Here is a 230,686-nt window from a genome sequence, read left to right on the forward strand (position 1 = left end):
TGGCTACAATTGCAACAATGATACCGGTAAATAGCGCGGTCGCATTGAAATAATTCCAGCCAATAAAACCCCACACCCCACCTGAAACGGCCTCTCCACCTTCAGGAGTAATCGAGACATTAGCCACTTGTGGTATCAGTACAAAAAAGGAAGCACCCGCAACCAACATTGCTTCAAAACCATCATCTCCGTAAGACTTAGCCAGCTTATGAGCAATTCCGAAAACAGCAAATATCGTCATGAAGGCAAGCGTTCCCCACCAGATATCTCCACCTAACGTTTTCCATGTCTCACCGAAAATGGAGACCATGAGTTTTTCATAATATTTTCCGATACCGGGTACGGAACCTAAGTTATTTAAAAGCACAGCTAACGAACCAATCATCGTGATGGCAATCATGCCGACTAAAGCATCACGAATAGCAAGAAGATGCCTGTTGTTACCAAGCTTATTTGCGAAAGGCATAATAAATTTATCGATAAAATTCATCATGTTTCCTACTCCCCTTTTATTAAATTAATTGCCTGCCTTAATACTTCCTCTCCGTTGCATAGACCATAATGTCTAGGATTAATAGTATCTACCGGCACACCATGCTTTTCTCCTTCTTTTTTTAGCTGTGTTAGTAAATATCGTACTTGCGGACCAAGCAGCAGGACGTCTGCTTTGTTAATCTCGTTATATATCTCCGTTGATCCTACTGCCCAAATTTCACAATCAATCTCTTGTGATTTTGCACTAGCTTCCATTTTAGAAACCAATAGACTTGTAGACATACCTGCGGAACAGCATAATAAGATTTTCATAAATACCCCCTAAAAAGAAAGCGATTTCAAAATAAAACGGAAAAAGAATTCAATATCCATCTTGATACTTCCTCTGGATTGTAGGCCTAGGATTGTCTTTCCTCCTTTCTATAGAAGTAAGCATGGATCCTATTACGATGTATAGTACAAAGATTGTTACACTTATTGTAATGACAATTCAGAATATTTACAATACAATTTTTATTAATTTGTTATTATTTTTGTAATTTGTAATAACAAATTATAAAAATTGTATTTTTCAGGGTACAAATATTATCTATTTTTTGGTAATCTATAAATAATGAGGGGGAATACCAATATGGTAGAAGAAGCGAGAGATGGAAGTGCTCTGCACCTTAAGGTAAAAGATGCAATCATTCAATTAATTAATGATGGAGAATATAAACCGAACTCACAACTGCCGACTGAGGCTGAATTTTGTGAAAAATATAGCGTTAGCAGAACCACTGTCAGAACTGCTTTACAACAATTAACAACGGAAGGGTATGTTTATCGTAAACGAGGAAGTGGAACCTTTGTGTCTGCTAACAAAGTAAAACAAATATTAACCACGACTGTCGATCACTTTTCAAGTCAAATTTCCATGCAGGGAAAGAAGCCTTTAATCAAAGTAATCAAATTGGAAGTGATTCCTGCAGACGAGTTTTTATGCGAGCAATTAAAACTCCAAGAGGGCGAGCCTGTGAATATGCTTGAGAGAATCCGTTTTGTTAATGATGAACCGATTCAGTTTGAGACAGCTTATTTGCCGTGGTATAAAACACCTGCACTTAATAAACAAGGCTGTGAAAAGTCTTTATATAGCCAATTAGAAACTCAATTTAGGTTAAAAATAAATAGGACGATTGAAACTTTAGAATTATTTATAGCTGATCAGGAGGCTGCAGAAAAGCTGAACATCGAGGTTGGAGACCCCTGCTTTTCACTTGATACTCTAGCTCATCTTCATGATGAGTCAATCATTGAATACTCACGTACCATTTATCGCGGAGATTTGGCCCACTTTGTCATTGAAAGAAATTACTAGGTTTTAAAAATATTCGACTCCAATAGAGGATGTTGGCTCAAAGGGTTCAGCCCCCATGAGCCAACACTCCAACACTCAGAAAGAAAAAAACCTGCCGCAGCAGGTCTTAAACTTTTTTTACAGTTGCAATGTGTGGCAGGTTTCGATAATGCTCTGCAAAGTCAATTCCATATCCGATAACAAATTTATCAGGAATAACAAACCCTACATAATCTGCTTTTAAATCGACTTTTCGGCGCTCAGGTTTATCAAGTAAGGTACAGATCTTCATGGATTTCGGTTTATGAAGCTGGAAATGCTCTTTTAAAAAACTTAATGTTAGCCCAGAATCAATAATATCCTCGACAAGCACTACATTTTTTCCTGTTATGTTCACATCTATATCTTTTAACAAGCGAACTTTTCCCGTAGTCTCCGTTTGATTTCCGTAACTTGAAGCCGCCACGAAATCAACGGTCACTTTTCCTTTCAGCTCTCTAATTAAATCTCCAGCAAATACAAATGCACCTTTTAATACAACAATGAACACAATTGATTCATCTTGGAAATCCTGCATCATGGTAGCGCCCAATTCTTTCACTTTTTGCTTCAGTTGTTCTTCTGATATTAAAATACTATCGATTTCGTATCCCATAATCTCACCTTTCAATCTTGTAAAGAATCCACAATGACTCTATTCTATACAATTTGTTGTCATTTAGCATCTATGTAATAGTGAGATATTTAATTGAATTCTCCAAAATAGCTAAACGGATCAATTTCACTTTTACTTCTTTACTAAGTGAGAGCCATTCAGATTTATCGATTCTCAATTGATATCCCTCCATTTATTATTCTTGCTTTCTAATACACATTATTCATCCATATTAGTAGTTCAGGGAAGTTTATAGTTTTTTCTGTTTTGTGGCACTTGTCGCTTTGACAAGTTACCTCATTCTCGCTTTATCCGCCTTCACGGGCACTGGTTCCACCAACTAGTTACCGCCCCTTTCACACTTTCTAAAAATCATTTGATTTCTTGTTATATTAATCTTCTTCCCATTTATTTGATAGTTCTAACCTCTTTTTCATTTCCATTTTTCTACATAATCTGCGACATACAAAAAAGCCTTGGCAAATTCCAAGGCTAATCGTTTTTTTAATGATCACGGTTAACAATATAGTTCAATAAATGCTTTAGAAAAGTTGTTTTGCGTGGTACCATATTCAAAGCTTCTATGGCGAGACAGTAATGCTGCCACATCTCTTTTCTAGCACCTTCCTGCCCGAGAATCGATACAAACGTTGAACTGTTATTATCAGCATCTATTCCGACAGATTTTCCGAGTAAGGTGGTATCCCCCTCAACATCAAGCAGGTCATCCTTAATCTGAAAAGCAATCCCGGCATGATAAGCAAATTGCTTCAGAGTTTCCATTTCAAAATCATTTGCTTGTGCAAGAATAGCAGGCATAATTAAAGATGCTTCGAAGGCAATTCCCGTTTTATAAAAGCACATTTTATTCAATTGTTCGAGTGTTAGTTCCTTTCCTTTAGAACCAAGATCCATCGCCTGTCCCTTACACATGACTTCCGTTACTTGAGTCGAATATTGAATTAATTTAAGCACTGTTTTCGAATCAAACTGATCAAGAGATGCTTGTTCCTCAATCGCCTTTTGAGTCAAAAAAAGGCCAGTTAATTCCGCTGTAGCAATATTATATTGTTGATGGAGAGTTGCACGCCCTCTACGGAGAGAAGCATTGTCCTGCGATGGTAAATCATCAAAAATTAGTGATGCGGTGTGCATGTATTCCAGCGATCTCAGTAATGGTACAATGGCAGACTGATCTAATCCATACTCGTTAACCCCCATGACCCAGGTCATAATGGGCCTCAGTCGCTTTCCATCTCCTTCGAGACTATAATTTGCTGCATCAACGATTGTTTCATTAATATGGGAGGAATTATCGGGTTTTTGGATTTTCAAGATGCCATTGATCTGATTTCGAACTGTTTCAACAATATCTATAAATTCATCCTGTTCTTTCAGTTGGTTCTTAATGGTGGTAATAATCTGATCACGAAGAAGTTTATCAAAGAAATCTACATCATCCGCTCTTCGAACCATCGTTTGGATGACACGATTGAATTCTGGACTTGCAGAAGCAAATAATTTCATCACTTCAGAATATTTTTCCATCCCTATTCTTGCTTTGAATCGTTTGAGTCCATTAATTGCTCGATCGAGAATGACCTCACAGGTCAGTAAATCCGAGTCATATACGTTATGGATTAAATGGCTAATCACCGCCCAGTATAACTCAAACGGATTTATTAAATCTGGTCGCAACTCATGATAAGTCAAATAATAGGTATACGGAGTTACTGCCCCTTCCTTCATGTCATCAAACATATCGGCAAAATCATCTGCCAATTGGTTGTAAATACCATAAAAGAAAGCTCTGTTGTCAAAACCTTCATCTTCAGAAGCACTGATGACTGATCGAACAATTAAGCGGGATGAAGAGGATTTTAAAATAACTGGTATATATATGTCTTCATTTGTGTAGCTAGGATTAGACAGATCTTTTTTTCGATCCACTTCCTGTGAGTGAAAAAACACATAGGATTGTTCAAAGAATATGTTCAATGTTTCAGAATGCTGATAAGCTTTAATATACTCATAGGCCTCTTGGAGTTCAGCATGGATAAATTGAATTAGTTTCAAGTTATCACCGCTCCAACTACCCAATTCTGGAACAAATCCTGTGATAAGTGTGGTCCGTATCAAACCTGTATATTGTTGTTTCTCCTGAGTAGACAAGACATTAGAATCTAGAAGATCATCAATAAAAGGATAGGTCAAACCATAAGAGTATCCGAGTCTAATCGCTTCATTTAGTTTCGCCGTACGTTCAATTGGTGATAGGGTATTGTCCAGCTCTTCTATCACGTGCATCAATACTCCAGCAATGATTTTGATTAGCTTTCGCTGGGCATGTTCCGCGTCCATCCCCTCCGGAATATTGGAGGCTACAGTCTTTAGTTTGTCCATCAGCCAGATGAAAGTAGATTCAATTCCTTCCTTCTGTGCCCACCTGTACAATCCTGCCATGCTGATTAATTCCGATTTGTTTCCTTGATCAGAGCCTGTTAGATGCTCCTTCAAACTGTCTACGACATGTCGGATTCTATTCTGTGTGTCTGGTGATTGGAGAGATTTCCCTAAATCCCTCATATAAATATAAGAAATACTTCGGTGTAGATACGAATCTAATTTCCCTGTTACATCCATCCAGCGAATATAATTGGAATAATCTTTGGTATTGGGTTTATTTTTTCGAGTTCCCAATAACGATAACAATGGATGTCTCACATGGTTCTGTTTCCACACTTGAAAATCATTCGTTAAGGTTGGTATATAGGATCTTTTAATTACCTTGTCATAAAGCGTCTGAAAATAGTGAGCCGCTCTTTGCTCCGCCTGTTGATAGCATTCATCGACATTCTTTGTGTTTTTCACATTAATACTATTCATACATTACCTCTACTTAATAGTGTCAGATACAGGACATCAATGAACATGCATTTTTTTATCACTAACAAAATATTATTATGTATAATCGATCGCTAACAACTTTATTACCTACATTTTCACTTCTACTACTATTTTACTAGATTTGACAAAATGAGCCAATAGAAAGTAGGGTCATCATGTACTTCAAAAGAGAACTTTATACGATTACTCCTGGAAGGAAACTTGAGTTTAACCATTTCTTTGATAATTTCTTAAAGGCTAATCAGCTAAAAAACGGGGCAATTCTTGTAGGCTGTTGGAATACAGAGGTGGAGAATGAGGTTTTAGTCATATGGCAATATCCAAGCTACGTTGACTATTTGAACATTCAAAAGAGAGTCAAAAAAGATGTACTTTATCAACAAACACACGACCAACTATTAAAATTAGGACAGCTTTATTTAGACTTTCATCAAGATACTTTAACTTCAACTGAGGGCCACCAAGCCCCAAAACAAACTGTGACTGTAAGCGGATATATTACAAATGAAAAGGAAGAAACATTACTGGTTAAGACCTTTTGGCGAGCAGATACCTGGGAACTTCCTGGTGGCGGAGTTGATAGTGGAGAAACATTAGATCTTGCACTATGTAGAGAAATTTTCGAAGAAACTGGAATCACGGTTAAGTTACTTGGCGTCACCGGGGTTTATTCAAATGGCAGCACGGTTTCCATCGTTTTCCATGGTAAAAGTACAGGAGGAGTTTTACAAACATCAGAAGAAACACAAGATGTTCGCTTTGTGAATCTTGATTCATCCAATGTTCATCAATATATAAAACGAGGAAAGTTTATTCCAAGAGTCCTAGATGCCATGAAGGGGCACTCCATACCATTTGAAGCGTTTAAGGTTCGTCCCTATGAACTAATGAAGAGGTTAGAAGGAACTGCTAAACAAAAATATTAGTTTCTCTATCAATTATAAAAGAAGAGCCACTGTGTAGCACATGACTCTTCTTTTTCAATAATATTAATCGTTAATTTACCATTTTCTCAAACCCAGTAGTTTCTCTCCTAATTCACTAAGTGCTGCTCGATCATATTTGACTTGTTCCCAATTGCGTGGATCTCCAGGGAATGCGAATCCTTCTGGCTTGATTCTTTCACTCCAAGATTGAACTCTTGTTTCTCTTAAGCCCTCATTATTTTCTTGTGCTGGAAACATAGATATATATTGTGCCAATCGTGCCTTTTCAGAATAATTAGGGCGAATACCATGAGGCTGCATACTATTAAAGATGAGTAAATCTCCAGCTTTTGTCACCACTTTTGTTGGAGTAAATCCTGTGGTGTCTGGCTTAAAAGGATCTCTATCGGCAGGCTGTGTTTTTACCCAATCATCAAAAGTGCTATAAAGTTCAGGAATACACTGGAATCCGCCCATATCTACATCCGTATCGACCAGGGATAGGACCCCTTGTACATTAACCGGGATTGGATTTAAGGAAGTATCTACATCCCAATGAATGAACCCTTTATATTCATGGCCTGGTTTCATTGGTAGGTTCAAATTACAGCGGTCAATACTTACCCATAGCTTTTCAGTGCCCCAAATATCTACAAAAGCATTGTAGATCTTCTCATACATACGGTTATCCCATAAATACTGATGATTATATAATTCAACCATACCAGTGTTCATCAGCTCTTTCATTGCCATTTCACGGCGGGGAGCTGTGTACCATGTGGAGGAATCATTAGGGTCCTTTTCTTCAAATTCCCAAATTAACTTTACTAAACGATCAATATGGTCTTGCGGTATGGCGTTACGAACAATGACATAACCGTTTTCCTTCCAGAACTTCCAATCTTCTTCACTTAATACTCTTAATGGTTCGTTATTTTTGCGTTCATTTAATGGAATCTCAATTTCAAGAATGTTATTTAGCTTTTCCGTTTTCATATAAAGCTCCTCCTTTATTCCTTTCCCTCTTTTTTAAGGGTAGGTTATCTGATTAGTTAGAATATTACTATCACTATAGTGTTAATACAATTAACTATCGTGCTGAAGTTAAAATAAAACTACACTATCTTGCTGTTGTATAATTAATTTAATTAAGTCAGGTGGAGGAAATATAATGAAAAGTTTCAACGAGGTATATGTCAATAATCCATTAAAAATTAACAAACCTCCAGTCCTTGTATATTCCGGGCAGGTTGGAGGAAATCCGAATTGGAATTTTCCGAGTCATAAACATGATGATTTAAGTGAAATTATTTATATTTGCGAGGGAGAAGGAACCTTTATTATTAATAATAAAAGTTATACTGCAAGAGAAGGAGATATTCTCATCTACAATTCACGGATCATTCATGAAGAATACTCGAATCCAACAAACCCGCTCAAGACCTTTTTTTGCGGCATATCAAACCTTGATATTGATCAGTTGAAAAAACTTGAAATTATCCCTTCAAATGTGGAACCAGTGATCCGTAAAAATGAATATTCAAAGCAAATCGGTACCTATTTATCACAAATATTTGAAGAATCGTCCTTGCAAGCAGCAGGCTATGAAATTATTTGCCAAGGCCTATTAATCTCATCCATCGCTTTAATTCACAGATCTATTACTTTACAAAATAATAAAAATGAAACAAAAGAATCCAAAACACTTGCCCACCGCATAAAAGAATTTATAGATAAGAATTATAAAAAAAATATAAAGCTTGAAGACATTGCCGATGAATTATTTATCAATAAATATTACCTATCTCATGTTTTCAAGGAACAAATGCAAATTTCCCCAATTAATTACTTAATTAATCGGAGAATGGGAGAAGCAAAGAACTTATTGGTATCTACGGAGTTAAAAATCGGAGAAATAGCTAGAATTCTTGGTTACGACAACCCAAACTACTTTACACTATTATTTAAAAAAACCACTGGTGAAACACCTAAACAATTTAAGGAAAGCCATAAAAAAAATCTATTTTATCACAATAATTAATACTAATAAAAAGAGGAGAACCATTAATCAAAATAGTTCTCCTCTTTCATTTATTAAAGGAAAAGCTTAGATTTTTTAATGTATAAATTCTTGCCGTAATAAGGAATAAATCATCGTAGTTATTTTGTACGTATTCATCGATAATGCTCATCCCTTGACGAAACTGGTTAAGCAAGTAATAGGTGTACTTCCCGTCCCAGTCGAACTGATTGATTCTAATTAGTTCATCCGCAATAATTTGAAACTTATACTCCTCTGTTAGAAGCTTGATTTGATACAATTTATCACCTTGCACGCTGAAATTATTTTTATTTTCATGTTTCTGCTTAATAAACTTTATAAAGCTATTGATATTTTCAGCAAGAAGAATTGCTTTATTCCTCTCGTGTATCATCTCTTCCTCTCCTCCCTGAAAACTAGACCTGTATGAAAAGTGTATGTCTTGAACCGTTTTTCTAACACTCTATGTCTATCTAAAATAATCTAGACTAGTGTAATAACCCTTGCCATTTTCTATTATTTTCATATTTTATAGTAGGTCCTATTGGAAAGGGGGGAATGTCAGGATGGATTTAACCTATGAGCATGCACAACAATTAAAGCTAGTTGGAAAAATGGTTCGTTTTCGCAATGCGAATGGCGAATGGGTTGTAGGTAAAGTTACAAAAATACAGCAAGATGGACTAGAAATTGAGGAATTTGGTAATCGCAGCTCCAGTGAGGGCTATGGATTTGGTTTCTTTGGCCCTGCACGTTTTTTTGGATGCCCTTGCTTTGTACCTTTTGTAAATGTATCGCTTTTCAGTTTCTTTTTCTTTTAATTGGATGAGATTTAATAATTGTTTAATAGGTTTCATTTTGGAGTTCACAGGGAATGTATAGGTTAGAAACATTGATCCACTGTTTAACATCCAAAATAGGAGTGATATGTATGGACAAGCAATTAAACGAGCAAACAATTGAAAATCAGATTTACAAAAACGGAGATTCCTTAACAAGCTTTGATGATTTCAGGGAATTTCTTAGCGGGAAGGTTCAATTAGGTGAAAGACTAGGAATGGACGAAGAACAATTAGCCAACTCTGCACAAAAAGTTGCTGATTACCTAGCTGCAAAAGAATCACCAAAGAATTCCGAGGAGAGATTATTACAAGAGCTATGGAAGGTTGGTACAGAGGAAGAGCAGCATAAACTGTCACATATGCTTGTCCGTTTAGTTCAAAAAAAATAGGAAAAAAGAGTTCTAGATAAAGATTGGCTTGGTTTGCTAATAAACCAAGCCTGTTTTTATGCCGATACAATTAAAGCACCAACAAATATTGAATATGATTTGGTAAGATTGGAGTAATGGCCATTATATGATAACCGATGCTTAGCAATTGCGATAAAGTTTCTGCACAATTGGTCCGTGGAGGCTCGATTGGTGCGTGAAAACTTTTATAAAGATTTATGAACTGATTATCCGTTGTACAATGAAGTAATAAAACATGTCTACCAGTCCATGGCTGACCGATTATTGGTTGTGGATGGAGTTCCCTCATATTGAACACCCTCATTAATTGATACAATAGACTATGAGAAACCACTCGTCCATTGTTCTTGAGGATTTAATTATGATTGAATCTTCTTTATGATCCCTTGATAATTGTCTTCACTAATAATTCCTAACCATTTACACAGGTAGGAATTTAGAATAATTCTCTTCTTGGCTCTTCCAGATATATACATATGAACAACTCCGCTTTTTCTACATTATATTCTATATATTCAAAAAAGTTTCCTTCATCCAAAAAAATTAATTTAATCAAACAAAAGGACAAAAGAAGATAGCTCCTCATCTGAAGGAAACATTTTCTCGCAGGACAAGCATAAGATTGAATAACAATCATTTGCTGAAGGGAATGCTCATCGTGACTACTAGCAAATCCAGGTTATCTGCTTCAATGTACGCGACCATGTCAATCAGTTTTTGGGGAGTTTCATTCGTTTCCACCAAGGCAGTATTAGGAAAGCTTGACCCTTATTCGTTACTTGTCTTACGTTTTGGAATTGGTGCATTATTTTTGCTGCTCCTGTTACTTGTGCTACGGATCCGGATGTTTATTTCTTTAAAACATTTGCCACATTTAATGATACTCGGCATCCTTGGGGTATTTGTACATCAGGTGCTTCAAGCAACTGCCTTGTTAACGATTCACGCTTCTTCAGCTGGATGGCTCATATCTTTTTCACCTATTTTTACAGTCATTCTTTCACTTCTCTTTTTACATGAAAAAATAAATTTCACTAAGCTTGCAGGGATGGTCCTTGCCATTACTGGTGTGCTACTTGTTACGACGACAAGAAGCGGGCATTCCTTCCAAATAGCTATGAATATCGGCTTTTTTCTCATGATGCTGAGCACGCTAAATTGGGCAGTATATTCGGTGCTATTAAGAAGCTTAAAGCTGCCTTATTCTCCTCTTTTGGTGACTTTTTATATGAGTTTACTAGGCTTAATTCTTACAACACCTTTTATTATTAGGAACAGAGGATGGGAATCACTTTCGCTTTTGACCCATACGGAATGGGCTCATTTGTTGTTTCTAGGTATTTTTGTCTCTGGCATTGCCTATTGGTATTGGGGAAAGGCACTTGAAGTGCTGGAAGCTTCGAAGGTATCCATGTTTTTATATTTAGAGCCAATTACCACCTTAATTGCAGCGGTATTGCTTTTACAGGAGAAAATTTTACTCATAAGTGTTGCTGGAGGAATCATAATTATTATTGGAGTCATTATTGTTAACGGACATCTGGTGCCTATGTTGTTCAATTTCTTTAAGAAAAAACGACTATAGGAGGAGAAGAACTTCATGACTATGACATATAGGATTAAGAATGTTTTAGATCCTTTAAAAAAACCATCAAAGGACGAATTAAAAGAGGCTTTATTAAAACTTGATATCAAAATCGATGAACTTGCTAGCTTACCAGAACCATCAAAGGGTAAACCGTACAATCGAAGGCTTCTTTTTAAAAATGACGAGGTTGAATTGCTTGTAATGAACTGGTCGCAATTAGAGTGTGCCCCACATGATCACGGCCATTCCCATGGGTGGATTCAAGTCCTTTCCGGTACTTCGCTTAATTCGGTTTATGAGGTAAAAGGAAATGGCTTGCCTACCGAATTGTTTCATCAATACCACCATCAAGGAAAATACTTTTATGCATCGAAGAAAGCTATTCATAAAATGCAAGCTTCCCATAATACTGATTTAGTCACTCTCCATTTATATTCCCCTCCCATCACCGGAATGATTGTCTATGACTTACAAAAATGTGCGGCCTGTGTGGTATCCGATGATTGCGGAGCATGGTGGCCTGATGAGCAATATCAGAGGGTGAAAGAGATACAGCTTAGAAGGGATGTTGTTATTGAAGATTAAGAATCTGGTAAAAGGTCCCTCTACAATTATTGTAGAGGGACACTTACTATATAAATCTATTGTAAATTAATTATTGGGCCATTCACTTGCTGATAAGGGAAATATTGTAGCTGAAACTGCTCGGTCATTGGCAATTCATAGGCAAGTGTGCCCGTGACACTATTGCCAGGATCTAGTTCACCTGATGAAAGTGTTGTGTCAATATCAATCATCAAGAATGGCTGCATATACATGTTCCCTTTGCTATCCGTAACATTGAAGAAATGGGGTGCAAACCGTACCTTCTCTTTTCCCGTATTTTTCAGTTCAATTGTAATGATGAAAAATTCATTTCCTGCCTTAGGTTTTTCTTCAGGGGTTCCTTTTGATTTTTCTACCTTTGTTACGGTTAGTGTCGAATCTGTCAGTTTAATTTCTTCCCCTACTGCATGTGGTTTCTGTTTCACTGGGGGTGAAGTTTCTTGTGCTAGTGGCGAAGTGGAAACAACTGGCTTAGTGGATGTAGATTTCTTTTTGGCACTAGCCGCCTCTGGAATTTTGGCCTTACCACCTGGTTCATAAACAGTCACTACACATATAAAAATAACAACTATCCCCCATATTAAGCCTTTACGGTTTAAGAACTTTTTCCTCGATTCCTTACCAACAACCTCCGAAAATTCATGTGGTTGTTGTTCTTGTTTCACAAATTCAAAAAGATGCTTTTCTGGGTGAATGGGTGAAGAAATAAATGCCTCTCTCTTTTTCTTATTCAGGACAAGCGTTCCATTCATCTGTTCTTCCAATTCTTTTCTCATCATGTTCACAATTAAGATAACAACGAAAAATCCTAAAATTGGGGCAAAGATCATCCATGGTGCTCTCATAAAGTCATGAAAATTCTGGCCAATTAACCCAGCCCACTCATTGGTTAAAGAAGCTGCCTTCGGTGGTTCTTCATACCCAAACGTTCCTCCAATTGTCTGACCGCCAAGAAAAAACGAAAAAATACCTAAATGCATCGTGATTTGGAGGGCGCTTAATAACTGCTGGAAGGTAAATAAAACCCCATAAGAGCGAAAATAGGGCATCAAATGTCTTCGTATCACATGAAATTTACTTGCCCCCATCAAATAAGAACTTTTTACAAAGGATGTTCTAACCAATTCATCCGTAATCTCTGAAGCAAAAATAGTAACCGACGGGAACCCAAGGAAGACTAACATTAAAATCTGATATGTAACAGCCGAGGACATGGGACTTTCAAACGATCCATGCACTGGCAACATTAATACAATACCTAAGAATATGGTAGGAATATATCTAAAAATAACGAAAAAATCCTTAAAATACTTTTTCAAGTAAGGAGCATAAATAGATAAGAAAACACCCATTGCCCCTCCAAATAGGACTCTTAAGAAAGCAACAACAAGTGCGGTAACCAAAGTGTATTTTGCGCCATACAACATAAGCAGGTTCATATCCTGCCCGTTACGGTCCGTTCCCATGATATGTTCGAATGACGGTGGAAACGGAGCTCTTCCAAGAACATTGCCTTCTTCATCTGAAACTAAAATTCGCTTATTAAAATCCATTGGTCCATAAAGAGGATATAAATAACTAGCTAGAAAAAGAAGAAGGAGGAGTACTATTCCAATAGTTGTTTTTTTATACTTCCTCATAAACTAACACTCTCCTTCCCTTTAAAAAACGTTAGAACAAAAATGCTTATAGCTTCTATGATCAAAAGAGGCAATGTAAACAGTAGTAGACAAATTACCAGTAATAAAAACTCTCCCATTCCCATTGCGATGGGAAAAGTTTTCGTGAAACCATTTATGTTAAACATGAACTCCAAAAGATAAAGATTGGAGAGAATAATCCAAATGCTTGTTCTCAACTGAATGATTAAAAGTGGGAAGATGTTACGAATCATATGTACAATTACAATCCTACTTCTCCTAATTCCTTTTGCCTTAAGGTATAAAACATAGTCCCTAGAATCTTCCCCCTCTATGGCCTTAATTAGAAATTGCATAAAAAACAGGGTTGGGAGGAAAGCGATTGTTACGATGGGCACAAAATAGGGCTTGTGGCCAAAGATTCCATATAGCTGCAAAAATTTTAGTCCAGTAGTTTTATAGAGAGTAATGACGAAAAACATAAATAGAAAAATAATGAGCAAATCAGGAACGGACTCAAAAAAATCAATCACTTTCTTAAACATGTTTCCTATTTTTTTGGGTGCCATTTGGACCATAATCGCTCCTAGCATGCCAACGATGATAACCACCAATATGGAAGCAAATACAATGGTCATCGAATAACGATAGCTTTCAGCCATATGCATTTGTTCAAACAAGTCACTAACTTGAGGATTGTTGATTTGAGTCAATTTTTGAATATTAACCTCAACAAATTTCCAAAACAGTTCAAGGTTAATCGTTAGTGTTTTCCCTATTCCAATTAAAGTAGGTAATGCAAATACAAAAAGGATTCCTGAAACCATGAGAAATACCCTAAGGGGCAAATCCAAATATTTATTCATTTTTTACCTCACTCACATTTATATTGTCCGATATAGATAACGAACCCTCTAAAGGAATTAGACGTGACTGAATTGGATTTTTGTTCACATTTTTGTAAAAAAAATGAACTTTTTTCATATTTCTCTTTTTTTACAAAAAAAGCTTGCCGACTTTAGTCTAAACTTCGACTTAATCAGCAAGCTTTTTCACTCATTAAAAATATAATAATGCCACTTTCTCTTTTGCTTCTAAGTTTTGAATCATTGCGTACCAGGATTCTGGTTTATTTGATAGAACGGTATAATAACGCTTCAAAAATTTCACTATTAAATCTGTTTGCAGCTCATTCATTTCTCCATCCATTGGGAGAAAACATAGGTCCAAACCTGATACAGCTTCACCATCATTATTCCAAGACGGGTGAACATATGTGAAATCAAGACGCTTGTAGCCAAGATGTGACAACACTTCACGACGAACATAAGGATCCATCGGCTTAACGCCGCCAAATTCATAATGATCGACATGATATGGATCATAGATTTCAGCAAACATCCCCATTAATTTCTTACCATTCGCAGATGCTAATTCATTCAGGTCTTCTAGTCGTTTATTAGCTAAAAAGGGCCCGATTCCCAAACCAGCTTGGCCGATAATGGTAAAATCAGTCATTGCCACATTAAAATCTTCATAATAACGGTACTCAGTTGCACCCACTACTTTTCCTTCATGAACAGCTACAAAAACACGGATACCCGGATCTTCTAACGGTTCTTTCCAAAGATCAAATTCTAGTACTTCTTCTGGGGGAAAAACATCTTGCATTAATTGATGCATTTGTTTAAATAACGGGTCGTTGATATTGGTTATTCTACTATATTCCATTGGATCATCCCCTTTTCTTTATTTTGAATGGGAAAACGGATTTTTCCATTCCATTAGAGTCCCATAATTATAGGATTCTTCATCTTCTAAATAGTTTGCTACTACCCTTACAGGGGTACGGCCGCAACGGAGGAGAAAAGTGATAACTGGATCCTTCAGCTCCCCTTTTACCACAGCATCAATATATTGTTCTGGTGTCATTTCATTTGCATGTCTGTGATACCCTGGCATTCTACCTCCACCAAGTAATCTTTCCAACCCCAAATGAACAACCACATCATACATAGAAAACATCAGCCACTTGCCTAATCCCAATTTTCGAAAAGCTGGACGGACACCTATATCTACAACGTATAAGGTATTCCCTTCAGGGTTGTGATTCCGGATATAACCATTATCCGTTATTTCTTCCCAGGAATGTTCTGGATGTTGAGGATCAAATTCGACAAGAAGTCCAGTCATAGACCCAGCTATTTCACCATCCACTTCGATACATAAAGCTCCCTGTGGAAAAAGAGTCACATGATTATTTAGTTGCTCTTCATTCCACCATAGTTCAGATGGAAATGGAGGAGGAAAGCTTTCCTGTTGAATACGAATTAAGTCAGGAAAGTCCTTCTTTTCATAATTTCTGATGACAACAGGAACAGGTTTGTCTTGGTCGAAAACGAAAAATTCTTTTCGATACATGAGGATTCCCCCATTTCATTGTATAGATCAGCTTATTTTGTTTCCCAATCTGTGTAAAGATCTGTGCGTCGGTCCCGCCATGTGGTCACCGATCCTTTTTCACGAACTTGATATAATAGCTCTAAATTCAAGTCAGCTGTAACGATCATATCCTGATTAATCTCTCCTTCTACCAAAATCCCTTTTGGAGGGAATGGAATGTCATTTGGTGTGATGACAACTGCCTGGCCAAAATTGGCACGCATGAAATCAACGGTTGGCAGCGCACCGACCGTACCAGTTGTGACAACATAGACTTGATTTTCGATGGCTCTTGCATGACTTGTGTAACGAACACGGTGAAAGCCGTGGCGATCGTCTGTACATGATGGACAGAAAATGACATCTGCTCCTTTCGCCTTTGCCATTCGAACGATTTCTGGAAATTCAATGTCATAGCACGTTAACATAGCGATTTTCCCTTTTTCAGTCTCGAAAACTTCCAGACCGTCTCCGGGACTCATATTCCACTCATGTACCTCTGTTGGAGTAATATGCAGTTTTGCTTGTTCTACCACTCTTCCATCTGGATAAAACATATGTGCAACGTTATAAAGGCGTTCACCTTTACGGATCACGTGTGTTCCACCTATAATGTGCATCTTATATTGTTTGGCCAGTTCAATAAATAATGACCGGTATTGATCGGTATAATCAGGTAGTTCTTGGATGGTTAATGCTTCCCCTTTATCGTTGCCTATTGACATAAGCTGTGTTGTAAAAAATTCAGGGAAAATGATAAAATCGGATCCAAATTCTTCTGCTGTTTTGATATAATGCTCCACTTGGTCTGCAAACTCTTTAAAAGAGCTAATTGTATGAAGTTGATATTGAACCGCTGATACTCTCATTTGCATATAATCCCCTTCTTTCTATTTGTAATAATCATTTAATCTTATTATTAGCGAAATGAAAATTTTGAACAAGTACGCACTTTTTCATTACATAGTGTAAAAAACTATACTGTAAATTTATATAGTTTCCCCTACCTTATTTTATTAGTATAAAATAATCTTCTCTTTTTCATACTAAAAGGAAGAATTACCATTACACTTTTTCTAAAGTGAACAAATGGCAGCTTATATCAGTGGAGGATGTTTATGTTTTGGAAAAAGGGTAAAAGCATTGCTAATGATAGTAGTTACACACAACAACCTGTGCAAAGGAAGATATCACTAGACTCTCTAAAACAGGTTTTAGACAATATGGACGATGTAGAGATAATCGAACGCACTACACTTAACGATCAAAAAGTTGTCTTAATCTATTTTAGAACCTTAATTGACCAGGATCGTTTGAATGAATCGATAATAGAACCTGTTATCCAAAGTCCACATGCGATGATTTACGAAAGCATAGCCACACCTAAAGTAATGAAGATCCAATCACTTGAAGCGGCACAGAAATTACTCCTCACCGGTGCTGTACTTCTGAATGATTGTATCCAAGAACAATGGTTGGTCATTCCTCTTCCTAACGAATTAAGTAGGGGGATTGAAACCTCTGAAACAGAAACAATTTTATACGGTGCAAAAGATAGTTTCACTGAACAATTAGATCCAAATATCACCCTCATACGCAGAAGACTTCCTATTACTGAATTAAAAACAGAGAAATATAAAGTAGGTTCATTAAGTGAAACAACGGTTGTCCTAATGTACATAGACGGGTTAACCAATCCTGAATTTATATCAATAGCAAGAAAGAAAATCTCTGAAATTAACTTTGATTTATTTTTCGATTCATCCCAGGTAGCGGCATTTATGGAGGAACATCAACACAGTATTTTTCCACAATTCCAACAAACTGACCGCCCAGATGTTTGTGCTTATTCCTTAGGGCTCGGTAAATTAACTATCTTGGTAGAGAACACACCGTTTGTATTAGTTGCACCAATCACCTTTTTTCACCTTTTCCAATCACCTGAGGATTATATTAATCGTTGGCCGGTTGCAAGTTTTTTAAGAGCTATTCGATATTTAAGCTTTTTTCTGTCCGTCACACTGATACCATTTTATGTTGCACTATCAACCCACCATTATCAAATGATTCCCTTACAAATACTATTTGTTTTAGTGGAATCTAGAAGTAAACTACCTTTTACACCATTTTGGGAAGCATTACTGATGTTAACTATTCTTGAAATCATAAAAGAAGCGAGTTTACGGATGCCGACCAAATCAAGTCAAACCTTAGGGGTGATTGGTGGTATAGTTATCGGTCAAGCAGCGGTTCAAGCGGGTTTTGCGAGCAAAGTATTAATTGTATTAGTTTGTATTTCAACCATCTCCTCATTTTTAGTACCAAACTATTTGATGACGAAGGCAAATACACTCATTCAATTTGGTTTTCTTCTCCTTTCATCCTTTTTTGGTGTTTATGGCATTGCCATGGGAGCTGTTGCCATTTTGGCACATCTAAATGGTCTTACTTCCTTAAAACAACCCTATTTTTCACCAATCGCTCCATTTTACTGGAAGGACTGGATCGATCTCTTTATTAGAGGGCCTTTAACAAACATGAAATCTCGTCCGGATCATTTACACCCTTTACAGAAATGGAGATACAAACGAAGGATGTGATTCAAAGTTGACCACATTTTCCTTATTTGATAAATCATCTAAATTTGACGGAATCTATGCCTTTTTCATCGTCAACCGTTTCCAAATGCTTTACCTATTTTTTTTAATGCCTACCTACCTATTACACCCGTTTATGATTTGGGGAATTGTTGCAATGGCAATCTTTTCCCAACTCAATATAAGGCTGTTATGCAAATGGCTAGAATCAAATTATGCTAAAAAGGGATATCAAGGTTTTGTAGAGCTTTTTGGTGTTCGAATGGTAAGGCTTTTGACTTTTATAGGCCTTATATTGATACTAATCAAAATAACGGTGATCACACTCGGATACTTAGAAGTTATTCATGATTTTATTTTCCCAGCAATGAATTCAAATTGGATTATTTTTTTCATTCTTCTTACGAGCTCCTATGTTGCTTCACTAGGAATGAAGAATACCATACGGTTTGTGGTAATTGTTTTTTTATGTGTTTTTTGGATGATTTTTTTATATTATCCCTTTTTTATTCCACCAATCGCTGCATTACATGATTTGTATCCCTTGATACCAACAAATTGGACAACTGATTCATGGAAAGGATTGTTACTCATTTGGGCTTCATATTCAGGACCAGAGTATTTAATCTGTTTAATTCCTTGGATCAAACCACAACAAAAAATGCGAAAATATTTAACCTATGCGAATGCTCTTTCTACTTCAGAGTATTTGCTATTGTTTATTGCGAGTTTATTCTTTTTCGGTTCAAATTATTTAAGTAAAAGTAAATACCCTATTATTCATATGATTCGATACTTACAATCTCCCCTGTTTGAACGACTGGATATTATCCTGATTTCACTACATATGTTTTTATTGGTGTTTGCTATATCAATTTTCTTGTTATGTATATATGGGGCTACAAGAATCATCCTAAAAAAAACAAGTACCCAACCTTCACGTATGGGTTTTGCTGTCACTTGTATTATGTTATTTCTCTGCTTTGTAATTGTGAATAATTGGATTTGGTCCATTGAAACGGAACAGAATATTCTCCTGAATATTCAAATTTGGTTAAGTGGAATAACTTACTTTATCGTCCCAACATTCTTGCTCTTATTGACAAAGCTAAAAGGGCGTGTAAAAGCATGAGACGAAAGAAAATGCTTATAGTTTGGGGAATCTTTGTTTCATTAGTCATGATTCCAGGATGTGCCCCATTTGTTGAGAACAACACAATTGAAGATATTGCCCCTGTCACTTTTTGGTCAATTAGTAAAGGCGAAAAAGGAAAAATAAAAATGAGTACATTAGTCCCTCCATTAGTAAATGAGCCAAAAAGCTTATTAACACTAGAAGTTGATCTTCTTAAACAGGGAGGAAAAGACTTTAATTTAAGATATTATCGTGAATTGAAGGTTGGACAACTCCGTATGTTTTTAATTCATGAGGAATTAGCGAAACAAGGGATTATTCAGATGATTAACACGCTATTGACAGACTATGATATTTCGCAACGATTGTATTTAGTAATCGTTAAAGGTAATTTTGACGAATATATTAACAGACAAGCAAAGAAGCAAGAAAACCTTGATTATTACCTGTATCGAATGCTAAGACACTATGAGAGAAAAAAACAAGGTGAAATGACCATTGTCAATTTGCATGAATATAAAAATAAGCTGTTTTCACCATTTTCAGATCCCGTTCTTCCTGTTTTCAAAGTAGCGAAAGATAACTTTACTTACGAGGGGACTGCTTTTTTTAACAATGATAAATTAATAGAAACGGTCACAAGTACCGAAGATCAAATATTTCAACTTCTTGACAATGATCACTATTTGAAGTTTTTTCCAATATCCAAATTAGATGTGGTTATTGGACATATACGCTCAAGAGTAAATGTGGATTTAGATAAAAATCTTTCCCTAGTTACAATAAACGTGAAACTAAATGGAAGAATTGAGGAATATCAAGGTAATAAAAATATCCTCAACGGAAATGAACTGATGCAGCTTAATAAGGAAATTGAATCTGAATTAGAAATGAAAACTACGGACCTCATAAAAAAAATGCAAGAGCTTAAGGTGGATCCTCTTCAAATCGGGACACACACCCTTAGCCCCTTTTCCAAACCCATCAACGAAAAGGTATGGTTAGCCGCATGGGGAAAAATGAAAATAAAAGTTAATTATCAGCTTTATTTTGAGACATTACAAAATACTAAAAATAATTATTAAATTATCATGAAAAGAGGTTGACCCCCTTAGCCGGAGTCAACCTTAGATTACCAGTTAAAATTTACCTAATCGACTCTTGTCTTACTAAAGGATTCAACCCAGCAGTTTCCATATAATCTTTTCCCCAGTTATACATAGCATCGAGAATCGGCATCAAGCTTCTTCCTTGTTCAGTAAGGGAGTATTCTACTTTTGGAGGAACCACGGGATAGACTTCGCGTTTTACAATCAAGTCATCTTCCAGTTCTCGCAATTGATTAACTAGCATTCTCTGCGTGATCCCTGGCATAAGAGCTTTCAGTTCACCAAATCGCTTCGTTCCCTCTTTTCCTAGATGCCATAATATAAGCATCTTCCATTTACCACCGATAACGGAAAGAGTTAATTCTTTTTCACAATTAAACATCTTATCCTGCATTCGCGACATTTCACATCACCTCCATATTTATTATAACCCACAGTATACTTTTTTCACTATATAAAATAAAAGTCTGTACTTGTAATATCCTTCCATACATTATATATTAGCAATGAATATATAATACTAATCTGCTGTTCAAGAAAGGAGTTAAAGAATGATGGAACAATTTAAAGCATTGATGGTAGATAAAAATGAAAACGATTTTTCTGTTCAAGTCAAAAATATTAACTTAAATGAGTTACCTCAAGGTGATGTTTTAATCAAGGTTTCTTATTCTGCGATTAACTATAAAGACGGTTTAGCTAGTATTCCGAATGGAAAAATCGTCACAACCTATCCCTTTATTCCAGGTATTGATTTAGCAGGGGTAGTCGTATCCTCTCAAGACCCACGTTTCCGTGAAGGGGACGAAGTCATTGCAACAAGCTATGAAATTGGGGTATCCCATTATGGTGGTTATAGTGAATTTGCCCGAATTCCTGGTGATTGGATTGTCCAATTACCAAAAAATTTAACGTTGAAAGAATCAATGATTTTGGGGACAGCAGGTATTACTGCAGCCCTCTCCATTCAAAAGTTAGAAAATAACGGTTTAACAACAGAAAAAGGCAAAGTTCTTGTTACAGGAGCAACTGGCGGCGTAGGTAGTTTAGCTGTTTCCATGCTTTCAAAAAGAGGATACGAAGTAGTCGCTAGTACGGGTAAAAATTCTGAGCATACATTTTTACATAAGCTCGGTGCAAAAGAGATTATTTCTCGTGAAGATGTCTTTAACGGTAAAATTAAAACTCTTGATAAACAAATTTGGGCTGCAGCTGTTGATCCAGTCGGAGGAGAGACACTTGCTTCCATCTTAAGTAAAATCCAATATAATGGTTCAGTTGCGGTCAGTGGCTTAACTGGTGGAGGAAGCGTTCCAACCACTGTATTTCCCTTTATTTTACGTGGCATAAACCTTCTCGGAATTGATTCTGTTTATTGTCCAATGGATGTTCGGCAAGAACTATGGAATCGCATGGCAACCGATTTAAAACCTTCTACTCTTTCTGAAATTGTACAGAAAGAAATTACACTAGAAGAATTACCTGAAACCTTGCCTACTATTTTAAAAGGACAAGCAAGAGGTAGAATCATCGTAAAGATATAAAAAAACATAAGAGAGGGATTCAAAGTCTCTCTCTTATGATCTTACCTTCTTAACACGACAACATTTTTTATTTGATCTAAAGTGATCACCATGTCAGTCATTCCAACAAACAACCCATTCTCAACGACTCCCGGTATCATGTTAAGCATTCGTTCTAACCTCTCAGGCTGAACGTGCTCAGGAATTTGGCAGTCAAAAATATAGTTCCCATTATCAGTAATAAACGGAGTTTCACCGTTTAATCGAATTTCCGGGACTAAACCAATGGCTCTAATATTTTTTTCCGTCATTTCATAACCGAACGTAATAACTTCTACAGGCAGTCGAAACGCACCTAATTTCTCCACCATTTTAGATGAATCCGCTACAACAATAAATATTTTAGCTGCTCTCGCTATGATTTTCTCTCTTAAAAGTGCGCCGCCACCACCTTTGATCAGTTCTAATTCTGAATTGACTTCATCTGCTCCATCAATAGCAATATCTATACTTTCTATTTCACTAAAGCTTGTAAGTGGAATGCCTAATTCTTTAGCCAATTCTTCCGTTTGAACAGAAGTTGGAATACCTTTAATGGAAAGGCCTTCCTTCACTAGCTGACCAAGCTTTTGTATGGTATAAAAAACTGTCGAACCCGTACCAAGCCCCACAACCATGCCATCTTTAACAAACTCTGCTGCTTTTTCACCGACTATTTTTTTATCAACCATTTTAACACCCATTATAAATAGGTCCTTTCTTTTTCATAAAGCATAATTATCATTGATCTAATTCTTTGCCAAACTTTCGTGATCAGTGGCAGAGGGAGGTTGTTCCATCCATCCCTTTTCTATTAATAGATTTATACCATCTTCAGCAATTAAGGCAATTTCGGTATTCATTCGTGCGTAATCTGCCGTTAAGTCTCTTCTTTGTCCCATTGATAATGCCTCACTGTAATAAGCAATTGCTGCAGAAAGCAGTGTCGCTATATGAAATAGCATAAGTTTATCTGAAAAGGGTGGAACTGTTGAATCTGTTACTTCTGTTTCAAATAACTTTGGAACATGAAGATTCTCCTCTTTTAACATTGAACTTAGAATATCAAAGTGTTTAATACAAAGCTTACGAGCACGGTCCATATAATCTCGTACCTCTTTAGATTGACAAACTTGACTGAATCCTAACTCCAATACCATTTTCACCATTGTTTTCTGCATATTAAGATGCACACCACTGATTTCAATTGCGTTAATAGGTCTACGTTTCCCGAACCAACCAGTTAAATAATTTTGCTTCCTAACAAAATCAATCTTTTGTTGATTGTTTAAAGTAGGAGGTTTGTTAATAATTCCCTTATTTAAGGAAACACTAGTTACCCTATCATATAGTTCCAATGTTTGCGAAGTACATTCAATAAAGTATTTTCTTACATCCTCTCGTATACAAACACTAGTGGCACCAGCATATCTCGTCAAACCATGAATTGTCATAATATGTAAATAAACAATCTTAAATGTATCAGTAAATAAACTAGGAGCGTCTACTGTGACATCTTCGTCTGTAAAGCCTATTGGAATTGGAAGATTTTCTAAGGATAAGAATTGCTTCGTTTTTTCTAAATGAGTTTCTGATAATTCTAAGGCAAAGTCCAGTAAATCGCGAATATCTTCATCCTTTACATCATGTAACATATAGCGAAGAATACATCGTGACAAACTGTCATTAACATATTGTGACCAAATAACAGCATGTTCTGATGCATTAATTTTAGTATGGTGATTAACTTGTTCCATTTTATCATCCCTCCTAGCTATTACAGATTAGGATAACCATTTACATTAATTTTATTTGTTAAATGTTCCTGGCAAGATAATAGAAGCAGAGGTTAAATAGGGAATTCATAACGTTTGAGATTCCCTATTTAACTTTTCTAAAAAACATACTCCAAAAAAATTTTCTATCATTTTAATGGTTATTTCGGAAACTAGTGAGATCTCTCAATATGAGCACTTAAAATGTCTTCTGTTGTGATTTCAAGTAATTTCTCCAGGAACCTTATTGTTCCTATTATATTTTCCTCCGTTTTAACATTTTCCATTTTCTTATCAGCTATCAAATCATTAAGAACTTTTCTGAAAGCATTGCTTTTTATTAGCCACTCTCCAATCAGTTCCTTTGTTGCAGATCTTTCAAATTCATTTTTCACAGCAAATAAACTTTCTCTTTTTGTTTCTATTATAGTAATAGCATTTAAATCAGAATTCATACGCATCTTAAAATATCTCTTTTCACTATTATAATAATTTTCATTTCTTAACCGAAAATACTCTACACCTATAGTGATTTCGTAATAAGAAGCTGGCTCTGTAACATATTGAATGTCTTTCACTTCAACATTTTTCAATAGATCTAGATAAGTTTCTATACCATACTGAGTATTTATCATTTTTGCATCCAATACATTCATGAACTTCACATCCTTTTCTACCATCATATTCATTGTTTTCATTACCATTTCACAAATAATGAGCTATTTTTCTTCACCTATTTTTATTGACTCTTTTTCTATTAAATGTGACAGATGTAATTCTGTTAGTTTTTTTCAACAACATGTCCACCAAATTCGTTTCTTAATGCAGCTACCACTTTACCTGTAAAAGTATCGCTGTCTAATGAACGGTAACGCATCAAAAGAGACATTGCAATAACAGGAGTGGCTGCTTGTAAATCTAAAGCTGTTTCAACTGTCCATTTCCCTTCACCAGAAGAGTGCATAATCCCTTTAATTTCATCTAGCTTTGCATCTTTTGAAAATGCACGTTCAGTCAACTCCATGAGCCATGAACGAATAACTGAGCCGTTATTCCACACTCTAGCCACTTTTTCGTAGTCAAAATCGAACTTGCTTTTTTCTAATACCTCGAATCCTTCACCAATCGCTGCCATCATACCGTATTCAATTCCATTGTGAACCATTTTTAAGAAATGACCGCTCCCTGCTTTACCAGCATAGATAAATCCGTTTTCGACAGCTGTATCCTTGAAAATAGGTTCCACGATGTTCCAGGCTTCAGGGTCTCCACCAATCATATAACATGCTCCATTACGAGCACCTTCCATTCCACCAGAAGTACCGGCATCCATAAAGTGAATTCCTACTTCCTTTAGCTGGTTATATCGGCGAATGGATTCCTTATAGTGAGAATTTCCAGCTTCAATTACGATATCTCCAGTGCCTAATAATGGTATCATTTCATCTATTACTGAATCTACCACAGCATGCGGAACCATAATCCATACAACTCTTGGTTTTTCTAATGATTCAACAAGTTCTTTTAAATCAGATGTACCTTGAGCACCATATTTCTTCATTTCTTCAACGGCACTTCCATTTACATCAAAAGCTACTACTTCGTGCTTGTTATCAATTAAATTTTGACCTAAGTTTAATCCCATTTTTCCTAAACCAATTAATCCAACTTTCATGTTCATTTCCTCCTTAATAATCTAAAAATATTCTTCATCTTTTATTACTACCACCATTTATATCCTTCCTCTGCCAATAATTGATGGGAAGCATCTGGTCCCATTGACCCGGATGGATATAATTGAAGGGGAATTGTATTTTCCTCAAAAGCCTCTAAGATAGGCTGTACCCATTTCCAAGACAACTCCACTTCTTTCCAATGTGCAAAGAATGTAGAGTCGCCACGCATTGCATCGTAAATTAAAAGCTCATACGCTTCAGGAACATCTGCTTGCTTAGCAGAAAAATCAACATTGACTGGTTCGATTTTTCCATTGTTTAATGGGTTTTTACTATTTAATTGTAATGAAACACTTTCGTTTGGATTGATTTCAATCACTAAAAGATTTGGCGCAGTTTCTTCTTCTTGAGTCCTATACAAATCCTTTAAAGTATTTTTGAATTCAATCACAATTCGGGTGGATTTCTCTGTCATTCTTTTTCCTGTACGGATATAGAAAGGAACCCCTCTCCAAAAATCATCATCCACATATAGACGGGCAGCCACAAATGTGTCATTAAAAGAAGAAGGAGCAACTTCAGGTTCTCCTGTATACCCAACAACTGGTTTACCTTGGATTGCACCAGGACCATATTGACCTCGAATCACATGATTCACCACATCCTCTTTCTTTAATGGACGAAGTGATTCTATTACTTTTCTCTTTTTATTGCGGATCTCTTCTGCACTAATTTGTTTTGGCAGCTGCATTGCTGTCATCATCAAGATTTGCAGCATATGATTTTGAAACATGTCGCGAATAGCCCCAGCTTGATCATAATAACCAGCTCTCTCTTCAACCCCAACTGTTTCGCTTGCAGTAATTTGCACATTTGCAATGTATTGGTTGTTCCATAATGCTTGAAGCACTGGATTTGCAAATCCTAAAGCTTCCAGGTTTTGTACCATCGGCTTTCCAAGATAGTGGTCGATGCGAAAAATTTCTTCTTCATCAAAAGCTTTACTTAGTTTATCATTTAATTCTTGAGCTGATTTTAAGTCATGTCCAAACGGTTTTTCGATAATTAGACGTTTCCAACCTTTAGTAGAACCTAGACCACTCTCTTTAATGTTGAAAGCAATCACATTAAAAAACTCTGGAGCAACAGATAGGTAGAACATACGATTTTCTGGAATATTCAATTCTTCTTCACGTTGTTTAACGAGTTCAAGTAATCCTTTATATCCTTCAGCCTTGGTAGCATCTACATGGCTATACCGAAAGGCACTGATAAACACTTCAAGGTTGGAATCGTCATTTAGTGATCGTCTAGAAAATGTTTTTAAGGAATCTTCCACATGGTTTTGGAAATCAGTATCTGATAAATCTCCTCTGCCCACCCCAATAATTGAGATGGGCACAGGTAATTTTTGATCCAAAAATAAATTATATAGAGCCGGGAAGATTTTTCTTTTTGCTAAGTCCCCTGTCGCCCCAAATAAGACAAATGTCATTGCCTCCATTTTACATACCTCCAAAATTAAAAATTTCACTTATGCCTTTCTTAAAAAACTACTATAACTCTTGCTAGCCAATCCCTGGCTTAGCCATATTTTTATTTGAACCTGCTTGGACCGTAATAATGATGTCCCTAAAATGCGAATGACCACATTTTGGACAATAACCATTATTCGATGTGAAGGTTAGGCATCTTGAACAAACTTTGTAATGCTTTGCATGTAACCCGAACATACTATTCACCCTTTCAATGTAGTAAACTGATTGCGGAAGATCAGATGACTGATCAAAAACCACAGTATTTCGTGAATCCAATGTTGCAACAAGATGTAAGTATAATACCTACATTTTTTTAATGGAAGTACGCACTTTTTATTTAAATAGTGATAAAAAAATAACATACTAACAAAATGTATACTATAGGAAATAAACTCATTTATTTTTGTGTTAAATAAGTAAGAAAAGCGCAAGCGCCTTGGTCAGCCCCGACAGGCAAATGTTCTTCTGCAAGAAAAGTCGCTCTTTGACTTTTATTGCAGAAGGTTATTTGACCCGAGGGGCTAGGCGCTGGAGCTGGACAATTCTCAAAGTCGAATTTTATACTTTCCTATAAAGTTAAAAAGCCAGGGTGAGCATCCTCTCCCTGGCCACAAAAATATATTTGATATAAATTTGTTGAGTATAGTATTCTTTATGTGTTGAATCTTTTGGCGTAAGCCCCACATGGCATTTGCCTTAAATGATAAGGCAGTTACCCCATCATCTACCAGCCCATTTTGCGCTAATATCATTTCTAATATCATTTCTAATCCCATTGCTACAATAGCCGCTCCTACTGTTAAAAGAAAATAATCAAAAAATTTATTCATTCACTCCCCCAGCTAGAAATGTCTTTATTAATAAGAGATTTTTATAAACAACATCAACAATGACAATTTGGGCAATTATCAAGCAACTTATAAGAAAATAGGCCATACGCAATGGTGCATTGTTTCTTTTAAAGTTAATAGTAAGACTATATAAGCGTTTGTCTTATAGTATACTTTTTAACACTATGTAAAATAAAAGTACGTACTTTTAATGTTGAATCATACGTTGTATACTTGCAATTGTTCAGTGAAAGGACATAATATCCCTTATTGCTGGCAGGTACAGATAATGCACTATAAGGATAATATTACTGTAAAAGTATTATTACCCTTTGGGAACATTATCACTGTACACCAATAAAAAAATTATAGGAGTGAATATAGATGGAATTACAATTAGCATTAGATTTAGTCAATATCCCAGAAGCAATTCAGTTGGTAAAAGAAGTGGAGGAACATATTGATATCGTTGAAATCGGTACACCGGTTGTAATTAACGAAGGTCTTCATGCTGTAAATGCAGTTAAAAAAGCATTCCCTAACTTAAAGGTATTAGCAGACCTAAAAATCATGGATGCAGCTGGTTATGAAGTAATGAAAGCTTCTGAAGCAGGTGCAGATATCGTCACAATTCTTGGTACTGCTGAAGATATGTCTATTAAAGGTGCTGTTGAAGAAGCGAAAAAACAAGGTAAAAAAATCCTTGTTGATATGATTGCTGTTAAAGACCTTGCTGGACGTGCAAAAGAAGTGGACGCTATGGGCGTTGATTATATTTGTGTGCATACTGGCTACGATCTTCAAGCAGTTGGAAAGAACTCTTTTGAAGATTTACAAACCATCAAAGGTGTTGTAAAAAATGCTAAAACTGCAATCGCAGGTGGTATTAAGTTAGACACACTTCCAGAAGTCATCAAAGTACAACCAGACCTTGTCATTGTAGGTGGCGGGATTACTGGACAAGCTGATAAAAAAGCTGCTGCTGCCAAAATGCAACAAATGATTAATCAAGGGTAATTCAGATCATGAATACAACTCAATACCTAGCTGAAATCATAAAAGAGTTAAATCGCTCCGTAGATTTAATTTCGAATGATGAAGCTGAAAAATTAGTTAATGGGATTCTTGAATCAAAAAAAATCTTTGTTGCAGGCGCAGGTAGATCTGGATTTATGGCCAAATCATTTGCCATGCGAATGATGCACATGGGGATAGATGCCTATGTGATTGGCGAAACAGTAACCCCTAACTTTGAAAAAGATGACATCTTAATCATTGGATCAGGTTCAGGAGAAACAAAAGGTTTAGTTTCCATGGCTGAGAAAGCAAAAAGCATCGGTGGGACGATTGCAGCTGTAACCATTTTCCCTGAGTCCACTATTGGACAATTAGCGGATATCACAATTAAGTTGCCTGGCTCACCTAAAGATCAGTCGGAGAGTGATTTTAAGACGATTCAACCAATGGGCTCATTATTTGAGCAAACACTTTTACTATTTTACGACGCTGTGATTCTTCGGTTCATGGAGAAAAAAGGTTTGGATACCAATAAAATGTACGGTAGACACGCGAACTTAGAATAAATATATTATTCCTCGAGTTCTAAATAGGAAAGACCGCAAGCTGTTTCCATGCAAGATTGCGGTCTTTCTGTTAGAATGAACTACTTCAATTTGTAATAATTTTAGGAGTGATAAAATGATTTCTTTAAATGGAAAAACGGCCATCGTTACTGGCGCAGGTAGAGGCATTGGACGTGCTACTGCTATCGCCTTAGCAAAAGAAGGCGTTCATTTAGGCTTAATCGGCTTAAATATGTCTAATCTAGAAAAGGTAGCTGCTGAACTAGCACAATTTGATGTAAAGGTTTCTGCAGCAACAGCAGATGTGACCGATCTTGAATCCGTTACCCATGCTGTTGAACATATCAAATCAGACTTAGGCCCAATTGATATCCTAATTAACAATGCTGGTGTTGCGAAATTTGGTGGCTTCCTTGACCTAACACCAGAAGAATGGGAAAAAATCATCCAAGTCAATTTAATGGGTGTGTATAATGTAACAAGAGCAGTATTACCAGGAATGATCGAAAGAAAATCAGGAGATATCATCAATATCTCATCATCTGCTGGCCAAAAAGGTGCGCCTGTTACAAGTGCTTACAGTGCTTCAAAATTCGCTGTCTTAGGACTAACCGAATCACTTATGCTAGAAGTAAGAAAACATAATGTCCGTGTTACTGCTTTAACTCCAAGTACGGTCGTTACAGATTTAGCCATTGATACAAATCTTGTTAAAGGCACTGAAGAAAACGTTATGCACCCAGAAGACCTTGCAGAATTAGTCGTGGCTAGTTTAAAATTTAATCCAAGAGTATTCGTTAAAACAGCTGGATTATGGTCAACAAATCCATCATAAAACAAAGCAGATCCCTTAGGGTCTGCTTTGTTACTTGTTACAGCGATATTCATATGTATTAGTGATACATGGACATTACTCTCTCTAAATTTGAGGATTTTTTAAATGTTTAATATATCTTGCATTAAATGTTTAGGGCTTCATTTTTTGTTTTTTTATTAAATGTGATGATAAAAGAGGTTCCTTGATTTAGTTTACTTTTAACATTTATCGTTCCCTTATGGTTCTGAATAATTTTATAGCTGACCATTAGGCCTAATCCATTTCCATTAAGTTTGGTAGTAAAAAAAGGTTCCCCCAATCTCTTAACCTGTTCCTCCCCTATTCCTACCCCTTCATCCTTGATTTTAATTAAAATATGATGAGCAGTTGAATCAATGGAAACATAAATATTACCACCAGTAGGCATCGCCTCAATGGAATTTTTAATTAAATTTATAAAAACCTGTTTTAATTTTTTTCCTATTAGTTCTTCCCTTGTATATTTATATAAATCGCAAAACTTTTCATTCACATAAGAAATTCTATCGTTTCGATCGGTAATTGAAAAAATGGTAGCTTCATTTAGTGCTTTCTGCAAATCTGCGAACTCTCTTAGAGTAATTTTTAAATCTAGATTGGACTCATCTAAAGCAAATTTGGTGTATGTTAACTCCTCATTGTAGCAATTCAGAAGTGTCTTGGAGATAAGCTGGTACAAATATTCAAGTATCTTAATTGAATCAAAAATGTATTTATACCGATTTTTTTATTAATCAAATTATACTTTTACGAACGGTTTATAAGTTTCAATTTTATATTAAGCCCCTTTTAATGAATCATGTCGATGATTCATCGTTTCATCCCAAATGAGAGGGACTTTTTTTACAGTACCCTCTGTATTAGTAAACTTTTGAGGCAAAAAGCATATTTGAATATAAATTTCAGCATAATATAGATAACCATGAATAGCTCTAAGTGATGAGGTGATTATATGTCCTTCAAACAAAAGTTCTTAAAAAATAAAAATGAGAAACAAGCAAAAGGTCCTCAAGATATTAACCATTTATTTACTAAAGCAAAAAAATCCAGTGATTTTGGTCAACTTTCACTTATAAATAAAGCAGGACATTTCATCCTTTCTTACTACAACACACTAATTGATCGAGAACAATTTCAGTGCAAAGTATTACATATTTTTCAAGAACCATCTTTTGATATTGATCACCTAAAGAACATTGAGGATATTAGGAATACGATTCCCATTGAAGATATTTTGATTACAGACAACATCGAAGTGATCGAATCGAAATTCCTTAAAGGGTACGCTATTCTGCAAATGAAAGAAAATGATTATAAGTGTGCTTTAATTAATTTATCCAATGAAAAAGTTGGGTTGCGTGAGCAAAATAACGTAGAAAATGAGTTCAGCGTCATAGGACCTCAAATCGGATTTGTTGAAAATGTCGATATCAATATACATTTACTAAGGGAGCAAATCAATACACCTAATTTAATTATCCAAGACATTCACATAGGGTCTATGTCACATACTAAAGTCATCATTGCTTATATTGAAGGGATTACAAATGAGCAGCATATTCAAACGATGACTCAACGATTACAAAATATCGATTTTGATGTGGTTTTTGATTCTTCTCAGCTTCATCAAATCATAACCGATAATTCCTTAACACCTTTTCCGCTACTTCTATCAACGGAACGTATTGATAGAACGGTTTTTGCTTTGATTAGTGGACAAGTAGCTGTTTTTAGTAATGGATCGGCTTATGCCGTCACGGGCCCCTCCACATTACTGGATTTTTTTGTTTCGCCAGAAGATTACTATTTACCTTGGATTATTGCGTCTTTTTTTCGTTTGATACGTATCTTTAGTGTGCTATTCTCAATTTTTGCAACCTCTATTTACATAGGAGTTTTGACATATCACTATGAAATGATTCCAAAAGTGTTACTCGGTCCTCTTAGCTTTTCACGTCATAACGTTCCGTTTACACCGGTATTAGAAGTACTTTTTTTGGAATTGACGATTGAACTTTTACGTGAAGCTGGAGCACGGTTACCTACTAAGGTGGGACAAACGCTGGGAATCGTAGGTGGCATCGTAATAGGCCAGGCCTCCGTTGAAGCAGCACTTACAAGCAATGTGTTGCTTATTATTGTTGCCTTATCTGCTTTGGCTTCTTTTACTACACCGATTTATAAAATGTCGAACACCATACGCTTTTTACGTTTTCCTTTGATTATATTAGCATCCATATGGGGTGGATTAGGAATTGTTTTAGGAATAAGCTTTTTAATCGTTCATCTGACACGTTTAGAATCATTGGGTACACCCTATACCGTTCCCTTATATCCATTTAGGCGTAAAGATTTTGCGGATAGCTTAATACGTTCGTCCTATAATGCCACTTCAAAAAGACCAAGTTTTTTACGTCCTCAATCACTTTGGAGATATCATCCAAGTGATCAGATCAAAAAGAAAAACGATTTTGATGATTGATTAGAAAATAATAGACGAGGTGAGCTATGAACTCACGTTTTTTCTTTGCGATTAGCTTCATTGTCTTCCTAACTGGGTGTGAGAATGAAAGGATTATTGATCAAGTTCAGATTATCGAATCGATTGGTTATGATCAGCATGAGGATGAAATCAAGGGAACGGCTATCTATCCTACGTTCACAGAAAAAGGACAAACCAAATTAAATATCTTGACGACAAAATCTGCTTCGTATGATGATATCCTCCCGAGATTGAATACAAAGTCTTCGCATCCAATCGAAATAGGCCAATTACGTTTAGTATTGTTCGGCAAGATGTTTGCGGAACAAGGGATTAATCCGGTTATAGAAAGCCTTAAACGGGATCCGGCTGTAGGAAGTCGAATGCAGCTCGGTATAGCCGAACATACAGCAGAGGATATATTAATATCAGGTAAAAATACAAACCTTCCCTTCCATTTAAGCGATAAAATTAATCAGAATATACAGAATGGAAATTTGCCCAAAATGAATTTACACCTATTTTTAGAAAACTTTTACAATAAAGGCAAAGATCCATATTTGCCTTACTTTACCATAGAGGAGGGAAGAGCCCACATTAATGGGTTAGCTTTATTTAAGAATGGCAAGTATATAAATCATATTAATTTAAACCAGTCATTTATTGTAAAAATGCTTATTGACGGAGCCAAAAATGGACGCTATCACATCAAAATCTATGAAAATAAAAAGGATGGTTTTATTTCATTAAAAAGTCTGGATGCAAAAGCTCATTATACAATTAGTCAAACCGATCAAGTTCCGAACATATCTATCGATTTAACGATGAATACTCAGATAAAAGATGTCTCGCCTTGGCTTAATGTAACCGTAAATAAAGATATCCTAAAAATGGAAAATCTTATGAATAAACACTTTAATGAAGAAGTCCAGCAATTAATCTCGTTGTTTCAAGAATACCAAGTAGATCCAATCGGGTTTGGAGACATGGTTAGAGCAAAATCAAGAAAGTGGAATTATAGCCGGTTTCAGGATATGTATCCCCATATCAAAACTACAGTCAATACAAAGGTGAATATTATACAAACTGGTGTCGGGGAGTAAGGATTTCATTTTTAAAGAGGAGGGGAATAATGTGCAAACTTTAACCGATGAACGATTTTTAGTATCTCCTTTTTTCGTTTTCTTTCTGATTTACTCTAATATTATTGGTGTGGGAATCATGAGTTTTCAAAGAGATATTATAAAGAGTGCCGGTTACGATGCATGGATTTCCGTCCTATTATCCGGTATAAGCATTCATGTTTTAGTTTGGATGATATATCGCATTCTTACAATTGCTAATAACGATATCATTTATATCCATCAATTTTGCTTTGGGAAATGGATTGGCGGGTTATTAAACGTTTTTATCATCATCTATTTTCTTGTAGTGGCATTGATTGTTTTCCGTGTTTATATTGAGGTTGTTCAAGTTTGGATGTTTCCTTTAATGAAGACATGGCAAATAAGCGTGATTTTTCTATTCCTTCTTTATTACATTGTTTCCAGTGGGTTTCGTGTGATTACCGGGGTGTGTTTCTGGGGAACAGTTATACCTATTGTTTTTCTGTTTCCCCTTTTATTCTTTTCCTTAGAATTTGCCCAATTCAATCATTTACTGCCTCTTTTTAATCACTCGGTTAAGGAAATATTAGGATCATCTAAAACGATGGGGTTTCAGTTTCTTGGCTTTGAGACTCTACTCATGTTCTATCCATTTATCAAGAATCCTGAAAAATCAAAAAAATGGGCTCATTTCGGGGTTTTGTTTACAATCTTCCTATACCTTTCCATAACAATCATTACTTTTGTTTTCTATAATGAAGAGCATCTCAAACATACGATTTGGCCGACCTTAACTTTACTTAAAATTGCGGAAATGCCTTTCATAGAAAGAGTTGAATATATTGTCGTTTCCTTATGGTTCCTTGTCGTATTGCCTCATATTAGCCAGCATCTATGGGCAGTCTGCCGCGGACTTAAAAAGTTAGTAAATATCAAACAACGTATCAGCTTATTCATTTGCCTCTTTTTATTCTTTTTGTTCTCTAATGTATTAGAGAGCCATAAACAGATAGAACGATTAGCTGATTTATACTCATCTGTCGGCTTCTATTTTATATATTTGTATATCCCTTTTCTCTTTTTAACGATTAACATTAAACAAAAACTAACTAAATAGGGTTTTGATGCGAGAATCATTCGATAAGGATATTAAATTTCCCCGATAAAAAAACTGTATGGAATAAATTCTACACAGTTTTTTTGAAATTCCTATTAGATTGTCAGCAACTCCAACAAGAGTCCTTTTTTAAAGTAAATTTTCAAATAATATCCAATGGCATTTTCCTAGTAGGTTTAGGAAATACTTGATCAATTCTACTGAGATCTTCTTCAGTAAACTCAATTGTTGCTGCTTCAGCATTTGCTAATACATGTTCATCTTGAACCGCTTTTGGAATAGCGATGACGTTATTCGAACGGATGGTCCAAGCAAGAGCGATTTGTAATGGTTGGACATTGTATTTATCAGCAATATCATGAATAACTGGATCGTTTAAAAGCTGTCCTCTTAAAGAGCCTCCTTGAGCAAGTGGACTGTAGGCCATGATTGGCATTTTATGTTCACGCTGCCATGGTAAGAGATCGAAGTCGATTCCTCTTGAACCTAAATGGTATAGCACTTGGTTCGTCACACAATTTTTTCCATTCGTAGTGTTCCATAGCTCTTCCATATCAACCGTGTCAAAATTAGAGACGCCCCATCTTAAAATTTTCCTTTCTTCACGTAGTTTTTCCATTCCTTCAATTGTTTCCTCTAAAGGAACTCGTCCTCTCCAGTGGAGAAGATATAAGTCCAAGTGGTCTGTTCCGAGTCGTTTTAAGCTGTTTTCACATGCTTTTGAAATCTTATCTAAACCTGCATGATGGGGATACACTTTTGAGACTAAAAAGACTTCATTTCTGCGTCCTTTAATGGCTTCGCCAACTAAGCGTTCAGAGTCGCCATTTCCGTACATTTCAGCAGTGTCAATAAGTTTCATACCCAATTCTAAGCCGAGCTGCAAGGCTTTTATTTCTTTGTCTCTCACTTGGGGATTTTCCCCCATGTACCATGTTCCTTGTCCTAAACTAGGTAAAGAAGTGCCATCAGGCAAGGTTACCACGTGTTTGGCTAATGCATTTTTAATTTCCGCTCTTTTCTTTTCATCCATTAGGCTCGACCCTTTCTTTTATGTATTTGGGTATCATAGAAGTAGAATGTTAACGTGTCTTCGTATAAAAGTGAGGATGGTCTATAAGTGTTACACTTTGAGTCATCCTCACCACTTCTATTCTAAATCAATTTATCAATCGACTTTGATATCAAATGGATTAGATCAGATGAGCTCCTCCATCGATAAGAACCGATGTGCCAGTTGTAAACCCATTTTTCACTAGGTAAACATAGGTTTCTGCTATATCTTTAGGTTGAGCAACACGTCTGACAGGTAATTGCTTAGCAATCCCATGGTACATATCTTGTCTTTGATCTTCTGGCATTCCGCCGTAAAGAGGAGTGTCTACGATACCAGGTGATACCACGTTAACTCTGATAGGTGCCAGGTCTATTGAAAGTCCTCGTACTAATCCATCGATTGCTGAATTAATGGAAGCTAGAGTCGTTGCACCTTGAGGAGGACGCACACCATATACACCAGAAGTTAATGTAATAGAACTTTCATTATTCAAGTATGGAAGAGCAAAACGAACCGAAATATACTGCCCCCAGAACTTACTATCAAAAGCCTCTCTTACGGTTGCAACAGGCAGTTCGCTGAAGTGCCCCATTGCGCCTTCACCTGCAGTAACCACCAGGTGATCAAATTTTCCAACCTTCTTGAAAAAGTCTGCAACCTTTTCCTCGCTGCGAAAGTCGATTTCATAGCCCTCTACGTTACCACCAAGCTTCACTTTTGCGTCAGATAATTTTGAAGCAGAACGGCTAGCAATAATGACTTGAGCGGATTCATCGAGAAACGCCTTAGCAGCGGCTAAACCAATACCAGATGTACCTCCTAAAACAACCACTCTTTTTCCTTTTAATGACAACGTCATAACCACCTTTATTCATATATTTGTATAACCAACTTGCGGATTCTGATTAAAGAATCCGCAAGTTAGAAATATTTACGTTTTTACATCAGCATTATTATTTAGCTAAAAGTTTTAGTGATTCACGATTAAATGCTGGAATATCTTTTGGTTCTCGACTTGTTACAATATTTTTGCTGATGACAACTTCTTCGTCTTTATAATTTGCACCAGCATTTTTCAAATCGTTGCGAATGGATTTATAGCCAGTGATGTCGACACCTTTTAAAAAGTCTGTATCGATTAACACCTGTGGTCCATGACATATGGCAAAAATAGGTTTTTCATCTTGGATAATAATGTACGAGGATCTTTCAAAAAATTGCCTTGGAGTCATGATTTAAATAATAGTTTGATCAACTCATGATAAATAAGGGAGTTTCCCTGGGTTCAAGATTTGTTATGATATTTTTTCTTAATGCCGACTCTTCGCCCTTGTAGTTTACACAGACATTTATCAAACCAAACCTTTGCGAATTGGATTATAACAGGTAATATACACACTTTCTATTCTCTAGTATTAAACAAGATGCTAACTAATGTAAGCCAATATTACGATTTATTGTTAGAAGGGTTGGCTTTCGGTAATATAAGCGACCTATCTATACCAGATGTTTCACAAACATAGGATGCCTCCATAATAGCTGATGGATCTGCTGCTAAAACGACACTTTTTAATTTGGAAAAAATAAACCTGTTCGTAATACAATAAATAACCTTCTTTCTTTCCCCTAAAAAACCGCCTTCTCCATATAAAAATGTGATGCTGATATTTAAATGATTGATAATACTATCTCCAACTTCATCCGGTTTTTCTGAAATGATCATGACAGATTTCCCATGATTTAATCCATCTAAAACATAATTAATCATTTTCGTCACTAGATAAAAAACCGCCAGAGAAAGCATGGCCTGTTCCAATGAATAGACAAGCGCTGCAATCGTAAATATGAAAGCATTCACGACTAATAAAAATGAGGCAATCGGAAATCGATAGTGTTGGTTAAACCAAATCGCCAGCATTTCAGTGCCATCTATTGCACCGCCAAACTTTACAACGATTCCTATCCCAACTCCTAAGATTACCCCACCGTATAAAACAATTAATACTTCAGATTGAGTAATAGGAGGAATCGATTTAAATAGTACTAAACCAACTGTAGTAATGATATTTGCATATAGAGTTCTAATGACAAAGGTTTTACCCACTTCTTTAGCTGTAAAAATTAAGATAGGAATATTTAAGCCCAAAAATACTACATAAATTGGGATTCCCCATAAAGCATTCGCCATAATCGATAACGCTGTTACACCACCATCTACTAGCCCGTTTGGTGCTAACATCGTTTCTAATCCCATAGCAACGATAGACGCCCCAAAAGTTAAAAAAACATACTCAACAAATTTTTTCATCATCTCACCTTTAATTATGTATTATTCTTGATTCCTTACTATAAAACAGTTCAGCTAAAATCCTTTACAACACAGGAATATTATTCACCTTTTTCCAGATTGTACTCCTTTATTTCCTTTATGCACTGGATCATTGCAAATAAAAAGACCACAAGTCTTGACTTATTAAAAGTCTACTTGTGGTTTTTAATCCCCTCTTTTTAGAACAATTGCTATTTAATAGACGAATTATTATCGGCAGGAGTATCCATCACATTCTCCATATAGTTTTTACCCCATTCATACATGAATCGAGTATTGGCATTAAGCTTTTTCTTTGTTCGGTCAATAATTATTCCACTTTTGGCGGAACAGCAGGTACGCTTAAGCTACCGCAATGAAGACATGCCAATCCGCCCGAGAACTTTGCTTCTCGAATGTCACCAAGCAACCCCTGAACTTTAGGCGCAGGGAATAATGTTTCCTTGAATTACGCGAGCTAGAAGAAGACCGCATTGTTGAACGAAAAGTCTATTAAGCGGAAGGAACACCGATGGCAGGAACCCATAAACCCAATCTGTGGCTTAAATACTTCGAATTGATGATTGAAGGATACACTCTCCCTAAAATTGTAGAGCGGCTCGATATTCATATTTCAACAGCTTTTTACTGGAGACACAAAATCCTTAATGCACTCCGTTCCCTTGGAAATAGCCAGCTTAACGGAATCATTGAAAGCGATGAAACGCAATTCTTGGAATCGGAGAAGCTTTTCATGTATATTTCTACACGCAAGGTAATTGTCCTTCAATTTGCTAAACTATACTGCCGCCAGTTAGTTCAGTGAAGTAACAGTAATTCTATTTTACCTCATTTAACTAAATAGCAACAATTTTTACGAAAACAGCTTAATAGTAAGACTATATAAGCAGTTTGTCTTATAGTATACTTTTTAGCACTATGTAAAATAAAAGTGCGTACTTTTATTGTTGTTATATACGTTGTATACTTGCAATTGTTCAGCGAGAGGACATGATATCCCTTATTGCTGGCAATACAAATAATACACTATAAGGATAATATTACTGTAAAAGTATTATTACCCTTTGGAGACATTATCACTGTACAACAATAAAAAAATTATAGGAGTGAATATAGATGGAATTACAATTAGCATTAGATTTAGTCAATATCCCAGAAGCAATTCAGTTGGTAAAAGAAGTGGAGGAACATATTGATATCGTTGAAATCGGTACACCTGTTGTTATCAATGAAGGTCTCCATGCAGTAAAGGCAGTAAAAGAAGCATTCCCTAATTTAAAAGTTTTAGCAGACTTAAAAATCATGGATGCAGCTGGTTATGAAGTAATGAAAGCTTCTGAAGCAGGTGCAGATATCGTCACAATTCTTGGTACTGCTGAAGATATGTCTATTAAAGGTGCTGTTGAAGAAGCGAAAAAACAAGGTAAAAAAATCCTTGTTGATATGATTGCTGTTAAAGACCTTGCTGGACGTGCAAAAGAAGTGGACGCTATGGGCGTTGATTATATTTGTGTGCATACTGGCTACGATCTTCAAGCAGTTGGAAAGAACTCTTTTGAAGATTTACAAACCATCAAAGGTGTTGTAAAAAATGCTAAAACTGCAATCGCAGGTGGTATTAAGTTAGACACACTTCCAGAAGTCATCAAAGTACAACCAGACCTTGTCATTGTAGGTGGCGGGATTACTGGACAAGCTGATAAAAAAGCTGCTGCTGCCAAAATGCAACAAATGATTAATCAAGGGTAATTCAGATCATGAATACAACTCAATACCTAGCTGAAATCATAAAAGAGTTAAATCGCTCCGTAGATTTAATTTCGAATGATGAAGCTGAAAAATTAGTTAATGGGATTCTTGAATCAAAAAAAATCTTTGTTGCAGGCGCAGGTAGATCTGGATTTATGGCCAAATCATTTGCCATGCGAATGATGCACATGGGGATAGATGCCTATGTGATTGGCGAAACAGTAACCCCTAACTTTGAAAAAGATGACATCTTAATCATTGGATCAGGTTCAGGAGAAACAAAAGGTTTAGTTTCCATGGCTGAGAAAGCAAAAAGCATCGGTGGGACGATTGCAGCTGTAACCATTTTCCCTGAGTCCACTATTGGACAATTAGCGGATATCACAATTAAGTTGCCTGGCTCACCTAAAGATCAGTCGGAGAGTGATTTTAAGACGATTCAACCAATGGGCTCATTATTTGAGCAAACACTTTTACTATTTTACGACGCTGTGATTCTTCGGTTCATGGAGAAAAAAGGTTTGGATACCAATAAAATGTACGGTAGACACGCGAACTTAGAATAAATATATTATTCCTCGAGTTCTAAATAGGAAAGACCGCAAGCTGTTTCCATGCAAGATTGCGGTCTTTCTGTTAGAATGAACTACTTCAATTTGTAATAATTTTAGGAGTGATAAAATGATTTCTTTAAATGGAAAAACGGCCATCGTTACTGGCGCAGGTAGAGGCATTGGACGTGCTACTGCTATCGCCTTAGCAAAAGAAGGCGTTCATTTAGGCTTAATCGGCTTAAATATGTCTAATCTAGAAAAGGTAGCTGCTGAACTAGCACAATTTGATGTAAAGGTTTCTGCAGCAACAGCAGATGTGACCGATCTTGAATCCGTTACCCATGCTGTTGAACATATCAAATCAGACTTAGGCCCAATTGATATCCTAATTAACAATGCTGGTGTTGCGAAATTTGGTGGCTTCCTTGACCTAACACCAGAAGAATGGGAAAAAATCATCCAAGTCAATTTAATGGGTGTGTATAATGTAACAAGAGCAGTATTACCAGGAATGATCGAAAGAAAATCAGGAGATATCATCAATATCTCATCATCTGCTGGCCAAAAAGGTGCGCCTGTTACAAGTGCTTACAGTGCTTCTAAATTTGCTGTTTTAGGGCTAACAGAATCACTTATGCTAGAAGTAAGAAAACATAATGTCCGTGTTACTGCTTTAACTCCAAGTACGGTCGTTACAGATTTAGCCATTGATACAAATCTTGTTAAAGGCAATGAAGAAAACGTTATGCACCCAGAAGACCTTGCAGAATTAGTCGTGGCTAGTTTAAAATTTAATCCAAGAGTATTCGTTAAAACAGCTGGATTATGGTCAACAAATCCATCATAAAATAAAGCAGATCCAGTGGGGGTCTGCTTCTTTAGTTCGTAAAAAATACTCTTATATGTATCAGTGATACAAGGACATTACTTTCTCTAAATCAACAATTAACTGGTTAACTTCATTCTGTGCTAAGCGTACAAGCATTTGATCGTATAAAGTAATAATTTGCCCATCTTCTTCATGCTGATGATTTTTTAAATAATGATAAATATTGTTTAATTGGTTTTCATTCAGGACCGACTCTGTGTTGAAATTCTTCACTTTCTGTAAGGAAAATTCATTCATCGTCGCATCAAATTCACCTGCAATAATAGTCCCTTGCACGAACATGATCTCACTCCTCAAAATCAGTATAAGATATGTTTCCCACAAAATAAGTTATATTAATCTTTACTTCCCGTATTAATAAAATGTTCGATATACCTTAGCATCAAATGTTTAGGGCTTCATTTTTTGTTGTTTTATTAAATGTAATGATAAAAGACGTTCCTTGATTTAGTTTACTTTTAACATTAATCGTTCCCCTATGGTTCTGAATAATTTTATAGCTGACCATTAGGCCTAATCCATTTCCATTAAGTTTGGTAGTGAAAAAAGGTTCCCCCAATCTTTTAACCTGTTCCTCCTCCATTCCGACCCCTTCATCCTTGATTTTTATTACAATATTATTAGCAGTCGATTCAATGGAAACATAGATATTACCACCAGTAGGCATCGCCTCAATGGAATTTTTGATTAAATTTATGAAAACCTGTTTTAACTGATTCTTTTCCCCAATAAAAACGATATCCTCTGAAGGAACTTCATATTTAATTAGTACATTTTTCAGTAATGCTTCGGGCTCAAGAAAGGTAATCACACTGCCTAAAATATTTTTTACATCGAATTCACTGAAATATACTGAATGAGGTTTAGCAAAAATCATAAATTCATTTACAATAAAACTTATTCTTTCTATTTCATCTAAAAGCGTATCGACAAAATAAGGTCCTTTTTCAGTTTCAGTAAGGAGTTGTACAAATCCACGGATAGTGGTTAATGGATTTCTTATTTCATGTGCAATGCCTGCAGCCAATTCACCAATCATAGATAACTTCTCGGTTTTACTTAGTGTTTCTTCTGTTGATTTCTTTTCAGTAATGTCATACTGTATACAAATATGTTGATACCTTTCTCCATTTACATCAACAAATGGAACAATAGTTGTATCAAGCCAGTACTTGGTTCCATCCTTCGCTTTATTAAGAATTTCCCCTTTCCAAACCTCTCCACATTGAATGGTCTCCCAAATATGATTAAAAAAAGAAGGGGGATGAAAGTCAGAACAGTAAATATCATGTTTTTTTCCTATTAGTTCTTCCCTTGTATATTTATATAAATCGCAAAACTTATCATTAACATAAGAAATTCTATCGTCCCGATCGGTAATTGAAAAAATGGTAGCTTCATTTAGGGCTTTCTGCAAATCGGCGAGCTCTCTTAGAGTAATTATCAAATCTTGATTGGACTCATCTAATGCAAATTTGGTGTATGATAACTCCTCATTGTAGCAATTTAGAAGGGTCTTAGAAATAAGCTGGTACAAATATTCAAGTATTTTAATTGATTCAAAAAAAGTATCTATAGATATGCCATTTTCCCGAAATTCCTGTTCAAGCAAGTCCATAATTGAGCAACGGGTTAGATAAACAAAATTGATAGATTGTTCAAGTGAAACCCGAGAATGGATTAATTTCAGCCCGAAATCATCTACAAATGTAATAAGGTTATTTTTATTCCTTTCATTACTATTAATAAATAACTCACCTACATATATAAATAAGGTTATTTCTGAAGTTTGGTTAGAGACCAGTTGTTTTTGTAGAATGCTATATCCATATTTCTCATCAATCGAAGAATTCGGAATCTTGATTTTCCCACTAGATAAATTTTTAATCTTTTTACCAATATATTCAATTTCCTTGTTCATTTCATCCCTCTAAAATTATTATTTTGATTTCCAATATTCGACAAAACCCCTGTAATTTCCTTCCTCTTTATTCTCAATATAATAAAATTTAATCAGTAAGTTAGTAAATATAGCTTGCTTACCCTTTTATTAATAAGTCCTATTTTTCTGCATAGCTTTACGTCCACTCTATATTTTTTATTACATTCTTATTCTATGGTTCTGGGATATGCACGAAAATTCTCCCTATACATAGTGTGTCTAAAAGGATGCTATGCAAGGGCATTTAAATAATGGGGTGAAACGGCAATGGCGGTTGTAAAAGCAAGAGGTTCGGATATTGATCTTTTAGCGAGGTTACTTCGAGCGGAAGCTGAAGGAGAAGGAGAAAGGGGCATGCAGCTTGTTGGGAATGTAGGGATTAATCGAATACGTGCAAATTGTTCTGACTTTAAAGGCCTTAGAACAATTCCACAAATGATTTATCAGCCTCATGCATTCGAAGCTGTTCAACATGGTTATTTTTATCAAAGAGCTAGAGAACGAGAAAAACGTTTAGCTCGTCGAGCAGTTGAAGGAGAGCGGTATTGGCCAGCAAAATTTAGTTTGTGGTATTTTAAACCGCCAGGTGATTGTCCTTCAACTTGGTATAATCAACCTTTTGTAGGGAAGTTCAAAAATCACTGTTTTTATCAACCTAAAGCAGAGACCTGTGAAAACGTTTATAATACTTTTTAATAAAAATGGCCATTTTAGATTAAAATACAAAAGAAATACACCCTCTTTAATTGAGAAGTGCATTTTTTTTTATGATCTTTTACCCTAAATTATATCTTTAAGCGATTATTAAAATGAATAAGTCTATCTAAATCTGCAACCATTCTACAACATTGTAAATAATCTTTTTTACGGCGTTTTTCGACTTTCATTCTCACTGAATGATGTCTTCGGTATTCTTCATATCCTACACCATGAGCACTATGCATCGCTTTTTCCATTTCGCTCGTATAACTTAATTGTAAATGATTAATACCCAATCATTCCTTTCAGTTCTTTTCACTTGGCGAATTGTTCTTTAACCTAGTTTTCATGTTATCATTGAATTCTAGGGAACACAAAGTCGAAAAAACGTTGTAATTTGCTGTAATAGGGAATGTCATCCGCTCACAGGAAGATATCACTCCCATGCTTAGTTTTATATCCATATCCTTCCAAATAATGCACTTTACTAAAAATAATCCGAAAAATAAGGTATCTGTCGATCAATTAAATCCTCTAATATTTCAACAGTCTGTTCATCACTTGCAAGCCGACCGATTTTTGACAAATAGGAAGGTCTCTTATAACCAAGTAACATGGTTGTAAGTGTCTGAATGTCCACTGAGAAATCAGGTGAATTTTCACTTTCAATTAGTTTTCCTTTACCTTTGTCATTTACATGAAGTGTAAATATCCCCTGATTCCACTCCAGTATTGGATCATCAAGCAAAAACGTCAGTCGATGGTCTGTACTCACTGCTCTAAAAGGATATTGAGAAATAAATTGTTTAATATCAACTATGCGAGCCATGTAATAGGGAGCAATTGTTTCTTTGATATCCCCATCCTCCAACCAAAATGCTAATGGGTCATTCGTAAAGGTATTTCCTTCAACTTTTGACACCATAGAAAAATGAGCACTGATAAAATTCCAAAGTCCGTTACGCGCCTCTTGATGGATATATACCATTTCTTTTACATGAAGCACATCTTTCGAAATCCAATATAGTAGGTACCCTTGAGGCTGGTGGGAGCGATCATAATAAACAGCCGCCGTTAAATCATCCAAATCCCACCTCCAGTATTCATCCCAAGCCAATTCATTTCGAATCATAGCGGCATGATGCATACTAGAAAAATTCCTGTAAACTGTTCGAATGTCAGGATGCTCTGTATTTAATCTCTCCACATAACCAGTAACCTTCTTCACCTTTGGCAATTGATTGTCTCTGATTTCAAAGGTCATCTTATCGGAAATAATCTCCCAACCTTTCCGACGATAAAAAGGAATTGAATAAGGAAATAAATACGAAATAGATTGCTTTCTTTGCTGCATATCTGCAAGTGCCTGCCTCATCAACTTATTCATGAGTCCCAAATTGGCATATTCGGGATAGGTACCAACACCTGTCAGCCCTCCCATCTCAAATGTTCTCCCAAAAATATTTACTTGAAATGGATATACCGCTAGTTGCGAAATCAGTTTTTCCCCATCAAACCACCCCAACACATTAGCCTTTTCCAAAACTGGCAGCTTAGCTAATGCGATTTCTCGTTCCTCCCATCCCACCATTTGTAGTTCTTTTTTCGTAACTTGGAATACATATCGCAATAACTCATTGAACTGTTGAAAATGTCTGGTTTCCACTTTCCCCATTCTGAGTCTATCCAATCGACTCATATTATTCCCTCCAAATTTTGGCAGCTCCATTTATATTAAGGGTATCCTCGTTCTTCTTCATCTATCTATTTTGGGCATGTATTAGGTATTTATGTGCAATTAATCAGTCCATCTAATCACATCCTTTTTGATTTAGAAGTACATATTCTGACTTTTGATGCCTTGAAACATACTTATTATTAGTAACCCAAAAGCGCCATGGAAACTCACGTGCTTCACCAGAGTTTTCAATTCCAATCCTTTTTCCGACCGATATGCTTTCCGGACAAAATCCTTTGGCAATATATAATGGAGAGGTTGTGAGGGGACGTCCATAGTCCTCTTTGGTAATGCCCAATGATTTTGTCAGTTTGCCAGGTCCGTCAGTTAATCTTGTCAGTTCATCTATTCCTCTTCTACTTTTCATTAGCCCAACGCCATACCAAGGCTCCACTGCGCGAATCAAAACGGCTTCAGGTTTTTCCTCCCCGCCTCTGGTCACATTGAACAGGCAATGTGTATGCATAAAATAAATGTAGGCAAGGCCGGAACGTTGAAACATGACCTCTGTTCTTGCTGTCCTCTTGTTTTGAAAGCAGTGTGCTGCCCTATCACTCGGACCGATGTAAGCTTCAGATTCTACTATATATCCTGCTGCAATTCCCTCATTAGTTTCTTTTACAAGAAGGCATCCTAGCAAAGCCTTTGCCAGTTCAAGAGTGGGCTGTTCAAAAAATTCCTGAGATATTGGAACGATTTCTTTATTAAATTCCTCCATTTTTATGCCTCCATTATATTTTAATAATTTTTCCTATGTAAAAGTCTTAATCATCTCAGCTGTTATTGAGAAAAATTGGAAGCTGTTTTATTTAGTGTTTATTCATAGCTTGTTCATTGTTTATTCATAATCATTATGTATTATAGTTTTTACCTTCAGTAGAATATTATTTTTAGGAGTGTAAAAATGAAAAAATTGATTCTTTCAGGACTTATAATTAGTGCATTAGGATTATCTGCATGTAGTAGTAGTAGTTCCTTAGTGAAGTCCGATGCAGGAAACATCACACAAGATGAACTATATCAGGCAATGAAAACCAAGTATGGAACCCAAACGCTTCAACAACTTCTTGTGGAAAAAGTCCTTTCAAAAGAGTATAGCGTTTCTAAAGCAGATATCGATGCAGAAGTAAAAAAATCTAAAGAGCAGCTAGGTGATCAATTTCTCTCAACCATACAGCAATATGGCTATAAAACGGAGGATGATTTCCGAAAAAGTGTAAAACTAAATCTGCTAGAGAAAAAAGCGGTGCATAAAACGGTTAAGGTGACGGATAAAGAGTTGAAAGATGCATACGCTGCCTATAAGCCAGATATTCAAGCACGTCATATTTTAGTAGAAGATGAAAAAACAGCAAATGATATTGAAGCTAAACTTAAAAAAGGCGAGAAGTTTGAAGATTTAGCTAAGAATTCATCCAAGGATACGGAGAGTGCCAAAAATGGTGGTGATCTCGGATGGTTTGGTTCTGGAGTGATGGACCCTGATTTTGAAAAAGCAGCCTTTGCCTTAAAGCAAAACGAAATCAGCGCTCCTGTCAAAACGCAATTTGGCTATCACATCATTCAAGTGACAGGAATAAAAGAAAAACAATCATTCGATAAGATGAAAGATACTCTTACGGATCAAGTGAAAGACTCGAAGGTAACGCAGGATATGGTTCTCAAAGTATTAAAAGAGGAGTTTAAAAAGGCAGATATAAAAATCTCTGATAAAGATTTGAAGAGTGCTGCGGAGTTTGCTTCCCCAACGGCAAATTCATAATAATAACCTAATTTAAAAAGCCATTTGTGAAATTTTCTTATTTCGCATATGGCTTTTTCTTTTACACATAATTTTATACAAATAATAAATTCCATTTTTTAAAAATTGAATAGAATTAAATATGTGAATTATAGAGCTTTGTGGAGGAGTCAAAATGGTATGGAAATTGGAATTTATTCATTAGCGGATTTAAACCCTGATCCACATACAGGTAAAACCATCAGCTCAAAGCAACGAATAGAAGAAATAATTAAAGCAGCAAAATTGGCTGATGAAGCTGGACTGGATGTATTTGGTGTGGGAGAACATCACCGTATAGAGTATGCAGTATCCACTCCTGCAGTCGTCTTATCAGCCATTTCTCAAGTTACAAAACAAATTAAGTTAACAAGTGCAACAACTGTATTAAATACTATAGACCCTGTTCGGTTATTTGAGGATTTTTCAACACTTGATCTTTTATCCAATGGACGTGCTGAAATAATGGCTGGACGTGGGGCATTTTTAGAGTCATTTTCACTATTCGGGTATGATCCAAAGAATTATGATGCATTATTTGAAGAACATTTGAAGCTCTTGTTACATTTAAATGCAAACGAAAAAGTTACCTGGAATGGCTGCTACCGTTCTTCATTAAAGGATGCTGAAATTGCACCGCGTCCGGTTCAACAAAAAATCCCGGTATGGGTAGCTGTCGGAAGTTCTCTAGAAAGTGCAGAAAGAGCGGGTAGATTAGGTACTGCCTTAGCAATAGTCATGCTTGGCGGGGATCCAAACGAATATAAGCCGCTGGTTGATTTATACCGAATAAGTTTTGCTCAAGCAGGTCAGGCATTAGGAAACGAGAAAGTAGGAGTTACAGGGCATGCTTATATTTCAAAAACGAGCCAGCAGGCTATTGAGGAATTTTACCCGTATCACTCCAATTATTGGTTCCAACTTAAGCGACAGCATGGGGTCATGCAGACTATTTCAATAACCGATTTTGAACGAATGTCTGGGAAAGAAACAGCCCTTTTTGTTGGAAGTTCTCAACAGATCATTGAAAAAATCATGGCTCAATATGAGCTCTTTGGTCACCAACGTTTTATTGCGCAAATGGACATAGGTGGGATGCCCTTTAAAAAAGTCGCCGAAAATATTGAACGATTGGCAACAGAAGTTGCACCCGTGATAAGGAAAGAAACCAAGAAATAAACATTTATAATACAAACTAAATTTTTATATCACAAAAGGCATCCAGTTGAGGATGCCTTTTTACTGTTAACCTAGCTATTCAAACTTCCTTTTAACCAGACGCGGGGACGGTATGGACCTACAGGGATTTGTATAAGGCATGTTTTTTCTTTCGAATTGATTCCGTAAAGGTCATCACTTTGGTTCGAGTCGAATCCTAATAGTGGGTGTCCCCCCATCTCTAGAGCACATGCTGTCAAGAGCAGCCTTTGCACGAGTATACCAGCTTCCATCTGCTGAATTCTGTATCCTCTATAGCCCAGTTCCTTTTTGAGGTGGTCCTTGTCTCCAACAACATGCAGACAGAGCGGAACCTGAAACAGGTTTACATTAGGCACTGTTAAACAATTTTGCAAATACTCCCGTAAATCCCCCTTAGATATTCTCCGAAGTGCATGAGTACTTTTGTCATAGACGTAAGCACCATCTTGAACACCTTCCACGTTATAAAAAGTGCCATACAAATTTAAACCTGTCTCAAGCTTCCCCTGTGTATTGTCAAGGTCTTTTTGATATGAAAATGAAGAAGTCTCATGTAACAAAGTGGATACTTTTGTTTGACTGATTTTCCCTATCATAAAATCAATATCTGGAGAGTGCCGCTCTCTGCAAACGGATGCTAGATCGTATGAAATTGCCTCCGGAAATGGCAGTATGGTTAACTCTGTACCTAATGCATTGTTAAGAGGAATATCTTGTTTTATGTTCACAAATGAATGTGTTATTTCGAACATCGAGGCTTTATTGATCTCTTTCAGCTCTGGGTAATCAATGACTCTCTTTGAACGGTTATATGTTACATGCTTGAGCAAAGGAACTTCCTGGGACAATTCCGTTGCAGAAATAGAAATATTATTTTCTATATTCATTTGGTCAACATTATAAATAGATAATGGGATCACAGCATATACACTTTCATCTTGTTCAGATAGCCCAAGCAAATGATTGATAGCACGATCTAGAAATTGGTAACACACCCGTGTTGAGAACCCCATCCTACCCGCCACTTCTAAGGATTGCCCAATAAGCACACCTGTATCTAACCCTTGTAACCTGTAAGAGAAATTATTGTATTTATAAAAATTTTTCCCAAAAACCGTCGATACAAAAACAGTGCAAAAACAATTTGAAAGATTATAACGATTTCCAAGGCTTCTGGATAGGTAGGAATCATAGTTACCTTCACGCAGCAATAAAAGGCGATGGTGTGCAACATCGTAGTGGTATACTCCCTCTGGCACATCCTCCAACTTTAAGTACACATATAATTCATTGGGATACAACGCTCCGCCAGAGGGAACAAATCTGCGAAACAACTGGGCGTAGCTTACAGCAGCATTTTCCTCGTTGTCTTCAATGAAAGCAGCTTGAGAGTATCGAGTAAGACCATATACATACCATAAGTAATGACCAAACTCCTCCAAGCTGGGTATTGAATTAGTTTCTCTCCCTTTGAGAGTTAACGGTACATCTGCGGTAAGTGGAATCTCTGGTAAGCCACGGTACAGTTTATAGGGAAGTGGTGCGTCTTCCCAATCCGGTTGCCAATCCGGCGGAAGAAGTTTATCAGTGTCAAAATGCAGATTGTATAGGAATGTATCTAGTTCCAACCTGAAACCCTCCTACTCTTGCGATTATGGAAAAGGATGGGGATATGGATTTAACTGTTCATATGTTAACGGATGCTTTTTAAACCCGAGTTTCACAGGTACGTTGAGTACCCGTTCAAGACCTTGTATACGTGTAAGGTGATGTCCAAATGTCATTGGCAGCATGCCAGGAATCAATACTTTTACACAAAATAAACCGTTCCGTTTGGTTATTGGTGTTGTTTGGTCAACCACAATGACTTCCAAGTCTAGCATTCGAAACCTATTTAGAATATCCTCAACATCATCCTTCAAATTAGCATTCACAGGTGGGCATTTAAATTCCTCAGCAAATGTACGTAAAGGTCGGTTTTCATCTAATAGAAAGCTCAAGTTCTCCTCTGCTTCTCTTAGTCCGTAAAGCATGCCATGGTCCTCCATAGTACGTACTGCAAACGGATCCTGTAACATCGCTTCATATTTCGGTCGATTTTTCTCCAAGATTTCGTCATGCCTAAACATCATTCCTGCAAGCTCGTAAATCGCACTTTTTACTGCCTTTACAGGATCAGGATTCGCTGCGGCTGCACAAATGAGGTTTGCTCCCTTGGATTTTCTGTTTTTGGCCACTGCCCAAACGCTTGGAATCTCATGTTCCATCGTCGAATTGTAAAAATACAGGTCATAACCAGCCACCTCACGAATCCGGCTCACCATCAGCTGCAATTCTTTGTCGTTCGCAGAACTAAGGTCGAGACGGGGAAGGGGGAGTTGTGCATACCAGGTTAATAAGAATGAGTCTCGCTCGACTACTTCCATAATGCCATGGAAAATGGCCTCCTCTAAACTTCCTCCTAATGCACAACCGTTGGAGGTCTCATAAACAAAGCCTTCTCCATATCCCAAACTGTAATAGGCCAGTAACTCCGGAACCAGAATAGAGCGTTCTTGTAAAAATGAATATCCCCAAACCCAATTCATTTGTTTATCAGGATGAAATGGTTTAAATGGAAAATGGGGTCTTGCATACTGTTCTTTCTCATGCAAACCTACCTTTGCAGGATTTAGTGCTTTTTCCGCTAAATTGTAATAACTATCACGAACTACCTTCCTTTTGCCGCGAGGTTCGATGCCGCAATATCTCTCCAAACCCTCTAAAATGGCAGTTAGTTCACTCATTTCATAAGAATTAGTCCTGCCTGCTACTCCCTCGTCCCCATCAAACAACGGCATGTTCACTAAAACATCGGCGAACGGCAGCTTGATATCCTGCATTTTCCCATTCATGATACCAGTCCGATAATCCAGATAATCTTTGACTAGCACGTTTTTTAATTCATCCATTGAACGACATCGGTAACCAGTGTGGTCCAATTTAGGACTAGATTCTAACTTAATGTACGCCAATTCAGATGTGTCTTTAGGTATTTGACTGCACATAGGGCATAACGAATTTGGCAAGAAAAAGTGGCTCGAGATCGTTAACGATTTCAGATTTGTAATGAACACCCGTTCTTCTACGCTGCTTCGTTCTCCTTGTAGAATCTTTTTCACTTCGTTGCTAATTAAGATCGCCATTTGTGATAATCCGGTTCGTGATGCCCATGCATCACGCAGTAAATCTTCTCCTGTTGCCACTTTCACCCGAAGCCCCCACATTTCTTGGCGGTCAGGTCCAGCTAACATAAGTCGTATGTCAGCACAGTGAGAACATCCCGGTACACCAGTGCGTACAAATGGACCAATGATTCCCTCACCAAACAAAACGAAACCTCGAAACCACGGAATAGCTAAAGCCCTTAACCTCTCTTCCGCTTTTTGATGAACGGATGGTTTCCAGGTATCATGCAGCACAAGAACTAATTCTGTATTTTCGGGAACCTCTTCAAGAATGCTTTGGCGCCTAACAAGATAGTTTGGGGACAATTGATCATAGACATAATCCGCTAATACCCCCTCACCATCTATAAGTATATGAGCAGCCATTAGGATCCCCCCTCCTTTACCTGAACACCAAACACCCCTGCCAGCTCTTGTTTTAAAAAAGGCTCAAAGGTAAGGTCATAGATTACTAGCCGATTGCGGTTCCTGTTCAATACCTGAATAGACGATTGTAATAGCTCCCTAGACGTAATTTCATCACAAGATGGGATATCCAGTTTGCTTTCGTTTTTTTCCAGAAAAACACTAGACTCCATCTCTTGCTTTACTGTGGAACTTACTTGGTTTTGAGCATCCAAAAGCGCTTGTTCCAATGCATTACGTAATGACAATGTGGTATTTAGACCTACGCTTGTGTACCAACGGTCCTTCGACCTTACCCATACCACAGGGAATCCTAGTACATCCCCTTTTAGACCAATTGTTGGAGCACCATTTAAGGTAGTCAAGGCATTAAAATAAAATCTGCATCTCTTATCTTCTAGGGCTCCCACCTTAATTCGATAAACCCTACTCTGTTGATTGACCTTTCTCTTTTTCAATTCTTCACCTAAATAGACTTGAAGGCCTCTACAAACAGCCTCTGCAATTGTTTCTCCAGAACCGATGCCAATAAATCCCTCAGGTATTTTCGCACCTACCTTATTTTTCTGATATTTGTATCCCAAAACGGACAAATTTATCATTTGTGAAACATACATTTCAATGCCTGTTAGCCCTGCCTCTTTTTTTGCTTCCTCATGTGTTAGTCCTGCACAGACAACTTCAGGAAGCAGCTCTGCCGGTCCCTCTGAAAAAGGGTTAACTGCTTGAACATAGCACTGTGCAAGTGGAAGTTGGGGTAAATTTCGTTCCTCCCAGGTATGGAAAATTCCTATTTCTTCTGACGTTAATCGACTGAAATATTCTAAGAGGTTACTTGTTGGTTCATTTCTGTCTGTTTCCTCTTTGAGGCGTAAATCAAAATCTTCCACCAGTCTTGGACTATCACATTTAGACGTACCCAATGGATGTGGGATAAAGTAAAGCCAGTCTCCTTCGAGGGTTTCAAGATCAAGCATGTAAATTTGATGACTCTCATTGGAATCTGCAATCCCTGTAGCCCTTTTGAAGAATTCGAATACTGAAACATTTGCCAGAATCGATCCCGCTGTTGAAGAGAAGGATTGAGGCGGCCGATTCTTTTTTAGTGCAGAATGATGGATTCTGCGCCAAGCGGACTCCCAGCATCCATCTGTATCCGGTTGATCGAATGGACCAGAAAGCCCCACCTGGTCTAAATAGATGGCTGGCATAAATGCCTTCTTTTCTTCTTTGCAAACCAGATTAAGATCCTTTAGCTCATTTATATTGCCATCCTGCGAGACATATAGAATCCAATCATAGGGCTGAACTGCTTCCCTCCAGAAACTGCTTCCTGCGTCTTTATGAAAGGGTACATACTTTATCTCGACTTCAGAATCGGTCTTACGGGCATTTTGCACCAGTTCATTTTGTCTCTGCCAATTGGTAGGAACGGAATCTGTAACCAAGACATTTAATTTGGGCAGACCTGATTCGATTAACGAGGAAACCAATGAACCCAGAAAGTGGCCAGAGCCAACAACCAGAACTTTCGCCTGACGGTATTCTTGAAAATGGTAAGCACCAGACCCCATAATATTCTCAATAAATTCGATTTGGGATGCATACTTTTCAAGAAGGTTTCGATTCAATTGATGGGGTTTATCTTTGCTTAGATCGCGTACAAAACCGTTGTTGTGCAACGTTTCTCCTATTTCGTATACCCTGTCTCGATAAGGGGTAGTTAATCCCATTGTTAATTCTCCCATTGTATGCTCCCCATTGAACATTGGAAGCAATTTTTCAATCCACTGATAGATTGTATTACCTTCCATTCGGAATGAGCTTAAGTTGTTTCTTAAATACACACCGCCATGTGGATCTGGAAGAAAGAAAGTATCCCTTTTGACCTTGAGACGTGAGGACGAGTCCAGTTTTGTCATTCAGCCCCTCCTTATTCATAATCGTACTAATTATGCACTATCAGTTTATGTACGATTTTTTGTCCAATATGATAAGAAAAGCGGAAGCTCATTGCACATGCGCTGGAGCTAGATAATGATCAAATGTATATACTTTTTTTAACACAGCCATAAATTTAAGAAGTGCCCCTGCGGGCAAATTACGCAAGGACACTTTTGATTTACAAAATTAATTTTTTCTTTAGGAAATGTTATCGGTGCACAACAGCTCAAACTGCCAAAGCAATTAAATGAAACCGAAACAACTAAAACCGAGGCCAATGCCGAAACAGCTGAAACCGAAGCAGCCAAAACAGCCAAAACCACCACAACGGAAGCCTCCACAGCCTCCACAACCTCCACAACGAAATCCTCCACAACCGCCGCAACGAAAGCCTCCACAGCCACCGCAATGTCCGCAGCCACCGCAACGTCTAGCCATAGATTGCAGGTCCTGGCTCTGAAGATCCATAGGAACTAACTGACCAACTTGGTAAGGGTCGATTCCCAACCCTTGTAGCTCATTTTGAAACATTTTGTATTCTTTCCTCCCCATTGTATTTAATGATCTAAGTTAACCTTGAATAGAGAGTAAAAAGGTCAATGCCAGTTCTATGAAACGAAATCATTAGTTAGATGTGTACTCTCTTCAACAAATTATGTTTTCATTTAGGTCTCTGTTACTAATCTAAGAGCCTATTTCGCGTTGAAGTATTTTAAACTGTTGCTAAAATAATACTTATGGTGATGCCTATATTCCGTACGCATATTTTTTGCCTTATATTTGGTTGGTCCATAAATCCCCTCTTAGCCTGTAATATTCCGTAAAAAAAGTCTCTCCACTTTACAAGCAGAGAGACTTTTTTCACACACACAACCTCATCATTATTCCCTTAAAACTAGAAGTGAACAGCACTCAACATGTACAGTATGCGGGAATAGATCAACTGGCTGTACAATCTTTAATTCATATCCAAATGGCTCAAGCTCTTTAATATCTGTAGCAAACGTGTCTGGATTACAAGAAATATAAACAATTCTTTCTGGTTTGGAACGGCCAATCTTCCTCATCACTTTACCTCCTGCACCCGAGCGGGGAGGATCAACCACTAATAATTCTGGATGACCAAAGCTCTCCAGTACTTCATCAATACCATTTCGCGCATCTTTGGCTAAAAAGTATGTGTTCGTAAGGCCATTATCAAGAGCATTGCGTTTCGCCGATTCAATTGAACTCTCCACAATTTCAATTCCAGCAAGTTTCTCTACTCTGCTGGCAAAAGGAAGAGAGAACGTACCTACCCCACAGAATAAATCAATCATCTTTTCCGTTTTCTTAGGTTCACCCATTTCTATTGCCAAGTCCACCAATTTTTGTGCTTGTGTTGGATTCGTTTGGAAAAATGTATCAAACCATAGACGGAAACGATAGCCATCCATTTCATCGTATATAAAATCACGTCCGGCTAATACATGGCTTTTTTCTGATTGCGTGCGGTCTGCCCAGTCAGTATTTTCAAGCCATAACAAGCTTTTTACTTGAGGAAACTTTTGTCCAATTCTGTCCACTAAATCTGCGGAAGCCTGCTCTAAATGAGCTTTCGGACTCTCTGTTGCAAAAAGAGCCAGCATGATTTCACCCGTTGCAAAAGATTGTCTTACCATTAAATGACGCAGCAATCCTTCATGTAAGTCTTTGTTATATCCAGTTAATTGGTGGTCTTTCACCCATGCAGCCACTTCCATCGCCGCTTCTACCATTTCTTTTCCGGCAATCAAACATGATTCGAGTGAAATGATTTTTCGGAAGTTCCCTTGCTCATGCAGCCCAAGTGAACCATCAGGTGCGAACGTAAACTCCATTTTATTTCGATAATGCCAAGGTTCGTCCATTCCCATCGTATCTTGTACGAGGTCTGGGTTATAGCCTTGCGCCTGAATTGCCTCTTTTACATGAAGAGTCTTCTGCTTTAGCTGGCCGCTATAATCCCAATGCTGCCAAACGCAGCCTCCACATTTTTCAAAATGAGGACATTGTGGTATGGTTCTTTCTTGATTCGCCTCAAGGATTTCCTCCGGCATCGCTTTTCTACGTCTTCGATCTGGTTGGTCAACAGTAACTCGGACCTTTTCTCCTGGAAGAGTCTGTGGGATCGTTAGCTTTAACTTACGTTTATTCCCCAGCTCGTTTTCAAGCCATTGAACCGCTTGACCTGAACCTTTTTCATCTAATGCATCTATTTTAACTAGCATTTCTTTTGCTGTAGTAACAGTCAATTTTTCTTCCTCCCAAATTACCTTTCTTACTCATTTAAAATATAGTAAATGTCTATTATGACATAAGTTTATCATTTTTTTAATCCTCTTTTACAAATATTAAAACCACCAAATTTTATTTTTAACGGGTTTACTTTTGGGGTGCAAAACTTTAAAATGCAGGTCAATTTTCTATTCATTCTCGTATTATTTCACAATTTAATTCACGAGAAAAATCACACTAGGACTTGTCCTTCATAACCTGGATGAAGACATTTTTCTTGTTGCCAAACCGAGTTTTTGTCCTTCATTACACGGATGAAGGACATTTTTCTTGTTGCATAGACTAGTTTTGTCCTTCATTACACGAATGAAAGACATTTTTCTTGTTGCCCAACTGAGTTTTGTCCTTCATAACACGGATGAAGGACATTTTTCTTGTTGCATAGACTAGTTTTGTCCTTCATTACACGAATGAAAGACATTTTTCTTGTTGCCCAACTGAGTTTTGTCCTTCATAACACGGATGAAGGACATTTTTCTTGTTGCATAGCCTAGTTTTGTCCTTCATTACACGGATGAAGGACATTTTTCTTGTTGCATAGCCTAGTTTTGTCCTTCACAGCCTAGGTAAACACATTGTTTTGATTAGCCCTGGGGGAATGTAAATTATTTTGTGTAAATGGTTAAATCCTATATGATTTGACTATATTGAAACTAAAGTGTTCTTACCTACTAGGGGGATAGGGCAATGCTGGGGAGCAACCCGAGCACCTAGTAGGGTTCTGTACAAAAGGAGAGAGGATTTTTCCTCTCTTTTTCCTTTTGGGAGAACGAAAGCGATAAACCCTTAGGGCAGAGCCCTAACTTAACTACGTCAATTATTTCCCAAGCCGGCCCTCAAACATGATATCAAACTGCTGTCTACATTCTAACCATCCAGGAATAGGATTAGACCATTTATCTGTAACTCCAACAGTCGCAAGGTAAACAATTTTCCTTAATGCATTATCCGTTGGATAAGCAGTTTTTGTTTTTGTGACTTTCCTTAGTTGTCTATGGAATGCTTCAATAGTGTTGGTTGTGTAAATTAACTTTCTAATCTCTACTGGGTAAGAAAAGAAAGTCGTGAGTTCTAGCCAGTTGGTCTCCCATGATTTAATAACAGAAGGATATTTCTTTCCCCACTTTTCTTTAAACTCATCAAATTCCAATTCTGCTTGTTCAATTGTATATGCTTTATATACCTTTTTTAAATCGTCCATAAGTTCCTTACGGAATTTGTGAGGAACACACTTTACATTATTTCGTAATTGATGAATGATACAAGACTGAATATCTGTTTTCGGAAACGTGGCATTAATTGCCTCTGAAAATCCAGAAAGCCCGTCTTTACAGGCAATTAGGATATCTTGTACACCACGACTCTTCAAATCTTGGCAAACGTTCAACCAAAAACTAGCACTCTCATCTTCGCCGATCCAAATACCAAGAATGTCCTTAATACCATCTGTATTTACGCCTAAAACTGTATAAGCTGCCTTACTAACAATCCTATTTTCATGCTTAACTTTAAAGTGTATTGCATCCAAAAACACAATAGGATACACAGGGTCTAGTAGACGGGACTGCCATTCATAGACAAGAGGCAACACTTTGTCTGTAACCTTACTTACTAAACTAGAAGAGACGTTAATACCATAAATATCCTTCATGTGGTCCTCAATATCCCGTGTGGACATACCTTTAGAATAAAGGGCAATTATTTGATCCTCTAATCCATTAATAGAGGTCTCATATTTCTTTATAATCTGCGGTTCATATTCACCTTTACGATCTCTAGGGATATTTAACTTGGTTTCACCTAACTTAGATTTAATGGTCTTTTTACTATAGCCATTCCGGCTATTTCCCGTATTGATACCTTTAGAATCATGTTTGGAGTACCCAAGGTGCTCCTCAATCTCAGCCTCGAAAACCTGTTGGAGAGTCTCCTTGAAAAGGTCCCTAATCATGGCATGAATATCGTCCACTGTTTCACATTGACCTGCCAATTCTCTAATTGTCATATCCCTATAATTTTGCATAAATGATCATCTCCTTAATTGGTAAGTATAACCATTTACACAAAACTATAGACGTTCTCAGCCCTGGATTTTCAATTTAATAAACACCTAAAATCACACTAATTTTCACAAGCCTTCCAATAATTATTTCAGCCCTGTGAATTGTTTTGTGATTTCATTTGTGAAAAGTTTGTAAAGGTTAATAGAAAACCTGCTTTACCAACAAAATAACGCATTGGAATTCATATGTGAATTCCAATGCGTTAATATTTGCGATTTACTTGTTTGCACCTTTATAGTAAACCCGTTATTTCTATTTTTTGTGGTTTTAGTGTTTATTACTTTGTTATAAGTAGGGCATTTACCAAAATTTATTCCTTCAACCCAGCTGATAAATTGGAGCCTTTAATAAAATAGCTCTGGAACAAAAAGAAAATAAGAATGATAGGAATCAGAACCATTACTGACATGGCCATCAAATAATTCCATTGGGTTTGCACACTACCTTTAAAAGTTTGAAGGCCCAGCTGCAATGTATAAAGCTTTTCATCGCTAAGATACAACAGTGGAGTTAACAGGTCATTCCATGCACCTGTAAAGGAAAAAATGGCAACCGTAAGTAACGCAGGCTTAACTAGAGGCATAACGATGTACCACCAAATGCGGAAATGGCTTGCACCGTCCATTATGGCAGCCTCACTGAGTTCGTTCGGTACTGTCATCATAAATTGCCGAATCAGAAAAATATTAAAAGCACTACCTAAAAAAGCAGGTACAATTAACGGTAGATACGTATTGACCCATCCTAATTTTGAAAAAAGTATGTATTGTGGGATCAAGGTCACAAATCCAGGTATAATCATGGTCGAAAGAACAAGAACAAAAAGCACATTCCTCCCTTTAAAATGAACCTTTGCAAACCCATAAGCAACAAAAGAGTTGATTAAAACATTCCCTACCGTGCTGGCAACGGCAATTAGTAAGGTGTTCATACTCCATCTTGTAAAATCCCCCGTTTTCCAAGCATCAATATAATTGGAAAATTGGAAATGCTTCGGAAAAAAAGAGGGTGGAAACTGCAAAATCTCCTGTGTTGATTTTAAGGAAGTAGAAATCATCCACCAAAGTGGTGTCAATAATACGATGCTCCCTAATAGTAAAATGAGAAATACAACCAAATTCTTAAGGTTCCATTCCTTCTTACGATAAAAGGTTAATTCTCTTGAATCTCTCATTTTCCATCTCCCCCCTCATAGAAAACCCATTTCTTTCCTGCTTTTAAATTCAGTACGGTTAACACCATGATAATAACAAAAAGGAACCACGCCATGGCAGACGCATATCCCATATCAAATGATTTAAACGCATTGTTCCACATGTGCAGATTATAGAAGAGCATAGAATTAGCTGGACCTCCGCTGCCATTTTGGGTCATCACATATGCTTCCTGAAAAATTTGAAAAGAACCGATTGTACTGGTAATCACATCAAAGAAAATGATAGGTGTAATCAACGGAAGGGTGATATGAAAGAACTTTTGCCTACTGTTCGCTCCATCTAATTCAGCTGATTCATACAAGGATGGTGAAATACCTTGCATTCGGCCGAGATATAATAACATCCCGCCACCCACACTCCACATTTTCATCAAGATTAAAGCTGGTTTTGTCCACTTAGGATCGAATAGCCAGTTAGGACCTTCGATTCCAAACATATGTAAGAATTGGTTAACTAGTCCCGTAGAAGGGCTTAACAGTTGCATCCATAAAAAGTAAACCGCTACCCCCGATAGGATAGCAGGAAGATAAAAAATGGTACGAAAAACTTTTATTCCTTTTATTCTTTGATTCATTAAAACCGCAGCAAAAATTGCCCCGGCTGTAGTTAAAGGAACAGAAAAAATAACATAATAGAGGGTATTCCACAGGGAAGTCCAAAACATATCATCCAAGGTGAACATCTTTTTGTAATTATCTAGACCGATAAAATTCATCTTTGAGGTAATATTGTAATCTGTAAAACTGGCAAAAAGAACAAATAGTAAAGGCCCGGCTGTTAACCCTACAAATCCCACAAGCCAAGGTAAAATAAAAACATAGCCAGTAACATTTCTTTTCCATTTCACTCGGGAAACATTAGAGGGAATGGCCGCTTTAGAAGCCTTTTGGGTAAGTTGAATTTTTGGTAGTGTTGTATCGATTTGCTTCATTGTCGCTTTAACCTTCCTTTCTTTATACACGAAGAGAAGCTCGATAGCTTCTCTTCTCGCATACTATTTCTTCATCTTTTCTACATCTTTTTCCGCCTTCTCCAAAGCATTCGAAGGTGAACTTTTACCTTGAGTTGCAGCCTCTGCTATCGGATTAATCCGGTTTTGATAATCAGGATAATGAATAGGAACTGGCGACATCGTGGTGTATTGTAAGGCGTTAACCGCTTCTTGATAGACTTTTTTGGAATCACCCGTTAAATCCTTCAAAGCACTTTCAGCGCCATTAATATTAGCGACGTTATCATAATTCTTTTCAGCCCAATATTTTTGTGCTTTTTCACCGGTCAAATATTTAATAAATTCAACTGCTTCTTTCGGATGCTTGGCACCTTTAGGAACCTCAGCAACGAATCCGCCTCCATCGCTCCAATGTTTACTATTCTCATTGAAAGAAGGAATTGGGGCTACACCAAAGTTCATCTTCGTGCCTGAATCACGGATTTGTGTATAGAATGTTGCCACATCTGTATACATAGCAACTTTTCCTGAAATAAACGGATTGGCTTGTCCATTGCTGAATTCAGCTTGATAATTTTGGATCGTTTTATCCCCGTAATGCTTTTGCCAATCTGCCAGCCACTCTAGTGCTTTTACTTTGTTAGGGGTATTAATTTTTAACTTTCCATTTTCAATATAGCCCTTTCCGTTATCGGCATTTTTTAGCCAGCTTGGCGCTCCAAAGCCCCCAAACAATGGATAAAATCCGATTCTAGTAAATTGTCCGTCTTGCTTCCTATCGAGTTTCTGTGCATATTCCTCTAATTCTTCCCACGTTTTAGGCGGTGTATTGGGGTCTAATCCAGCCTCTTTAAAGGCATCTATATTATAGAAAAGCAACCTAGTATCCGTGGTGAACGGAACGGCGTAAGGCTTCCCTTTATATAAAACCGTATCCCATAAATTCGGGTAGAATTGCTTTTTGAAGGTATCTGCTTTTATGTACATTGATAAATCTTCTGCTTGATTGTTTTCCGCGCGCTGGGCCACACTATTAATATCATTAATGACAACATCTGCAGGATTTCCTGCTGCAACTGCGGCAAGATTTTTGGTCCAAATATCTCCCCAAGGGATAAATGTATGTTTCACAATGATTCTATCTTGTGATTGATTAAAATCATTAACGATTTTTTCAATGACCGGCCTTCTTGTTTCTGAGCCCCAAAAGGTCCAAAAGTTGACTACTACCTTCCCTTTTGTGTTAGCCGCTTCCGTTTTACTGGAACAGCCTGATAGGATCGTTGATAAAATGAGGATTACTACTAATAAAAAACTACTAATCTTTTTTGTCATTTGACCATGCCTCCTTAGATGTTTTGTTTTTTTATAAAAAACAACCCGATTACACTAGGAGGAATACCCACGTATTTGTCTAATAAACCTGCTTATTGTCAAAATAGGAAGAAAGTACGAGAATTGCATGTAGCCAAGGAGAGTTCCCTAACCAGCAAAAATTGCTTCAGTAAAATACATGTTCGGCCTTTTGATGCCTTGAAACAAACTTATTATTAGTAACCCAGAACCGCCAAGGATAGTCCCGGGCTTCACCAGAGTTGTCAATTCCAATTCTTTTTCCCGCCGAAATGCTTTCTGGACTGTAGCCTTTGGTAAGATACAACGGGGGAATCGTTAAAGGGTGCCCATAGTCCTCCATTGTAATCCCCAATGATTTTGTCAGTTTGCCGGGTCCATTTGTCAGCCCTGTCAGATCGTCCATTCCTCTCCGGATTTTCATAAGCTCTATACCGTACAGAGGTTCGAGTGCACGAACCAAAACGGCTTCTGGTTTTTCTTCACCTCCGCTGACAACATTAAAGAGGCAATGTGTATGCATTAAATAAGTATAGGCAATTCCGGAACGGTGGAACATGACCTCTGTTCGTGCAGTCCTTTTGTTATTATAACTGTGTGCCGCCCTGTCATCTGGACCGATGTAAGCTTCTGTTTCAACAATGTATCCAGCCGTAATACCCTCGTTTGTTTCTTTAACAAGAAGGCACCCTAGCAATGCCTTAGCAAGTGTAATCGTAGGTTGTTCATAAAATAAAGCAGGTAACGGAATAAAGTTCTTTGAAATATCTTCCAATTGATTTACCTCCTTTAGCTATTTCTTTTCTTCTACTTTATATTTACCCGTGTTTCTTTTATTTAATAGGCAGCTTGGGAATATTACAATAAGGTCATTTGCATAAATTTTTACGATATGGGAGGAAATCAATGGGAATTGTGACAGGAGCAAAATTTCATCTATATAAAGAGAAAATATTATCTTTACAGTTGCCGTTATCCGATCATGACCTATTAAATTCAACTTTCTTATTAGAAAAAGATGTACAGAAAAAATTAGAGGTCTATTACACCCCTTTTGATTATATAAATGAGTACGCAAAGATGGTTATAGCAGGCATTACACCTGGACTCCACCAAATGAAAAAAGCGTATACAACTGTTATTGAGAATAGACATTTAAGTGACGAGGAACTACTTCATCAAGTTAAAAAAAGTGCAAGCTTTGAGGGATCAATGAGAAACAACCTTATTTCCATGCTTGATGAACTTGAATTGCCGAGATATCTAGGCATTTCATCTTCAAGCCAACTTTTTGGTGAAGCCAGTCATCTTGTTTACACTACCTCCATCCTTCCATATGCAGTATTTTACAATCACCAAAATTTTAACGGTTCAAGGCCCAATATTCTAAAAACTGACATACTATTGGCATATGTAAATAAATATTTTATGAAAGATATCTCTAAGATTGAAAATCCATTGATAATCCCTCTAGGTGTGAATGTTAGTAAAGTTCTTACCTATTTTTATAATGAAATACCTATTTTGAGAGGATTCCCTCATCCTTCAGGGAGTAACGGCCATCGGCACAGACAATTCCGCGAGAATAAAGAGGATATGAGTAGACAAATCGAGAATTATTTTACAGACCATTCGTTAGGAGTATAGTACATATGGAAAAAATCGCTGTCATTTCAGATATTCATGGAAATATCCCTGCACTAGAATCCGTGCTTAGTGATATCAATTCTAGAAACATTAAGAGAATTATTTGCCTAGGTGATTTGGTAGGCAAAGGCCCCCAATCTAGTATGGCCATACAAATAATCCAAAAGCATTGTGAACGTGTGATTAGAGGAAATTGGGATGATTTTTTTCCTAAACCCCAAGAAGCGGCCACAATTAAGTGGCATCAAAACCAATTAACCATAGACCAAATGGATTATTTAAAAAACCTCCCCTTTTCCGTTGAGTTTATGATGAGCGGAAAACTAGTCAGAATGTTTCATGCATCACCCAAAAGTGTGTATGAAAGAATACAGCCATGGGACTCGATCGAACGACGCTTAAGTATGTTCGAAAACACTGCATTCACAGAAAATATAGCTGGAGAAAGGGAGCCAGATGTCGTTTGTTATGGAGATATTCATAATGCTTATCAGCAAAATATAAAAGGTAAAACTTTATGCAATGTCGGTAGCGTTGGTAATCCACTTGATCTCACTCAAGCCTCCTATGCCATACTTGAGGGAGCATATAACCAAACTGAAAAAGGAGTGTTTTCGATACAGCTTGTTCGTGTTCCATATGATATAGAATTATCAATCCAATTAGCTAAAGAAGCGGCAATGCCCGAGCTTGAAGAATATATTCAGGAATTAACGACGGCAAAATATAGAGGGTTAAATAAATAGTGGAATTTTTAAAGGCATGAATTCGAGTAAGTCTCGAACTCATGCCAAAGAGTGGTTCTAATCATACGCGCCAAATTTTCGTATTTAGAACAAATCAAGCTGCCCCACTATTTTTGTCCCATGTACCTCACTTATTTTAAGTTTACTAGTGATAAAATTTAGGTTTCTGTCTGTAATTCCACCACCGGGCATTATGGTGATTTTGTCTTTCGCATAATCTACATATTCCTTCAATCGACTTAGATTGTCTTCAATTGAACTAGAACTTGGCCCTCCATGAGTTAAAATCCGATTCACACCATGCTCAGCAAGCCAATCAATAGCATCAAGTTGATATTCGGGTATAACATGATCAAATGCCATATGAAAGGTGACATCAAGCCCTTTCGCAGATTCCAGCAACTGGAGCATAGGCTTCTCATCTATCCAGCCAGAACGATTCAAACAGCCAATAACCACTCCGTCTGTCCCTAACTCTTTTAAATGTACAATATCATTATGCATAATCTCGATTTCTTCTTGGGAATAGATGAAGTTTCCACCTCTAGGCCTAACCAAGATCATTACCTTCGTATGGTGAAGGTGACAATATGTAATGGTTTTTACAGCTACCCCGTGACTAACGGTGGTACCCCCTACTGACAGGTTGTCACATAGTTCAATTCGATTTCCACCACGCTCAATAGCCCTAGGAACCCATGTGAAATTCTCTACACAAACTTCTTTAAGCATACAATGTCATCCTTTTTGTTTGAAACTTAACCTTAGTATAATAATTAATAGTATACTGTTGAAGAAAAATATCCCCTCATTAAGGGACCAAATGTAAATTTATTAATAGTAAACAGTCGCTTAATTTACCTTCTTAGGCCCTTTCCAGTACATCTCACGCAAACGGTATTTTTGCAGTTTACCAGTAGCAGTTTTTGGTAATACTTCTACAAATTCAACTGATTTGGGAGCTTTAAAGTGGGCCATGGTATCTCTGCAGAATTGAATGATTTCCTCTTCCGTGACCACTGCTCCCGGCTTCTTTACAATAATCGCTTTTGGTACTTCGCCCCATTTTTCATCGGGAATGGCAATAACCGCCGTTTCTAATACAGGAGGATGCTGTATAACACACCTTCTACTTCTGTAGAAGAAATGTTTTCTCCGCCGGAAATAATCAAATCTTTGGCTCTGTCTTGAATTTCAATATACCCATCCGGATGCGTGACCGCTAAATCTCCAGTGTGGAACCAGCCATCTCTAATCGCTGCGGCTGTATTTTGCGGATCTTTATAATAGCCTGACATTACGACATTACCACGAGTAACGATTTCCCCTAACTCTCTTCCATTCCAGTCCACTTCTTCTCCGTCCTGGCGAACCACCTTTGTTTCTCCATTAAACGCGAGCTCAATCCCTTGTCTCGCCTTAATTGCGGCTTGTTCATCAGTGGATTTTGTATTAAATTCACTTTTCCATTCGCAATAAAGAATAAATGGTGAAGTTTCTGTCAGACCATACACATGGATCATATTTAAACCTAAGACTTCCTGTGCCTTTTGAATCAAAGCTGCTGCTGGAGGTGCACCTGCAGTCGCCATGCGTGGATGTGTCTTGACTTTTATTTCCTGTGCCTTAGAATCATTTACTAGCATATTCACGACGGTTGGTGCCCCACATAGCAATGAAATCTTTTTGTTTTCAAATAAATCAAGGATTAATGGTGGATCGACCTTGCGTAAGCAAACATGAGTAGCACCGGCCGCAGTTATGGCCCAAACTCCTCCCCATCCATTCGCGTGGAACATTGGCAATGTATGAAGATATACATCTTCTTGATTTACACCTAGGTGGTACATGAAATTAGCAGCATTCAAATAATTTCCACGGTGGGTTAGCATGACACCTTTTGGATTAGAAGTCGTTCCGCTCGTGTAATTTAATGTAAGCAGTTGATTTTCGTCGATTTGAACAGAGGTAAATTGCTCCTTTTCCATAGCATGCTGAATAAAGTTCTCATAATCAACGCCTTTTAATGTAGTATCATGGCCCGGTACCTTTACAATAACTATTTGACTTAATGAAAGGTTATCGACGATTTCCTCGATCGGTTCAGCAAACTCCTCATCGATGATTAGCATTTTTGCATCGCTGTGCTTGATAATATATTCTAAGTCTTTTGCTGTTAATCGATAATTCAACGGCACCATCACTGCACCAAGCTGGCAAATACCATAAAAACACTCCAACATGTAATGGGTGTTTGGCAGCATGACTGCAACATGGTCACCTTCTTGAATACCCTCCTGATACAATGCAGTAGAAAGTTGGTCGACACGTTGTCCAAATTCTTCGTATGTAAATTCTTTGTCACCATCAATCACTGCTGTCTTTTTTGGATAATACTTGATTGCTCTCCGTTTCCAGTCCAGTGGTGTTAGTGGTGAAAACATATAATCCCTCCTTCAATGTTTTTAGAAAATTCTTATAATATTTTCTCTGTTGTTCCAATTTATTCCTCTAAGATTATTAAAAAATCATATCCCAGCAAAAGAAAATATTGATGAAGAAGTAGTAAACATTGTTTTTGGGGCTAACGGGAAGGTTTCGAATATAACTTTAATGAGGGTGTCCCAAAAGTATAATTTTTAGGGACACCCCTTTTTTGTGCATAAAAAAATAAGAAAATCGTTCTTTTTGGTATAATTAAGTCACCACAACACAATTATCCGAGAAAGGAAAGATTTTCTTATGTACAAACAGTAAACACGAACCAATTAACACTTCCAATGGACATTCAAGTTTTAATTCCCCAAAAACACCTTGCCCGACTGATCAACTTTGCAGTCGATAAAATCAATCCTACTATTTTTTCGTCCCTGTATCCTGGTGGAGGTCGACCTCCATATCATCCACAAATGATGTTAAAAGTCATTCTTTATGCGTATTCAAATCGAATTTACTCGTCCAGAAAAATCGCGAAGCAGCTTAAGGAGAACATCATCATTATGTGGCTTTCGGGTGAGCAACAACCTGATTTCCGTACCATTAACCGATTCCGTTCTGAACGGTGAAAGAAGTAATTTATGAAACCTTCTTTTCCGTCGTTGACCTCCTTCATGAAGAAGGTTTAGTGAAGCTGGAGGACTATTTCTTGGACGGTACTAAGATTGAGGCGAATGCAAATAAGTATACCTTTGTGTGGCGTAAATCTACTGAAAAATATGATAAGAAACTCGATGAGAAATTCCAACAGATTATATTGGGTATCGAACAAGTGATGAAAGAAGACGAAGAAGCAGAACAGAGTCTAGACTTGGAGGGAAAATTAGAAGAATCACCAATTACTTCCGAGAAAATCGCTGATACCGTTAAGAAATTGGAGGAAAGGCTGGAACGGGATCCTAAGAACAAACCTTTAAAGAAAGCAAAGCGCCAGCTGGAGAAAGATCTACTGCCTAGAAAACAAAAGTATGAAGAACAAAAAGTGATATTAGAAGAGCGGAACAGTTTTTCAAAGGCCGATACCGATGCGACCTTTATGCGCATGAAAGAGGATCATATGATGAACGGTCAGCTAAAACCTGGCTATAATGTCCAAATTGGGACTGAAAATCAATTCATTGTTGGATTTAGCCTTCATCAACGTGCAGGGGACCCGGGCTGCCTAATCCCTCACTTGGACATATTAGAGAAGTATAACCGTCCAAAACCAAAGTCCATTATTGCCGATTCCGGTTATGGAAGCGAAGAAAATTATGCCCGTTGTGAAGAAGAGGAAATAGAAGCTTTAATCAAATACAACACTTTTGATAAAGAGCAAACCAAGGCATGGAAAGAACAAATTGGGCGAGTTGAAAATATGACATATAATGAAGAGTTAGATGAGTGGATTTGTTCAAATGGAAAACGTCTTGTGTTCCAATATGAAAGTCGTCGAAAATCAGACAATGGGTACGAATCCATCAAACCAGCATATCGATGTACGGAGTGCCTTAACTGCACGTTCCAAACTTCCTGCGCCAAAGACAAAGACACAAAGACCGTTCAGGTCTCAATAGAAAATCAAAAGCAACGAAAAGAAGTGTGAGAAAGGCTAACCTCTGAAGAAGGAGAACAAAAATACCGAAAAAGAAAAATCGATGTAGAACAGTCTTTGGACAAATTAAACACAACCAGGAGTTTAAGAGGTTTGCATTAAGAGGCCTATCCAAAAATACCACGGATTGGGGTCTTATTTGTGTTGCCCATAATCTAAAAAAATGGGAATCAACATCAAGGAAATTGATGAAGATAACGAAAAAATAGAGGGGATTTCTCTCTCTTAGGTAACATAAATTTCCAAGTAACACCAAATAATGAAGACAAATAAAAAACTAACTCAAAAGAGTCGTCATTCAACGACCTTTTGAGTCTGCCTCTTTTACTTATACTCTTTGTTTCTTTACGGATACCAACAAGATGCTAAATAGGACACACGCAATGCCAACCAAATGATACCAAAGGATTTTTTCTCCTAACATTAAAAACGAGAAACAAATGGCACTTACTGGCATGAATGCAGTAAATACTGCAGTTGCACCACTCGATAATACTTTAGCAGATTGATTGATCAGCAGTACCGCCACAACGGAAACAGCAACTGCTGATTAAATAACTAGAAACACATCATTTCCTGTAACTTTAGCAAAATCAAAAAGGAAAGCTTCTGAAACAGCAAAGGGAAAAGAGAGGATTGCTCCAATTGTGATGACGATGGTACTAACGGCAAGCGGACTGATCTCTTTCGAAACTAATTTTCCAAATGTAACAAAAAATGCTTCACCGGTTACAGCCAATAATATAAGGACATTCCCTAATAGAGAGTAAACCGTCCCAGATAAATTACCTGTTAATCCAAATATGTTTATAAATAACGTACCAGCTAATGCGATTCCAATCCCTAGCATTTGCTGGATGCCTAGTCTTTCCTTGAATATGAATACGGAGACAATCGCAACTAATGCAGGTGTTAAACTGGTTATTATTCCACTTTCTATTGCACTTGTATACTTGGAGCCAAGTAATAGAAAAATACTAAACAAGAACACTCCTAGAAAGGCCTGGATAAACAAGACCAATGCATCCTTTTTCGATAGGTTTGGAAACCTTTTTTCTTTTTTTAATAGAATAATGGTTAAAATAACTGCTGCAATGCCAAGCCTTAATTCCGAAAATAAGAATATGGGAAGAGTTGCCGCGGCTACTTTGTTAAGTGCCACAAACACACCGACAATACTCATCGCAATAATAGTTTTTATATATGCCATTCCTTTTGTTGTCATTTATTATCATTCTACTCCCCAATTTTAATTTTTAATGAGAAAGTTAATCCTGGATCCACTTAGTGTTCCAGGTAGAAACCAATTACATAAAACGATACATGGAAATTTGACGATCTTTGTGTTGTTCATAAAGCTTTTCAACCGTTTCTTGATTGGCCGCTTCTTGTATGCTAATTTCACGTTTTTTAATCGTAATCGATAAGAATAAAATATTTATGGTCATTTCTGTTCACTTCCTTTTTCAATTTAGCAGGAATATAATAATTTTTTTATGTTCTACAGAATCATTTTACTAATCTAACTCTATTTAAAACCGCAATAAATTTGTGTGTTTCCGCAATTATCAAGTATTATTCCGCCATGTAAGGGGCATTGGTTGAAAAAAATGGATAAAAAAACGACGAGCTATCCATACGTAAGTTTAGGTGGAAAAAAGTCTAATGAAAAAGGTGAGGGTGATTCAGGCAAAATGTCTTTGGCCAAGGGAACAAAGGTGAAAGCACAGGAAGAATTAAGTAATGGCATAAGAAAACTCCGGCCCAATAATGAGCCGGAGTCCTTAAGCCTGCTTTAATTCTAACTTTCGTGCAATCAGTGACAAAGAATAATTAACGATAAAATACATCAACGCGACAATTACAAAAAAAGGAATGACATATGATCCCTTTTGCGCATAAATTATTTGGCTGTTGTGTAATAAATCCGGCAACGCGAATGACGACAGCTAATGAGGTATCTTTAAGCAGAGAAATAAATTGACTAACAATAGGTGGAACCATTCTTCTTAGGGCTTGGGGCATGATGATATAGCGTAATGTCTGTATGAACTGCTGCCCATCCTGACGAGAAACACGATATAAAATTAATTTTTAATCCATTTATCCTTAATCTCATCGTACTTGCCTGAATCCTTCAGGCTTTTTAATGTTTTATTCGAAGCATCGACAAGCTCTTTATTGCCTTTTTTCACAGCTATCCCATAAGGTTCTTCAGTGAACGTTCCTCCGACCAGTTCAAAAGTCGGATCTTCTTCTACCATACCATAGAGGATTGCATCATCTGTAGTCAGAGCATCACCCTTACCTGCCTTTAAAGCTGTAAATGCTTCAGCATAGTTTTCGAATTCAAGTATGGATGTTTCAGGAGCTTTCTCACGAATATTTATAGAAGATGTCGACCCTTTAACAGCAAGAACGGTCGTTCCTTTTTTCAAGTCTTCAATACTCTTAACCTTGCTTCCTTTTTTCACAAGTAATGATTGGCCAGCGTCAAAATATACATCAGTAAAATCAACTTCTTTTTTACGTTCTTCAGTAATTGTCATGGTAGCGACTACTGCATCAACCTTGCCATTATTCAGGAGACCTACCCTAGTTTTTGAAGTAACCTCAACGTACTCAGGCTTAACATCCTTCCCAAACATTTCTTCGGCTAGCGCTTTGGAAAGATCGATATCAAACCCTTCCACCTCACCAGTCGATGGATTTTTCAATCCAAACAAACGGGTATCATATTTTACCCCAAAAACCATTTTTTTATCTTCCTTGATTTGTGCAAGTACATCCTTGCTTTTGCTTGTAGAGGCCTTGTCCCCGCCGCAGCCGGCAAGAAATAAGGCAGCCATTGTTGTGACTAACGCCATCTTAACGAATTTTTTTTCTTGAACATTCCATTTCCCCCTATTAATGATTTAATATACGGCTGAGAAATAAGCGAGCCCGTTCCTCACGGGGATTCTCATAAAATTCAGCCGGAACTGCTTCTTCTAATATTTGTCCTGCATCCATAAATACGATTCGGTCAACAACCTCCCGGGCAAAGCCCATTTCATGGGTTACTACGACCATCGTCATGCCTTCTCTGGCAAGGGTTTTCATTACATCTAGGACCTCCCCAATCATTTCGGGATCAAGTGCTGAGGTCGGTTCATCGAAAAGCATGATTTCCGGTTTCATTGCAAGGCCGCGGGCTATTGCTACTCGCTGCTGCTGGCCTCCGGAAAGCTGGGAAGGATAAGAATCAGCCTTATCTAATATACCTACCTTATCAAGATAATGTCTGGCTGTTTCCTTAGCTTCTTTTTCAGATTGCCCCAATACTTTCATAGGAGCAAGAGTGATATTTTCAAGCACTGTTTTGTGGGGATATAAATAAAAATGCTGAAAAACCATTCCAATATTACGTCTTAGCTTATTGATATCGGTTTTTTTATCCCCTCTGATATCCCATTTACGGTGAGTGTCCCGTCAGAGATTGATTCTAGATGATTGATACAGCGCAGCTAAGTACTTTTCCCTTAACCGGATGGTCCTATTACTACAACTGCTTCACCTTTATTGATTGTAAGATTAATATCTTTTAAGACTTGAAAATCCCCATAAAACTTATTTACTTGATTAAATACAATCATTCTTGACCTCCTGATATAAAACCAAATAATTATGTAAATTCAACTATTAACAATTTTCAGAATGACTGTTTTTTTGTAGAATTTTAGTACTTTCTAGTTAAATCGAATTAGAATGCTAGATATACAATGGGTGTACATACATATCGAAAGTTTATGACGCACGATTAAAGACAGTTCTATCGGTTACTTGATCAGTTTGGTCCTTATGACGCTCTTTAAAGACAGTTTCCTATTTCCTTCATCAGTTTTGTCCGTCAAGAAGGCAGCGCCTTTTACATATAATAAATATAGAAAAACGAAGGGAATTATCCCTTGGGTTTAGTCTTAATAACAGTATTATGCCCACCACTTATCAACCTTTAGTTCTCTTTGCACTTGTATTGGTGATTTTCCAAAGAGCTCTTTAAAGTCGATGTCGAATTCCAAAATTTTCAGCTCAGCATTCTGCAATATGTTATCAAGTTGTTGTCGTACTGCGAACAAATTCCCCCTTTATTACGATTGCCTAAAGTGATATTTATCATTTTTACAGGTTTTATGTTATTTTTGCAAATTATCAGAAATACAGGTTTTGGAAATTTCCTCTTTACGAGAAACTGAATTTCCATGCAGGGATACGGCAAACAGTAATTGTCTTGGTCAATCACCATAAAAGAAAAGGGTTAACTCAAGCCCATAATAAGCAGAAAGTTAACCCTTTTCTTATTTTTAGCTAATCGCTACAACCATTTCCTTCATATGTTCGATCGATTGCTTTGTAAACTCATCAAAGATATTCGTTTCTCCTTGAAGTCCAGAAGCCACGTAAGGATTTGATACCGCGGGCAGGAATTCCATCGTAATATATCCCTTATAATCCAGTTCTTTAAGAAGGGAAACAACTGGTCCAAAATCTGTTTGTCCTAATCCCGCCGCTTCCCTTGTGTTATCAGCGATGTGCACATGGGCAAGATAACGCGAAATTTTCTTGATTGATTCTGTCATACTTCGTTCTTCAATGCTCATGTGGAACAGATCAGCCATAATTCCTAACCCTTCTACATTTACTTCCTCAACAAAACTTAAGGCTAAAGACAGGTTATTAACTAAATAGGTCTCATAACGATTTAATGCTTCTATTGCCAGTGTGATTCCCTGTTCTTTTGCGTACAGCGCCGTTTCTCTCACACTCAAAACGGCATTATTCCACTCTTCTTCAAGAGTTGTTTCTGGGCTAAGTTTTCCAACACATGTAGGAACGACAATAACGGTTGAGGCATTTAGAGCTTTCGCTAAATCAACCGATTTTTTTACATATTCCACGGCGTTTTTTCTGACTTCTTCGTTTGATGAGGAAAGGTCTCTTTCAGGAGTATAAATTCCACAAATGGAGCTGCATTCCATTTTATACTGCTTTAAAAGCTCTTTGGTTTCCTCAACATCAATGGAATCTGGCTCGCCAGCCAGCTCAACACCCTGATAACCATATTTTTTCAACCTTTTTAAGCTATCTTCGAGACTTTCATTTCCGAAAATCCACTGTGTAGCACTGTATTTATACATTTGGATTCACCTCTTAGACTATGAAAAATCAGAGTTCCCAAACCACTGAGAACTCTGTTTACCAATATATTAATCTGCAATCTTAACTACAGTTTTAAGGATATCCTTATTATGTTCAGCTGTTTCAATTCCAGCTTTCACTTCTGCAAATTCAAAATGATTTGTGAAGATTGGAGTTGGATCAAAACGTTTGCTTGCGATTAAATCAATAGCTTTAGAGAATGTGTCATATGTTCCTGCATAAGAGGAAACAATGGTTAATTCGCGGCTGTAAATTTCAAAAGGACTTACAGGAATCGTTACATCTGCAGGTGCCGCTCCAAAAACAAGGATTTTTCCGCCTTTTCTCACTAATTTAAACGTTTGCGCGTAAGTATACGCAGAGCCGACAGCTTCGATAACCACGTCAGCACCGCGTCCGTCTGTTAATCTTTTAACAGCTTCAACCGGATCCTCTTCACCGGCATTGATGACATAATCAACACCGATATTCTTGGCTGATTCAATTCTGGCAGGATTTAGTTCTGAAAGGATGACTTGGCTTGCACCTTTAAGTTTTGCAAGTAGTGCATGGGCGATACCCATTGGTCCTCCGCCAATAATCGCAACAGTGTCACCGTATTGAACATTGGCTTTATCCTGTCCGCTGATGGCACATGCCAGTGGTTCAATATAGGCTCCATCGATCCATGACATAGACTCAGGTAACTTATGAATATTGCTCTCTGGAACTCTTACATATTCTGCAAATGCTCCGTTAACATGAACCCCTAATTGAACAATTTTTTCACAATGCAATTTTTGGCCATGACGGCAATAATAGCATGTACCACAAGCAATATTGATATCTGCTGTAACACGATCGCCTGGTTGTACGAAGCTTACTTTAGCACCAACCTTTGCCACTTCACCTGAAAATTCATGACCTAAGATGAGTGGAAGTTTTGCTGGAAAACGGCCTTCGTAAATATGTGGATCAGTACCACAAACTGCGGTATACTTCACTTTTATTAATACATCAGTATCCCCAATTTCAGGAACCGGCACTTCTTCTAATCTTAAATCCTCTTTACCATATAACACAGCAGCTTTCATTACTTTTTGTTCAAACCCTGCTTCTAAACCCTGATTGTTTTCCAATGTATTTTGTGTCATTTTATTTTTCCTCCTTAAATAGGTTTTTTAAGAAAGTAATGGACTCTTCGCTATATTGATCATAAAACTCTTCACATCTTGTTCCGATAAACGGATCTGCAAATGGAGGTAATAATTCCATTGTTAAAAATCCGCTATAGTTGATATCACGTAAAGCCTGCGCAATCGGTTCGAAATCAATGTGTCCTCGGCCTGGTGCTGCTCTATTGCTATCAGCAATGTGTAGGTGATACAGTTTGTCTCCAACCATTCTGATAGTATCGGCAATATCAACCTCTTCAATATTCATATGGTACGTATCTCCCATAACGCCTACATTTGGCAGATCGACACGATTTACTAACTCTAATGCTTGCTCTAATCGATTGATAAGATAGTTTTCGTAGCGGTTCCATGCTTCAACAGTTAAACGGACGCCATGTTCACCAGCATAAATACCAGCTTCTCTTATACCTTCCACAGCCCAAGCAAGCTCTGTTTCTCTATCAGTTTCGCCGTAAATTTTCATACATGCGGTTGGAGTTAAAGAAATACCCTTTGCACCGATTGTGCTGGCAAAGTCTACACAGCTTTTAATATAATCGACTGCATTTTTTCTAATATTTTCATTGCTGGAAACTAGATCTCTTTCAGCATTATAAATCGCACAAATCGTAGAAGCTTCAATATTATATTTATCTAGTAATTCTTTAATGCGGTTAGCATCTATTTTCTCTGGCTCGCCGACAAATTCAACGCCGTCATAACCAAATTTTGCAAGTCTAGCAATACCTGCTTCGATGTCTTCTCCAGCATAAACCAGCGTGTTGTAAGAGTACTTAATCATTTGAACCTCTCCTTTAGAGAATTTTTAATACCCCTTGTGTTGATCTATGAAATCCCATCCCCTGGGTTCGATAAATAGCAGTTTTAAGCCCACCACATTTCAGTGATTTGTTCTTTGAACATCGCACCTTTTAAGAGAGCAATCGCTTTGCTTAGCCCCTCATCAGTAGAAGCAAGCATATCTTCATGTTCAATGGAAACGACATAATCGTATCCAACAGCACGTAACGTGCTGACAATATCTTTCCAATACTTTTCATCTGAACCATAACCGACGGATCTAAAGGTCCATGAACGGTCTAATATTTCGCTGTAATGCTTTGTATCTAACACACCATTAATCTTGATATTAGCTTGATCTAAATAAGTATCTTTGGCATGGAAATGGAAAATAGCATTTTCACGGCCTAACTTTTTAATCGCTTCGACAGGGTCGATTCCCTGCCATACTAAATGGCTTGGATCAAAGTTTGCCCCAATGTTTTCTCCAGCGTGTTCCCTTAACTTTAGAAGTGTTTCAGGATTATAGACCACAAATCCAGGGTGCATTTCAAATGCAACATTAATCCCGTGCTCTTTCGCATATCTCGCTTCTTCTTTCCAATAAGGAATGACAACCTCGTTCCATTGCCAGTTCAACACCTCTAAATATTCAGGCGGCCAAGAACAGGTCACCCAGTTTGGATTTTTCGCATCTGCATGGTCTCCCGGACAACCGGAAAATCCATTCACGACGGGAACTCCTAAGCGTTCCGCCAATAAAACGGTTTTTCTCCAAACCCCATGGGAATCAATTGCAAACTTTTTATCTGGATGGAGCGGATTCCCGTGGCAGCTTAGACCACTTATTGTTAGTCCCCTGCTTTCAAGAGCCCGGAGAAAAGCTCTTGTCTTCTCCGGAGACTCTAATAATTTATCCGGATTACAGTGATGGTTTCCAGGGTAGTTCCCGGTTCCTAATTCCACTGCCTCGACACCCATCTTGACTAACTTATCAAGCATCGCCTCAAAAGGAAGATTTTGATATAGCGGAGTAAAAACGCCTAGTTTCATGTCAGTACCTCCTTAGCAGTCTGAACCTTCACCCATTTTTGCTCCTGGTGGCTTTCTAAAATAGCATCAGTAATACACATGGAGAAGTGGCCATCTTCAAATGTCGCAAACTTAGGTTTGTCTGTTTTCAAGCTCTTGCCATCGCGGACAAAAGAGTAGTAATTCAACATCATATTTTTCAAAGCATCCGGCCAGCCTTCATTATGGCCGCCAGGATGGTGAATCGCCGACCTTGCATCAGCTGTGAACAAGCACGGATCTGCTAAAAGAACTTCGTTCGCCCGATCCCTGTGTCCAATCCATAATTTTTCTGGTTCTTCCTGGTTCCAGAAAACAGAGCTTTGGCTTCCATTGATTTCAAAGCTAAGTCTATTTTTCCGTCCTGCACTTACTTGGGAAACCGTAAACACTCCTCTTGATCCATCTTCAAAGCGGACAAGAACGGATGCATAATCTTCTGTGTTAATCGGAACATCTTCGTATTCTTGTTTTTCTGTATTCTGTGTGCTAAATGTCGCAATCGAATTTTTCGCCTTCTTTCTTACTGGAATCACAGTGGCTAAATCAGCGAACACTTCGACAATCCGCTTTCCAGTAACAAACTGGACCGTGTCGCACCAGTGTGAACCAATATCCGCAACGGCACGGGATTTACCACCGACTTCCGGAGCAAGGCGCCAGTTAAAGTCGGTCTCATATAATAGCCAATCCTGAAGGTAGTTTCCATGGACCAGGTTCACTTTTCCGAGATCACCTTTTGCGACCAATACCTGTAAATTTTGCACACTTGCATGCTGCCGATAATTAAAGTTCACCGCATGAACAACTCCGTGTTTTTCTGCAAGTGCCAGCAATTCTGCTGATTCTTCACTGTTCATGGCCAGCGGTTTCTCTGACACAACATGTTTTCCTGCTAAAATAATCTCTTTATTAATCTCAAAGTGCAGGTGATTCGGTGTGCAATTATGCACAACTTGTATTTCGGAGTCCTGCAGCATTTCGCGGTAATGTCCATATGCTTTAGGAATCCCAAGCTCAGCTGCCTTTTTTTCAGCGGCCTCTTTGCTTGTTTCTGCCAGTGCCACTACCTCTACAAAGCCGAGTCTTCTGATAGCTTCAATGTGGGTAGGTCCGATAAAACCGGTACCGATGATTCCTACTTTTATTTTGTTCATATCTATCACCCTATTTCCTTAAAAAGTGTAATAATACTCATTTCTTTAATTTTTATTTTTTGATTTTGTATCATAAAGCACTGCAACAATGATTATGATTCCTTTAATTACCTGCTGCCAATATGATGATAGGCCGATTAAATCAAGACCGTTGTTTAAAACACCAATGATTAAACAGCCGATGAGAACGCCGCTGATTTTACCTTTACCACCAGATAAACTAGTACCACCAAGAATAACCGCTGTAATCGCATCCAATTCTGCGCCTTGTCCTGCTGTTGGTAAGGCACCGCCTAAACGGCCTGCTAGAATAATAGAACTTAAACCGTATAATAATCCTGCAAGGGTAAATACGATAACTCGGATTTTAGTAGTGTTTAGACCCGACCAGTGACTGGCTTGGTCATTGCCGCCAACTGCATAAATATATCTGCCAAATCTTGTATTATTAATTAAGATATAGGCCAAAACGAAGACGATGATCATGATGATTACTGGGATTGGGATAATGTTGCCAACAAAACCTGTTCCAAACATTGTAAATCCTGGTTCTACAATCCCGATTGGCGTTCCATTGGTTACGATATAAGCAATACCCCTGGCTATCCCCATCATCGCAAGAGTTGTGACGAAAGATGGGATCTTTCCTTTAGCCGTAACAAATCCATTTCCGAATCCAATAACCGCACCGACTACTAAGGCTGCTATTAATGTCAGAATCGTACTTCCAGTTCCTTCCCATACTAAGGCTGCCATGACACCAATAAGGGCATAAAGCGATCCTACCGATAAGTCAATGTCGCCTAACAAGATAATCATAAATACACCAATTGCCGCTATTGTCGTAACCGCTACTTGTCTTAAAATATTGGAAAAGTTCATCATTGAGAAAAAGCTATCCGCTGCGAAAGAGAACAAAATGATTAGCAGCGCAAGAATAGAAAGAAGTGAAAACTGTCGTAGTATTTCATTCCTTTTTCGCTTTTTAGCCAATTTGGCTTGCTCACTGTTAATATCGATTGACTGATTTGTTTTTGCTAAAACTTGACTCATTTTAAAACCACCACCTAGTGTTATTAGCTTAATGCTGCCTGCAGAATTTTTTCTTGACTGAGGTTTTCATTTGGTTCATCCATTTTGATGCTTCCATCGTGCATAACCATTACCCGATCACTAACTCTCAATATTTCCGGTAAATCCGAAGAAATCATTAGTATCGCTTTCCCAGCTTCAGCAAGATCCCAGATAATATCGTAAATTTCAGCTTTGGCGCCGACATCGACACCACGTGTTGGCTCATCAAGGATGAGGATATCCGGATTCATAGCCAATATTTTCGATAAAACAACTTTTTGCTGATTTCCTCCGCTAAGGCTTGAAATGGATTGATTCTCACTGGATGCAGCAACTTTTAAATCATTCATATATTTTAGGGCGATATTAGTCTCTTCTTTTAATGAAGGACGGAAAAAGGACAGTTCTCTTAATTTCATCAAGACGACATTATCTGTTATACTTTTTCCTGGAATAAAGCCATATTTTTTTCGATCTTCAGATAATAATGCAATTCCATTTTTGATTGCTTGTTCAGGATTACGGATTGAAAGTTTTTTGCCGTACTTTTCCATGGAACCCTGTCGAATAGAGTCAATCCCATAAAAAATTTGAGCTAATTCAGATCGTCCGGATCCAACAAGACCATATAGACCAACAATTTCTCCACTATGGATTTTTAAATTTACTGTGTCTTTAAAATTTCCAATCATGACGTTTTTACATTCAAAAGCAACTTTTGAGTAATCGATTCTTTTTGCCTGATTAGAGGTATTTTCGACAGCCTCTAATTTTCTTCCGATCATCATGCTTACGATTTCATCTTCATTTGTTTCTTTTACATTGAGCGTACCTACGAAACTACCATCACGTAAAACAGTAATGCGATCGCCAATTTCAAATAATTCTTCCATCCTATGTGAGATATAAACAACACTAACTCCCTGGGCCTTTAATTCAGCAATAATCGCAAATAAGGTACGTACTTCTCTTTCACTTAAACTTGATGTAGGTTCATCAAGAATGAGAATTCTGCCATTGTGCGAAAGACTTTTCGCAATCTCTACCGATTGCCGTTGTGCCGCCGTTAAATTACCGACTAACGTATTAGGTGAAATGTTTAAATGAACTCTTTTAAGCAATTCCTCTGTTTGAGAGTACATTGCCTTTTTATCTAGGAACCCTTTTTTTGATGGCTCATAGCCAATGAAAATATTTTCTGCCACAGTCATGTTTTCCAGTAAGTTTGTTTCCTGAAACACCATGTTGATTCCAAGGTGAATAGCAGCATTTGGATTGGCAATTTCGACTGGTTTAAGACGGCCATTTGTTTTATTTTCTAGTAAAATTTCACCTTCGTCCTTTGGATATACACCAGTTAATATTTTCATTAAAGTAGACTTTCCAGCCCCGTTTTCACCAATTAATACATGAACCTCGCCTTTATTAAGACCGAAATTCACCTTTTCTAAAATTTTCACACCAGAAAAGCTTTTTGATATATTTTGCATTTGTAAAACTTGTTCCAAGTGGATTTGCCCCTTTCATACACCAGTTGATACGTCTGGTACTTTTGCAAATACCAGACATATCAAGTTCCTGATCTATTATTTCTTCGCTAAATAGGCAGCTTCACGGTCGGCAATTTTACCGACATTTTCCTTAGTGACTAAATCTACAGGAATAGCGATATTTTCTTCTACCTTTTCGCCCTTAAGTACTGCAAGCGCTGCTTTAACGGCTTGATAGCCCATTTCATATGGGTTCTGAGCGATAGTAGCTTTTAAGTTTCCGCCAGCTTTGATTGCTTTCAATACATCGTCATCAGAGTCAACAGACATAATTGGAACTTTGATATTGGCAGCTGTAGTTGCGCCATAAGCTCCCAATGCAGCAGATGCGTTCACTCCAAAAATACCATCAATTTTTGGATGCTTTTGAATGATATTTTCAGTGATTGCTAGGGCCTTATTTCTGTCACCATCACTATTTTGTGAAGCAACGACTTTGATATCAGGATATTTCTTAAGTTGGTCTAAAAAGCCTTTTTCTCTGTCTTGAGTAGCAGAAGCAGTTGTCCAAGTGATAATAGCGATGTCGCCTTTGCCACCAATTAATTTCGCTAAATGATCTGCAGCCATTTGTCCAATCTTCACGTTATCAGAAGCGATATGAGATTTAACGTCTGTTCCGTTTACACCAATATCAACTGATAATACTGGGATACCTTTACCTTTTACTTCGTTTACAGTTGGAACAATACCTTGTGAGTTAGCAGGTGCAACGATTAATGCGTCCACGCCAGTCTGTACCATGTTTTCAACGTCAGCAACCTGTGTTTGTTCGTTTAAATCCGCACTTTTCCAAACTAGTTTTGCACCATTGTCTTTAGCGGCCATTTCAGCACCTTTTACTTCTGTTTCCCAGTGCTTAACTAAGTTCATACCAAACGAAAATCCAACTGTAATTTCCTTACCGTCTTTTGAAGAACCGCTGCTAGTTGAACTAGAAGCAGATTGAGACTCCTTCGCAGAACATCCGGATGCAAAAATACTAAAAATCGCGGCGATGAGGCATAATAAAATGATCTTAGAATTTTTTTTCATAAACTTCTTCCTCTCGTTATAAGTGTTTTCTTTATCAATGATTCATCTTGTAATCGATTACATAATAAGGGGAAAAATGACGGCAATTCCTAGAACCACCTCCTTACGATTTGTTATTTGAGTACTTGGTCAATGACCTCTTATTAACCGATGGGGTTATACTTACAACATGTGTTCCTATGCATCAAACGATGGGGTAATACAATTTGTTTTCTAATCAACTCTTCTTTTTTGATAGTATTTAATAACATTTGCATAGCCTGATAACCAACGTCATACCTAGGTTGTGAGATTGTTGTCAGTTCTGGTTCGATAAGCCCGCACAGCGGAATATCGTCAAATCCAATAATGGATATGTCTTTGGGGACTTCAAATCCCTTTTGTTTAATTGCCTTTATTGCCCCAGCAGCCATTTCATCATTCGTTGCAAATACTGCTGTGGGTGGGTCCTCCAATGCCAGAAGCTTCAACATCGTTTCGTATCCTGAATGAACGGTAAAATCCCCTTCTTGAATCAAGACTCCCTCAATCTGAATTTCATTGAGATTCAACGCTTGATAATAACCTTTCACTCGATCCCTGCTTAGGATTACGGAGAGCGGACCGGTAATCAGTCCAATGCGCCTATGTCCGAGATGGATCAAGTATTCAACGGCTTCTCGGGCTGCGCTGACATTATCAATGGAAACAGTCGGTATATCAAAACCATCGATATACTCACAAGCCAGAACAACTGGAATTTCCTGGCTAGCGGCCAAAATTTCCTCTTTTGGGAGTCTAGCAGTGGCCAAAATCAGACCATCTACCACGCGCTCTTTTACAAGATTGATATAATTTCTCTCCTGTTCAAGACTATTACCTGTGTCTCCCAATAAAACATGGTAGCCATTTGCTAAAGCAACATCTTTAAACCCTTGGAGAATACTTGAGAAAAAGGGATTGGTTATATCAGGTACCACTGCCATCACTGTATTGGAAGACATTTTCCTAAGATTACTTGCCAGTCGGTTTGGTTTATATTCCAGCTGGTTGACTGCCTCCAGTACCTTGGCACGTGTTTTGGGAGAAACGTTTTTGTTGTTTGTAAGCACTCTAGAGACGGTGGCCGTTGAAACCTTTGCCATTTTTGCCACATCTACAATCGCAACCATCTTTGCTCCCTTTTCCTTTCCTGTGACTATGCTCAAATTGTAATCGATTACAAAATTGTCGTCTAACAAGCTTCAGGCAAGGATTTCGTTCATTTGGAATCGCTTTCTTTTCGTTCGAACAACCCTCTTATTCATTCAGACAAAAAAACCACAAATTTTTAAAATATGCTTTGTAAAAAGCTGGTTGATTTTAATATTGATTGGAGCGGAAGGCACGAGACTCCTCGAACATAAAAAAAGAGACCCTGTAAACAGGGCCTCATAATGATTTGATTTTTTGTAATTCAGCTAATTTATTCTTCGAAACCTTCGCCGTCTCTTCGCAATTTTTGAAATAGGCTTTGTACGTTTGACCTGCTGCTTCAATCCTCTTTAAATACTGCAAATTAATAATAAAGGATCGATGGGAGGCAACAAACCGACAATCAAGAATTTCTTCAAGGTTCGTTAACGCCTCGTTTAACTCAATTTTTTGTTGAATCGTATGAATAACAGCCTTACGTTCTGCTCTTTCTATAAAAATAATCTCGTCTAACGGTATAAAGGAGAACTGATTATGTTGTTTGACCATTAAGTCCTTTTTTACAGATGGTTGTTGTTCCATGGCAGGCTGCTTCGAGAAAGCTGCTGCTCGGTCGAGACCGGCATAAAGCCTGTCTCGGTCTATAGGTTTAACAATGTAATCGATTGCATTTACATCAAAAGCCTCTAACGCATATTCATCATGACCAGTAATGAAGATCACTTGCAAAGACGGAACAATTTTTTTACAAGATTTCACTGCTTCCATACCGTTCAATAAAGGCATATCAATGTCAACTAAAGCGATATCTGGCTTTTCTCCCATTACCTTGTTGATTAAATCCTCACCATTTATGGCTTCTCCAACAATTTGATAGTTTAGCAGAGTTTTAATAAGATGCTTCAATAATTTTCTAGATTGTGCATTGTCGTCGGCAATCAAAACTTTCATAGGTCATCCCCCAGACTGTTCTTTTTGCTAATTCGTGAAAACGCTAGCATTTTATCTATTCACAGTATAAGCCAGTTTATCTTGCTGAGGAAGACTTTTCATACCAAAAAGGAATGGTGTTTTTTTACCATTTTTTAAAAAGGTGTATAATCTGACTATAGAACTAAGGAGCTTTCCGCTCAAAGGAATGATGAAATAATGGAACTAAAGCATAACGAAAACCTGTATAAAGAAGTTCTTCGGACGATGTCAGAATGCGTACTTATTCAAGAAAAGTCGGGTAAAATCACTGCTCTAAATGACAATGTTGAAAAAATACTTGGGATTCAAACGGAGTCATTAACAGAAGCCATCATCAAGCAAAATCATTTTATAAGAGAAGACGGAAGACGTTTACACTATTCGGAGTTACCAAGTTCGATTACACTAGAACAAGGCATTCCTTTTTACAATTTTGTTATCGGAGTAAAAAGACCAGATCTTGACACTAAATGGATTTCTATGAATTCGACTCCTCTTAACATAAATGATGGACATGCTGCCCTAATAACAATTTCTGATATTACTGAAAGAAAATTAACTAAAAATGCTCTTATTCAAGCCAAAGAAGATGCGGAAAAAGCTAATATGGCCAAATTAGACTTTCTCTCCAAAATGAGTCACGAACTCCGAACACCATTAAATGGAATTCTTGGCTTTGCTCAGTTATTAGAAATCGATGAAACATTAAATGAAGAGCAGCATGATTTTGTCCAGGAGATTTTACGCGGAGGAAGACATTTATTAAGTTTAATTAATGATATTTTAGATATATCACGGATAGAGACAGGCCAATTAAAAGTGGCGATAGAAGAGGTTGATCTGCTGACCATTATCAATGAATGTATTAGTATCGTGCAGCCTGTGGCCAAGAAAAAGAGTATCAGCATTCATAACCAATTGGATCAACGGCAAAATACTTTCGTTCTTGCCGATCCAAAACGCCTTAAACAAATTGTGCTTAATCTTCTCGATAATGCAATTAAATATAACCGGGATAGCGGTAAAGTGATGATCTTCTCTTATGTGAAAGGAAACGAACAAATCATTCATATTGCGGATACAGGAGTCGGACTTTCTGATGAAGAATATCATAAAGTCTTTGTACCCTTTTACAGAGTAGAAGGGACACAAGAGGAAGGGACAGGCATTGGATTGTCTTTGGTAAAACAGCTCGTCCGACTAATGGGGGGGAAAATTAGCGTAATAAGTGAGAAAGGAATAGGCAGTGATTTTTGTTTTAGTCTGCCGCTTCCACACGATTTAAAGGCTGTCATACGATGGGGAGAAGAGGTTGAACTGATTCAGGAAAAGACCCGTAAGGACGAGCATTTCTGTTTGCTGTATATTGAGGATAACCAGTCTAACATGAACCTAGTAAGAAACATCATGAAATCGCAGCCCGCCTATACGCTTTTTTCAGCTCGGACTGGAAAAGAAGGATTGGAAATGGCATTGAGTGAAAAAGTGGACTTGATTCTGCTGGATCTAAACCTTCCCGATACCCATGGCTATGATATTTTTGATAGGTTAAAAAAGCTTAAACAAACAAAAGATATTGCAGTAATTGCTGTAAGTGCCAATGCAATACCGCAGGATATTCAGTATACAATAGACAAGGGGTTTGATAATTATGTGATAAAACCCTTTAATGTTAAAGAATTTTTAACCATCATAAGAGAGACACTGCATAGTACGATTAATCAAAATATTCCCGAGGATAAAATTTTAAGTACAGGGCCGCATGGAGAGCAGGCTGTTTCGGCCAAAACACTCCAATTATCTTTGAAAGACCTGAAAAAGCTTAAAGAAAAGAAATATAAGGCTGCTATTGCGATGCACTTTACAGATAATGATTTTTCAGCGGCGATCGTCAATGGTTTGACAGATACTTTTGAAAAAATGGGTATCGAAGTGGTCACTGTGACTGATGCATATTTTAATGCTGAAAAACAAATTTCTGATCTTGAAAACATTATAGCTAAAAAACCAGATGTTATCGTCAGTTTACCGGTTGATCCAGTTGCTACTCCTCCCGCATATAAAAAGGCTGGCGAAGCAGGTATCAAATTAATCTTTATGGATAGCATGCCAGAAGGCTTGGAATTCGGTAAAGATTATGTAAGTGTTGTGACATCGGACAATTATGGTAATGGTATTTTCGCCGCAGAAGTCATGGGTGATGAGCTAAAAGGAAAAGGTAAGATTGGTGTTATTTTCCATAATGTTGATTTCTTTGTAAATAACCAGCGTGTTGAAGCATTTGAAGCTACAATTAGAGAAAGATATCCAAACATTGAAATTGTTGCGCGTGATGGCATTACGACTCCAAAAGATGCTGAAAAGGTTGCCTCAGGCATGTTAGCAAGAAACCCTGATTTAGATGGTATTTTTGCGATTTGGGATGTACCAGCCGAAGAAGTATTAGCTACAGCTCGTAAGGCAGGAAAAAATGATTTGGTCATTACGACCGTTGATTTGGGAACGAATGTGGCGGTTGAAATTGCTTCTGAAGGAAATGTAAAAGGTCTTGGAGCACAATTACCTTATGAAAATGGAGTTGCCCAAGCCCTCATTGCGGGATATTCATTACTTGGTAAGGAAGTGGCTCCTTTCTATGTTGTTCCGTCGATGAAAGTAACAAAGGAAAATATTTTAACAGTTTGGAAGCTGGCCTATCGTCAAGATGCTCCAGAAGAGATTCAAGAGTACTTTCATTATTTTAATTGATGCCATTTCAAGAAAGATAAACCGCCTGCAGAATTCTCGATACCGGAGGGCGCACTTCCAAATAACGGATGGCCCTCCTTTTTTTATTTTAACGCCTAATATAGTCGAGTTTGATAAATTTGAAGGAGGATTGATAACTGAATTTGTCGAACAATGAAAGAAAATTTTCCAGGAAAAAGTCTATTATTCTACAAAATGTGATTGGTTAATTTAGAACTTAACATTGTTATATCTACCCCTGTTCCCATATGGTGATGATAAACGATCTTCATTTCCTTCTCCGCAGCAAGGCTTCCTAAATGGTGTAAACCATCAACTAAAAGCTTCCATTCTTTCTCTGTATTCACTTTACCTGTAATGTTGTTCATCAAACTAAAAAGAAATATAACAGGATCGTTCTGTAATTCATTTACTAGCAAATGTTAAAGTAAAACAGTACGAATTTGAAGATGGGATTTAACCCAAAAATTGCAACGGATGTGTGGATTCGTACTCGTGAAGTAGTGTAGACAATTAGAGATCATGTATTTGCTAAAATTGAATCTGCTAATGTGGTATCGAAAAAAAGTGCCAAGCACCAAATTCAAGTCTAGTGCTTGACACCCTAAGTAATAAATACCTTAATCTTGATTTAAGTTGATCCATCCATTCAATTTGATACAAATAAGGTCTTTTATCGCGTAATAGGCGCAACGAACCAGAATTCCTAGAACCTCTCAGCTTCTCAATGTCGATATCACCAACAACGATGGTATCAATCTTAGCACAATGTTGATATCGTACTGAGAGTTGAGTAAACAGTTCAATATATTCATCTGTATAGGTTGCCAGTCGTCGAACTGCCTGATCCGGCCTTTTTTCTTTAAGAAATGACATCAATTGAGTTGTAAAAGGCTGCCCATTTTATAAGTCACAGTTCATCCTTGTCTTTGGTTTAAAATTAATTTCTTAATTTACCTTCTTAGGCCCTTTCCAGTACATCTCACGCAAACGGTATTTTTGCAGTTTCCCAGTAGCGGTTTTTGGTAATGCTTCTACAAATTCAACTGATTTAGGTGCTTTAAAGTGGGCCATGTTATTTCTGCAGAATTGAATGATTTCCTCTTCCGTAACCACTGCCCCCGGCTTTTGTACAATAATTGCTATTGGTACTTCGCCCCATTTTTCATGGGGAATGGCAATAACCGCCGTTTCTAATACAGCCGGGTGCTTGTATAACACACCTTCTACTTCTGTAGAAGAAATATTTTCTCCGCCGGAAATAATCAAATCTTTGGCTCTGTCTTGAATTTCAATATACCCATCCGGATGCGTGACCGCTAAATCTCCGGTGTGGAACCAGCCATCTCTAATCGCTGCGGCTGTATTTTGCGGATCTTTATAATATCCTGACATTACGACATTACCACGAGTAACGATTTCCCCTAACTCTCTTCCATTCCAGTCCACTTCTTCTCCGTCCTGGCGAACCACCTTTGTTTCTCCATTAAACGCGAGCTCAATCCCTTGTCTCGCCTTAATTGCGGCTTGTTCATCAGTGGATTTTGTATTAAATTCACTTTTCCATTCGCAATAAAGAATAAATGGTGAAGTTTCTGTCAGACCATACACATGGATCATATTTAAACCTAAGACTTCCTGTGCCTTTTGAATCAGAGCAGCTGCAGGCGGTGCGCCTGCAGTCGCCATGCGAGGCTGCGTCTTCACTTTTATTTCTTGTGCTTTTGGGTCATTAATAAGCATATTTACGACAGTTGGTGCCCCACATAGCAATGAAATCTTTTTGCTTTCAAATAAATCAAGGATTAATGGTGGGTCGACCTTGCGCAAGCAAACATGGGTCGCACCGGCGGCAGTTATGGCCCAAACTCCTCCCCATCCATTCGCGTGAAACATTGGCAATGTATGCAGATATACATCGTCTTGATTTACACCTAGGTGGTACATGAAATTAGCAGCATTCATATAATTTCCGCGGTGGGTAAGCATAACACCTTTTGGATTAGAAGTAGTTCCACTCGTATAATTTAATGTAAGCAGCTGATTTTCGTCGATTTGAATAGAGGGAAATTGCTCCTTTTCCATAGCATGCTGAATAAAGTTCTCATAATCCACGCCTTTTAATGTAGTATTATGGCCCGGTACCCTTACAATGACAATTTGCTCTAATGAAAGGTGGTCGACGATTTCCTCTATCGATTTAGCAAATTCTTCATCGACAATTAACATTTTTGCATCGCTATGCTTGATAATGTATTCCAGATCTTTTGCAGATAATCGATAATTCAACGGCACCATCACTGCACCAAGCTGACAAATCCCATAAAAGCACTCCAACATATAATGAGTGTTTGGCAGCATGACAGCAACATGGTCTCCTTCTTGAATTCCATCGTGATACAATGCAGTAGAAAGCTGGTCGACACGTTGTCCAAATTCTTCGTATGTAAATTCTTTGTCACCATCAATCACTGCTGTCTTATTTGGATAATACTTGATTGCTCTCCGTTTCCAGTCCAGTGGTGTTAGTGGTGAAAACATATAATCCCTCCTTTAATGTTTTTAGAAAATTCTTATAATACCTTCTCTGTTGTTCCAATTTATTCCTCTAAGATTATTAAAAAATCATATCCCAGCAAAAGAAAATATTGATGAAGAAGTAGTAAACATTGTTTTTGGGGCTAACGGGAAGGTTTCGAATATAACTTTAATCCCACTGCTTAGCAGTGGGATGGTTGTGCTCTGTTTTTCGATAGTACCATAACCATAACTCCTCAGAATAAAATCTACAGGGTTTTGAGTGATTATTTTGTTTCTCGGTGTAACGTACGTCTCTTTAAACGTGGCGAGTATTTCATCAGTTCAATACGGTCTGGATTGTTTCTCTTATTTTTGGTGGTAATGTAGTTGCGGTCTCCTGTTTCTGTACATGCTAACGTGATTTTTACTCTCATTTTTTATTTCCTCCCAGTTTAGTTTTTTACGCGGAAACGGTAAAGGCTGGAAGCGGATCGTTAAATACTTGCCAGTCCATTTTCATTTCCTCATCTGTTAATAAACATTGATCTAAGGAAGCCTCGATTTCTTCGCGATTCATATCAATCCCGATTAGAACAAGTTCTGTCATCCGATCGCCAAATACTTCATCCCAATTTTCCAATAGCTCTGGTTCTTCCTTAAGGATTTGATTTCTTTCCTGTTCAGGATAAGCCGCGAGCCATTCACCTGCTCCCTGAAGCATGATTGAAGGTCCAGCTTGTGACAACAAACCTGTCATATCATTTCGGGTTGGCAGCCAAAAGAATCCTTTAGCTCGAACGACATCCACCGGCCAATCTTCCAGCCATTGCATCCATCTTTCTGGATGAAATGGTTTCCTCCTGCGGTAGACAAAGGATGAAATACCATATTCCTCTGTTTCCGGAGTATGTTCTTCTGTTAATTCCTTGATCCAGCCCGCCCCTTGACTTGCCTCTTCAAAATCAAATAATTTTGTATCTAAAATTTCATTTAAGTCTACTTGTGAATGGGCACTCTCAATAATTCTTGCCTCTGGATTTAGTTTATGAAGAACCTCTTTTAGTTCAAGTACACTCTCCTTATCTACTAAATCGATTTTGTTTAAGACCAACACATTGGCAAATTCAATTTGATCGATCAATAAGTCTACCACTTCACGCGTATCTAATTCATCCGTTGCTTGCTTACGATCCAATAAGCTTTCACCAGATGAAAAATCATGCCAAAAACGATTCGCATCAACGACTGTCACCATTGTGTCAAGCCTGCAATAGTCGGTTAAATTGATTCCTAGATTTTCATCAACATATGTAAAAGTCTGAGCCACTGGAACAGGCTCAGAAATTCCAGAGGATTCAATTAAGATATAGTCAATATCCCCAGCCTGAACCAGCCGTTCTACTTCAATCATTAAATCTTCTCTTAATGTACAGCAGATACATCCATTTTGAAGCTCCACCAATTTCTCATTAGTTCTTGAGAAACCTCCTTGTTTAATCAATGATGCATCAATATTCACTTCGCTCATGTCATTCACAATTACGGCAATCTTTTTATTCTCGCGATTGGTCAGTACATGATTTAATAATGTTGTTTTCCCTGAGCCTAAATAACCACTAAGCACAGTAACTGGTATTTTTTTATTCATTTCTTTTCACCTCATTTTATAAATCAAAATCATTACGATTTAAAGAATATAGATTATTTATTATTTCTTCTTCCATATGTCCTCGATTCAAAGAATTTATAGCTTGCTTGCTATGTTCGTCAAACATACTTAAATCGTAATAATTACGATTAACATCATAATAAATTTTTTTCTTAAATGCAAGTTTTTTTATATATAACACTCCAATAGTTCTATTCCTATAATAAGAATTCACAGTTCCGAATTTACAAAAATAAAACATTCATAATTTTATTTACAAATTCATAGGGTTAATTTAGAATTTAAAGCGAAATAATTACGATTTATTCAACAGTGAATAATGTGGTTAACAAAATTTATGGGAGGTTTCCGATGTATCGTATTCTTCAAAAAAATATCATAGATATTACAAGTATAATCATCATTGGTTTAGCACTGATGTTATTATCTTTCAGTTTTCGATTTCAATTACCAGTCAATCTTTCTCCTTCGTTGTTAAATCTCAACACCATCTTTCTAAGTATTTTAATAGAGTCACTTCCTTTTGTTTTAATAGGCGTTCTTATTGCTGGAACTATTCAAGTCTTTGTGACAGAAGAGCATATAGAGCGGTGGATTCCTAAGAATAGGTTTTTAGCAATCATCATGAGTTGTTTAATCGGGGCCCTCTTCCCAGCTTGTGAATGCGGTATTGTCCCTATCGTCCGTCGTCTTGTCGGTAAAGGGGTGCCCATTCATGCTGCTATTGGCTTTATGCTGACTGGACCGCTAATTAATCCTATTGTAATTGCCTCTACATATATGGCGTTTGGGAACGATTATAAAATCGCAGGTTTACGGATGGGTCTAGGCTTTGTCATTGCGATGATAGTCGCTTATTTGGTTAGTTTGATTTTTAAAGGCACTCAATTAAAATCTTCCATTTCTACCGGCCACATGCACTCACACTCTAAAAAGGAAGGTTTTTCAAAAAGATTTTGGGACATGCTGACCCATTCTATTGATGAATTTTTTGATATGGGAAAATACCTAATTATTGGGGCTTTATTAGCTGCATTTGTTCAAACCTACGTTCCCGCAAAAGCTCTTTTGGAAGCTGGTAGTGGAACTCTATCGTCCTTATTTGTCATGATGGGCTTAGCTTATGTTTTATCCCTATGTTCTGAAGCAGATGCCTTTATCGGGGCTTCATTCAGCAGCATTTTCCCAACTTCAGCTATTTTAGGTTTCTTAATATTTGGGCCAATGATGGATTTTAAAAATACCATAATGATGCTGAGCGTATTCCGAGTAAAGTTTGTTTTCGGGGTTTTGGTACTAATTATTTCAGCCGTCTTTATGACGATCATTCTATTGCAAGGCTTTATGTAGGGAGGAAAAATCGTGAAATTTCATGCTCAGCAGGCTTTTCGATCGTTTATTTTGCTTGGTTTTTCAGTCATGCTTTTTAAATTGCATTTTACCGGTGAAATTACAAAGTTCATAAACCCTAAATACCAAGGATTAAGCCAAGCCGCATCCGTATTATTTTTAATTTTGTTTTTCATCCAAGTCACACGAATTTGGACCGCTAAGGAAAACCGGCATCATCACCATTGTCAACACGATGACCACGACTGCAGTCACGATCATGGAAACACTCCTTTTAATACAAAAAAATTAATCGGTTATCTTGTTATTATTTTTCCATTGATTACAGGATTATTGTTTCCTGCAAAAGTACTTGATGCTTCCATCGCAGATAAAAAAGGCGGGATGGCAGTCTTATCTAATCAAAAGATATTAAAAGAAGAAAAGAAAAAGAATAGTAACCAAGAAGTTCCTAATGCAACCCCTGTCAAAATCGGAAATTCTAAGGAATTGTCAAAGGAAGAATATGAACAATTAAAACAAAGTTTAATAGAGAGCCCTATTATTAAGATGAACGATGATGTTTTTTCTGCTTACTATGAAGAAATACATATGGACCTCCCAACTTTTAAAGGGAGAGAAATTGAATTAACAGGGTTTGTTTATAGGGACCAAGGACTTGAACAAAACCAGCTTGTCTTAGCAAGATTTTTAATTACACATTGCGCGGCGGATGCAAATATTATTGGATTTATGTCAGAATTGCCAGAGGCCTCAACACTTGAAGAGAATACTTGGATTGAAGCACGAGGGATTTTGGATACCACGACATTTAATGGGACCGAGCTTCCTTTTATTAAAATTACGGAATGGAAGGAAATAAAGGAACCAACAGCCCCCTATCTGTACCCTATTAGTGTAAGAATCCTATAGAAATGGATACCTAAAATCTGTCTTGGTTAAGACTAACCTAAGTGAAATGAGACACTATAAAACACCTTCGAAATGATACATTTAATAAAAGTACAATTCGGAGGTGTTTTTGCGTTACTAAAAAGCCTTTGCACATAAGAAAAGCGCAAGCGCCTTGATCAGCCCCGACAGGCAAATAACCTTCTGCGAGAAAAGTTGCTCTTTGACTTTTTTGCAGAAGGTTATTTGACCCGAGCTGTAACAATCATGCTTTATTAAGCCATGATTGTTACAATTACTCAAGGAAATTTATTCAGGATGAAAACTGGCTAGGCGCTGGAGCTGGACAATTCTCGAAGTCGGAATTTTTACTTTCTTATCATTTTAGAAAAGTACAAGCACCTTACCTTGGTTGCCGAAACTTATAGATTCCTTTCTTAAAAAAGAGAAGTGCTTATTAAACACTTCTCCCTCCTACCTCTACTCATCACTTCAAAAGCCCGGTAATCTTGGACACACTTCTTGTAACCGCAGACACTGTGGCCTCATTCTTTCTGCTAAATCTCGCCTTAACAGACCTCAAAATATGATACGTCGTTGGTACAATCACCAATGTTAACAAAGTTGATGTCAGCAACCCGGAAATAACGACAATCGCCAAAGACCTTGAAATTAATCCACCCTCACTGGACAAAGCTAAAGGTAACAGCGCACCAATTGTCGCTAGCGCGGTCATCAAAATCGGGCGAAGACGTGTCTTACCTGCTTCAAGTAATGCCTCTTTGATCTCCATGCCCTTCTTCTCATTCTGCTTCACACGTTCCATTAACACAATCGCATTGGTCACCACAATTCCGATTAACATGAGGAAGCCAACCAATGCTGGCATGCCGAGTGCTTGATTAGTAAGATATAAGCCCAACAATCCACCAGAGAACAAGAATGGCAAGGATGACAAGATCGACAATGGCATCAACATATTTCCAAACGCAACAAGCATGACAATGAATACCAACACAACCGCAACAGCCATCGCAATCGTCATATTTGTGAATCCTTCATTCATCGCTTGCGCTTGGCCTTCTGAATGATAGGTAATTCCCTTTGGTAAGTCTAACTCTTTAAGACGCTTATCGACCTCTGCTTGCACACCAGAAGTATTATCCGTAGTGATACGGCCAGAAACCTGTACATATTGCTGCTGGTTTAATCGGTACAATGCGGATGGACTTGGCTGCTTCGTAAGAGTCGCCACATCTGATAAAGTGACTGGAACCCCCAGCGGATTCATAATCGTTTGGCTCATAATATCATGAATCGAATGGGCTGGGTCTCCCGCCAATAACAAATTAACACTGGTTGTTTTCCCTTCCACTTGCATATCGCCCACATGATCGCCTGAAATCAACTGTCTAACGAATCCTGCAACCATAATTGGACTTAAGCCTTTTTCTGCCGCTTTTTGGTCATTAATCTTCAATTGAAGCTGTTCCTTCACGCTAGAGAGGTTCGATTCGACATTTTCCAACCCATTAATATCTTTAATTTTTTCTACAATCATTTTACCGGCAGTCTCTAAATCTTTAGCATTCGCTCCCTCGACCATTAACGCTAAACCGCTCGTTCCAACGATCCCCACTGGTGCGAGGGCGACTTTCATTTGATCGTCCAGTTTCTCTACTTCTGTCCTAACCTTCTTTTCAAAATCATTGGTCTGTGCCTTGGTTATGTTATCGTTTAAATCAATGGAAAAGCGAATATGTTCCCCATTAGCAATTGTTTGCACATTTTTAATTTGTTTTTCCTGAGCAAGTACTTCTTCAACCTTGACAGCGAGTTCGTTCGCTTTTACCAGTGAGGTTCCAGCTGGTAAATCCCCAGTTAACCGGTAGGAAACAGCTTTTTCCTGTGGTAAAAAATTCTTCGGAATCATGGGAACCAGTGCGAGCGATCCAGCAAACAACACTACTGCTATTACAATCGTGACCGCTCGTTTATTTAATACCCATGTCAAAGTATGCTTATATGCTTTTTCAAACCAACTTTCTTTCACTTCTTTATGCTTGATCTTTAGTAAGAATAATTTTGCCAACAACGGTACAACCGTTAGTGAAACAATCAATGAAAAGGCCAGCGCCACGATGACCGTGATGCCAAACGGTGCAAAGAACCGGCCTATTATCCCTGGTACAAAGGAAAGTGGTCCGAATACGGCAATGGTTGTCAGTGTGGAGGAAGTAATCGCTCCTCCCACTTCTTTGGATGCTGTTAACACCATTCGCTCATCGCGTCTTGTGCTCGTTAAGGTTCGACGGTATACATTTTCAATGACCACAATCGAGTCGTCAATGACCCTGCCGACAGCAACAGCGATTCCAGCAAGGGTCATCATATTTAAGCTATAGTCCAAATATTTCATGGTGACCATAGAAGCCAAAATAGATAATGGTATAGATAAAACGGCAACAATTGTTGCTCTAATATTTCTTAAAAATAAGAACGTTACAATCACTGCAAACAAAGTACCAAGCAATACCTCGCGCAGCATCCCGTTGACAGATGTTTTGACTTCCTTTGAGGTATCGTATAATTTGGTTAATTTATAGCCGGCAGGAAGATCTAACGCATCCAGCTTTTCCTTTGCCTGCCCCACTACTTCAACTGTATTGGAACCTGCTTGCGCCTTCATTTCCACTAAAACAGCCGGCTTTTCGTTTAAGCGGGTATAAACGGTTTCCTTTTTATTGCTATAGGAAACGTCGGCGATTTCTGAAAGGCTGATCTTTTGGATACCAGTTGACCCTTGGGCCAAAATTTGGATATCCTGTACATCCTTTACCGAACCAAGCTTAAAATCAGCTTGAACATTTAATGTTTTATCCTCTACATTCATTTGACCAGCAGGAAATGAAAAATGATGAGCTAAAAATGTTTGTTTGACGGTCTCATATGTAATCCCGTAACTCTTCATCTTTTCCGGATCAAGTTTGATTGCTACTTGCTTTTCTGTCTCACCAGAAATCTCAATTGCACCAGCACCATCAATTCCTGTTAGAGCCGGCTTAATATGTTCATTAATATATTGTGTCAAATCGGATTGATTAGCTGTATCTGAAGAAAGAGCAAACTCAAATACTGGTGCAGCAGAAGGACCATCCTTTAGAATTTGTGGTTTCTCGGCACCTTCCGGCAGCTTGATTGATGCGACTGCTGTGGTCACATCCTTTTCGGCTTCATCCATGTCCTTGCTCATTTCAAACTCAAGAATTCCCACTACTACATTGCTGTGTGCTTCAATATAGAGGTTATCTAGTTTCTTGATTCCCGACAAGGTTGATTCCATTGGCTTCCCTATATCCTCTAATCCTTGTTCAGGGGTAGCTCCAACATATGGAACCTGTACGATGATATACGGAATGTCGACATTCGGCATAGACTCCATCTTCATCGTTTTGACGGAATAAATACCGCCTGCGATCACCATTAACATGGCGATAAAAATAACCCCTGCATTTTTTAAAGAAAATTTAATCCACGACTGCATTTTTCTTTCCCCTCCGTTTTTCGCTTTTCACTAGATCTCTTTTTTCATTATAGGTTTATCAACCAACTTCCAGCCTCGGGCGGTTGTTGTAAAATGATCTAAGACCAGAGACCTAGAAATGTTTTCCAGTACACCAATTCAAACTCCTACAAAACAACTTTTAGTCGAAAAGCACCAGATGTATAGACGGTAAAGTTGGATGTATGGTTTCATAAAATTATCCATTTTTCTCGAACACACAAAAAAAGCCGTCCAGCAGTAGGAGCAGCTCTTAAATAGACATTGATGCTTTTGTCTACCTTTTTTAAGGTTCGTTCTAATAAATAGGCGGAGGAATTCCGCCTATTTGGAAAACTGGAGATTAATTAGCTCAAATAGACGGAGATATTCCGCTTATTTGATAATAAAACGCAAAAATGGGGCACTTTTCTTTGAATAAGCGGAAATATTCCGCTTATCTACTCCGAAATGAGCTCGATTTTGCAAATAACCGGAAAAACTCCGCTTATTGGTTATTCTTCTAAGGGGCAATCCAATTAGACAGTTTTTTCGCAATGTAGCTCAGATTCTAAAATGATTAAACCTCCGCTTTTATACCTAAAAACAATGTTTTAGTAAACAGCCTAAATAATATATATCCCCGCATCTAAACCTTAACTCATTTCATTACCTTATCTTTAGAAAGAGCATGTTTAAACTGTTCGATTAGTATAGGAACGATCTCAAAGGCATCGCCAACAATTCCATAATGGCAGTTTTGAAAAATAGGGGCTTCTTTGTCCTTATTTATGGCAATAATTAAACCGGAATTTTTCATGCCCACAATATGTTGAATAGCACCGGAAATTCCAATCGCAAAATATATTTTTGGTGTGACCGTCACACCGGTTTGCCCTACTTGATGTGCGTGATCAATCCAACCCGCTTCCACCACATCCCTGCTAGCACCAACCGCTCCTCCAAGCGTTTCCGCCAATTGGTGTATTAACTGGAATCCCTCGTAGCTCCCTAATCCTTTTCCACCTGCCACAATGATGTCCGCTTCGTCGATTCTTACTTTCTTTACCGTTTCCTTTACAATTTCCAAGACTTTTGTCCGAATATCATCTTCTTTTAAGGATATCGTTTCTTCAACGATTTTGCCGGTTCTCCCCGGTTCTGGTTCCAGTGCCTTCATGACTTTGGCTCGTACTGTCGCCATTTGCGGCCGATACTTTTTACAAAGAATAGTCGCCATAATATTTCCGCCAAAAGCCGGCCGGCTCGCCAATAGTAAGCCAGTTTCCTCTTCGACATCCAACTCCGTAGTATCCGCTGTCAAACCTGTCGGGAGATCGGTAGCTACCGCACTTGCCAGATCTTTGCCCGTTGAAGTCGCTCCATAAAGGATAATTTCCGGTTTATGTTTATCACTGCACTCCAACAGCGCCTTCATATAGGTTTCGGTCCGGTAGTGTTTGAAGATGGGTTGATCATATACATACACAGTATCTGCCCCATATTCAAATACGGTCTTTGTTAAAGATTTAACATTTTCTCCGATTAGAATACCAGCCAATTCCACTCCCCGTTTGTCTGCTAACTTTCTACCCGCACCTAACAGTTCAAGAGATACAGAAGCAACCGCTCCATCTTTTTGTTCAATGAATACCCAAACACCTTTGTAATCTTTGAAATCCAATTACATGCCCTCCTTTGTTTCGAACAGTTCTTTCTTTTCAAGCAGGACAGATAACAGTTGCTCTACTTGTGCTATTGAGTTACCTTCAAGGAACGTTCCCCCTGCCGGTTTTTGCGGTGCCCAAACTTTGGAGACAATCGTTGGGGACCCCTTCAAACCAAGCTGCTTTATATCTACACCTTCTAGGTCATCAACAGACCAGATATGAGGTTTATATCTGGCAGCTTTTATCATGTTCGGAAACGGAGAATACGGCACTTCATTGATTGTTTTTTCAACAGAAAATAAACACGGCAAGGTGGAGCGGACGACTTCATATCCATCCTCCAGTTTGCGATGTACAATGGCATATCCCTCTTCTTGGTTGATTTCCACGACTTTATTCACAGAAGTCAGCGGTGGAATATCGAGCCTTCTTGCTATTCCTGGTCCGACTTGGCCTGTATCTCCATCGATGGACATTTTTCCGCAAATGATTAAATCTACGGGTTTTTGTTTTGCAATTTTTTCGATCGCCTTTGTCACGGCATAACTCGTTGCCAATGTATCAGCACCCGCAAATCGGCGGTCCGTGATTAAATACCCCTCATCGGCACCTATTTCAATACACTTTTTTATCGCGGTAACTGCTGGAGGCGGACCCATGGTAACAACAGATACAATCCCCCCATATCTTTGCTTTAAACGAACGGCCTCTTCAACAGCATGAGCATCATACGGATTCAATATGGCAGGTGCGGTCCTACGGTCCATCGTGTTTGTCTTTGGATTCATCTTAATAATTTTGGTGTCAGGCACTTGCTTGATACAGGCTACAATATGCAGCATTTAACCCCTCCCTTTTAATAAAGCAAATAGTCCTTTACTTACATCGATATGAAACTTGCCGGATGTGTTTCGCTAAAAAGCCTTTTTACGCCCGTTTACTTTTACTTTATTAAAAGAGATGTCCTGACATTCGAATTTTCTGATAAAATCTGTGTAAATGTTGCTGATGAAAACCCAAACAAAGAAAAAAGCACGGATGAAGGATGCACCGTGCTGTTTAAAATGGATATGAGGTATGCATTTTACAGAAATGAGTCAATCAATGTACAATTTTTTCAATTATTAAAAGTGGTTAACAGTTCATTTAAAATGAGGCATATCGACAATTTTTTTAAAATTCCTTGTTTATAATGACAAAAGCTACTGTAACTTGCGCACAAATTTTAAAAATATGAGGAGGGAACCTAATGGAATTTCTATTATATATCGGTACATATCTCTTAGGTGCTCTTGCTATTATGCACCTGATTACATTTACTTTTAATTTATTTTTTAAATAAAGTAATGTGAATTAGGATTGAACGCTTTTAAATAAAATTTCTCAGGTGTTTCTATCGTGTTTTGAAATAGTATGTTCTGCAACATGTAAAAAGAAGTTGCCGTATTTTTTTGGCAACTTCTTAAATACTGATTATTCACTGTTAGAGATTTGCTTGTTTAAAGGTATCTCCACCCTCAATGGTGCCATTTTCAAATCCTTTATTAAACCATCGCTTTCTCTGTTCAGACGTTCCATGTGTAAAGCTTTCAGGAACCACATATCCTTGTGCTTTTTTCTGAATATTATCATCACCCACAGCGTTTGCTGCATTCAGCGCCTCTTCAAGGTCCCCTTTTTCAAGGTAACCCTTCCCTTTGGCGTCGTGTGCCCAAACACCCGCCAAGTAGTCTGCCTGCAATTCAAATCGAACGGAGTATTCATTTGATCGTTTTTGGCTAGCTGAAGCGTTGTCTCCCATATTCAAGAGAGTCTGGACATGGTGGCCAACCTCATGTGCAATAACGTACGCCATCGCAAAGTCACCAGGGGCCTGGAATCTTTGTTTCAGCTCCTCATAAAAACTTAGGTCAATGTATAGCTTGTGGTCACCCGGACAATAAAACGGCCCTACAGCCGAACTGGCAGATCCACAGGATGACTGGACGCTGTCCCTGTACAAAACGAGCTTAGGATTTTCGTATGTTAGGCCTTTTTCCTTGAATTTTTCTGACCAAACATCCTCTGTATCGGCAAGGACAACAGAAACAAAGTCCGCCAGTTCCTTCTCTTGAGATGATTCTTGATATGGCGCGCTTGTATCTGAACCAAGGTTGGATGTACTGTTGTTGATTAAATCTCCCGGATTGCCTCCGAGGAGTGTAAAGAGGAGCACAATAATAATACTTCCGATACCGCCTCCAATTACTGTCTTTCCTCCCATGCCCATACCTCTTCGATCTTCAACGTTTGAGCTTTGCCGTCTTCCTTTCCATTGCATTTTTTTACCTCCCTAATAATTACTGACAGAGTATAATCAACCAGTTATCTATTTCCATAATGTTATACCCATGTAAAAGGGAAATAAAAATATGTATTTATTGGAAGTTGTTTCTTGAACTACTTGTTTCACACATTCTAATAGTTTTCAAATTACGATGCATAAAAAATCCACCTCTCCAAAAAGAAAAAGTGGATGTATTCTTAAAGATAGAGGCGAAATTGATTGTATTTTTCTAATAGAAATAATGACTTTGATAATATATTGTATACCTAAAACAATGAAAGCCCTACCTCTCTTTCATCCTTACGGCTCCTTGTCCGTGCCAGTGTGAATCAGGATTGCACAAATCAAATGACTTTTTTATCGAGCTATTTGATGAAACTTCAAACGTTCGTATAAGAAATTTAGATATTAAAAATGGATTAGATTGTAGAAATAACAAAAGAGGTTAATGCTCTGAAAGTGAGTTGAAGAAGCTGAATGTCTTTGAAGTGATTTACTTTTACTATTATCATCTTCCCATAAAAAGTTCAGGATGTTTTTGGAAGATGTACTACAATATCTATAATTACCTTAACAGAAACTTTTTATTTGATTTTCAGTGATCCCTTTAATTAATTCCAGTTCACTCATCAAAAATCCATGTGCGTTATCCAACATTATTTTTTCGCTTGAATTAAGTGCTTTTTCTTTCTTCATACGCATTAAATCACGTACAACTTCAGCACCTTCTTGTATTTTACCCGTTTTAATTTTATCAGTGTTCACTTTATACCTTTGCTTCCACGGCAGTAATCTATCTGATTCTCCATGCTGAAAAATGTGTATGATGTGTTTTAATGCAATTATGTCAGTAACTGGGCGTATATTTGAACTCAATATTTTCCCTGTAGGAATCATGACTTGCATATTACTGATTAACATTTTTATGACATAATACTGTTGTTTTACCCCTGAAATTTCCTTTTCTTCTATGGCTTTAATTATACCTGCTCCTTGCATTGGATAAACAATGTTATCGCCAATTTGAAACAAATAATCCACCTCCATATATGGTAACCTTCTTAAGGTTAACACATTTAATATTTTTTATCAAATTTTCTATAATATCATAAATTCAATTTAAGCGTCAACTACTTTTTCTTTTAAAATTAGAAAATGCATAGACAATAGGATTCGTGTCGGATTACCAATAAAGGGAAGGTTGATTTTCCTCGCATCTATACTGAAACCTTAGCAGCTATTAGAATATAAACTTTCACTTTAGGAAATATAATGATGACTATTTACTTCCTTCATCGAGAATGGAGTGAGAAAAATGAAAGATTTACATTCAATCCAAGGGGTAGAACATTTTGTAAATGATCACCAACTTAGTTTTATATATGTATTAAAACAGAGTTGACGCGTTTGTCACGCTTTACTTCCTCAGGTTGAGGAAGTTATAAAGGAGTTTAGGCAGATTCATTTTGGGATAATTGATACAGATGAGGTAACAGAAATAGCCGGACACTTTGGGATTTTCACTGTCCCGGTTCTTCTATTGTTTGTCCACGGAAAAGAATCCTTGAGAGAAGCACGAATAGTCCATCTAGATCTCTTTCAGAAGAAAATAAAAAGAATATATGAGTCTGTGCTAAATTAAGATACTCAAACTTTTACTTAAGTTAATTAACCGTAAAAATACAATTTTTTTAAAGAATAAGCCGGTTGGAGCAATTTGTCATGCGGCACAACTGCTTACAGTCATCCCAGATTTGATGAAGGGCCGTGAATACACAGCTTACCCTTCTTGTGAGCCAGATGTAAAAGCCTGTGGGGCGACGTATATCAAAAAAAACGTACACACGCATCAAAATTTGGTTTCAGGTCAAGCATGGCCGGATTTACCAACATTCATGAGAGAATTTATAAATTTGCTGAAATAATCGAAGCTGATATCACAGAACCATTAGCATAGTTTTTTGAGACATGTTTAACTTCAATAAATAATGTTAGCTAATTAGGATGTAGTGGTTTACAGTTTTTTTCTTATTAGTTGAAAAAGAAAACATTAAATCTAATCAACAAAGGGTTGGAGAGATCTCTCCAACCCTTTCATTTACTAACCTATTAATGGAACGTAACAATTTTGTTTAAATCAAATCGGTGATGAGGATACCCTTCACCATCTGGTCTTCCAATAGGAAGGATTCCAGCAAACTTTACGTGAGAAGGAAGATTTAATAGTTCTATTACCTTGTCTTGATCAAAACCTAGCATTGGATTACTGGCATAGCCCATTCCTTGAACTGCTATCATTAGGATGCCGAACGCAATATTTGTTTGTGTTAATCCCCATTGCCCACGTTCTTCAACACTCATTCCATTAAAGAAAGCTGACAAATTGGCTACTTCTTCTTCTTTCCGAGCTTCTGATAGATTTGGATGTACAGTTTCTGATAAATTCGCCAATACATCTTCCATATCACTTGTTACAACGATTACTGCAGGAGCAGATGTAACCTGCTTTTGCCCATAAGCAGCATCTTCAAGTTTTTGTTTTAAATCTTCATTTATAATTACATGGAAACGCCAAGGTTGAAGATTCCATGCACTTGGTGATAAACGAGCAAGTTCAAATATGTTTATTAGGTCTTCACGGTCAATCGGCTGTTGAATATATTTACGAATACTGTGTCGTGATTCTATTGCTTGCTGTACTGATGTTGTTTCAATTTTAATCGTCAATGATGGTCACCCTTTCTTTAGTATTTTTAACTCCAATTGATTAAGGATACTCTTTAAAAGTTTACTTTTCCGCCATTTAATGCAACAATGTAAAGTTTTTTCAGATCTTCCACTGATACTTTTCGTGGATTTGATGGAGTACAAGGGTCTTCAACAGATCCTGCTGCCATCTGCAGCCAAATATTAAGTAGTCTGCATAGTGATCATTAACCTTGTTTAATCATTTGTTGCATTTTTGCTGCTGCAGCTTTAATATCTGCTTGTCCAGTAATACCACCGCCAACAATGATAAGATCTGGTTGTGCTTTGATTACTTCTGGAAGTGTTTCTAATTTAATGCCTCCTGCCACTGCAGTTTTTTCATTTTTTACAACGCTTTTAATGGTTTTTAAATCCTCATATGAGTTTTTTCCAACTGCTTGAAGATCGTAACCAGTGTGAACACAAATATAGTCCACACCTATTGTATCCACTTCTTTAGTACGTCCAGCAAGGTTTTTTACAGCAATCATATCAACAAGAATTTTTTTACCTTGCTTTTTAGCCTCTGTCACTGCACCTTTAATGGACTCGTCTTCAGCTGTACCTAGAATCGTAATAATATCTGCGCCAGCTTCAGATGCTTTCATAACTTCATACCCAGCGGCATCCATAATTTTTAAGTCAGCTAATACTTTTAGATTAGGGAAGGCTTCTTTCATTGCCTTTACAGCATGAAGACCTTCATTAATAACAACCGGCGTACCGATTTCTACGATATCAATATGTTCCTCAACTTGTTTAACAAGCTCTATTCCTTGGGATGTTTACTAAATCTAATGCTAATTGTAATTCCATTTTAATTCACTTCTAATAATTTTTTCAGATTGTCGTACAGTAATAATATCTCCAAAGTATATAGTACCATTACGGTAATATTTCCATATTGGATTATCTGTACCAGCAGTAAGGATCAATGGTGTTCCCTATCGCTGAACAAATGCAAGTATACAATGTATGATGTTATATTAAAAGTACGCACTCTTATCTTACATAGTGCTAAAAAGTATACTATTGATGATAATAGCCATGGAGGTGAAATAAAATGTCACGAATGCAGGATAAGGTGTTTAACTGTGAAAAGGAATTAACCCTTTCCGTTATCGGTGGTAAATGGAAAATTCTTATAATGTGGCATCTAGGAAGAGAAGGAACAAAACGATTTGGTGAATTGAAGGCTTCTGTAAAAATATCTTGAAAAATTATCTACACAATTAGGATGAAAGTAGTATGAATTAATCAGAATAAAGGAGGTTTTTTTTGATGGCTAATACAAAACGCATTCTGATTGTGGTGACAAACCATACTAAAATCACCGATGATCATAAAACTGGCCTTTGGTTGGAAGAATTTGCTGTACCATATAACGTCTTTAAAGAGAAAGGCTACGACGTAAAAGTCACCAGTATTTTGGGTGGTGAAGTCCCGCTGGATCCAAGCAGTCTGCCCGCTGAAAAGAATGCGAAATGGGAGGAAGCGGAAAAAGAATTAACCCACACCATCAAATTAAGAAAAGAAGACGCCCAAGGGCTCGATTCGATTTTTCTGCCGGGTGGGCACGGAACGATGTATGATTTTCCTAACAATGAAACCTTGCTTTATATTTTGCAACAATTTGCAGAAGATAAAAGGGTCATTGGGGCTGTTTGTCATGGCCCTTCAGGCTTAGTGAATGCCACATACAAAAATGGAACCCCATTGGTGAAGGGCAAAAACATTACTGCCTTCACCGATGATGAAGAACGGGAAGTCAAATTGGTTCAACATATGCCTTTTTTGCTGGAAACTACGCTTCGAGAAAAAGGTGGAATCTTCTCGTCTCGTAGCAATTGGACAGACTACTCGATTCGAGATGGAATCCTAGTAACAGGACAGAATCCGCAGTTCAGTAAAAGTACAGCGGAAAAAGTAGTGGACGCCATCGAACATCCTGCTTAAATGGATGTCTATTCATAGAACTGTTCGAAAGCACTGTCAAAACCATACCGTTTTGAACGGTGTTTTTACATTTCTCCTCTTTGGATCAGAGGATTGAATAACTAGGAGTAAGAAATTCGATGAGGATACACATACTGCTCATTTTTGATCGTTGGATTGGCGCCATAGAATCAGTTTTAGACGAAATGATTAAACAAAACCAGATAAACTCCATAATTGATCCCGAGAAAGGTGCTCAAGCGATGGTTGCTATGCTTGGAGGAGGAATTTTGATGAAACAACAATAGATGATATGGAAAGGCTATTAACTGGAAGCATGGACACTAAAATGTTTTTAGAAATTACTACATGGAAAACGTTTTTTTACTTCTTTGCACCTATAACCACTCACGAAACAGTCATATCTTGTTTAATGTACGAAAAAACCAACGTATTTCATTTTATTTTTCTTACAGAGGTGGACTCTTTCACGGTGGATTCATTGGGCTACATTTTGGATACATTATTGGAAACAAAGGAGAAGTAGAAGACAAATCAAATATTAAAGGTGATTTTGATGAATAAAACAACAACAAAAAAACAAGAAATTATCAATGCATTTCAATTCCGCTATGCAACAAAAAAATTTGACCCAACAAAAAACATTTCTAACGAAGATTTCCAATTCATACTAGAAGCAGGCAGATTATCTCCAAGTTCAGTCGGATGGGAGCCATGGAAGTTCTTAGTCGTGCAAAATAAACAATTAAGAGAAAAATTGAAACAAGTAAGCTGGGGAGCACAAGGACAACTTCCTACAGCAAGTCATTTTCTGATAATTCTTGCACGAAGAGGACTAAGATACGATTCTGATTATGTAAAACATCTAAATAAAAAAGTGAAAAAATTACCTGATGATGTCATCGCTACAATAACACCTCGTTATAAAGAATTTCAAGAGTCTGATCTTCATTTATTTGAAAGTGACAGAACATTATTCGATTGGGCGAGCAAACAAACATATATTGCACTAGGCAATATGATGACAGCTGCCGCCCTAATTGGAATAGATTCATGTCCAATTGAAGGTTTTAACTATGACAAAGTACACAACATTTTAGAAGAAGAAGGATTACTTGAAAATGGGAAATTCGATATATCCGTAATGGTTGCATTTGGATACAGAGCCGCTGAACCAAAACGACCAAAAAGTAGACAAAGTATAGAAGATATTGTTCAGTGGATAAACTAATCCCCTATCTTTTTAGATGGAAGCGGTGGGTTCGAAATTTACTTCCGAACCCCACTCTATCCAACTATAATGTAGAACTAACGTAATGCTTTAACAAGGGCTTTTCCAAATTCTTTCGCACCTTGTGGACCATCGCCAGTAATAATATCATCATGGGCAACAACGTGTTGTTCAACATATTTAACGTCAACAGCTATCAATTCGTTCTTTTGAACATCTACTGGATAGCAAGTTGCTTCTCTTCCAGAAAGCAAACCAGTTTTAGCAACTGTAACAGCCCCTGCACAAATTCCTGTTACAAGAACTTTCTCATTGTAAGCTTGCTTCAAAAAGCCTTGTAATTCTTGATTTCCCCATAGATGATCATTTGTACCAGATCCTCCAATTACCGAAACAACATCAAATTCTGTAGGCGATACGTCTGAAAAGATAACCGATGCAGTTGCTTTCCCATCATAGTCACCAGTAATTTCACCTGCCTCGGTGCTAGCAATGGTTACTTCGACTCCTGCATTTTCAAGCTCTTCTTTTGGTTTGAATAACTCATCTTCATTAAAACGTTCTGGCGGTATAATTAAGAGTGCTTTTTTACTCATTATTTTTTCCTCCTCAAAAAGAAAAAGATTTGTTGATAACATTTTTTCATATATTCGTATTTTTACCTGTGGCTGTTAACAATTTCAGCTAAAATTTCAGCGAGCTGTGCAAGTTCTAGTGTATTGCGAAAAGCATCAGCTGGAGACCTTTCAACGTGCAATCGGTGAAAGGTCTAGCAATGAGAATGGTATATCAAATACTTTTTTGTATGCTCAGATATGATTCATCCTCTTTCTAAAAAGTCTTTATTACATATGCTTTGAAATTATTTCTGTCAAAGCTTCTTTTGGATAGAACCCGATAACCTTATCTACAGCCACTCCGTCTTTGAAAAGAATCAACGTTGGAATGCTCATGACTCCAAATTTTCCTACTGTTCCTGCGTTTTCATCTACATTAAGCTTGATAATTCTAACTTTGTCACCCATTTCACCATCGATTTCCTCCAATACAGGTGCAATCATTTTACAGGGACCACACCATGGTGCCCAAAAATCTACTAAAACTAATCCCTCTTTAATTTCAGTGCTAAATGTTTGATCTGTTACGTGTGAGATAGCCATTATTATATCCTCCAATTCATACTTATAATTTTAATAAAAGTATTTTTTATGTTTACAAAAAATACAAAATTACCCCCCTTTTAATGTAATAAAAAAAGTTACAGTTTGTTTTTTTATGAAACGTACTGTAATAAAATAGTTTACAGTATAGACATTACGAAGCACTTGCCGGGTTAATGTCCCTAACAAACTAAACTATTATAAAAGCCACTTTTCAAATTGATTGCTTCCTGTTCAAAAGGAATAACTGTAATTTTAATATTTACAGTTTATGAAGTCAAGAAAAATTAACTCGATATTCTCAAATTCCACTATAGTGGGGATACACCGATGAAAAGTTCTCATCGCATTTTGCGTTTTTCACCTGAAGCAGATTTTTAAGTGGAATGTTTACTACTAGTTCTTCATGCGCAATTTTAGTTGTTTCCTCACATAAAAAAGGCAGCAGAATCGCCGCCTTAAATTTAGGACACCGTTTTATTTAAAAGGTCTAAAAATAAATTACTACATCTTTGAATGAATCAGTTTATTTCAAAGAAACTTTACCTTGAATTTCAATTTTAACATCTGCTTTTTTCAATAAATTTCCGACTTCGCACCCTGTATCTGCTGCTTCCGTCGCTCTTTGTGCGGATTGAATTTGTTCTTCTGTTGCATCTTTAGATAAAACGATGTGAGGATAATGGATAATTTTAAATTCATTATCAGATATATTTGCCTCTGAGTTCACTGTAAGTTCAGCAACAGGCAGGTTTCTGCTTGCAAGTACAAACGTAAGAGTTGCTGTATAACAAGTAGTTACCGATGAAACAAGAATCTCTTTTGGATTTGCTCCGTTGCCACTACCTCCTAAAGATGTAGGAATAGCGATTTTTGTATCAAGATACTCCGCTTTAAGAGTTCCATTCCCTTTTACTCCACCATCCCAAACAGCATTCACATTTATTTTCATATCAGCCATGTTTAACACTCCTTCAAATAAATAAATTATTATATTTATATCATGTTCGTTCATGTATGTTTTTTATTCTATAAGTATCGCAAGTAGTTCACGAAAGATGAAAAATACGGTACAAAACATTGATTACGGTGTAATTAAGACAAATTCCGCGCAATTAATGTGGGTTCGGTACAATTACTTTCTAACTATACGATAATGAATGAATTTTCAACCTATAATATATTAAAAAGCAATAAAGTTTGCGAATAGAGCCTTAAGAGTATTCGAATGAATCGAAGGTCTTGTACAGATCGGTGAGAAGAAATTTCTCAACGATCTGAAAATAAATCCTGCCGTTATGAAGAGGCTATTTTATAAGTTGTAAAATTGAAACAAACTGTGCTACCAAAGCACCAAACCAAACTAGGGTAACATCAACAATAATGACCCCAATGTTTTAAAAAAACAAAAAAAGGCCATTCCTACGCCAAAGGACAGTATCATACAAACTGATTGAATGGCAGCCTTTAATGTTTTTGTCAAATAAGTTCCTATAAAATATCTAGATACTATTCTATAAATTATTACTCCAATCAGTCCAATGCTGGTGACAATAAATGCATATAATAAGTAATCAACATCTTTTTGTTGTTCAACTATCCTAATATTCAGCCAGTAACTTATGAATGAATAAATGTTTACATAAAGCAAGAAAAAGAATGGAGGAAATCAAACTCTAATTTTCTTATTGGCTCATTTATCAGGGGGATTGGCTGATTTTGGCACTTGATTGGCTCATTTTCCGGCGGGGGTTGGCTCATTTTTGATTAAGATTGGCTCATTTCCATAGATTATGGCTTTTATACCATTTATAACCAATTTATCATCATGAGAAAACCATAAGGACAACCCGTCCTAAAGTTATTCATAACCCCGATGAACGAAAAACCGCAAAAATAAGTTTCTTTCTCTATTCCTTTATATTGCCAAATAAGAAGTCTCTTCACTCATTTTATTTGGTTCTATTTTTTAACCAGTTGTCAAATTCGGTTGCGACTAGGCGTTCACCTGTTAATCCTTCAGATTGCTCGGAAGCAAGATAAACGATAGGTTTTGCCATGATTTCCGGCTTCAGAAGCTGAGAGTTTCCTTCAAGTTCCCTTCTCACTTCATCAGGTATCATTCCGGTTACGGTGGCCCCGCCAGGAAGAAGCATATTTACCATCACTCCAAATTCACGCAGGTCTTCAGCCATGATAAATGACAGGGACTCGGTTGCGGCACGAGAAGGGCCGTATGGGACAAATCCTTTTCGTTTCATGGTTTCATAATTCATCGATATATTAATGATTTTTCCTCTTCCCTGCTCGACCATCAGAGGAGCGAATCCCCGGGAGGTTAGGAAATAACCGGTCACATTTGTATCGATTAAATTTCGAAACCCTTCAGGAGAGACCTGATAAAAAGGCTGTGGTTCTGTAAGGAATTTTGGGTTTACAGTCTTCATGCCTATCCCTGCATTGTTCACGAGGACATCGATCTTACCCCATTCAGTTTTTACCCAGTTCACTGCATTTTGTACCGATTCCTCTGACCTGACATCCAATGGAAGTTCAAAAACATTCGAATATCCCTTATCTTGAAGGGTTTTTACAGCTTCCGTCATTTTTGCTCCCGGACGGGATGCCACTGCAACCGTTGCTCCTTCATCAAGAAGTGCTTCTACCATGGCATATCCTAAACCGCTTGATCCTCCTGTAACAACGGCATGTAAGCCAGTTAATTCTTTTGCCATTTTTCCACCTCATTTGGTTTAAATTCAAATCTTCGAAAGGATTATGATAGTATGTACAGTTTTTATATATCAGTTCCCCTGCAGTTAAAAATTTTATGTGCATCGGAAGCGACTAAGTTTTTCCAAACTCATTCTTACTTTCTTTGCTAATAAAGCCCAGCCAAATAATCCATTATCTTAAAAACCTGGAATGGTTAAAGATCAGGAAAATCCCGACCACTAATTTAACCCTTTTTTTCATAGAAATAAATTCCTTCCAAATTCCAGGATATAACTTTATTATATCTCAAATTCCTCTGAAAATTAAAAAGCTGGCCCTGTAAGTGTTCATAAGAACCTCGGGGTCAGCCTGACTTATTGATGAATCGATTGGATGATTTTATTTACTAAACCTTCCGCATCTTTTGCTTCTACAGTCGTTAATTGGATGTGCAAAAGGGTTTTACCCGGCACTCCAGGCACCTTCTAAAGCAATCTGTGACTTATACATCAACTTCTGTATGATGTTCAAGGCAAGTAATTCCAACGCTTTTCCCGCCTCCGTCAAGGTATTTCAATCCATCCTTCTTGATAACAGTGTCGTAAGAAAGCACTATTTGTTCTGATACGTACATAAACAGTAGTAGGTTTTAAACCCTGGTCATTAAGCATATAGCCAATATAGGTTCGAAACAATTCAACTGTAACTTCTTCATTAGGTACATCTCCTCCCAAGTAATCATTGAGATAATGAAAATGCTCATAATAGCCTTGGATTGTAGGCTTTGACAAACCCTCAGTCTGTTTGAAAGCCATAAATCGCTCAAACATTTCAAACAGAATCATCTATTGTTCAGTTTGTTTGAACCGTTTAATATTCTGATTACTTCTTGAACCTTTTCGCTGAGTTTTCCTTACGGGTTGCATAAAAAAATCCACCCTTCTTTCAAGAATTTGGTGGATTTGACACACTAGTACACACAAAATCAGTTGCACTAGTACTATGTAATTTTTAGAAAAAATACTGGTGACTTTTCACTATCAACTCACTGTTCAAACAGCCGGTAAAACCGTGCTTAAAAACAGTCGAAGCCCTTGATATCACTAGGTTTATTTGGCGGGACTGCGTGGGAATCGAACCCACCAAACCTGGCACGCAGGTCTCAAGCAGTTTTGAAGTTTGCTAGCATCTGTTTTTCTAATATCTTGATGTATCCTCGAGTACTGATAAATCAAGCTTTCTTGCTTCCTAGTGTTTTCTTGTGATTTGTAATTTTAAAAATTCTGGCACCAAGCATGGCACCACTCATTCACCTTTTTTGATGTTCTATATACTTCAGAAATAATGGTGGTCTTATTCAATTTTTTTAAGTAAAAAAGCTTGTTTTTTGAAAATAAAACTAGGCAATAAAAGAATTGCCCAGCAATCCTTTTCTGAACTCTTGCGCTCATTAGCCTTCAGGCAGAGGTGATTCATTACAAAAAATCAAAGAAAAAATTCACTTAACAGCATAGATCGACTCATCCACCTTTAATTATTTATAAGAATAAAACCCTTGCCCGGTTTTCTTACCAAATCTTCCAGCCTCAACCATCCGTCTCAGCAGTGGGCAAGGTCGATATTTGGAATCATTAAAACCCTCATATAGGCTCTCTAATGTAAAAAGAAGCACATCTAGTCCGACATAATCGGCCAATCTAAGTGGACCTAGGGGATGATTAGCTCCTAATTCCAATCCACGATCAATTTGTTCCGGTTCATTCCCTTCCATCACTAAATAAACTGCTTCATTCATCATCGGAACTAGCACACGGTTAACAGTAAATCCAGGAAAATCCTTTGCGATAATAGTCGTTTTACCCATTTTTTCTCCAATAAGCTTTACCTTTTGCAGAGTTTCATCAGATGTACTTAGTGAATAAACCAATTCAAGCAATTTCATGACAGGAACTGGACTGAAAAAATGCATTCCAACCACTTTATCCGGACGTTCGGTTACCCCACCGATGGCGGCAATGGATAATGAAGAAGTGTTACTAGCTAGAATGGCTTCTTTATTAATCACTTGGTCCAATTCCCGGAAAACAGCTTGCTTGAAAGACAACTTTTCTGGCACAGCTTCGATGACTAAATGCGCATCTTTTCCAGACTCAAGCATAGTTGATCCTTGGATACGATCCCAAATTAATTCTTTTTCCCCTTTTGTCCATGTTTCTTTTTGAATTAGGGACGTTAGTGTATTCTTCATCCTTTCCATTCCTTGATGTAAATCTGCTTGTGATCTTTCCACTACAGTAACGTCAAATCCAGCTTTGGCTGAAACAAGGGCGATTCCACTCCCCATCAAACCTGACCCTATTACAAGTATTTTTTCCATGTCGATATCCCTTTCTATACTCTTTCAATTATCATGGTTGTACCCTGGCCACCACCAACACAAAGTGTTGCCAATCCAAGAGTTTTATTTTGATGGATTAACTCATGAATAAGGGTTACCAAGATACGTGCTCCAGAACAACCTACCGGATGACCTAAAGCAATTGCTCCACCATTTACATTTAGCTTGTCTCTCGGTATCTTCAATTCGTTAATGACCGCTAACGCTTGAGCTGCGAACGCCTCATTAAGCTCGAATAGGTCGATATCCTTAATCGTTAACTTTGCCTTCTCTAACGCCTTGATGGTAGAAGGTACGGGACCAATTCCCATGATTGAGGGTAATACCGCAGAAGATGCTGCAGAACGAATTCTTGCAAGTGGTTTAAGCCCCCACTCTTTTACTTTTTCTCCTGATACCAAAATCAGGGCTGCAGCACCATCGTTTAATCCAGAAGAGTTCCCGGCAGTAACTGTCCCATTTTCCTTAAACACAGGTTTTAGTTGTCCCAGTTTTTCCAATGAGGTGTTTTGTGGATGCTCATCTGTATCAAAATTTATTTCCTGTTTCCCTTTCATCACCTTAATAGGAACTATTTCATTACGAAATCGCCCTTCCTTTATCGCATCTAAGGTCTTCTTATGACTCTCAAATGCAAAAAGGTCTTGTTCTTCACGCGAAATGCCGTATTTTGCTACCAAGTTTTCGGCAGTAACTCCCATATGATAACCTTCAATTGCACAATGAAGACCGTCATAAAGTAATCCGTCAACCGCTTGCGCATCTCCCAATTTTTTACCCCACCGGCTGTCCAATAATAGATGTGGAACATTTGTCATACTTTCTGTCCCTCCAACTACTATGGCATCCGATTCACCTACCTTAATCTGGTGGTATCCAATGGAAACAGCTCTCATGCCGGACGCACATTGTTTATTAATGGTCATCGCCGGAACCGTAAGAGGCAACCCCGAATGATAAACAATTTGTCTTGCAGGATTCCCCTTCCCTCCCGCTTGAAAAACATTTCCTATTATTACCTCATCAATTTGTTCTCCAGTTATGCTAGAACGGTTTAGACAAGCTTGAACCACCGTTGAACCCAGTTGAGATGAACTGTAGGATTGGAGACTTCCTCCAAATTTCCCAATAGCACTTCTTGCTGCCGCAACAATATAAACCTCACTCAAGTCAATCTCTCCCTGTCTGTTTTATATTTGTCAGAACTATATTTTTTGGATCGATAACCTGGTAAATCAAAACCAAATTCCGAAAGTTTTAATAACCTCTAAATTTCAATACGAAAAAAATGTATGTAAACATTTTTATAAAAACATGCCAAGGGAGACTCTTAAGAATCCCTTGACATAGTTTTTAAGATCAGTATTTATATAATCAAATTATGAGCGGGCTGCACGAAGTTGTTTTGTAGCTTCAAAATCTACCATTAATCCTTCCGGGTCTTTCAAAGGATCGCCAATAATTACGACCCCATAATCAGCCATTGCTCCTTCAATTGTCACGTATTCATCGCGTACATCGTTTTTCACTTTATCTGGATCACGCTCCAATGGATTGCCCCATCCTCCGCCGGAATTTATAAGGTAGCGAAAAAACGAATTTGGTTTTGTATGCCATACCGGATTTTTAGCGTAGTAAAAATATTTACCGTTAGTGTCCAATTTTTTTGTGTTAGGATCTAATATCCCTGCAATAGGTGTCGACTTAGCGTAGGTCTCTTGGTTTATCTCAAAGAACTGCTCAGGTTTCCTGATATTCAAATGGTCTGGATCCCACATCCATACGGCACCGGAACAACCATCCTTTCCACCGTTTACGCCGAAACCGCTTGGCCTTTTGAAATGCAACGGCATCGAGTAATGATCAGCTTCAGTAAGCCATAAAGTGTCCTTCAATACACTAGCTCCGCCACGATGTTGCCCTGCTCCTGCAGTATCGGCAACATATTCTTTCCTCAACACAATAGCTGGTATCTCCATCTCAATAGCCTCTATTGCAGGATCCAGACTGTTACACAATGGAACGACGCTATAACTGTCACCATCTCCTGCTTTCGTTCCACCCCAAGCTCCATGTTCCCCACCGCATTGAGCAGATGTTACCCATGGTGTACCATCAGGCCAACGTCCGTTGGCATTGTGGAGGTTAAGTGAAAACACATCGCCAGCTACTGCGTTCTCTCCCAATACATCCTTCAATGCACGGTAAATTGAATGAAGTATTAACGCTGAAGCCTCAAAATACATCATGATGGCTCCATCGGGTGGCATCGCGCTAACGATGGTAGCATCAGGTAATACAAGGTCAATATTACGCATTCCCCCAGAGGAAAAGCGGGAATTAGGATCTAGTAAAAATTGCAAAGCTACAGCGACTGCACATTTTGCGTCCAAATAGCCACAGTTGATGGAAGTACGAGCTTGACGCGAAGAACCACTTAAATCTACCTCCATTCTGCCGCCTTTAACGATTATTTTTGTCCTTACGCGAAACTCTTCAGAATCATCCATTCCATCACAATCGATATAGTCTTCTCCTTCATACACACCATCAGGAATGTTTTCAATCGATCTTTGCATTGATTCAGCAGAAATATCCACGCCGTACTGAATCGCACCTAAATATGCTTTTAAGCCGTAACGATCGATTGTTTCGATAATCAACTTTTCTCCTAATTTAAGATTCTCATAAATCGACATCATATCCGGTTTCATAGTGCTGCCGAATCGAGCGTTATCAAAAATTAAATTCCATGACTGTTTGCAAGGTATATCTTTGTGATATAACAATTGAGGTCCTATGACCAATCCATTTTCATAAACGTTTTTCTTTGTACCACTGAAACCGGCAGGAACAACTCCTCCCATATCCAACATATGTGCCTGAAGGTTAACAAAACTTACTAACTGATCCTCTCCATTTACATTATAGAAAATAGGACGGATGAAACACACATCGTTCACATGGGTCCCGATACGGTAAGGGTCATTAGCGATCAATACATCGCCAGGCTCTAAATTATCTCGACCGAATTCTTCCACAGTATTTCTGATTGCCTCGGGCATAGTTCCACTAAACAAGATTAAGCTGTTACTACATGCGGGCATTGGGTAGTCTTGCTGAGGTGAACCTGAAATCGTTGCAGCAAAATCAAACCAATCTCGCAAAATAACCGAAAAAGCGGTTGTTAGTAACCCGGAACACATATGTTCAACTATATAGCGTAATTTGGTAGAAATGACCATTGCAGTAAACCGGTCACAACCATATTTTTCTTGGAATTCAGCATCAGTCAGATCACGTATTAAAATATTTCTATTTATCAAACTTTCAGTCATCTAGATACCTCCTTAGAAATTCAGATTATTCTTTGGATCAGTAATATCTCAAAAATCACTAATTTAAATCTCTAGTAATAATGATTTCACCATACTTTCCTACTACAGCTGTTTGATTATCTTGAACAAAAATTGTTGACATCGATTCGCGGATAATGGCAGGACCATTAATAACATCCCCATTTAATAATTCATCCCTTGAAAATATACTTGCAATGATTGGTTCATCGGAAATATACTGTAACTCAACTTTACTTTCAGGGAACAAATAGCCAGTTGTCCTTGATGGTAACACTGGATAACTTACTTTTTCTGTTGAAATGACAATCTGTAGTCTGAATGTTGCCCCGACTACTGGTAAACCTTCAAAGCGGTTCCCCCAGGCTAATTCATAAGCTTCATGAAAATTAGAAATTAATGTTTGAATGGTATCGCTTGTAATTTCACCATCAGGGATATTTACAAAAGGGGTTTCCCATGTTTGCCCTGCTAGGTGACCGTCAAAGGTACGGACAATCTTGATTTGACTTAATTCGGTCGAAATCTTTGAAAGCAGTTTTGCTTCCATTTGTTTATATAGTTGATTAATTTTCTCAGCTGCATTTTCATTAAGCGTTACATAAACGGAACAACTATCACTGAAAACTAGATCTGAACTCAATAAACCAAGTGCAGAAAATAAACCGTGATATGGAGGGACCACAACGCTCTTTGCACCTACCTGGTTTAGCACTGCAGGTAATAGCATTGGACCTGCAGCTCCATATGCAATAAGGCTATAGTCACGTGGATCGATTGCATGTTTAATACAGATATTAACAATGCCCTCACTAATTTCGCTTAACCCCAAGTTGTAGGCGTACTTGATGCGCTTCTCCATATCAAGATTTGTGTCCAATTCTTCAAATGCCTTTTTTGCCAATTCACGATTCAAGTGAATCCTTCCACCTAACGGAGAATCGCTGCTAAGGATTCCAATCATCATACAAGCGTCAGTCATGGTTGGGTTTATTCCACCTCTGTCATAACATGCAGGACCAGGGAGACCTCCTGCGCTTTCTGGTCCAACCTTTAACTCTCCGGTAGAGGAATCAATTTTAATTATACTGCCACCGCCGGCTCCGATACTATGAACCTCGTTTGTCAAAGTGTTTACTAGTAAGTCATGTTCTAATTGGAAATCAGTGGTTACTGTAGGTCTTCCGTTTTTTACAATGCTTATATCCGTTGATGTTCCTCCAATATCTGCGCAGATTATATTTTCTTGTCCTATCAAACTGCCAAAATGAGCACTGGAAACAGTTCCGCCAGCTGGACCGGAAAAAACTATTTTATGAGGTCTCTCTAATGCAAAATCAGATGGTGAGAGATTAGCTGCGCAGTCCGCAAAATTAATTTCTCCATTAAAACCCTTATCCCGCAATCCACTGATTAAATCTTGGGAATACTTGCCGTACACAATTTTCATAAAAACGTCAATTACCGTTGTAGATGAACGGGCAAACTCTTTCGCAAGAGGGGAGGTTTCAGATGAGATTGAACATGGAATATCTCCTAAAACTTCTCTAACAAGTTCCAATAACCTCTTCTCATGTTCAGGATTGATATAACTATTAATTAAACAAATCGCTATTCCTTCAACGTTACATTTTTTTATAATTTCAAGTTGTTCACGGGCATGATGCTCATCCAAAGGGATAAAGATGTCACCATCGCTCTTAATACGTTCACGGATCCCACGCCGTAAATAATGGGGGACCAACGGTCTTGACGCATCGCCAAATGACCTTCTCCAATGAGGATCGGTCTGCGCTTCAAGAGGTCGCATAGCGCGCCCACCGTCCAAAATATCCCGGTGACCCAGTGTGGTTAAAAAAGCAACTTTAGGTAAATTACGAGTTAAAACAGCATTTAGTCCAGATGTGCTGGCATGGTTAAAAACCCCCATATTCTTCAAACCTACCAATTCCGCACCTTCAATTACTGGCAGTTCCATATTCTTTGGATTTGTAGGAACTTTTACTGCTGAAATTTTACCTTCCTTTACCGCAATTACGTCAGTAAAAGTCCCCCCAACATCGACACCGATCATTCCATTCATAATTGTATCCTCCTATTCTTTCATTTTTAAAGTGCTGGGAATTCACCATTCACGGTGTTGTGCAATATTTAATATTCATATTGATTCAGTCAATGTCTTTATTGAGCCGAATAGCCCCCACTTTTCCCTTTTGATCGAACAAAGACATGATTGACATTTCTCAACTTTCCACCAACCACCTTCACTTAATACAGGGTAAGCCTTAATATCTGTGCTTTTACATTCTGGGCACTCGCCATTTACTGATTTTTTTTCAACATAAACATACGGTTCTTTTGGTCGTAATACTGGTTGCATATGTTATCACCTCTATTATTTGTAGTTTTGCATTTGATATTTTACTAAAGTCCAATAGTACGCGTTTTCTCCCTAAGGAAATATAAAATACCAGTTGCACTTTAATTAAACTGACTTTCTAAACGGGAGAGTTACAACAACGGCTCCTGGACCTACAGAAATACCTTTTGAGGTCTCGGACCATATTTCAAGTTCCACTAGGTACTCGTCTTTTTCCTTCCATTTCTTTTTAACAGTACCTTTTGTCACTACTATTTCTCCTACGGTATTAAATACTCTCATACGGAAACCTTTTAGACTTTTTATCGTTCCAGCTAGACCAATATAATTACGAACTGTTTTCTCCCACATCCCTTGAAGAAATATGACGTTAGCATACATGTCAGGTGCACCTGTCTGCTGGGCATACTCTGAATTATGGTGAATTGAATTGAAATCACGATTTGCACCTGCGGCCATAACAAGCCGTGCAACAGTTAGCGGGAATTCTTCAGGTGAGATCGTATCTCCTATAGAAACTTTTTCCCAATACCGTTGATCACTTTTTTTCATAAAAATTTATCCTTTCTGTCAAAGTGAGATTCGCAAATACAATCACTCAACGGGAAAGTAGTGGTATGTACTTATACGAACTACCGCTACCAACTCTTCTTTTTGGTTTTGAACTTTTGTTTCCCAAACCATAAATGCTCCTCGACCAACCTTTGTTTCTTTTGGGGTACAAGAAAGTAGTACATCACCTACTCGACAGAGCCGGTCGCCTACCAAGATTGGTTTTACATAATCGACCTCGATATCTGTTGCGAAATAGCAGGGGGTTTTTGGTGCAACGGCTGTTTCGATTTGAAGCAAAGGACTCTCTACAGCTGGAGCGTTTCTTTCTGCGGTATTGAAAACATGCATATCGGGTTTCCAATAGGGCTCAATTAACCATGTTAAGAGACTACTATAAGGAGCAATCACATCTGAATATCGAAATTCTTTGGCAACGGATTGGTCATAATGTAGTTGACAATCAAACTCAAGGGGCTCTAAGAAACGGCGAATTGCGCCAAGTTCTACAGCATCTGCTCCCCATTGATCTTGTCCTTCACTAAAGTTCTTCCCTATTGCTTCAATCATCGGTTGCCATGCGTTTTTCCAATCTGACATACCTCTTAATCCTTTCTCTATTAAATCGATTTTAAGTCGGGAGACAATCCCTGAACTCATTCACTTTAAGTAAGTTGAGTTCGACTAGCAGTCTTTCGCAATAGATTTTTATTAAATTTGCCATTTGCATTTTTAGGAATTTCATCTACAATTTTAATTTCATCCGGCAGCCACCACTTCGGAAACTTTAGCGACAGCCAATCAATCAAGTCAACTTCAATTTTCGGATTATTTATCCCTTTTTTCAGTAACACGAAAGCTAATGGACGTTCTTGCCACTTTTCGTGAGGAATAGCTACAACGCAGGCTTCTAAAACAGTCGGATGAGCCATTAATTCATTCTCAAGTTGAACGGAAGATATCCATTCTCCCCCACTTTTGATCACATCTTTATTTCGATCCACGATACGTATTGAACCTTCATAATTGATTGAGGCAATATCTCCGCTTCTCCACCATCCATTAACAAAAGCCGCTTTTGACCGCTCGTCATTATAATACTCACTGGCAATCCATGGCCCACGCACTAATAGTTCTCCCATATGCTTATCATCCCATGGGAGTTCTTCGCCTAAATCATCTACAATTTTCATCTCTAAACCAGGTATTAACATTCCTTGTCTTGAATAAATGTTAATCTTTTCATCGTCATTAAATTGTTTTTGATCACGTCTAATCCGTGTAAATGAAACCATTGGAGAAGTTTCCGTAGCACCGAAGCCTTGAACAATTTGAACTCCATATTTGTTTAGGAACTTTTCAATTATTGCTTTAGGCACCGCTTGTCCTCCAAGTTGGAATTTCCGCAAACTGGATAAATCAAAAGGTCGATCTTCTAGAATTGTCATCATATCAACCCCTAGAGTAACCGCACCTCCAGCATATGTGATTTTCTCTAATTCTATTAGTTCCAAAAGATCACTAGCTTTTGGCCGTTCACCTGGCAGTACTAATTTTGCTCCAGTAGCGATAGCAGCATATGGTAATCCCCAAGCATTCACATGGAACATTGGGACAATTGGTAAGATATGATCATGCTCGGAAATTCCCATCACATCTGTTTGGCATAAGGTTAACGCATGTAGGTATATACTCTTCTGAGTGTATGCTACTCCTTTAGGAAGTCCCGTAGTGGCGGATGTGTAGCAAATAGTAGCTGGTGTATTCTCTTCCAATTCTTGAAAACGGAAGTTAGAATTGTTTTCGGAAAGAAGTTCTTCATAAGAGTAAAGTGGTGATAGTGTTGTTTTTGGTATACTTTTTCCCATAATGACATAGGCTTTCACCTTTGGTAGCTGATGGGATATTGCTTCAATTGTAGGAAGTAAATCTTTGTCAAAAAATAAAACTTTATCTTCGGCATGGTTAATGGAATGAATAATTTCTGCTTGACCATATCGAATGTTAACAGTATGCAATACAGCACCATAACATGGGATTCCAAAATACAATTCAAGATGCCTATAATTATTCCATGCAAACGATGCAATTTTGTCACCTTTATTAATACCTAAAGAAATTAAAGCATTGGCTAATCTCTGGACTCTATCATAAAATCGAGCATATTTATAACGAAATAAGGACCCATCTTTTTCCCTTGAGACAATTTCATTGTTAGGAAAACATCTAACCGATCTTTCTAATAATGTCTTTAAATTCAGTTGATATGAATTCATTTTTACCTCCTTTTCCCCTATAAGGTTTTATGTATCCTAAATCCTGTTAACTAGGGAATCTTGACACTATTTTTTCAGATATATATTTCTTGTTGAGATTCATTTATTCTTTTTCAAGAAATATTAGAGTATGTTGCCACCTCCTTAAAAACCACTAATATATTTTGATTATTAAGAAAAGTCTAATATAATAGATAATAAAGATAAAGTTAATGATACCTACATATCTGTAAGTTTTAATTACATAAAAAGTATAAGGAAAGAGTTAAATGAATTTTAAATAGGAGAGGAAAAATAAAATGCACATTGAGCAGCTTGAATATGTTATTGAGGTGGCAAAAAAAGGAACAATCTCTAAAGCAGCTGAAAGCTTACATGTATCTCATTCTGCTATAAGTCAAGCTATTACAAACCTCGAGTCTGAACTTGGAATACCTATTTTTAAACGGTCTCGTTCTGGAAGCGTTTGTACAGAGGCAGGAGAAACTGTACTAAAATTGTCCTATGAAATTATGAATAAAATTACTGAGCTGAAAGAAATTGGACAACACTCAAACCAGGTAAAAGGCAATTTATCTATAGCTTCCTCTCCTATTTTTTTCTCAACGTTTCTCCCTGAAACTTTAAACACTTTTAAAAAGGATTTTCCTCATGTTCAAGTTGAAATTAACGAAAATAGCACTGAAGCTATTATAGAAAGTGTAAAAAATCACCAAATTGATCTTGGTTTAATTTTCGGATCGGCGGAAACTCTTAGTGAGGTTTCTCGCTTATTAAAGTCACGCTCACTTTATCAACCTAACTTTATGGTTACTGTTAGTAGAAACTCAGCCCTAGCAAACAAGGATGTAATTTATACTGAAGAAATTCTTCAATACCCGTTGATTATTCGAAATGAAAAATTCGCCAAAAAAGTTTGGGAGGATATTTTTTCTAATTACGGGAAAGGAGAGATCTTATTCTATTCCAATAACGATGATGTAATTAAAAATGTAATATCAAATAATTTAGCAGTGGGTTTCTTCACAGATTTAATGGAACAAGACCCTATGATATTAAAAGGAGACATTCGCCTGATTCCTTATATGGACAAAATAAACATGCCAACTCTACATTTGATTTGTATACAACCCAAAAATAAATACACCACTGTTGTAGAAAGAGAATTCATTAAGTACACAATGATGAATTTAGATTCTTATAAGTCGAACTCTTAAGATTTGTTTTTTGCCATGGATATATATTCCACCAGATGGATTCCATTGAGGGATTTGTGGAAGACACCTTAGATAATCTGTTTTAATAGGATTCCATGAAGCATGAAAAGAAGAATAGTACTTAAAGTGGACCGAACAAAAAAAGAAGACCGAGTGTCCTCTGGTCTATGTAAGAAAAGAATTCGCTAGAACCCTTGATAGTATTGAGTTGGCGGGACTGCGTGGGTATCGAACCCACCTGACCTGGCACGCAGGTCTCAAGCAGTTTTGAAGTTCTATACAGTATGTTATTTCTAGTATCACAAAGTCCCATAAAGTGCTATAGAATAAGGTTTCTATGATTTAGAGTGTTTTGTAATATCATAAAATTTTTTAAAAAGGGCACCAAACTCGGCACCATTTTTTCCATAGTCTTTGCCAAAAGATATAGATTAAAAAAATCACAACAGATCTCTGGAAAGTGTAACATTTAAATACAAAAAAACGTAGAAAGAAATCTACGTTCTGTTAGTCAAAGAATTATTTCAAATCATAAAATATTATCAATCTTGTGTACAACAAGGTGTCCAGCTAAAATCACTGAACACCAAATCATTTTATAAGTATTCTATTTTCTTTCCATATCCAAATGCCCCATAAGTTTTGCAAGTTTTCCCTGCGGAAACAGCAGCGTTTTCTAAAGCTTTTTCAATATCATTGGAATCAAAATAGGATGTGAGAAAACCAGCAATAAATGAATCCCCCGCTCCCATCGTGTCAACAACTTCTATATCAATTGGTGGCTGCAGGTATTTATTCTTACCATCAGAACAAACAGCTGGCTCTCCTCCTTTAGTTACAATGACAATTTTAACACCAAAAGTATGGACATATTTTAATAATTCATGAATCTCCTGATCCTTCATACCTGTTCCGGAAAAGAAAGCAAATTGTATAAATGGGCAAACCTTAACTAAATAGTCTTTATTCCACTTACCTTTAGTTGAAAAGTCAAAAGAAACGGGCTTATATCTTAGTTTAGGTAGTTCATTTTCAATATTGCTATTGATACTAGTATGAATGACTTCAAATTCATCAATATAGTGTAAATCATCCTCCGTCAATTGCAATGTTGCTTTTGACTGGACCCTCGTATCTCGATTTGTCTTTTTAAAGACACGATCTCCTTTTTCGTCTAATGCAACATAAGCTTTACCGTTGGGACCGTACATTTTACGAATTTTTGCTGTATCAATATTTTCATGACACAACGTTTCCAAAATATGCTCAGCTTCTAAGTCATCACCTATTATCCCAATATATCCGTTTTTCTCTGCACCATTTCTTTTGCTTATTACAGCAACATTTAAAGCATTACCACCAGGATAAATAGTTCCTTGATCTTCATAGAAATCAACGACATTATCACCGATTCCAACTAACTTCATACAATCCACTCCATGACTTTTTGATAAATCTCTACAAAAATACTCTTTATTGTGCAAATCCAGGCAAAAAAATACTAGGTGGTGACAAGCACCACCCATTCATTCAGATTTAATATTTATTTACTGATGTATGTGTCTTCTAAAGTTAAACCAGATTGGAAAGACAAAAACCCATCAAGGTTTTTAAACCCATCAACATTCTTCTGCATACCATAGCTTTGTTCTCTCCAGTTCAGATAGACAAATGGTGATAATTCCATTGCTCTTGAAATAAGTTTTTCGTAAATTTCCTCACGTTTTTTAGGGTCAGTTTCCTTCTTACCTTCCTCGAGTAAATTATTAATTTGCTCATCATCAAAATTTGCTGAATTGTTAAGTCTTGCAGGTCCACCTTTATAGAAGTTACTCATCCAATCGCCATCCGTTATGTCTCCGGAAGTCCCAGCAACTAGGAATTGATAATCCCCTGCAACATTTTTATTTATTCTTGTTGCCCAATCTGGCAACTCTAATTCAACATCAATACCTATTTTCTTCAACTCAGATTGTACTGCAATTGCTGTTTGCTCATGCATTCCATACTGTGAAGTGGATAAGAGTTTTGCTTTGAAACCATTTGGATAACCTGCTTCAGCTAGAAGCTCTTTTGCTTTATTAACATCATGTTTAAAATAATTTGTGAATTTTTCATTATACCCCATATAACCTTTAAGAATGGCCATTCCGTAAATTGGTTCTCCTCGGCCACTGAAAGCAGTGTTAATGATTACATTGCGGTCTATAGCATATGCAATTGCCTGTCTAACCTTTGGTTTACTAAATGGCTCAAAGTTAGTATTAAATTGTAAAGCCATAAACGGTCCATTCGCACTGGACAATTTCAAGTTGTCTGTTTTTCCGATTGATTCAGTATCCTTCCAAGGAACACTTTCAATTAAATTCACATCACCTGCACGTAATGCATTAACTCGAGTATTTTCATCGGTATAAAATTGAAACTTAATTTTGTCTAAATAAGGCTTACCTTTCTTATAATAATCGTCAAATTTTTCCACAACGATATCACTTCCTTGACTCCAAGAAACAAACTTAAACGGTCCTGCTCCCATTGGTTTGGTAGCAATATCGCCACCATTCGCTTCTGTATAGGACTTCGAAACAATAACAGATTCAGGTAGGGCAGTATAGTGAATGAAAGGAGCCGATGGCTCTGAAAGATTAAAAGTTATCGTTTTATCGTCTACAATTTCTATATCTTTAATTATGGATAGTTCTGTCTTGAAGGTTGCTTTACTATCTGGTGCAACAATACGCTCATATGTGTATTTTACGTCCTCAGCTGTAACTGGGTCTCCATTATGAAATTTTGCATCTCGAAGCTTAAAGGTATAAGATGTTAAATCATCATTTGTTGTATATGATTCTGCAAGTTCTGGTTCTAGTTCGCCTTTTTCATTGTAATTATAAAGGCCACGATATATAGCTAATTTAACCGTTCTTCCATGAGTCCCGTTTTGGATATAGGGGTCCATTGTAGTTGGTTCTGCAGCCAATCCAAAGGTTAGAGAACCTCCAGATTTCTCTCCTTCTGTACTTCCGTTGCCCTTGTCTGATGTTCCACTCTCTTTATTTGAGCAAGCTCCCAATAAGCCAACTAATCCAAACAATAACATAAACAATACTATTAATCTCTTAGCCATACTTTCACTCCTTTATTATATTTTTGAAACAGATACCATAGCTTTTACTGCTTATTCTTTAGTCTTGGGTCTAAGATATCTCTAAAGCTGTCTCCCATTAAATTAATAGCAAGCATAGTGACACCTAAACATAGTGATGGCCAAAGGACATACATTGGATTGTTATAAATATAACCGCGCGCATCACCAATCATTTGTCCCCAAGATGGTTCTGGCGGTACAACTCCTAATCCTAAGAAACTTAACCCAGATTCTAATAAAATAGCAGCAGCTATTGTTAAACTGATTTGGATAATTATCGGAGACATAATATTTGGCAGTATTACCTTTGTTATCACTCGGAAATGAGAAGCCCCCACTGAAAGTTCACTTTGTACATATTCCAAATTTTTCACTTGCAGGGTTGCGGAGTGGGTAATCCGCGCAAATCGAGGGATGTATAGTACTCCAATAATAATAATTAAATTTCTTACTCCTGAACCCCAAAAGCCTACCACCATTAAGGCCAATAAAATCGGTGGAAAACATAATACTATATCGATAGCTCTCATTATGGCCTTTTCCGTTAGCCCACGGGTATATCCAGCTATTAACCCTAATGTTACCCCGCCTAAAAATGCGATAAGAGTTGAACCAAATGCCACCAGTATGGTAGGACGAATGCCCAAAATCAAACGACTTAGGATATCTCTTCCAAATTCATCGGTTCCTAATGGATGCCCAGGTGTAGTACTTTTAAGTACATGTAGCTGATCAATTGCAAGTGGATCATCGGGAGCAATCCAGGGTCCTATTAGCGATATTATTATTATTGGAAGAAGTATGATAAAACTGATTAAAAATGTCTTGTGATGTAAAAATTTCCGAATCAACTTTCTACCTTCTTTCCGAAAAAATGAATTTTGCTATCGGGTTCTCGGATCCATTAAACCATAAATAATTTCTACAACTCTATTGATTAAAATGTAAAAAGCAGCAATCACAATAATAGAACCTTGAATAATTGGATAGTTACGATTATTAATTGCATCTACCAACAAAGTACTAATCCCAGGCCAATTGAAAAGGAATTCAATTAACACCGTTCCACCTATTAAATTCGCTAACTCTAAACCTATTACGGTAATGACAGAAATAATTGCGTTTCTTAGAACATGTTTATAAATCACAACTTTTTCAGCCAAGCCTTTTGCTCGTAATGTCTGAACAAAGTCTTTACCTAAAACCTCAAGCATAGATGATCTTGTCATTCTAGCAATTGAGGCAGCTAATGGCAAAGCAACCGTAATGGAAGGGAGCAATAGCTTTTGAAAATGTACCACAGGATTTTCCGTAAAGTCTGTATATCCACTAGCTGGAAGCAACTGTAATTTCAAACTTATTAATAAAATAAATGCTGTCCCTGTTACATATACCGGAAAGGACAAGCCAGCTGCGGCAATGGATGAGACAAGCATATCTACAAAGCCCCCACGTTTTATTGCTGCAATAATACCCAAAAAAATTCCAATAAAAGACCCGATAAAAATCGCTACAACTGCTAACTCTAATGTCTTGGGTAGTCTTTCAGCCAAATATGTAGTAACATCAATGTTGTTGAATAGAGAATGTCCAAAATCCAGCCTCAGGATATCTGTTATCCACCCCACATACTGTTTCAGTATAGGTTGATCTAGTCCTAGTGTTGCACGCATCGCTTCAACCGCAGCAGGATCTGCTCCTCTTTCTGTTCCTAATACTAAAACTGCAGGATCACCTGGCATTAAACGAAGAAGCAAAAAGACTAGTGTAGAGACAATGAAAATCTGGATTGCTGCTACTCCAATGTTTTTTGATACAAAACGAAGCAAAATCTCACCTCCCAACGTTAAGATTTTTAATTGATTTTTTGTAGTTTCGAATTGGATAATAGATGGCATGCTGCACTATGGTTTGTATCCAAGGGATCAAGTGCTGGTTTCATTTCTTTACAAACTGGTATTGCATAAGGACATCTAGTACTTAACCGGCAGCCGCTCGGCGGATTGATTGGACTAGGAAGATCTCCTTCAAGGATTATCTGCTCCTTCTTATAAGTAGGATCAGGTATTGGAATGGCTGAAAGTAAAGCCTGTGTATAGGGATGCTTTGGGTTATTGTAAATAGTTTCAGAATCTCCTACCTCCACTAATTCCCCTAAATACATAACACCGATTTTATCACTCACATGCTTTACCACTGATAAATCATGTGAGATAAATAAATAGGTTAATTTAAATTCTTTTTGTAAGTCATTTAAAAGATTCAATATTTGAGATTGAATAGAAACGTCTAATGCAGAAACTGCTTCATCACAAATAACTAATTTAGGGTGCAGTGCAATAGCACGAGCAATCCCGATTCTCTGTCTTTGTCCTCCTGAAAATTCATGAGGATATCGATTTATATATTGCTGACTTAATCCAACCATTTCAAGTAATTCTTTCACTTTTTGGATTCGTTCTTTTTTGTTATACACACCATGTATATCAAACGGTGCACTGATAATCTGGCCTACTGTCATTTTGGGATTCAAAGATTCATATGGTTTTTGAAAAACCATTTGCATTTGCTTTCTACTTTTCCTTAGTTCTTTCCCATGTAAATCCAGAAAGTTTTTGCCTTGAAAGTTAATTTCACCGCTGTCAGCTTTTATTAATCCCATTATTAACCGTGCCAGGGTGCTTTTTCCACAGCCAGATTCTCCGACAAGACCAAAGGTCTCACCTTCATTAATTGTAAAACTGACATCATTAACAGCCTGAACATAATGTTTCTGAGAGGAAAATAGATTTTTGTCTTTAACCGGGAAATATTTTTTTACATTTCTGACCTCTAAAAGAGTGTTGCTTTTCAACGTCTCCTCACACTCCTTCATTAATATGCCAACATTTCACCGTATGTAAATTATTAATGTTTCGCAAGTCTGGTTCCTTTTCAATACATACATCTGTTGCAAAGGAACATCGTGGGTGAAACCTGCAGCCTTTTGGCATTGAATTTATTGTCGGTACTGAACCTGGAATGCTATAGAGTGTTTTATCTTTTTGATGTAGTGGAGGGACTGACTTTATTAATCCTTTTGTATAAGGGTGTTTAGGCTTTTTAAAGATAGTCATTACATCCGCTTCTTCAACTATTTGACCTGCATACATGACCGCAACACGGTCTGCCATTTCCGCAACTACACCTAAGTCATGAGTAATTAATAAAATTGCCATATTAAATTCTCTCTTAATCCTGTTTAATAAATCTAATATTCTTGCTTGCACTGTGACATCTAGAGCAGTCGTAGGCTCATCAGCAATTAATAATTGTGGATTACACGATAGTGCCATAGCAATCATGACCCTCTGGCACATACCTCCTGAAAGCTCATGTGGAAAGGTGTGGAATATAGTTTCAGGATGAGGGATTCCAACTTGTTTTAATAGTTTGATTGCCTTATCATTAGCTTCTTCTTTTGAAACCTCCTGATGTATCTTAATGGCTTCCGTTATTTGGCTACCACATGTATACACAGGGTCAAGAGCTGACATTGGATCCTGGAATATCATTGAAATGGATTTTCCCCTGATTTTGTTCATTTCTTTCCTATTTAGTTTCACTAAATCTTTATCTTGAAAAATAATTTCCCCCGATGCTATTTTCCCAGAAGAAGGCAGAAGCTGCATAAGTGACATGGAAGTAATTGTTTTACCACTACCACTCTCACCTACAACACATAATGTTTCACCTTTTTTTAGGGATAAATTAACATCCTTTATGGCAGGAAAAACACCGAAATCTGTATTAAAAACAGTAGAAAGACCTTTTATTTCAAGTAGTGCATCCCCCATAAACATCCCTCCTTAACCTTAAAAACAGTTTTAATGGTATTAAGTTGTTATAAATATATTATAGGTCATATTGACCAAATGTTCAATATTTTTTGAAAATTAAGTCCAAAATTATACTTTGTTATAACAAATTCATTAAAAAAGCGCTACCTACAGGTATCTACTACTCTCTCTGTAGATAGCGCTAGTATCTGATTCCTATTTTCGGACTAAGCCTAGCCTAATACTATTAGTTTCATGGATATCAATGGAATAATTCCCATTAATACATAGAATCTTTACTCCATAATCTTCTAACGCTTTTTCTACTGACACCTTTTGGTCAATTACATCAAATAATACTAATTCCGGATTTCTTTCATATGGAGAACCAAAGCCTCCTGACCCAGGGGAACTTACACTAATAACATCACCCGTGTTTAAAGGTAACTCAGATACTTTCGAACTAAGTTTAATCTGCTCTTTTCCTTTTTTAATATAAGAGAAAATCCCCGGACTTCCTTTTTTTCCACCATTAATACCCCATGGTGCAAATTTGTGTCGGTCTCCCAGACCAGTATAGGAAATTCCATTGGTTAAGATTCTATAATCCCGTTGAATTCCTAATCCTCCACGGTGTAATCCAGCACCTCCAGAATCCTTCCTTAGGGCATATCTTTCTATTAAAATAGGATATTCCCTTTCTAGGGCTTCAACTGGGAGGTTTGATGTATTCGTCATGTGAACCTGAACACCACTAAGTCCATCTCCAAATGCATGTGCACCTGACCCACCGGCAATAGTCTCTAGATAAACGAAGTAATTATCCGTATTAGGATTAGTCCCTGAAAAAATAGCAGAAGTTACAACACTATTACAAGCCGCCAGGACACGGTCTGGGGAAACTTTTGATAATGCACCAAGAACTACATCAACAACACGTTGTGAAGTATCAATCCTCTGTCCTACAGGCACAGGTAAGGTACAATTAACAATTGATCCCTTTGGAGCCCTTACCTCTAATGGACGATAGATTCCTTGGTTAGAGAAAACATTTTGACCCGCAATCGCTTTAAAGCAATAAAATATTGTAGTCACTAAGCCTGAATAAACCATATTTAGTGGACCCGACACCTGAGGGCTAGTTCCTTCAAAATCTACAATTGCATTGCTATCTTCAATCGTAATTTTTGCTTTAATTAGGACGGGGTCCTGCGAATGTGTTCCTGCATCATCTAAATAGTCCTCAAATGTATAGGATCCGTCTGGCAAAGAACGAATTCCCGCTCTCATTAATTCTTCAGCATAATCTAATAATGAATCAGTACATGTCTCAAAATAAGAAACCCCATATTTTTGGACTACATCTTGCAATCTTCTAACTCCAGCTTTATTAGATGCAATTTGTGCATCCAGGTCTCCTTGCCTTTCCAAGGGAGTTCTTGTATTTAATGTAATAAAATCATAACTCTCTCTTACAACTTCACCATTGGTGCAAATTTTAACAAGAGGAATTCGTAAACCTTCTTGGTAAATAGTCGTTGAATCAGGTGAAACACTTCCTGGAACCATTCCGCCAATATCTGAGTGATGAGCAATATTTGCCACAAATCCTACCAACTTTTGCTCTACAAATACAGGTGCAACCATTGTAATATCAGGCAAATGTGTTCCTCCACCCGAGTATGGATCATTTGTAACGAACATATCCCCTGGCTGAATTGAATCGACTGAATATCTTTTTAACACTTGATTTACAACATCAAGCATAGACCCTAAATGCATGGGAACATATTCAGCTTGCGCTGTCATATTACCCTTTGCATCAAAGACCGCTGTTGAACAATCTTTACGTTCTTTAATATTAGTAGAAAAGGCTGTTTTTACCAGAGTTATACCCATCTCTTCAGCAACTGAAAGCAGTAGGTTCCCGACAATCTCCAAAGTAATTGGATCTACTTTATTATTCACTTTTTAATCCTCCTCACCGAACGTATTTATAATCAGGTTGCCATATTCATCTACTATAATTGTTTGTTCGGGTAGAACCAAAATCGTGGTATCCATTTGTTCGACAATTAATGGGCCTTGAACTTTATTCCCAGGCTTAAGGTCTTCACGAGCAAATATTTTAGTTTCATAAAATCCTGGTTCCTCAACCTCTGTAAAGTAAACCTGACGAGTGTTTCTAGCTAAAGCAACATCTGAGGTTAGCTCCGTTTTTTCAAATACTGCCTTTGGTAATTCACCAACAGCTGTTAATCTGTAGTTCACGAATTCTAAAACACCGTCTTTTTTTGCATATCCATAAATCTTTTCATGTTGTTCCTGAAATCTTTGACTAAGGGAAGCAAAACCGAAAGGGTTCAATTCATTCCACTCTACCGGAATTGGAATTTCATAGTTTTGCCCTTTAAACCTCATATCAATAACCAATTCATATTTACGTTTCGATTCCGGGATATTCTCTTTATCGAGTAATTTATTCCCCTCTTCTTTTAATTCCTCAAAGTGACCATCAACTATATCCATACTCTCAGGTGATGCTTCCTGTAAAGAAGATCGAACATAATCCGTTCGAACATCTGTAACCAATAAGCCTAGTGAACAAAAAGTTCCAGGTGAAGGAGGAATTAGGACTCTTGGAATATTCAGTTCTTTTGCAAGTGCGCTGCAATGCAGACCACCTGCTCCTCCGAATGAGACAAGTGTAAAATCTCTTGGATCATGTCCCTTTTGAATTGAAATTAGACGGATTGCTCTAGACATATTGGCATTTACAACCGAGATAATTCCAGCAGTTGCTTCTACTAGTGAAAGAGTGGATTTCTCACAAATGTGTTCTTTTATTGACCGTTCTGCAGCTTCTTTATCTACAGCCATCCTGCCACCTAATATTTCTTTAGGATTCAACCGGCCTAATAGTAAATTAGCGTCTGTAACAGTAGGTCTTGTGCCGCCTCGTCCATACGAAGCAGGTCCAGGTAAAGAACCAGCACTTTCAGGTCCGACCTTCAAAGCCCCACCGTTGTCAATATAAGCAATGGAACCTCCACCAGCCCCACACGCATGAATATCCAGCATTGGAATACGGGCGGGGAACCCTTCAACCTCTCTTTCCATAGAAATCTTTGGTTCTCCATTTTCTATTAAGCTGAAATCTGCAGATGTTCCTCCCATGTCAAAGGTTATCATATTTTTATACCCAGTAAGTTCTGCAAGATTCTTTGCTGCAACTACTCCTGCAGCTGGACCAGATACAGCTGTACGTAATGGCGAAGAGACAGATTCATTAATAGAAATAATTCCGCCATTTGACTGAGTAATATATGGTTCGGCCGGAATACCATATTCCTTTACTGAACTTAAAAAGTTCTCCATGTAATTCTTCATAACAGGTCCTAAGTAAGCATTTAATGCTGTAGTACTTAACCTAGAGTATTCACGGAACTCAGGGACAATCTCATGTGAAGCGGATACATAAGCTTCAGGGAAACGCTCTCTTATCGTTTTTACTGCTTTTTTTTCATGTTCCGGATTCAAATAGGAAAAAAGGAAACAAACTGCAACCGATTTGACACCTTTTTCCTTCAATGAATCTATTACTTTGTGTAGACTTTCTTCATCTATCGGTTTATAAACATTACCATTGGCTTGTAGTCGCTCACTTGCTTCAAATCTCAAACTACCTGGTATAATTGGTTCTGGTTTTTCATCAAAGAAATTATATAAGCTTGGACGTGTCTGCCGTCCTATTTCTAGTAAATCTCGGAATCCCTCAGTTACAATAAGGCCAGTAACTGCACCCTTCCGTTCAATTAAAGCATTCGTTGCTACAGTCGTACCATGCGCTAAATAATGTACATCTTCAACGGCAATATCATTCATTTCTAGAATATCTCTTATCCCTTTCATAATTGCACGGGAAGGATCGTCTGGAGTTGAAGATACTTTATGGTTTTTTATTTTCCCAGTTCTGCTATTAACTAGTGTAACATCTGTAAAGGTTCCACCAACATCCACCCCAACCATGTAGCTCATACAGTTTCCTCCTTATTACAAAGTCATTTACTTCTTATCTACTAAATCAAAAATATGTAATGCATTTATTATCCATTTTACGAAAAAATATAACATTATAATAGTTTTGTCAACGTTAATATTCTGAAAAATCAATATTTAATCCCTGTAAATACTTACAATTGCTAGAGAATTTAATAAGATAACGGATTTGAAATTTTCTATACCAATAATTTATCTGCCCTTTACTAGAAAAACATTCTTTGAACAACACTTCTATTTTAAAATGATAGTCTACTAAAAAATAATTCTTTCAATTATAATTATGAAATGGCCTCTATTATCGAGGCCGAGAATTTTCCGAAAAGTGAATTCAATTATTAATAGGCTACCTTCCACATATACCTGCGTTTATCCATGGAATGATTTGTAAGAAGTGACATTTGATATACAAAATACCTTTCAATAGGAATCATTACGACAGAGTTAAAAAATTCTGCAACACTAGAATCAATGAGGTTTAACCCTATCTCTTCAGCATCAAGAATTACATATCGTTCTGCATATTCCTTTATAAAGGTTTCTGCTCTTTCATCCATTGGACGAGTCCGACCAACACTCTTTAACAAAACAATTGGTGTTTCTTTATCGGTTGTTTCAAATGGACCATGGAAGTATTCACCTGAATTCAAGGCAATCGCATGCTTCCATTGCATTTCCATAAAGTGACAGCAAGCCATTGTATATGCAGTACCGTAAAGTGGACCACTCCCCAAAACATAAAAAACATTATCACTTTTAAATTCCTGAGCAAATTTGTTAGCTTTTGGTAATAAAGTTTCCTTTGCAGAATCAACAATTCCATCAATTTTATCAAAAGCATCCATTGCAGCTTGATAGTTTGCATAATGTTCAAACTGATGAAGAATTTCAAAGACTACTTTTAATGCTAGAGCCTGATTTGCTTTTGAGTAAACCTGATTATCCCCATTTGAATAAATAACTTTATATTGCCCATTCTGTGCCATTAGAGTATCAGGCGACCCCGTCATTGCAATTGTAAGTGCTCCCTTCTTGTTTGCCAGTTTTACAGCTTCCACTGTTTCTGGTGTAGCATTTAAAGAACAAATAATACAAATAGACTGTTCATTTAATGCTGCTGGAGTAGCATGAACAAATTCATTACTGTTATAGATTGCAGTTGCAATATTCTTCCCTTCACTCTGCAATAAATACTTTGCTGGATAAATAGCTGCCTGCGACCCCCCACAAGCTACAAAATATACTGTTTTTAATCCTCCTGCCACATCAACCTTTTGTTTAATTTCACTAATAATCGATTTTATTTCCATTCTAACTCTCCTTTTTATTTGTCTTATATTGTATTTAATTAGTACATAACAATATAATATCATCCTTAATATGATTTTCAACTAATTTTTTAAAAATTTATAAAATTTTTAAAAAATTTAAAATTGAATAAAGTTGTGCCAAATTGAATTTCCAATGGAACTAACACTTTAATTACCAGAATTATAGCTTCTCTCTTAAATATCATTAGAAAGCATATTCAATTGGTACTAAATTTTCATCTTAAAAAATTAAAGTTATAACAATTATAAAGGGGGAATTTTTTATATAACAAAAAAGCACAAATTTCAAACATTTATTAGATAAAATGCTTGAAATTTGTGCAATATTAAAATGGATTATCACTATTTGCTACAAAAAGTTCTTTATACAATAAATTTAATCTTATCGGCTACGATAAATTGCATTGATCGATGGGATGGCACCCCATTCTGATCACTTGATACACTCGATATTGATAAAAGAGGATGTCCCATTGAAATATTAAGATAACGTGACATTTCGTAAGTGGCATAAACAAGCTCAATAATTTTCCTTGGATTCATAAAAACTATACCATATTTTTCAGACATGATGGAAAACATAGAGGCATCATTTAAATCTTCATCTAATAAAAAGGTAAACCGCTCAGGTAATCGCGAAATTTCAAAGGCAACAGGGTTCCCATCTGCATAACGAATACGTTCTATTACAATAATTTTTGAATTTGGTTCTAATTGTAATACTTCAATGTCCTTATCATTGGCATCTTCAATTACACATTTAATAACTTTCGCTCCCGGCTTACATCCAATTTCACGACACATATCCGAGAAACTTTTTAAACCACTTATCCCTCTGCTAAGTTTTTCAGTGTTAACGAAGGTCCCTTTACCTTGTCTGCGGATTAACAAGTTTTCTTTAGCTAATTCCTCTAGTGCATTACGAACAGTGATTCGACTCACATTATATAATTTACTCAATTCAATTTCAGTTGGTATTTTTTCACCTTTTTTGAACTTCCCCTCTTCGATGTCTCGACGAAGAATGTCGGTAAGCTGCTTATATAAAGGCAAACCATCAGTTTTATTTAGGCTCATTATGTTAACCTCATATCCATTATTATATAACCTTATAATACTATTCATCCTATATTAATGCAATAATTGAGACAAATTATAACATTTAGTTATGAAATGTATTGGCCCTGGTTATATCAAACATGAATATTTGCAAACTGGATCAGACTTATTTGATTGAAATCTTTCCATTACAGTTTCAAAATCAGGCTTTCCATCATGGCCAGTAACTATTACCTCCCCATCCAAAACAGTTCCGTCCTCTATATCGATTTTAAGTAATTCGGGGAATTTTGCTGTGACCTCATTACTGTGACGTGTATATAATTTTACCCTTCCATTAAACTTGGAAAGGATTAAACGTTTGCCATCTAACTTCAATTCTGTTATAAAATCTTCATCACTAAAAGCTTTTTCACTGCGCTGAAGAAGCATAGATTAAACAAACATAAAATCATCTCTGGATTTAATTCTAACATGGCACCAGTTATCAAGTTAATGAGAATTAAATGAAGCAGAGCCAATTCAAAAAACGCTTTGTTAAAGGAACATTTATAATTCACGGGTGGTAAATAATAAGTGCGGCAGATATATCGGTCTAATAAATAAGCCCAATTCATAAAATGAGCAGTAAAAAATGCTCACTTTTTCTAAATATTTAATATCAATACCCTTCTCAGTGATTTGAAATACCGTTCTTCTAACAACCTTATTTAACCCTGCTTTATCTAAATACCTCCTTGCCCAACCAACTCGATTTACCAAAAGCGTTTGATTACCACTAGAACGTGTTTCAGCAATTTCATCACTACTTAGTTTGAAGTGTTTTGCTAAAATCATATATAAATCTTGTAACAATGCATCTTACTTTCTCTCATGATAATTTTCAAAAAACCACTCTATTAATACATGTTTTTCATCTAGTATACGTTCATAAATTTGTTCGTAGTTTTCCTTTATATATATAAATCTTTTGTAGTTAATTTTCCGGCAACCTGTAATTCTATATTCCCACTTGGGTTCTAACTGAACTTTTCGTCTAATGGTTCTGGTAGGTACTTTTCCAGAATAATCAAAACCACCGTATTCCTCATTCCAGTTATGAAACAATTTTGTTACTAGCTTTCCTTTATTTTTATTAAATAAATTGCATGTAATTAAAAAGGTTTTACCCCTAATCCCTTTGGATCTTTGTTGACTTATATCATTATGGCAGGTCCTCCATGTTATTGCCTTTTTTAATTGGAAGCTTGCATTACTTGGATAACTAGGGAATATCATCCTATCAAATAATGCCACAACAATATAATTAAAAGCTGGCATACCTCCTCTTGAACCCCAGCAATCAAAATCAACAACATCAATCCATTTCCTTTTAGAATCCAAATTATTTACTAAGTTTTTCACAATGTACACGATTGCTGCCTCATCAGATTTTAGGTAGTCAAAATACTCGTTTAAGACTTTCTTTTCATTTAATTTCACATTATTATTCATGGTTCCAACTCCTTAAAAAAATAAAAGCCACTTAGCTAAAAATAAAATGACCTTTAAAGGTAACTTTATTTTTGCTAAGTGGCTATAAAATCGAATTTTATTTATCACATAAGGAACTTATTTGAATGCCGTCTTCGGATGAAATCCAAAAAAAAATTATTAATTATTTATTTAATAATTATCATAGATAAGTTAATTTGTAAATACTTCCTCTAGCAGTTTATACATTTTTCAATTCCAATCTGCAACATTTTCTATATGACTTGAATGGTGATCGCAGAAATTAAAGATGTAGTTGTGTTTACCTTTTAAAACAGTGTAAATTTCAATTTGTAAAACCTCTCTAATCGTAGGGATTTTAAGAATATGAAAGTTAGGCGAAATCTTTTATTACTTGTCTTTATCTATGGTACCAAATATCCTGCTACATTATAGGACGTACTAAGTTTTTTCTTATTGAACAATCCTCACCCGTTACTGCAGTAGCATGACTTACAAATCTGTTTATATATTAGCTTTTATACATTATTCTTAAGAGTAGCGATTCATAATTGTCATGCTGAAATATACAATATTAATTTTTAGAAATAGTAATGCAAGAGGCTAACCGTAGAAATGAGGTTCAAACTGAAAAAATGAGTCCCAATATATCAAGCAAAAACTTATACCCTTTTCACTAGAACTTTGTATAAATTTCATTCAAGGCTAAGCTATTTGTGACCGCTTGAGATGATAATTTGACTACAACGCTTAATAAAATATCTGCAGACGCTCTTAACGTGTCTGAACTGCTGACTGTAGAAATCAAAGAGTTGATGTAGCGGAGTTCACCTTAAAGCTAAGTATTATTAATACACTTTATGTGTTTCATAGAATTTATATTAAATTTACTAATCAATGAAAAAGAAGCAATTGATTAACCGTTTTTTTTTTATGCCCCTAAACTTGCCCTATTTTCGTTGGTTCCTGAATCCTCGGTCCTAATTAAATGAAGTGTTAATTTAGCTAAAAATAAATAATAACCGAATAGATTTAACGTTACTACCTTTGTAATTTGTTCCGTCTTAAGAAGACTCTCTATGATTACTCAAGGAAAGCTGTTAATGATATTTATATCTACAACATGGTCTTCTAAAATAGTAGAAGGTAAATAATATAGCTTCGTATATTTATATTTCTGAAAACGTTCAACCTTTTCTGGGTCCTTATTGTTACGATTCGCACTATAATTACTTCGTAATCATTCGGGAGAAAGAAAAGTCCAAAATTCCTTACACTTTTCTCACCGGTTGGTCGAACATTACGTATCACTATATTATAAAAAAGTAGCTAAACAATAGTATTGCTCTGCCATTAAATATTTATGAACTAAATAAAATTAATTACCATTTTAAAAATTGGCGTAGCTCGTCTCCGTGATTTATAGCCTCTATACTTAATCCTGAATTAAACATAATTGTATTTTTACCGAAGAAATGATCCTTTTTTAAGACCTCATATACGAAATCAATGTAACGATCATCAACATCGTATCCAATTACTTGTAAAACAGAAATAACAAATTTCAGATCATTTATGTTTATATTTTTCTTAATGTTATCTATATATAGACTAAAATCGTTATTCCAATCCTTACTTTTTTCCTTGACTGGTTTAAAGAGAGTAACCTCTAAATATCTTTTTCCATTTTTTTTATCAAAGTTTATTTTTTTATCAAAAGACTTTGATATTAACACTTCCAAGCCCGCTTCTCTGCCTATACTTACGAGTTCTCCAAAAATAGAATCTATTTGTTCTTTTACTTTGATATCAGAAAGTAGACTTTCAGCTGTATAGACATGCTTTTTAAACTTTTCTAAAAAAGGTTCCACTTCATTAATTGGTATGAAAAACGGTGTCTCCTCCTCTAACAACCGAATGTATTTTTCCAACTTTTGTGCTACCCGTTCTGAATCGGTATAATCCCTACTATCATCTCTATCATATGAATAGTAACTATCAAAATCATCGTAACCGTCAAAATGATTACTATCGTTCTCTAAGTAATCTTCTGGTACAATGTCACCATCATGAACAGCTTCCCAATAAAGGACATGGCTGTAACCATATTCATCTTCATGGTCATCGGTTTGATACTTAGAACTACTTATTTTAGATGGACTATAGGAGGTGCTTTTATCCATACTACTGACCACTTCAAGAATGAACTTCATGATAAAGGGATAAAGATCATTTTTATAAAACATTTTTGCAAATTCATATGTGTCATTGTCATACATAATTTTCAAGAATTTTGTAGGTTCAGTTTCTAGGTTCAAGCCTTTGAATTGATATAGAAAAGCTTCAGTTAAAAATTTTTTCTTATACTCTTTATTTTCAATTTGATTTACTGTATCGGATATGAAATGTTTCCTTAAACTTCCTCGTTCAAAAGGATAATAAATACCTTCAAATTTTTTATATACTTCATTTAGAAGATGAAATGTTTTCCTGTTGATTGGTTTATTAACATAATTCTGAATAAATTCTACTATGACCTTTCTAAATTCGGTCAATTCCTCTTCATAGTAATCTGGTTCATCACCATCATAATCATAATCATAATCGTATTCGTAATCATCCTCACACAAATGAACCCCTCCTAACTGATAGATACTTTAATGATACTATTTTACCTAATAATGGATTTTCAATCGAGGTTAATTTATCTAATTAATAAACTTTCTACTAATCATTTATTGTATTCACCTCTATAATGAGAAATCAGTGTATACAGTAGTTTGCTTATTTAGATTTCTAAACCTATACTCTCCCCCTGATTTTTAGGTCACATAAGGATTAAGCTGAATATAGAACCCTTGGTGTTTCATCTGCTCTCAACAATGCTTAGGAGTTCTAAAAAGTTTGAAATGCTGGTTGTGATTTCCAAATTATAGGGTTCCTTCCCTTTTGAGTAAGATTGGAACCCATTAGAAAACCCTATCTTTTCTATCTGCAGAATCATAATATGATGAGAATGATCATCAAGTTCAACTGCGGTTACATATTTAAAACCAGAACGGAATTTCCATTTGGGCATATTGTAACCTCCTCTAATACACGAACACTCTTGCCGTTCTTTGTTGATGAAGTTTCCTAGTGGTTTAACAATAGAAAAAACTTCATTTTCCATATATCCCTATTACACATAAACGGATGGTGGACGGGAAGCCACATAAACACCTCGGTTAGTTACAGTATCAAGATTGGATATGGCCAGTCCAGTCGAACATGTTAAAAAATGCGGATAATAAATTGTTATTATTATTTTTCGCTTTATTAAATGGAAATTTAAGCCACCACAGGAACTGCTATGGGATTTCAACCCTCATATATACATTTATGGTAAAGGGCCATGAGGAAACCTCCTGAAGTCCAGTTATAGGTACAGTGGTTGCAGGGAAATAGTGTAAGAGGGCATAATATTAAATGGCTTTTTTTGGATATGATTATTCTGTGAAATATGAGGCCACAAAAGAGGAATTAATACTTATGCATTGAATATTTTTATAATAAATAAAAAGTACTTAATAATAATTTGATTGGGAGAAGAGTAGTGTTAAGTTTAGATGATGTAGAATCTTCTGATAGATTACGAAAGGCCAATTACTACAAAATATTATCCACTTAATAATCATTATTAAAAAATGGATTTAACTTCACAAACTACGTTGCAACAAATTGACAGAATAAGAAAATATATAACAAAGGATTATAAGAGTAAATATGGAGTCAAAGATTTTAAGCTTGGAGTTGGAAAGGCCTTTAATGAAATACCTGTATCAATCCATATTGCCATTATATATGAAAACCCTGACCATATACAGGTTTTGGGTGTTTTAACGGAATAATGTTATTGGTTTAAATATTGGCCATAATGGATGGAGATTTGAAATAACACAAAGAGGAAAAGGTATCGGTTAAAAGGCTTTATGTGTAACAAAGGCATCGCATGAATAATGAAGAAACAAAAAAATTTGTAATATAGTTGAGGAGTTAAAATAATGCACAATAAACAAAATAAAAATGTTGAAAGCTTTTTAGGAATTTGCAATAAGAGTGATGGTTATGTTCTGGTGGATAATGCAGGAAGTTATCAGGTTAAAATTGAGGATTTGCTTTCATATTATAGAGAGTTCGATGTCTCTTATGGACAAATTGAATGGCCAATCAATAAAGCTATTACGGATAATTATGAGAAATTTAAAAGAATAAGAGATAAATATAAAATTTACAGAATTGATAAAGCAGCTTTAAACAATTCCCAGTTATATAACGAGTTAAGAACAATGTTTTTGGATGAGTATCCATCAGTGCCCTTTCCGGCCTTTGAAAACAGACATAACACCTTTATTTCCTTTGATACTTAAGAAAACATTCCCATAGTATTTCCGATAGAGAATATAACAAAAGAAAAATTGGTGAAATTCATCAACTATAAATTTGAGAGAGATTTTGGATATACCTCTTCAGGGAAAAGATGCAAAGAATTAAAACCTATACGGGTAACGCAATTATTTAAATCCAGGGATGCTTATACAGATTATATGAGCCAAATTGAAAACCATTGTGCTGATATTTTTGTAGAATTGCTGGAGGGCCCATGGTATTTAAAGGATGAGGTATTAACCTCGGTTAATCAAAAACAAAAATATATTGACGAGGAGTACCGAGAAAGAAAAAGGTTGAATGATCTTTTGCCAACATATGGACAACCGCGTATAGAATATAAATTATTTTATCAAACTTTACTGGGGACCGTAAGTGTTGAAAAAAAGGAAGAAAGAAAAAATGTAAGAGGAACAAGAGAAAGAAACAGGTTTATTCAGGAACTCTATAACAGATTATTAGCATTCATCTTCCATTTTACACAACAATATTATCCCTATTTTGATGATGAGGATTTTACATGGACAATAAACGATGAAGAAGTTTTTCAAATCCTTACTACAGCAAAAAACTCAGTACTAATTGAAGATTTTCTAAAATGTTTGGCGGAAGGTTTTACCACAAAAATTATTGATACGAGTGTGAATATGGAAAATCCACTTAAAGAATATACCAGAGACGGAAAAATTATTCCATATGGGTAAATGATGAGAGGAGTCCAGGTTAAAGACGAACATGAAGTAAAAGAAACTTATTAAGAGCCATGGGGCGGTTCCAGAAAGCTAGTCTGAAGCCATGGGGACTGCTTTATCGACTTTACTACCAGTTGAACCGTCTCTTTGGTATTTTAAGAGTGTTAGGGGGGATAATCTTAATGAATACTACGATTTTAACTTGAAGTTGGCCGGAGCTAACGCCTAGAACCTACGGCGAAAAGAACCGCATAAAAAAAACTGGCACTAATCGCACCAGTTTATAAAACTAGGTAGTCTAAGCAACCCTGATTTTAAGTAATTTCGAAACTTTTTAGCAAATATTTAAGAAGAACCAAAATAAAAAAGCTGCTATATATTTAGCAACTCTTTAAGAAAACTATATAGTTTAAATTTATGTTTTTATATATGGCGGGACTGCGTGGGAATCGAACCCACTAGACCTGGCACACAGGCCTCAAGCAGTTTTGAAAAAACTATCATAGGATTATCAAGCTGTCACAGTACTTACAATAATTTGATTGTCCAATCACTACTTCATTACTTGCTCCACATGATTGACACTTAACAATCATCTTAACAGACTTTTCGGGAATATAACTTTTATCCACCAACAATCCCTGCTTATAGTCTATATAGTACCCATTTATGTAATTTGAATCGATCATATTTTGGAGGTCTTTCTTAACTTTGCGTGGATTTGAATTATTAATATCCGCGATTTGTTGAATTAATAGACTACCATTACCTTTGATAATATCTTTATATTTTTTAAATTTCCAAGATAATTGAGTCAACCTTAATGCAATGAGAAGACAAACAACTGCTAGTAATATTAAAACTATAGCTTCTATAAGATCTGGTATCCTCTCACTCAAATCATGATGAATCGTAGTTTCTGTTGTTTTTTTCCAGAAAAGGTGCCCTGTTTCTTTTGTGATTGTCTCATTTTCTTCGGTAAAAACACTATAAGATAATGAAGCAAAAGTAAAAGCGAAAAATGCGGCAAACAACAGTCCATTTCTAAGTCCATTGTGATATTTCACTGGAACTTTACTTAAAACACTTGTTAACATAATCTACAACCCCATTATCTCTTTCTTCTTAGAGTCAAATTCATCTTGCGACAAAATGCCGACATCGAGCAAGTCTTTAAGCTTCTTTACGACCTCGATTTGCTCATCAACCGACATTTTTATTTTTAATTCACTTTGTGACGCGTTCTGTGGGTTCAAGCCTTGAGCCATATTCATACCAAAAATCATACCTGCTCCATTCCCAAAACCAAGGTCTTGAATGCCCTGTGCAATTTTTTGTTGAGCAGCTATATTGGATGACCGTTGAGAAATATCTTCGAAGGCTTTAAGATTCATTTTATTTGAAGAGTATTGTTTCACTAATTCTCTTGATTCAGGTGAAAATTCAATATTTTCAATACCCACTTTAACAATTTCAAAACCAAAACGCTCTTTCCATGTTCCAGCGTTTGAGTTTGCATCAGAAATTTTAGTAGCAATTTCGTTAGCTTTTGATGGCAATTGTGAAATTCGATATTTTATCGAGAGTGAATTTAATGCCTCAACAAAAGATTGAAGAAATTCTGATAGCAGCTGTGCTCTCGCTTTTTGATCATCGAATGAATAGAAATTGAGATTTGCAGGTACATAGTTTTTGATGAATTTTTCTGCATCTACTATCTTTAATGAAAATGAACCAAAAGCCAATATTTCAAGATCAGTTCCATAATATAAATCATTATAAATAAGTGGCCCTTTTGTACCGAATTTTATGCCACGAATTTCACGTAAATTTACGAAAGCTATTTGTTTTTGGTCGGATGCTTGCCCGCCAAAGCTGATTCTATCTTTTACTTGTTTTAAAAAGGAATTTGTAATTCTGTCACCATTAAAAATACTTTTTTGACCATTTACGTATTCGTATCCACCGGGAGTTGTAATAATTTCTTCAATTCCGGATTGACTAAAAATGAAAGCAGATGTATTTTCAGGGATATAAATTTTCGATCCATTAGAAATAACACTGTTTGAACCATTATAGTTTGGAACACGACCTTTGTTTGCTTCTTTCAATATACCAGGAGATACAACAGTATGTTCATCAAAATGACTAGCAGTGATAATTTTTTTCCATTGGTCAGCAAATGTTCCTCCAATTGCACCTGTAAACGCTTGAATTATACCCATTTTATATTCACCTTTTTAATTTTATATTGTTGGAGAGTAACGCTATTATGGGATAAAAGATTACAAATCATTTTTCACATTACAGAACTGAGCAATTTTCATTAATCTTTCTAATAAACTAGCATGGTAATTTACATAGATTAAAAAACCTGAATTAAATGATTCTTTTGATGAGAAGTAAATCAGCTCTTATCTCCAGCCACTTCTTTTATACTAATTTTACCAGTTATTTTTTTACATATCATTGAAATTTTTCACAATTTTATTATTTGTACCAAAAACCACATATTACTATTTAATAAATTCCTCTAATCGTTAAATTTTCTTTTCTGTGTTTAACCTCCCGCAAAATCAGGAGGAACTTCACAACGAAAATTCAATTAAAACCCCTTCAACATAATGCGCAACAATAACGTTATGGCAATTAGACGGTTAAAGGAAAGGAGCTGGCATAAGGGCCAAATAAATTTTTAATTGTAATTTTAGATCCGCATTTTGATACAGCTTATAATTGATAACCAGAAAAGTTATAATGTGTCAATAAACTCCTTAATACACATATTAAAAGCGTTAATTACAAAACGATTACTAGAGTCAAATTCACTAAAAAATTTTATATCATACCTATCAAGTAATTGTTTAACCTTTTTGTTATTATTATTTGTGATAAACATTGCTATTCGTTCGGGAGCATTTCTTTTGGTTTCTATCGCAACTCCTAGACATTCTCTTGCAAGCTTTTTATCTAATTTTATATTATATTTTTTACATTCAATTGTTAAAGGTGTTTCCTCACCTGTAATCTGGGCAACCCTACCATTCTTTGCAGCATTATAAGCTGCTCTATGTTCAAAAACTGCAATATCTATCTCATGATCCACTAAAGATTTTCCATTTATTTGAATACTTAAATGCATTTCATAACGCTTATCCCCATTTTCTAGGAGAATATAACTAAAGTTTTCCCCCCCCCAAAGAAATCCTGGCGATCCTCTAAAAACGAAATTACCTCGACCCTTCAACTTTTTAGAATTCTTATAATGATTTAATTGCCACTTCTTAATTTTAAATTGACGGGCTATTAGGGAATAAACATAAATTTCATACAATTTTGGTGGTGTGAGGGTGCCTGTAGAAGACCCCTTCCACCTCCTAGGTTTTTGAGGCAAACTGCCCAATACATCGTCAATTGTAGTTATCACTATTGTACCTCCCTTAAAATCTCACTATCCTCATCTTTTAAAATCCCCTCATCCCGTGCTTCTTTCACAAGAATCTTTATGTTCGGCATCAATTGATAAAATTGTAAAATTTGATTTTGAATTTCTTGAAAATCTGTTTTATAACTTTTAAGTTCAACAGTAATTTTATCTATATTCTCATTTAAATCATTTTCTAAAATATCACTAGCTTTCTTCAACATTTGATTTTGAATCTCAATATTTACAGCAAGTTTATATAAATCCTCTATAATCTTAACCATTAAAGTCCTTGCTTCTTCATCATAGACAACTTTATTAATTTTACTGTTATTTTTTAATTGAGGTATCTTCCTTAAATATTTATCGGCTAACAAAGTATATCCTTTATTATTTAAGTCTGTTGCAATACGTTCAATTTGTTGAATTATTTCACCGGTTTCCATTTTCCAACACACTCCTATTCTTGCATATTATAACACTTTTGGTATAATCACTTAGTCTTTGGTTTTTGTTAGGCTTCGCTGAACTTTGATAATGCTTTAATAAATTAAATGGATGATGGCAAACCCATTTCACTTCCCACCAAGATCAACGTATCTAAATCCCTTGGTAGATATAGGATTATGACCATTTTGCCACCAACAATGCGGATGATTCAATTTTAGATTGGTTCCTGTACTTTTCCCCTTTTAATATTTTTCCTATCCAACGGAAAAGCCATCTCCTTTCACTCCAGAGATGGCTTTTCGTATTATACTAATATGTAAAAATAAGACTAAGACGCTTCTTCTTTGTATAGGTCTCTTTGAAAAGACACAAATGTACTCTGTATCATTTCTACACCACCATGTTCCCTGACTGCATCAAGAATTGAATAATTTTTCAATTCAAGCAGTCAGGTAGTTTTTCTTGGTCAAGCTCTTCAAAGCCGGTTTCAATATAACTTGAAAGCACAAATACATGTAAGTCTTTTTCCTTATCATTTAATCCATGAAAAATGCTGGACTTAGCTTTTACTACTCGTTCTTCTCTTGATATTGGCTGTATCGCATAAGTAATGTATGCAATACAGCTTCAGTAATTATTCCAAAGTTAACCCGGAATCAACTATATTTTGTTGATATATTCCACCCTTAGTAAAATGTTTGTGCCAATTCTTCCATAATCGAGTTTCGTCCCTTAAATAATTAATAGTGTCCTCTGAATCATAATTAAAATCATCTTTCGAAAAAATTGCCCTATCATAATACTTTTTTGCATATAATTCGCAGATACTCTTATCGAACTTGTCAGAAGGAGTATTTTCGAACTCATATATATAAATCTCATAGATTCGCCTTTGCATACCCCTTTTCGACTCTGTGGTAGCTCCTTTTATATGATTGGATACACGATCTCCTACCCTATCAACTTCTCCATTACCACTTTCACCTACGTAAATTACTTCACCTTCAATATCAAAGATTAGGTATACACCAGGTGTCCTACATTCTGTCCTAATTTTTTCATGTTCCCAAACATGGTATTTTTTATCCGGCTCAAATTCAGTTACTTCGTACTTAAAACCCATTTCTACATTCCCCCATATAAATATGTATGTGTTCCATGGCAATTAAAGGTTAATAATGCCATGGAAATATTATCATAATTCACTAAACAGTTCCTATTTTTCAATTATTTATTCCCAATCAAACAAAAAGATGACTCCATAACGACTACTTTCTTAAATAATTCTTATTAGATCCATTTTACAATGGATGGAATCCGCTTAATTAGGTTGCAACTGCAGTTAATTGGCTCGATAAAGATAAATCTATCATCCTCTGAAACAACTTACTTCAACGATGGGAGATAAAAAAATGATGTTTCTAATATTTCATTTATCGTTTTTAGTTTTATTGTCTCTTCCAATTATAAGACCTCGCTTTTTAAAATATTTTTTATATGTAGAGTAATAAATAATACAATCAAAAAATCTAGTACCTTTGATTTGATTTATTACTTTTCCCAATATTACATTCTTCACATAATGCTTGAAGATTCTCTAGGACTGTTGCTCCTCCGAAAGAATACGGCGTTATATGATCGACGTGAAGCTTTATCCCATCTTTAGGAGTTCTCCCACATAGTTTGCAGGCTCGATCCCTTTCAAGAACTTTGAAGCGGAGACTAAGGGGAATAGAACGATTTCCTCTCTTTTTTAGTATTTTATCTGGAAAAAGTGTTTCTAAAGATGATGACGATTGCCAAACAGGATCAATATTATAGGAAGGCAAAATTTCTAACTGATACCCTTTGTTTCCCATAAAGTGACCCTTTAGTAAAGAGATCATAAGGAAATCCGAAATAAACTTTTCTGGTGTAGTATTTAAAAAGCTTTGCGTCTTCGTATCGTAAACTCCTAAGTACAAATCATTTGTCTCTGATATTTCAAAACCAAGCTTATATAGCATTCCAGAGAAGACTTGTTGTTTCATTCTTCGGAAAGCCTTAGTTACTTCTGCATTCCCTTCAATCCGCTCAGAGAATTTAATTTTTTGAGTAAAGAAGATAGAGCCTTTTGCATCTTTTTCAGTAGTTAGATTCATAGAAAAAAGCTGACCACTTACATCATTACACCTACTAAAACAGTTAATCCTATAATGATTATTTACGTTTTCATATAGCTGAATAGAAAGTTCAACATCACCGTCTTGCATATTAAAAATATAGTCATGATGCCCAGCTAACAATTGAAAATCTTCATTACTATATTGAAGTGGTTTTAGAATTCCTTTTTTTCCTCGTAGAAAAAACGACCCCACCTTAATTTGGCAGTCTCTTAATGGAGTTGATTTTATGATATTTGCTAGTCTTAAAACCTCACTTGCTTCTTTATCTAAAATTAAATCATCTTCGAACACCGATAAATCATTTTCCATTTTTACTATCCTTTCATATTGACTATTCAATTGAGATACAATAAACACTAATATTTTGCATGTATTTCATTCTTTAATTCTGTATTTTTTTCTATATGAAAGTTCAATTAACTCTATTAATTTATTCTTTTCAATTTTACTATTAGCAATCCAATCTAAATACAACCAAAGCTCATTTGGTTGGGCTTTACTATTTGATTCATTTCGTCGATTTTTTAAATGGTATTCTTTATAAAATCTTTCTTGGAGCCTAATACCAAAATTATCTTTCCCACTACCATATCTTAAAATAAGACACTTAACATCTCCTCCAACATGGAGCTTAGCAAACCCATCTTTACTACGGTCAAGTTGCATATGATAACCTATTCCATTGTTTTTGGTATTTTGGTAATATATTTTATATCTTATTTCTTTCATTATAATATCATCTAGATATCTAGCAACGTATTCAAAATCTCCAAATTTATAGAACCAATGGTCATTATTAATGATATTAGTGCCAATATCGTTAGTAATACAAAGATGCTCAAAATGGTCTATTAAAAAATTGGTTAACCTATCAGTTGAAGCAATTTTATATTCCTTAAAGAATCCCCTTATTTGGTCCCAAAGAAGATATATGAAGGTTGTATTAACTGATTGCTTAAATAAGTTTTGATGTCTTTGCAACTGTCCGTGAGTTAAGAAAACTTTCTTTCCAACCTTTGATTCAATTATTACGTTTAAATCTCCATTACCTTTTGGGAAAATACCTCCGTCGGGAACACTTGATAATGCACTATCCTTAAAATTTCTAATTTCTAAATTATCCGATATTCCTAAAATGAAATTTTGGGCTTTCTCATTATTAAGGTTCATTTCGTCACTGACTACTTGATATTTATATCTAAATTCACTTGTCCTAGTTTCAAATTGTAATATTTTTCTTATAAACTCTTCTGTTAGTCTTGATTCAGAGTGTTCCAATACATTTAAAAATGCTTTTGTAACGTTATTTTCTTTTTGGCTATAATAATTAAATACATACCTATTTTTATCCATCAGTTTGATAACAACTCTTTCTTATTTATTAAATTAATTAATCATTAGATTTTTCCTCTGATTAATAGTAGTACTTGGGTATTTTTACAGCAGCACTTTTAAGTAAGTATAATTGAACCATTCTTAACGTCACACTTGTGATGGTTAATAGCAAAGTGTTTATTATTCGGGTTAGGATGTCTAGGATATTTATCCTTTATTAGAATGTTTTTTGATTGAGATGTTTCAAATACATAAATATTGCTATCATAAAACTTCTCTATTATTTTCAATAACTTAGCTGTCTCGATATCATAATATTTAGCCTTATCATTAGAATCTCCACTGCATTGACCGTAACCAAGGAACAAATGAGTAGTTGTTTTAAGTGTCTTCTTAATTTCTAGTCTATTTTTATTCATTGCTGAACGATATTCTGATGGCTTTAAATTATTAATAAGGGTATAAATTTTAGCTGAGTTCGGCTCATAAAAAGGGTAAAGGTTATAAAACCTTATCCACTGGACTTCAGGGAGATTCTTATGTATGTACTCGGTAACAAAATTAATGGTATCATCTGAGTCATTATTATCAGCTGAACTTGGATTCATAAGAATACATGATGCGAAACATCTCTTTAAAGGAATCCTTAATGCAGTTCGGATTTCAACTTTACTGTTAAGAGGAGTTTTATTTGCCTTGATATCTTTTTCCCTAACGAGTTTAGTATCATAATTTCTCTTGGCCATTGCATCTCACCTCTATTTATTTTCTAGAAACCTACCATTTACCTCATATTTCCATTAACAATTATACTATAAAATGAATGTTAGATTATCTACTTGATTAAGCTAGCTCTTTGAAATCTAAAATTATTTTCTGTTACGAGATTGGTCAAAAAAATCGAGAGAAAAAATGTGGCAAATTATTATATGGACTTATGGTCATCCCTATCTATTTTAATTTTAGTGTATATGGTTTATTTTTCCTAATATTTGCTGCGCAGGATATGGATACTAGCAATGAATTAATTACCTAAAGAATGATACTGGAAAAGGGATGTAAGTGTGATACAATCTACAGAGCATTAGTCAAGGTACAAGGAGTAATGAAGAAAACTACTAATCAAAAAAGTATACAAAAGAAAATTTCAGAAGTTAATCTTTACGAATTAATAAAAAAGGTAAAGAGGGATTTCAGTGGGAACATGCCCTGGTGCCTCCACATGGGAAAGATATGAAACCAACTTGTTAAAAATGGATTTCAGATTATTTATTAATTTAACTCTTATATTACTAAAAGATAATACAGCAAAAGGAGTAGCTGAAGAAGAGCTTCCCCCTTTTGAATTTGAACAAAAAGGAGTAATATATTTCCAGTTAAAAAGGACTGAAATAGAACATAGAGATGTAATAAATAATGATTATGATAATGGAAGGAAAATGTTACTTGAATTTCAACTTGAGCGAATATCTAAGCAAAGAGAAGAATTAGGTATAGTGCTACAGAAAGATATTAACCAGGTCCAACAAAAAATTGGGGATGTTATGAGTTCATTAAATACGGATAATACAGTTGAGGCAACTTTTCAAGAGCTCAAAGAGATGCTTATTAGCCTAGAAGAAAGAGTTGAAAATTTAACTATAGATTTTCAAACGATGTTAGGAAAAATTTTAGAGGAGATAAAAAGGCTAAACGAGGAACTCAAGGAGGAACTCAACAAACCATCGTTAACAAAAGATCTTCGTTCTGCTGCTATTGGTGAAGTTCTTGGATTCGTTGTTAAAATATTATTACCACAGTTGAATTAAAAAAAGTGTCCCTCATGGGATGACGTTTTAGAGTATTGCAGTTAGTTAGAATCGTTTAATCTAATGCAACAAGAAGTAATATTTTGATATGAATAGAAGTCAATTTATACCAAGGATTATTATGTTGACCATAATATAACAGAGTAATTTCCTGCACAGTACAACCGTTATATGCATTAGAAGATGATAGTCCACAATCTGGCGAGTTCTAAACAGTATGTTATTTCTAGTATCACAAAGTCCCATAAAGTCCTATAGAATAAGGTTTCTGTGATCTATAGTGTTTTGTAGTATCATTAATTTTTTTAAAATGGTCACCAAACTCGGCACCGAATTTTTCGAATATAAAATATTAAATAGCTACTAATTCCTATAATATATTTGTGGCTTTACATTCTTGAGAGACGGTTCATAAAAATAGATATATACCACTAATACATACATTTATTTCTGCAATTATTTATGTGTAGACAGCGTTGAAAAAGCTTACAACCTCTTCTATTAATATAGCGAATCTCTGTTGTGGAAGAACGAGAAATAATTAAAAGCCCCCCATTAAACACCCGTTTGTTGAATATTTGATTTTCTATTTCATAGTAAGGTTGTATTGCGCAGCAAATAGATAAATGAAGAAGAAATAACCGAGAAAAAGTTCTTTTTTAAAATAAAGGTCTAAGTCTGTATCATAGAACGTGATATCGACATTAAATTCCTCACCTAATTCTTTGCTGCAAAGCGTTTTCTTTAGCAACTTTTGAATATACCTTTACATCTTCCCTGTAATAATCCTTAGCCAGAAGAACAAGTACACCCATTTTCCTGACTTTCACTTTAAACAAAGATATAAAACTACAGATTGAATACAAAACGCTAATAATTAAGTTCTTTTCCAAAGTTTTCTCTATAGACAAAAGAAACAACCAGAAGCACTTCCTTAAGGAATTGCTTTTTATTATTTTTGATTTCTTTTTAAATCATCCTTGATGGATTTAATCGTAAGACCAATTAAGGCGATATCATCGATTTGCCCCAATCCGATTATGTAATCAGGAATAATGTCCTGAGGGAAGACGAGATAAAGGATGGTTACTGCTATGAACCACTTGGTTTTTTTGGATAACTTTTTCATTTCATTCCTCTTCTTTCACTTATTATGAGTCGCTATTCTTTTATGATTTATCCTCTTTTTCTCTCATTTTACCATTAGTACTGAAAGTATAATTACTTTTTTTAAATAAAAGAACTGCCTAAAAAACCAAACTTCAATATATATAATCATCTAGATTATCTCGAAAGGATTCAGCAGGAAGTAAAGGCTTCTCTCGATACCCCGGCAACGGCTCTGCTTAAAATCGCTGCAGTTCCAATATTCTCTAAATAACTAAGCATTCGGAATATCTCCCCAAATCCTGTCAGTTCCTTTTCTAATAAACTTTGAACAACCTCCGCTGTAACATCACGACTTGCAATACCTGTTCCACCATTTATTAAGACAACATCAATCTCTTGATCAAGACATCCCTTTTTAATTGCTTCTTCAATTACCTCAAAATCATCTGTAACGATTTCATAATCATGTATTATATGAGAATTTTCTTCTAATAACCTGATAATTAAGTTTCCTCTTTTATCTGTATCGTTCGTCCGTGTGTCACTGACTGTGATGACTTTGCAATTTACTTTTTTAGGCGATTCTTTCTTATGCTGCTCAACACCCATTTTCTATCCCTCCTTTTGATTACTTTTATTTTCATCTATTAGAGAACTAATCTCGTATTAAATCCAAAAATAGAGAGAAAAAGTTAATCAAATTCTTTAAACTTGTAGTTGTACCTCGAATTTAATTCTACAGATTCTTCATCTAAATAGACTCTGCTTTCAGTGGTCCTGTTTTGACAACAGTATTTTCCCATATAGGGAGCCGTTTCTTGATCTAACGTTGCTAGGACCAACTGACAGATACGCATTCCTGCTTTTAATTCGATTGGAACACGGTTAGCATTATAAAGTTCTAAAGTGATATGCCCTTCAAAACCAGGGTCCACCCATCCAGCATTTTGAATAAACAGGCCTAATCTTCCAATGGAGCTTCTTCCTTCTACAAAAGCGGTCATATTATTAGGTAAGCGGATCCACTCAAGGGCAGATCCTAATACGAAAGATTGAGGTGGTATAATAATCGTATCTCTACAAAATTCTTTATAGTAGGCGGGTTTGTCAATTTTAATAAGTGGAACAACCTTTTCATCCACTGTTAAAAAATGATTGGATAACCTTAAATCAACAGAAGCTGGCTGTAGTTGCAACTGTGATAAAGGCTCTATCATTAGCTCCTTTTCTTTTAACTTCTTCAAAATGGTCTTATCAGAAAGAATCACACTCTAACCTCCTATCATATTCTATTTGCTTTTGCCCAAAATGCTTAGGTTAGTATGAAGAAGTACTATTAGTGTATTGTTCCCTTTAAAGTGATTCTAAAAAGTATGCGCCTTTGTCGAATAAAGGCGCACAAGGGATAAAACGTTCCTAATTAGGTAAATCTTTTTTATTTTGTTTCGCGATGCAATGTATGTCTTTTTAATCGAGGGCAATACTTCTTTAATTCCAATCGATCTGGATGTGTTCGTTTATTTTTGGTTGTAATGTAATTTCGATCACCTGTTTCTGTACATGCTAAAGTTATTTTTACTCTCATCATAAATTCCTCCTAATATTGTTTTATGCTTCCACAAATGGCGGTAGTGGATCTTTAAATGTAGACCACTCTATCGTTAGTTCTTCTTCGGTTAATAAACAGTCATCAAGAGTTTTTTCAATCTCTTCCTGGTTCATGTCGATTCCAATCATAACAAGCTCTGTTAATCGATCACCATAAACTTCATCCCATCTATCCAATAATTCAGGGTCTTCCTGAAAAATCTCTTGTTGTTCCTCTTTAGGATAGGCTGCAATCCACTCTCCAGCCCCTTGAAATGTGATGGACGGACCAGCTTGTGACAGCAATGCTACTGTATTATTGCGGGATGCCAGCCATATGAAGCCTTTTGCCCGAACAACTTCTACAGGCCATTCTTCAATCCAGTACATTAATCTTTCCGGATGAAAAGGAAGTCGCCTGCGATAAACGAAAGATGTGATTCCATACTCTTCTGTTTCCGGTATATGTTCATTATTTAATTCTTTTATCCAGCCGGCACCTTGGCTTGCTTTTTCAAAATCAAATAGTTTTGTATCTAAAACCTGTTCCAGCGGAACTCTGGAATGATCTGTTTCAATAATGCAAGCATCCGGATTTAGTTTTTGAAGGACTGACTTTAATTCATGTCTATCTTCTTTTTCTATCAAGTCCACTTTATTTAATAAAATAACGTTGGCAAACTCGATTTGGTCAATTAACAAATCGACTACTTCTCTTGTATCACTTTCATCAGTCCCTTGTTTCCGATCAAGCAGGCTTTCACCAGAGGAAAAATCATGCCAGAAACGATTCGCGTCAACCACAGTCACCATCGTATCCAGTCTGCAAAAAGCCGATAAATCAATTCCTAAATTTTCATCAACGTAGGTAAACGTCTGGGCAACGGGTATCGGCTCACTAATGCCGGTTGATTCAATCACAATGTAATCAATGTCTCCTAGAGAAGCAAGCTTCTCCACTTCTTTGATTAAATCTTCCCTCAGCGTGCAGCAAATACATCCATTCTGCATTTCCACCAGTTTCTCTTCTGTACGCGAAAAGCCTCCCTGCTTTACTAAAGACGCATCAATATTGACTTCACTCATATCATTAACAATCACAGCAACCTTTTTATTTTCCCGATTAGCTAAAATGTGATTTAATAATGTTGTTTTTCCTGCTCCTAAATATCCACTTAATACGGTTACTGGTATTTTCTTCACTTTTATTTCTCCTCTTTAAACCTGAATGATTACGATTTAGATGATATACCTTTACACCTAATCATTTGAACTATTCTTTCCATGCGAAATTAAGATAACGAAAATTGGGAAGCATAAGAGTTTTGAATAGTCGTAATGTCTATATCTTTCCCAATTAACACCATACAAGGATCTACTGCAATTTTTAGCGGAATATCCCCTATGTGCACTTGACTCGAACTGTATTGAAATGGATACAATCCCGGTTTATCTTGCAAGAATATGTATCCTTTTCCACGCATAATCCCTTCTGGTAATGACTTTAACCATTTTTTTAGTTGTCTTTTCGTTACAGAAGGCACATCTTGAAATGTTATGGTTTTAATACTGGTGTGCTGTACATGATCATGATGGTGTGTAAGGTCATGATGGTGTGTATGGTGACTACAAGAAGAATTCAGGGAATCCCCACAACAATTGGTTTGATGTTGATGTGAAAAGACAGTCGTGTTCGATCGTTTTTGTAATAATTCTCTTAGATCAACATTTCCATATGAAGTCTTTATTACCGGTGTATTGGTATCTAGCAACTTACTTATTTTCACTTCAACTTTTTGTAATTGTTTTTCTTTCACAAGATCAACTTTATTGAGAACAACCATTGTTGCACCCTTAATTTGGTTTTTAAGCAAATCACGAATGGTTTTCGAAGTAAATATATCTTGATTATCTAAATATGCATTTACATCAATCATACTAATGACGGATTGTATGTCAAACGAATTCACAAAAGGGGGACTGGCGATTACTTCTACGATCTCTAACGGATTGGCAACCCCTGTTCCTTCAACGAATAATACATCTATCGGTTTTTCCATGTGTGACTCTACCAGAGTTGTTAAGGTAGCTTTTAAATCCTCTTGAATGGAACAACAAATACATCCATCTAATAACTCAAATACATTTTCGTCTTCAAACAAGTGATTTTCAACATTCACATTTCCTAGCTCATTTAAGAGAATGGCAGCCTTCTTTTTTTGTGCTTTACAATATTTTAATAAATGTAGTAGTAATGTTGTTTTTCCGCTTCCCAAAAATCCTGAAATAATATAAGTCGGTATTTTTTTCAAAATAATCCTCCTCGAATATCAATGGGATAATAAAACATAAAATATAGTCCTATATTCCAACTAATCTGACCATCATCACCCATAATTAATGGATAAACACCCCATTCTCCCAACGAAATAGAAATCGTAACCATTACGATTTATATGATAGCAATTGTTAATTTACCACTTTTTAATTTTTTGAGCAAGTCCTTTGTTAAAAATATTAAAATGATTTGTACCTTTGTGTTATACCGTAAGTTCTATAATTTTAGCTCCTTGTGGCATTTTCTACTTAAACCCAAATAAGACAGCACGTCCCTACTTACTGATTGAACCCATGTTTATCCAATTTATGTTGCATATGGATTAAACATAGGTTAAAATAGCATTGTTTAAATCGTAATGATTCCGTTTTATCTCTAATATGTTGTAAATAAAAGGAATGGATGTAATAGGTGTAGTAAAAAAATCGAGTAAAGACAGCTATCGATTTTAAATCGTAATAATTTCGATTAAAAGAAAGGATGAAAAATATGGCTACATGGGATCTAAGTAAAACTAAAAATCATGTTCTAATTTGTAATGGGAGCAGCTGCAACCAGGTGGGTGCAGAGGAACTAACGCAAGCAATTCGTAAAGAAATCTCAGACCGAAATGCCGACGACACTATCCATACAACCCGAACTCGTTGCAATGGAAGATGCCAAGATAAATGTGTTGTCATCTCCTATCCTAATGGGACTTGGTATAAAGATTTAAAACCTGAGGATGCCTCTATCTTCATTGATTCCCTTCTTGCCAGTAAGGATTATAAAGAAAAGATAAGCCATTTATTTAATGGTGAAGGTTTTGAACGTGTAAACGGAGTAGTCACCGGGATACAGAAAGACAAAGAAAAAGTAGGCAAAGTTTCGAAAATACTTTAAAAGGAGTAGAGAATAATGACTTTTGTAGGATCAAAGAAAATCCCAGTCACCATTCTGACTGGATATTTAGGTGCAGGAAAAACAACACTTTTAAATCGAATTTTAACGGAAAAGCATAACCAAAAGATTGCGGTTATTGTCAATGAATATGGAGAAGTTGGAATCGACAATCAGCTAGTTGTTGGTGCAGATGAAGAGATTTTAGAAATGAACAATGGCTGCATCTGTTGTACAGTACGTGGGGATTTAATTCGCATTTTACGCACACTCGTTTTTTCAATAGAACAAGGAAAAACGAGCTTTAATCGAGTTTTGATTGAAACAACGGGATTAGCGGATCCAGCTCCAGTTGCCCAGACATTCTTTATGGATGAATTACTATCCGAAAAATTTGAAGTGGACAGCATTATTACCGTTGTCGATAGCAAACATATTACAAAGCATTTGGATAGCCATGATGAAGCGCAGGAACAAATTGCCTTTGCAGATGTACTTATTTTAAATAAAACAGACTTAGTTTCAGAAGATGATCTAAATAAGTTGGAACGAAGAATTAGTCAAATGAATCCAACAGCAAAAAGATTACATGCAGAAAATTGCAATATTAAGCTAGAAAATATTTTAGGTATTCACACGTTTGACGTAAACCGAAAGCTTGAAATTGATCCCTATTTCTTAGAGGATCATCACCATCACGACCATGATGATAAGGTATCATCGGTTGCATTCCAAGAGGAAAAGCCACTTGATCTAGACAAAGTTGACCAATGGATGAGTTACCTTATTCAAGAGAAAGGGGAAGACTTATTACGCTATAAAGGTATACTTTATGTTAAAGGTATACAAGAACGGATTGTTTTTCAGGGTCTTCATATGCTGTTTTCAGGACGACCTGACAGGCAATGGAAAGAGAATGAAAATAGAATCAGTGAACTCGTTTTTATAGGGAAGGATTTAAATAAAGAAGAATTAGAACAGCAATTTAAAAATTGCATAGCAAATTGACAAATCTCTTTATGATACTAACAATCAACTATCGGAATATTAGGAAGAATAGTTATGTAAAGTTACGATAAAAGGGGGAAACAACTATACCATGCTTGATAACCTCTACCGACAAGTTATCATGGACCATTATAGTCACAAAAGAAATTTTAAGGAACTTTTCGGTAGTAAAATCAGAAAAGTCCATTATAAAAACCCTACTTGTGGGGATGTAATGACTTTATTTATTGAACTTGAACAAAATCAGATACGAAAAGCAGCCTTTATAGGGGAAGGCTGCAGCATTAGTATGGCATCTGCCTCGATGATGACGGAACTCATTAAACATAAATCAGTTAAAGAAATTTCATGTTTACGAACTGCTTTTGAACAGTTAATCCGATATTGAAATATAACTGAAGGGATTGACCTTGGTGACAGCCTATCACTTCAAGGGGTACATCAGTTAAAAGCTAGACACAATAGTGCATTAATGACCTGGCAAGCTTTAGATATGATTTTAATAAATGAAAAGGAATATTGTACTCCTTTAAGGAGTTATTAGTTCTGGAAACTGATTACTATTGCAAAAAAGAACAAAAAAACTAATTCCAACGGATTAGTTTTTTTGTTCTTTTATTATGCTATTTCTATCTTATTATAAGTACTTTCAAATTAATAACCGTTAATAGACTTATATTCTTTTATAAATGCTTTACGATCCGTTCGGCTGCTTGTCTTGCTCCAGAAATATTACGAGCAATCGGGCCCATTTCAAGCTCTGCTAATGCACCGGTAACATATAAATCCTGACCCCATTGTAAGGTTTTCGATACGATAGGATACCCGCATTCCGCACAAGGTAAATCCAAAGTCTCCACGATTGGCAATATCCATTCACTTCCAGGTAGGCATGGTAAATATCCAGTTGCAAGCAGCACAGTCCCTGTTTTTGTAATAAATTTTCCATCCTTGTCTAAAAGATGAATGCAAGCATTCTTAATATGACCTTGAACGATCTCCCCTTCTTCAACAACAAGAGATTCATTTTTGATACGATTTAATAGCCTTATATATAAGTCACGGGGAATGGAACCCCTATGTCTGGCACTTAAAATCTCGTCCCTCCTTTTTACAAAACTTTCTTCATTGCGAAATGCATTCTGCAGTTTTGGACCTAACCAGCCTGGATCGCTATCAAAATCATGGATCCTGAATGGATGCCGTTTCAACAACGTGACTTGATTTGGGTACAGTTCACTCAACTTCAGTGCCAAATGAATTGACGTAATTCCTCCCCCTACAATCGTAATGGGAAGCTTTATCCTTTCGAATTCAGGTATCCTTTCATCAAAAATATGATAAACACTTCCAGGAGATTGGATATCAAGATCCATTGCCCAATCCGGTATATTGAGCTGTTCGCTTATTCCAATGGCCAATACAAGCTTTTTCCCCTTTATTTCACGGCCGTTTTTCAACTGTACCTGCCAGCCTTCACTTGTTTTAAATACCTCCTGTACCTCTCCTTGAACCCATGTCTCTCTTATCATTAGGTCATTTACAAGATGATCACAGTGATCGTTAAACATTTCCAGTGATGGACGCTTATATTGACCATAAAAGGCAGTACTTTGATGATAGGAGCCCTTCTTTACAAATGATTGAAGGCTAAACGGATCAACGTCCAAATGATGAACAGATGGGGAACGCAAATATGGCATCGAGATCACCTTCGTATTTCGCTTCCAATTCGTTAATGGTTCGTTATTACGGTCGATGATCGCAAGTTTATCCACCTTTGTTTTTCCCGTTTTCAACATAAAAACTGCTAGCGTTACTCCTTGAATTCCACCGCCAATAATTACCCACTCATACATAAAAAACACCGCCTATAACTGACTAAGAAACAAATATAAAAGCCAACTGGTAATCCTTTCTTCCTTTCACATATCTCATCATCTCCGTACAATCAATCCACTTCATGCGATTACTCCTTTCCTCTATCACCTGATCAATTTCTACCTGTGCCTCATCCATTAAATCCTTTATGTATGAAATATGGAGTGAAAAATGGTCTGATGCTGCTTTAAATGGTGACTTTTCGCAAAGTAGCTGAATAAACTGCTCCTCATTTATTGAGATTTCCTCCAATTGATTTTCTTTACTCTCTATAAACTGATAGATTTCTCGCTTCAGATCCGGTAATTTTAGAACAGCACTACGATGTAAAAATCCCCATAAAATTGGATTCATTCTGTACACCTCCATATTTCCAGATAAGTTCAGCCATCAATTTTCTCAATATAACGGCTGAACGAATATAACATCTACCAACTTGATTTCTTCACTCCCGGAATTTGCCCTTTATGAGCGTACTCTCTAAAAGCAATCCGAGACATTTTAAACTTTCTTAAATACCCTCTTGGTCTTCCAGTTACCTCACATCTATTCTTTAAACGAGTCGGTGATGAATCTCTAGGAAGTTTCCTTAGTGCATCAAAGTCCCTTTTTTCTTTTAGCTCCATACGAAGTTCCGCGTACTTCTTCACCATTTCCTGACGTTTCTTTTCCTTTACTATTTTCGATTTTTTTGCCATTACTAGTACCTCCTATTATTATTATCCATCCTTATTTAAAACGTAACGATTACGATTAACATATTAAAAAAATAGATCAATTTTGAAGTATTTTTTGATTAAAAACAGGTTTATCATTCTCTTTTCCTTTGTTTTGATAATCGCATATTATTATAAATCGTAATCATTACTATTTTCAAGTTTTTCTTCAGGAAAACCGATATTACTTTGACTAACCAGAAGGAAATTGGTCCAATCATGTTGTTCACATCTTTCTCATTAGAAAAACATTACTCTTTGAAAGGGATATGAACGGTATCAATTAAATCATTTAAAACCAGAGACAATATAATCACAAAGATGAAAAAAGAAGATTTCATAAAGATACTGAACATTGAAGAAGATGGATCACAAACTTCACAATCGCAATCTGCCCCATTTAAATCGCTGTTCAAAAGACGGAAACAACCGATGATAAAAAGGCTTATCATTGTAAACAACAAAAAAGGAATCATCTTGGGTTCCAGTATGATCAAGATTTTGTTTGATACATAAAGCTTAAAAATTACTAAACTAAAACCAATTAAAAGGATTCCTTGTAATTCATTGTTAAATTGCCAAATAGGAACTTGCTTTTCCTTCATTCTTTAAAAACCTCCATTTATTAGGTGTCCTGCCAACAAAGACAGAAGAAGTACTGTTATCGTAACAACAAGAAAATAAAAAAGGACAAATTTACTTTTGAATGAAGATAACATCACAAAAACATTCTTTAAATCTAAAATTGGACCATAAACTAAAAAAGCTAATATCGCACCTGGATGAAATACATGTCCCAGAGAAGCCGCAACAAATGCATCCGCTTCAGAACAAAGTGAAAGAATAAAGGCAAACACCATCATTATGATTGTTGAGTATACAGGGTCTTTTGCCGGTTCAATTAGCATAGATTGCTGAACATATACTTGAGCAATGCTTGCAAGAAATGCTCCGATCATAAACACCTTTCCTACAGCAAAAAATTCCTGGCAAGTATGATGCAATACCCCCTTTAATTTTGAAGATCCTCGGTTTTGATTTAATGACCTGTAAAGAGTCAAATCCTCCATAGTATTCTTCAGAATGCTCACTTTGTTAAAACTAATATATATTACTGTGCCCGCAATAACAGCTGTAAATATACACAAAATAAATCGTCCGTATAAAATTTCAGGCTGATGTTGAAAGGCATAATAGGTAGAACCAAATACAACAAAATTCAATATTGGTGCTCCAATCAGAAGTATGGTCCCGGCATGCACTGGCATCCCCTTTTGAATCAATCTCCTAACTACCGGGATAATTGCACATTCACACACAGGAATAATGACAGATGCAATTAATGCTGTAATCATTGCAGGGATTGGCCTTTTGGGTATCAATCTCTGTATGATATCTTCGGATACAAATATCTGAATCACCGATGCCATAAATGCACCCATGACGATAAAAGGAAGTGCTTCAAGTAAAATCCCAAGAAAAACAACAAATACATTCTTCCATTTATCTTGAAAAATAACTCCTATGATTTGAGGGATTTCATCATTTCCAAAGAAAAAAAGATACACAATAAACAAAAATAAACCAAATAGGAATATGTCCTTTAAAGAAGATGAAATTGTCATAATATAGCCCCTTTTAAAACGAAATAATTACGATTTATTATTACGCTTGTCTACTTTAAGACATTCCTGTTTTTTTGTGAACCAACAAAAAGGATATCATCTGAGTTGAATTTTTTCAGAAAATGTTGACAATGTAATTCGTAATCATTACTATTATTAAAGTATAAATCGTAATCGTTACGAATAACTTTTATTGTAATCTTTGAATCTAGTGTTTGAAAGGAATGGATTAAGTGAAAAATGCCATTACACTTAATAACGTGAATGTCCACCTTGGAGGAGAATGGATTCTTCGAAATTTGTCATTCAATGTAGCCTTTGGAGAATTTATGGGAATTATCGGTCCAAATGGAGCAGGTAAGACAACCTTACTGCGGGTGTTATTAGGAATGATTCAACCACAGGATGGAACGGTGAAAGTAGGTGGGAAAAATATTAAGTCTGCGGGATCTTCTTTGATCGGGTACGTTCCTCAATCGCGTCAGATTAATCCGGAAACTCCTATTCAGGGGAGAGATTTTGTAAGCTTTGGATTGCCGCATAAATATAGGCCTTGGCTAACAAAGCAAGACCGTATACTGGTAGAAGAAGTTTTACGTTTGACAGATTCAGAAAAATATGCAGATAAACCACTAGGTAAACTTTCAGGTGGCGAAAGACAACGAATGTTTTTAGCACAAGCACTACTTCGAGACCCCAGGGTGTTATTACTCGATGAACCGACCTCTAACCTTGATCCGGGTGCTCAAGAAAACCTTGCTGCTGTCGTAGAACGAGTCAACCGGGAACGTGGAATCAGTGTGGTATTTGTAAGTCATGATGTGAATTTAATCTCTAAATATGCGCATCAGATCTTGTATTTAACACGGGAACAATATGTAAAAGGAACAGTTGAGGATGTGATGCAACCTGATGTATTAACGAAGTTATATGGTGTACCGGTTGAAGTGACTAGGTCAGGGACAAAGTTTCTGATGTCATCTCCAAATATAATGGAACCTGTTTCACCTATCTGCGTTCATTCACATTCGGAATTTTCATAGGAGGTAAATGATGTTTCAATATGATTTTATGCAACATGCTTTTGTAGCGGGTACGTTGGTTGCGGTCATGTGCGGTGTAATTGGAGTCTATGTCATTGCAAGAGGTGTATCCTTCATAACCCACATGTTCTCCGAAATTGGATTCGCGGGAGCATCGTTCGCAATTTATATGGGCTGGAACCCATTTAACGGCTTACTGCTTTTTACCACTACAAGCGCATTGGCAATTGGTCAATTGGGGACGAAAGTGTTCCGAAGAGATCTATCCACCAATGTTATCGTAAGTATTTTTCTTGGACTTGGGCTGCTTTTCTTATCTTTATCGACTAAGAATGCGTCAGCCGCATTTTCTATCCTCTTTGGTAGTGTGTTAAGTATCAGCATCCAGCAAGTTTGGGAGGTTTTTAGTTTATCTACAGGAGTATTAGTTTTGCTATTAATAGGGTTTAAAATGTTAACCTTTGACTCCTATGATCCTGTGGGTGCTGAGGCTGCGGGTTTGCCCGTTCGTGGAATCTCAATTGCCTTTTTACTCATTCTCTCGATTGCAGTGGTTGGCGCGGTACAAATTGTAGGAGCGCTTCTTGTATTTACCCTGATGACTACGCCTGCTGCAACAGCTCGTCACTTAAGTCAAAAGGTGTCTCGAATGATTCTTTATTCGGTTCTTCTTGCTGTTATCGGTTTATGGTTGGGACTAGTAATTGGATATTATACGAATCTACCAGTTAGTTTCTTTATTACTGCTATACAAGCAATTTTTTATTTTGCTGCACTAAGTTGGAGGAACCACCGTGAGCGAATTCGGACAAAAGGGTCTTTAGATAAAACCAGTACAAAGTCTTTTGCATCTTAATCATTTAATTATGGAATAAATACTTAAAATAGAGGAGCAATCTTAAAATGGAAAACAAAATCATGCGAAAAAAATGGTATTCAATTTTAGCTGTAGGATGTACTGCTTCCCTTCTACTTCTGTCAGGTTGTGCTGATACTTCAAAAACAACAACTTCGGCACCAGCTAATTCCGATAATAAAATCAAAATCGTGGCTGCTGAGAATTTTTACGGAGAAGTAGCAAAAGTTGTGGGCGGAAATCGTGTAGAAGTCACGTCGATATTGGATAATCCTGACGTCGATCCACATGATTATGAACCTACTGCTGATACATCTAAATTAGTCAATGATGCACAAGTAATCGTGTATAATGGGGCTGGCTATGATGCGTGGATGGATAAGGTTATCAAATCTTCATCTTCTACCAATTCAAAATCTTCAATCCTAGTAGCTGAGGACATCATGGGAGTAAAAGAAGGAGAAAATGAACACGTTTGGTATGACCCCACAACCATGCCTAAATTAGCCATCAAAATAGCAGATGATTTATCCAAACTGGATCCAACTCATAAAGAAGATTTTCATCAAAGAGCACAATCTTATATAAAATCGCTTGACCCATTAAAGGAGAAAGTTCAAGAACTGAAGCAACAATCTGCAACTAATATTGATGTTTCTGAACCAGTATTTGACTATATGGCTAAAGCTTTAAACTTAAAGATTAATAATTCAAAGTTTGCTAGAGCAATCGATGAAGGTACAGATCCTGCTCCATCGGATATTGCAGCTTTACAAAACGATTTAAAAGGAAAGAAAGTTCAGTTATTTGTCCATAATATTCAGAATTCCACCCCGGTGGTAGATAACATAGTTAAACTTGCAAATTCCAACGGAACACCAATTGTAAAGGTAACAGAGACTGAGCCAAAAGGGAAAAATTATCTGCAATGGATGATGGATCAACTGGACGATGTTGCTAAAGCAATAGACAGTAAGTAACTCGGAGATGGTTAAATGAATACGAAAGGCGCTCTACAATTGTTAAAGGCAAAGGGTTATAAATACACTGGTCAAAGGGAATCGATGATACATTGTATTTATGATGAAAAACGATATGTGACTGCAAAGGAAGTATTTGGAGTTATGCAAAAAGATTATCCAAACCTAAGCTTTGACACCATTTACAGAAATCTATCCTTATTTGAGGACCTTGGGATATTAGAATCGACAGAATTTGAAGGAGAAAGGCTTTTTCGTTTTGCTGGTTCAGATGATCACCATCAGCATCATATAATTTGCATCAAATGCCGGAATACGATACCTATTGAGGGATGTCCTATGAATAACATATTTAATGTACCAGATGGGTTTGAGATTACTGGACATAAATTTGAAATTTATGGTTATTGTAAAGATTGTGCTTAGTAGATAATAAAACCTTTTCGATCAAATAGGTGTGGCGGGACTGTGTGGGAATCGAACCCACCAGACCTGGCACGCAGGTCTCAAGCAGTTTTGAAGACTGGACTTCCTTTTTGGTTTATTCCATCCGATTACAAAAGATTCTAAAAGCCGCCAAATCAACTTCAAATTAGTTTAATTAAGCAAATGTCACAAGTTTTTTTCTAATTTAATCACTAGTATTAAAGTCTAATCCACTAGTATTAGTATACCTTATATCTATTAGATTTTCCTATCACATATTCTCAGTGACTGAGTACTCCTACATATAGACAATAAATTTATCAAAATACTAGAAATTTTTAAGTTCGAATTTGACCTCATCCCTGTAATGAACGAGTCTGGTATTTTTTCTATTAATTTATAGTTACCGACAATTTCTAAAAATCCTTATTAATCAAGGGATTTTACCGTGCTCTGTATTTAATAATAATCAAAGATTATCGCTTGTTAATTTAAGTAGTATTCCATTAAAGCAGGCCACTAAGATCCATTACCTTGACATTACCCATCTTTCTCGACAATTATCATTTCCTTTTAAATGTATTTTACATATATATGCTATTTATGTTAATATTGGAATTAACAAATGAATTTCTTACTTCCTGCTTTACTTTATGTCTACAATGAAAAAAATCAAATGAATATCAATAGGAGGTATGTGAATGAAAGAAACCAATACTATAAATGGTATGCCGTATTTACGGATTGGGAATGGGGAACCATTAGTTCTTATTCACGGACTTGGTGGAGCAAAGGAAAATTGGTACAAGCAATTTGAATTATCTGACCAGTTTCAACTGATCATTCCTGATTTAAGGGGGCATGGTAAAAATCTTTCATTAGAAGGAATTTCCATCATAAACTTTGCAAATGACATTATATCATTACTTGAAGAACTCAAGATTGAAAAAGCTCATTTTTGTGGAATATCAATGGGTGGTACAGTCGTTCAAGAAATATACCGGCAAGCACCAGATAAATGCCATTCTTTACTTTTGGTTAGTTCATTCCATAATGCTCCAAAACAATTAGGAAAAATATTTCTTAAATACCGTAAGGTCCGCTCCTGTCTTTTATCTCCTAGCCAGCAAAAGTTATTAACTTCCAGAACATGTTTATACTCATGGAACAAACAAAATCTAAATGAGTTTTATACAAATTTTAATCCAAACAAAAAAGGTCATGAAAAGTCATTGAAAGCCCTTAGTTTGGTCGATTTCCGCTCATTATTACCGATAATTAAGATACCAACACTTGTGATAGGTGGTCAATATGATGCTGTCCTCCCCGTTTATATTCAAATTCAAATGCACAAACAAATTCCTAATTCTCAAATTGTTATATATAGAAAATGCGGTCATATTGCAAAAATAGAAGTTGCAGATCAATTCAATCGGACGGTAAGAAGCTTTTTAATGAAAAACATGATGATTAAAAATGCAGTATAAAAGGCAGGAAGGATTTTTTCCTTCTTGCCTTTTATTGAATAATAATAGTGCTGCCGGATAAAAACAATTTTGCTTATGCGGAAACTTCTATCCGAGGATAAAGCAAGATTTAAATAATTTATTTTTCATCTTTTGTGTTTGATTCAATTAAACAAACCAGTTCCTCGATAATATCGTTTAAAGTCATCATGCATGTATCTTTATTTAGTATAATAGAAGTTTTATGCTGTAATATTTCTTCTTTCTCATTCACAAACATTCCTCCATTATCAAGACATTGCCAAGCTAACTCCTAATTTCTTATGTTTCATTACATCCTGATAGGAATAGAATCCTTCTCCCGTTTGTCTTCCCAGCTTTCCTTTATCAAGATATTCTGACTTTAAAAACTCAGCCAATCGATCAAACTCTGTAACACCTGCTTCCGCTTTTCCAAGAGCAATATTATAAGCCGTATTAACTCCCACAATGTCTAAAGTTTTAAAAGGACCCTTCGGTGACCCAGTAGCAATCATCCAGGTTTTATCGATTGTTTCTACATCAGCTATTTCATTTAACAATAGCATCTGAGCAGCTTCTAAAAACGGAACTAGTAAACTATTCAAGATATAGCCTGGTTGCTCTTTATATAAAGGTAATGCAACCATTCCAATTGCTTTAGCAAATTCAATCACTTCATCAAACACATGCATATCGGTTCGTGAATGTTTCATGATTTCTGCTGTGTTGTTTTTCCAAATTTCATTAGCAAAATGCAAGGCTAAAAATTTTTCTGGACGGCCAGTTGCTTCTGCAAATTGACTTGGTAAGAAAGTAGAAGAGTTTGTTGTAAAAATCGTTTTATCAGGAGCTACTTCACACAACTTCTTGTAAAAATCAGTCTTAATTTGGACAATTTCAGGAATGGCTTCAATAACAAGATCTGCTTCTGCGACTGCTTCAGATAAATCGCAGATAAAAGTAATACGATCATAAGCAGCATTGACCTCTTCCACAGTTGCTCCTAAATCTTTTTGGTAACGTATTTTCAAATTTATGATTCTTTCTTTAGCACGAGCTAATGCATCATTATTAATATCATAAATAGATACATTAAATCCTTTGAAAGCCGTTTGGTAAGCAATTTGACTTCCTAAAACGCCGCTGCCGGCAACAGTGATATTCTTATAATTCATAGCCATTCTCCTATTTTTGTTATTCTGTGTGATGTTGTATATATTTGACCTGAAATGAAGCTTAAAAAACCATTTCTATTTTATTTTTTACTAGTCTCCGTACCACTCGGTCACAAGGGTTATACTCTTTCAATAATCGTGGCAATTCCTTGTCCGCCGCCAATACATGCGGTAATAAGCGCGAATCTTCCACCGCTCCGCCTTAATTCATAGACCGCTTTTGTTACTAGAATCGCTCCTGTTGCACCTAATGGATGTCCATGAGCAATGGCCCCGCCGTTCACATTGACCTTTTCAAGATCCATCTCAAGTTCACGGTTACATGCAAGTACTTGTGCTGCAAAGGCTTCATTGACTTCAATTACATCCATGTCCACCAACGAAAGTCCGGACCTTTTCAACACCTTTCGAACAGCCGGAACAGGACCAATTCCCATGAAATTTGGATCAACACCTGCCACTGCATAAGATCGAATCTCCGCTAATGGAGATAGATTTAACTCCTCAGCCTTATCTCTCGACATAATGACAAGTGCTGAAGCAGCATCATTTAATCCTGAACTATTTCCGGCTGTAACGCTTCCGTCTTTTAAAAATGCAGGTTGAAGCTTTGATAACGCCTCTAATGTAGTTTGTGGACGTGGATGCTCATCTATTGTAAAAATATGGGGTTCTCCTTTTTTAACAGGAATGGTAATAGGGACAATTTGCTCGTCGAACCTTCCCTCTTCCATCGCGATTGCCATACGCTTCTGGCTTTGGTAAGCAAATTCGTCCTGCTCTTCTCTAGTGATCAAGTATTTTTCCGTGAGATTTTCTGCCGTTATCCCCATCGGAGGATCTCCAATTTCCTTTGGTGAAAGCTGAGACTGTCTAAATCTCGGGGGAATCGGACTTAATGGCTTTTCCGGTCTGTCCATTAAATACGGAGCTCGGCTCATACTTTCTGTTCCCCCAGCAATAAAAACGTCGCCCTCACCAGCCATAATAGCCTGTGCCGCTAGATTGATAGCATTTAATCCTGAACCGCATTGCCGATCAACTGTTAATCCCGGCAAATCAATTGATAGACCTGTTTGTAAGGCTGTTAATCTAGCGATATTTCCACCACCTGATAAAACGTTTCCAAATATAACATCGTCAATCATCTCTGGAGTTATGTTTGCTCGTTTTACGGCTTCTTTTATCACCTCTGCTCCAAACACATGGGCCGGAACACTTGCTAGGGCGCCTCCTTGTCTGCCAATTGCGGTCCGCACTGCTGAAACAATAACTGCATCTCGATTCATTTTACATTCACTCCTAAATATTTATATTATTCTTTACACTCAAAAGCTACGGATAGCCTGCCAATGCTTATAATAATTAACATTTTGGACCGCCAGCAACGTAAATAACCTGACCATTGATAAAGGATGACTTTTCATCTGCAAAGAAGGCTACTGCATTGGCGATATCCGCTGGCTTTCCAGCTCTACCTGCGGGAATCTGAGATAGGCTTGCCTCTATCAGAGTCTCAAAAGAAATTCCGATTCTTGTAGCCGTTTCCCTTGTCATTTCTGTTTCAATAAAACCTGGGGCAACAGAATTTGAAGTTATTCCGTATTTTCCAAGCTCAAATGCCAATGTCTTTGTAAAGCCCTGCAACCCTGCTTTTGCTGCAGCATAATTGGCTTGCCCCCGATTTCCAAGTGCGGAAGTAGAGGATATATTAATAATCCGCCCATATTTCTTTTCTACCATGTATTTTTGTACAGCACGAGCAGAATTAAATGAACCTTTTAAATGAACATCCATGACTGTCTGCCAATCAGAGTCAGTCATTTTAAACAGCATATTATCACGGATGACACCTGCATTGTTTACTAGAATATCAACGGATCCGAAAGTTTCATATACTTCTTTCACGGCATTTTCAACCTGTTCGGGCTCAACAACATTCGCCACCTTTGAATATACCTCAAAGCCTTTTTCTTTCAATTCACTGGTAGTTTCACTTAAAGCATCTTCGTTCATGTCTATTAAAGCTACCTTCGCACCTTCTTCTGCAAAAAGCTCAACAATCCCCTTTCCGATACCACGGCTGCCCCCAGTTACAAACGCAACCCTGCCTGTAAATCTACCTGCCATTTTTATTCCTCCCAAATGGAATCTATTTTTCTAGCATAAGTTAACGCTTTTAAAAAAATATAAATATTCCAATATAAAATTTTTACTTCGTTAATTTATCATCTAAACATAAAACTGGTAGCAGAACTATTTGTAGTGCCACCAGTTTACTGCATATGGTTTCCGCTTTCCACATGTCTAGTGTGCTGATTGAAAATTACTAGAGTATTTACTGTTGTAGCATTGTTGACCATATTATACTGAAAACTTTAACTAAGATGATTAATTTACTTTTCGAACTTTTGGCAGCTGATAGGTCCCGTCTAAAGCATTTTGCTTAGGTAAATACATTCTTAACACTAGAACAAAGTTATCTTTTGGTGCAGGAAGCCAATTAGATTCCTTCCCTACTGGCGCAGTATTTTGAATATAGATATCTAGTGAACCATCTGGATTGTAAGTAAGACCTTCTGTTCGATCTCCTATTGAAAAACGGTTAATCGGATTGGCAGCAAAAAATTGATTTGAACCATACAGACTTAATGACCAAAAAGCATTTACTGGCGGCAATTGATCTTTATCGAAATCAATAACGTATTGGTTCTCTCCACTAAGCGGATTTCCATCACTGTCAAATGTAGTACGAGGATATATTGCTTCCTCAGGTATAACAGCTCCTAACCCAACTTTAGCAATACAAGCTCTAGTCAAATAGTCAGTACCATATGTCCCAATATCATAGTAAACTTTCCAATTATTATTAGTTGTTCCTAATTTAGGTACAGTTTTTACTATAATTTCCTGCGCGTCTTTTATTGCTCGCGTAAGTCCCGCCATAATCGCAGGATCTTTACTTCCTTGGAATCCCTTGTCTGGCTCTATTCCAATTAACTTAAATTGGGATAACATAGCCGCATCTACAGGCGGCGCTGGATTTAACTTCATCGCTTGAGTCATGATTTCAAAGAAAAGTGCTGGATCATTGAAATCACTTGGTGAAATCACAGGCAACTCAATGGATGGTTTGGCTTGATTCTTATCTAAAGGTGTCAGAGTATATTTGTCTTGAATGGCATGAACATTTTCTAAATCCTTTCCTCCATCAACTAATGTACGTCCAAGCAGCCAAACCATGTTGGTAGGCGATTGGATTACTTTCGAACCTTTTGCTAGTTTTCCTTTCCAATTTGGACCTACAATAACATATTTTCCTGCTTTTGAACCCGTCGTACGTGTTCCAACGAAGTTAAATGAATTTGTATATGCGTCCAAAAATTGGAAAGAGTAGTATCTGTTTTCTATTTTTGGAACACTTAAGACTACTGGCCCTTTGGATAAATCCAAAAATGCTCTAGAATAAAGTGTATCGTTATTAGGGGCAACTACAGTTCTAAAAGTATCGTCTCTTAATTCTCTTACATGATCAAAAGTGTTTAATTGACCATCTTTTAAATACAGTTGCATGGTTTTTTCCGTTTCCAATAGAGGATATCCGTATATATAAGCCTGGATTCCGATACTATATGCTAAATTCTCACGATATTGATCTTGCTGCGCCACTACTGGAGCATTAGTTTGTGGTTGTGTTGGTGTTGTATCAGCCAACACACTTCCAGTAAAAATAGCCATGGACGCTAGCATACCCACTATAGGAATTAATAGTTTTTTTCTCTTTTTCATGAACAAATTACCCCTTTCTGTTATAGTGGAACTTCTTCATGATAATCCACCCGGGAACCGATATTAACAAGATTATTTCTCTTGTTTGACTTTTTTCTTACTTATAGAGCGTTCACCCAACCAGCTGTCCATTATAGAAGCAAACTTGCCTGATAAGGCTAATGATATATGGCCTGCTTCAACCAGCTCATAGGTTTTATCTGTACTAGAAACTAAATCCATCAAAGGCAGACTCTGTTCTTCAGGTATAAGGAAATCATTTTTAGAAGTAACTAACAGCAGGTTCGCCTTGATATTTCCTAAGTCAGCCTTCTTTCCCTGAACCATAAACTCCCCTTTTACGAGCATATTTTCCCTCATTAAATCAATTGATAATTGCCTGAAGGCTCCTCCAGCGAATGGAACATGGTCATTGGTCCATTTGTCCATGCGTCTCCATCTATAAACCATCCGATTATCGTGCGCAAAGCTTAGTAGTCCAACATATGGGCTGAAGGAAACAGGGGAACTAACAGCCCTAAACATGGCATTAACGTATTGCGGTGGAATTAATCCATATACATCAATATAGCGATCAGCACTCATCGTTCCATTTTTTAACCCTTCAAACCACTTATCAGGAACGGCGGAAACACTAAAATCAATTGGAACACAGGCTACAACAAGATTTTTTATCGGTTCTTCTGCAACGGCTGCATAAATGGAGGCTAGTGTCCCTCCTAGACAGTATCCAACAATGGATACTTCCTTAGCACCGGAATGTCGTAATGTCCGTTGAACTCCTTTTTTAATGTAATCAACAATATAATTTTCCAATGTCATTTCTTTGTCCTCATGTCCAGGAATCCCCCAGTCTAATAGATAGACGTCATATCCTGCATTGACCATCTTTTCAATTAAACTCGAACCTGGTGCAATGTCTAAAATATAAGGTCGGTTAAACAAGGAAAATACAAAGAATAGCGGGATATCATACTTTTTTTCAATAGCAGGATAATGCCATAATGTGGCTTTATTTTTTTTCCAAACAGCGTGTCTTGGAGTATGATTCACGCTTGGCTCTGGTTCATTAGCAAGATTTAATAATTTTCGCCACCGTTTCAACTCTATTTCAGGATCTAATGTTGGAATAAAATTTTTATTTATAATACTCGTAATCAAATTTGCTCCTCCTTAGGGTAAATTATTTGAAATGGGGCCTGACAGTTCAACTTCTTGGGTAGATTGTTTAACTAAGTTTTCATACATGAGTTCTTTAAGTAAGGCAATTTCCTCTTTCAAACTTGTTATGCTAGCTACATCATTTCTTAGCTGTTGGAGATCCACCTTCAATTCTTCTGTTTCTTCCAGCACTTTCTTAATTTTCGCATTTTCGGTTTTTTGCTGTTTTACTAGCTTCATAACCTCACGGGTCATACTTAACATGTCTGCGATATCTCTTTTTGAAGCATCCACTGAATCTTGTAAACTCCAAAGTTGTTCTTCTAAAGTTTCAAGCTTTTCTTCCGATTGGATAGCTAATTTTGCGACATTGGCTAAGTCATTCTTAGAAGGTAAATTCAATTGATTCGCTATAAATTCATTGTATTTTTTTACCACTTCCATAAAACGGGCATGTGAATCTGAACTTACTCTTGAAAATTGAACAAATTCCTGATTGTTTGTCCACAAATGGATGGCATCATTCATTTGTTTTTCCAATTGATCACTATACTTTTTAAACATAACGTATGGGTTTAATTGATGCTGGTACTCTGACATGGCTGCTCCTCCTAAAATTATTAAAATTCAGATGATACTTCATTTGTAGGTACCATATATTTTTGAACAGGAAAAAACATATTTTTTACTTGGCTTGTTATCAATTTTAATGATTTTCCTTGGTAAACTTTCAAAGTAAACATTGATTTTTTCACGGTACTTACATATTGAGATCGACTAGACCGTCTAAATTCAACGAATTTTTCTAGTGTAGAAACTACGTTGTCAACATATTCTCCATATGTAATGCCCTTATAAGGACTTGAAGTCATCTTACCTATTTTATTTTGAATATCATCTAACCTATTATTAATTTCCTCGTATGATCTAATTGGAAATAGGTTTTGAAAAACAGTTGTAGTAGTAAGAAGTTCTTCTCTCGTCGCCATCACCCATTCACTTAATTCTTTTGAAAATTGTTGCGCTAGTTCTTTCCTATCCTTTTGGTTTTGTTTTAAGTTTTCTGCCAATTGCTTTGCTGATTGAAGAAGAAAATCTTCACGACGATTCTCCTGTACTACCCAGGCGTCAACTCTATTAAGTGCATAGTTCCAAACAAGGTCATAACTTGAATTATTTTTATTCATTTCTACTTTTTCTGTCATTTTTACTCCTCCTATGTTATGTTTTCAAAAATCAGCGGTTATACATACTAACCAGTTAGTATGTATAAGTCATTGTTAATACTTAAAATAATTATTGAACAGCTGCTTTTGTTCCACCGTCAACTACTAATACATGACCAAATACATAATCCGAAGCATTCGAAGCTAGGAATAACGCAGGGCCCTTCATATCGACATCAGAGCCAAAACGGCCTGCCGGGGTTCTTTCAAGTATTTTTTCACCAGAATGGTCCAATAGCCCCTTTGCTATTTTTGTTGGAAAAAATCCAGGTGCAATCGCATTCACATGAACATTAAATGGTGCTAACTTTACAGCTAAATCTTGTGTAAATGTAATGACTGCGCCTTTACTAGTGGTATAACCAATCGTATCCATGACCTTTGGATCTTGGCCTCCATAACCTGCGATTGAAGCAATATTAATGATCTTGCCTGAACCTTGTTCAACCATGATTTTTCCTACTGCCTGAGAAAAAAGGAAAACGCCCTTTACGTTAACATCCATCACTTTATCCCAATGTTTAGCTTCCATTTCCAGTGCCGGGGCAGCCCATGTAGCGCCGCTATTATTGACTAAAATATCAATGGTTCCGAACTCTTCGACTGTTTTCTCCACCACTCTTTGGATATCTTCAACGTTTGAAACATCACATTGTAGTGCCATTGAGCGCACTCCAAGCTTTTCCAGTCGCTCACTGACTTCCTGGCATGCCTCTACTTTCCTGGAACAAACAACAATATTGGCACCTGCCTCTGCATATGCAAGGGCGATTTGTTCTCCAAGTCCTCGACCGCCACCTGTAACGATAGCTGTTTTTCCTTTGATGTCATATAATTCTCTAATGTTCACTTTAATTACTCCTTTTTAAAAATTATTTACTTACTGCTGCTGACTCATCTCGAAGTGATCTTCGTAATAATTTTCCTACTGATGTTTTTGGAAGCTCATCCCGAATTTCAATAAATTTAGGTACTTTATAAGGTGCCAAGTATTGTTTTGAAAAGAGAATCATCTCTTCTTCTGTTACAATTGCACCATCAATCAATTTGATAAAGGCTTTTACTGTTTCCCCTCGATAAGGATCAGGAACACCAACAACAATGACTTCTTGAACTGCTTCATGTTTATATAGGACTTCTTCAATTTCACGAGGATATACATTATAACCACTAGCAATAATCATGTCTTTTTTACGATCCACGATATAAAAATACCCATCTTCGTCCATTCTTCCTATGTCACCTGTATGCAGCCATCCATCTTTTATTGTTTCCTCTGTATCTTCAGGGCGGTTCATGTATCCCTTCATGATCTGAGGTCCTTTAATAACTAATTCGCCGATTTCTCCAACTGGCACTTCTTCGTACCCTTGTTCCGTTTCTTGGACAATTTTAACCTCAACACTTGGAACGGGAATTCCAATACTACCAGCTTTTCTCTCAAGAAATGGCGGGTTGATATGTGTCGAAGGAGATGCTTCTGAAAGACCGTATCCTTCACATAGGTTGCAACCTGTCCGTTTTTCAAATAATTGCAGCTGTTCAATTGGCATCGGCGCCCCGCCGCTGCTATAAAGAGGTACTTTATCAAATCCGTACACTTCCAAGTTAGGTTGGCTATTTAAAGCAATGAACATGGTTGGTACCGCAGAAAATTGGAATGGCTGGTGACGTTTGACTGTTTCCATTACTTCCTGCACATCAAATCGTGGCAGGATAATGAGGTTACAGCCAGTATGTATGCCAAGGAACACATTACATGTCAGGCCATAAATATGAAACATTGGCAGGATCGACATAATTTTAGGATTATGCGGCACATCAACAGCCTTGAACATAAAGTCATTTATTTGTTCCATATTGGACATGATGTTTTTGTGAGTAAGCATTACACCTTTTGAAATTCCCGTTGTACCGCCTGTGTATTGTAACAGTGCAACTTCTTCGTTTGGGTCGATATTAATTTGTGGCACAGCTGGTGCATTCGTTTTTAAAAGACTATCAAAATAATAATCTCCTTCTGCAAGTTCTGTAGATTGTTCACCAAAACCCACAACCACAATGTGCTTAAGCAGAGTTTTATCTTGAACCTGTTTTACCCTTTGATACAAATTTTCATAAACCACAATATATTCAGACTGTGAGTCATTTAATACATGCTCAATTTCCCTTTCAACATACATTGGATTAACCTGAACGGCGATTCCCCCTAATCGAAAGATGGAAAAAAGTGAAAAGAGATAATGTGGTAAATTAGGCAGCATGATGGAAAGGCGATCCCCTTTTTTTACGCCTATTTGGTAGAGGGAAGCAGCAAATCGATCCACCACTGACGAAAGTTCTTTATATGTCCATGTTTTATGATAAAACCGAATAGCTGTATCGTTAGAAAACCGTTCCACAGCATTTTGAAACATTTCGTCTAAAGAAATATTTTCAATGGAAGAGAATTCATTAATCTTCGAGTGGTAATGCTTTAACCACGGTTTATTTGAATAGAACATAAAAACTTCCCCCTTTGTTGAATTCTTAGATGATGTCTATTATTTAATTTTTTGAACTTTTGGCATCTCATAGGTTCCATCTAATACATTTTGTTTAGGCATATACATTCTTAACATAATAACAAAGTTACCTTTTGGTGCAGGAAGCCAATTGGATTCCTTCCCTTCTGGTGCGGTATTTTGGATATAGATATCTAGTGAACCATCTTCATTGTATTTAAGACCTTCTGTACGGTCTCCGATTGTGAAACGATTGATAGGGTTGGCTACAAAGAATAAATCTGATCCATACATACTTAACGACCAAAAAGCATTCACCGGGGGAAGTTGATCTTTATCAAAATGAATCACATATTGGTACTCTCCGCTAAGTGGATTTCCTTCACCATCAAGACGGGTATTGGGGTACATCGCTTCTGCCGGAATATTTGCTCCTAGACCAAATTTTGCAACAACTGCTCTCATCAGGTAGTCAGTACCGTAAGTTCCATTTTCATATTTCATCGTCCAATTATTATTTAATGAACCTTTATAGCCCCTGGATTTTACTATGATTTCCTGTGCGTCTTTTACTGCACGTGTTAGTCCAGCCATAATCGCAGGGTCTTTGCTTCCTTGGAATCCTTTGTCAGGATCAATGCCAATCAGCTTAAACTGTGTCAGCATCGCTGCATCCGCTTGCGACCCTGGTAATAACTTCATCGATTGAGTCATGATATCAAAAAATGCTGCTGGATCATTGTAAATATTCTCTGTAATCTCAGGCAAATAGATTGAGGGTTCTGCTTGTTTTTTAGTTAAAGGTGTCAGCGAATATTTGTCTTGAATAGCATGTACATTTGTTAAATCCTTTTCTCCATCCACTAAAGTACGACCAATGAGCCAAACCATATCTGTAGGTGCTTGAATTACTTTCGCAGCTTTAGGAAGCTTCCCTTTCCAATTTGGTCCTGCAATGACATATTTTCCTGCTTTGGTGCCTGTTGTTCGTGTTCCAACGTAGGAAAATGAATTTGAATAGGCGTCCAAAAACTGGAAGGAATAGTATCTATCACCTATATTTGGAACACTTAAAACTACCGGCCCTTTGGATAGATCCAGCCATGCAAGGGAATAGAGTGTATCATTATTGGGTGCAACAACATCTCTAAAACGATCATCTACTAAATTTCTCATATGATCGAAAGTGTTCAATGGTGCTTTTTGGGTAAAAATTTGCATCGTTCTTTCCATTTCCACAAGAGGATACCCGTATATATAGGCCTGAATTCCGATACTGTATCCTAAATTCTCAAGATATTGGTTTTGTGTTGATACTACAGATGCATTCGTTTGTGTTGGTGTTGTATCAGCTAAAACACTTCCTGTAAAAATAGCCATTGACGTAAGGATTCCTACTACTGGAATTAATAATTTTTTGCTATTTTTCATGAAAATAGAACCTCCTCCTATAAATGGAATATTATTATTTACGACTTTCGCTGATTCAAATCAGCCAAGATTTGTGGATATTGTTTGTCAAGTTTGTACATCCACATGAGAACTGTCTGCAAAATAGCTAAAACGAAAGGAATATAAATATTAAGTGCTAAAATCATTGTCTTTACTGAAGACGTTTGTTCCTCTGCACCTCCTACATAACCTCCGTACGATAATAACCATCCAATTAAGGCTCCGCCAAGACCTGCTCCTACTTTCATACCAAAGCTTGCTGCACTATTAACTAAACCTTCCGTTCTAACACCAAATTTCCATTCCCCATAGTCAGCCGTATCGTTGATCATGGCATATAAAAACATAATGATTGGCAGCAATCCAAATCCTTGAATTACTGTCCCAGTTAAAAATACAGAGAGATTAGATGGGTCAATGAATTTAACAATTGGACCAAACATACCTATCACTGAAACAAATAATGCAATATTGCGTTTGCCGAATTTTTTGACTAATTTAGCCATAAAGAAGAATCCGATCATCGTTGGCAAAAATAATAGTAGACCAACGAGTGAGAAGTAGGAAGCTTTGCCAAGTATATAAGTTGTATAGTACAGTCCTGCTCCTGCTAGTATTGTATTTAGCGTATAAGCAATCACACAATAAACTGTAACAATTAACCAATATTTATTTGTAACTAAAGCTTTTAATCCTGTTTTAAGCGGAACATTGTTTTTAACATTATCGAAAGCTGAAACGCCAACTCTTTCTTTAGTTGAACGAAAGGCTACTATGCTTGTCGCGGCGATGGTAATCCCACAAAAAGCGGCAACCGATGTCCAGCCTAATCTTCCCCCAATTGCACTTGCTACAGGTTGAGCCATTATTGTTATGACAAGGGTACTTAACATCGTAAAAATGCCTGTGTAAATATTAATTACAGATCTTTTATTCGGATCTTGTGTCATTAATCCTAGAAGTGTTTTATATGGGATGGAAATAGCTGTATATACTAAAATTAACAATGTATATGTAACAGCTGCATAAACGATCTTACCTGTATTTCCAATATCCGGCACAGAGAAAAGTAAAACCGTCATAACGCCAAATGGAATCCCCATCCGAAGAATCCAGGGACGAGCTTTACCATATTTTGTGTTGGTACGATCAACTAAAGAACCCATTGCGATATCGGCAATCCCATCAAAAACACGAACAGCTAGCATAAGCGTGCCTACAACTCCTGCTGATATACCTGCGATGTCAGTGTAATAAAAATTTAAAAATGTCCCCTTTAATGTCCAAACTAAAATAATTCCAAAAAATCCTAATCCATAACCCAACATTTCCTTATGACTGGGTGCCTCAATTTGTAAAGGGGTTGTATTAACGTTCTGTTTCTTTTCTGCTAACATTTCTTATTCTCCCTTTTTAAAAAAATGTTTTTTCGCCCTTCTTCGGTGGTGCTAGATCTAATGGAATAAGTGGTTCATAGGTTTCTTTACCGAGTCTTTCATTAACTCTTCTTTAGACTTTTTGATAACTAAGAAATCTAAGCGCTTCCATAATCTAAATTCATTTCTCTCATTACAACACACCCCTTCTTGTCTATGAATTAAGAATATTATAATAAAATAATAAGCTTCCTGTCATTGTCAGAATACACATTGAATTTAGAATTCCATTGTGTATGTCCACATTTTATATGATAATAAATAGTAAACATCACGAATATTGAGGGGGATGGAATATGGAACAGATCGATGTTAGAATGCAGTTGGACAATGTGTTAGGTGCTTCAGCCTGCCATGTTTGGATTTTGGATTCCAATGATGACTGGGTCTTGATTTACGGGAGTTCTCTATCAGAGGATGAAAAAATGCTTTATTCGAATGCTTCATGGCTAGAATCATCATACAAAAAAAGCAAAACTTTCATAAACTATGATTTTCATATAGGATGGCAACTCTTTCAGTTTGAAACGGAAGGCCCCGATTCAATCCCAGTTCGAGCCAGTATTAAATCTAACAGGCAGCTATCTCAATTAGAGTGTGATCATTTTGTCCTACAAATTCGTTATTTGCTGCTTCGTCAGAACTGGAACCGCCATTGGCTAGAGCACGATGCATGGCTTCAGGGATTGCATTCTCTCACTTCTTTACTAGATTTAAACGAATTACTGCAAAACATCATGAAAAACGCATCGATAGCCATTCCTGCTTTTGACCGCGGCTTTTTAACTCTCTACGACCCAGAGATACAAAAGCTTATCCCTAAAGCAAGTATCGGGATGGGGCCGACCATTTACGATTATAAGACCAACATCGGCGAGGGCATCACAGGAAAGGTATTCCAAGCAGGAGTGGGCCAGATCTATAATATAAATGAAGCGATGGAAGCGCTAAGTGATTTACAAGCGGAGAACGTTCATTTTTTACAGAATGCCGTGAATGATTCGGATATAAAAGGAACTGGAATATACATGGCTGTGCCTATTAGGATGAACAAGGAGAAGCTTGGTGTAATAATTGTCCACCAAATTAAGAAAAAAAGAGAACTAAGCAAAGAGGATTTGCGCAGGCTGCAGGGTTTTGCCGATCAGGCAGCGATTGCCATTACCAATGCAAGACTTTTTTCAGAACTAAGGGAAACAAACGAATATTTGGTGAAACGAAACCATATTCATGAAGTTTTTACTAAACTCTCTTTAAAGGATTCTGATTTGATAATAGTGGCTAAAACTGTTGAACAGATGATTAACCTTCCTGTTTCTCTTTTCGATATGACTAAAAATGAATGGTATCCACATTACACGCCTCTTTCAAGGAGACTAATGGATACAGATTTATTAAATGGATGGGAAAATCGTGTGGAAACATTGACAGTTACAATTAACGAAACTTCTTTTCATCTCTACCCAATTGTGAACGAAGGATTGACAATCGGGTACTTTGTTGTGGAGCTGCTTAGACCACTGAAGCCTCTTGACACAGTAGTCTTAGAGCAGGGCAGTGCTTTGGTTGCATTGAAGATGGTCAATACCTATTCCATGACAGATCTGCACTATAAGCGAAGCTATGAATTTTTTAATGAGCTTTTACAATTTAAAGAACCAAATTTACTTGTAGCTAAATCAAAAGATTTTGGTCTTTCTCCAGATAGACCACTCTTTGTCACTGTTCTGCAACTTACTAAGAAGGCACAAGACGTGAAGAAACGAGAAGCACACCTTAGGCGGCTGATTGCTTCTCTTCATGGAGAGCTGGGGCACTCAGACATTCTTCTTTTCGGCTTTGATGATAAAGTAACAATCCTCCTCCATGCCGCCAACAAAGCCAAACAGGAAAGCTTAATCCAAAAATTGGAAGTTGCTGTTATTCGATGGCAAAAATACAGTTCTCCTCCCCTCTACTGCGGTATAGGAAGGCTTTACGCAGAACTTGAGAATGTTGTGAAGAGTACTGAAGAGGCGAATAAATCGTTATCCTATCTCTTTAACCAAGACAAACCCGGTATCTTGAGATATGAAAACATCGGCATTAACCGATTGTTTCTGAATCAGGAGACTAAGGATATTGAGCAGTTTATTCAAGAAGTTTTGTCTCCACTCCAATCACCAAAGGCGCAAGCAAGCGAATTGGAGCTGACATTGAAAACTTATATTGCTGCCAAGCGATCCACTTCCATGACGGCAGAGCGTCTGCATATTCACCCGAATACACTCTACCACCGAATAAAAAAAATCGAGGATTTACTAGCGGTTGATCTGAACGAACCTAACGATTGGCTTACCTTGCTTCTTGCATGTCACCTCAGTGAAACGTATTAAAAGCAGCGTTGACGATTAACCCATGGAAAGTGATGAACCTCCACTCTTTCGGGACGCTAAATGATTCATAATATCAAAGACCAAACGCTTATCCTGGGGATACAAAAATAACTACCTGTCTCAAAAAATTAGAAACAGGTAGTTATTGTTAATGATTGTTATTATTTTACTAAATCCCTATCTCTTTCTTAATATCCGTAAGTGTTTTACCTTTATATTGCTTTATTGGTTTTGGAGTATCCTTAACTGTTGGGTTTTGAATTGAGAAATTCTTTTCAACGAATGCAAAATCTTTCGAATCAACTATTCCATCAAAATTGATATCTGCTGAGCGTTTATTTGTACCCAAATATGTTTGAATCGCTAATGCATCCATAATATCGATTACATTATCTTTATTTACGTCTCCAGCAACAGCTGTGTCGACCGTTTCTGTTCCAAGTCTCTTACTAATTCCATACATTACACCATCCATTGTGTTATATGCATTAGTGAATTTATTATACATTGTAAAGTGACCAGGAATGTCTTCGATAACAGTGAATTCTTCAATTGTAACTGGTAAGCCTGTAGTATAGAACTGGCCAATTTTATCCATTGTTCCTTGATAATATTTACCTTTACTATCTTGGATCGTTACATTTGCATCAACTTTTGTATAATCCCTAGAATAATCCCAACTTCCATTTACTTTTAGTCCCTCAGCATGGATATAGCCAATGACACTAGAGAAATTTGGAAGAATATAAATTGGTGTAATAACCGTATATGGATTTGTCACTGAGCTATCTATACTTGTAAATGTTGAGGTGACACTACTAAAACTAGATTTTGGATTAATATCTTTCATGTCTGGTATTCTAATCGTCACATCAACCATTGGAAGATCACCTGATACTTCTTGAACACCATCAAATGTAACATTAACATTTGATTTAACTGTTGTACTCGATGGATTTATTGTTGTTACATTTAGTTGTCCCCCAAGTTTTTGTGCCGCAGGATTCAGCCCAATATTTACAATATTCGTATCAGCCGTATTCGTTGTAAAGCTGAAATTAGCTTGCTTTAATTTGTTCACATTGTTGGCAGTTAGTGTTACTGTAATTTCATCTCCAATATGTGCATTAACTTGGTTTAATCTCGTTGCAATATTCGCTTGCCCATAGACATATGGTGTTCCTTCTTTTACAAATAAATATTGCTTTTGACCATAAGCATTTGTAGCTTGGTCAACCCCTACAAATCGAACATTTGACACCGATAAGTTTGGTTTCATGGCAATTTCATCTTTTGCATTTCCATTTTTGTCTAGTGAAAGCTCGCCAGTTAACCAGGGACTATTAAAGTAATACCCTATAGTGTTTTGAGATTGATCCGCATCTAGACCAGCCGCTTTCATGACATCAACTACTTTATCATTTATCGAAGCAGTGAATGGAATGGTTTGTTGATCTGGCTTATACTCGATAAATGGACTTCCTGCTTTTTCTCCTTCTACTTGAACATCGAATTGATTGGGCATCGTGTTATCGACGAACAAATCTTGTGATATTGTATGTGATTTACCATCATCATCATATCCAATAAGCTTTAGGTTGTAGTGACCAGCACTGGCTAAAACAGCTTTCATGTCAATCGGATTATTTGCGTCATTCGTAAAAGGATAGTAATATCCCCCGAAAGCTTGAATATGGTATTGTGTACCCTCAGAATAGCCTATGCCATCGAATGCATTTGCAATCCCTAAATCCTCCCCAGTCGTTGCATCTGCAACTACTACATCGATGTATCTCATGTGGGACTTTATCGAGAATTCCGCCCAAACAAATGGATAAAACAATGGAGCTGCTAAATTATTTCGATCCGAGGACATCGATTGGCGATCAAGACTCATATCTTGGAATCCTTTTTCAACAAAATGTGCTCCAAATGGGATTCGATATGATTCGGATGGGTTATCTTTGTTTGTAAACACAACATATCCTTCGTAAATGCCTTTTTCAGCTGTTTTTGGAATCGAAAGAGTTACATTTCTAACTACCTTACTGTTTGCTCGTACTTTAAAAGAATCAACCGTATTTATTTCTACACCATTCTTCGCTGCATCTTTCGATTCTCTTAAATCCGTTTGGAATGTTACGCTTACATCAAATGTATTGTCTTCATTTCCTTTGTTTTCAATTGATATAGAACGAGAATCTTTAATATCTTTTCCATTGAATACTAAATTGCCGAAGCTGATTGCACCTGTATCTTCTTTAATTTGTTTTTCTCTTCCATTAATAATCGTCGGTGTTTTATCTTTCACTTTGATTTTAATAGTAGAATGGATTGCTTCATATGGATCCACACGTCCTGCACCTTGTTCAAATACGCTGTATGGTTTGCTTAATGGATCTGCTGTATTCATTAAGATTGACTTAACATCTTCAGGTTGTAGATCAGGTTGTGCCTGCAATAATAATGCTGCAACACCGGATGTAAATGGAGTAGCCATCGATGTTCCTGACATACGCTGATATGCATTTTTATAATCAGTCGGATCAATTGGATTATTAATAAACCCTGGAACAGTTGATAACACACTAACACCTGGTGCCGTAATTTCTGGTTTAATGTCATACGTCACACGTGAAGGTCCACGAGAGCTGAAGTCTGCCAATGTATCTCCATTTGTTTTCAAATCACTCATGTCTGTAAAAGTAAAGTTAGCAGAGCCTGTTTGTAGATTTTGTTTCAACGCGAGTCCATCCGCATTCGATAATGAGAACGATGGGATGAAATTTACTCCTTCTCCAAAGTAAGTTGGAATATGTCCTTCTGCTGCATTGTCATTATACATAAGAACAGCTGCAGCACCTTGCTGCTTAGCTAGCGCAATTTTAGAGTCCATTGTATAGGTTCCCCGGCTAATAAGAACAATTTTCCCTTTCACTTCTTTACCTGTATAGTTACTTCCAATCCCTACATCTACGATAGAATATGTTTGTCCATTTAACTTCATTATGTCATCTGTATAGCCCCTTGCCATTAACCGTAAATCTACAGATACATTGTTAATAGATCCTTTCGCTGATACAGTTGTAATCGGAACACTGCTTGCTCCTACTGTCAATGCTAGAGCTGCAGAACCAGGAGATCCTAACGTATACATTTTATTACCTGCGTTCCCTGCGGCGACCACTGCTGTTACACCACTTAGAACTGCATTGTTAATCGCGATACTTGTAGGAAACATGGGGTCATTATAATTAGCCCCTAAGGAAAGGTTTATAACGTCCATTCCGTCAGCGACTGCTTGATCAATTGCGGCTATGACTCCTTCTGAAGCTCCATTGCCCCCTGGGCCAAGTACCCGATAAGCATATAAATCGGCTTCAGGCGCAATTCCAGTAGTTGCGTATTCACTCTCATTTTTTCCCTGACCCGCAATCGTACCAGAAACATGCGTTCCGTGATTGGTAACATAGGAAGTTGAATTTCCTCCTGGCTTCCCTGCTTTTACCCAATCATCATACGTCGTTTCCATCGGATCACTGTCATTATCAACGAAATCATATCCACCTTTATAAGCAGCCTTTAAATCCGGATGATTGTAATCAACACCTGTATCAAGAACCGCCACCTTTACACCTTTACCTGTGTATCCTTCTTGATGTAATTTATCGATTTGTAAGAAAGAACGCTCATCAGCCATTCCTTGACCTTGCTTTGTTGCAGAAGATTCTGCTCCTTCAATTGGAAGTTCTGAAGTTACAGTTGTATCACTATAAATTGCTTGTACTGCAGTTGATTTCATTAAATCCTTTAGTTTATTTGCAGGTACTTCTATCGCTACTCCATTAAATGCATTTTTATATTCACGCTTAATTTTATAAGTTCCGTCTGATTTAGTTTTAAAAGTAGTCTTGAGTTGATTTTTAAAAGTTGTATGATCAGCATCAATATTACTTTTTGCTTGATTATCAGACAAGCTTTTACCTTGAACGGCAGCTTCTAAAACAGCAACTTTGTGTGGTTTGTTTTTAAATGCTACAATAACCGAAACATTGTTCGAACTTTCAAGATTCACTTTTGAATGTAGAAACAATCCAGATTGATCATTGCTAGAAAGCTGATTTAAGGCTTGTCTTTGCTCAGGAGTTAAATTAGCTAATATAGTTTCTGCATTTGATTTTGTGTCAGCACTGACTTTAAATGGTGAAGGTAGATATGTAGTTGATAGACTGCTAGAAACCAAGCCTACCCCTAACGCAATGGTTGCAGCTTTTTTAAGAAATTTCTTTTTCTTGTTCAATTTTTTCTCTCCCTCTTCTTAATTACTTAATTTAATCGATATAAATTAGTACTAAACCACCTCCCCTCCAGGATATTGCGGATCTTACAAATCGGAAGTGCATATCAATTATTCTAGTAATCTTATAGGGATTCACATAAATAATAGTAATTGTTCGTTCCGCATCGCTGACCACCATCAACGAAATATTGTGCTTTATAAGATCCGTACTCTTATAACTCCTTTTATCTAAAAATTTAGAATTAGTTAAATTTTAATAAAACTGATAACCACGTGTCATTGTCAGAATCCATAATGTATTTAGAATTTCAATGTGTATCTCCACAATTCAATTGATAAGCTCCTATACCAGTCGGATTTCAAAAAAGAATAAAAGTGAAAGCAGAGAGGAACAATAATCCTATCCATTTGGAAAAAACGGGGTGAGTTCATGAAGTCAACTTACAAAAAGGAAAGCGAAACCATTGCCCAGCAGGTCCAGCAGATTCAAGAGGCACTCGCCACAGCTCTGACCTTTTAGTTAGAGAGATTCTACTTGCTGGGGCTGAAATCCAAGCCTCCATTTTGTTGATTGAGGATACCGTCGATTCCGATTTCGTACAGGCCACGGTCTTAGACCCAATCATGGACCGCACCTATGAATCCCGGATAGATCCAGATGACTTGCTTGTGTATCTGTCTACCTCTGTCATCCGTACAAAAGCTGTCTCAAAGATACAGGGAATGCCTGCCATAGAAGAAGCTCTCCTTAGCGGGAAAACACTCGTCTTGCTGGAAGGGACATATTCCTGCCTATCTGCGGATACGACTAAATGGCAGGGGCGCAATATCACAAACCCTACTGGTCAGCGGGTCGTAAAAGGGCCGGATATAGGTTTTACAGAAAACCGTAGCAGCAACGTGTCACTCGTTCGTAAAATTGTAAAAAACAACAAGCTACGTATCTCCACGGAACGGATTGGAACCAACACCCAAACAGACGTGTCTTTAGTCTATATAGAAGGAATTGTCGATCAAGATGTTTTAAAGGAAATTCAGACCAGACTCTCAAACATACAGTTAGACGCAGTATTGGAAGCGAATTATATCCAAGAAATGCTTACGAAAGATTCGAAAAGCCCCTTTCCACTCATACTTAGTACTGATCGGCCGGATGTGGTGTCCGCTGAAATTTTAGAGGGTAAAGTCTCCATTCTAGTCGATGGCTCTCCTTATGCCTTGGTGGCCCCGGCCGTGTTCATTCAATTTTTCCAAAGCCCTGAAGACTATTATATTCCTCAGCGTACGTATAGTTCGGGTCGGTTACTACGTTTCATATTCTTTGTGTTGTCGGTGTATTTACCAGGGGTGTACGTGGTGTTCACCACTTACCACGCCAACTTTCTCCCAGTGAAACTCATGATTGGATTTGTATCACAACGAGAAAATGTCCCGCTGCCTACATTTTTAGAGGCCGTCTTGATCTTTTACCTTATAGTCGCCATTTTTGAAAGTTCGAGCCGCCTGCCCCAAAACATCATTGTGACCATTTCAGTGTTTGCCGCTATTACAATCGGTCAATCAGCGGTAGAAGCACAATTAGTCCAACCGGTAACGCTGGTGGTGTTAAGTGCCTCCTATATTCTTTCTAGCGTCTCACCGATACTGGATATGCGTAACTCTTTTCAATTCGTCACTTTAATGATGATTTTTCTTGGAGCCTTTCTTGGATTATATGGGATTTCGTTAGCCACGGTGGTCTTGATCGTTCATTTATGTTCCTTGCGTTCCTTTGGCGTTCCATATTTCTCCCCTTTTGCGCCATTTGTTGCGCATGACCAAAAAGACGGGCTCTTCCGCTTGGCTCTGGATGAGATTACCAACGATGAATCCACCTTCACTAAGGAAGAAACGATGGAAAAAACGGAGCGTAAATCATGAAGAAGAACCGCCGCAAAGGAATCAAAACCCATTTCCGTTTAATTCTCATAATCAGTGCGTTTGTGGCCTTGATCGGCCACAAATTCATCGTAGGGAACTATATCTACACACAAACCGGTGAATCGATTCCACAAGCGATCGGGAAAATCAGCAAATATCTAGCACGCCCCACCTTTTTGCAAAATGCTCAGATTATCGTGATCAGTGAAAAGTTGGCCAAATCGAAGGGGTTCTTACATCTCATTGATTACTCACTACGGGAACCGACGTTTCCAACTGTAATTAAGATGGTCATCTCGAAAAACACCACACCATCAGAAATGATGCAAATTATTACACCTGTTCAAAAAATGTCGAGTATCCGTTTAGTTGAGATGCTAAAAAACACAGAACCTTTATGGGGGAATTTGCAGAATTCGGAACCTAAAACAGCCAAAACCACGATGCTTAAAAACACGAAAGAATTGACCATTCCTTATATAGTGGTTAAAGGTAATATTGAGAAAGGGGCCAGCAAAGAAAACATCGAACGCACTCACCCTGAAGCGATTTTATCTTTGGAAGGAGTAGGTGTATTCCAAAACAAACGATTCTCTTATTTTCTTTCGTCGGAAGAAACCCAAATACTCGCCTTATTGAACGGAAAATCACAAAATAGCAATTTTGTGACTCATTGCCCTGGTCCTGACGGCAACCTAAACTGGCGGAACGAAGGGAGCCGTCCGCGCATCCGTATGAAAAAAATAGCTAGAAAACCTCACTTAGAGGTAATGGTGAGGATCAATGCCAGTCTGCAGGATGAATCGTGCAAAGGAAAACTTTCCAAACTCTCCACACTGCGAACCTTTGAACATCAGATGGAGAAAGATATGGAATCGCGGTTCAGCCAATTTATCAAAGCATCCCAAAAACACCATGCCGATTTCATCGGATTTGGTGAGGTGCTGTACAAAACGGAGCCTGATTTATGGAAAAGCATGGCACCTTCATGGACGAAGATCTATTCAAAGATCCCGGTCCATACGCATGTGAATGTTAAATTGACAGAAGTAGGAGAGACTCGTAATGAGGAGAAAGGAAGAAAGTCATGGAACAAGTAAAGTTATCCAATCACGAAATAATGGCTATGATGACGTTATTTTTAGTAGGCACCACGATTGTCGTCGGCATGGATTTTACATTAGGCCGGGATGTTTGGATCGCTCAGTTGTTATCTGCTGGATTTGGATGCGCATTGTTATATGTTTACCTTTACCTCCATCGACTGCAAGGTTGGGACAATCTGATATCCTTATTAGAAAAGGGATTTGGAAAAGCCATCGGCAGCATTCTCGGTCTCTTGTATTGCCTTTATTTTCTCTATATTGCAGCACGAGTGGTTCGTGATTTCTCCTTTTTCATTAGCACTGTCTTGTTTCATCAAGCCGACAACTGGGTCATAATCCTCACGTTTTTACTTGCCGTGCTTTATACCTTACGTCTGGGTGTCGAAGCCATTGGAAGAAGTGCTTTGCTTTTTCTTTTGTTTGGCGTCGTGATGATTTTGTTCCTGATTGTGTTCGGCTTGTTTTCCCCCCAATTTGAGATTCAAAACTTCACACCCTTCTTACAATCAGGGTGGAAGGAAGTTATGAAATCGGTGTTTCCGAGAGGGATCACCTTTCCATTTGGAGAACTCATTGTGTTTATGATGATCTTTCCATACAGCAACGACCATCAAAATCTTATGCGATATGCTTGGGTACCAGTCTGCATCACCGCCTTGCTGCTTGTCTTGGCAGGAGTAATGATTATTGGCATCATGAGTCCTGAACTGGCCTCATTCTTTATCTTTCCATTCGTTAAATCGGTGGAGATAATCACTTTTCTACAAGTGTTTCAGCATTTGGAAATCATTGCAGTGCTCCTGAACCTGTTGGGGGGATACATAAAATTCTCGATCTTCCTCTATGCAGGGGTTCAAGGATTTCGGCAGATCTTCCGTCTCAAGCAGCGTTTATGGCATTTATTTCTTGCTGGGATTCTGGTATTTCTCCTTTCGTTTACGTTTTCACAAAACATCATCCAGCATTTAGAAGTCGGCCTTCGGTTCGTACCGATCTATCTGCATATTCCAATGCAAATCCTACTGCCATTTCTGCTGCTAGTAATGTTATGGATAACCAAACGATTTCAGAAGTCTCACTGACCATTTCATTCACTCGATGATAATTAAAGGAAACAGAACCTAAACAGGCAAAATGTGATACAAGAGAATTTAGAGATGGACCAAGTGGACCGTCGTGATAAACCTTTCCGCATAAATAAAAAATCCCCTTCCGCAAAATTAATAGCGTAAGAGGACGAACAGTTTTAGGCAACTATCAATACAGTTTTAACCGCCAGTCTTTTACAGTCTTGCGCTTAGACTGGGCTGAAACTGTGTAAGTTAACGGTCAATCACCGACTACAATCAACGGCAACAATCACCGTCAAACCCTTGCGGGAGTAAGAACGTTGGCGGGACTGCGTGGGAATCGAACCCACCAGACCTGGCACGCAGGTCTCAAGCAGTTTTGAAGACTGTGGAGGACACCAGTACCCCATTCAGCCCCATAGATGTAGGCTACAAGCTGTTTTCACTATGACTAACAGTCTCTTAACCATTCCTATCATTTGTAATCATAATACAATGGAATATAGTATTAATCAATAGAATTAGCATATTTGTCACCTTTTCGACAAGCTTTAAGAATTCTTGACTTGTCTTATCTAAATTCATGCATTTGTGGTGAATACTTGTCAGCCCGTCAAAAAAAAGTCTATAATAAGATGAAAAAAATAGTTTTTGTAGGTGAATAGAATGCAGCAGTTGAGCGGTTGGTTTTTATGGTTTATTCTATTTTGGGTCGTTTTTCTAGTAGGTTCATTCGCAATCGGCGGATTTTTTATGTTCCGTAAGTTTTTGAAAAAGATGCCTAAAGAAGATGGCAAGTCGACTATGGATTGGGAAGAACATTATGTAAATGAAACGCGTCACCTATGGGGCACTGAAGAAAAGGCACTGCTTGAGGATTTAGTCAGTCCTGTTCCTGAACTTTTCCGCGATGTAGCCCGTCATAAGATTGCTGGAAAAATTGGTGAGCTCGCGCTTAATGAAAAAGCTGAGAAAATTACTGAGGAACTCGTCATTCGTGGCTACATACAAGCAACACCAAAAAGAGATCATAAATTTTTACGTAAAAAGCTTTTTGAAAATCGAATTGATGTAAAGCCGTACGAGCATTTATTCTAAACCGTTCAGCTAATGAACGGTTTTTTTTATATCAATAGACTTTACCCTGAATAACTGTGGATAACTTTTAGCAGTTATTTCATTCATGGATGTGCAAATACTTTTGCATGGATGTCTGTTATCATTCATTGTTGATTTTCGTGTAGGTATGAGAATCATAAGAGGAGTAATTCCCTCTATTGTATAAAAGTAAGCTTAATAAGCAGAAATAAGAGGAGAAATTCCCCTTAACAGCTCTAAAATAAGACAAAATCCATCGATTTGGATTAAATAAAGGGAAAAAATACCCTTATTTTTAAGGAAATAAGGGTATTTCCCAATTTAAGGGGAATTTTTCCCTTTATTTTTTAAACACTGTGAATACAACATCCAGTTACAACAGAGCCTATCTATAAAAAAAAACACTGACCCATAACGAATCAGTGTTTTACTAGTTTTTAATTTCACTTTAACCCTTTATATAGTTTCATATAAGATCGATACATCGCGATTCGCCATGGGACAATCATGCTGAAGGCGAGCAGGAAGAACATTCCGCTTAACTGGCCAAAATCAATGGTGCTGCTCAAGATCGATTTTGCCACAAGACGGACAACTAATAAGCCGACTAAGATAAACACAAATGCCTTTGATCGTTTTAAATAAATATCGTTGTCACGGACCTCAAACTTGGAGGTTTTGATTAGTAAGATAGAAAAAAGCATCCCGACGATTACGGCCTCTAAAATTTCCATAGGGGTTAAGCGAAACTCTGGTACCACATACATCAAGGCCCCGCTGGACATGAAAACAGGTGGTAGAATAATCTTTTTTACATTTGCAGGTTTCTTTGCTGCTTTCATACGAACGAACAATACGAAAAAGCCCATAAAGACTGCACCGATTGAAGAAACAACAACGTAGTTCATTGGGTTCAATCTTCCTTTATCTAATTATTTACTTCCCCATTATAGCTTAAATGATCACGAATGAAAAAATATTTTCACTGTATCTGCATCCATTTTTGAACTACATCAGTTAAATTTTACAAATCTTAGAATCCACTAAAGCCGCCAAACATGCTTTGGAAGACGATAATGATTTTTGTCATCCAGTCAAAGAAAAGTATAACACCCATGGCAATCATAATGTAACCACCGATTTTCACAATCTTGCCGCTGTTTTTGCGAATCCATTGCATCCTTCCAACAAAGAAAGATAAAATCAAAAATGGTATGGCAAACCCTAGGGAATAGGCTGTCATATACAAAACACCTGATCCAGGATTCGATCCCGCCAGCAGGATAACTGATGATAGAATGGGACCTGTACACGGCGTCCATCCAGCAGCAAAAGCCATTCCAATTAGAACGGAACCGATAAATCCAGATGGTCGATTTTTAAACTCTAATTTCCGGTCTTTCATCAAAAATTCCGGTTTAAATACACCAACAATCATTAATCCAAATAACACGATAAAAATACCACCAAGCTGGCGAATTAAATCTTTGTATTCATAGAAAAAGCGTCCAATAAAAGACGTACCGAAACCAATTGCTATGAAAATAGCTGAAAACCCTAAAAGGAAAAAGATCGTATGTAGAAGACTTCGCTTTTGAAGCATAGCATTTTCAGTTTTTAATTCCCCAACAGACATGCCCGTGATATAAGACAAAAATGCGGGATAAAGCGGTAAACAGCATGGTGAGATAAAACTCAAGAATCCAGCACCCAGGGCTAAAAATATATTTATATCCGTCATATTAACACTCCCACTATAGTCGATACTTCTTCATTCTAACAAATCTTTTCTGCAAAAGATAATGATTAAACATGAATATTTTGTGTCGCTAAACCACCGCTTCAAAATCTATTTACTTTTTCCAACTAGCACCTAAAATGTTGGATATTTATTTACAAATCTCTTTGAAGTAATTTACATTATAGGTTATACTAGTAAAACAATGTCATTTTGGTAGACTTGTATTAAACTACCACCAAAACTAGGAGTTTCTCCGGAAAGGACATCGGCCGTGATTAAACAAGAATTAATTACATTAATTGAAAAAAAACGTGCTGAATTAATTCAAGTCGCGATAACGAACGGCTTGTCTTCCTCCGTGGCAATTCGCTATAGTCAGGAACTTGATCATCTTCTAAATGAATATAATAGAGTATATATAAAGAAAGTTCCATCATCGGCTTGCTAGAGACAAGCTCCAACAAAAGAACAGGCCCACTTACAAGAAAAAAGCCCGGCAATAAATGCCAGGCTTTTTCTATTAATTTACGACATCCTCTAGACGTTCCACGCCCCCATTTTGCAGCAGGAACATCTTGTGATACAAACCACCCAAAGCTAAAAGCTCTTGATGAGTACCTCTTTCCACGATTTCCCCCTGATGAAGCACAAGGATTAAATCTGCATCCTGAATGGTCGATAATCGGTGGGCAATGGCGATGGTGGTACGGCCTTTTCGCATCTTCGCCAAAGCCGTTTGTATAGCTTCCTCTGTTTCCGTATCAATATTAGCTGTTGCTTCATCTAGAACTAATATTTTTGGATTGGCGGCAATGGTCCTGGCAAATGCAATTAACTGCCGTTGGCCGCTTGAAAAAGTAGACCCTCTTTCCACCACTTTATGGGTATATCCATCATCCAGCTTTTCGATAAAGGTATGAGCCTGAACAAACCTTGCCGCTTGTTCAACTTGTTCATCCGTCATCCCTTCATTATGTAGCCGAATATTATCCTTTACTGTCCCATAAAACAAAAACGGATCCTGTAATACAAGCCCCATCTTCTCCCTTAATTCAGGTTTCGTAAACTCACGAATGGAGGACCCATCTATCAAAATTTCACCGCGTTCAAATTCATAGAATCGCATCATTAGATTAATAATTGAACTCTTTCCGCTTCCTGTGTGCCCGACAAGAGCGACCGTTTCACCTGGATTTGCTGTAAAAGTAATATCCCTTAGTACATCCCTTTTTCCATCATAGGAAAAGCTTAGATTCTTAAACTCTATCTTTCCTTCTTCAATCGATAGGGTCTTCTCTTCCTTCTGGGCAGGAGCTAAATCTTCCTCATCTAATAATTTAAACACTCGTGAACCAGCTACAATGGCTTGCTGATACAAGGAGAGCCTCATCATCATCTGATTAACCGGTTCAAAGAAACGGTCTAAATAATTGATGAACGCATAGATGACCCCAATTTCCACACTATGCTGAAAAGAAGTAAAGCCAAAATAGCTTAAGACAAGAATCAAGGCAAATGTATAAATCAAATCAATAGCTGGTCGTAACAGCAATCCATCAATCTTTATGTTTTTCATCCCTGCATTATAATGCTTCTCATTGATTTCACCGAACTCGTCACGAAGACGTTTCTCCTGACGAAATACCTGAATAATTGACATTCCCTGCAGAGATTCACTTAACTTAGCATTTAATTGGCTGAGTCGTTCACGCATATCAAGATAGAAACGCGAGCTTAATTTCCTATACAAGTTCATGACAAATAGTAATATTGGAATAATAATGACACACATTAAGGCGAGTTTTACATTTAAAATAAACATGGCAATGAATATTCCTGTAAGCAAAAATCCACTTTGGATAAAAGTCGCTAGAACAGTCACAAACATATCCTTAATCGCTTCCGTATCATTCGTTACCCTTGATACAATGCTTCCTGCTGGCGTTCTATCAAAGTATCTTAAGCCTAGTGATTGTACCTTCGAAAAAACATCAATGCGAAGCTGTTGGATAATATATAAAGCGATCTCTTGGAATTTAACAAACTGAAAAAATAGCAGAATCGCTTTTACCACTTGGATGCCCATATAAATAGAACCAAGGACGAGTAACGGCTGAAACTCGAGCTTACCTGGTGTTAAATAGTCATCAATAAATATTTTAACAATAATGGGAAGAACGATATCTCCAATCGTTGTTAGTAATAATAAGGTAAAAGCAACACTGATCATTTTCTGGTGTGGTTTAGTATAGGAAAGAAGGCGAAATAAAATTTTTCTTTGTTCCCGTTCTGATAATTGTATTTTATCATCCATTTTAATGCCCTCCATGCTCAACCAACTCTTCTAGCTGTTGGCGTAAATACATTTCCTTATACCATCCATCTTTCATCATCAATTCCTCATGCGTACCGCGTTCGATCACTCTTCCTTCATCCATAACAAGAATGAGATTGGCGTGTTGAATAGCACTTAAACGATGGGAAGTGATAATCGTTGTTTTTCCCTCACGATTCTCCCTTAGTGACGTGAGAATTGCTTCCTCTGTTTTTGCATCTACGGCAGATAATGAATCATCGAGCATCAATACTTCAGGATTCATCAAGAGAGCACGTGCTATGGATATCCGTTGTTTTTGTCCTCCCGATAAAGACACACCGCGTTCTCCAACAATCGTTTGATATCCATCCGTAAATTGAAGGATATCTTCATGAATATTGGCTAATTTCGCCGCATTTCTTACCTCAAGTTCCGATGCTGCAGGATTCGTAAAGGCAATATTTTCGGCAACGGTAGCCGAAAATAAGAAATGATCCTGTGGGACATAGCCAATGGCTTCCCGCAATTTTTCTAGCTTGTAATTTTGCAGCTTTTCTCCACCGAAAAGAATGTCCCCCTTATATCCTTCAAACTCCCTAATCAGCAGCTTTAGCAGAGTTGTTTTACCTGATCCTGTTTTCCCTACAATCCCTAGTGTCTCGCCAGAAGATAGACTAAAGTCCACATCTTCTAAAATAGGTCTCAATTCCCCCGGATACGTAAATTCATCAATTTGATAATGAATATCCCCAAATGGCACAATATCCAACGCTTCTTCCGAATCCGTTATCTCTACGTTTTCACTCAGTAGTGCTTTCACACGATCATAAGAGGCCCTGCCCCGTTCAACAATATTAAACAACCAGCCGAACGCAAGCATCGGCCAAACCAATAATCCTAGATAGGTAGTAAACGAAATTAACTCCCCTATTGTTAGTTCCCCATTGATGACATACTTCGCTCCAAAGGCAATGGATAAAAAGAAGGAAATTCCCACAATAATTGAAATCGTAGGGTCGTATAGTGAGTCGATTTTAGCCACAATAATATTTTTTTGCACCACATCTTCTGATTGTTTGCGGAAGTCTTCAATATCCTCTTGCTCTTGCCCAAACGTTTTGATGACCTTAATTCCAGTGATGCTTTCCTGTGTTTTATCGTTTAATGAAGAAAATGCTTCTTGGGCTTTATAGAAGCTCTTATGTAGCATCGATCCAAACCAGCTGGTTAACATGGCCATGAAGGGCATGGGAATTAAACAAATCAAAGTTAATTTCCAGCTGATTGTAAAGGCCATGGCAATAATGACGAAGCCACCAGTAGACAGGGAGTCGACTAAGGTCAGCACCCCCGCTCCCGCCGTCTGCTGGATGGCAGATAGGTCATTGGTTGCGTGTGCCATGAGATCTCCAATCCGGCTTTTTTGATAAAAAGAAGGCGACATTTTTGTAAAATGATGATATAAACGATTTCTCAAGATTTTACTCAGTTTGACCGCTGAACCAAAAATTCGAATCCTCCAATAATACCGTAGGACATACATCGAAATCCCTACCGCGATAAGAACCAGTACCCACTGAACTAGGATCCCCTTTGTCATCGTCCCTTCGTTAATATGGTCAGCAACTATTCCGATAATCTTTGGCGGCACTAATTGCAGTACTGCGACAAGCATTAATAAAACAATACCTGAAATATACGCTTTTTTCTCTTGCTTAAAAAACCAGCCTAATTCTAAAAATACTTTCATTCAACCGCCCCCAAAACACTTTAAAGTGACACACCTTCTGCAAATGGTAAAAATTATTACGAAATGCGAAGAAGTTTATTCCCGAGGTTTCTATTTTATCAAATATTTATAAAATAATAAACATTTAGTTAATTTGACTATCCATATAAAAAAGTACTCTAAAATAGAGTACTTCAACAAATTAACTATAAAATGATAGCACTTGGGAAATAAATGATGGATTATTCTTTAACCCATTTTCTTAGTTTTAGATAACTATTAAATCTGTTGTTGGCATGACAAGTTGGACATTTGACGATAACTTCGAGATCAACGATTTGTTGAGATTCCTTATTTAGGACATTGCTAACTACTTTTTTGCTTAAAGGTAATACATGATCAGTCAATTCACAAAACGGATACTGCTTTTTTAATTCTTCTACATCATTTTCTCCTCGAACAATCGCCACATATTGAATATCCGTCTCACAATATAGACATTCATTTTTACCAACAACCACGTTATCTAAACCTTCAATGACTTTCTGACTCATAGCTGTACCACCTCCTATCTCTAAATAAATAGTTAGACATAATAATAAGTGGTTCCTGCTACTTTTAAAAATAAAAAAACCACCCTTTCGGTTTCGTTTCCGACCGAAAAAAGTGGTTTAAATATGCTTGTCCAATTATTTAGATTGTTGCTTGTTCATAGCTGACATCATTTGGTTGATCTTCTTTTGTGAAGGCTTCATACCCATTTGCATCATCATCATTTTTAACATTTGCTCATTAATTGGCGGATTTTTCTTTAAATAGCTCATCATATACTTCCGAGCAATGAAAAATCCTAGTGCTACACCAGCTACTAATGCTAGTATACCTACTAGAATGTACATACCCATTAAACTTCCTCCTTCATGTTGTCTATCATACAGTGTACTAAATAAAACGAGATAAGACAATATCTCGTTTCAATTAGATAAATTTTCTTTCTTTAATTGGTTTTAACCAGCCATACCGTTGATGTTCAAGGTCAATAGCTAAAAAGGATGATTCACATTTTCTAAGCACTTCAAAAAAAGCCGTCTCCGCTTCATAGCTTCCTTGTGCTTCAACTGTTATCAAGTCCTGAAACACTTCAACCTTTGCCGTACTTAGTTTTCCACTCAATTCAATCGTGTATGCACCATGGTCAGCTTTAAATCCCTTAATTTTTCCAAGCTGTTTCTGGATTAACTGATGAATTTTTAAGACTTCAACTCTTTTTGTGATATATGAAATTTGTTTTTTAGTTATAAATTTTAGCTCGCCAACAGCATGTTGATGTTCCTGAAAAAGCTGAAAAAATAGTCGCTCTCTTCCGAAGTAATGGGCCGCAAATTCATCTTCTATTAAATATAGCTGATATTTTCTCACTACGGTTCTCTCCTTCGTTGATTCCCCTTTTTTCTATTATAAAAAAACATCTTCAAAACATTTGTCTTTCGGCGGCAAAAACTTTCACTAATTTTGTCGATAAACAGATTTCTAAACAAATCTACTATGAATTCGGTAGAAAATATGTACATTCCTTCTGTTAAAGTGAAATATTCAAGAAATTGTAAAAAAAAAGGAACAGCTTAAGCAGCTGTTCCCTTACACTTGTTTTTTATTTTTGTAACATAGCCTTCACACGAGCAACTACGTTGCTTACAGTAAAGCCGTATTCTTCCATAATTTTCTCACCTGGGGCAGAAGCACCGAACATGTCGATTCCAAGAACATCGCCTTCGTCGCCAGTATATTTGTGCCATCCGAACGATGAACCCACTTCAATACCAAGACGTTTTTTCACGTTCTTTGGAAGAACAGAATCCTTATATTCCTGAGATTGCTGTTCAAAACGATCCCATGAAGGCATGCTTACTACAGAAACATGAATTCCTTCACCAGCTAATGCCTGCTGAGCTTCAACAGCAAGACTTACTTCAGAACCAGTTGCTAATAATAACGCATCTGGAGTTTCCCTTTCGGATGGAGAAACAACATAAGCACCTTTTGAAACTCCCTCGTATGCATTTGTATCAGTACCTTTTAATGTAGGTAGATCTTGACGAGTTAAAACAAGTGCAGTTGGCTTATTTGTGGATTCAACAGCCAACTTCCAAGCTGCAGCTGTTTCGTTTCCATCTGCAGGACGAATAATTGATAATCCTGGCATTGCACGTAATGCTGCAAGTTGTTCAACAGGTTCGTGTGTTGGTCCATCTTCCCCAACCGCAATACTGTCATGGGTAAATACATAGGTTACAGGTAATCCCATTAATGCAGCTAAACGAATAGCTGGACGTAAGTAATCAGAGAACACGAAGAATGTTCCACCAAATACTTTTATACCACCATGAAGAGCCATACCGTTCATAGCAGCACCCATTGCAAATTCACGAACACCGAACCAGAAATTACGTCCCTCATAGGAACCTGGCATGTAATCTTTTGATCCTTTAATCATCGTTTTGTTAGATCCTGCAAGGTCTGCGGAACCACCGATGAATATAGGAAGGTTTTTCGCAATTCCATTAAGTACTTCCCCAGATGAAGCACGGCTTGCTAGACTCTTTCCTTCACTGTAAACTGGGATATCCTTATCCCAACCAGTAGGTAATTCATTGTTTAATGCCTGCTCTAATTGAGTAGCAAGTTCAGGATATTCTTGTTTATACTGTGCAAAAAGATCGTTCCATTCTTTTTCCTTCTTCTCGCCTGTTTCAACGATAAGTTTTTGGAAGTTATCATATACTTCCTGAGGAACATGGAAATCTTCTTCGAATGTCCATTTATAAGCTTCTTTAGTAAGCTTTAGCTCATCAGCACCTAGTGGAGATCCGTGAACGCCTGAAGTACCAGCGCGGTTCGGTGACCCGAAACCAATAACGGTTCTAACTTCAATCATAGTTGGACGGTCTAGATCATTTCTAGCTTCTTCAAGTGCTTTTGCAATTTCCTCCAGATTATTTCCATCTTCTACACGAAGATATTGCCATCCGTATGAAAGGAAACGGTCTTTAACACTTTCAGAGAAAGACTTATCTAAGTCTCCATCCAATGAAATATCGTTTGAATCATATAGAACAACCAAACGACCTAATTTTAAGTGACCAGCAAGAGACGCAGCCTCAGCTGATACACCTTCCATTAAATCTCCATCACCGCAAATACTATATGTAAAGTGGTTGACTAATTCATAATTCTCTTTATTATAAACACTTGCAACATGGCGCTCCGCCATTGCCATACCTACTGCCATTGCGATCCCTTGCCCTAGTGGACCAGTAGTTGCTTCTACACCTTCTGTATGACCATACTCTGGATGTCCAGGAGTTTTACTTCCCCATTGACGGAATTGCTTAAGGTCATCCATTGATAGGTTATAGCCAGATAAATGAAGCATGCTGTATAACAATGCTGAACCATGACCTGCAGATAAAACAAAACGGTCACGGTTAAACCATTTAGGATTCTTTGGGTTATGATTCATGAAACGAGTCCATAATGTATAAGTCATTGGAGCCGCACCCATCGGCATTCCAGGATGGCCTGAGTTTGCTTTCTCGATAGCGTCAATGGAAAGCGTTCGAATTGAGGTAACAGATAAATCATCAATAGTATTAAACATGAATTACATCCTTTCTTAATCACTAGGATACTAAATACATCATTAATATTATATTGCCGATGTTTTTAATTCAACAAAAAGCATTTAAATAAGAGCCAAAAGGCATTTTGTTTCTTATTTTGACACATTAATTGTTTGTATATGTAAAAAGGGAATACAAAATGTATTCCGATTTATTAATGAAGTGTATTTTTCTTTCTAGCCTTAATTTTCTCAGGTGTTACATCATTACCTTCTGGGTCGATGAACTTTGTATTAGTTAATGTATCAAGCATACTTGAACGGAAAGTTGCTAAATACTCACTTCTTAGTTTAGATTGTTCTTTTGCTTCTGCTTCAGTTAATCCAGTTGATTTGGATTTTCTGGCAAGCTCATTTATTCTGGCCATTTTCTCTTTTGATAGCATTCAATAACCTCCCTTTCTATTAGTTGTCTGACATCTGATTTTACTAAAAATAAGACCTTCTGACAAGGCAAAAGGTCTACTCATTTTGTGCTTCTATATATTCTTGGTATCTTCTATGTACGGTAGCTTTAGAAATACTATGTCCTAAACCTCTTAATGTTGCAGCAATTTCAGAAAAAGTCATGTCATTATTCCTCATCCTAACTATTTCTTGGATGGGAACTTCAATTTTATCCCTGCCTGAAGATTCTCCAAGATTTCTTAGGTTATGTTGTGGTTGATATCCCCGTTCAACCGCTCGTTTCATTCCTCGCTTAATTTTCACATTATGAAGCTTTCGTTGGTACTCCTCGACCATACTGACAATCTGAAGAACCATTGAGTCTGATTCGGAAAGTTGTAATTCGCCATTATGGGATATGCAATACAGCTTGATGTTTTCCTTTAAAATGCAATGTAAAAGGGCAATCTTCGCATTACCTCGTCCAAGACGTGTTTCATCCTGAATTAGTAAAGCATGAACCTGTTTATCTTTTATTCGATCTAATACCTGTAGTATGCCCTCACGATCAAAATCATAGCCACTTGCTTGTTCTTTAATAATTATATCAATTTCGAATTGATGCTTATTCGCCATTTTGATTAGTTCTTCTTCCTGACGTTCCAATGAGGTTTCCTGGGTTTCTTTATTCGTACTAACACGACAATAAATAATTGCTTTCATATATATTCCCTAACTAATTTCCCGGCGCACTAGCTAGTTCCGTTGTGGAGGAAGAGTCATCTCTACTGACAGGAATGATAATTTCGTCACCAGGAAAGATTTGATCATTTACAATTTTGTTATGTTTTTTTACCCATCCCACAAATTCTTTATTTGTTAACGAATGCTGTGTAGAGTATTGGTCAGAAATTTTCCATAAGGAATCCCCTTCAGAGATTGTTACTTTTATAAACTGCTCCTCTTCATTTGAGTGGTATTGGAAGGATAGAATAATAGCAATTGAACAGCTTAACAGAATAAGAGTAATGGCATAGGAGTATTGGTTCCATAATTTTTTCATAGTATTACACCTCTAATAAGAATATATGTTCTCTTTTGATGTTTTCATTATAGTACGAACGTTTGTTTGTTGTCAACTTCATTTTCGAACTTATGTTTGTATAAAATAGGCGAACATGCTATAATAAAGACAACATTAACCAGGCGAGGTGCATTTTATGGTAAAAATATCAAAGCGGCAGCAGGATATCTTGGATTTCATTAAAGAAGAGGTCAAGAGCAAAGGTTATCCTCCTTCTGTTAGAGAAATCGGCGAAGCTGTTGGACTTGCATCCAGCTCAACTGTTCACGGTCACTTAGCACGACTTGAAAGCAAAGGTCTTATTAGACGGGATCCTACCAAACCAAGAGCCATTGAGATATTAGAAGCGGATGAAGCTGCACATATTCCGAGAAATAAGGTTGTCAACGTTCCAGTAGTTGGGAAAGTTACGGCAGGCTTACCAATCACAGCAATCGAAAATGTCGAGGAGTACTTCCCACTCCCTGAAAGCTTGGCACCAGCCGACGAACATGTATTTATGCTAGAAATCATGGGTGAAAGTATGATAGAAGCAGGAATTCTTGACGGAGATTATGTCATTGTTAAACAACAGCCAACGGCTAATAATGGTGATATTGTCGTAGCCATGACAGAGGAAGACGAAGCAACATGTAAAAGATTCTTTAAAGAAAAGGATTATATCCGTTTGCAGCCAGAAAACTCTACAATGGAACCTATTATTCTACGGAATGTCTCCATTTTAGGAAAAGTAATAGGTGTCTACCGACATATCCATTAATACAAAAGAGCTGTCACCCAACTGGTGCAGCTCTTTTTGTTCTATATATTGGGAAAAATTTCAATAATATACATTATTATGTTTAATATATTGAAAATTCAGTATATTTACTCATGATATTAGTACAGTACTTTAATATAATAGTAATACACCAAGATTTACCTTAGGTCCAAAAAATAAACGGCTTAAGGAGTGTGAGAAACAGTGTTATGGGACATTATTTTCTCTGTAGCAATTGGTGGATTGGTTGGAGTTGTTGGACATGTTCGGAAACACGGTAAAATCATCATGCCAAGGAAAACAAAAAAGTTCATTTATCTGGGTTTTCTAGAAGAATTGCTTCTAGGCGCGGTCGCCTCTCTTCTCCTCGTTTTGTACACAGAGCCTAATTCATTGGTAGAAATCATTGTTTTTTCAATCATTGCTGGCATCGGCGGTGATACAGTCTTAAATAGATTTAAAATGGTAAGCCAAGAAGGTGAGAAATAAAACTTGTTACGCTCTAGGATAGTAAAAAACCTTAGCACCCGATTATGGCGCTAAGGTTTTTTGTTTTTTGTTTTTAGTACATGCTCATGTACTGATCGCGTTCCCATTGGTGAACGACTGTACGGAACATATCCCACTCAATTTCTTTTGCTTCTACAAAGTGTTCGAAGATGTGTTCTCCAAGACCAGCTACAATTACTTCGTTAGACTTTAATTGGTCTAGCGCTTGTGCTAATGTTGCTGGAAGATCAACGATACCTTCTTCAATTCTTTCTTCCTTGCTCATAACATAGATGTTACGGTCTACTGGAGCTGGAGGAGTTAACTTGTTTTTAATTCCGTCTAGACCAGCTTTTAGAAGCACAGCCATTGCAAGGTATGGGTTTGCAGCCGGGTCAACGCTACGTACTTCAACACGAGTACTTAGTCCACGAGATGCTGGAATACGAATTAATGGTGAACGGTTTCTTGCAGACCACGCTACATAACAAGGTGCTTCGTAGCCAGGAACAAGACGCTTATAAGAGTTTACAGTTGGATTAGTTACAGCTGTAAAGCTTGGTGCGTGCTTTAGGATACCTGCAATAAATTGGCGAGCTGTATCGCTCATTTCTAAATCACCAGTTGGCTCGTAGAATGCGTTTTGACCATTTGTAAATAATGATAAGTTCATGTGCATTCCTGATCCATTTACACCGAATAATGGCTTAGGCATGAAAGTCGCGTGTAAACCATGCTTACGTGCAATTGTTTTAACTACGAGCTTAAATGTTTGGATTTGGTCACATGCTGTTAATGCATCCGCATATTTAAAGTCGATTTCGTGCTGTCCTGGAGCTACTTCATGGTGTGATGCTTCGATTTCAAAGCCCATTTCTTCTAGTTCAAGAACGATATCACGACGGCAGTTTTCACCTAGATCTGTTGGAGCTAAGTCGAAATAGCCACCTTGGTCGTTTAATTCTAATGTTGGCTCACCTTTTTGATCTAATTTAAATAAGAAGAATTCTGGTTCAGGTCCTAGGTTAAAGTTAGTGAATCCTAACTCTTCCATTTCCTTTAATACTCTTCTTAGGTTATTTCGTGGGTCACCTTCGAAAGGTTTTCCTTCTGGAGTATAGATGTCACAGATTAAACGAGCTACTTTTCCTTTTTCAGCTGTCCAAGGGAAAACAACCCAAGTGCTTAAATCTGGATATAACAGCATATCAGATTCTTCAATACGCACAAAACCTTCGATAGATGAACCATCAAACATCATTTTGTTATCAAGTGCTTTTTCTAATTGGCTAATTGGAATTTCCACGTTTTTAATAGTTCCAAGAATATCCGTAAATTGAAGACGGATAAATTTCACGTTTTCTTCTTTTGCCAGTCGTTGAATATCTTCTCTTGAATACTTTGCCATTTTAATACCCCCAATTTTTTTAAAAAGAAATTAGTAGATTTTAATGGAAGAACCGAGACATATCGCCATGACGCAATGTGGATCGATTGTTTCTTCCTGAATGAATCATTTCGTTTCGGAGTAGCTTCCTAAGTTGTTCATCTGTAAGCTCTCGCTTGGCTTTTTCCGTTTGCTTTCCTAGTGTTTCTGCTTGCTGCTGTTTAACCGCAAAGAGTTGCTTAATTCCCGCCATGTTGACTCCCTGATCAATTAGATCCTTGATTTCTAGAAGCCTATCAATATCGTTAAGGCTAAACAGACGCCTGTTCCCCTCGGTTCTTGCTGGAGAAATCAATTGGTGCTCTTCATAATAGCGGATTTGCCTAGCTGTAAGCTCCGTTAGCTGCATGACAGTTCCGATGGGAAACAGTGGCATGGAACGGCGAATTTCCTTTCCACTCACCAAATTTCTCCTCCCTTTTGTTAAATCATATTGCTATTATATTTCGTGTTAGATTTATTGTCAATCATATGTAAGGTTTTCTTACATGGTTTTTTCAAAACAAAATAGGACAACTAATCGCTGTCCTATTTTCCCCTAATTTAATTCAATTAATCCTTTTTCAACTAAATGGTCAACAGCAAGACAAACGGCCATCTTCACATGGGCATACGTTAATCCGCCTTGAACATATGCCACATACGGAGGTCGGATTGGACCATCAGCTGTTAATTCAATACTAGCTCCTTGGATAAACGTCCCCGCCGCCATAATGACATCATCCTCATATCCTGGCATATAACTTGCGTACGGTGTAACATAAGAATTTATAGGAGAAGCAAATTGGATCGCCTGGCAGAAAGCAACCATTTTATCACGGTCGTCAAACTGTACAGATTGGATTAAGTCTGTTCTGTTCGCATTCCACTTCGGTGAAGAATTCATACCTAATTCTTCTAACATCGCAGCAGTAAACACAGCACCCTTCAACGCCTGACCTACTACATGCGGGGCAAGGAAGAACCCTTGGTACATTTCTTGAAGGCTATAAAGAGAAGCACCCGCCTCCGCTCCAATTCCAGGTGAGGTCATCCGATAAGAACATGCTTCCACCCATTGTTTTTTCCCAACAATATAGCCGCCCGTCTTAACAATCCCGCCGCCAGGATTCTTAATGAGAGAACCAGCCATTAAGTCCGCTCCGACATGGCAAGGTTCCATTTCTTCAACGAACTCTCCATAACAGTTGTCAACAAATACAACAACATCCGGTTTGATTTCTTTTACAAAACGAATCATTTCCCCGATCTCCGCAACAGTAAATGACGGTCTTGTTGCATAGCCCTTTGAGCGCTGAATTCCGATCATTTTAGTATTCGATTTGATTTTTGCTGCAATGGCCGACCAATCCATTCCACCCACATCAGTTAGTGCCACGCTATCATAGGAAATCCCGAATTCTTTTAATGACCCTACTCCATTCCCACGAAGCCCAACGATTTCTTCTAAAGTATCGTACGGCTTACCAGTTATATAGAGAAGTTCATCTCCAGGACGAAGGACACCGAATAACGCAATCGATATTGCATGGGTCCCGGAAATAATTTGCGGGCGAACGAGGCCGGCTTCACCGCCGAATACATCCGCATACACTTGTTCGAGGGTATCTCTGCCGATGTCATCGTATCCATAACCTGTCGAAGGAATAAAATGCGAATCCCCCACACGGTGCTTTTGAAAGCTTCTTAATACAGCAAATTGATTCGTTTCAATTCGTTCATCAATTTGTTTATGTATTTCAGCAATTTGTTGTTCCACTCTTTTTACAATCGGCTGAAGTTTTTCCCCATTTTTTAACTGTTGAAACATGTTGTTACTCCTATCTATTGTTGAAATTTCTGCAATTGTCCTGTGATTTGATGATCTTGAAGTGAGTACCCTTTGCACCGGTACAATTGATTTTCTTCATTAAAGGATAGCTCTCTTAAAATCGTCTCATTTTTCAATTGAGATAGCAGCTTCCCTTCTGTTGAAGGTACCTCCACCTCGTACGGTTCCATTATTTCCACCACCATCTTCTCAATTCTCTCTTTTAAGTGCTGACGATCTTCTTGATTAAAGGCACTTATAAAAGCTGTCGGTGTACCCGCGGTTGGGACGAAGTCAGGATGTTGAATATCCTTTTTATTATAAACGGTTAATTGCGGGATATCTTTAATATCTAAGTCATCCAGCAATTTCTTTACTGTTTTTTCATGCTGATAATAATCCGGATTAGACATATCGACCACATGGAGCAGAAGGTCTGCTTCCTTTACTTCTTCAAGCGTGGATCGGAATGCCGCGATAAGGGTGGTTGGCAGATCCTGAATAAAACCAACCGTATCCGTAATTAAAGCTAAGAACCCACTTGGTAAAATTAATTTTCTTGTCATTGGGTCAAGTGTAGCGAATAATTGGTTCTCCTCGTAAGACTCTGCCTCGGATAAGCGATTAAACAATGTTGATTTTCCTGCATTGGTATAGCCGACAATCGCCACCTGAAAGGTTTTATTCTTCTTTCTTCTTTCACGGTACCGATCGCGGTGCTGAACGATAACAGAAAGCTGGCCTTTGATATCGTCTATTCTTCTGCGAATATGACGGCGGTCTGATTCTAGTTTTGTTTCACCGGGTCCTCTTGTTCCAATTCCTGCACCCAGCCGTGATAATGCCGTTCCTTGACCTGCTAGACGCGGAAGAAGGTACTGCAGTTGGGCAAGTTCTACTTGTAATTTCCCTTCTTTGGAACGAGCCCTTTGTGCAAATATATCTAAAATGAGCTGTGTTCGATCAATAATCCGAGCTTCTATTTCTGCACCGAGGTTTCTTTTTTGACTCGGAGATAATTCATCATTAAAAATGACTACATCTGCTTCAAGTTCCTCAACTAAGGCATTTAGTTCTTCTACTTTTCCTTTGCCAATATATGTAGCCGAATGAACGCGATCCCGTTTTTGAACAACTGAGACGAGCACTTCACCTTGAGCTGTTTCCGTTAACGCCGCTAATTCTTCCATAGAATATTGGAATCGTGAATCCTCGTCTCCATTTGTTTGACAACCAACGAGAATCACTTTTTCCTTTGTTTCCTTTTGTTCCACAAGGCATCCTTCCTTCCCTAAAAGGCTCTATCATTCATCATAACAAAAAACGCTTGCATACTCTAATTTTCCCTTACATTTCCGTTATTAAAAAACTTATTGTAATTTTCTATTATCATGATAAAATTTTAATGTTTGCATATTATTTTATTTTACTATTAACATGCTGATTTTCTTACAAATAGACATCGAGGAGAAACCGAAGCAGAATGACATGGGAAGTTTTGAGTATGATTGGCACTATTGCCTTCGCCATTAGCGGAGCCATAGTGGCCATGGAAGAGGAATACGATATTTTAGGAGTTTATATTTTAGGAATTGTTACCGCTTTCGGAGGAGGGGCCATTCGAAATTTGTTAATTGGTGTTCCCGTATCCGCACTTTGGGAACAAGGATTATTTTTTCAAATTGCCTTGTTATCCATTACCGCAGTCTTCTTATTTCCAAGCAATTTACTTAGGCATTGGCAAAAATGGGGAAACTTATTTGATGCCATCGGTCTATCCGCCTTTGCTATTCAAGGGGCCATCTATGCTGCAAAAATGAATCATCCGCTTAGCGCTGTAATTGTCGCTGCAGTATTAACCGGTATTGGTGGCGGAATTATCCGTGATTTATTGGCCGGCAGAAAACCGATTGTTCTTCGTTCAGAAATTTATGCGGTTTGGGCGATCCTTGCAGGACTTATAATTGGCCTTAAATTAGCAGTGGATTCATGGGAGCTGTATACCTTGTTTGGCCTAATTACCATTTTACGTGTTTTTTCTTATACCTACGATTGGAAATTACCCACACGAAAACTTGGTATCCATTAAAAAGAAAAGCGCTGGAGCTGGACATAAAAAAATCGACGGAACCTTCATCCGCCGATTTTTTTTATTAATCTTCATCAAACACCAGATCATTACTTCTCAGAGTCATTAATTCGTGTCTGTCATAGCTATTTAGCATCAGTAGCCTCATTGCTTGGGCGCGAACAGATTTCTCTATGACATTACGAACATATCTCCCGTTTGAAAAACTATTAGGGTTTAGGACAGACTTTACCCAAATAAGATGATCCCTTAATTTTTTCTCGGCCTCGTGGCTTAGATTGTATTCCCTTTCTTCTAACATTCTTCCAGCAATTTCCATCAATTGGTTGATATTGTAGTCCGGGAAATCAATTACTAAAGGAAAACGCGAGTGAAGACCAGGGTTTAGTGTCAGAAAGTAATCCATTTCTCTGGAATATCCGGCAAGAATAAGAATAAACTCATGCTGTTTATCTTCCATATGCTTTACCAGCGTATCGATGGCTTCCTTTCCAAAATCCTTTTCCCCGCCACGTCCTAAGGAATAGGCTTCATCAATAAACAAAATTCCACCTTGTGCCTTCTTAATTAAATCTCTTGTCTTTTGAGCTGTATGCCCGATATACTCTCCTACAAGGTCTGCTCGTTCTGCCTCGATTAAATGGCCCTTTGTAAGAACAGACATTTTTTGAAATAGCTTTCCAATCAGCCTAGCAACGGTTGTTTTTCCGGTGCCCGGATTCCCTTTGAACATCATATGGAGAGCTTGTTTTCTAGCTTTCAGCCCCATTTCTTCCCGTTTCTTGTTCACATAAATCCACGCATAAATTTCTTTTATCATTCGCTTCATTTCTTCCATACCAACCAAAGCCACTAGCTCCTCTTCTATTTCCTTTAAAGCCGTGTGCTCAGGGGGAATGACCTTTGGAACAACTTGGAATTCTGGCGCCTCTTTTGTTAACGTTTTTTTCTTTTGTGAATTGAGGACAACGCTTATTTGGCCGTTACTTTTCATGCGAAATGGTTGATCCAAAGCTTTCACCTCTCATTCTGCAGACAGTATGTTTAAGTAGCGAGGACTACTTAGAATATATTTGTCATACATTCGGATCATTTTTCTACAAAGGTAAACATAATCCTTCATATCTATGTGTATTCACGACCATACGCTTTCATTAAAAAAGTTTTTTCTAAACAGCCATAAAAACAAAAAGAGCCCGGTTAAGGACTCTATTTTGAAAAAATTATTGTTGGTTATCCAAATCCAATTGAACATTTCTTTGTGGCGCAAAAGTAGAAATTGCATGCTTAAATACTAATTGTTGCTTACCTTCTGATTCGAACAAAACGGTAAAATTATCAAAGCCCTTAATTTGTCCTCTTAATTGAAACCCATTTAATAAGAACACCGTAACATGCATATTGTCCTTACGGCATTGATTTAAAAATTGGTCCTGAATATTGATTGTTGTTTTCATTTGTATATCCTCCTCTTTTATCTCTACTAATATGTATTCGATTTTACTTGTAGCTTTCCTTCAACATATTGTGAAATTTCGGCTATTTTTTTTGAGAAATTATTAACATTACTCATATCAAACCATTCTACCTTCATTTTATTACGAAACCAAGTCAATTGCCTTTTTGCATATCTTCGGGAATTTTGCTTTAAATTTTCTACTGCTTCATTGAGTGTGACCTTCCCATCAAGATATTCATATATTTCTTTGTAACCAATAGCTTGGATGGATTGACACTCACGCAGCCCCTGTTGATATAAGGCTTTTACTTCCGGCAGGAGACCTTCATCCATCATCATATCTACCCGTAAATTAATGCGTTCATACAGCTGTTCCCGATCCATGGTTAAGCCCACAATGGCTGTATTGTACAACAAATCTGGTTGTTGAAGACTTTGGTATTCTTGCATCGTCTTCCCGGTCAGGTGATAAATTTCCAGCGCTCGAATGACCCGTCTTACATTATTGGGATGGATTTGTGCAGCACTTCCGGGATCTATCTCCTTCAATTCTTGGTGAAGTGCTTCATTTCCTACTTCTTTTACTTTTTCCTCCAGGTGAAGACGATAGGCTTCATCTCCCGAAACATCGGAAAATTGGTAATCATAGATGACTGACTGTATGTATAGGCCGGTCCCTCCAACAATAATCGGAAGTTTCCCCCTTTTAGCAATCTCATCTATTTTAGCCCTTACCAGTTCTTGAAATTCAGCAACGGAAAAACTCTCAAAGGGCTCCTTAATATCAATAAGATGATGAGGAATGTCTTCCATTTCCTCTTTCGTTATTTTCGCAGTCCCAATGTCCATGCCACGATAGATTTGCATCGAATCCCCGCTGATAATTTCACCATTGTACCGTTTCGCCATTTCAATACTCAACTTTGTTTTTCCAACAGCGGTTGGACCGATGATCACCAGTACATTTTGCTTCGCATTCAATATTTTCACACTGCCTTATTTCATTTTCAATGAAAACAGGATTCATTTTTCTGCTTTCACTCTTACATCGTAACACAATTTTAAAAAGCAGTTGAACATCAAATAAGTATAAACAAAAAAAACCTTTTCTATGCGTTTTTCATCATGAAATTATCATATCCAAATTTCTTCCAAAGATGAAAGATACTTCTTGTAACTTTACAAATGGATAACGGTTTATTTACAAACAGCCTTTTACCCCCAAATTCATGTTAGGCTTAATCGTAGTTTATTTTTGAATAAAACTAAGGAATAAGGTGAAAATATGCTTTCTAATTTTGATATAGGTATTGATTTAGGAACAGCAAATATATTGGTTTATAGTAAAAATAAAGGAATAGCACTTAATGAGCCCTCCGTTGTGGCCATTGATACAGATACGAAAAACGTGGTAGCAGTTGGGCTTGAGGCTAAAGAGATGATAGGTAAGACACCTGAAAAAGTTGTGACCATCCGACCTTTAAAGGATGGCGTTATTGCTGACTTTGATGTCACTACTGACATGCTTAAGCATGTGATGCGTAAGGCAACAAAAAAAATGGGCTACGGTTTCCGGAAACCGAATGTGGTGGTTTGTATTCCATCTGGGTCTACAAGTGTCGAACGCCGAGCAATCCAAGATGCCGTTCGAAATGCGGGAGCCAAGAAAATCTCTTTAATTGAAGAACCTGTTGCTGCGGCGATTGGAGCAGGAATGCCTGTAGATGAACCTGTTGCAAACGTGGTGGTCGATATCGGCGGTGGTAATACTGAGGTTGCCATTATTTCGTTTGGTGGTGTGGTTGCCTGTCATTCGATTAAGGTCGGCGGTGACCGTCTTGATGATGATATTATTCAATTTGTTCGTAAGGAATACAATGTACTTATTGGAGAAAGAACAGCAGAAAGAATTAAAATGGAAATTGGTTATGCCCTGGTTGATCATGAAGAGCGTTTCATGGATATCCGTGGCCGTGACTTGGTGTCTGGTTTACCAAAAACTATTAATCTTTCATCCTATCAGGTTCAAAACGCTCTAAAAGAGGCTCTTCTTCATATTCTAGAAGCAATCCGCGCGACACTTGAAGACTGCCCTGCTGAATTGAGTGGTGATATTGTTGACCGCGGCGTAATCCTAACCGGCGGTGGCTCCTTGTTAAATGGTATGGAGGAGTGGTTAAGCAAGGAAATCGTTGTTCCTGTACAGCTTTCTTCAGATCCACTTGAATGTGTTGTAATTGGAACCGGCAAGGCTCTTCAGTATATGAGTAAGCTGCAAGCAGCGATTAGATAAGCAATTTTAGGCAATAGGCTGTGGGACTTGTCCTGCGGCCTATTGTTGTTTATAAGGAAATTTAATCCATTATTTGTAGAAAAACTTGAAATTTTGTAGAATTCCTCTGATTTTATGTAGAATTATTAAGAATTCGTGTAGAATTCCCCCTATTTTGTGTAGAATTATTAAGAATTTGTGTAGAATTCCTCTGTTTTTGTGTAGAATTCCATTCATCGTGATAGCAATCCTCCCCCTAAAAAAGAACACCCCCATTAAGGAATGTTCTTTTACCGATTACATAACCCGTTTAAACATTTTTTCCATCTCATACACCGAATAATGGACAATAATCGGCCTTCCGTGCGGACAGGTAAATGGATCTGATGCTTTTCTCAAGTCATCGAGCAGGGCTTGGATTTCATCATTTCGTAAATGTCGATTTGCCTTAATCGAAGCTTTACAGCTCATCATAATCGCTGCTTCTTCCCGAAGTTTTTTAATGTCTACCTTCTTCATCGATAAAAGCTGTTCAATCATGTCTTCAATGATTTCTTTTTCTTCCCCTTTAGGCAGCCACTGAGGATGAGAGCGAACGATAAAGCTATTCATCCCAAACTCCTCAAGAAAAACCCCCACTTTTTCCAACTCGTGTTGATGTTCTGTAATTTTCATATATTCATCTGTTGAATACTCAAAGGTAAGTGGAACGAGCATTTCCTGCAATTCAGGTTCCACCTGTCCCACTTTATCACGGAAGTATTCATATTTCAGCCGCTCCTGGGCCGCGTGCTGGTCAATGATATACAAGCCATTTTCATTTTGAGCAAAAATGTAAGTACCGTGCATTTGGCCGATTGGATATAAGCGTGGCACACGACTTGCTGATGGATTATTTTCAGTTGAGATTGGTTTATCTTCAAAGATAACCTCATTCGATTCAATCGTTTCAGGTAATTCTTCTGCTTCATCAACTCCACCACTAACACGTGAACTCTCATAACCAGCAGAGAATGGGTTAACTGACTCCCAACCCAGTGATTCCCCCACCCTCACAGATAGCAGCGGTTCGTTGCTAAAATGATTTGCTTCAATCGCATGAGACTCAGTAACTCTTTCAATTGGAGCACTCCACTGCTTTTGAACATCCATTGGCTCACTTGCTGGTGATGTCCCCTCATCCAACACAAAAGCCGTTTGCTCAGACTTCGGTACTTCTTTCTTAACAGGCGTATAGGCTGTTGGAATCAGGACCTTAGATTTGAACGCCTCTTTAATTATCGATGTTACCAGTTCATTCAGTTCTGCTTCCTTACTAATACGGACCTCCATTTTTGAAGGGTGGACATTCACATCGACAAGCAATGGGTCCATCTCTATGTTCAGTAGGACAATCGGAAATCGTCCAATCGGAAGTAGGGTATGATAGCCCTCTTGAATCGCTTTCGCTAATGGATAGTTTTTAATAAACCGTCCATTAATCATCGTTGAGATATAGTTTCGAGAGGCCCTTGTAACCTCTGGCATAGAAACAAAACCAGTAATTTTGTAATCCAAAGACGTTCCACTGACTGGTACTAACTGCTTAGCAATAGCTAGTCCATAAATAGACGCCAGCACTTGACGAACATCACCGTTCCCGTTCGTTTGCAGCAGTTTCCTCTCGTTATGGATCAAACGGAAGGCTACCTCTGGATGAGAAAGAGCAAGACGGTTGACCACATCTGTAATATTTCCGAGCTCCGTATGAATGGTTTTCATATATTTTAGCCGTGCAGGCGTATTGAAAAATAAATCAGTAATGATGATATCCGTTCCCCGTCTACTCGACGTTTTTTCAAATACTTCCACCTTACCGCCTTCAATAACTACTCGGTTTCCAGCACCTTCACCAGTCGAGGTCTTCATTTCAAGCCGTGAAACAGAGGCGATACTTGGCAGGGCTTCCCCACGGAATCCAAGCGTCCGGATACGAAACAGATCATTTTCATTTTTTATTTTACTTGTAGCATGACGTTGAAAGGCAATTAATACGTCCTCTTCGTCAATCCCATGACCATTATCAGTAATTCGTATCTTTGCCAGTCCTGCTTCCTCTACCTCAATTTCTATCACGGTACTGCCAGCATCAATCGCATTTTCTACAATCTCTTTTACAACAGAGGCGGGGCGTTCGACTACTTCTCCCGCCGCAATCTTATTAGATAGGGCGTCATCTAATTGAATAATCTTCCCCATACCGTTCGCCTCCTATTCTTTAGCCTTTTAATTTTTTCTGTAGCTCGTACAGCATGTTAATCGCTTGTAAAGGTGTTACATCTAATAAGTCTAATTCCTTTATTTTATCCAGCACGCGTTTTTCTTTTGGGGAAGGCTCATGCTTCTTCGCCTCTTTTGGTTCATCAAAGAATGAAAGCTGTGCAGGCTGCTCTTGCAGTTTTTCTTCTATTATAACTGTTTTTTTAGCTGGAACAGCCGGTACATCAGACTGCTCTAGAGCTGATAAGATTTCGTTTGCCCGGTTGATTAGTTCTGCAGGGAGTTCTGCCAGCTGTGCGACATGAATTCCGTAACTCTTATCTGCTGGCCCCTCTTTAATTTTATGAAGGAAAACAACTTTCCCATTATGTTCAATTGCACTTACGTGAATGTTCTTCAGCTTTGTCAGCTCTTCTTCTAAAACCGTTAATTCATGATAGTGGGTTGAAAATAATGTTTTAGCGCCAATCCGCTCATGAATGTATTCAATAATCGCCTGTGCTAGAGCCATACCATCGTAAGTAGAGGTTCCACGGCCGATTTCATCAAATAAAATTAAACTGTTTTGTGTAGCGTTCGCTATCGCATTTTTTGCCTCAAGCATTTCTACCATGAAGGTACTTTGGCCAGAAATTAAGTCATCGGCTGCACCAATACGAGTGAACACTTGGTCGAAAACCGGCAGAACCGCTTTAGAAGCCGGAACATAACAACCGATTTGCGCTAAGATGGCGGTCAATGCAATCTGACGCATGTACGTACTTTTACCAGACATATTTGGACCTGTGATTAGCAATACTTCACGTTCACTGTCCATATAGCAGTCGTTTGGCACATACTCCTGGGCGTTTAATACCTTCTCAACCACTGGATGACGCCCTTCTTTAATCACGACACGGCGCTCGGTCGAAAACTCTGGTTTCACATAACGGCGCTCTTCACTAACCTGAGCAAAGCACTGGAGTACATCTAATTCACTAACGATCTTCGCTAAAGCTTGTAAACGAGGAATTTGTTCCTTCACAATCTCGCGGATTTCAGTAAATAACTCATATTCCAGCTCACCGCATTTTTCTTCTGCTTGTAAAATTAACGCTTCTTTCTCTTTTAATTCCGGGGTAATAAATCGTTCTGCATTCGTTAGCGTTTGCTTACGCTCATACTGCCCTTCTTTTAAAAGATGCAGGTTTGCCCGTGTGACTTCAATATAATAGCCAAACACCCGGTTATAGCCAACCTTCAATGATTTAATTCCTGTTTTATCTCGTTCCTCACGTTCTAACTGAGCAATCCAAGTCTTACCGTTTCTGCTGGCATATCGATATTGATCAAGCTGCTCATTATACCCATCACGGATCATATTTCCTTCTTTTAAAGAAAGAGGTGGGTTTTCAACAATAGCTTGCTCTAATAAATCCGCAACCTCTTCACAAGGATCAAGCCGTTCAGCCAATAGTTTCACCTGTTCATCCTGCATCGCTTGGAGGGTTTGCTTTAAGAAAGGCACCTGCATTAAAGAACGCTTCAACTGCACCAAATCACGGGCATTGACATTACCAAAAGCTACCCGTCCAGCGAGACGTTCCAAATCATAGACTTCCTTCAATTTCTCACGAAGCTCTTGACGTTCAAAGTAGTGGTTCATTAGAACTTCCACTATGTTTTGACGCTGTTTAATTCCATCCTGATCAATTAACGGTCGGTCAATCCAGTGCTTCAACATCCTACCACCCATAGCCGTCATGGTTTCATCGAGTAACCATAATAAGGAACCTTTTTTCCCTTTGGAACGAATCGTTTCCGTTAATTCAAGGTTTCGCTTTGAATAGTAATCAATTTTCATAAATTGATGAGTTTGATAGGTAGTAACTGGCTGAAGATGATCAAGGCTTCTTTTCTGTGAACGATATAAATAGTTAAAAAGCCTAGCGGCCGTTGCCTTTAATTTGTCTTGATTTAAATCCTCAAGAAGATGAGAAAAAGTCATATCTATCGAACTATTATCCTCAAAAGAAATAGCCAGAACATCTCGCTCACGCAATTTCTTTTGCAAATCTCCGTCAAAGCTACTTGATACGACTACTTCTTTGGCACTTAAAACCGCCAATTCGTTTAGAACTTCTTCAAAATAATTGGTAAGCAGTGTCACTCGGCTTTCACCAGTTGAGATGTCGTTGTAAGCAAAGCCGTAGGTTTGATCGTCAAATGCTGTAATAGAGGCGATATAGTTATTTTCTTTATCATTCAACCCTTTGCCATCCATTACTGTTCCTGGGGTAATTAACTGAACGACTTCCCGTCTGACCATTCCTTTGGTTAGTTTTGCGTCTTCCATTTGCTCACAAATGGCAACTTTATATCCTTTTGAAATAAGCTGTTCAATATAGTTGGGAGCCGCATGGTACGGGACGCCACACATGGGAATCCGATCTTCACTGCCGCCATCCCTGCTCGTTAATGTAATTTCTAATTCCTGTGATGCTTTAATGGCATCCTCAAAAAACATTTCGTAAAAATCGCCTAAGCGAAAAAATAAAAAGGCATCTTGATAATCTGCCTTGACTGTTAAGTATTGTTGTATCATCGGCGTATAAGCAGCCATAATGACCTCCACGATTAAATTCATTTCGATTTCTTTCGACATATTATTATATCACATACCGGGAGTGTCAGGCACTCGTTGAATATTTGCCAAATTAATAGATAGTAGTTACCAATTTCCATAAATTAATTTTACTATTTCCTGTCTTTCGACGATTTTCGAAATCAGACCATGATAAAATCTGAATAAGGGATGGTGGGATGATGGAATGGTTTGGCCGCAGCAATAAAAACTATGACTTCGATATGTTTACGACTAGTCATTTTATCGTACTAGCTATTTTAATTATTGGTTCAGTATGTATGTTTCTTTTTAGAGATTCTCTTAAAAATAAGAAAATGCGGCAGGCTGAAATTGTTTTAGCAATCTCACTTATAATAATGGAAGCCACTTATCATTTTTGGATGATCATTAATGGCAATTGGAATGTCACTCATTCCATTCCACTTGAGTTGTGCAGCATCAGCTTAATGTTAACTATCGTATTGCTGCTAACAAGAAAAAAGATAATCTATGAGATTTTATTATTCACAGCCTTACTGGGTGCATCTCAAGCATTATTAACACCATTATTAAACTATGACTTCCCACATTTTCGATTCTTTCATTTCTTTTATACGCACTTAATGATCATTTGGGTGCCCTTATATTTCACCTGGGTACTAGGGTATCGCCCGACGATCTGGTCAGTCGTAAAGTTATTTGTATTCTTAAACGTGTTGATGCCAATTATTATGCTAATCAACAAACTGGTGGACGGGAATTATATGTTCTTAAGTCATAAACCAGATAGCGCGAGTTTATTGGATGCGCTTGGACCTTATCCGTGGTATATTTTATCATTAGAGGGATTGTTAATTTCACTAAGTTTAATCGTTTGGCTTATATTCCGTAAAAAAGCTGTAAAACAACCAGAAGTATCCAGAAACCTGCCCATTAACTAACGTTATTATTGACCTTTTTTGATTAACTGAGTATAATAAATTACGTTCCTATTAAGTCCCAATAGCTCAGTAGGATAGAGCAACAGTTTCCTAAACTGTAGGTCGGAGGTTCGAATCCTCTTTGGGACGTCTAAAAACCCTTGCAATGCAAGGGTTTTTCTGTTTTATCTGTTATTGTTGAAATTATAAACAGCTAATTTGCCACCAAACCCAACCTATTACCATCAAATAACACAATATATGCCCAATAAAGATTTAAGAAACCAAGAAAGGCAAATTTCAAGTATACTTAACCCACTAACACCATTAGACTTCATTTTCACCTCGTGCCGTGTTCCTAACTTTTAATATAAATGAGAAAGGGGAATAAAAAAAGGGTACATTCGGCTGACTTATGGACGAGTAGAAACCAACCTGATCGGAGATGGAATATTAAGGTTGAAAAAATCAATTCTTAAATTGCTTCGTTATTAAATTGACAAACTCGACAATTATCTATATAGGTAAAAAACATGAATAAATAGAAATAAAAACGCAAGAGCTATCTAAGCCTTGCGTTTCTTCTTAACTTCATATGGCTTTGTAATAGAATATTAAAAGTAATTATTGAAAAAAGTGGATGTGAATAAAAGATTCAAATTGGATCTTTTTAAAAATTTCAAAATCTTCTATGATTAAAGAACAGTTTCTATTGCAACCATTATATAAAGGTATAAATACGAGCGAATGGAACTAATAGAGGAACTTTTAACTAGGAAGGGGCATAATTTATGGATCGTACCAAAGAAAAAAGCATATGGAGAAGGAATATATTATTAGATATAAATACCAAAAATATAGCTGCGGGGACTGTTGCAGGAATATTCGTGATAACAGGACCAACGGCTCTAATACTAGAAGCTTCATCAAATGGAAATTTTAGTGCAGCACATACCATACTATGGATATTTGCCGTTTATGTATTCGGAGGCTTATTAGGAATTTTATTACCATTATACTATCGAATTCCTATCGTCGGAGGTCACTCCTTAACAGGAGCTGCATTTCTTGCCACAATGACAAACCAGTTTACTTTCAATGAATTAATAGGGGCATACATAGTTTCAGGGCTGTTGTTGTTATTCGTTGGATTACTAAGTTTTTTTTCAAGATTAGTGAATTTGGTACCTAGGGAAATTATTTCGGCAATGCTGTCAGGAATGATTATGAAATATATGGTGAATTTTATTATTTCCACAACCCAACTTTTGCTCGTTGGGACTATTTCTTTGATCACTTTTTTTGTTTTTAGTAGATGGAAGACAAAAATTCCTCCTGTCATTGCAGCAATTGTCATCGGGACGATTGTACTATCCCTAACCTATCCCATAAATATAGGTGATTTGGTTCCAGGAGAGTTTTTTCCACAAATTCAACTACCGAATTTTAATCCAGTCAGCTTTCTTTCTGTATCAATACCACTTGCATTACTAATTTTAAGTAACGATGTGGCAGTTGGGATAGGTGCATTAGAACAAAATCATTATCATACTCCCATTAATCGAATTGTTTCCTTTAGTGGAATATTTTCTGTTATCTCGGGCTTCTTTGGGGGGCAATCGGCAAATATCGCCGGTATGGCAACCGTGATTTGTTCGGATGAAGAGGCAGGTCCGAAGGAAAAAAGATTCATGGGTGCAGTTGTTTCAGGTGCTCTCTTATTAATCTATGGCCTATTTTCATGGAAACTCGTTCCTTTTATTCAAGCCTTACCGAAAGAATTTATCTCCATCATTGTTGGATTTTCACTTCTTGGAGTGTTCAGCAAAAATATCCATCAAAGTTTCTCTAGTCCATCAATGAAAATAAGCACAACATTCGCCTTAATTATTGCATTATCCAATATTACAATATTAAATATAAGCTCTCCTATTTGGTCCTTATTGATAGGTACTGTAATTGCTAGATATATTGAAAAGGATACAATCGGGAAAATTGAGAATGATGGAAAAAGAACAGCTTAAAATCTAATCAATCCGTTAACTATACAGAAAATAACATTTTTCGAAATCTATTTTTAACACCTCAAAGAGAAAAAGAAGGTCCTCTAATTACAGGAGGATCTTATTTTTATTATTCCTAAATTTTCTGTATATCAATTACTTAAAATAAGGCAGACCTATAGAACTAGGCTAAAAATCTGGTTGAAATTAAAAAGGTTGCACACAATGTAAATGTGAACAACCTTAATTAATCTATTAAACCTTTTTATTGCAAAATAGAGCCTAAAAGCTGATTTTATTTTGTATTATGAGCATTCAAAAATTCATTATCAGCTTCTATGCTACCTTTCATGATAGCATATGTCGCCCAAACACTTCCAATAACATAAGCAACAGCAAATAGATATACAAAAAACATGTGAACTCCCCCTTTACTCAACAAACTATTAAATAAGCATGCAGCTTTTCGTTAATATTATTTGACTATAATCTTCTCAAACCACTTTACTTTTTCCCTATTAACCAGATGGTCATAAACAATGACATCTGAGTTTGAATACATTCCATTCCATCTGCCCAATCTAATAAAATAACAATCAAGGTGGTTAACTTGCATTGTCCTCTCTTCTATAATAAAAATTTTGAGAAAAACGGACCATCCAATATCAATGTATTTTGACCATCCATTTTACTACGATATAAAAATCCGCCAACGACAAAAAGACGTGAATTTCACGCCTCATTTTATAGTTGATTATTTAATATTTTTTCCCTATCCTCTGTAAAGCGCCCATACACCCCTTAATACAGGCATATCTTATTCGTCCTGCCTACAATAAATTTGTTACAAACTTATACCATTACAAGGTTTGTTGAAAGTAACACGGTAGTAACGGGATAGCTCCATAATCATCGCTCCCATTCTTTCATGTTCAGGGACAAACATATTCTTAACCCCTTCTTCTCTTAAGGCTTCTGCAGTGATTTTTCCAACAACAACAGCAAGTGTGTTCAGCTTAAAAGAAGTTAAAAGCCCTTCCATGCAATCCTTCTCCCTAGCGAAGTCAAAAAGTGAACGGACTTGAATGGCAGTAGTAAAACAAATGGCATCGAACTTTTCTTCCAACAGCTCTTCACATAATTTTGAAACTGTTTCTGTTTCCGGGGGAATATGCTGGTATGGAAGTATGAATAATACATCTGCGCCTTTTTCTTCAAGAAATTTAGTTAAAGCTGGCGCTTTTTCACCATGGAGTTGAACCATTACTCTTTTTCCAGAAAAATCAAAGCGCTCTAATGATTTTATTAAACTCTCGGTTGTACCATTTTCATCTACTGCTGTTGGCATAATCCCTAGTTTTTTTAATGAGAAAGTGTTTTATACCCTCTAGAAGCAGTCAGAGATTGTTGAATCATGTTTATAAACGGTTCTTTTATCCCCTGTTTCTCGGCTATTTCCAACAAAGTTTGTGTTCCAATTCCTGTTGTAAAAATTGCCCAATCTGTCCCCTTCTGTATAAGTTTCTTAAGATCCGGTCCTACTTCTTTTTCGGCTAAAAATATAGTACCTTGAAGTGAACGGACGATTGGGACTCCTCCCTGTTTTTTAATAAGCGTACTGATTTCTTCTATATTACGCGATGCACTTATAGCAATACGTTTCCCCGCTAACCCTTTTACCATATTATGACCTTCTTTCTGTTTAATTTGTATTATTAAAAATAGATGAGAAAGTTAACAGAGTGTCTCTAATTGCATTATTGTTGGGCTTAAATTTACTAAGAAATAAGACTCTCTTAACCTTCTAAACGTATCACTCCCTTGCAAATATGCTTGCCCACCTGAATAAAGCATTTCTGCATGTACTACTTCCAGGGTTAACTTAGCTATATCAAGTCGGGTTAATAATATTTCCTTCCCTTTACTTCTTAAATCTTCATCGCGAGCATATTCATATGTTCTGTTTCGTACGATTTGTAATTTATTAATCAAATCTATGAGCTGAGGTTTTATAAGCTTATTTCCTTCTTTATTTTTTATATGACCTTTTTCAATGGATTCAATAGCAGCCTGTGAAACTCCTATTCCTAAAGGTATTTGGTAGAGTGCTAATGTTGGTCGAACTTTTGGTATAAATTCGTCTGCTTCTTCGGAGATAACCCATTTATCAGGGATAAACACGTTATTAAAGAAACAAGCGTATGTTGCACTTCCATTTAATCCTATATAATTTGTTTTACTTTCTAAAATCAATCCTTCTACATTGACGGGAAGCGTACAGATGATTCGTTGGTTTTCATTTAGAGATGCAAAGATAACAAACCAATGATCATTATCCAAATTAGACACGCTAGGTAAGCTTCCACTTATCGTGTATCCCCCATCTGTTCTTTTCGCTGTTAGTCGGATCCTTTCCAGTCCGGCATAATATTTAATAGCGTTTGATAATCCAGTTCCAGCAAGTACGTCACCTGATTCAAATAATGGTAGTAAGTGGTTGTTGATATATGGGTTGTTGCTTAACCTAAAAGACGCCAAAGCAGCCAAATGACACCATATTGTAAAAGCTGACGTCATACAATACTTTGCCGTTTCTTCTATTATATATATCTCTCTACAGCGGACATCTTCCTTCTGTAAAAAGTTTGAAGTAAAAAAACCCCCTTTACCCACTGCACTCAGAAATTCCTTTGGATAATAAGCCTCCTCATCAATTTGTTTAATATATGGTTTTAGATGTTGATTAATTATTTGATTTAATACAACATTCTCAATTTTTTTATCCACATTACCGCTCCTAAAAATTGTAATTATTTTTGTTAAACATATATTAATTCCTCTAATTATTTTATAACATTAATATCATTGATAATATCGTCATATGGAGTCTTAATACCATCATAACTTTTGACTACTTTTCTATTTTGATCTACTAAAAAGAAAGAAGTACCATGAATCACTTGGTTTTCATTATCTGGTTTTTTTACAATTGTTTTAAAATTTTTCAAGGCATACTCCTCGATAAATTCTTGTGTATATCCAGTTAATAGATACCAATGCGTTAGATCTCCATTAAATTTCATGACATATTCTTTTAATTTTTCTGGTGTGTCTACTGTTGGGTCTACACTAAATGAAACAATATTCATGTCTATGTCTTTTTCTTTCAACTTCTCTTGTAGTTTAGACATATTTGCTGTCATAGACGACATACTGTTGTACAATTCGTAAAGATAAAATCGGCAACCCATACTTTCCCTTTTAAATCTGATAAATTTATATTGTTTCCTTCTTCCGTTTTAGATGAAAAATTATTTAATTTCCAATTCAGAGGATCTTTTATCCCTTCGCGGCAACTTGTTAGTATCAAAATAAAGAGAAAAGATACTGTAATAATCCTAACTATTTTCTTCATAAATTTATCTCCTTTTTCAAATAAGTAAATAAGCCGATTTCCTATTAAAAAGAAAACGGCTTTATTACTTAAAATAGATATATGGTGCTATTTCTACCAAATTGTGCTCTCTTGTTTTTCTTTGTTAACTAACAATTTAAAAACATCTGGTCTTGCATAATGACCAACTGGATCAAAGTCAAATTGGCTGTATGCGATTTGTTTCATATCAAGGTCAGCAATGATGATATCTTCTTTTCCCCAAACAGGTTCAGTAATGTATTCACCCAAAGGTACAACAATTGCACTTCCTCCATTACACATCACTTCGGGAGCGGACTTTAAATCATCATAACAAGCTAAATCTTCAGGATACATATCCTTCGTTACATATTGATTGCATGACAGAACAAAGCATCTTCCTTCCATTGCAATATGGCGAATGGTTGACTGCCATGACTCCCTAGCATCTGCAGTTGGTGTAATATAAAGCTGAACACCCTGAGCATACATGGCTGCCCTCGCTAAAGGCATATAATTTTCCCAACAAATCAATGCACCAATCTTTCCATAGGGTGTATCAAATACAGGGAGTGTACTTCCATCGCCCTCACCCCAAACTATTCTTTCTGCTGCAGTGGGTTTTAATTTACGATGTTTACCTAAAAGCAATCCATCTGGACCGATGAAAATAACTGAACAATAAAGTGTTCCTCCACTATTTTCGCTATCTCGTTCAATTACTCCCATAACAAGGTAAACGCCAGCATCTCGTGCGGCTTCCCCAAGTATTTCTGTCGCTTCACCTGGTACAGGAATCGAGTTCTCGCAATATCGATACTAGTCTTTCCTACCGTCTTCCGTACGGCTTCCAATAACCATACCAAAAGATAAGCCTCTAGGATATGCAGGGATAAAGGCCTCAGGAAAAACAACAATATTGGCCCCTCTTTCTCCAGCTTCCCTTATTAATCTTACTGATTTTTCTATGGTTGCGTAAAGATCCATTAGAATGGGAGCAGTTTGAATAACAGCAACCCTTACACTTTGATTTGTATTCGCCATATTTAAAGCACCTCTAGTAGATATTTAACAAATATGATAATAGAAAGATCATTAAAACAGACCATCCAAATACAATGAAATTCACCCATCCAATTCCCTTGTTCTACTAATTTCCTTCAAAATGGAAAAATAAGATATTCCTTTTATTCCTTATACAATTGTAATCATTTAATTTTTGACAATTTCGTGAACAAAGTTTTGACAATTTTGTGAATAAAGTGAATAATAGTTTGTAAGAGTAAATGTCTAATTTACAATTTTCCATTACAAAAAATTTCTTCTTCTGAATTATCCAGTTCATTTAATTTTTTCAATACTGCATTCGCAAAAAGGTGGTATATGATGAAAACACGTTTGAAAATTTTAAACGCAACAAAATGGACCGGCAGTATAACATTCATCACAGGTATAATGATTTTTTTATATGGAATATTAAGTGATTTTAGTCCAGTAATTGGTATTGGGATCGGAACTATTATAGGAGCAGTTGTTTTCTTCCTTATGGGAATGTTTTTTATTGCAACAGAGGAGATGGTAGAAAACACTTCCAAAGGAATTGAGATTCCACCAGCAAAATCGCGGAATGGTTTGTATTTAGTAAAAAAATAAAACATGACTAATAGCACTCTATGTAAATAAAAGAAAAGAGGAGCGTTAAAAAACGCCCCTATCTACTTACATATCCCATAGGAAAATTAGCAATGTACCAAAAACTGTGATTAAGGCCATGCCAATCATAAAATAAACTTTCCCGTAAATATACCATTTATCTTTTGTTTCTCCAGCGTGCATGAATACAATAAATTGAAGGAGAGCTTGGGAAAATGCAGTAATTACAAGTACCGTTATACCTGCTGCAAAAGATAAATCTAAAAAGTGAACTGCTAGAGCGACTGCCGTTAGAACAAGGGAAAAGACAAATCCCATTATTTGATTTCGCGGGAATAATTCGCTCATATTACATCATTCCTTTCAAATAGATGAAGCTAAAAATAAAAATCCAAACCACATCTAAGAAATGCCAGTAAAGAGAAAAGATAAATGATTTATTGGCTGCTTCCGGTGTCAGGCCCCATTTTTTTATCTGGATAATTATAGATGCTCCCCAGAAAAAACCAAAAGAAACGTGTGCACCATGAGTTCCTAATGTAGTCATCAAAATGGCGGTAAATGCACTGGTTTGCAGTGTTGCTCCTTCATGAATATACGTAATAAATTCATCTATTTCAAAACCCAGAAAAACTAGACCAAGAAGAAGGGTAATCACAAAAAATGTCAACATTGCTTTTTTGCGTCCGATACGCATTGCATGAATGCCGAGCCCAATTGTAAAACTACTTGTCAATAATACCAATGTTTCAATTAAAACTGGTGTCATCTCAAAAATTTCAGCGCCGCTGGGACCATTTCCAACTCTATGCTCTAACGTAAAATAGGAAGTAAAAAGAGTGGCAAATAACATTATTTCAGCTGCTAAGAAAACCCAAAAGCCAAAAATATTCAGTCCGTTTTGTTTTGTACTATATTCTAATGGTAGCGAGTGATCGATTTTCATTAGTTAGCACCTCGCAATTTTGTTTCAGTTTCTTTAATTTCTTCAATAGAAATATAACGACCATGATCTTTTTCAAATGAACGATGGAACATAAATGCAAATATAGCAATGGTTGAGATAATCGCTGTAATCCACAATGAGAATATTAACGAGAATCCCCATACAAAGAATATTGCGCTCATAATAAATGGAACTCCACTGTTATTTGGCATATGGATTTTTTCTATTTTGCCCGAAAAAAGCTTATGACCTTTTTTCTTAGCATCCCAGAATGCCTCACTAGAAGCAACATTCGGGGTAATAGCAAAGTTATATTCCGGTACAGGAGTAAGTGTAGCCCATTCAAGTGAACGCGCATCCCATGGATCTGCACTGATATTTCTAGGTGAATAACGTACACTGTAGTAAACGTTATATACGATTAAAACAAAGGCTATCGCCATAAGACTTGCACCGAAAAATGAAACCATATTTAATGGTCCAAAGCCAGTTGCCTCAGAATAGGTGTACATACGGCGTGCTTGTCCATCTAAACCTGTGATGTACATGGGGAAGAACGCTAAACAGAATCCGATCGATAGAAACCAAAAGGTCCACTTACCAATTCTTTCATTCAGCATAAAACCAAACATCTTTGGCCAATAGTACGTAAGTCCGGCAAGCATGGCAAATACCACGCCAGGGATAATTGTATTATGGAAATGAGCAACTAAGAACATAGTGTTATGATATTGATAGTCAGCTGCAGACATTGCAAGCATAACCCCTGTCATACCTCCAATGACAAAAAGCGGAATAAAACCAATCGAATAAAGCATTGGAACAGTAAAACGAATCTTACCTTTCCACAATGTGAATAACCAGTTAAAAATCTTTACCCCTGTCGGCACCGAGATAGCCATAGTGGTGATGGAAAAGAAGCTATTTGCAAGTGCCCCTTGACCCATTGTAAAGAAATGGTGAGCCCAGACCATGCATGAAAGTCCTGAAATAATAACCATGGAGGCTACCATCGATTTATAACCATAAAGGTTTCGGCCAGCAAATGTAGAAATAATCTCACTATAGATCCCAAATGCAGGCAACACTAGGATATAGACCTCAGGATGTCCCCAAACCCAGAAAAGGTTGGCCCAAAGCATATCGACCCCGCCATTTGTTGTTGAAAAGAAATGTGTACCAAACAATCTGTCCATTGTTCCCATCGCAAGTGCAACTGTTAAGACTGGAAAGACTGTTACAATAATAAGATTTGTCACTAATGAAGACCAAGTGAACATCGGCATTTTCATTAAATTCATGCCAGGCGCTCTCATCTTAATAATAGTGGTAATCATGTTAATACCTGTCATAAGTGAACCTATGCCGGATATTTGAATGGATAACATATAATAGTTCGTTCCGACCGACGGACTAAATTCATTCCCAGCAAGTGGAAAATATGAAGTCCATCCTGCATCTGGTGACCCTCCGACAACAAAGGAGATATTAAATAGCATCGCTCCAAAGAAGAATAACCAAAAGCTTAAGGCGTTTAATCTTGGAAAAGCAACATCACGCGCTCCAATTTGTAATGGAACAAGATAGTTCATAAAAGCAAAGATAAATGGCATGGCCATAAACATTAGCATGATAACCCCGTGTGTTGAGAAGACTTCATTATAATGTTGTGCATCCAGCAATTTATTATCAGGTACAGCGAGTTGTGCACGCATCATAATTGCGTCCACTCCACCCCGGAATAACATAATTAAGGCAGAGAGTAAATACATAATACCTATTCGTTTATGGTCAACCGTGGTTAACCATTCACGCCATAAATAACCCCATTTTTTAAAATAGGTTATACCCACAATTATGGCGAACATTGTAAGGCCAATGGCCACCATTGAAGCATAAATCGCCAAACCTGGATGCGGAACTGCAAAACGGTCAAAGAATTCCATCCTTTATTGACTCCTTTCGGGAAATGAATCGAGTTTATTTAACGCTGAATAATTATTGATAATTTTCGTTTTTTGAAGGTTTCTATTTTGTACCTTGGGTGTTACCTTCTACCGATCTGAAGAACCGCTATTGTATGGCCCTGGTGCAGGACTAAATCCTAAATGTGTACCTGTAAATGTCATCTGTCCAAGATGCCCAGGTTTTAATAAATTCTCAAATTTTTTCTCTGTTAGTGGTTCAGCCGTTTTCTTTACATCTTTTACCCAGTTATCAAAATCTTTTTGAGACACTGCTGTAACATTAAAGGTGTTTTCAGCGAATCCCTTACCGCTGAAACTAGAGTTACGTCCCGTCATTTCACCAGGTTCATCAGCAGCCAAATGTAATGTCGTAATCATATTCGACATTGCATATTTTTGCCCGCCAAGTTGCGGAATCCAAAAACTTGTAATTGGCCCATATGAATAAAGTTTAAATTCAATAGGACGATCGGTTGGGATATACAAATAGTTAACTGTTTCAATATTTTCTTCTGGATAACTAAAATGCCATTTCCAGTCTGATGATGATGCATATATAACTATTGGTTCTTTATCTTGATATGCTATTGGCTTTGCTTCCACAATATAATTACTTTGAACAGATACAATTGATAAGTACGCAACAATAATCACAGGAATACCCACACAGATTGCCTCGACCCAATTCTTTCCTTCAATGTGAGGTGGTTCGTAGTCCGAACTTTGATTTGAAGCACGATACTTGACTAACATATAGATCAAAATAGCAAAAACAACAATCACAATAACTGACATAATACCTATGGATAGAATAATATCATTGGCTTGCCTTTGGGCTTGAGGTCCTTT

General features: G+C 37.0%; 204 protein-coding genes, 2 tRNA genes and 20 pseudogenes (2 of these 226 cut by a window edge). 64 read left to right on the top strand and 162 right to left on the bottom strand.

Annotation, left to right across the window (positions count from 1 at the left end; all coding sequences use genetic code 11):
* Together AA0X95_RS19620 and AA0X95_RS19625 are read right to left on the bottom strand one after the other, a co-directional pair.
* Positions 1 to 493, bottom strand: the start of a protein-coding gene (locus AA0X95_RS19620) for a PTS sugar transporter subunit IIC (RefSeq protein WP_413300811.1). Its footprint begins 878 nt before the window's first position; 493 of the gene's 1,371 nt are visible here — the first part of the coding sequence; it begins with the start codon at positions 491 to 493; its stop codon lies off the left edge, out of view.
* Positions 494 to 498: 5 nt separating this feature from the next.
* The gene (locus AA0X95_RS19625; RefSeq protein ID WP_413300813.1) at positions 499 to 807 is read right to left on the bottom strand and encodes a PTS sugar transporter subunit IIB; all 309 of its coding nucleotides are present in this window, start codon (positions 805 to 807) and stop codon (positions 499 to 501) included.
* A 319-nt stretch (positions 808 to 1,126) separates the two neighbouring features.
* Between AA0X95_RS19625 and AA0X95_RS19630 the strand changes: the two genes are divergently transcribed.
* A complete protein-coding gene (locus tag AA0X95_RS19630) occupies positions 1,127 to 1,855 on the top strand; it encodes a GntR family transcriptional regulator (protein ID WP_413300815.1) in 729 nt (242 codons plus the stop codon).
* Between the two features lie 106 nt (positions 1,856 to 1,961).
* Here the strand turns inward: AA0X95_RS19630 and hpt are convergent, their stop codons facing one another.
* Both hpt and AA0X95_RS19640 read right to left on the bottom strand, forming a co-directional pair.
* A complete protein-coding gene (hpt, locus tag AA0X95_RS19635; RefSeq protein WP_413300817.1) occupies positions 1,962 to 2,489 on the bottom strand; it encodes a hypoxanthine phosphoribosyltransferase in 528 nt (175 codons plus the stop codon).
* 504 nt (positions 2,490 to 2,993) lie between these two features.
* Entirely contained in the window at positions 2,994 to 5,375 is a 2,382-nt protein-coding gene (locus AA0X95_RS19640; RefSeq protein ID WP_413300819.1) for a polyprenyl synthetase family protein, read from the bottom strand.
* Between the two features lie 176 nt (positions 5,376 to 5,551).
* Between AA0X95_RS19640 and AA0X95_RS19645 the strand changes: the two are divergent.
* Together AA0X95_RS19645 and AA0X95_RS19650 are read left to right on the top strand one after the other, a co-directional pair.
* Positions 5,552 to 5,779 (top strand): annotated as a pseudogene (locus AA0X95_RS19645) (NIPSNAP family protein); the annotation flags it as partial.
* A gap of 96 nt (positions 5,780 to 5,875) precedes the next feature.
* Complete coding sequence (locus AA0X95_RS19650) at positions 5,876 to 6,322, top strand: NUDIX hydrolase (protein ID WP_413310119.1); 447 nt, start codon at positions 5,876 to 5,878, stop codon at positions 6,320 to 6,322.
* A gap of 75 nt (positions 6,323 to 6,397) precedes the next feature.
* On the opposite strand, the gene AA0X95_RS19655 is transcribed toward AA0X95_RS19650, so the two are convergent.
* Positions 6,398 to 7,318, bottom strand: a complete 921-nt coding sequence (locus tag AA0X95_RS19655) for a phytanoyl-CoA dioxygenase family protein (RefSeq protein ID WP_413300821.1) — start codon at positions 7,316 to 7,318, stop codon at positions 6,398 to 6,400.
* 175 nt (positions 7,319 to 7,493) lie between these two features.
* Here AA0X95_RS19655 and AA0X95_RS19660 point away from each other — a divergent pair, with 175 nt between their 5' ends.
* Positions 7,494 to 8,363, top strand: a complete 870-nt coding sequence (locus AA0X95_RS19660; protein ID WP_413300823.1) for an AraC family transcriptional regulator — start codon at positions 7,494 to 7,496, stop codon at positions 8,361 to 8,363.
* 46 nt (positions 8,364 to 8,409) lie between these two features.
* Here the strand turns inward: AA0X95_RS19660 and AA0X95_RS19665 are convergent, their stop codons facing one another.
* Positions 8,410 to 8,757 carry a hypothetical protein gene (locus AA0X95_RS19665; protein WP_413300825.1) on the bottom strand — a complete coding sequence of 116 codons (348 nt, stop codon included), beginning with the start codon at positions 8,755 to 8,757 and terminating at the stop codon, positions 8,410 to 8,412.
* A 172-nt stretch (positions 8,758 to 8,929) separates the two neighbouring features.
* Between AA0X95_RS19665 and AA0X95_RS19670 the strand changes: the two genes are divergently transcribed.
* The gene (locus AA0X95_RS19670; RefSeq protein ID WP_413300827.1) at positions 8,930 to 9,184 is read left to right on the top strand and encodes a hypothetical protein; all 255 of its coding nucleotides are present in this window, start codon (positions 8,930 to 8,932) and stop codon (positions 9,182 to 9,184) included.
* Between the two features lie 110 nt (positions 9,185 to 9,294).
* Positions 9,295 to 9,594, top strand: coding sequence for a DUF3243 domain-containing protein (locus tag AA0X95_RS19675; RefSeq protein ID WP_413300829.1), 300 nt, complete (start codon positions 9,295 to 9,297; stop codon positions 9,592 to 9,594).
* A gap of 70 nt (positions 9,595 to 9,664) precedes the next feature.
* On the opposite strand, the gene AA0X95_RS19680 is transcribed toward AA0X95_RS19675, so the two are convergent.
* Positions 9,665 to 9,904, bottom strand: coding sequence for a hypothetical protein (locus AA0X95_RS19680; protein ID WP_413300831.1), 240 nt, complete (start codon positions 9,902 to 9,904; stop codon positions 9,665 to 9,667).
* A 360-nt stretch (positions 9,905 to 10,264) separates the two neighbouring features.
* On the opposite strand from AA0X95_RS19680, the gene AA0X95_RS19685 reads away from it, so the two are divergent.
* Entirely contained in the window at positions 10,265 to 11,200 is a 936-nt protein-coding gene (locus AA0X95_RS19685) for a DMT family transporter (protein ID WP_413310121.1), read from the top strand.
* Between the two features lie 15 nt (positions 11,201 to 11,215).
* Positions 11,216 to 11,788 (top strand): cysteine dioxygenase, encoded by a 573-nt coding sequence (locus tag AA0X95_RS19690; RefSeq protein ID WP_413300833.1) that lies wholly within the window; start codon positions 11,216 to 11,218, stop codon positions 11,786 to 11,788.
* A gap of 56 nt (positions 11,789 to 11,844) precedes the next feature.
* On the opposite strand, the gene AA0X95_RS19695 is transcribed toward AA0X95_RS19690, so the two are convergent.
* The 5 genes from AA0X95_RS19695 to AA0X95_RS19715 form a co-directional block, all read right to left on the bottom strand.
* Positions 11,845 to 13,449 carry a DUF4352 domain-containing protein gene (locus AA0X95_RS19695; protein ID WP_413300835.1) on the bottom strand — a complete coding sequence of 535 codons (1,605 nt, stop codon included), beginning with the start codon at positions 13,447 to 13,449 and terminating at the stop codon, positions 11,845 to 11,847.
* Positions 13,446 to 14,315, bottom strand: a complete 870-nt coding sequence (locus AA0X95_RS19700) for an ABC transporter permease subunit (protein ID WP_413300837.1) — start codon at positions 14,313 to 14,315, stop codon at positions 13,446 to 13,448. Before AA0X95_RS19700 ends, AA0X95_RS19695 begins: the two co-directional genes overlap by 4 nt.
* A 193-nt stretch (positions 14,316 to 14,508) precedes the next feature.
* Positions 14,509 to 15,180 carry a GNAT family N-acetyltransferase gene (locus AA0X95_RS19705; protein ID WP_413300839.1) on the bottom strand — a complete coding sequence of 224 codons (672 nt, stop codon included), beginning with the start codon at positions 15,178 to 15,180 and terminating at the stop codon, positions 14,509 to 14,511.
* Positions 15,181 to 15,198: 18 nt separating this feature from the next.
* Positions 15,199 to 15,870 carry a GNAT family N-acetyltransferase gene (locus AA0X95_RS19710; protein ID WP_413300841.1) on the bottom strand — a complete coding sequence of 224 codons (672 nt, stop codon included), beginning with the start codon at positions 15,868 to 15,870 and terminating at the stop codon, positions 15,199 to 15,201.
* Between the two features lie 32 nt (positions 15,871 to 15,902).
* Positions 15,903 to 16,766, bottom strand: a complete 864-nt coding sequence (locus AA0X95_RS19715) for a carbon-nitrogen hydrolase family protein (protein ID WP_413300843.1) — start codon at positions 16,764 to 16,766, stop codon at positions 15,903 to 15,905.
* Positions 16,767 to 17,009: 243 nt separating this feature from the next.
* On the opposite strand from AA0X95_RS19715, the gene AA0X95_RS19720 reads away from it, so the two are divergent.
* From AA0X95_RS19720 to AA0X95_RS19730, 3 genes are read left to right on the top strand one after another with little or no spacing between them, the layout of a single operon-like run.
* The gene (locus tag AA0X95_RS19720) at positions 17,010 to 18,491 is read left to right on the top strand and encodes a spore germination protein (RefSeq protein WP_413300845.1); all 1,482 of its coding nucleotides are present in this window, start codon (positions 17,010 to 17,012) and stop codon (positions 18,489 to 18,491) included.
* 7 nt (positions 18,492 to 18,498) lie between these two features.
* On the top strand, positions 18,499 to 19,620 hold the full coding sequence (locus AA0X95_RS19725; protein WP_413300847.1) for a GerAB/ArcD/ProY family transporter: 1,122 nt from the start codon (positions 18,499 to 18,501) through the stop codon (positions 19,618 to 19,620).
* Positions 19,617 to 20,708, top strand: coding sequence for a Ger(x)C family spore germination protein (locus AA0X95_RS19730; protein ID WP_413300849.1), 1,092 nt, complete (start codon positions 19,617 to 19,619; stop codon positions 20,706 to 20,708). The genes AA0X95_RS19725 and AA0X95_RS19730 overlap by 4 nt, the downstream gene beginning before the upstream one ends.
* Positions 20,709 to 20,769: 61 nt before the next feature.
* On the opposite strand, the gene AA0X95_RS19735 is transcribed toward AA0X95_RS19730, so the two are convergent.
* Positions 20,770 to 21,135 carry a winged helix-turn-helix transcriptional regulator gene (locus AA0X95_RS19735; protein ID WP_413300851.1) on the bottom strand — a complete coding sequence of 122 codons (366 nt, stop codon included), beginning with the start codon at positions 21,133 to 21,135 and terminating at the stop codon, positions 20,770 to 20,772.
* Positions 21,136 to 21,283: 148 nt separating this feature from the next.
* Here AA0X95_RS19735 and AA0X95_RS19740 point away from each other — a divergent pair, with 148 nt between their 5' ends.
* The gene (locus tag AA0X95_RS19740; RefSeq protein ID WP_413300853.1) at positions 21,284 to 22,276 is read left to right on the top strand and encodes an NADPH:quinone oxidoreductase family protein; all 993 of its coding nucleotides are present in this window, start codon (positions 21,284 to 21,286) and stop codon (positions 22,274 to 22,276) included.
* A 41-nt stretch (positions 22,277 to 22,317) separates the two neighbouring features.
* On the opposite strand, the gene rpiA is transcribed toward AA0X95_RS19740, so the two are convergent.
* The 6 genes from rpiA to AA0X95_RS19770 form a co-directional block, all read right to left on the bottom strand.
* Positions 22,318 to 22,986, bottom strand: coding sequence for a ribose-5-phosphate isomerase RpiA (rpiA, locus tag AA0X95_RS19745; RefSeq protein WP_413300855.1), 669 nt, complete (start codon positions 22,984 to 22,986; stop codon positions 22,318 to 22,320).
* 57 nt (positions 22,987 to 23,043) lie between these two features.
* The gene (locus AA0X95_RS19750) at positions 23,044 to 24,051 is read right to left on the bottom strand and encodes a DUF3231 family protein (protein ID WP_413300857.1); all 1,008 of its coding nucleotides are present in this window, start codon (positions 24,049 to 24,051) and stop codon (positions 23,044 to 23,046) included.
* Between the two features lie 191 nt (positions 24,052 to 24,242).
* Positions 24,243 to 24,725 carry a hypothetical protein gene (locus AA0X95_RS19755; RefSeq protein ID WP_413300859.1) on the bottom strand — a complete coding sequence of 161 codons (483 nt, stop codon included), beginning with the start codon at positions 24,723 to 24,725 and terminating at the stop codon, positions 24,243 to 24,245.
* A gap of 125 nt (positions 24,726 to 24,850) precedes the next feature.
* Positions 24,851 to 25,744: a phosphogluconate dehydrogenase (NAD(+)-dependent, decarboxylating) gene (gene gnd / locus AA0X95_RS19760; RefSeq protein WP_413300861.1), complete on the bottom strand. Its 894-nt coding sequence runs from the start codon at positions 25,742 to 25,744 to the stop codon at positions 24,851 to 24,853.
* 47 nt (positions 25,745 to 25,791) lie between these two features.
* Complete coding sequence (gene zwf / locus AA0X95_RS19765) at positions 25,792 to 27,249, bottom strand: glucose-6-phosphate dehydrogenase (protein WP_413300863.1); 1,458 nt, start codon at positions 27,247 to 27,249, stop codon at positions 25,792 to 25,794.
* A gap of 579 nt (positions 27,250 to 27,828) precedes the next feature.
* Positions 27,829 to 28,113, bottom strand: a complete 285-nt coding sequence (locus AA0X95_RS19770) for a hypothetical protein (protein WP_413300864.1) — start codon at positions 28,111 to 28,113, stop codon at positions 27,829 to 27,831.
* A 384-nt stretch (positions 28,114 to 28,497) separates the two neighbouring features.
* On the opposite strand from AA0X95_RS19770, the gene hxlA (AA0X95_RS19775) reads away from it, so the two are divergent.
* The 3 genes from hxlA (AA0X95_RS19775) to AA0X95_RS19785 all read left to right on the top strand — a co-directional run bounded on the left by hxlA (AA0X95_RS19775) (position 28,498) and on the right by AA0X95_RS19785 (position 30,531).
* On the top strand, positions 28,498 to 29,130 hold the full coding sequence (hxlA, locus tag AA0X95_RS19775) for a 3-hexulose-6-phosphate synthase (protein WP_413300866.1): 633 nt from the start codon (positions 28,498 to 28,500) through the stop codon (positions 29,128 to 29,130).
* A gap of 8 nt (positions 29,131 to 29,138) precedes the next feature.
* The gene (gene hxlB / locus AA0X95_RS19780) at positions 29,139 to 29,696 is read left to right on the top strand and encodes a 6-phospho-3-hexuloisomerase (protein ID WP_133370873.1); all 558 of its coding nucleotides are present in this window, start codon (positions 29,139 to 29,141) and stop codon (positions 29,694 to 29,696) included.
* 115 nt (positions 29,697 to 29,811) lie between these two features.
* Positions 29,812 to 30,531, top strand: a complete 720-nt coding sequence (locus tag AA0X95_RS19785; RefSeq protein WP_413300869.1) for a 3-ketoacyl-ACP reductase — start codon at positions 29,812 to 29,814, stop codon at positions 30,529 to 30,531.
* Positions 30,532 to 30,655: 124 nt separating this feature from the next.
* Here the strand turns inward: AA0X95_RS19785 and AA0X95_RS19790 are convergent, their stop codons facing one another.
* Entirely contained in the window at positions 30,656 to 31,111 is a 456-nt protein-coding gene (locus AA0X95_RS19790) for an ATP-binding protein (protein ID WP_413300871.1), read from the bottom strand.
* Positions 31,112 to 31,504: 393 nt separating this feature from the next.
* Here AA0X95_RS19790 and AA0X95_RS19795 point away from each other — a divergent pair, with 393 nt between their 5' ends.
* The 3 genes from AA0X95_RS19795 to AA0X95_RS19805 are packed head-to-tail and all read left to right on the top strand — an operon-like array spanning position 31,505 to position 35,257.
* Complete coding sequence (locus AA0X95_RS19795; RefSeq protein ID WP_413300873.1) at positions 31,505 to 33,034, top strand: spore germination protein; 1,530 nt, start codon at positions 31,505 to 31,507, stop codon at positions 33,032 to 33,034.
* Positions 33,035 to 33,060: 26 nt separating this feature from the next.
* Entirely contained in the window at positions 33,061 to 34,137 is a 1,077-nt protein-coding gene (locus AA0X95_RS19800) for a Ger(x)C family spore germination protein (RefSeq protein WP_413300875.1), read from the top strand.
* 31 nt (positions 34,138 to 34,168) lie between these two features.
* The gene (locus AA0X95_RS19805; protein WP_413300877.1) at positions 34,169 to 35,257 is read left to right on the top strand and encodes a GerAB/ArcD/ProY family transporter; all 1,089 of its coding nucleotides are present in this window, start codon (positions 34,169 to 34,171) and stop codon (positions 35,255 to 35,257) included.
* A 142-nt stretch (positions 35,258 to 35,399) separates the two neighbouring features.
* Here the strand turns inward: AA0X95_RS19805 and AA0X95_RS19810 are convergent, their stop codons facing one another.
* The 5 genes and pseudogenes from AA0X95_RS19810 to AA0X95_RS19830 form a co-directional block, all read right to left on the bottom strand.
* Positions 35,400 to 36,290: an aldo/keto reductase gene (locus AA0X95_RS19810; protein WP_413300879.1), complete on the bottom strand. Its 891-nt coding sequence runs from the start codon at positions 36,288 to 36,290 to the stop codon at positions 35,400 to 35,402.
* A gap of 160 nt (positions 36,291 to 36,450) precedes the next feature.
* Complete coding sequence (locus tag AA0X95_RS19815; RefSeq protein ID WP_413300881.1) at positions 36,451 to 37,167, bottom strand: SDR family oxidoreductase; 717 nt, start codon at positions 37,165 to 37,167, stop codon at positions 36,451 to 36,453.
* Between the two features lie 100 nt (positions 37,168 to 37,267).
* Positions 37,268 to 37,492, bottom strand: a pseudogene (locus tag AA0X95_RS19820) (DJ-1/PfpI family protein); the annotation flags it as partial.
* Positions 37,493 to 37,761: 269 nt separating this feature from the next.
* The gene (locus tag AA0X95_RS19825) at positions 37,762 to 38,622 is read right to left on the bottom strand and encodes a YitT family protein (protein ID WP_413310123.1); all 861 of its coding nucleotides are present in this window, start codon (positions 38,620 to 38,622) and stop codon (positions 37,762 to 37,764) included.
* A gap of 358 nt (positions 38,623 to 38,980) precedes the next feature.
* A pseudogene (locus AA0X95_RS19830) lies at positions 38,981 to 39,088 on the bottom strand (IS1595 family transposase); the annotation flags it as partial.
* A 60-nt stretch (positions 39,089 to 39,148) separates the two neighbouring features.
* Here AA0X95_RS19830 and AA0X95_RS19835 point away from each other — a divergent pair.
* From AA0X95_RS19835 to AA0X95_RS19850, 4 genes and pseudogenes are all read left to right on the top strand, one after another.
* Positions 39,149 to 39,370 (top strand): annotated as a pseudogene (locus tag AA0X95_RS19835) (IS1595 family transposase); the annotation flags it as partial.
* Between the two features lie 389 nt (positions 39,371 to 39,759).
* Positions 39,760 to 40,392, top strand: a complete 633-nt coding sequence (gene hxlA / locus AA0X95_RS19840) for a 3-hexulose-6-phosphate synthase (RefSeq protein WP_335530923.1) — start codon at positions 39,760 to 39,762, stop codon at positions 40,390 to 40,392.
* Positions 40,393 to 40,400: 8 nt separating this feature from the next.
* On the top strand, positions 40,401 to 40,958 hold the full coding sequence (hxlB, locus tag AA0X95_RS19845; RefSeq protein ID WP_133370873.1) for a 6-phospho-3-hexuloisomerase: 558 nt from the start codon (positions 40,401 to 40,403) through the stop codon (positions 40,956 to 40,958).
* A gap of 115 nt (positions 40,959 to 41,073) precedes the next feature.
* Positions 41,074 to 41,793: a 3-ketoacyl-ACP reductase gene (locus tag AA0X95_RS19850; RefSeq protein WP_026566628.1), complete on the top strand. Its 720-nt coding sequence runs from the start codon at positions 41,074 to 41,076 to the stop codon at positions 41,791 to 41,793.
* Positions 41,794 to 41,853: 60 nt separating this feature from the next.
* On the opposite strand, the gene AA0X95_RS19855 is transcribed toward AA0X95_RS19850, so the two are convergent.
* Both AA0X95_RS19855 and AA0X95_RS19860 read right to left on the bottom strand, forming a co-directional pair.
* Complete coding sequence (locus AA0X95_RS19855) at positions 41,854 to 42,117, bottom strand: hypothetical protein (RefSeq protein ID WP_413300883.1); 264 nt, start codon at positions 42,115 to 42,117, stop codon at positions 41,854 to 41,856.
* A 100-nt stretch (positions 42,118 to 42,217) separates the two neighbouring features.
* The gene (locus tag AA0X95_RS19860) at positions 42,218 to 43,756 is read right to left on the bottom strand and encodes an ATP-binding protein (protein ID WP_413300885.1); all 1,539 of its coding nucleotides are present in this window, start codon (positions 43,754 to 43,756) and stop codon (positions 42,218 to 42,220) included.
* A gap of 288 nt (positions 43,757 to 44,044) precedes the next feature.
* Between AA0X95_RS19860 and AA0X95_RS19865 the strand changes: the two genes are divergently transcribed.
* A complete protein-coding gene (locus AA0X95_RS19865; protein WP_413300887.1) occupies positions 44,045 to 44,473 on the top strand; it encodes a cell wall hydrolase in 429 nt (142 codons plus the stop codon).
* 490 nt (positions 44,474 to 44,963) lie between these two features.
* On the opposite strand, the gene eis is transcribed toward AA0X95_RS19865, so the two are convergent.
* Positions 44,964 to 46,175 carry an enhanced intracellular survival protein Eis gene (gene eis, locus AA0X95_RS19870; protein WP_413300889.1) on the bottom strand — a complete coding sequence of 404 codons (1,212 nt, stop codon included), beginning with the start codon at positions 46,173 to 46,175 and terminating at the stop codon, positions 44,964 to 44,966.
* Positions 46,176 to 46,287: 112 nt separating this feature from the next.
* Complete coding sequence (locus AA0X95_RS19875) at positions 46,288 to 46,932, bottom strand: DNA-3-methyladenine glycosylase (RefSeq protein WP_413300891.1); 645 nt, start codon at positions 46,930 to 46,932, stop codon at positions 46,288 to 46,290.
* A 186-nt stretch (positions 46,933 to 47,118) separates the two neighbouring features.
* Here AA0X95_RS19875 and AA0X95_RS19880 point away from each other — a divergent pair, with 186 nt between their 5' ends.
* Both AA0X95_RS19880 and AA0X95_RS19885 read left to right on the top strand, forming a co-directional pair.
* Positions 47,119 to 47,976 (top strand): peptidylprolyl isomerase, encoded by an 858-nt coding sequence (locus AA0X95_RS19880; protein ID WP_413300893.1) that lies wholly within the window; start codon positions 47,119 to 47,121, stop codon positions 47,974 to 47,976.
* A gap of 159 nt (positions 47,977 to 48,135) precedes the next feature.
* Positions 48,136 to 49,173 (top strand): LLM class flavin-dependent oxidoreductase, encoded by a 1,038-nt coding sequence (locus AA0X95_RS19885; RefSeq protein WP_413300895.1) that lies wholly within the window; start codon positions 48,136 to 48,138, stop codon positions 49,171 to 49,173.
* A gap of 71 nt (positions 49,174 to 49,244) precedes the next feature.
* Here the strand turns inward: AA0X95_RS19885 and AA0X95_RS19890 are convergent, their stop codons facing one another.
* The 11 genes from AA0X95_RS19890 to AA0X95_RS19940 form a co-directional block, all read right to left on the bottom strand.
* Positions 49,245 to 50,822, bottom strand: a complete 1,578-nt coding sequence (locus AA0X95_RS19890) for a SagB family peptide dehydrogenase (protein ID WP_413300897.1) — start codon at positions 50,820 to 50,822, stop codon at positions 49,245 to 49,247.
* A gap of 24 nt (positions 50,823 to 50,846) precedes the next feature.
* A complete protein-coding gene (locus AA0X95_RS19895; RefSeq protein WP_413300899.1) occupies positions 50,847 to 52,787 on the bottom strand; it encodes a TOMM precursor leader peptide-binding protein in 1,941 nt (646 codons plus the stop codon).
* Positions 52,787 to 54,748 carry a putative thiazole-containing bacteriocin maturation protein gene (locus AA0X95_RS19900; RefSeq protein ID WP_413300901.1) on the bottom strand — a complete coding sequence of 654 codons (1,962 nt, stop codon included), beginning with the start codon at positions 54,746 to 54,748 and terminating at the stop codon, positions 52,787 to 52,789. The genes AA0X95_RS19895 and AA0X95_RS19900 overlap by 1 nt, the downstream gene beginning before the upstream one ends.
* Positions 54,749 to 54,886: 138 nt before the next feature.
* Positions 54,887 to 55,129 carry a hypothetical protein gene (locus tag AA0X95_RS19905; protein ID WP_413310303.1) on the bottom strand — a complete coding sequence of 81 codons (243 nt, stop codon included), beginning with the start codon at positions 55,127 to 55,129 and terminating at the stop codon, positions 54,887 to 54,889.
* The gene (locus AA0X95_RS19910; protein ID WP_413300903.1) at positions 55,014 to 55,322 is read right to left on the bottom strand and encodes a heterocycloanthracin/sonorensin family bacteriocin; all 309 of its coding nucleotides are present in this window, start codon (positions 55,320 to 55,322) and stop codon (positions 55,014 to 55,016) included. The genes AA0X95_RS19905 and AA0X95_RS19910 overlap by 116 nt, the downstream gene beginning before the upstream one ends.
* 329 nt (positions 55,323 to 55,651) lie before the next feature.
* Positions 55,652 to 57,019, bottom strand: a complete 1,368-nt coding sequence (gene rlmD, locus AA0X95_RS19915; protein WP_413310125.1) for a 23S rRNA (uracil(1939)-C(5))-methyltransferase RlmD — start codon at positions 57,017 to 57,019, stop codon at positions 55,652 to 55,654.
* Between the two features lie 884 nt (positions 57,020 to 57,903).
* On the bottom strand, positions 57,904 to 59,109 hold the full coding sequence (locus AA0X95_RS19920; RefSeq protein ID WP_413299614.1) for an IS256 family transposase: 1,206 nt from the start codon (positions 59,107 to 59,109) through the stop codon (positions 57,904 to 57,906).
* Between the two features lie 350 nt (positions 59,110 to 59,459).
* Positions 59,460 to 60,323, bottom strand: coding sequence for a carbohydrate ABC transporter permease (locus AA0X95_RS19925; RefSeq protein ID WP_413300905.1), 864 nt, complete (start codon positions 60,321 to 60,323; stop codon positions 59,460 to 59,462).
* Positions 60,320 to 61,297 (bottom strand): carbohydrate ABC transporter permease, encoded by a 978-nt coding sequence (locus tag AA0X95_RS19930; protein WP_413300907.1) that lies wholly within the window; start codon positions 61,295 to 61,297, stop codon positions 60,320 to 60,322. The genes AA0X95_RS19925 and AA0X95_RS19930 overlap by 4 nt, the downstream gene beginning before the upstream one ends.
* 63 nt (positions 61,298 to 61,360) lie before the next feature.
* Positions 61,361 to 62,653, bottom strand: a complete 1,293-nt coding sequence (locus AA0X95_RS19935) for an ABC transporter substrate-binding protein (RefSeq protein WP_413300909.1) — start codon at positions 62,651 to 62,653, stop codon at positions 61,361 to 61,363.
* Between the two features lie 166 nt (positions 62,654 to 62,819).
* On the bottom strand, positions 62,820 to 63,437 hold the full coding sequence (locus tag AA0X95_RS19940; RefSeq protein WP_413310127.1) for a DNA-3-methyladenine glycosylase: 618 nt from the start codon (positions 63,435 to 63,437) through the stop codon (positions 62,820 to 62,822).
* A gap of 140 nt (positions 63,438 to 63,577) precedes the next feature.
* Between AA0X95_RS19940 and AA0X95_RS19945 the strand changes: the two genes are divergently transcribed.
* Both AA0X95_RS19945 and AA0X95_RS19950 read left to right on the top strand, forming a co-directional pair.
* Entirely contained in the window at positions 63,578 to 64,318 is a 741-nt protein-coding gene (locus tag AA0X95_RS19945; protein ID WP_413300911.1) for a hypothetical protein, read from the top strand.
* A 5-nt stretch (positions 64,319 to 64,323) separates the two neighbouring features.
* Positions 64,324 to 65,064 carry a metallophosphoesterase family protein gene (locus AA0X95_RS19950; RefSeq protein ID WP_413300913.1) on the top strand — a complete coding sequence of 247 codons (741 nt, stop codon included), beginning with the start codon at positions 64,324 to 64,326 and terminating at the stop codon, positions 65,062 to 65,064.
* An 84-nt stretch (positions 65,065 to 65,148) separates the two neighbouring features.
* Here AA0X95_RS19950 and AA0X95_RS19955 read toward each other — a convergent pair whose 3' ends face one another.
* Together AA0X95_RS19955 and AA0X95_RS19960 are read right to left on the bottom strand one after the other, a co-directional pair.
* Entirely contained in the window at positions 65,149 to 65,796 is a 648-nt protein-coding gene (locus AA0X95_RS19955) for a copper homeostasis protein CutC (RefSeq protein WP_413300915.1), read from the bottom strand.
* A gap of 120 nt (positions 65,797 to 65,916) precedes the next feature.
* Positions 65,917 to 67,508, bottom strand: a pseudogene (locus AA0X95_RS19960) (long-chain-fatty-acid--CoA ligase).
* Positions 67,509 to 67,844: 336 nt separating this feature from the next.
* On the opposite strand from AA0X95_RS19960, the pseudogene AA0X95_RS19965 reads away from it, so the two are divergent.
* A pseudogene (locus AA0X95_RS19965) lies at positions 67,845 to 69,363 on the top strand (IS1182 family transposase).
* Positions 69,364 to 69,482: 119 nt separating this feature from the next.
* Here AA0X95_RS19965 and AA0X95_RS19970 read toward each other — a convergent pair.
* The 3 genes and pseudogenes from AA0X95_RS19970 to AA0X95_RS19980 all read right to left on the bottom strand — a co-directional run.
* Positions 69,483 to 69,686: pseudogene (locus AA0X95_RS19970) on the bottom strand (EamA family transporter); the annotation flags it as partial.
* 18 nt (positions 69,687 to 69,704) lie between these two features.
* Positions 69,705 to 70,379 carry a DMT family transporter gene (locus AA0X95_RS19975; RefSeq protein ID WP_413300917.1) on the bottom strand — a complete coding sequence of 225 codons (675 nt, stop codon included), beginning with the start codon at positions 70,377 to 70,379 and terminating at the stop codon, positions 69,705 to 69,707.
* Between the two features lie 82 nt (positions 70,380 to 70,461).
* Positions 70,462 to 70,602 (bottom strand): YrzI family small protein, encoded by a 141-nt coding sequence (locus AA0X95_RS19980; RefSeq protein ID WP_413300919.1) that lies wholly within the window; start codon positions 70,600 to 70,602, stop codon positions 70,462 to 70,464.
* Between the two features lie 153 nt (positions 70,603 to 70,755).
* Between AA0X95_RS19980 and AA0X95_RS19985 the strand changes: the two genes are divergently transcribed.
* Positions 70,756 to 70,953 (top strand): hypothetical protein, encoded by a 198-nt coding sequence (locus tag AA0X95_RS19985; RefSeq protein ID WP_413300921.1) that lies wholly within the window; start codon positions 70,756 to 70,758, stop codon positions 70,951 to 70,953.
* Here AA0X95_RS19985 and AA0X95_RS19990 read toward each other — a convergent pair.
* The 13 genes and pseudogenes from AA0X95_RS19990 to AA0X95_RS20050 form a co-directional block, all read right to left on the bottom strand.
* Positions 70,939 to 71,206 (bottom strand): annotated as a pseudogene (locus AA0X95_RS19990) (ABC transporter permease subunit); the annotation flags it as partial. The gene AA0X95_RS19985 and the pseudogene AA0X95_RS19990 overlap by 15 nt on opposite strands.
* 35 nt (positions 71,207 to 71,241) lie before the next feature.
* Positions 71,242 to 72,021: a transporter substrate-binding domain-containing protein gene (locus AA0X95_RS19995; protein WP_413300923.1), complete on the bottom strand. Its 780-nt coding sequence runs from the start codon at positions 72,019 to 72,021 to the stop codon at positions 71,242 to 71,244.
* 40 nt (positions 72,022 to 72,061) lie between these two features.
* A pseudogene (locus AA0X95_RS20000) lies at positions 72,062 to 72,789 on the bottom strand (amino acid ABC transporter ATP-binding protein).
* Positions 72,790 to 73,497: 708 nt separating this feature from the next.
* A complete protein-coding gene (locus AA0X95_RS20005) occupies positions 73,498 to 74,331 on the bottom strand; it encodes a TIM barrel protein (protein ID WP_413300925.1) in 834 nt (277 codons plus the stop codon).
* A 69-nt stretch (positions 74,332 to 74,400) separates the two neighbouring features.
* Positions 74,401 to 75,486 (bottom strand): zinc-dependent alcohol dehydrogenase, encoded by a 1,086-nt coding sequence (locus AA0X95_RS20010; protein ID WP_413300927.1) that lies wholly within the window; start codon positions 75,484 to 75,486, stop codon positions 74,401 to 74,403.
* A gap of 1 nt (position 75,487) precedes the next feature.
* Positions 75,488 to 76,312, bottom strand: coding sequence for a TIM barrel protein (locus tag AA0X95_RS20015; protein ID WP_413300929.1), 825 nt, complete (start codon positions 76,310 to 76,312; stop codon positions 75,488 to 75,490).
* 83 nt (positions 76,313 to 76,395) lie between these two features.
* Positions 76,396 to 77,364 (bottom strand): sugar phosphate isomerase/epimerase family protein, encoded by a 969-nt coding sequence (locus tag AA0X95_RS20020; protein ID WP_413300931.1) that lies wholly within the window; start codon positions 77,362 to 77,364, stop codon positions 76,396 to 76,398.
* Positions 77,361 to 78,539, bottom strand: coding sequence for a Gfo/Idh/MocA family protein (locus tag AA0X95_RS20025; protein ID WP_413300933.1), 1,179 nt, complete (start codon positions 78,537 to 78,539; stop codon positions 77,361 to 77,363). Before AA0X95_RS20025 ends, AA0X95_RS20020 begins: the two co-directional genes overlap by 4 nt.
* Positions 78,540 to 78,584: 45 nt before the next feature.
* Positions 78,585 to 79,592, bottom strand: a complete 1,008-nt coding sequence (locus AA0X95_RS20030; RefSeq protein ID WP_413300935.1) for an ABC transporter permease — start codon at positions 79,590 to 79,592, stop codon at positions 78,585 to 78,587.
* Positions 79,593 to 79,615: 23 nt separating this feature from the next.
* Complete coding sequence (locus tag AA0X95_RS20035; RefSeq protein WP_413300937.1) at positions 79,616 to 81,121, bottom strand: sugar ABC transporter ATP-binding protein; 1,506 nt, start codon at positions 81,119 to 81,121, stop codon at positions 79,616 to 79,618.
* A 78-nt stretch (positions 81,122 to 81,199) separates the two neighbouring features.
* Positions 81,200 to 82,198 (bottom strand): sugar ABC transporter substrate-binding protein, encoded by a 999-nt coding sequence (locus AA0X95_RS20040; protein WP_413300939.1) that lies wholly within the window; start codon positions 82,196 to 82,198, stop codon positions 81,200 to 81,202.
* Positions 82,199 to 82,341: 143 nt separating this feature from the next.
* Positions 82,342 to 83,349 (bottom strand): LacI family DNA-binding transcriptional regulator, encoded by a 1,008-nt coding sequence (locus AA0X95_RS20045; RefSeq protein WP_413300941.1) that lies wholly within the window; start codon positions 83,347 to 83,349, stop codon positions 82,342 to 82,344.
* A gap of 259 nt (positions 83,350 to 83,608) precedes the next feature.
* Complete coding sequence (locus AA0X95_RS20050) at positions 83,609 to 84,322, bottom strand: LytR/AlgR family response regulator transcription factor (RefSeq protein ID WP_413300943.1); 714 nt, start codon at positions 84,320 to 84,322, stop codon at positions 83,609 to 83,611.
* 198 nt (positions 84,323 to 84,520) lie between these two features.
* Here AA0X95_RS20050 and AA0X95_RS20055 point away from each other — a divergent pair, with 198 nt between their 5' ends.
* On the top strand, positions 84,521 to 87,091 hold the full coding sequence (locus AA0X95_RS20055; RefSeq protein ID WP_413300945.1) for a substrate-binding domain-containing protein: 2,571 nt from the start codon (positions 84,521 to 84,523) through the stop codon (positions 87,089 to 87,091).
* A 224-nt stretch (positions 87,092 to 87,315) separates the two neighbouring features.
* On the opposite strand, the pseudogene AA0X95_RS20060 reads toward AA0X95_RS20055, so the two are convergent.
* The 5 genes and pseudogenes from AA0X95_RS20060 to AA0X95_RS20080 all read right to left on the bottom strand — a co-directional run.
* Positions 87,316 to 87,438, bottom strand: a pseudogene (locus AA0X95_RS20060) (myo-inosose-2 dehydratase); the annotation flags it as partial.
* A 427-nt stretch (positions 87,439 to 87,865) separates the two neighbouring features.
* Positions 87,866 to 87,982: pseudogene (locus AA0X95_RS20065) on the bottom strand (hypothetical protein); the annotation flags it as partial.
* Positions 87,983 to 88,039: 57 nt separating this feature from the next.
* A complete protein-coding gene (locus tag AA0X95_RS20070; protein WP_413300947.1) occupies positions 88,040 to 89,632 on the bottom strand; it encodes a long-chain-fatty-acid--CoA ligase in 1,593 nt (530 codons plus the stop codon).
* Positions 89,633 to 89,895: 263 nt separating this feature from the next.
* On the bottom strand, positions 89,896 to 90,045 hold the full coding sequence (gene rpmG / locus AA0X95_RS20075) for a 50S ribosomal protein L33 (protein ID WP_088090954.1): 150 nt from the start codon (positions 90,043 to 90,045) through the stop codon (positions 89,896 to 89,898).
* A gap of 26 nt (positions 90,046 to 90,071) precedes the next feature.
* The gene (locus tag AA0X95_RS20080) at positions 90,072 to 91,259 is read right to left on the bottom strand and encodes a GTP-binding protein (RefSeq protein WP_413300949.1); all 1,188 of its coding nucleotides are present in this window, start codon (positions 91,257 to 91,259) and stop codon (positions 90,072 to 90,074) included.
* Between the two features lie 372 nt (positions 91,260 to 91,631).
* On the opposite strand from AA0X95_RS20080, the gene AA0X95_RS20085 reads away from it, so the two are divergent.
* Both AA0X95_RS20085 and AA0X95_RS20090 read left to right on the top strand, forming a co-directional pair.
* Positions 91,632 to 92,630 (top strand): permease, encoded by a 999-nt coding sequence (locus AA0X95_RS20085; RefSeq protein WP_413300951.1) that lies wholly within the window; start codon positions 91,632 to 91,634, stop codon positions 92,628 to 92,630.
* A 12-nt stretch (positions 92,631 to 92,642) separates the two neighbouring features.
* Entirely contained in the window at positions 92,643 to 93,542 is a 900-nt protein-coding gene (locus tag AA0X95_RS20090; RefSeq protein WP_413300953.1) for a TIGR03943 family putative permease subunit, read from the top strand.
* Between the two features lie 466 nt (positions 93,543 to 94,008).
* Here AA0X95_RS20090 and AA0X95_RS20095 read toward each other — a convergent pair whose 3' ends face one another.
* The 5 genes from AA0X95_RS20095 to AA0X95_RS20115 all read right to left on the bottom strand — a co-directional run bounded on the left by AA0X95_RS20095 (position 94,009) and on the right by AA0X95_RS20115 (position 102,090).
* A complete protein-coding gene (locus AA0X95_RS20095; protein WP_413300955.1) occupies positions 94,009 to 97,065 on the bottom strand; it encodes an efflux RND transporter permease subunit in 3,057 nt (1,018 codons plus the stop codon).
* Between the two features lie 658 nt (positions 97,066 to 97,723).
* Positions 97,724 to 98,746 carry an electron transfer flavoprotein subunit alpha/FixB family protein gene (locus AA0X95_RS20100; RefSeq protein WP_413300957.1) on the bottom strand — a complete coding sequence of 341 codons (1,023 nt, stop codon included), beginning with the start codon at positions 98,744 to 98,746 and terminating at the stop codon, positions 97,724 to 97,726.
* Positions 98,747 to 99,574, bottom strand: coding sequence for an electron transfer flavoprotein subunit beta/FixA family protein (locus AA0X95_RS20105; RefSeq protein WP_413300959.1), 828 nt, complete (start codon positions 99,572 to 99,574; stop codon positions 98,747 to 98,749).
* 641 nt (positions 99,575 to 100,215) lie between these two features.
* Positions 100,216 to 101,052 carry a neutral zinc metallopeptidase gene (locus AA0X95_RS20110; RefSeq protein ID WP_413300961.1) on the bottom strand — a complete coding sequence of 279 codons (837 nt, stop codon included), beginning with the start codon at positions 101,050 to 101,052 and terminating at the stop codon, positions 100,216 to 100,218.
* A 576-nt stretch (positions 101,053 to 101,628) separates the two neighbouring features.
* Complete coding sequence (locus AA0X95_RS20115) at positions 101,629 to 102,090, bottom strand: CarD family transcriptional regulator (RefSeq protein ID WP_413300963.1); 462 nt, start codon at positions 102,088 to 102,090, stop codon at positions 101,629 to 101,631.
* 388 nt (positions 102,091 to 102,478) lie between these two features.
* Between AA0X95_RS20115 and AA0X95_RS20120 the strand changes: the two are divergent.
* Positions 102,479 to 102,700 (top strand): annotated as a pseudogene (locus tag AA0X95_RS20120) (thioredoxin family protein); the annotation flags it as partial.
* A 43-nt stretch (positions 102,701 to 102,743) separates the two neighbouring features.
* Entirely contained in the window at positions 102,744 to 102,983 is a 240-nt protein-coding gene (locus AA0X95_RS20125) for a DJ-1/PfpI family protein (protein ID WP_413310129.1), read from the top strand.
* Between the two features lie 184 nt (positions 102,984 to 103,167).
* Here AA0X95_RS20125 and AA0X95_RS20130 read toward each other — a convergent pair whose 3' ends face one another.
* Together AA0X95_RS20130 and hxlA (AA0X95_RS20135) are read right to left on the bottom strand one after the other, a co-directional pair.
* Entirely contained in the window at positions 103,168 to 103,785 is a 618-nt protein-coding gene (locus tag AA0X95_RS20130) for a nitroreductase family protein (protein ID WP_413300965.1), read from the bottom strand.
* 206 nt (positions 103,786 to 103,991) lie between these two features.
* A pseudogene (gene hxlA, locus AA0X95_RS20135) lies at positions 103,992 to 104,622 on the bottom strand (3-hexulose-6-phosphate synthase).
* 247 nt (positions 104,623 to 104,869) lie between these two features.
* On the opposite strand from hxlA (AA0X95_RS20135), the pseudogene AA0X95_RS20140 reads away from it, so the two are divergent.
* The 4 genes and pseudogenes from AA0X95_RS20140 to AA0X95_RS20155 all read left to right on the top strand — a co-directional run.
* Positions 104,870 to 105,010 (top strand): annotated as a pseudogene (locus AA0X95_RS20140) (winged helix-turn-helix transcriptional regulator); the annotation flags it as partial.
* A gap of 77 nt (positions 105,011 to 105,087) precedes the next feature.
* Entirely contained in the window at positions 105,088 to 105,762 is a 675-nt protein-coding gene (locus AA0X95_RS20145) for a type 1 glutamine amidotransferase domain-containing protein (RefSeq protein ID WP_413300967.1), read from the top strand.
* A 119-nt stretch (positions 105,763 to 105,881) separates the two neighbouring features.
* A complete protein-coding gene (locus AA0X95_RS20150) occupies positions 105,882 to 106,049 on the top strand; it encodes a hypothetical protein (protein ID WP_413300969.1) in 168 nt (55 codons plus the stop codon).
* A 269-nt stretch (positions 106,050 to 106,318) separates the two neighbouring features.
* Positions 106,319 to 106,993 (top strand): NAD(P)H-dependent oxidoreductase, encoded by a 675-nt coding sequence (locus AA0X95_RS20155; RefSeq protein ID WP_413300971.1) that lies wholly within the window; start codon positions 106,319 to 106,321, stop codon positions 106,991 to 106,993.
* Between the two features lie 77 nt (positions 106,994 to 107,070).
* Here AA0X95_RS20155 and AA0X95_RS20160 read toward each other — a convergent pair whose 3' ends face one another.
* The 13 genes from AA0X95_RS20160 to AA0X95_RS20220 form a co-directional block, all read right to left on the bottom strand.
* Positions 107,071 to 107,589 (bottom strand): DJ-1/PfpI family protein, encoded by a 519-nt coding sequence (locus tag AA0X95_RS20160; RefSeq protein WP_413300972.1) that lies wholly within the window; start codon positions 107,587 to 107,589, stop codon positions 107,071 to 107,073.
* A 249-nt stretch (positions 107,590 to 107,838) separates the two neighbouring features.
* Positions 107,839 to 108,153 carry a thioredoxin gene (gene trxA / locus AA0X95_RS20165; RefSeq protein WP_119118299.1) on the bottom strand — a complete coding sequence of 105 codons (315 nt, stop codon included), beginning with the start codon at positions 108,151 to 108,153 and terminating at the stop codon, positions 107,839 to 107,841.
* A gap of 526 nt (positions 108,154 to 108,679) precedes the next feature.
* A complete protein-coding gene (locus AA0X95_RS20170) occupies positions 108,680 to 109,114 on the bottom strand; it encodes an OsmC family protein (RefSeq protein ID WP_413300975.1) in 435 nt (144 codons plus the stop codon).
* Positions 109,115 to 110,105: 991 nt separating this feature from the next.
* Positions 110,106 to 110,888, bottom strand: coding sequence for an SDR family NAD(P)-dependent oxidoreductase (locus tag AA0X95_RS20175; RefSeq protein WP_413300977.1), 783 nt, complete (start codon positions 110,886 to 110,888; stop codon positions 110,106 to 110,108).
* A gap of 543 nt (positions 110,889 to 111,431) precedes the next feature.
* The gene (locus AA0X95_RS20180) at positions 111,432 to 111,713 is read right to left on the bottom strand and encodes a phage integrase SAM-like domain-containing protein (protein WP_413300979.1); all 282 of its coding nucleotides are present in this window, start codon (positions 111,711 to 111,713) and stop codon (positions 111,432 to 111,434) included.
* 689 nt (positions 111,714 to 112,402) lie between these two features.
* Positions 112,403 to 113,245: a 3-hydroxyacyl-CoA dehydrogenase family protein gene (locus AA0X95_RS20185; RefSeq protein WP_413300981.1), complete on the bottom strand. Its 843-nt coding sequence runs from the start codon at positions 113,243 to 113,245 to the stop codon at positions 112,403 to 112,405.
* A gap of 14 nt (positions 113,246 to 113,259) precedes the next feature.
* On the bottom strand, positions 113,260 to 114,435 hold the full coding sequence (locus tag AA0X95_RS20190; RefSeq protein WP_413300983.1) for a thiolase family protein: 1,176 nt from the start codon (positions 114,433 to 114,435) through the stop codon (positions 113,260 to 113,262).
* 210 nt (positions 114,436 to 114,645) lie between these two features.
* Positions 114,646 to 116,604 carry a hydantoinase B/oxoprolinase family protein gene (locus AA0X95_RS20195; RefSeq protein WP_413300985.1) on the bottom strand — a complete coding sequence of 653 codons (1,959 nt, stop codon included), beginning with the start codon at positions 116,602 to 116,604 and terminating at the stop codon, positions 114,646 to 114,648.
* Positions 116,605 to 116,662: 58 nt separating this feature from the next.
* Positions 116,663 to 118,705, bottom strand: a complete 2,043-nt coding sequence (locus tag AA0X95_RS20200) for a hydantoinase/oxoprolinase family protein (protein ID WP_413300987.1) — start codon at positions 118,703 to 118,705, stop codon at positions 116,663 to 116,665.
* Positions 118,706 to 118,780: 75 nt separating this feature from the next.
* Entirely contained in the window at positions 118,781 to 119,002 is a 222-nt protein-coding gene (locus AA0X95_RS20205) for a hypothetical protein (protein WP_413300989.1), read from the bottom strand.
* Positions 119,003 to 119,107: 105 nt separating this feature from the next.
* Complete coding sequence (locus AA0X95_RS20210; RefSeq protein WP_413300991.1) at positions 119,108 to 119,554, bottom strand: hypothetical protein; 447 nt, start codon at positions 119,552 to 119,554, stop codon at positions 119,108 to 119,110.
* 42 nt (positions 119,555 to 119,596) lie between these two features.
* Positions 119,597 to 120,154, bottom strand: coding sequence for a MaoC family dehydratase N-terminal domain-containing protein (locus AA0X95_RS20215; protein WP_413300993.1), 558 nt, complete (start codon positions 120,152 to 120,154; stop codon positions 119,597 to 119,599).
* A gap of 65 nt (positions 120,155 to 120,219) precedes the next feature.
* Positions 120,220 to 121,830 (bottom strand): long-chain fatty acid--CoA ligase, encoded by a 1,611-nt coding sequence (locus AA0X95_RS20220; protein ID WP_413300995.1) that lies wholly within the window; start codon positions 121,828 to 121,830, stop codon positions 120,220 to 120,222.
* Positions 121,831 to 122,129: 299 nt separating this feature from the next.
* Here AA0X95_RS20220 and AA0X95_RS20225 point away from each other — a divergent pair, with 299 nt between their 5' ends.
* Positions 122,130 to 123,047, top strand: a complete 918-nt coding sequence (locus tag AA0X95_RS20225) for a LysR substrate-binding domain-containing protein (protein WP_413300997.1) — start codon at positions 122,130 to 122,132, stop codon at positions 123,045 to 123,047.
* 596 nt (positions 123,048 to 123,643) lie between these two features.
* Here the strand turns inward: AA0X95_RS20225 and AA0X95_RS20230 are convergent.
* The 15 genes and pseudogenes from AA0X95_RS20230 to AA0X95_RS20300 form a co-directional block, all read right to left on the bottom strand.
* A complete protein-coding gene (locus AA0X95_RS20230) occupies positions 123,644 to 124,474 on the bottom strand; it encodes a PfkB family carbohydrate kinase (RefSeq protein WP_413300999.1) in 831 nt (276 codons plus the stop codon).
* A 116-nt stretch (positions 124,475 to 124,590) separates the two neighbouring features.
* Entirely contained in the window at positions 124,591 to 126,174 is a 1,584-nt protein-coding gene (locus AA0X95_RS20235) for an ABC transporter substrate-binding protein (RefSeq protein ID WP_413301001.1), read from the bottom strand.
* Between the two features lie 44 nt (positions 126,175 to 126,218).
* Complete coding sequence (locus AA0X95_RS20240; protein ID WP_413301003.1) at positions 126,219 to 127,046, bottom strand: ABC transporter permease; 828 nt, start codon at positions 127,044 to 127,046, stop codon at positions 126,219 to 126,221.
* A 33-nt stretch (positions 127,047 to 127,079) separates the two neighbouring features.
* Complete coding sequence (locus tag AA0X95_RS20245; RefSeq protein ID WP_413301005.1) at positions 127,080 to 128,024, bottom strand: ABC transporter permease; 945 nt, start codon at positions 128,022 to 128,024, stop codon at positions 127,080 to 127,082.
* Positions 128,025 to 128,050: 26 nt separating this feature from the next.
* Positions 128,051 to 129,049: an ABC transporter ATP-binding protein gene (locus AA0X95_RS20250; protein WP_413301007.1), complete on the bottom strand. Its 999-nt coding sequence runs from the start codon at positions 129,047 to 129,049 to the stop codon at positions 128,051 to 128,053.
* Positions 129,050 to 129,056: 7 nt separating this feature from the next.
* Positions 129,057 to 130,031, bottom strand: a complete 975-nt coding sequence (locus tag AA0X95_RS20255) for an ABC transporter ATP-binding protein (protein ID WP_413301009.1) — start codon at positions 130,029 to 130,031, stop codon at positions 129,057 to 129,059.
* 198 nt (positions 130,032 to 130,229) lie between these two features.
* Entirely contained in the window at positions 130,230 to 131,981 is a 1,752-nt protein-coding gene (locus AA0X95_RS20260) for a hydantoinase B/oxoprolinase family protein (RefSeq protein ID WP_413301011.1), read from the bottom strand.
* Between the two features lie 3 nt (positions 131,982 to 131,984).
* Positions 131,985 to 134,051: a hydantoinase/oxoprolinase family protein gene (locus AA0X95_RS20265; RefSeq protein ID WP_413301013.1), complete on the bottom strand. Its 2,067-nt coding sequence runs from the start codon at positions 134,049 to 134,051 to the stop codon at positions 131,985 to 131,987.
* A gap of 359 nt (positions 134,052 to 134,410) precedes the next feature.
* Positions 134,411 to 135,382 carry an SIS domain-containing protein gene (locus tag AA0X95_RS20270; RefSeq protein WP_413301015.1) on the bottom strand — a complete coding sequence of 324 codons (972 nt, stop codon included), beginning with the start codon at positions 135,380 to 135,382 and terminating at the stop codon, positions 134,411 to 134,413.
* A gap of 384 nt (positions 135,383 to 135,766) precedes the next feature.
* Entirely contained in the window at positions 135,767 to 136,480 is a 714-nt protein-coding gene (locus tag AA0X95_RS20275) for a GntR family transcriptional regulator (protein ID WP_413301017.1), read from the bottom strand.
* A gap of 144 nt (positions 136,481 to 136,624) precedes the next feature.
* Positions 136,625 to 136,894 (bottom strand): annotated as a pseudogene (locus tag AA0X95_RS20280) (ATP-dependent DNA ligase); the annotation flags it as partial.
* Between the two features lie 117 nt (positions 136,895 to 137,011).
* The gene (locus AA0X95_RS20285) at positions 137,012 to 137,317 is read right to left on the bottom strand and encodes a winged helix-turn-helix domain-containing protein (protein ID WP_413301019.1); all 306 of its coding nucleotides are present in this window, start codon (positions 137,315 to 137,317) and stop codon (positions 137,012 to 137,014) included.
* Between the two features lie 6 nt (positions 137,318 to 137,323).
* Positions 137,324 to 137,956, bottom strand: a complete 633-nt coding sequence (locus AA0X95_RS20290) for a hypothetical protein (RefSeq protein ID WP_413301021.1) — start codon at positions 137,954 to 137,956, stop codon at positions 137,324 to 137,326.
* Between the two features lie 1,382 nt (positions 137,957 to 139,338).
* Complete coding sequence (locus AA0X95_RS20295; protein ID WP_413301023.1) at positions 139,339 to 140,586, bottom strand: hypothetical protein; 1,248 nt, start codon at positions 140,584 to 140,586, stop codon at positions 139,339 to 139,341.
* A 236-nt stretch (positions 140,587 to 140,822) separates the two neighbouring features.
* Entirely contained in the window at positions 140,823 to 141,035 is a 213-nt protein-coding gene (locus AA0X95_RS20300) for a hypothetical protein (protein WP_413301025.1), read from the bottom strand.
* A 964-nt stretch (positions 141,036 to 141,999) separates the two neighbouring features.
* On the opposite strand from AA0X95_RS20300, the gene AA0X95_RS20305 reads away from it, so the two are divergent.
* Both AA0X95_RS20305 and AA0X95_RS20310 read left to right on the top strand, forming a co-directional pair.
* The gene (locus AA0X95_RS20305) at positions 142,000 to 142,365 is read left to right on the top strand and encodes a hypothetical protein (RefSeq protein WP_413301027.1); all 366 of its coding nucleotides are present in this window, start codon (positions 142,000 to 142,002) and stop codon (positions 142,363 to 142,365) included.
* A gap of 177 nt (positions 142,366 to 142,542) precedes the next feature.
* Positions 142,543 to 143,088 carry a hypothetical protein gene (locus AA0X95_RS20310; RefSeq protein WP_413301029.1) on the top strand — a complete coding sequence of 182 codons (546 nt, stop codon included), beginning with the start codon at positions 142,543 to 142,545 and terminating at the stop codon, positions 143,086 to 143,088.
* Positions 143,089 to 143,576: 488 nt separating this feature from the next.
* Here AA0X95_RS20310 and AA0X95_RS20315 read toward each other — a convergent pair whose 3' ends face one another.
* The 8 genes from AA0X95_RS20315 to AA0X95_RS20350 all read right to left on the bottom strand — a co-directional run bounded on the left by AA0X95_RS20315 (position 143,577) and on the right by AA0X95_RS20350 (position 151,196).
* The gene (locus AA0X95_RS20315) at positions 143,577 to 144,173 is read right to left on the bottom strand and encodes a hypothetical protein (protein ID WP_413301031.1); all 597 of its coding nucleotides are present in this window, start codon (positions 144,171 to 144,173) and stop codon (positions 143,577 to 143,579) included.
* A gap of 3 nt (positions 144,174 to 144,176) precedes the next feature.
* On the bottom strand, positions 144,177 to 145,301 hold the full coding sequence (locus AA0X95_RS20320) for an SPFH domain-containing protein (protein ID WP_413301033.1): 1,125 nt from the start codon (positions 145,299 to 145,301) through the stop codon (positions 144,177 to 144,179).
* A gap of 527 nt (positions 145,302 to 145,828) precedes the next feature.
* The gene (locus AA0X95_RS20325) at positions 145,829 to 146,503 is read right to left on the bottom strand and encodes a hypothetical protein (protein WP_413301035.1); all 675 of its coding nucleotides are present in this window, start codon (positions 146,501 to 146,503) and stop codon (positions 145,829 to 145,831) included.
* Positions 146,503 to 146,946 carry a hypothetical protein gene (locus tag AA0X95_RS20330; protein ID WP_413301037.1) on the bottom strand — a complete coding sequence of 148 codons (444 nt, stop codon included), beginning with the start codon at positions 146,944 to 146,946 and terminating at the stop codon, positions 146,503 to 146,505. Before AA0X95_RS20330 ends, AA0X95_RS20325 begins: the two co-directional genes overlap by 1 nt.
* Before the next feature lie 638 nt (positions 146,947 to 147,584).
* Entirely contained in the window at positions 147,585 to 148,073 is a 489-nt protein-coding gene (locus AA0X95_RS20335) for a GIY-YIG nuclease family protein (RefSeq protein ID WP_413301039.1), read from the bottom strand.
* A 406-nt stretch (positions 148,074 to 148,479) separates the two neighbouring features.
* Complete coding sequence (locus AA0X95_RS20340; RefSeq protein ID WP_413301041.1) at positions 148,480 to 149,424, bottom strand: HNH endonuclease; 945 nt, start codon at positions 149,422 to 149,424, stop codon at positions 148,480 to 148,482.
* A 66-nt stretch (positions 149,425 to 149,490) separates the two neighbouring features.
* Entirely contained in the window at positions 149,491 to 150,468 is a 978-nt protein-coding gene (locus AA0X95_RS20345; protein ID WP_413301043.1) for a hypothetical protein, read from the bottom strand.
* Positions 150,469 to 150,566: 98 nt separating this feature from the next.
* Positions 150,567 to 151,196, bottom strand: coding sequence for a DUF1643 domain-containing protein (locus AA0X95_RS20350; RefSeq protein ID WP_413301045.1), 630 nt, complete (start codon positions 151,194 to 151,196; stop codon positions 150,567 to 150,569).
* Positions 151,197 to 151,646: 450 nt separating this feature from the next.
* Between AA0X95_RS20350 and AA0X95_RS20355 the strand changes: the two genes are divergently transcribed.
* Positions 151,647 to 152,258, top strand: coding sequence for a hypothetical protein (locus tag AA0X95_RS20355; RefSeq protein ID WP_413301047.1), 612 nt, complete (start codon positions 151,647 to 151,649; stop codon positions 152,256 to 152,258).
* A 586-nt stretch (positions 152,259 to 152,844) separates the two neighbouring features.
* Here AA0X95_RS20355 and AA0X95_RS20360 read toward each other — a convergent pair.
* The 7 genes and pseudogenes from AA0X95_RS20360 to AA0X95_RS20390 form a co-directional block, all read right to left on the bottom strand.
* A complete protein-coding gene (locus tag AA0X95_RS20360; protein WP_413301049.1) occupies positions 152,845 to 153,009 on the bottom strand; it encodes a hypothetical protein in 165 nt (54 codons plus the stop codon).
* 201 nt (positions 153,010 to 153,210) lie between these two features.
* Positions 153,211 to 153,387, bottom strand: coding sequence for a YkvA family protein (locus tag AA0X95_RS20365; protein ID WP_413301051.1), 177 nt, complete (start codon positions 153,385 to 153,387; stop codon positions 153,211 to 153,213).
* A gap of 197 nt (positions 153,388 to 153,584) precedes the next feature.
* Positions 153,585 to 153,977: pseudogene (locus tag AA0X95_RS20370) on the bottom strand (MogA/MoaB family molybdenum cofactor biosynthesis protein); the annotation flags it as partial.
* An 83-nt stretch (positions 153,978 to 154,060) separates the two neighbouring features.
* Complete coding sequence (gene dcd, locus AA0X95_RS20375; RefSeq protein ID WP_413301053.1) at positions 154,061 to 154,636, bottom strand: dCTP deaminase; 576 nt, start codon at positions 154,634 to 154,636, stop codon at positions 154,061 to 154,063.
* A 167-nt stretch (positions 154,637 to 154,803) separates the two neighbouring features.
* Entirely contained in the window at positions 154,804 to 154,953 is a 150-nt protein-coding gene (gene rpmG / locus AA0X95_RS20380; RefSeq protein ID WP_144548409.1) for a 50S ribosomal protein L33, read from the bottom strand.
* Positions 154,954 to 154,976: 23 nt separating this feature from the next.
* Positions 154,977 to 156,158 (bottom strand): GTP-binding protein, encoded by a 1,182-nt coding sequence (locus AA0X95_RS20385; RefSeq protein ID WP_413301055.1) that lies wholly within the window; start codon positions 156,156 to 156,158, stop codon positions 154,977 to 154,979.
* An 89-nt stretch (positions 156,159 to 156,247) separates the two neighbouring features.
* The gene (locus tag AA0X95_RS20390; RefSeq protein ID WP_413301057.1) at positions 156,248 to 157,267 is read right to left on the bottom strand and encodes a CobW family GTP-binding protein; all 1,020 of its coding nucleotides are present in this window, start codon (positions 157,265 to 157,267) and stop codon (positions 156,248 to 156,250) included.
* Positions 157,268 to 157,782: 515 nt separating this feature from the next.
* Between AA0X95_RS20390 and AA0X95_RS20395 the strand changes: the two genes are divergently transcribed.
* The 3 genes from AA0X95_RS20395 to sufU all read left to right on the top strand — a co-directional run bounded on the left by AA0X95_RS20395 (position 157,783) and on the right by sufU (position 159,568).
* A complete protein-coding gene (locus tag AA0X95_RS20395) occupies positions 157,783 to 158,175 on the top strand; it encodes a (2Fe-2S) ferredoxin domain-containing protein (protein ID WP_413301059.1) in 393 nt (130 codons plus the stop codon).
* A 15-nt stretch (positions 158,176 to 158,190) separates the two neighbouring features.
* Entirely contained in the window at positions 158,191 to 159,180 is a 990-nt protein-coding gene (locus tag AA0X95_RS20400) for a CobW family GTP-binding protein (protein WP_413301061.1), read from the top strand.
* 91 nt (positions 159,181 to 159,271) lie between these two features.
* The gene (sufU, locus tag AA0X95_RS20405) at positions 159,272 to 159,568 is read left to right on the top strand and encodes a Fe-S cluster assembly sulfur transfer protein SufU (RefSeq protein WP_413301063.1); all 297 of its coding nucleotides are present in this window, start codon (positions 159,272 to 159,274) and stop codon (positions 159,566 to 159,568) included.
* A gap of 295 nt (positions 159,569 to 159,863) precedes the next feature.
* Here the strand turns inward: sufU and AA0X95_RS20410 are convergent, their stop codons facing one another.
* The 5 genes from AA0X95_RS20410 to AA0X95_RS20430 form a co-directional block, all read right to left on the bottom strand.
* Positions 159,864 to 161,039 (bottom strand): FAD-dependent oxidoreductase, encoded by a 1,176-nt coding sequence (locus AA0X95_RS20410; RefSeq protein ID WP_413301065.1) that lies wholly within the window; start codon positions 161,037 to 161,039, stop codon positions 159,864 to 159,866.
* A 22-nt stretch (positions 161,040 to 161,061) separates the two neighbouring features.
* Positions 161,062 to 161,415, bottom strand: a complete 354-nt coding sequence (locus AA0X95_RS20415) for a hypothetical protein (RefSeq protein WP_413301067.1) — start codon at positions 161,413 to 161,415, stop codon at positions 161,062 to 161,064.
* A 74-nt stretch (positions 161,416 to 161,489) separates the two neighbouring features.
* Positions 161,490 to 161,759, bottom strand: coding sequence for a 30S ribosomal protein S14 (gene rpsN / locus AA0X95_RS20420; RefSeq protein ID WP_413301069.1), 270 nt, complete (start codon positions 161,757 to 161,759; stop codon positions 161,490 to 161,492).
* A 269-nt stretch (positions 161,760 to 162,028) separates the two neighbouring features.
* Positions 162,029 to 162,382, bottom strand: a complete 354-nt coding sequence (locus AA0X95_RS20425; RefSeq protein ID WP_310169603.1) for a DUF1980 domain-containing protein — start codon at positions 162,380 to 162,382, stop codon at positions 162,029 to 162,031.
* Positions 162,383 to 162,385: 3 nt separating this feature from the next.
* Positions 162,386 to 163,402, bottom strand: coding sequence for a permease (locus AA0X95_RS20430; RefSeq protein ID WP_413301071.1), 1,017 nt, complete (start codon positions 163,400 to 163,402; stop codon positions 162,386 to 162,388).
* A 233-nt stretch (positions 163,403 to 163,635) separates the two neighbouring features.
* Here AA0X95_RS20430 and AA0X95_RS20435 point away from each other — a divergent pair, with 233 nt between their 5' ends.
* The 5 genes from AA0X95_RS20435 (at position 163,636) to AA0X95_RS20455 (ending at position 168,194) form a co-directional block, all read left to right on the top strand.
* Positions 163,636 to 164,445: a metal ABC transporter ATP-binding protein gene (locus AA0X95_RS20435; RefSeq protein ID WP_413301073.1), complete on the top strand. Its 810-nt coding sequence runs from the start codon at positions 163,636 to 163,638 to the stop codon at positions 164,443 to 164,445.
* Positions 164,446 to 164,452: 7 nt separating this feature from the next.
* Positions 164,453 to 165,301 carry a metal ABC transporter permease gene (locus AA0X95_RS20440; protein ID WP_413301075.1) on the top strand — a complete coding sequence of 283 codons (849 nt, stop codon included), beginning with the start codon at positions 164,453 to 164,455 and terminating at the stop codon, positions 165,299 to 165,301.
* Positions 165,302 to 165,363: 62 nt separating this feature from the next.
* Positions 165,364 to 166,281, top strand: a complete 918-nt coding sequence (locus AA0X95_RS20445) for a metal ABC transporter solute-binding protein, Zn/Mn family (protein WP_413301077.1) — start codon at positions 165,364 to 165,366, stop codon at positions 166,279 to 166,281.
* Between the two features lie 15 nt (positions 166,282 to 166,296).
* Positions 166,297 to 166,707 (top strand): Fur family transcriptional regulator, encoded by a 411-nt coding sequence (locus AA0X95_RS20450; RefSeq protein ID WP_413301079.1) that lies wholly within the window; start codon positions 166,297 to 166,299, stop codon positions 166,705 to 166,707.
* Between the two features lie 701 nt (positions 166,708 to 167,408).
* Positions 167,409 to 168,194 (top strand): alpha/beta fold hydrolase, encoded by a 786-nt coding sequence (locus AA0X95_RS20455; protein WP_413301081.1) that lies wholly within the window; start codon positions 167,409 to 167,411, stop codon positions 168,192 to 168,194.
* A 118-nt stretch (positions 168,195 to 168,312) separates the two neighbouring features.
* Here the strand turns inward: AA0X95_RS20455 and AA0X95_RS20460 are convergent, their stop codons facing one another.
* The 12 genes from AA0X95_RS20460 to AA0X95_RS20515 form a co-directional block, all read right to left on the bottom strand.
* Entirely contained in the window at positions 168,313 to 168,447 is a 135-nt protein-coding gene (locus tag AA0X95_RS20460) for a hypothetical protein (RefSeq protein WP_413301083.1), read from the bottom strand.
* Positions 168,448 to 168,463: 16 nt separating this feature from the next.
* Positions 168,464 to 169,369: a 3-hydroxyacyl-CoA dehydrogenase gene (locus AA0X95_RS20465; RefSeq protein WP_413301085.1), complete on the bottom strand. Its 906-nt coding sequence runs from the start codon at positions 169,367 to 169,369 to the stop codon at positions 168,464 to 168,466.
* Between the two features lie 119 nt (positions 169,370 to 169,488).
* Positions 169,489 to 170,658: a thiolase family protein gene (locus AA0X95_RS20470; protein WP_413301087.1), complete on the bottom strand. Its 1,170-nt coding sequence runs from the start codon at positions 170,656 to 170,658 to the stop codon at positions 169,489 to 169,491.
* A 76-nt stretch (positions 170,659 to 170,734) separates the two neighbouring features.
* Positions 170,735 to 171,499 carry a 3-oxoacyl-ACP reductase FabG gene (gene fabG / locus AA0X95_RS20475; protein WP_413301089.1) on the bottom strand — a complete coding sequence of 255 codons (765 nt, stop codon included), beginning with the start codon at positions 171,497 to 171,499 and terminating at the stop codon, positions 170,735 to 170,737.
* 261 nt (positions 171,500 to 171,760) lie between these two features.
* Positions 171,761 to 173,158: a DUF1254 domain-containing protein gene (locus AA0X95_RS20480; protein ID WP_413301091.1), complete on the bottom strand. Its 1,398-nt coding sequence runs from the start codon at positions 173,156 to 173,158 to the stop codon at positions 171,761 to 171,763.
* A 72-nt stretch (positions 173,159 to 173,230) separates the two neighbouring features.
* Positions 173,231 to 174,319, bottom strand: coding sequence for an alpha/beta fold hydrolase (locus tag AA0X95_RS20485; protein WP_413301093.1), 1,089 nt, complete (start codon positions 174,317 to 174,319; stop codon positions 173,231 to 173,233).
* Positions 174,320 to 174,331: 12 nt separating this feature from the next.
* Positions 174,332 to 174,919 (bottom strand): polyhydroxyalkanoate biosynthesis repressor PhaR, encoded by a 588-nt coding sequence (locus tag AA0X95_RS20490; RefSeq protein WP_413301095.1) that lies wholly within the window; start codon positions 174,917 to 174,919, stop codon positions 174,332 to 174,334.
* 20 nt (positions 174,920 to 174,939) lie between these two features.
* Entirely contained in the window at positions 174,940 to 175,524 is a 585-nt protein-coding gene (locus tag AA0X95_RS20495; RefSeq protein WP_413301097.1) for a hypothetical protein, read from the bottom strand.
* A gap of 91 nt (positions 175,525 to 175,615) precedes the next feature.
* Positions 175,616 to 176,395: an SDR family oxidoreductase gene (locus AA0X95_RS20500; protein ID WP_413301099.1), complete on the bottom strand. Its 780-nt coding sequence runs from the start codon at positions 176,393 to 176,395 to the stop codon at positions 175,616 to 175,618.
* 22 nt (positions 176,396 to 176,417) lie between these two features.
* Positions 176,418 to 178,049 (bottom strand): long-chain-fatty-acid--CoA ligase, encoded by a 1,632-nt coding sequence (locus tag AA0X95_RS20505; protein ID WP_413301101.1) that lies wholly within the window; start codon positions 178,047 to 178,049, stop codon positions 176,418 to 176,420.
* A gap of 39 nt (positions 178,050 to 178,088) precedes the next feature.
* Positions 178,089 to 179,480: a DUF1254 domain-containing protein gene (locus AA0X95_RS20510; RefSeq protein ID WP_413301103.1), complete on the bottom strand. Its 1,392-nt coding sequence runs from the start codon at positions 179,478 to 179,480 to the stop codon at positions 178,089 to 178,091.
* Between the two features lie 38 nt (positions 179,481 to 179,518).
* Positions 179,519 to 180,898, bottom strand: coding sequence for an MFS transporter (locus AA0X95_RS20515; protein WP_413301105.1), 1,380 nt, complete (start codon positions 180,896 to 180,898; stop codon positions 179,519 to 179,521).
* Between the two features lie 335 nt (positions 180,899 to 181,233).
* Between AA0X95_RS20515 and AA0X95_RS20520 the strand changes: the two genes are divergently transcribed.
* The gene (locus AA0X95_RS20520; RefSeq protein WP_413301107.1) at positions 181,234 to 183,312 is read left to right on the top strand and encodes a helix-turn-helix domain-containing protein; all 2,079 of its coding nucleotides are present in this window, start codon (positions 181,234 to 181,236) and stop codon (positions 183,310 to 183,312) included.
* 169 nt (positions 183,313 to 183,481) lie between these two features.
* On the opposite strand, the gene AA0X95_RS20525 is transcribed toward AA0X95_RS20520, so the two are convergent.
* Positions 183,482 to 187,612, bottom strand: a complete 4,131-nt coding sequence (locus AA0X95_RS20525; RefSeq protein ID WP_413301109.1) for a S8 family serine peptidase — start codon at positions 187,610 to 187,612, stop codon at positions 183,482 to 183,484.
* A gap of 510 nt (positions 187,613 to 188,122) precedes the next feature.
* Between AA0X95_RS20525 and AA0X95_RS20530 the strand changes: the two are divergent.
* The 3 genes and pseudogenes from AA0X95_RS20530 to AA0X95_RS20540 all read left to right on the top strand — a co-directional run.
* Positions 188,123 to 189,532 (top strand): annotated as a pseudogene (locus tag AA0X95_RS20530) (spore germination protein); the annotation flags it as partial.
* Positions 189,529 to 190,632, top strand: coding sequence for a Ger(x)C family spore germination protein (locus AA0X95_RS20535; RefSeq protein WP_413301111.1), 1,104 nt, complete (start codon positions 189,529 to 189,531; stop codon positions 190,630 to 190,632). The pseudogene AA0X95_RS20530 and the gene AA0X95_RS20535, both read left to right, overlap by 4 nt.
* The gene (locus AA0X95_RS20540) at positions 190,620 to 191,720 is read left to right on the top strand and encodes a GerAB/ArcD/ProY family transporter (protein ID WP_413301113.1); all 1,101 of its coding nucleotides are present in this window, start codon (positions 190,620 to 190,622) and stop codon (positions 191,718 to 191,720) included. The genes AA0X95_RS20535 and AA0X95_RS20540 overlap by 13 nt, the downstream gene beginning before the upstream one ends.
* Positions 191,721 to 192,029: 309 nt before the next feature.
* Here AA0X95_RS20540 and AA0X95_RS20545 read toward each other — a convergent pair.
* Positions 192,030 to 192,126 (bottom strand) — tRNA-Sec (locus AA0X95_RS20545).
* A gap of 248 nt (positions 192,127 to 192,374) precedes the next feature.
* Between AA0X95_RS20545 and AA0X95_RS20550 the strand changes: the two genes are divergently transcribed.
* Positions 192,375 to 192,806 (top strand): DUF2621 domain-containing protein, encoded by a 432-nt coding sequence (locus tag AA0X95_RS20550; RefSeq protein WP_413301115.1) that lies wholly within the window; start codon positions 192,375 to 192,377, stop codon positions 192,804 to 192,806.
* 443 nt (positions 192,807 to 193,249) lie between these two features.
* Here AA0X95_RS20550 and AA0X95_RS20555 read toward each other — a convergent pair whose 3' ends face one another.
* Both AA0X95_RS20555 and AA0X95_RS20560 read right to left on the bottom strand, forming a co-directional pair.
* The gene (locus AA0X95_RS20555; RefSeq protein WP_413301117.1) at positions 193,250 to 193,714 is read right to left on the bottom strand and encodes a CcdC family protein; all 465 of its coding nucleotides are present in this window, start codon (positions 193,712 to 193,714) and stop codon (positions 193,250 to 193,252) included.
* Positions 193,715 to 193,839: 125 nt separating this feature from the next.
* Complete coding sequence (locus AA0X95_RS20560; RefSeq protein WP_413301119.1) at positions 193,840 to 194,547, bottom strand: cytochrome c biogenesis CcdA family protein; 708 nt, start codon at positions 194,545 to 194,547, stop codon at positions 193,840 to 193,842.
* 271 nt (positions 194,548 to 194,818) lie between these two features.
* On the opposite strand from AA0X95_RS20560, the gene AA0X95_RS20565 reads away from it, so the two are divergent.
* A complete protein-coding gene (locus AA0X95_RS20565) occupies positions 194,819 to 194,995 on the top strand; it encodes an aspartyl-phosphate phosphatase Spo0E family protein (RefSeq protein WP_308080070.1) in 177 nt (58 codons plus the stop codon).
* A 72-nt stretch (positions 194,996 to 195,067) separates the two neighbouring features.
* On the opposite strand, the gene AA0X95_RS20570 is transcribed toward AA0X95_RS20565, so the two are convergent.
* The 9 genes from AA0X95_RS20570 to AA0X95_RS20610 all read right to left on the bottom strand — a co-directional run bounded on the left by AA0X95_RS20570 (position 195,068) and on the right by AA0X95_RS20610 (position 203,722).
* A complete protein-coding gene (locus tag AA0X95_RS20570) occupies positions 195,068 to 196,861 on the bottom strand; it encodes an ABC transporter ATP-binding protein (protein WP_413301121.1) in 1,794 nt (597 codons plus the stop codon).
* 1 nt (position 196,862) lies between these two features.
* The gene (locus AA0X95_RS20575) at positions 196,863 to 198,614 is read right to left on the bottom strand and encodes an ABC transporter transmembrane domain-containing protein (protein ID WP_413301123.1); all 1,752 of its coding nucleotides are present in this window, start codon (positions 198,612 to 198,614) and stop codon (positions 196,863 to 196,865) included.
* A 221-nt stretch (positions 198,615 to 198,835) separates the two neighbouring features.
* The gene (locus AA0X95_RS20580) at positions 198,836 to 199,147 is read right to left on the bottom strand and encodes a hypothetical protein (protein WP_413301125.1); all 312 of its coding nucleotides are present in this window, start codon (positions 199,145 to 199,147) and stop codon (positions 198,836 to 198,838) included.
* 135 nt (positions 199,148 to 199,282) lie between these two features.
* A complete protein-coding gene (locus AA0X95_RS20585; RefSeq protein WP_307288731.1) occupies positions 199,283 to 199,498 on the bottom strand; it encodes a YneF family protein in 216 nt (71 codons plus the stop codon).
* A gap of 73 nt (positions 199,499 to 199,571) precedes the next feature.
* Positions 199,572 to 200,012, bottom strand: a complete 441-nt coding sequence (gene sirA, locus AA0X95_RS20590) for a sporulation inhibitor of replication protein SirA (protein ID WP_308080078.1) — start codon at positions 200,010 to 200,012, stop codon at positions 199,572 to 199,574.
* A 232-nt stretch (positions 200,013 to 200,244) separates the two neighbouring features.
* Entirely contained in the window at positions 200,245 to 202,251 is a 2,007-nt protein-coding gene (gene tkt / locus AA0X95_RS20595; RefSeq protein WP_413301127.1) for a transketolase, read from the bottom strand.
* 176 nt (positions 202,252 to 202,427) lie between these two features.
* Positions 202,428 to 202,658 (bottom strand): DUF896 domain-containing protein, encoded by a 231-nt coding sequence (locus tag AA0X95_RS20600; RefSeq protein ID WP_413301129.1) that lies wholly within the window; start codon positions 202,656 to 202,658, stop codon positions 202,428 to 202,430.
* Between the two features lie 76 nt (positions 202,659 to 202,734).
* The gene (locus tag AA0X95_RS20605) at positions 202,735 to 203,382 is read right to left on the bottom strand and encodes a recombinase family protein (RefSeq protein ID WP_413301131.1); all 648 of its coding nucleotides are present in this window, start codon (positions 203,380 to 203,382) and stop codon (positions 202,735 to 202,737) included.
* A gap of 13 nt (positions 203,383 to 203,395) precedes the next feature.
* Positions 203,396 to 203,722, bottom strand: a complete 327-nt coding sequence (locus tag AA0X95_RS20610) for a LysM peptidoglycan-binding domain-containing protein (protein ID WP_413301133.1) — start codon at positions 203,720 to 203,722, stop codon at positions 203,396 to 203,398.
* Between the two features lie 157 nt (positions 203,723 to 203,879).
* On the opposite strand from AA0X95_RS20610, the gene lexA reads away from it, so the two are divergent.
* Together lexA and AA0X95_RS20620 are read left to right on the top strand one after the other, a co-directional pair.
* A complete protein-coding gene (gene lexA, locus AA0X95_RS20615) occupies positions 203,880 to 204,503 on the top strand; it encodes a transcriptional repressor LexA (protein ID WP_335530778.1) in 624 nt (207 codons plus the stop codon).
* A gap of 204 nt (positions 204,504 to 204,707) precedes the next feature.
* On the top strand, positions 204,708 to 204,992 hold the full coding sequence (locus AA0X95_RS20620) for a DUF4257 domain-containing protein (protein ID WP_413301135.1): 285 nt from the start codon (positions 204,708 to 204,710) through the stop codon (positions 204,990 to 204,992).
* Positions 204,993 to 205,065: 73 nt separating this feature from the next.
* On the opposite strand, the gene glnA is transcribed toward AA0X95_RS20620, so the two are convergent.
* From glnA to hflX, 4 genes are all read right to left on the bottom strand, one after another.
* Positions 205,066 to 206,400 carry a type I glutamate--ammonia ligase gene (gene glnA / locus AA0X95_RS20625; protein ID WP_413301137.1) on the bottom strand — a complete coding sequence of 445 codons (1,335 nt, stop codon included), beginning with the start codon at positions 206,398 to 206,400 and terminating at the stop codon, positions 205,066 to 205,068.
* 40 nt (positions 206,401 to 206,440) lie between these two features.
* Positions 206,441 to 206,842: a MerR family transcriptional regulator gene (locus AA0X95_RS20630; RefSeq protein WP_413301139.1), complete on the bottom strand. Its 402-nt coding sequence runs from the start codon at positions 206,840 to 206,842 to the stop codon at positions 206,441 to 206,443.
* Positions 206,843 to 206,977: 135 nt separating this feature from the next.
* A complete protein-coding gene (locus AA0X95_RS20635; RefSeq protein ID WP_413301141.1) occupies positions 206,978 to 208,249 on the bottom strand; it encodes an aminotransferase class I/II-fold pyridoxal phosphate-dependent enzyme in 1,272 nt (423 codons plus the stop codon).
* 14 nt (positions 208,250 to 208,263) lie between these two features.
* Complete coding sequence (gene hflX / locus AA0X95_RS20640) at positions 208,264 to 209,523, bottom strand: GTPase HflX (RefSeq protein WP_413301143.1); 1,260 nt, start codon at positions 209,521 to 209,523, stop codon at positions 208,264 to 208,266.
* Between the two features lie 209 nt (positions 209,524 to 209,732).
* Here hflX and AA0X95_RS20645 point away from each other — a divergent pair, with 209 nt between their 5' ends.
* Positions 209,733 to 210,338, top strand: a complete 606-nt coding sequence (locus AA0X95_RS20645; RefSeq protein ID WP_413301145.1) for a trimeric intracellular cation channel family protein — start codon at positions 209,733 to 209,735, stop codon at positions 210,336 to 210,338.
* Between the two features lie 64 nt (positions 210,339 to 210,402).
* On the opposite strand, the gene spoVK is transcribed toward AA0X95_RS20645, so the two are convergent.
* From spoVK to miaA, 3 genes are all read right to left on the bottom strand, one after another.
* Entirely contained in the window at positions 210,403 to 211,350 is a 948-nt protein-coding gene (spoVK, locus tag AA0X95_RS20650; RefSeq protein WP_413301147.1) for a stage V sporulation protein K, read from the bottom strand.
* A gap of 211 nt (positions 211,351 to 211,561) precedes the next feature.
* Positions 211,562 to 211,795, bottom strand: a complete 234-nt coding sequence (gene hfq, locus AA0X95_RS20655; protein WP_307288753.1) for an RNA chaperone Hfq — start codon at positions 211,793 to 211,795, stop codon at positions 211,562 to 211,564.
* 26 nt (positions 211,796 to 211,821) lie between these two features.
* On the bottom strand, positions 211,822 to 212,778 hold the full coding sequence (gene miaA / locus AA0X95_RS20660) for a tRNA (adenosine(37)-N6)-dimethylallyltransferase MiaA (protein WP_413301149.1): 957 nt from the start codon (positions 212,776 to 212,778) through the stop codon (positions 211,822 to 211,824).
* Between the two features lie 304 nt (positions 212,779 to 213,082).
* Here miaA and mreBH point away from each other — a divergent pair, with 304 nt between their 5' ends.
* On the top strand, positions 213,083 to 214,090 hold the full coding sequence (gene mreBH / locus AA0X95_RS20665; protein ID WP_413301151.1) for a rod-share determining protein MreBH: 1,008 nt from the start codon (positions 213,083 to 213,085) through the stop codon (positions 214,088 to 214,090).
* A 276-nt stretch (positions 214,091 to 214,366) separates the two neighbouring features.
* Here mreBH and mutL read toward each other — a convergent pair whose 3' ends face one another.
* On the bottom strand, positions 214,367 to 216,307 hold the full coding sequence (gene mutL / locus AA0X95_RS20670; RefSeq protein WP_413301153.1) for a DNA mismatch repair endonuclease MutL: 1,941 nt from the start codon (positions 216,305 to 216,307) through the stop codon (positions 214,367 to 214,369).
* 19 nt (positions 216,308 to 216,326) lie between these two features.
* Positions 216,327 to 218,930, bottom strand: coding sequence for a DNA mismatch repair protein MutS (gene mutS / locus AA0X95_RS20675; RefSeq protein ID WP_413310132.1), 2,604 nt, complete (start codon positions 218,928 to 218,930; stop codon positions 216,327 to 216,329).
* Between the two features lie 200 nt (positions 218,931 to 219,130).
* Here mutS and AA0X95_RS20680 point away from each other — a divergent pair, with 200 nt between their 5' ends.
* From AA0X95_RS20680 to AA0X95_RS20690, 3 genes are all read left to right on the top strand, one after another.
* Positions 219,131 to 219,874: a TIGR02206 family membrane protein gene (locus tag AA0X95_RS20680; protein WP_413301155.1), complete on the top strand. Its 744-nt coding sequence runs from the start codon at positions 219,131 to 219,133 to the stop codon at positions 219,872 to 219,874.
* Positions 219,875 to 219,929: 55 nt separating this feature from the next.
* Positions 219,930 to 220,003 (top strand) — tRNA-Arg (locus AA0X95_RS20685).
* A 641-nt stretch (positions 220,004 to 220,644) separates the two neighbouring features.
* A complete protein-coding gene (locus tag AA0X95_RS20690; RefSeq protein ID WP_413301157.1) occupies positions 220,645 to 221,877 on the top strand; it encodes a benzoate/H(+) symporter BenE family transporter in 1,233 nt (410 codons plus the stop codon).
* Positions 221,878 to 222,151: 274 nt separating this feature from the next.
* Here AA0X95_RS20690 and AA0X95_RS20695 read toward each other — a convergent pair whose 3' ends face one another.
* From AA0X95_RS20695 to AA0X95_RS20720, 6 genes and pseudogenes are all read right to left on the bottom strand, one after another.
* A complete protein-coding gene (locus tag AA0X95_RS20695; RefSeq protein WP_413301159.1) occupies positions 222,152 to 222,274 on the bottom strand; it encodes a hypothetical protein in 123 nt (40 codons plus the stop codon).
* Between the two features lie 57 nt (positions 222,275 to 222,331).
* A complete protein-coding gene (locus tag AA0X95_RS20700) occupies positions 222,332 to 222,472 on the bottom strand; it encodes a hypothetical protein (protein ID WP_413301161.1) in 141 nt (46 codons plus the stop codon).
* Between the two features lie 228 nt (positions 222,473 to 222,700).
* A pseudogene (locus AA0X95_RS20705) lies at positions 222,701 to 223,539 on the bottom strand (uroporphyrinogen-III synthase).
* Between the two features lie 51 nt (positions 223,540 to 223,590).
* Positions 223,591 to 224,643 carry an acyl-CoA dehydrogenase gene (locus AA0X95_RS20710; RefSeq protein ID WP_413301163.1) on the bottom strand — a complete coding sequence of 351 codons (1,053 nt, stop codon included), beginning with the start codon at positions 224,641 to 224,643 and terminating at the stop codon, positions 223,591 to 223,593.
* 56 nt (positions 224,644 to 224,699) lie between these two features.
* Positions 224,700 to 225,271 (bottom strand): annotated as a pseudogene (locus tag AA0X95_RS20715) (SCO family protein).
* 93 nt (positions 225,272 to 225,364) lie between these two features.
* Positions 225,365 to 226,315 (bottom strand): annotated as a pseudogene (locus AA0X95_RS20720) (carbon-nitrogen hydrolase family protein).
* Positions 226,316 to 226,654: 339 nt separating this feature from the next.
* On the opposite strand from AA0X95_RS20720, the gene AA0X95_RS20725 reads away from it, so the two are divergent.
* Complete coding sequence (locus AA0X95_RS20725; RefSeq protein ID WP_413301165.1) at positions 226,655 to 226,924, top strand: hypothetical protein; 270 nt, start codon at positions 226,655 to 226,657, stop codon at positions 226,922 to 226,924.
* A gap of 66 nt (positions 226,925 to 226,990) precedes the next feature.
* Here AA0X95_RS20725 and qoxD read toward each other — a convergent pair whose 3' ends face one another.
* The 4 genes from qoxD to qoxA form a co-directional block, all read right to left on the bottom strand.
* Positions 226,991 to 227,272, bottom strand: coding sequence for a cytochrome aa3 quinol oxidase subunit IV (gene qoxD, locus AA0X95_RS20730; protein WP_413301167.1), 282 nt, complete (start codon positions 227,270 to 227,272; stop codon positions 226,991 to 226,993).
* A 1-nt stretch (position 227,273) separates the two neighbouring features.
* Positions 227,274 to 227,870 carry a cytochrome aa3 quinol oxidase subunit III gene (gene qoxC / locus AA0X95_RS20735; protein ID WP_413301169.1) on the bottom strand — a complete coding sequence of 199 codons (597 nt, stop codon included), beginning with the start codon at positions 227,868 to 227,870 and terminating at the stop codon, positions 227,274 to 227,276.
* Positions 227,870 to 229,816: a cytochrome aa3 quinol oxidase subunit I gene (gene qoxB / locus AA0X95_RS20740; RefSeq protein WP_413301171.1), complete on the bottom strand. Its 1,947-nt coding sequence runs from the start codon at positions 229,814 to 229,816 to the stop codon at positions 227,870 to 227,872. Before qoxB ends, qoxC begins: the two co-directional genes overlap by 1 nt.
* Positions 229,817 to 229,924: 108 nt before the next feature.
* On the bottom strand, positions 229,925 to 230,686 hold the 3' portion of the coding sequence (gene qoxA / locus AA0X95_RS20745) for a cytochrome aa3 quinol oxidase subunit II (RefSeq protein WP_413301173.1). 87 nt of this gene lie beyond the right edge of the window; only the last 762 of its 849 coding nucleotides appear in the window; its start codon lies off the right edge, out of view — the gene reads right to left on this strand; the stop codon is at positions 229,925 to 229,927.

The organism is Neobacillus phoenicis (genome assembly GCF_047302305.1).
Lineage (GTDB): Bacteria > Bacillota > Bacilli > Bacillales > Cytobacillaceae > Neobacillus.

Coding starts and splice junctions, on each gene's coding strand:
- AA0X95_RS19625 (WP_413300813.1), bottom strand. CDS start 807: ATGAAAATCTTATTATGCTGTTCCGCAGGTATGTCTACAAGTCTATTG.
- AA0X95_RS19630 (WP_413300815.1), top strand. CDS start 1,127: ATGGTAGAAGAAGCGAGAGATGGAAGTGCTCTGCACCTTAAGGTAAAA.
- hpt (WP_413300817.1), bottom strand. CDS start 2,489: ATGGGATACGAAATCGATAGTATTTTAATATCAGAAGAACAACTGAAG.
- AA0X95_RS19640 (WP_413300819.1), bottom strand. CDS start 5,375: ATGAATAGTATTAATGTGAAAAACACAAAGAATGTCGATGAATGCTAT.
- AA0X95_RS19655 (WP_413300821.1), bottom strand. CDS start 7,318: ATGAAAACGGAAAAGCTAAATAACATTCTTGAAATTGAGATTCCATTA.
- AA0X95_RS19660 (WP_413300823.1), top strand. CDS start 7,494: ATGAAAAGTTTCAACGAGGTATATGTCAATAATCCATTAAAAATTAAC.
- AA0X95_RS19665 (WP_413300825.1), bottom strand. CDS start 8,757: ATGATACACGAGAGGAATAAAGCAATTCTTCTTGCTGAAAATATCAAT.
- AA0X95_RS19670 (WP_413300827.1), top strand. CDS start 8,930: ATGGATTTAACCTATGAGCATGCACAACAATTAAAGCTAGTTGGAAAA.
- AA0X95_RS19675 (WP_413300829.1), top strand. CDS start 9,295: ATGGACAAGCAATTAAACGAGCAAACAATTGAAAATCAGATTTACAAA.
- AA0X95_RS19680 (WP_413300831.1), bottom strand. CDS start 9,904: ATGAGGGAACTCCATCCACAACCAATAATCGGTCAGCCATGGACTGGT.
- AA0X95_RS19685 (WP_413310121.1), top strand. CDS start 10,265: ATGCTCATCGTGACTACTAGCAAATCCAGGTTATCTGCTTCAATGTAC.
- AA0X95_RS19690 (WP_413300833.1), top strand. CDS start 11,216: ATGACTATGACATATAGGATTAAGAATGTTTTAGATCCTTTAAAAAAA.
- AA0X95_RS19695 (WP_413300835.1), bottom strand. CDS start 13,449: ATGAGGAAGTATAAAAAAACAACTATTGGAATAGTACTCCTCCTTCTT.
- AA0X95_RS19700 (WP_413300837.1), bottom strand. CDS start 14,315: ATGAATAAATATTTGGATTTGCCCCTTAGGGTATTTCTCATGGTTTCA.
- AA0X95_RS19705 (WP_413300839.1), bottom strand. CDS start 15,180: ATGGAATATAGTAGAATAACCAATATCAACGACCCGTTATTTAAACAA.
- AA0X95_RS19710 (WP_413300841.1), bottom strand. CDS start 15,870: ATGTATCGAAAAGAATTTTTCGTTTTCGACCAAGACAAACCTGTTCCT.
- AA0X95_RS19715 (WP_413300843.1), bottom strand. CDS start 16,766: ATGCAAATGAGAGTATCAGCGGTTCAATATCAACTTCATACAATTAGC.
- AA0X95_RS19720 (WP_413300845.1), top strand. CDS start 17,010: ATGTTTTGGAAAAAGGGTAAAAGCATTGCTAATGATAGTAGTTACACA.
- AA0X95_RS19730 (WP_413300849.1), top strand. CDS start 19,617: ATGAGACGAAAGAAAATGCTTATAGTTTGGGGAATCTTTGTTTCATTA.
- AA0X95_RS19735 (WP_413300851.1), bottom strand. CDS start 21,135: ATGTCGCGAATGCAGGATAAGATGTTTAATTGTGAAAAAGAATTAACT.
- AA0X95_RS19740 (WP_413300853.1), top strand. CDS start 21,284: ATGATGGAACAATTTAAAGCATTGATGGTAGATAAAAATGAAAACGAT.
- rpiA (WP_413300855.1), bottom strand. CDS start 22,986: ATGGTTGATAAAAAAATAGTCGGTGAAAAAGCAGCAGAGTTTGTTAAA.
- AA0X95_RS19750 (WP_413300857.1), bottom strand. CDS start 24,051: ATGGAACAAGTTAATCACCATACTAAAATTAATGCATCAGAACATGCT.
- AA0X95_RS19755 (WP_413300859.1), bottom strand. CDS start 24,725: ATGAATGTATTGGATGCAAAAATGATAAATACTCAGTATGGTATAGAA.
- gnd (WP_413300861.1), bottom strand. CDS start 25,744: ATGAAAGTTGGATTAATTGGTTTAGGAAAAATGGGATTAAACTTAGGT.
- zwf (WP_413300863.1), bottom strand. CDS start 27,249: ATGGAGGCAATGACATTTGTCTTATTTGGGGCGACAGGGGACTTAGCA.
- AA0X95_RS19770 (WP_413300864.1), bottom strand. CDS start 28,113: ATGAATAAATTTTTTGATTATTTTCTTTTAACAGTAGGAGCGGCTATT.
- hxlA (WP_413300866.1), top strand. CDS start 28,498: ATGGAATTACAATTAGCATTAGATTTAGTCAATATCCCAGAAGCAATT.
- hxlB (WP_133370873.1), top strand. CDS start 29,139: ATGAATACAACTCAATACCTAGCTGAAATCATAAAAGAGTTAAATCGC.
- AA0X95_RS19785 (WP_413300869.1), top strand. CDS start 29,812: ATGATTTCTTTAAATGGAAAAACGGCCATCGTTACTGGCGCAGGTAGA.
- AA0X95_RS19795 (WP_413300873.1), top strand. CDS start 31,505: ATGTCCTTCAAACAAAAGTTCTTAAAAAATAAAAATGAGAAACAAGCA.
- AA0X95_RS19800 (WP_413300875.1), top strand. CDS start 33,061: ATGAACTCACGTTTTTTCTTTGCGATTAGCTTCATTGTCTTCCTAACT.
- AA0X95_RS19810 (WP_413300879.1), bottom strand. CDS start 36,290: ATGGATGAAAAGAAAAGAGCGGAAATTAAAAATGCATTAGCCAAACAC.
- AA0X95_RS19825 (WP_413310123.1), bottom strand. CDS start 38,622: ATGAAAAAATTTGTTGAGTATGTTTTTTTAACTTTTGGGGCGTCTATC.
- hxlA (WP_335530923.1), top strand. CDS start 39,760: ATGGAATTACAATTAGCATTAGATTTAGTCAATATCCCAGAAGCAATT.
- hxlB (WP_133370873.1), top strand. CDS start 40,401: ATGAATACAACTCAATACCTAGCTGAAATCATAAAAGAGTTAAATCGC.
- AA0X95_RS19850 (WP_026566628.1), top strand. CDS start 41,074: ATGATTTCTTTAAATGGAAAAACGGCCATCGTTACTGGCGCAGGTAGA.
- AA0X95_RS19855 (WP_413300883.1), bottom strand. CDS start 42,117: ATGTTCGTGCAAGGGACTATTATTGCAGGTGAATTTGATGCGACGATG.
- AA0X95_RS19860 (WP_413300885.1), bottom strand. CDS start 43,756: ATGAACAAGGAAATTGAATATATTGGTAAAAAGATTAAAAATTTATCT.
- AA0X95_RS19865 (WP_413300887.1), top strand. CDS start 44,045: ATGGCGGTTGTAAAAGCAAGAGGTTCGGATATTGATCTTTTAGCGAGG.
- eis (WP_413300889.1), bottom strand. CDS start 46,175: ATGAGTCGATTGGATAGACTCAGAATGGGGAAAGTGGAAACCAGACAT.
- AA0X95_RS19875 (WP_413300891.1), bottom strand. CDS start 46,932: ATGGAGGAATTTAATAAAGAAATCGTTCCAATATCTCAGGAATTTTTT.
- AA0X95_RS19880 (WP_413300893.1), top strand. CDS start 47,119: ATGAAAAAATTGATTCTTTCAGGACTTATAATTAGTGCATTAGGATTA.
- AA0X95_RS19885 (WP_413300895.1), top strand. CDS start 48,136: ATGGAAATTGGAATTTATTCATTAGCGGATTTAAACCCTGATCCACAT.
- AA0X95_RS19895 (WP_413300899.1), bottom strand. CDS start 52,787: ATGGCTGCTCATATACTTATAGATGGTGAGGGGGTATTAGCGGATTAT.
- AA0X95_RS19900 (WP_413300901.1), bottom strand. CDS start 54,748: ATGACAAAACTGGACTCGTCCTCACGTCTCAAGGTCAAAAGGGATACT.
- AA0X95_RS19910 (WP_413300903.1), bottom strand. CDS start 55,322: ATGGGGAGGAAAGAATACAAAATGTTTCAAAATGAGCTACAAGGGTTG.
- rlmD (WP_413310125.1), bottom strand. CDS start 57,019: ATGCTAGTTAAAATAGATGCATTAGATGAAAAAGGTTCAGGTCAAGCG.
- AA0X95_RS19920 (WP_413299614.1), bottom strand. CDS start 59,109: ATGCAAAATTATAGGGATATGACAATTAGAGAATTGGCAGGTCAATGT.
- AA0X95_RS19925 (WP_413300905.1), bottom strand. CDS start 60,323: ATGAGAGATTCAAGAGAATTAACCTTTTATCGTAAGAAGGAATGGAAC.
- AA0X95_RS19930 (WP_413300907.1), bottom strand. CDS start 61,297: ATGAAGCAAATCGATACAACACTACCAAAAATTCAACTTACCCAAAAG.
- AA0X95_RS19935 (WP_413300909.1), bottom strand. CDS start 62,653: ATGACAAAAAAGATTAGTAGTTTTTTATTAGTAGTAATCCTCATTTTA.
- AA0X95_RS19945 (WP_413300911.1), top strand. CDS start 63,578: ATGGGAATTGTGACAGGAGCAAAATTTCATCTATATAAAGAGAAAATA.
- AA0X95_RS19950 (WP_413300913.1), top strand. CDS start 64,324: ATGGAAAAAATCGCTGTCATTTCAGATATTCATGGAAATATCCCTGCA.
- AA0X95_RS19955 (WP_413300915.1), bottom strand. CDS start 65,796: ATGCTTAAAGAAGTTTGTGTAGAGAATTTCACATGGGTTCCTAGGGCT.
- AA0X95_RS19975 (WP_413300917.1), bottom strand. CDS start 70,379: ATGACAACAAAAGGAATGGCATATATAAAAACTATTATTGCGATGAGT.
- AA0X95_RS19980 (WP_413300919.1), bottom strand. CDS start 70,602: ATGACCATAAATATTTTATTCTTATCGATTACGATTAAAAAACGTGAA.
- AA0X95_RS19995 (WP_413300923.1), bottom strand. CDS start 72,021: ATGGCGTTAGTCACAACAATGGCTGCCTTATTTCTTGCCGGCTGCGGC.
- AA0X95_RS20005 (WP_413300925.1), bottom strand. CDS start 74,331: ATGTATAAATACAGTGCTACACAGTGGATTTTCGGAAATGAAAGTCTC.
- AA0X95_RS20010 (WP_413300927.1), bottom strand. CDS start 75,486: ATGACACAAAATACATTGGAAAACAATCAGGGTTTAGAAGCAGGGTTT.
- AA0X95_RS20015 (WP_413300929.1), bottom strand. CDS start 76,312: ATGATTAAGTACTCTTACAACACGCTGGTTTATGCTGGAGAAGACATC.
- AA0X95_RS20020 (WP_413300931.1), bottom strand. CDS start 77,364: ATGAAACTAGGCGTTTTTACTCCGCTATATCAAAATCTTCCTTTTGAG.
- AA0X95_RS20025 (WP_413300933.1), bottom strand. CDS start 78,539: ATGAACAAAATAAAAGTAGGAATCATCGGTACCGGTTTTATCGGACCT.
- AA0X95_RS20030 (WP_413300935.1), bottom strand. CDS start 79,592: ATGAGTCAAGTTTTAGCAAAAACAAATCAGTCAATCGATATTAACAGT.
- AA0X95_RS20040 (WP_413300939.1), bottom strand. CDS start 82,198: ATGAAAAAAAATTCTAAGATCATTTTATTATGCCTCATCGCCGCGATT.
- AA0X95_RS20045 (WP_413300941.1), bottom strand. CDS start 83,349: ATGGTTGCGATTGTAGATGTGGCAAAAATGGCAAAGGTTTCAACGGCC.
- AA0X95_RS20050 (WP_413300943.1), bottom strand. CDS start 84,322: ATGAAAGTTTTGATTGCCGACGACAATGCACAATCTAGAAAATTATTG.
- AA0X95_RS20055 (WP_413300945.1), top strand. CDS start 84,521: ATGGAACTAAAGCATAACGAAAACCTGTATAAAGAAGTTCTTCGGACG.
- AA0X95_RS20070 (WP_413300947.1), bottom strand. CDS start 89,632: ATGTTTTCACCACTAACACCACTGGACTGGAAACGGAGAGCAATCAAG.
- rpmG (WP_088090954.1), bottom strand. CDS start 90,045: ATGAGAGTAAAAATCACGTTAGCATGTACAGAAACAGGAGACCGCAAC.
- AA0X95_RS20080 (WP_413300949.1), bottom strand. CDS start 91,259: ATGAATAAAAAAATACCAGTTACTGTGCTTAGTGGTTATTTAGGCTCA.
- AA0X95_RS20085 (WP_413300951.1), top strand. CDS start 91,632: ATGTATCGTATTCTTCAAAAAAATATCATAGATATTACAAGTATAATC.
- AA0X95_RS20095 (WP_413300955.1), bottom strand. CDS start 97,065: ATGCAGTCGTGGATTAAATTTTCTTTAAAAAATGCAGGGGTTATTTTT.
- AA0X95_RS20105 (WP_413300959.1), bottom strand. CDS start 99,574: ATGCTGCATATTGTAGCCTGTATCAAGCAAGTGCCTGACACCAAAATT.
- AA0X95_RS20110 (WP_413300961.1), bottom strand. CDS start 101,052: ATGCAATGGAAAGGAAGACGGCAAAGCTCAAACGTTGAAGATCGAAGA.
- AA0X95_RS20145 (WP_413300967.1), top strand. CDS start 105,088: ATGGCTAATACAAAACGCATTCTGATTGTGGTGACAAACCATACTAAA.
- AA0X95_RS20150 (WP_413300969.1), top strand. CDS start 105,882: ATGAGGATACACATACTGCTCATTTTTGATCGTTGGATTGGCGCCATA.
- AA0X95_RS20155 (WP_413300971.1), top strand. CDS start 106,319: ATGAATAAAACAACAACAAAAAAACAAGAAATTATCAATGCATTTCAA.
- AA0X95_RS20160 (WP_413300972.1), bottom strand. CDS start 107,589: ATGAGTAAAAAAGCACTCTTAATTATACCGCCAGAACGTTTTAATGAA.
- trxA (WP_119118299.1), bottom strand. CDS start 108,153: ATGGCTATCTCACACGTAACAGATCAAACATTTAGCACTGAAATTAAA.
- AA0X95_RS20170 (WP_413300975.1), bottom strand. CDS start 109,114: ATGGCTGATATGAAAATAAATGTGAATGCTGTTTGGGATGGTGGAGTA.
- AA0X95_RS20175 (WP_413300977.1), bottom strand. CDS start 110,888: ATGGCAAAAGAATTAACTGGCTTACATGCCGTTGTTACAGGAGGATCA.
- AA0X95_RS20180 (WP_413300979.1), bottom strand. CDS start 111,713: ATGATTCTGTTTGAAATGTTTGAGCGATTTATGGCTTTCAAACAGACT.
- AA0X95_RS20185 (WP_413300981.1), bottom strand. CDS start 113,245: ATGGAAAAAATACTTGTAATAGGGTCAGGTTTGATGGGGAGTGGAATC.
- AA0X95_RS20195 (WP_413300985.1), bottom strand. CDS start 116,604: ATGACTGAAAGTTTGATAAATAGAAATATTTTAATACGTGATCTGACT.
- AA0X95_RS20200 (WP_413300987.1), bottom strand. CDS start 118,705: ATGAATGGAATGATCGGTGTCGATGTTGGGGGGACTTTTACTGACGTA.
- AA0X95_RS20205 (WP_413300989.1), bottom strand. CDS start 119,002: ATGCAACCAGTATTACGACCAAAAGAACCGTATGTTTATGTTGAAAAA.
- AA0X95_RS20210 (WP_413300991.1), bottom strand. CDS start 119,554: ATGAAAAAAAGTGATCAACGGTATTGGGAAAAAGTTTCTATAGGAGAT.
- AA0X95_RS20215 (WP_413300993.1), bottom strand. CDS start 120,154: ATGTCAGATTGGAAAAACGCATGGCAACCGATGATTGAAGCAATAGGG.
- AA0X95_RS20220 (WP_413300995.1), bottom strand. CDS start 121,830: ATGAATTCATATCAACTGAATTTAAAGACATTATTAGAAAGATCGGTT.
- AA0X95_RS20225 (WP_413300997.1), top strand. CDS start 122,130: ATGCACATTGAGCAGCTTGAATATGTTATTGAGGTGGCAAAAAAAGGA.
- AA0X95_RS20230 (WP_413300999.1), bottom strand. CDS start 124,474: ATGAAGTTAGTTGGAATCGGTGATAATGTCGTTGATTTCTATGAAGAT.
- AA0X95_RS20235 (WP_413301001.1), bottom strand. CDS start 126,174: ATGGCTAAGAGATTAATAGTATTGTTTATGTTATTGTTTGGATTAGTT.
- AA0X95_RS20255 (WP_413301009.1), bottom strand. CDS start 130,031: ATGGGGGATGCACTACTTGAAATAAAAGGTCTTTCTACTGTTTTTAAT.
- AA0X95_RS20265 (WP_413301013.1), bottom strand. CDS start 134,051: ATGAGCTACATGGTTGGGGTGGATGTTGGTGGAACCTTTACAGATGTT.
- AA0X95_RS20270 (WP_413301015.1), bottom strand. CDS start 135,382: ATGGAAATAAAATCGATTATTAGTGAAATTAAACAAAAGGTTGATGTG.
- AA0X95_RS20275 (WP_413301017.1), bottom strand. CDS start 136,480: ATGAGCCTAAATAAAACTGATGGTTTGCCTTTATATAAGCAGCTTACC.
- AA0X95_RS20290 (WP_413301021.1), bottom strand. CDS start 137,956: ATGAATAATAATGTGAAATTAAATGAAAAGAAAGTCTTAAACGAGTAT.
- AA0X95_RS20300 (WP_413301025.1), bottom strand. CDS start 141,035: ATGCCCAAATGGAAATTCCGTTCTGGTTTTAAATATGTAACCGCAGTT.
- AA0X95_RS20305 (WP_413301027.1), top strand. CDS start 142,000: ATGCACAATAAACAAAATAAAAATGTTGAAAGCTTTTTAGGAATTTGC.
- AA0X95_RS20310 (WP_413301029.1), top strand. CDS start 142,543: ATGAGCCAAATTGAAAACCATTGTGCTGATATTTTTGTAGAATTGCTG.
- AA0X95_RS20315 (WP_413301031.1), bottom strand. CDS start 144,173: ATGTTAACAAGTGTTTTAAGTAAAGTTCCAGTGAAATATCACAATGGA.
- AA0X95_RS20320 (WP_413301033.1), bottom strand. CDS start 145,301: ATGGGTATAATTCAAGCGTTTACAGGTGCAATTGGAGGAACATTTGCT.
- AA0X95_RS20330 (WP_413301037.1), bottom strand. CDS start 146,946: ATGGAAACCGGTGAAATAATTCAACAAATTGAACGTATTGCAACAGAC.
- AA0X95_RS20335 (WP_413301039.1), bottom strand. CDS start 148,073: ATGGGTTTTAAGTACGAAGTAACTGAATTTGAGCCGGATAAAAAATAC.
- AA0X95_RS20340 (WP_413301041.1), bottom strand. CDS start 149,424: ATGGAAAATGATTTATCGGTGTTCGAAGATGATTTAATTTTAGATAAA.
- AA0X95_RS20345 (WP_413301043.1), bottom strand. CDS start 150,468: ATGGATAAAAATAGGTATGTATTTAATTATTATAGCCAAAAAGAAAAT.
- AA0X95_RS20350 (WP_413301045.1), bottom strand. CDS start 151,196: ATGGCCAAGAGAAATTATGATACTAAACTCGTTAGGGAAAAAGATATC.
- AA0X95_RS20365 (WP_413301051.1), bottom strand. CDS start 153,387: ATGAAAAAGTTATCCAAAAAAACCAAGTGGTTCATAGCAGTAACCATC.
- rpmG (WP_144548409.1), bottom strand. CDS start 154,953: ATGAGAGTAAAAATAACTTTAGCATGTACAGAAACAGGTGATCGAAAT.
- AA0X95_RS20395 (WP_413301059.1), top strand. CDS start 157,783: ATGGCTACATGGGATCTAAGTAAAACTAAAAATCATGTTCTAATTTGT.
- AA0X95_RS20400 (WP_413301061.1), top strand. CDS start 158,191: ATGACTTTTGTAGGATCAAAGAAAATCCCAGTCACCATTCTGACTGGA.
- sufU (WP_413301063.1), top strand. CDS start 159,272: ATGCTTGATAACCTCTACCGACAAGTTATCATGGACCATTATAGTCAC.
- AA0X95_RS20410 (WP_413301065.1), bottom strand. CDS start 161,039: ATGTATGAGTGGGTAATTATTGGCGGTGGAATTCAAGGAGTAACGCTA.
- AA0X95_RS20415 (WP_413301067.1), bottom strand. CDS start 161,415: ATGAATCCAATTTTATGGGGATTTTTACATCGTAGTGCTGTTCTAAAA.
- rpsN (WP_413301069.1), bottom strand. CDS start 161,759: ATGGCAAAAAAATCGAAAATAGTAAAGGAAAAGAAACGTCAGGAAATG.
- AA0X95_RS20425 (WP_310169603.1), bottom strand. CDS start 162,382: ATGAAGGAAAAGCAAGTTCCTATTTGGCAATTTAACAATGAATTACAA.
- AA0X95_RS20430 (WP_413301071.1), bottom strand. CDS start 163,402: ATGACAATTTCATCTTCTTTAAAGGACATATTCCTATTTGGTTTATTT.
- AA0X95_RS20440 (WP_413301075.1), top strand. CDS start 164,453: ATGATGTTTCAATATGATTTTATGCAACATGCTTTTGTAGCGGGTACG.
- AA0X95_RS20445 (WP_413301077.1), top strand. CDS start 165,364: ATGCGAAAAAAATGGTATTCAATTTTAGCTGTAGGATGTACTGCTTCC.
- AA0X95_RS20450 (WP_413301079.1), top strand. CDS start 166,297: ATGAATACGAAAGGCGCTCTACAATTGTTAAAGGCAAAGGGTTATAAA.
- AA0X95_RS20455 (WP_413301081.1), top strand. CDS start 167,409: ATGAAAGAAACCAATACTATAAATGGTATGCCGTATTTACGGATTGGG.
- AA0X95_RS20465 (WP_413301085.1), bottom strand. CDS start 169,369: ATGAATTATAAGAATATCACTGTTGCCGGCAGCGGCGTTTTAGGAAGT.
- AA0X95_RS20470 (WP_413301087.1), bottom strand. CDS start 170,658: ATGAATCGAGATGCAGTTATTGTTTCAGCAGTGCGGACCGCAATTGGC.
- fabG (WP_413301089.1), bottom strand. CDS start 171,499: ATGGCAGGTAGATTTACAGGCAGGGTTGCGTTTGTAACTGGGGGCAGC.
- AA0X95_RS20480 (WP_413301091.1), bottom strand. CDS start 173,158: ATGAAAAAGAGAAAAAAACTATTAATTCCTATAGTGGGTATGCTAGCG.
- AA0X95_RS20490 (WP_413301095.1), bottom strand. CDS start 174,919: ATGTCAGAGTACCAGCATCAATTAAACCCATACGTTATGTTTAAAAAG.
- AA0X95_RS20495 (WP_413301097.1), bottom strand. CDS start 175,524: ATGACAGAAAAAGTAGAAATGAATAAAAATAATTCAAGTTATGACCTT.
- AA0X95_RS20505 (WP_413301101.1), bottom strand. CDS start 178,049: ATGTTCTATTCAAATAAACCGTGGTTAAAGCATTACCACTCGAAGATT.
- AA0X95_RS20510 (WP_413301103.1), bottom strand. CDS start 179,480: ATGAAAAATAGCAAAAAATTATTAATTCCAGTAGTAGGAATCCTTACG.
- AA0X95_RS20515 (WP_413301105.1), bottom strand. CDS start 180,898: ATGTTAGCAGAAAAGAAACAGAACGTTAATACAACCCCTTTACAAATT.
- AA0X95_RS20520 (WP_413301107.1), top strand. CDS start 181,234: ATGGAACAGATCGATGTTAGAATGCAGTTGGACAATGTGTTAGGTGCT.
- AA0X95_RS20535 (WP_413301111.1), top strand. CDS start 189,529: ATGAAGAAGAACCGCCGCAAAGGAATCAAAACCCATTTCCGTTTAATT.
- AA0X95_RS20540 (WP_413301113.1), top strand. CDS start 190,620: ATGGAACAAGTAAAGTTATCCAATCACGAAATAATGGCTATGATGACG.
- AA0X95_RS20550 (WP_413301115.1), top strand. CDS start 192,375: ATGCAGCAGTTGAGCGGTTGGTTTTTATGGTTTATTCTATTTTGGGTC.
- AA0X95_RS20555 (WP_413301117.1), bottom strand. CDS start 193,714: ATGAACTACGTTGTTGTTTCTTCAATCGGTGCAGTCTTTATGGGCTTT.
- AA0X95_RS20560 (WP_413301119.1), bottom strand. CDS start 194,547: ATGACGGATATAAATATATTTTTAGCCCTGGGTGCTGGATTCTTGAGT.
- AA0X95_RS20570 (WP_413301121.1), bottom strand. CDS start 196,861: ATGGATGATAAAATACAATTATCAGAACGGGAACAAAGAAAAATTTTA.
- AA0X95_RS20575 (WP_413301123.1), bottom strand. CDS start 198,614: ATGAAAGTATTTTTAGAATTAGGCTGGTTTTTTAAGCAAGAGAAAAAA.
- AA0X95_RS20580 (WP_413301125.1), bottom strand. CDS start 199,147: ATGAGTCAGAAAGTCATTGAAGGTTTAGATAACGTGGTTGTTGGTAAA.
- AA0X95_RS20585 (WP_307288731.1), bottom strand. CDS start 199,498: ATGGGTATGTACATTCTAGTAGGTATACTAGCATTAGTAGCTGGTGTA.
- tkt (WP_413301127.1), bottom strand. CDS start 202,251: ATGTTTAATACTATTGATGATTTATCTGTTACCTCAATTCGAACGCTT.
- AA0X95_RS20600 (WP_413301129.1), bottom strand. CDS start 202,658: ATGCTATCAAAAGAGAAAATGGCCAGAATAAATGAGCTTGCCAGAAAA.
- AA0X95_RS20605 (WP_413301131.1), bottom strand. CDS start 203,382: ATGAAAGCAATTATTTATTGTCGTGTTAGTACGAATAAAGAAACCCAG.
- AA0X95_RS20610 (WP_413301133.1), bottom strand. CDS start 203,722: ATGAAAAAATTATGGAACCAATACTCCTATGCCATTACTCTTATTCTG.
- lexA (WP_335530778.1), top strand. CDS start 203,880: ATGGTAAAAATATCAAAGCGGCAGCAGGATATCTTGGATTTCATTAAA.
- glnA (WP_413301137.1), bottom strand. CDS start 206,400: ATGGCAAAGTATTCAAGAGAAGATATTCAACGACTGGCAAAAGAAGAA.
- AA0X95_RS20635 (WP_413301141.1), bottom strand. CDS start 208,249: ATGTTTCAACAGTTAAAAAATGGGGAAAAACTTCAGCCGATTGTAAAA.
- AA0X95_RS20645 (WP_413301145.1), top strand. CDS start 209,733: ATGACATGGGAAGTTTTGAGTATGATTGGCACTATTGCCTTCGCCATT.
- hfq (WP_307288753.1), bottom strand. CDS start 211,795: ATGAAAACAACAATCAATATTCAGGACCAATTTTTAAATCAATGCCGT.
- mreBH (WP_413301151.1), top strand. CDS start 213,083: ATGCTTTCTAATTTTGATATAGGTATTGATTTAGGAACAGCAAATATA.
- mutL (WP_413301153.1), bottom strand. CDS start 216,307: ATGGGGAAGATTATTCAATTAGATGACGCCCTATCTAATAAGATTGCG.
- mutS (WP_413310132.1), bottom strand. CDS start 218,930: ATGGCTGCTTATACGCCGATGATACAACAATACTTAACAGTCAAGGCA.
- AA0X95_RS20680 (WP_413301155.1), top strand. CDS start 219,131: ATGATGGAATGGTTTGGCCGCAGCAATAAAAACTATGACTTCGATATG.
- AA0X95_RS20690 (WP_413301157.1), top strand. CDS start 220,645: ATGGATCGTACCAAAGAAAAAAGCATATGGAGAAGGAATATATTATTA.
- AA0X95_RS20695 (WP_413301159.1), bottom strand. CDS start 222,274: ATGTTTTTTGTATATCTATTTGCTGTTGCTTATGTTATTGGAAGTGTT.
- AA0X95_RS20700 (WP_413301161.1), bottom strand. CDS start 222,472: ATGCAAGTTAACCACCTTGATTGTTATTTTATTAGATTGGGCAGATGG.
- AA0X95_RS20725 (WP_413301165.1), top strand. CDS start 226,655: ATGATGAAAACACGTTTGAAAATTTTAAACGCAACAAAATGGACCGGC.
- qoxD (WP_413301167.1), bottom strand. CDS start 227,272: ATGAGCGAATTATTCCCGCGAAATCAAATAATGGGATTTGTCTTTTCC.
- qoxC (WP_413301169.1), bottom strand. CDS start 227,870: ATGAAAATCGATCACTCGCTACCATTAGAATATAGTACAAAACAAAAC.
- qoxB (WP_413301171.1), bottom strand. CDS start 229,816: ATGGAATTCTTTGACCGTTTTGCAGTTCCGCATCCAGGTTTGGCGATT.